Annotated in this window: 164 protein-coding genes and 1 riboswitch; of the genes, 67 read left to right on the top strand and 97 right to left on the bottom strand. The window is 69.2% G+C overall.

The genetic code is table 11. From position 1 onward, the window contains the following. Positions 1 to 236: 236 nt before the first annotated feature. Together AC3WOH_RS17685 and AC3WOH_RS17690 are read left to right on the top strand one after the other, a co-directional pair. Positions 237 to 1,622: an SPOR domain-containing protein gene (locus AC3WOH_RS17685; protein WP_492230593.1), complete on the top strand. Its 1,386-nt coding sequence runs from the start codon at positions 237 to 239 to the stop codon at positions 1,620 to 1,622. A gap of 126 nt (positions 1,623 to 1,748) precedes the next feature. Further along, positions 1,749 to 2,507: an SGNH/GDSL hydrolase family protein gene (locus AC3WOH_RS17690; RefSeq protein ID WP_492230594.1), complete on the top strand. Its 759-nt coding sequence runs from the start codon at positions 1,749 to 1,751 to the stop codon at positions 2,505 to 2,507. Here AC3WOH_RS17690 and boxA read toward each other — a convergent pair. The 4 genes from boxA to AC3WOH_RS17710 all read right to left on the bottom strand — a co-directional run bounded on the left by boxA (position 2,504) and on the right by AC3WOH_RS17710 (position 8,270). After that, complete coding sequence (boxA, locus tag AC3WOH_RS17695) at positions 2,504 to 3,778, bottom strand: benzoyl-CoA 2,3-epoxidase subunit BoxA (RefSeq protein ID WP_492230595.1); 1,275 nt, start codon at positions 3,776 to 3,778, stop codon at positions 2,504 to 2,506. The two genes, AC3WOH_RS17690 and boxA, sit on opposite strands and share 4 nt — an antisense overlap. 118 nt (positions 3,779 to 3,896) lie before the next feature. Next, on the bottom strand, positions 3,897 to 5,324 hold the full coding sequence (boxB, locus tag AC3WOH_RS17700) for a benzoyl-CoA 2,3-epoxidase subunit BoxB (protein ID WP_492230596.1): 1,428 nt from the start codon (positions 5,322 to 5,324) through the stop codon (positions 3,897 to 3,899). 31 nt (positions 5,325 to 5,355) lie between these two features. Continuing rightward, the gene (gene boxC, locus AC3WOH_RS17705) at positions 5,356 to 7,029 is read right to left on the bottom strand and encodes a 2,3-epoxybenzoyl-CoA dihydrolase (protein WP_492230597.1); all 1,674 of its coding nucleotides are present in this window, start codon (positions 7,027 to 7,029) and stop codon (positions 5,356 to 5,358) included. A gap of 302 nt (positions 7,030 to 7,331) precedes the next feature. After that, positions 7,332 to 8,270: a helix-turn-helix transcriptional regulator gene (locus AC3WOH_RS17710; RefSeq protein WP_492230598.1), complete on the bottom strand. Its 939-nt coding sequence runs from the start codon at positions 8,268 to 8,270 to the stop codon at positions 7,332 to 7,334. A 205-nt stretch (positions 8,271 to 8,475) separates the two neighbouring features. Here AC3WOH_RS17710 and AC3WOH_RS17715 point away from each other — a divergent pair, with 205 nt between their 5' ends. The 7 genes from AC3WOH_RS17715 to AC3WOH_RS17745 all read left to right on the top strand — a co-directional run bounded on the left by AC3WOH_RS17715 (position 8,476) and on the right by AC3WOH_RS17745 (position 17,647). Continuing rightward, positions 8,476 to 8,964, top strand: coding sequence for a DUF4863 family protein (locus AC3WOH_RS17715; RefSeq protein ID WP_492230599.1), 489 nt, complete (start codon positions 8,476 to 8,478; stop codon positions 8,962 to 8,964). A gap of 192 nt (positions 8,965 to 9,156) precedes the next feature. Then, a complete protein-coding gene (locus tag AC3WOH_RS17720) occupies positions 9,157 to 10,707 on the top strand; it encodes a 3,4-dehydroadipyl-CoA semialdehyde dehydrogenase (RefSeq protein WP_492230600.1) in 1,551 nt (516 codons plus the stop codon). A gap of 62 nt (positions 10,708 to 10,769) precedes the next feature. Continuing rightward, positions 10,770 to 12,317: a benzoate-CoA ligase family protein gene (locus AC3WOH_RS17725; protein WP_492230601.1), complete on the top strand. Its 1,548-nt coding sequence runs from the start codon at positions 10,770 to 10,772 to the stop codon at positions 12,315 to 12,317. Beyond that, on the top strand, positions 12,314 to 13,114 hold the full coding sequence (locus AC3WOH_RS17730) for an alpha/beta fold hydrolase (protein ID WP_492230602.1): 801 nt from the start codon (positions 12,314 to 12,316) through the stop codon (positions 13,112 to 13,114). The genes AC3WOH_RS17725 and AC3WOH_RS17730 overlap by 4 nt, the downstream gene beginning before the upstream one ends. A gap of 18 nt (positions 13,115 to 13,132) precedes the next feature. Further along, on the top strand, positions 13,133 to 14,275 hold the full coding sequence (locus AC3WOH_RS17735) for a helix-turn-helix domain-containing protein (RefSeq protein ID WP_492230603.1): 1,143 nt from the start codon (positions 13,133 to 13,135) through the stop codon (positions 14,273 to 14,275). Between the two features lie 126 nt (positions 14,276 to 14,401). Beyond that, positions 14,402 to 16,141: a GMC family oxidoreductase gene (locus AC3WOH_RS17740; protein ID WP_492230604.1), complete on the top strand. Its 1,740-nt coding sequence runs from the start codon at positions 14,402 to 14,404 to the stop codon at positions 16,139 to 16,141. A gap of 39 nt (positions 16,142 to 16,180) precedes the next feature. Beyond that, positions 16,181 to 17,647, top strand: coding sequence for a benzaldehyde dehydrogenase (locus tag AC3WOH_RS17745; protein WP_492230605.1), 1,467 nt, complete (start codon positions 16,181 to 16,183; stop codon positions 17,645 to 17,647). Here AC3WOH_RS17745 and AC3WOH_RS17750 read toward each other — a convergent pair whose 3' ends face one another. Further along, the gene (locus AC3WOH_RS17750; protein ID WP_492230606.1) at positions 17,648 to 18,349 is read right to left on the bottom strand and encodes a Crp/Fnr family transcriptional regulator; all 702 of its coding nucleotides are present in this window, start codon (positions 18,347 to 18,349) and stop codon (positions 17,648 to 17,650) included. 131 nt (positions 18,350 to 18,480) lie between these two features. Between AC3WOH_RS17750 and AC3WOH_RS17755 the strand changes: the two genes are divergently transcribed. Genes AC3WOH_RS17755 through AC3WOH_RS17770 form a run of 4 tightly spaced genes read left to right on the top strand, consistent with a single transcriptional unit; the run spans position 18,481 to position 23,245 of the window. Next, positions 18,481 to 19,404: a beta-keto acid cleavage family enzyme gene (locus AC3WOH_RS17755; protein WP_492230607.1), complete on the top strand. Its 924-nt coding sequence runs from the start codon at positions 18,481 to 18,483 to the stop codon at positions 19,402 to 19,404. A 59-nt stretch (positions 19,405 to 19,463) separates the two neighbouring features. Continuing rightward, positions 19,464 to 20,465, top strand: coding sequence for a Bug family tripartite tricarboxylate transporter substrate binding protein (locus tag AC3WOH_RS17760; RefSeq protein ID WP_492230779.1), 1,002 nt, complete (start codon positions 19,464 to 19,466; stop codon positions 20,463 to 20,465). A gap of 14 nt (positions 20,466 to 20,479) precedes the next feature. Next, positions 20,480 to 21,421, top strand: a complete 942-nt coding sequence (locus AC3WOH_RS17765; protein ID WP_492230608.1) for a 3-hydroxyacyl-CoA dehydrogenase NAD-binding domain-containing protein — start codon at positions 20,480 to 20,482, stop codon at positions 21,419 to 21,421. A gap of 21 nt (positions 21,422 to 21,442) precedes the next feature. Next, entirely contained in the window at positions 21,443 to 23,245 is a 1,803-nt protein-coding gene (locus tag AC3WOH_RS17770; protein ID WP_492230609.1) for a feruloyl-CoA synthase, read from the top strand. Here AC3WOH_RS17770 and AC3WOH_RS17775 read toward each other — a convergent pair. Next, a complete protein-coding gene (locus AC3WOH_RS17775; protein ID WP_492230610.1) occupies positions 23,235 to 24,065 on the bottom strand; it encodes a sulfite exporter TauE/SafE family protein in 831 nt (276 codons plus the stop codon). The two genes, AC3WOH_RS17770 and AC3WOH_RS17775, sit on opposite strands and share 11 nt — an antisense overlap. Positions 24,066 to 24,174: 109 nt before the next feature. Between AC3WOH_RS17775 and AC3WOH_RS17780 the strand changes: the two genes are divergently transcribed. Both AC3WOH_RS17780 and AC3WOH_RS17785 read left to right on the top strand, forming a co-directional pair. Next, positions 24,175 to 24,939: an AraC family transcriptional regulator gene (locus AC3WOH_RS17780; RefSeq protein ID WP_492230611.1), complete on the top strand. Its 765-nt coding sequence runs from the start codon at positions 24,175 to 24,177 to the stop codon at positions 24,937 to 24,939. A gap of 174 nt (positions 24,940 to 25,113) precedes the next feature. Then, positions 25,114 to 25,614, top strand: a complete 501-nt coding sequence (locus AC3WOH_RS17785) for an HU family DNA-binding protein (protein ID WP_492230612.1) — start codon at positions 25,114 to 25,116, stop codon at positions 25,612 to 25,614. A 99-nt stretch (positions 25,615 to 25,713) separates the two neighbouring features. Here AC3WOH_RS17785 and AC3WOH_RS17790 read toward each other — a convergent pair whose 3' ends face one another. Continuing rightward, positions 25,714 to 26,454, bottom strand: coding sequence for an FTR1 family protein (locus AC3WOH_RS17790; RefSeq protein WP_492230613.1), 741 nt, complete (start codon positions 26,452 to 26,454; stop codon positions 25,714 to 25,716). 145 nt (positions 26,455 to 26,599) lie between these two features. Between AC3WOH_RS17790 and AC3WOH_RS17795 the strand changes: the two genes are divergently transcribed. From AC3WOH_RS17795 to AC3WOH_RS17805, 3 genes are all read left to right on the top strand, one after another. After that, the gene (locus AC3WOH_RS17795; RefSeq protein WP_492230614.1) at positions 26,600 to 26,935 is read left to right on the top strand and encodes a hypothetical protein; all 336 of its coding nucleotides are present in this window, start codon (positions 26,600 to 26,602) and stop codon (positions 26,933 to 26,935) included. A 409-nt stretch (positions 26,936 to 27,344) separates the two neighbouring features. Then, a complete protein-coding gene (locus tag AC3WOH_RS17800; protein WP_492230615.1) occupies positions 27,345 to 29,528 on the top strand; it encodes a TonB-dependent receptor in 2,184 nt (727 codons plus the stop codon). Between the two features lie 194 nt (positions 29,529 to 29,722). Next, positions 29,723 to 30,424: a phosphatase PAP2 family protein gene (locus tag AC3WOH_RS17805; RefSeq protein WP_492230616.1), complete on the top strand. Its 702-nt coding sequence runs from the start codon at positions 29,723 to 29,725 to the stop codon at positions 30,422 to 30,424. A 61-nt stretch (positions 30,425 to 30,485) separates the two neighbouring features. On the opposite strand, the gene AC3WOH_RS17810 is transcribed toward AC3WOH_RS17805, so the two are convergent. Then, positions 30,486 to 30,992, bottom strand: coding sequence for a Fur family transcriptional regulator (locus tag AC3WOH_RS17810; RefSeq protein ID WP_492230617.1), 507 nt, complete (start codon positions 30,990 to 30,992; stop codon positions 30,486 to 30,488). Between the two features lie 328 nt (positions 30,993 to 31,320). Beyond that, entirely contained in the window at positions 31,321 to 32,208 is an 888-nt protein-coding gene (locus AC3WOH_RS17815) for a LysR family transcriptional regulator (RefSeq protein ID WP_492230618.1), read from the bottom strand. 109 nt (positions 32,209 to 32,317) lie between these two features. On the opposite strand from AC3WOH_RS17815, the gene argC reads away from it, so the two are divergent. Together argC and AC3WOH_RS17825 are read left to right on the top strand one after the other, a co-directional pair. After that, positions 32,318 to 33,283 (top strand): N-acetyl-gamma-glutamyl-phosphate reductase, encoded by a 966-nt coding sequence (gene argC / locus AC3WOH_RS17820; protein ID WP_492230620.1) that lies wholly within the window; start codon positions 32,318 to 32,320, stop codon positions 33,281 to 33,283. Positions 33,284 to 33,367: 84 nt separating this feature from the next. Continuing rightward, positions 33,368 to 34,351, top strand: coding sequence for a 2-dehydropantoate 2-reductase (locus tag AC3WOH_RS17825; protein ID WP_492230622.1), 984 nt, complete (start codon positions 33,368 to 33,370; stop codon positions 34,349 to 34,351). Here AC3WOH_RS17825 and AC3WOH_RS17830 read toward each other — a convergent pair. Next, complete coding sequence (locus AC3WOH_RS17830; protein WP_492230623.1) at positions 34,336 to 35,262, bottom strand: LysR family transcriptional regulator; 927 nt, start codon at positions 35,260 to 35,262, stop codon at positions 34,336 to 34,338. The two genes, AC3WOH_RS17825 and AC3WOH_RS17830, sit on opposite strands and share 16 nt — an antisense overlap. A 113-nt stretch (positions 35,263 to 35,375) precedes the next feature. Between AC3WOH_RS17830 and AC3WOH_RS17835 the strand changes: the two genes are divergently transcribed. Genes AC3WOH_RS17835 through AC3WOH_RS17850 form a run of 4 tightly spaced genes read left to right on the top strand, consistent with a single transcriptional unit; the run spans position 35,376 to position 39,571 of the window. Then, positions 35,376 to 36,326, top strand: a complete 951-nt coding sequence (locus AC3WOH_RS17835) for a hydroxymethylglutaryl-CoA lyase (protein ID WP_492230625.1) — start codon at positions 35,376 to 35,378, stop codon at positions 36,324 to 36,326. A gap of 21 nt (positions 36,327 to 36,347) precedes the next feature. Then, positions 36,348 to 37,514: a CaiB/BaiF CoA transferase family protein gene (locus AC3WOH_RS17840; RefSeq protein WP_492230626.1), complete on the top strand. Its 1,167-nt coding sequence runs from the start codon at positions 36,348 to 36,350 to the stop codon at positions 37,512 to 37,514. Between the two features lie 42 nt (positions 37,515 to 37,556). After that, complete coding sequence (locus tag AC3WOH_RS17845; protein WP_492230628.1) at positions 37,557 to 38,546, top strand: tripartite tricarboxylate transporter substrate binding protein; 990 nt, start codon at positions 37,557 to 37,559, stop codon at positions 38,544 to 38,546. Then, complete coding sequence (locus tag AC3WOH_RS17850) at positions 38,543 to 39,571, top strand: Ldh family oxidoreductase (protein WP_492230630.1); 1,029 nt, start codon at positions 38,543 to 38,545, stop codon at positions 39,569 to 39,571. The genes AC3WOH_RS17845 and AC3WOH_RS17850 overlap by 4 nt, the downstream gene beginning before the upstream one ends. A gap of 3 nt (positions 39,572 to 39,574) precedes the next feature. Here AC3WOH_RS17850 and AC3WOH_RS17855 read toward each other — a convergent pair whose 3' ends face one another. After that, positions 39,575 to 40,495 carry a helix-turn-helix transcriptional regulator gene (locus AC3WOH_RS17855; RefSeq protein WP_492230632.1) on the bottom strand — a complete coding sequence of 307 codons (921 nt, stop codon included), beginning with the start codon at positions 40,493 to 40,495 and terminating at the stop codon, positions 39,575 to 39,577. Between the two features lie 130 nt (positions 40,496 to 40,625). Between AC3WOH_RS17855 and AC3WOH_RS17860 the strand changes: the two genes are divergently transcribed. Then, positions 40,626 to 41,417 carry a fumarylacetoacetate hydrolase family protein gene (locus AC3WOH_RS17860; RefSeq protein ID WP_492230633.1) on the top strand — a complete coding sequence of 264 codons (792 nt, stop codon included), beginning with the start codon at positions 40,626 to 40,628 and terminating at the stop codon, positions 41,415 to 41,417. A gap of 47 nt (positions 41,418 to 41,464) precedes the next feature. On the opposite strand, the gene AC3WOH_RS17865 is transcribed toward AC3WOH_RS17860, so the two are convergent. Further along, a complete protein-coding gene (locus AC3WOH_RS17865; RefSeq protein ID WP_492230635.1) occupies positions 41,465 to 42,391 on the bottom strand; it encodes a LysR family transcriptional regulator in 927 nt (308 codons plus the stop codon). Between the two features lie 123 nt (positions 42,392 to 42,514). Between AC3WOH_RS17865 and AC3WOH_RS17870 the strand changes: the two genes are divergently transcribed. The 6 genes from AC3WOH_RS17870 (at position 42,515) to maiA (ending at position 47,628) form a co-directional block, all read left to right on the top strand. Further along, a complete protein-coding gene (locus tag AC3WOH_RS17870; protein ID WP_492230637.1) occupies positions 42,515 to 43,507 on the top strand; it encodes a 2Fe-2S iron-sulfur cluster-binding protein in 993 nt (330 codons plus the stop codon). A gap of 17 nt (positions 43,508 to 43,524) precedes the next feature. Beyond that, positions 43,525 to 44,577 carry a gentisate 1,2-dioxygenase gene (gtdA, locus tag AC3WOH_RS17875; protein WP_492230639.1) on the top strand — a complete coding sequence of 351 codons (1,053 nt, stop codon included), beginning with the start codon at positions 43,525 to 43,527 and terminating at the stop codon, positions 44,575 to 44,577. 38 nt (positions 44,578 to 44,615) lie between these two features. After that, complete coding sequence (locus AC3WOH_RS17880; RefSeq protein ID WP_492230640.1) at positions 44,616 to 45,878, top strand: aromatic ring-hydroxylating dioxygenase subunit alpha; 1,263 nt, start codon at positions 44,616 to 44,618, stop codon at positions 45,876 to 45,878. Position 45,879: 1 nt separating this feature from the next. Continuing rightward, entirely contained in the window at positions 45,880 to 46,350 is a 471-nt protein-coding gene (locus AC3WOH_RS17885) for an aromatic-ring-hydroxylating dioxygenase subunit beta (protein WP_492230642.1), read from the top strand. 277 nt (positions 46,351 to 46,627) lie between these two features. Beyond that, positions 46,628 to 46,957 carry a non-heme iron oxygenase ferredoxin subunit gene (locus AC3WOH_RS17890; protein WP_492230644.1) on the top strand — a complete coding sequence of 110 codons (330 nt, stop codon included), beginning with the start codon at positions 46,628 to 46,630 and terminating at the stop codon, positions 46,955 to 46,957. 17 nt (positions 46,958 to 46,974) lie between these two features. After that, positions 46,975 to 47,628, top strand: coding sequence for a maleylacetoacetate isomerase (gene maiA, locus AC3WOH_RS17895; protein WP_492230646.1), 654 nt, complete (start codon positions 46,975 to 46,977; stop codon positions 47,626 to 47,628). 6 nt (positions 47,629 to 47,634) lie between these two features. Here maiA and AC3WOH_RS17900 read toward each other — a convergent pair whose 3' ends face one another. Then, positions 47,635 to 48,849, bottom strand: a complete 1,215-nt coding sequence (locus AC3WOH_RS17900) for a pyridoxal phosphate-dependent aminotransferase (protein WP_492230648.1) — start codon at positions 48,847 to 48,849, stop codon at positions 47,635 to 47,637. Positions 48,850 to 49,032: 183 nt separating this feature from the next. Continuing rightward, positions 49,033 to 49,956: a LysR family transcriptional regulator gene (locus AC3WOH_RS17905; protein WP_492230650.1), complete on the bottom strand. Its 924-nt coding sequence runs from the start codon at positions 49,954 to 49,956 to the stop codon at positions 49,033 to 49,035. A gap of 145 nt (positions 49,957 to 50,101) precedes the next feature. Here AC3WOH_RS17905 and gcl point away from each other — a divergent pair, with 145 nt between their 5' ends. From gcl to AC3WOH_RS17940, 7 genes are all read left to right on the top strand, one after another. Next, entirely contained in the window at positions 50,102 to 51,898 is a 1,797-nt protein-coding gene (gcl, locus tag AC3WOH_RS17910; protein WP_492230652.1) for a glyoxylate carboligase, read from the top strand. A gap of 24 nt (positions 51,899 to 51,922) precedes the next feature. Further along, positions 51,923 to 52,705 (top strand): hydroxypyruvate isomerase, encoded by a 783-nt coding sequence (gene hyi, locus AC3WOH_RS17915; RefSeq protein WP_492230654.1) that lies wholly within the window; start codon positions 51,923 to 51,925, stop codon positions 52,703 to 52,705. Between the two features lie 19 nt (positions 52,706 to 52,724). Beyond that, positions 52,725 to 53,633, top strand: a complete 909-nt coding sequence (glxR, locus tag AC3WOH_RS17920; protein ID WP_492230655.1) for a 2-hydroxy-3-oxopropionate reductase — start codon at positions 52,725 to 52,727, stop codon at positions 53,631 to 53,633. Then, a complete protein-coding gene (locus AC3WOH_RS17925) occupies positions 53,633 to 54,907 on the top strand; it encodes a glycerate kinase type-2 family protein (RefSeq protein WP_492230656.1) in 1,275 nt (424 codons plus the stop codon). The genes glxR and AC3WOH_RS17925 overlap by 1 nt, the downstream gene beginning before the upstream one ends. A 125-nt stretch (positions 54,908 to 55,032) precedes the next feature. Beyond that, a complete protein-coding gene (locus AC3WOH_RS17930) occupies positions 55,033 to 55,941 on the top strand; it encodes an EamA family transporter (RefSeq protein ID WP_492230658.1) in 909 nt (302 codons plus the stop codon). A 144-nt stretch (positions 55,942 to 56,085) separates the two neighbouring features. Continuing rightward, entirely contained in the window at positions 56,086 to 56,760 is a 675-nt protein-coding gene (locus AC3WOH_RS17935; RefSeq protein WP_492230660.1) for an alternative oxidase, read from the top strand. A gap of 34 nt (positions 56,761 to 56,794) precedes the next feature. Beyond that, a complete protein-coding gene (locus AC3WOH_RS17940) occupies positions 56,795 to 57,280 on the top strand; it encodes an RrF2 family transcriptional regulator (RefSeq protein ID WP_492230662.1) in 486 nt (161 codons plus the stop codon). Between the two features lie 9 nt (positions 57,281 to 57,289). Here AC3WOH_RS17940 and AC3WOH_RS17945 read toward each other — a convergent pair whose 3' ends face one another. Beyond that, complete coding sequence (locus AC3WOH_RS17945) at positions 57,290 to 57,736, bottom strand: winged helix-turn-helix transcriptional regulator (protein WP_492230663.1); 447 nt, start codon at positions 57,734 to 57,736, stop codon at positions 57,290 to 57,292. A 140-nt stretch (positions 57,737 to 57,876) separates the two neighbouring features. On the opposite strand from AC3WOH_RS17945, the gene AC3WOH_RS17950 reads away from it, so the two are divergent. The 3 genes from AC3WOH_RS17950 to AC3WOH_RS17960 are packed head-to-tail and all read left to right on the top strand — an operon-like array spanning position 57,877 to position 61,741. Further along, positions 57,877 to 58,518, top strand: a complete 642-nt coding sequence (locus tag AC3WOH_RS17950; RefSeq protein WP_492230665.1) for a (2Fe-2S)-binding protein — start codon at positions 57,877 to 57,879, stop codon at positions 58,516 to 58,518. Positions 58,519 to 58,520: 2 nt separating this feature from the next. Continuing rightward, a complete protein-coding gene (locus tag AC3WOH_RS17955; RefSeq protein WP_492230667.1) occupies positions 58,521 to 59,522 on the top strand; it encodes an FAD binding domain-containing protein in 1,002 nt (333 codons plus the stop codon). Beyond that, positions 59,519 to 61,741, top strand: coding sequence for a xanthine dehydrogenase family protein molybdopterin-binding subunit (locus AC3WOH_RS17960; RefSeq protein WP_492230669.1), 2,223 nt, complete (start codon positions 59,519 to 59,521; stop codon positions 61,739 to 61,741). Before AC3WOH_RS17955 ends, AC3WOH_RS17960 begins: the two co-directional genes overlap by 4 nt. Before the next feature lie 36 nt (positions 61,742 to 61,777). On the opposite strand, the gene AC3WOH_RS17965 is transcribed toward AC3WOH_RS17960, so the two are convergent. From AC3WOH_RS17965 to AC3WOH_RS17990, 6 genes are all read right to left on the bottom strand, one after another. After that, positions 61,778 to 63,514 carry a cytochrome c biogenesis protein DipZ gene (locus AC3WOH_RS17965; RefSeq protein ID WP_492230671.1) on the bottom strand — a complete coding sequence of 579 codons (1,737 nt, stop codon included), beginning with the start codon at positions 63,512 to 63,514 and terminating at the stop codon, positions 61,778 to 61,780. 37 nt (positions 63,515 to 63,551) lie between these two features. Beyond that, positions 63,552 to 64,589, bottom strand: a complete 1,038-nt coding sequence (locus AC3WOH_RS17970; protein WP_492230673.1) for an alpha/beta fold hydrolase — start codon at positions 64,587 to 64,589, stop codon at positions 63,552 to 63,554. 394 nt (positions 64,590 to 64,983) lie between these two features. After that, entirely contained in the window at positions 64,984 to 65,736 is a 753-nt protein-coding gene (locus AC3WOH_RS17975; protein ID WP_492230780.1) for a response regulator, read from the bottom strand. Continuing rightward, positions 65,736 to 67,064 carry an ATP-binding protein gene (locus tag AC3WOH_RS17980; protein WP_492230674.1) on the bottom strand — a complete coding sequence of 443 codons (1,329 nt, stop codon included), beginning with the start codon at positions 67,062 to 67,064 and terminating at the stop codon, positions 65,736 to 65,738. Before AC3WOH_RS17980 ends, AC3WOH_RS17975 begins: the two co-directional genes overlap by 1 nt. A gap of 50 nt (positions 67,065 to 67,114) precedes the next feature. Beyond that, a complete protein-coding gene (locus AC3WOH_RS17985; protein WP_492230675.1) occupies positions 67,115 to 67,543 on the bottom strand; it encodes an organic hydroperoxide resistance protein in 429 nt (142 codons plus the stop codon). Between the two features lie 163 nt (positions 67,544 to 67,706). Continuing rightward, positions 67,707 to 68,612 carry a LysR family transcriptional regulator gene (locus AC3WOH_RS17990; protein ID WP_492230677.1) on the bottom strand — a complete coding sequence of 302 codons (906 nt, stop codon included), beginning with the start codon at positions 68,610 to 68,612 and terminating at the stop codon, positions 67,707 to 67,709. Positions 68,613 to 68,717: 105 nt separating this feature from the next. Here AC3WOH_RS17990 and AC3WOH_RS17995 point away from each other — a divergent pair, with 105 nt between their 5' ends. After that, on the top strand, positions 68,718 to 70,136 hold the full coding sequence (locus tag AC3WOH_RS17995; protein ID WP_492230679.1) for an aldehyde dehydrogenase family protein: 1,419 nt from the start codon (positions 68,718 to 68,720) through the stop codon (positions 70,134 to 70,136). A 27-nt stretch (positions 70,137 to 70,163) separates the two neighbouring features. Here AC3WOH_RS17995 and AC3WOH_RS18000 read toward each other — a convergent pair whose 3' ends face one another. The 3 genes from AC3WOH_RS18000 to glmS all read right to left on the bottom strand — a co-directional run bounded on the left by AC3WOH_RS18000 (position 70,164) and on the right by glmS (position 75,727). Next, entirely contained in the window at positions 70,164 to 71,783 is a 1,620-nt protein-coding gene (locus tag AC3WOH_RS18000; RefSeq protein WP_492230681.1) for a GGDEF domain-containing protein, read from the bottom strand. Between the two features lie 224 nt (positions 71,784 to 72,007). Then, on the bottom strand, positions 72,008 to 73,552 hold the full coding sequence (locus tag AC3WOH_RS18005; protein ID WP_492230682.1) for an HAL/PAL/TAL family ammonia-lyase: 1,545 nt from the start codon (positions 73,550 to 73,552) through the stop codon (positions 72,008 to 72,010). Between the two features lie 282 nt (positions 73,553 to 73,834). Further along, positions 73,835 to 75,727 carry a glutamine--fructose-6-phosphate transaminase (isomerizing) gene (gene glmS, locus AC3WOH_RS18010; RefSeq protein ID WP_492230684.1) on the bottom strand — a complete coding sequence of 631 codons (1,893 nt, stop codon included), beginning with the start codon at positions 75,725 to 75,727 and terminating at the stop codon, positions 73,835 to 73,837. 131 nt (positions 75,728 to 75,858) lie between these two features. Here glmS and AC3WOH_RS18015 point away from each other — a divergent pair, with 131 nt between their 5' ends. Then, a complete protein-coding gene (locus AC3WOH_RS18015; protein ID WP_492230686.1) occupies positions 75,859 to 76,356 on the top strand; it encodes an Lrp/AsnC family transcriptional regulator in 498 nt (165 codons plus the stop codon). A gap of 142 nt (positions 76,357 to 76,498) precedes the next feature. Further along, positions 76,499 to 77,575, top strand: coding sequence for a sensor domain-containing diguanylate cyclase (locus AC3WOH_RS18020; RefSeq protein WP_492230688.1), 1,077 nt, complete (start codon positions 76,499 to 76,501; stop codon positions 77,573 to 77,575). Here the strand turns inward: AC3WOH_RS18020 and cobF are convergent. Genes cobF through cbiE form a run of 4 tightly spaced genes read right to left on the bottom strand, consistent with a single transcriptional unit; the run spans position 77,564 to position 80,878 of the window. Then, positions 77,564 to 78,373, bottom strand: a complete 810-nt coding sequence (gene cobF, locus AC3WOH_RS18025) for a precorrin-6A synthase (deacetylating) (RefSeq protein ID WP_492230690.1) — start codon at positions 78,371 to 78,373, stop codon at positions 77,564 to 77,566. The two genes, AC3WOH_RS18020 and cobF, sit on opposite strands and share 12 nt — an antisense overlap. After that, the gene (gene cobM / locus AC3WOH_RS18030) at positions 78,370 to 79,215 is read right to left on the bottom strand and encodes a precorrin-4 C(11)-methyltransferase (RefSeq protein ID WP_492230692.1); all 846 of its coding nucleotides are present in this window, start codon (positions 79,213 to 79,215) and stop codon (positions 78,370 to 78,372) included. The genes cobF and cobM overlap by 4 nt, the downstream gene beginning before the upstream one ends. Beyond that, complete coding sequence (locus tag AC3WOH_RS18035; RefSeq protein WP_492230693.1) at positions 79,212 to 79,688, bottom strand: cobalamin biosynthesis protein; 477 nt, start codon at positions 79,686 to 79,688, stop codon at positions 79,212 to 79,214. Before AC3WOH_RS18035 ends, cobM begins: the two co-directional genes overlap by 4 nt. After that, positions 79,685 to 80,878, bottom strand: coding sequence for a precorrin-6y C5,15-methyltransferase (decarboxylating) subunit CbiE (cbiE, locus tag AC3WOH_RS18040; protein WP_492230695.1), 1,194 nt, complete (start codon positions 80,876 to 80,878; stop codon positions 79,685 to 79,687). The genes AC3WOH_RS18035 and cbiE overlap by 4 nt, the downstream gene beginning before the upstream one ends. On the opposite strand from cbiE, the gene AC3WOH_RS18045 reads away from it, so the two are divergent. After that, the gene (locus AC3WOH_RS18045) at positions 80,877 to 81,653 is read left to right on the top strand and encodes a cobalt-precorrin-6A reductase (protein ID WP_492230696.1); all 777 of its coding nucleotides are present in this window, start codon (positions 80,877 to 80,879) and stop codon (positions 81,651 to 81,653) included. The genes cbiE and AC3WOH_RS18045 overlap by 2 nt on opposite strands. Here the strand turns inward: AC3WOH_RS18045 and cobJ are convergent. The 7 genes from cobJ to AC3WOH_RS18080 form a co-directional block, all read right to left on the bottom strand. Further along, positions 81,605 to 82,429, bottom strand: a complete 825-nt coding sequence (gene cobJ / locus AC3WOH_RS18050) for a precorrin-3B C(17)-methyltransferase (protein ID WP_492230697.1) — start codon at positions 82,427 to 82,429, stop codon at positions 81,605 to 81,607. The genes AC3WOH_RS18045 and cobJ overlap by 49 nt on opposite strands. Next, a complete protein-coding gene (cobI, locus tag AC3WOH_RS18055; RefSeq protein WP_492230698.1) occupies positions 82,426 to 83,196 on the bottom strand; it encodes a precorrin-2 C(20)-methyltransferase in 771 nt (256 codons plus the stop codon). Before cobI ends, cobJ begins: the two co-directional genes overlap by 4 nt. Then, positions 83,186 to 83,815 (bottom strand): precorrin-8X methylmutase, encoded by a 630-nt coding sequence (locus AC3WOH_RS18060; protein WP_492230699.1) that lies wholly within the window; start codon positions 83,813 to 83,815, stop codon positions 83,186 to 83,188. Before AC3WOH_RS18060 ends, cobI begins: the two co-directional genes overlap by 11 nt. After that, positions 83,815 to 85,131 carry a precorrin-3B synthase gene (cobG, locus tag AC3WOH_RS18065; RefSeq protein ID WP_492230700.1) on the bottom strand — a complete coding sequence of 439 codons (1,317 nt, stop codon included), beginning with the start codon at positions 85,129 to 85,131 and terminating at the stop codon, positions 83,815 to 83,817. The genes AC3WOH_RS18060 and cobG overlap by 1 nt, the downstream gene beginning before the upstream one ends. An 11-nt stretch (positions 85,132 to 85,142) precedes the next feature. Beyond that, complete coding sequence (locus tag AC3WOH_RS18070; RefSeq protein WP_492230701.1) at positions 85,143 to 85,925, bottom strand: sensor histidine kinase; 783 nt, start codon at positions 85,923 to 85,925, stop codon at positions 85,143 to 85,145. Between the two features lie 20 nt (positions 85,926 to 85,945). Next, entirely contained in the window at positions 85,946 to 87,370 is a 1,425-nt protein-coding gene (gene glmU, locus AC3WOH_RS18075; protein ID WP_492230702.1) for a bifunctional UDP-N-acetylglucosamine diphosphorylase/glucosamine-1-phosphate N-acetyltransferase GlmU, read from the bottom strand. Positions 87,371 to 87,460: 90 nt separating this feature from the next. Beyond that, positions 87,461 to 88,219 (bottom strand): Crp/Fnr family transcriptional regulator, encoded by a 759-nt coding sequence (locus tag AC3WOH_RS18080; protein WP_492230703.1) that lies wholly within the window; start codon positions 88,217 to 88,219, stop codon positions 87,461 to 87,463. Positions 88,220 to 88,389: 170 nt separating this feature from the next. On the opposite strand from AC3WOH_RS18080, the gene AC3WOH_RS18085 reads away from it, so the two are divergent. Next, on the top strand, positions 88,390 to 88,797 hold the full coding sequence (locus AC3WOH_RS18085; RefSeq protein WP_184857188.1) for a BLUF domain-containing protein: 408 nt from the start codon (positions 88,390 to 88,392) through the stop codon (positions 88,795 to 88,797). 82 nt (positions 88,798 to 88,879) lie between these two features. Here the strand turns inward: AC3WOH_RS18085 and AC3WOH_RS18090 are convergent, their stop codons facing one another. Next, the gene (locus AC3WOH_RS18090) at positions 88,880 to 89,275 is read right to left on the bottom strand and encodes a DUF2917 domain-containing protein (protein ID WP_492230704.1); all 396 of its coding nucleotides are present in this window, start codon (positions 89,273 to 89,275) and stop codon (positions 88,880 to 88,882) included. Between the two features lie 140 nt (positions 89,276 to 89,415). Then, positions 89,416 to 89,949, bottom strand: coding sequence for a DUF2917 domain-containing protein (locus tag AC3WOH_RS18095; RefSeq protein ID WP_492230705.1), 534 nt, complete (start codon positions 89,947 to 89,949; stop codon positions 89,416 to 89,418). A gap of 130 nt (positions 89,950 to 90,079) precedes the next feature. Between AC3WOH_RS18095 and AC3WOH_RS18100 the strand changes: the two genes are divergently transcribed. Then, positions 90,080 to 91,081 (top strand): LysR substrate-binding domain-containing protein, encoded by a 1,002-nt coding sequence (locus tag AC3WOH_RS18100; RefSeq protein WP_492230706.1) that lies wholly within the window; start codon positions 90,080 to 90,082, stop codon positions 91,079 to 91,081. An 87-nt stretch (positions 91,082 to 91,168) separates the two neighbouring features. Here the strand turns inward: AC3WOH_RS18100 and AC3WOH_RS18105 are convergent, their stop codons facing one another. From AC3WOH_RS18105 to AC3WOH_RS18130, 6 genes are read right to left on the bottom strand one after another with little or no spacing between them, the layout of a single operon-like run. Then, on the bottom strand, positions 91,169 to 92,317 hold the full coding sequence (locus AC3WOH_RS18105) for a DUF5624 domain-containing protein (RefSeq protein ID WP_492230707.1): 1,149 nt from the start codon (positions 92,315 to 92,317) through the stop codon (positions 91,169 to 91,171). A 21-nt stretch (positions 92,318 to 92,338) separates the two neighbouring features. Continuing rightward, a complete protein-coding gene (locus AC3WOH_RS18110) occupies positions 92,339 to 93,430 on the bottom strand; it encodes a hypothetical protein (RefSeq protein ID WP_492230708.1) in 1,092 nt (363 codons plus the stop codon). Next, entirely contained in the window at positions 93,427 to 94,311 is an 885-nt protein-coding gene (locus tag AC3WOH_RS18115) for an amidohydrolase family protein (protein ID WP_492230709.1), read from the bottom strand. The genes AC3WOH_RS18110 and AC3WOH_RS18115 overlap by 4 nt, the downstream gene beginning before the upstream one ends. Before the next feature lie 6 nt (positions 94,312 to 94,317). Beyond that, the gene (locus tag AC3WOH_RS18120; protein WP_492230710.1) at positions 94,318 to 95,136 is read right to left on the bottom strand and encodes an aldolase/citrate lyase family protein; all 819 of its coding nucleotides are present in this window, start codon (positions 95,134 to 95,136) and stop codon (positions 94,318 to 94,320) included. A 20-nt stretch (positions 95,137 to 95,156) separates the two neighbouring features. Continuing rightward, a complete protein-coding gene (locus tag AC3WOH_RS18125; RefSeq protein ID WP_492230711.1) occupies positions 95,157 to 96,134 on the bottom strand; it encodes a Bug family tripartite tricarboxylate transporter substrate binding protein in 978 nt (325 codons plus the stop codon). 14 nt (positions 96,135 to 96,148) lie between these two features. Next, positions 96,149 to 97,237, bottom strand: a complete 1,089-nt coding sequence (locus AC3WOH_RS18130; protein ID WP_492230712.1) for a porin — start codon at positions 97,235 to 97,237, stop codon at positions 96,149 to 96,151. A 158-nt stretch (positions 97,238 to 97,395) separates the two neighbouring features. Here AC3WOH_RS18130 and AC3WOH_RS18135 point away from each other — a divergent pair, with 158 nt between their 5' ends. Then, entirely contained in the window at positions 97,396 to 98,292 is an 897-nt protein-coding gene (locus tag AC3WOH_RS18135; protein ID WP_492230713.1) for a LysR substrate-binding domain-containing protein, read from the top strand. A gap of 166 nt (positions 98,293 to 98,458) precedes the next feature. Here AC3WOH_RS18135 and tyrS read toward each other — a convergent pair whose 3' ends face one another. After that, positions 98,459 to 99,691, bottom strand: a complete 1,233-nt coding sequence (tyrS, locus tag AC3WOH_RS18140; RefSeq protein ID WP_492230714.1) for a tyrosine--tRNA ligase — start codon at positions 99,689 to 99,691, stop codon at positions 98,459 to 98,461. 201 nt (positions 99,692 to 99,892) lie between these two features. On the opposite strand from tyrS, the gene AC3WOH_RS18145 reads away from it, so the two are divergent. Together AC3WOH_RS18145 and AC3WOH_RS18150 are read left to right on the top strand one after the other, a co-directional pair. Next, entirely contained in the window at positions 99,893 to 101,251 is a 1,359-nt protein-coding gene (locus tag AC3WOH_RS18145; protein WP_184857176.1) for a M23 family metallopeptidase, read from the top strand. Between the two features lie 17 nt (positions 101,252 to 101,268). Then, positions 101,269 to 102,378, top strand: coding sequence for an anhydro-N-acetylmuramic acid kinase (locus AC3WOH_RS18150; RefSeq protein WP_492230715.1), 1,110 nt, complete (start codon positions 101,269 to 101,271; stop codon positions 102,376 to 102,378). Positions 102,379 to 102,385: 7 nt separating this feature from the next. On the opposite strand, the gene mdtD is transcribed toward AC3WOH_RS18150, so the two are convergent. The 7 genes from mdtD to AC3WOH_RS18185 form a co-directional block, all read right to left on the bottom strand. Further along, positions 102,386 to 103,807, bottom strand: a complete 1,422-nt coding sequence (gene mdtD, locus AC3WOH_RS18155; protein WP_492230716.1) for a multidrug transporter subunit MdtD — start codon at positions 103,805 to 103,807, stop codon at positions 102,386 to 102,388. Positions 103,808 to 103,908: 101 nt separating this feature from the next. Continuing rightward, positions 103,909 to 104,274 carry an iron-sulfur cluster insertion protein ErpA gene (gene erpA / locus AC3WOH_RS18160; RefSeq protein ID WP_007856958.1) on the bottom strand — a complete coding sequence of 122 codons (366 nt, stop codon included), beginning with the start codon at positions 104,272 to 104,274 and terminating at the stop codon, positions 103,909 to 103,911. Positions 104,275 to 104,308: 34 nt separating this feature from the next. Then, on the bottom strand, positions 104,309 to 104,734 hold the full coding sequence (locus AC3WOH_RS18165) for a bactofilin family protein (RefSeq protein WP_492230717.1): 426 nt from the start codon (positions 104,732 to 104,734) through the stop codon (positions 104,309 to 104,311). A gap of 137 nt (positions 104,735 to 104,871) precedes the next feature. Further along, on the bottom strand, positions 104,872 to 105,585 hold the full coding sequence (locus AC3WOH_RS18170; protein ID WP_492230719.1) for a DUF6776 family protein: 714 nt from the start codon (positions 105,583 to 105,585) through the stop codon (positions 104,872 to 104,874). An 80-nt stretch (positions 105,586 to 105,665) separates the two neighbouring features. Continuing rightward, positions 105,666 to 106,058, bottom strand: a complete 393-nt coding sequence (rpsI, locus tag AC3WOH_RS18175; protein ID WP_184857171.1) for a 30S ribosomal protein S9 — start codon at positions 106,056 to 106,058, stop codon at positions 105,666 to 105,668. An 11-nt stretch (positions 106,059 to 106,069) separates the two neighbouring features. Beyond that, on the bottom strand, positions 106,070 to 106,501 hold the full coding sequence (rplM, locus tag AC3WOH_RS18180; protein ID WP_026437700.1) for a 50S ribosomal protein L13: 432 nt from the start codon (positions 106,499 to 106,501) through the stop codon (positions 106,070 to 106,072). A 216-nt stretch (positions 106,502 to 106,717) separates the two neighbouring features. Beyond that, positions 106,718 to 108,607, bottom strand: coding sequence for a serine/threonine protein kinase (locus AC3WOH_RS18185; RefSeq protein ID WP_492230720.1), 1,890 nt, complete (start codon positions 108,605 to 108,607; stop codon positions 106,718 to 106,720). Between the two features lie 288 nt (positions 108,608 to 108,895). On the opposite strand from AC3WOH_RS18185, the gene AC3WOH_RS18190 reads away from it, so the two are divergent. Next, the gene (locus AC3WOH_RS18190; protein ID WP_492230721.1) at positions 108,896 to 109,783 is read left to right on the top strand and encodes a 23S rRNA (adenine(2030)-N(6))-methyltransferase RlmJ; all 888 of its coding nucleotides are present in this window, start codon (positions 108,896 to 108,898) and stop codon (positions 109,781 to 109,783) included. 15 nt (positions 109,784 to 109,798) lie between these two features. On the opposite strand, the gene AC3WOH_RS18195 is transcribed toward AC3WOH_RS18190, so the two are convergent. The 6 genes from AC3WOH_RS18195 to AC3WOH_RS18220 form a co-directional block, all read right to left on the bottom strand. Beyond that, positions 109,799 to 110,389, bottom strand: coding sequence for a septal ring lytic transglycosylase RlpA family protein (locus AC3WOH_RS18195; protein ID WP_492230722.1), 591 nt, complete (start codon positions 110,387 to 110,389; stop codon positions 109,799 to 109,801). A 76-nt stretch (positions 110,390 to 110,465) separates the two neighbouring features. Further along, a complete protein-coding gene (locus tag AC3WOH_RS18200) occupies positions 110,466 to 111,077 on the bottom strand; it encodes a hypothetical protein (protein ID WP_492230723.1) in 612 nt (203 codons plus the stop codon). Between the two features lie 53 nt (positions 111,078 to 111,130). Further along, entirely contained in the window at positions 111,131 to 111,982 is an 852-nt protein-coding gene (gene metF / locus AC3WOH_RS18205; RefSeq protein WP_492230724.1) for a methylenetetrahydrofolate reductase [NAD(P)H], read from the bottom strand. Continuing rightward, positions 111,979 to 112,980: a TlyA family RNA methyltransferase gene (locus AC3WOH_RS18210; protein ID WP_492230725.1), complete on the bottom strand. Its 1,002-nt coding sequence runs from the start codon at positions 112,978 to 112,980 to the stop codon at positions 111,979 to 111,981. Before AC3WOH_RS18210 ends, metF begins: the two co-directional genes overlap by 4 nt. A 97-nt stretch (positions 112,981 to 113,077) precedes the next feature. Next, positions 113,078 to 114,511 (bottom strand): adenosylhomocysteinase, encoded by a 1,434-nt coding sequence (gene ahcY, locus AC3WOH_RS18215; RefSeq protein WP_492230726.1) that lies wholly within the window; start codon positions 114,509 to 114,511, stop codon positions 113,078 to 113,080. A gap of 79 nt (positions 114,512 to 114,590) precedes the next feature. Beyond that, positions 114,591 to 114,668, bottom strand: a riboswitch (S-adenosyl-L-homocysteine riboswitch). 15 nt (positions 114,669 to 114,683) lie between these two features. Continuing rightward, on the bottom strand, positions 114,684 to 115,775 hold the full coding sequence (locus AC3WOH_RS18220) for a DUF2855 family protein (protein ID WP_492230727.1): 1,092 nt from the start codon (positions 115,773 to 115,775) through the stop codon (positions 114,684 to 114,686). 78 nt (positions 115,776 to 115,853) lie between these two features. On the opposite strand from AC3WOH_RS18220, the gene AC3WOH_RS18225 reads away from it, so the two are divergent. The 5 genes from AC3WOH_RS18225 to AC3WOH_RS18245 all read left to right on the top strand — a co-directional run bounded on the left by AC3WOH_RS18225 (position 115,854) and on the right by AC3WOH_RS18245 (position 120,416). Beyond that, on the top strand, positions 115,854 to 116,495 hold the full coding sequence (locus AC3WOH_RS18225) for a TetR/AcrR family transcriptional regulator (RefSeq protein WP_492230728.1): 642 nt from the start codon (positions 115,854 to 115,856) through the stop codon (positions 116,493 to 116,495). Between the two features lie 73 nt (positions 116,496 to 116,568). Beyond that, positions 116,569 to 117,339 carry an SDR family oxidoreductase gene (locus AC3WOH_RS18230; protein ID WP_492230729.1) on the top strand — a complete coding sequence of 257 codons (771 nt, stop codon included), beginning with the start codon at positions 116,569 to 116,571 and terminating at the stop codon, positions 117,337 to 117,339. Positions 117,340 to 117,472: 133 nt separating this feature from the next. Next, complete coding sequence (locus AC3WOH_RS18235; RefSeq protein WP_492230730.1) at positions 117,473 to 119,101, top strand: peptide chain release factor 3; 1,629 nt, start codon at positions 117,473 to 117,475, stop codon at positions 119,099 to 119,101. An 8-nt stretch (positions 119,102 to 119,109) separates the two neighbouring features. Next, on the top strand, positions 119,110 to 119,919 hold the full coding sequence (locus AC3WOH_RS18240) for an HAD-IIB family hydrolase (protein ID WP_492230731.1): 810 nt from the start codon (positions 119,110 to 119,112) through the stop codon (positions 119,917 to 119,919). A gap of 20 nt (positions 119,920 to 119,939) precedes the next feature. Further along, positions 119,940 to 120,416 (top strand): Lcl C-terminal domain-containing protein, encoded by a 477-nt coding sequence (locus tag AC3WOH_RS18245; protein WP_492230732.1) that lies wholly within the window; start codon positions 119,940 to 119,942, stop codon positions 120,414 to 120,416. A gap of 4 nt (positions 120,417 to 120,420) precedes the next feature. Here AC3WOH_RS18245 and AC3WOH_RS18250 read toward each other — a convergent pair whose 3' ends face one another. Further along, a complete protein-coding gene (locus AC3WOH_RS18250; RefSeq protein WP_492230733.1) occupies positions 120,421 to 121,128 on the bottom strand; it encodes a TorF family putative porin in 708 nt (235 codons plus the stop codon). Between the two features lie 184 nt (positions 121,129 to 121,312). On the opposite strand from AC3WOH_RS18250, the gene AC3WOH_RS18255 reads away from it, so the two are divergent. Further along, positions 121,313 to 122,290 carry a magnesium and cobalt transport protein CorA gene (locus tag AC3WOH_RS18255; protein ID WP_492230734.1) on the top strand — a complete coding sequence of 326 codons (978 nt, stop codon included), beginning with the start codon at positions 121,313 to 121,315 and terminating at the stop codon, positions 122,288 to 122,290. On the opposite strand, the gene AC3WOH_RS18260 is transcribed toward AC3WOH_RS18255, so the two are convergent. Continuing rightward, entirely contained in the window at positions 122,291 to 123,259 is a 969-nt protein-coding gene (locus tag AC3WOH_RS18260; protein ID WP_492230735.1) for a tripartite tricarboxylate transporter substrate binding protein, read from the bottom strand. It lies immediately after the preceding gene. Between the two features lie 102 nt (positions 123,260 to 123,361). Beyond that, a complete protein-coding gene (locus AC3WOH_RS18265; protein WP_492230736.1) occupies positions 123,362 to 123,793 on the bottom strand; it encodes an Lrp/AsnC family transcriptional regulator in 432 nt (143 codons plus the stop codon). Between the two features lie 119 nt (positions 123,794 to 123,912). On the opposite strand from AC3WOH_RS18265, the gene ctlX reads away from it, so the two are divergent. Then, positions 123,913 to 124,842, top strand: coding sequence for a citrulline utilization hydrolase CtlX (gene ctlX, locus AC3WOH_RS18270; RefSeq protein WP_492230737.1), 930 nt, complete (start codon positions 123,913 to 123,915; stop codon positions 124,840 to 124,842). A 26-nt stretch (positions 124,843 to 124,868) separates the two neighbouring features. Here ctlX and AC3WOH_RS18275 read toward each other — a convergent pair whose 3' ends face one another. The 4 genes from AC3WOH_RS18275 to uvrA all read right to left on the bottom strand — a co-directional run bounded on the left by AC3WOH_RS18275 (position 124,869) and on the right by uvrA (position 132,911). Then, on the bottom strand, positions 124,869 to 125,213 hold the full coding sequence (locus AC3WOH_RS18275) for a hypothetical protein (protein WP_492230738.1): 345 nt from the start codon (positions 125,211 to 125,213) through the stop codon (positions 124,869 to 124,871). Positions 125,214 to 125,364: 151 nt separating this feature from the next. After that, positions 125,365 to 125,865, bottom strand: a complete 501-nt coding sequence (locus tag AC3WOH_RS18280) for a hypothetical protein (RefSeq protein WP_492230739.1) — start codon at positions 125,863 to 125,865, stop codon at positions 125,365 to 125,367. A 235-nt stretch (positions 125,866 to 126,100) separates the two neighbouring features. After that, positions 126,101 to 126,814 carry a hypothetical protein gene (locus tag AC3WOH_RS18285; RefSeq protein ID WP_492230740.1) on the bottom strand — a complete coding sequence of 238 codons (714 nt, stop codon included), beginning with the start codon at positions 126,812 to 126,814 and terminating at the stop codon, positions 126,101 to 126,103. Between the two features lie 220 nt (positions 126,815 to 127,034). Then, positions 127,035 to 132,911 carry an excinuclease ABC subunit UvrA gene (gene uvrA, locus AC3WOH_RS18290; protein WP_492230741.1) on the bottom strand — a complete coding sequence of 1,959 codons (5,877 nt, stop codon included), beginning with the start codon at positions 132,909 to 132,911 and terminating at the stop codon, positions 127,035 to 127,037. Between the two features lie 182 nt (positions 132,912 to 133,093). On the opposite strand from uvrA, the gene AC3WOH_RS18295 reads away from it, so the two are divergent. Continuing rightward, positions 133,094 to 134,212 carry an ABC transporter substrate-binding protein gene (locus AC3WOH_RS18295; RefSeq protein ID WP_492230742.1) on the top strand — a complete coding sequence of 373 codons (1,119 nt, stop codon included), beginning with the start codon at positions 133,094 to 133,096 and terminating at the stop codon, positions 134,210 to 134,212. A 102-nt stretch (positions 134,213 to 134,314) separates the two neighbouring features. Continuing rightward, positions 134,315 to 135,442 (top strand): ABC transporter substrate-binding protein, encoded by a 1,128-nt coding sequence (locus AC3WOH_RS18300; protein ID WP_492230743.1) that lies wholly within the window; start codon positions 134,315 to 134,317, stop codon positions 135,440 to 135,442. 173 nt (positions 135,443 to 135,615) lie between these two features. Here the strand turns inward: AC3WOH_RS18300 and AC3WOH_RS18305 are convergent, their stop codons facing one another. The 14 genes from AC3WOH_RS18305 to AC3WOH_RS18370 all read right to left on the bottom strand — a co-directional run bounded on the left by AC3WOH_RS18305 (position 135,616) and on the right by AC3WOH_RS18370 (position 150,367). After that, the gene (locus AC3WOH_RS18305) at positions 135,616 to 135,774 is read right to left on the bottom strand and encodes a hypothetical protein (protein WP_492230744.1); all 159 of its coding nucleotides are present in this window, start codon (positions 135,772 to 135,774) and stop codon (positions 135,616 to 135,618) included. Between the two features lie 145 nt (positions 135,775 to 135,919). Then, a complete protein-coding gene (locus tag AC3WOH_RS18310) occupies positions 135,920 to 137,590 on the bottom strand; it encodes an MFS transporter (RefSeq protein WP_492230745.1) in 1,671 nt (556 codons plus the stop codon). A gap of 220 nt (positions 137,591 to 137,810) precedes the next feature. Further along, positions 137,811 to 139,370: a magnesium-protoporphyrin IX monomethyl ester anaerobic oxidative cyclase gene (gene bchE / locus AC3WOH_RS18315; RefSeq protein ID WP_492230746.1), complete on the bottom strand. Its 1,560-nt coding sequence runs from the start codon at positions 139,368 to 139,370 to the stop codon at positions 137,811 to 137,813. A gap of 42 nt (positions 139,371 to 139,412) precedes the next feature. After that, the gene (locus tag AC3WOH_RS18320) at positions 139,413 to 140,066 is read right to left on the bottom strand and encodes a 2-hydroxychromene-2-carboxylate isomerase (RefSeq protein ID WP_492230747.1); all 654 of its coding nucleotides are present in this window, start codon (positions 140,064 to 140,066) and stop codon (positions 139,413 to 139,415) included. Next, complete coding sequence (locus tag AC3WOH_RS18325) at positions 140,063 to 140,326, bottom strand: DUF1289 domain-containing protein (protein WP_492230748.1); 264 nt, start codon at positions 140,324 to 140,326, stop codon at positions 140,063 to 140,065. Before AC3WOH_RS18325 ends, AC3WOH_RS18320 begins: the two co-directional genes overlap by 4 nt. Continuing rightward, positions 140,323 to 140,850 (bottom strand): YbaK/EbsC family protein, encoded by a 528-nt coding sequence (locus tag AC3WOH_RS18330; protein ID WP_492230749.1) that lies wholly within the window; start codon positions 140,848 to 140,850, stop codon positions 140,323 to 140,325. The genes AC3WOH_RS18325 and AC3WOH_RS18330 overlap by 4 nt, the downstream gene beginning before the upstream one ends. Before the next feature lie 81 nt (positions 140,851 to 140,931). After that, entirely contained in the window at positions 140,932 to 141,840 is a 909-nt protein-coding gene (locus AC3WOH_RS18335) for a hydroxymethylglutaryl-CoA lyase (RefSeq protein ID WP_492230750.1), read from the bottom strand. Positions 141,841 to 141,867: 27 nt separating this feature from the next. After that, entirely contained in the window at positions 141,868 to 142,344 is a 477-nt protein-coding gene (locus AC3WOH_RS18340) for a DUF3592 domain-containing protein (RefSeq protein ID WP_492230751.1), read from the bottom strand. Positions 142,345 to 142,375: 31 nt separating this feature from the next. Further along, positions 142,376 to 143,296, bottom strand: a complete 921-nt coding sequence (locus AC3WOH_RS18345; protein WP_492230752.1) for a 2-hydroxyacid dehydrogenase — start codon at positions 143,294 to 143,296, stop codon at positions 142,376 to 142,378. A gap of 35 nt (positions 143,297 to 143,331) precedes the next feature. Further along, positions 143,332 to 145,341, bottom strand: a complete 2,010-nt coding sequence (locus AC3WOH_RS18350; RefSeq protein ID WP_492230753.1) for an acetyl/propionyl/methylcrotonyl-CoA carboxylase subunit alpha — start codon at positions 145,339 to 145,341, stop codon at positions 143,332 to 143,334. 120 nt (positions 145,342 to 145,461) lie between these two features. Further along, positions 145,462 to 146,181: a DUF4126 domain-containing protein gene (locus tag AC3WOH_RS18355; RefSeq protein WP_492230754.1), complete on the bottom strand. Its 720-nt coding sequence runs from the start codon at positions 146,179 to 146,181 to the stop codon at positions 145,462 to 145,464. Positions 146,182 to 146,204: 23 nt separating this feature from the next. Next, the gene (locus AC3WOH_RS18360) at positions 146,205 to 147,005 is read right to left on the bottom strand and encodes an enoyl-CoA hydratase/isomerase family protein (protein WP_492230755.1); all 801 of its coding nucleotides are present in this window, start codon (positions 147,003 to 147,005) and stop codon (positions 146,205 to 146,207) included. A gap of 12 nt (positions 147,006 to 147,017) precedes the next feature. Beyond that, the gene (locus tag AC3WOH_RS18365; protein ID WP_492230756.1) at positions 147,018 to 148,625 is read right to left on the bottom strand and encodes a carboxyl transferase domain-containing protein; all 1,608 of its coding nucleotides are present in this window, start codon (positions 148,623 to 148,625) and stop codon (positions 147,018 to 147,020) included. A 14-nt stretch (positions 148,626 to 148,639) separates the two neighbouring features. Beyond that, positions 148,640 to 150,367, bottom strand: coding sequence for an AMP-binding protein (locus AC3WOH_RS18370; protein ID WP_492230757.1), 1,728 nt, complete (start codon positions 150,365 to 150,367; stop codon positions 148,640 to 148,642). Positions 150,368 to 150,502: 135 nt separating this feature from the next. Between AC3WOH_RS18370 and AC3WOH_RS18375 the strand changes: the two genes are divergently transcribed. Beyond that, positions 150,503 to 151,585 carry an AraC family transcriptional regulator gene (locus tag AC3WOH_RS18375; RefSeq protein ID WP_492230758.1) on the top strand — a complete coding sequence of 361 codons (1,083 nt, stop codon included), beginning with the start codon at positions 150,503 to 150,505 and terminating at the stop codon, positions 151,583 to 151,585. A 70-nt stretch (positions 151,586 to 151,655) separates the two neighbouring features. Beyond that, positions 151,656 to 152,324, top strand: coding sequence for a glutathione S-transferase family protein (locus AC3WOH_RS18380; protein ID WP_492230781.1), 669 nt, complete (start codon positions 151,656 to 151,658; stop codon positions 152,322 to 152,324). Between the two features lie 2 nt (positions 152,325 to 152,326). Here the strand turns inward: AC3WOH_RS18380 and AC3WOH_RS18385 are convergent, their stop codons facing one another. The 8 genes from AC3WOH_RS18385 to AC3WOH_RS18420 all read right to left on the bottom strand — a co-directional run bounded on the left by AC3WOH_RS18385 (position 152,327) and on the right by AC3WOH_RS18420 (position 160,681). After that, positions 152,327 to 153,709: a patatin-like phospholipase family protein gene (locus AC3WOH_RS18385; RefSeq protein ID WP_492230759.1), complete on the bottom strand. Its 1,383-nt coding sequence runs from the start codon at positions 153,707 to 153,709 to the stop codon at positions 152,327 to 152,329. A 55-nt stretch (positions 153,710 to 153,764) separates the two neighbouring features. After that, positions 153,765 to 154,886 (bottom strand): 3-isopropylmalate dehydrogenase, encoded by a 1,122-nt coding sequence (gene leuB / locus AC3WOH_RS18390; RefSeq protein ID WP_492230782.1) that lies wholly within the window; start codon positions 154,884 to 154,886, stop codon positions 153,765 to 153,767. Continuing rightward, positions 154,883 to 155,857 (bottom strand): tripartite tricarboxylate transporter substrate binding protein, encoded by a 975-nt coding sequence (locus AC3WOH_RS18395; RefSeq protein ID WP_492230760.1) that lies wholly within the window; start codon positions 155,855 to 155,857, stop codon positions 154,883 to 154,885. The genes leuB and AC3WOH_RS18395 overlap by 4 nt, the downstream gene beginning before the upstream one ends. Before the next feature lie 28 nt (positions 155,858 to 155,885). Then, complete coding sequence (locus tag AC3WOH_RS18400; RefSeq protein ID WP_492230761.1) at positions 155,886 to 157,868, bottom strand: aconitase family protein; 1,983 nt, start codon at positions 157,866 to 157,868, stop codon at positions 155,886 to 155,888. A gap of 79 nt (positions 157,869 to 157,947) precedes the next feature. After that, complete coding sequence (locus AC3WOH_RS18405; RefSeq protein ID WP_492230762.1) at positions 157,948 to 158,844, bottom strand: LysR family transcriptional regulator; 897 nt, start codon at positions 158,842 to 158,844, stop codon at positions 157,948 to 157,950. An 11-nt stretch (positions 158,845 to 158,855) separates the two neighbouring features. Continuing rightward, positions 158,856 to 159,512, bottom strand: a complete 657-nt coding sequence (locus AC3WOH_RS18410) for an HAD family hydrolase (protein WP_492230763.1) — start codon at positions 159,510 to 159,512, stop codon at positions 158,856 to 158,858. A 36-nt stretch (positions 159,513 to 159,548) separates the two neighbouring features. Further along, the gene (locus AC3WOH_RS18415) at positions 159,549 to 159,962 is read right to left on the bottom strand and encodes a YchJ family protein (RefSeq protein ID WP_492230764.1); all 414 of its coding nucleotides are present in this window, start codon (positions 159,960 to 159,962) and stop codon (positions 159,549 to 159,551) included. An 11-nt stretch (positions 159,963 to 159,973) separates the two neighbouring features. Continuing rightward, positions 159,974 to 160,681: a DUF4197 domain-containing protein gene (locus AC3WOH_RS18420; RefSeq protein WP_492230765.1), complete on the bottom strand. Its 708-nt coding sequence runs from the start codon at positions 160,679 to 160,681 to the stop codon at positions 159,974 to 159,976. A gap of 115 nt (positions 160,682 to 160,796) precedes the next feature. Between AC3WOH_RS18420 and AC3WOH_RS18425 the strand changes: the two genes are divergently transcribed. After that, positions 160,797 to 161,276, top strand: a complete 480-nt coding sequence (locus AC3WOH_RS18425) for a DUF421 domain-containing protein (protein WP_492230766.1) — start codon at positions 160,797 to 160,799, stop codon at positions 161,274 to 161,276. Between the two features lie 15 nt (positions 161,277 to 161,291). Here AC3WOH_RS18425 and AC3WOH_RS18430 read toward each other — a convergent pair whose 3' ends face one another. Further along, positions 161,292 to 162,443: a hypothetical protein gene (locus AC3WOH_RS18430; RefSeq protein WP_492230767.1), complete on the bottom strand. Its 1,152-nt coding sequence runs from the start codon at positions 162,441 to 162,443 to the stop codon at positions 161,292 to 161,294. A gap of 290 nt (positions 162,444 to 162,733) precedes the next feature. On the opposite strand from AC3WOH_RS18430, the gene AC3WOH_RS18435 reads away from it, so the two are divergent. Genes AC3WOH_RS18435 through AC3WOH_RS18445 form a run of 3 tightly spaced genes read left to right on the top strand, consistent with a single transcriptional unit; the run spans position 162,734 to position 167,030 of the window. Beyond that, positions 162,734 to 163,402 carry a LuxR C-terminal-related transcriptional regulator gene (locus tag AC3WOH_RS18435; protein WP_492230768.1) on the top strand — a complete coding sequence of 223 codons (669 nt, stop codon included), beginning with the start codon at positions 162,734 to 162,736 and terminating at the stop codon, positions 163,400 to 163,402. Then, a complete protein-coding gene (locus AC3WOH_RS18440) occupies positions 163,402 to 165,234 on the top strand; it encodes a sensor histidine kinase (protein ID WP_492230769.1) in 1,833 nt (610 codons plus the stop codon). The genes AC3WOH_RS18435 and AC3WOH_RS18440 overlap by 1 nt, the downstream gene beginning before the upstream one ends. A gap of 14 nt (positions 165,235 to 165,248) precedes the next feature. After that, on the top strand, positions 165,249 to 167,030 hold the full coding sequence (locus AC3WOH_RS18445; protein WP_492230770.1) for an ATP-binding protein: 1,782 nt from the start codon (positions 165,249 to 165,251) through the stop codon (positions 167,028 to 167,030). A 12-nt stretch (positions 167,031 to 167,042) separates the two neighbouring features. Here the strand turns inward: AC3WOH_RS18445 and AC3WOH_RS18450 are convergent, their stop codons facing one another. From AC3WOH_RS18450 to AC3WOH_RS18490, 9 genes are read right to left on the bottom strand one after another with little or no spacing between them, the layout of a single operon-like run. Further along, positions 167,043 to 168,173, bottom strand: a complete 1,131-nt coding sequence (locus AC3WOH_RS18450; protein WP_492230771.1) for an acyl-CoA dehydrogenase family protein — start codon at positions 168,171 to 168,173, stop codon at positions 167,043 to 167,045. Positions 168,174 to 168,222: 49 nt separating this feature from the next. Next, positions 168,223 to 168,891, bottom strand: coding sequence for an SDR family oxidoreductase (locus AC3WOH_RS18455; protein WP_492230772.1), 669 nt, complete (start codon positions 168,889 to 168,891; stop codon positions 168,223 to 168,225). Positions 168,892 to 168,928: 37 nt separating this feature from the next. After that, complete coding sequence (locus AC3WOH_RS18460) at positions 168,929 to 169,984, bottom strand: DUF695 domain-containing protein (RefSeq protein WP_492230773.1); 1,056 nt, start codon at positions 169,982 to 169,984, stop codon at positions 168,929 to 168,931. Positions 169,985 to 170,019: 35 nt separating this feature from the next. Further along, positions 170,020 to 171,213 (bottom strand): acetyl-CoA C-acyltransferase, encoded by a 1,194-nt coding sequence (locus AC3WOH_RS18465; protein WP_492230774.1) that lies wholly within the window; start codon positions 171,211 to 171,213, stop codon positions 170,020 to 170,022. Positions 171,214 to 171,258: 45 nt separating this feature from the next. Beyond that, on the bottom strand, positions 171,259 to 173,061 hold the full coding sequence (gene aceK / locus AC3WOH_RS18470; RefSeq protein WP_492230775.1) for a bifunctional isocitrate dehydrogenase kinase/phosphatase: 1,803 nt from the start codon (positions 173,059 to 173,061) through the stop codon (positions 171,259 to 171,261). A gap of 29 nt (positions 173,062 to 173,090) precedes the next feature. Further along, the gene (can, locus tag AC3WOH_RS18475; RefSeq protein WP_184857116.1) at positions 173,091 to 173,750 is read right to left on the bottom strand and encodes a carbonate dehydratase; all 660 of its coding nucleotides are present in this window, start codon (positions 173,748 to 173,750) and stop codon (positions 173,091 to 173,093) included. Between the two features lie 41 nt (positions 173,751 to 173,791). After that, positions 173,792 to 174,982 (bottom strand): isovaleryl-CoA dehydrogenase, encoded by a 1,191-nt coding sequence (locus AC3WOH_RS18480; protein ID WP_492230776.1) that lies wholly within the window; start codon positions 174,980 to 174,982, stop codon positions 173,792 to 173,794. Between the two features lie 51 nt (positions 174,983 to 175,033). Further along, a complete protein-coding gene (locus AC3WOH_RS18485) occupies positions 175,034 to 175,495 on the bottom strand; it encodes a PaaI family thioesterase (protein WP_492230777.1) in 462 nt (153 codons plus the stop codon). 54 nt (positions 175,496 to 175,549) lie between these two features. Beyond that, positions 175,550 to 175,945, bottom strand: a complete 396-nt coding sequence (locus AC3WOH_RS18490) for a MerR family transcriptional regulator (protein ID WP_184857113.1) — start codon at positions 175,943 to 175,945, stop codon at positions 175,550 to 175,552. A gap of 120 nt (positions 175,946 to 176,065) precedes the next feature. On the opposite strand from AC3WOH_RS18490, the gene AC3WOH_RS18495 reads away from it, so the two are divergent. After that, a complete protein-coding gene (locus AC3WOH_RS18495; RefSeq protein WP_492230778.1) occupies positions 176,066 to 177,154 on the top strand; it encodes an MBL fold metallo-hydrolase in 1,089 nt (362 codons plus the stop codon). A 47-nt stretch (positions 177,155 to 177,201) separates the two neighbouring features. Here the strand turns inward: AC3WOH_RS18495 and AC3WOH_RS18500 are convergent, their stop codons facing one another. Then, on the bottom strand, positions 177,202 to 177,642 hold the full coding sequence (locus AC3WOH_RS18500; RefSeq protein WP_184857111.1) for a YciI family protein: 441 nt from the start codon (positions 177,640 to 177,642) through the stop codon (positions 177,202 to 177,204). Positions 177,643 to 177,885 lie beyond the last annotated feature (243 nt).

A 177,885-nucleotide genomic window follows, 5' to 3' on the forward strand; every position in this document is an offset into this window, starting at 1 on the left:
GTGGCGCGCCGGCAAGGACCTTCCCTTCGGGTTGCCCGGCCTGGGGGCCGTCTGCGGCGTTGCCCGCGCTTGCAAGGCGCACGCCTTGCTGCGCACGGGCGCCTTGCATCCAGCCCCCAGGCCGGGCAACGCGATCCCCGAAATGGGTGTTAACAGGCCCCAGTCCCCAAGGGAAGGGTGCTCCTGCCGGCCACTTCCCTCTTTTACGAGGGCCTTGGCCCATGCCAGAATCGGGCATGCCCTTGACACTGGACCCTGCCAACGCCATCGCACCCATGTCGCTGGACTCCCCGTCGGACAATGCCATGACGGCGCTGTACCGCGTGGCCCTGGGCCCCGTCAACACCGAGCACTACCTGCCGGTCTTTGCGCGCTTCGACGATGCGGGGCGCACCACCACCACCTGGAACTGGCCGGCCGCGCTGTGCACGCTGAGCTGGCTGGTGTTTCGCCAGCTCTGGGGCGCGGCCCTGGTCTATGTGGCCGCCGCCGAGGGGCTGGCGCTGCTGGTGTTCGGCCTGGGCCGCCAGTTCCTGCACCTGCCGCCGCAGGTGGAATGGGGCCTCCTGGCCGCCATCGTGCTGTTCAGCTGCGCGGTGCCGGGGCTGTTCGCCAACGCGGTGCTGCACACCGAGATCCGCAAGCGCATTGCACGCGCCCTGTCGGCCTCGCGCACCGTGCCCGAAGCCGCAGCGCTGCTGGAGCGCCAGGCCAGCTCGCGCCAGCGGCTGAGCGCGGTGATCATCGGGCATGTGGTCGTGGTGGCCACGGCCGTGCTCGCCTACCTGCTGTTCCCGCCGGGCGACACGCCGGGTGCCACCGGCACGGGGGCCACCACGGCCCAGCCCCCCGCAGCCACGGCGTCCGCGGCCGTGCCCACCTCGGGCCTGGCGGCCGTGTCGGTGCTGCGCGGTGCGGCTTCGGCACCGGTCGCACCCAGTGCCCCGGCCAGCGCCACCACAGCCCCCGAGGCCGCAGCGCCGGCTGCCACGGCAAGCACACCGGCACCAGCGCCAGCACCTGCGCCCGCCCCCCCACCACAGGCGGCCTCGGCACCCGCCGCACGCAACCCGGCGGCCAACCCACCCGCAGCACAGGCTGCACCCGGCGCGCCCGCCCCGGTCGCTGCCGCCAAGGCCCCCGCAGCCACCACGCCTGCGCCCCCGGCATCCAAGGCCGCCACGCCCCCGGTCGCGGCCAGCAAGCCGGCCCCGGCGCCCGCCCCGGCGGCCTCGGCCCCTGCCAAGACCAAGCCCAGCGCCCCGGCAGCCCCCGCCTCCAAGGCCACGCCCAGCACCCCGGCGGCGAGCAAGCCCGCCCGTCCGGCCCCGGCCCCGGCCAGTCCTGCCGCCTCGGCCGCCAGCGACCCCGAGCTCGCCATGGTGGGCAGTGCCTCGGGCTTCTACATCAATGTGGGCCTGTTTGCCGAAGAGGCCAATGCGCGCAAGACGCAATCGCGCCTGCTCAACGAAGGCCTGCCGGCCTTCCGCCAGCCGCTGGACAGCGCCAAGGGCCCGCGCATCCGCGTGCGCGTGGGCCCCTTCGCGACCAAGGCCGAGGCCGACACGGCCGCGCAGACCATCCAGCGCATGGGGCTGGATGCCGTGGTGTTCAAGAAGTAGCAGGCCCTGCGCGCGCCGGTGGGCGCAGCCAGCGTCCTACGCGCAGGCGTTCATGCGGCCGACATCCAGTGCCGGCACGGGCGCGTACTCTGCAGTATCGACCCCTGTCGCCTGCACCACCGCCCCATGCCCACGCTGCGCCACTCCACCTTCCATGCCCTGCGGCCCCGCTGGTGGACTTTGGCCGCCGTGGCGGCCGGGGCCCTGTTGCTCACGGGGTGTGCGCCCTGGCGCCTGATGACGGCCTCGGACCTGGCCAAGGCCTCGCGCCCCTACACGGCCCAGCCGGCCCAGCCCGAGCGGCGCATCCTGGTGGTCGGCGACAGCACGGCCGTGGGCACGGGCGCGGCGCGCCCCGAAGACAGCCTGGTGGGGCGCATCGGTGCCGCCCACCCGCGCTGGCAGATCGACAACCTGGCCAGCAATGGCGCCAAATTCGAGGACGTGCAGGCCCAGTTGGAGCAGGCGCGTCCCGGTTATGACCTGGTGCTGGTGCTCGCGGGCGGCAACGATGTGATCCGGCTGACCGCGGAACAGCGCTTGCACGGCCATATGGAACAGGCCATCCGCACGGCCAAGGCGCGCGGCAAGCAGGTGGTGCTGATGCCCTGCGGCAATGTAGGCCATGCGCCGCTGTTCATGCCGCCCGTCTCGTGGTTCCTGGAGGGCCGCTCCAAGCGCCTGCATGCCACCGCGCAGGCGGTGGCGCTGGAGAGCGGCGTGCGCTATGTGCGCCTGCTCAAGCCGCGCGCGCAGGACCCGTTCGTGCAGCGCGCCGACGAACTCCATGCCGCCGACGGCCTGCACCCGAGCAGCGCGGGCTACCAGCAGTGGTACGAGGAACTGCTGCGGCAGGAAGGCCTGGCCAGCCTTACCGGAGGCTAGTACGTCTCCAGGTGCAGGCGCCCTTCGCGCGCCAGGGTGGTCGCCAGGGCCTCCCAGTCCAGGCCGGCCTCGGCCGCCACGTCGCGCAGGGCCAGCACCACGCCCTCTTCCATGCTCTTCAAGCCGCAGACATAGAAATGGCTGTTGCCGTCGCGCAGCAGTTCGGCCAGATCGGGCGCTCGCTCGCGCATCAGGTCCTGCACATAGCGCCGGGGCTGGCCAGGGGTGCGCGAGAAGGCCAGGTTGATGTCGATGAAGTCCTTGGGCAGGCTTTGCAAGGGGCCGAAGTACGGCAACTCCTGCTGCGTGCGTGCACCGAAGAACAGCATGAGCTTGCCGCCCTCGAACTTGCCGCTCTTGCGCAGGCGCCGGCGCCATTCGGTCATGGCGCGCATGGGCGCGCTGCCGGTGCCGGTGCAGATCATCACCACATGGGACTTGGGGTGGTTGGGCATGAGGAAGGAGTGGCCGAACGGGCCCACCACCTCCACCTTGTCGCCCACCTTGAGGTCGCAGACGTAGTTGGACGCGACGCCGCGCACGGGCGTGCCGTCGTGGTCCGAGGTGACGCGCTTCACGGTGAGCGCCAGATTGTTGTAGCCCGGGCGCTCGCCATTGCGCGCGCTGGCAATCGAGTACTGGCGCGCATGGTGGCGCTTGCCCAGGGCGTCGGTGCCCGGGGGGATGATGCCGATGGACTGGCCTTCGAGCACGGGGAACGGCAGGCTGCCAAAGTCCAGCACCACATGGTGTGTTTCGCTTTCGAAACCCGCCTCGGTGCAATTGAAATTGCCGACCACCGTGGCCGTGGTGGGCGACTTGGGCGGGTAGAGGTTGGTGTAGGCGTGCGCGGCCGACCAGGGCGGCACGGTGGCGCCCCGGTGCATGGGCGGCTGGGGCTGCACGCCGGGCTCGGCCGTGGCCACGGCTGCCGGCACCGCGACAGGGGCCTCTGCGGTATCGCTGCCAGCCCCAGCCGCCGCCAGTTCTTCGGGGCTGAGCTCGGCGGGCAGGGACTCCCAGGTCAGCTGTTCCTCGATGGAATAGGCGCGCACCAGCGGCATGGTGCGCCAGTTGTCGATGGACCCCGTGGGGCAGGGCGAGATGCAGGCCATGCAGCCATTGCAGACGTCGGCGCGCACGACGTAGTTGTTGTCGTCGTGCGTGATCGCATTGACGGGGCAGGTCGCCTCGCAGGTGTTGCAGCGGATGCAGATTTCCGGGTCGATCAGGTGCTGCTTGATGACCCCGGCTTCAACGGCCATGTCCATGTAATTCTCCTGTGTCACCCCCGCAGGCGCGGGGGTCGGGATGGGGCCTGCGGGCTTCGTGGGGCCGGCCGCCGTCCCTGCTGCCCTCGTTCATACGCCGAGGGCGCCGCTTTGTCCATCAGCCGAAACGCACGTATTCGAAGTCGACCGGCTGGCGGTTGATGCCCATGACCGGGGGCGCAATCCAGCCGGCGAACTTTCCGGGCTCGACCACACGGCCCATCAGCGAGGCGACAAAGGCGAAGTCCTCGGCGCTGGGCAGCCATTCGTCCTTCTTGGCGGCCCATTCCATGTCGTTCACCACGCGGCCCTCGGGCGACATCTTGATGCCCGCGAGCGCGCCGATCTGGCGGTTGAAGGCCTTGTGCGGCACCACCAGGCGGGTGGGGATGCCGGCTTTTTCCAGCACCTTGTTCCAGCGGCCCACGCCGGCCACCGAGTCCTTGATGAAGTCGTCGCGCAGCACCTCGTTCAGGGCGTTGAGCATGGGCACTTCCTTCTCCAGGAGCTGGCCGTCGCGGACCTCCAGCACCTTGTAGGTCTGGCCCTTGAGCACATGGTCGTCGGTGCGCTTGCCTTCCTCGTAGCGGCCCTTGAGGCCCGAGCTGTAAAAGATGGCGGCGTTGCTCGACTGGTCGGCGCCGAACAGGTCGATGGTCACGCTGTAGTGGAAGTTCAGGTAGCGCTGCACCGTGCCCAGGTCGATGGCGCCGGCGGCGCGGATCTTCTGCGGGTCGTCGGTCTTGAGCTCGTTCATGACCTGGGCGGTGCGCGTGAGCACGCGCGAGACGCCGCTCTCGCCCACGAACATGTGGTGCGCCTCTTCGGTCAGCATGAACTTGGTGGTGCGCGCCAGCGGGTCGAAGGCGCTTTCGGCCAGGGCCGAGAGCTGGAACTTGCCGTCGCGGTCCGTGAAGTAGGTGAACATGAAGAACGCCAGCCAGTCGGGCGTGGCCTCGTTGAAGGCCCCCAGGATGCGCGGGTTGTTCTCATCGCCCGAGGTGCGCTGCAGCAGGGCCTCGGCCTCCTCGCGGCCGTCGCGGCCGAAGTGCTTGTGCAGCAGGTAGACCATGGCCCAGAGGTGGCGGCCCTCTTCCACGTTGATCTGGAACAGGTTGCGCAGGTCGTACATGCTGGGCGCCGTGAGGCCCAGGTGGCGCTGCTGCTCGACCGAGGCGGGCTCGGTGTCGCCCTGGGTGACGATGATGCGGCGCAGGTTGGCGCGGTGCTCGCCGGGCACGTCCTGCCAGGCCTTCTCGCCCTTGTGGTCGCCGAAGTGGATCTCGCGGTTGGCGTCGCCCGGGTTCAGGAAGATGCCCCAGCGGTAGTCGCGCATCTTCACGTGGCCGAACTGGGCCCAGCCCTGCGGGTCCACGCTCACGGCGGTGCGCAGGTAGACCTCGTGGTTGGTCGAGCCCTCGGGGCCCACATCGTCCCACCAGTTGATGAAGTTGGGCTGCCAGCCTTCGAGCGCGCGCTGCAGCGTGCGGTCTTCGCTCAGGTTGACGTTGTTGGGGATCTTCTCGCTGTAGTTGATCGTGCTCATCGTTGCTCCTTGGAAGGTTGGGGCGGCGGGGTCAGACGCGGTTCAAATCGAAGCCGGCCTTTTCGCCGGTGCCGTAGACCTTGAGCGCACCCTTGTCGCCCACGGCGTTGGGGCGGTTGAAGATCCAGTTCTGCCAGGCGGTGAGCCGGCCGAAGATGCGCGTGGCCATGTTCTCCTTGCTGGCAAAGCGCAGGTTGGCTTCCAGGCCGGTCAGGGCGTCGGGCGACATGGCGGCGCGCTCCTCGATGGCCATGCGCAGCTCGTCGTCCCAGTCGATGTCGTCGGGCGCGGCCGTGACCAGGCCCAGGGCCAGGGCCTCGTCGGCGTCGAGCGGCTTGCCGGCCGCGGCGCGCGCGGCGTCCAGCGGTGCGGCCTCTTCGTAGAAGCGGCGCTGCAGGCGGCTCTGGTCGTTGACCATGGGGAAGAAGCCGAAGTTGAATTCGTTGAGCACCAGTTTCGGTGCGCGCTCGGCATCGTCGGGCAGGGCCAGCATGTAGGTGCGGTCGGCCGCGAAGGCCAGCTCGGCCAGCGTGCCGGCGAAGCACGAGCCCTCCTGCACCACCGCGAACAGGGTGCGCGAGGACACATCCAGCCGCGCCAGCGTGCGGCGCAGCGCGCCGATGGTCTCGCGCACCAGCCAGTGGTCCTTGTGCGCCAGCATCACGGCATCGGACGCGAGCACGGCCTTGGCATCGCCCTCGGTCTTGAGCAGCCAGGTGCCGATGTCGAGTTCGTTGGTGCGCAGGTTGAGGATGGCGTCGTCCAGCTCGCGCGCCAGGGCCAGCGGCCACCAGGCCGTGCCGGCCGCCTCGATGGCGGCAATGTCGGCCGGCTGCACACCGGTGGGTGCCTTCACGGTGAGGGTGGCCGTGCGCTTGGCGCGGTCGATCTGCACCTGCACGTGCGAGTAGCCCAGGCTGTCGGCGCCATCCTCGCGTTCCAGGCGGGTCAGGGCCACGCCCTGGGCGCCGGCCGGGCGGTCGCTGCCTGCGGCGAGCTGCACGGCGCGGTCCTGCACCGCGGCAGCGAACTGGGCCGGCTTGGCCACGGCATCCACCAGGCGCCATTCCACCGCGCGCTGGCCGCGCACGCCTTCCACGCTGGTGCAGAAGATGTCGGCCAGGTCGTGGCGCACGTGGCGCTTGTCGGTCACGCGGGTCAGGCCACCGGTGCCGGGCAGCACGCCCAACAGGGGCACCTCGGGCAGGGACACGGCGGACGAGCGGTCGTCCACCAGCAGGATTTCGTCGCAGGCCAGGGCCAGCTCGTAGCCGCCACCGGCGCAGGCGCCGTTGACGGCGGCGAGGAACTTGAGGCCCGAGTGCTTCGAGGAATCCTCGATGCCGTTGCGCGTCTCGTTGGTGAACTTGCAGAAGTTCACCTTCCAGGCGTGGCTGGAGACACCCAGCATGAAGATGTTGGCACCCGAGCAGAAGATGCGGTCCTTGCCGCTGGTGACGACCACGCTGCGCACGCCGGGGTGCTCGAAGCGCACGCGGTTGAGCGCGTCGTTGAGCTCGATGTCCACGCCCAGGTCGTAGCTGTTGAGCTTGAGCTTGTAGCCGGGGCGGATGCCGCCGTCCTCGGCGATGTTGAGCGACAGGCGCGCGATGGCGCCCTCGACGCTGAGCGACCAGTGGCGGTACTGGCCGGGTTCGGTGCGGTAGTCGACGCGCGCCGGGGCGCTGGTGGTGGTGGCGGTCATGGCATGTCTCCTGTGGGGCCGGGGGCGGCTGCAAACCTCAAAACAAGAAAAATAATGCAGCTTTTGATTTCGATGACATGCATCATGCTGCATGTTTACAGACGCGTCAATGCCTGGACTGCTTTTTTTCGTTGCGAAAGGTGTGGCGCTGGTGCGCCAGCAAGAGATAGGCGGCCCAGGCTTTATAGCGTGGCCACTGTGCTCAACCGTGGAGACAGGCACACCGCAAGCCAGCGCCACCGTGGAACTGGCTTTGCCAGGCCACCGGTGGCGTCCCCCTCAGGGGGATGGCGCGAAGCGACTCAGGGGGAGCTTACAGACTGCTTGGCCACCGAGCGCAATCCCTGGAACGCCTGCGCCAGGCTCTTGCCACTGGTGTCCACCGAAAGATCGGCCTTGGAATAGAAGGCGGCGCGACCGCTCAGAATGCGGCGCAGGTCGTCCATGGCCTCCTTGCTGGCGGCCATGGGGCGGGTGTCGCCCTGCGCGGCCACGCGGCCCATGTGCTCCTCGGGCGCGGCCTGCAGCCAGACCGTGGTGCAGTGGGCCAGCAGTTCGTTGAAGGTGGCGGGGTCGGAGACGATGCCGCCCGGGGTGGCGATCACCACCTCGCTGTAGATCTGGATGGTTTCCTCGAGCGCGCGGCGCTCGTAGCGGCGGTAGGCATTGGTGCCGTAGAGGTCGTGGATCTCGCGCACGCTGCAGCCCGCGAGCTTCTCGATCTCGCGGCTCAGCTCCACAAAGGGCACGTCCAGGTCGTCCGCGAGCATCTGGCCCAGGGTGGACTTGCCCGCGCCGCGCAGGCCGATGAGGGCGATGCGCGTGTGCCGCGCCGGGTCGACCGAGGCCGTGCCCAGCAGCTCGCCCAGGGCGATGCGCACGCGGCGCAGATCGGCCTCGCTGCGGTTTTCGAGCAGCTCGCGGATCAGCAGCCATTCGGGCGAGCTGGTCGTGACGTCGCCCACCAGTTCGGCCAGCGAGCAGTGCAAGGCCCCCGCCACCTGCTGCAGCACCAGGATGGAGGCATTGCCCGTGCCGTATTCCAGGTTGGCCAGGTGGCGCTCGGACACGTCGGCCGCGATGGCCACGGCCTTGCGCGTGAGCCCGCGCTGCGCGCGCAGGTTGCGCACGCGCTCGCCCAGCGCCGTCAGCAGCGGGTTGCGGGCTTCGCCGCCCGGCGCTGCAGCGCCATTGCCGTCGGTGGGCGCAGTGGCCAGCACTGCGTCGTCTTGCTCATTCATGCGCGTCCTTGTTCACTCCACTGGATTGTGCCTGCCGGGGCAGCATCCAAATATATGCACTATAGTGCTTGACGAACATCACATCGAAGTTTATCGTTCAGCCACACGCAAGATACTGCACGTTTCACGATACCGCAAGGCCATCCTTGGCCCAAGGCCGTGAACACGCCACAGGCCCAGCCAGCTTCCAAGAGAGCCCGCCACGATGACGACGACGACCCGCCCCGCCAGCCAGGAAGCCTTCCATGCCCTGCTCGCCGACCTCACCGCGCAGATCGACGGCCGCCCGCTCGATGCAGCGCTGGACCGGTGGCTCAACGCCGCCCACGGCGCAGGCAGCGCCACCTATGAGCAACTGCGCAGCGCCTGCCAGACCGGTGTGGCCGAGGGCTGGCTGTGCGAACGCGAGGGCGGCGGCATCAAGTACGGCCGGGTGTTCAAGGCCGAGGATGCGCTGCACCGCTTTTCGGTGGACGTGGTCGACATGCAGGACCTGGCCGGCCCGCACCACACGCACCCGAATGGCGAGATCGACCTGATCATGCCCATCGAGGGCAGCAGCGCCACCTTCGACGGCCGGCCCGCGGGCTGGTGTGTCTATGGACCCGGCACCGCGCACCGCCCCACCGTGGCCCAGGGCCGCGCCCTGGTGCTCTATCTGCTCCCTGAGGGCCAGATCCAATTCAGCAAATGAAACACCCCCTGAGTCGCTTCGCGCCTTCACCCCTCTCTCGACTCGCTGCGCGAGTCGGGAGGGGGACGCCCCCAGTGCGGCGGGGCGGCCCTTGCACGGGGGCACTGGCTTCGGCCGCGCCAGTTTCGTGCGTCGCAGGCGATGCACAACGTGTTGGACAACCGAAAACCGCATTCTTCTCCATCTAACTGTATGACCGAACTTCTCCCCAACTACGCCGCCGGCCGCTGGCAGGCCGGTACCGGCAACGGCACGCCGCTGTTCGACCCCGTGCTGGGCAACGAACTGGTGCGCGTGGATTCCACCGGGCTCGACCTGGCCGAGGCCTTTACCTTCGCCCGCCAGCAAGGCGGCGCGGCGCTGCGCGCGCTGACCTACCGCGAGCGCGCCGCGCTGCTGGCCGCCATCGTCAAGGTGTTGCTGGCCAACCGCGATGCCTACTACGAGATCGCCACGGCCAATGCGGGCACGGTGAAGAACGATTCGGGCGTGGACATCGACGGCGCCATCTTCACCCTGGGCCAGTACGCCAAATGGGGCGACGCCCTGGGCGATGTGCGCGCGCTGCGCGACGGCGATGCGGCCCGGCTGGGCAAGGACCCGGCCTTCCAGTCGCAGCACCTCTCGGTGCCCACGCAGGGCGTGGCGCTGTGCATCAATGCCTTCAACTTCCCGTCGTGGGGCCTGTGGGAAAAAGCCGCACCGGCCCTGCTCTCGGGCGTGCCCGTCATCGCCAAGCCGGCCACGGCCACGGCCTGGCTCACCCAGCGCATGGTCAAGGATGTGGTGGATGCGGGCGTGCTGCCCGCGGGCGCGCTGTCGGTCATTGCCGGCAGCTCGGCCGGGCTCATGGACCAGTTGCAGCCCTTCGACGTGGTGTCGTTCACCGGCTCGGCCGAAACGGCAGGTATCATCCGCTCGCACCCGGCCGTGGCCCAGCGCTCGGTGCGCGCCAACATCGAGGCCGACAGCCTCAACAGCGCCCTGCTGCTGCCGGGCGAGGCCCCGGGCAGCGAGGCCTTCAACCTGCTGGTGCGCGAGGTGGTGCGCGAGATGACCGTGAAATCGGGCCAGAAGTGCACGGCGATCCGCCGCATCCTGGTGCCGGCCGCGGTGTACGACGCCGCAGCCGAGGCCATTGGCGCCAAGCTCGCCGGCATCACCGTGGGCAACCCGCGCAACGACAGCGTGCGCATGGGCGCGCTGGTCAGCCGCGCCCAACTGGCCTCGGTGCGCGAGGGCCTGGCCACGCTGCAGGCCCATGCCCAGGTGCTGCACGACGGGCGGGACCGGCCGCTGGTGGATGCCGACCCGGCCGTGGCCGCCTGCATCGGCCCGGTGCTGCTGGGCGCACGCGATGCCGATGCCGCGCAGGCGGTTCACGACGTGGAGGTCTTCGGCCCCGTGGCCACGCTGCTGCCCTACCGCGACAGCGCGCATGCCATTGCCCTCGCCCACCGGGGCCAGGGCTCGCTGGTCACTTCGCTCTATGGCAGCGACGAAACCGCACTGGCACAGACCGCACTGGCCGTGGCGGCCAGCCATGGCCGCGTGCACGTGGTCACGCCCGACGTGGCGCAGGCCCACAGCGGCCACGGCAATGTGATGCCCATGTCGCAGCACGGCGGCCCGGGCCGCGCGGGCGGTGGCGCCGAACTGGGCGGCCTGCGCGCCCTCGCCTTCTACCACCAGCGCACGGCCGTGCAGGCCAGCCCCGGCGTGCTCGCTGCGCTGGGACTTTGACACGACAACAGACGCGGCACACAGCGCGCACCCCACCCGAGAGGGCCCCAAGGAGACACACCATGAGCCTGCCCCCACGATTCAATTTTGCCCAGCACCTGTTCACCCTGAATGCAGCGCGTGCGCAGCGCACCGCCTACATCGATGACCGCGGCAGCCTGGCCTACGGCGCGCTCGAAGACCGGGCCCGGCGCCTGGCCGCAGCCCTTACCCAAGCGGGCGTGCACCGCGAGGAGCGTGTGCTGCTGCTCATGCACGACAGCAGCGACTGGCCCGTGGCCTTCCTGGGCTGCCTGTACGCGGGCGTGGTGCCGGTGGCGGTGAACACCCTGCTCACGGCCGACGACTACGCCTACATGCTGGACCACAGCCGTGCGCAGGCGGCCATCGTCTCGGGCGCGCTGCTGGCCGTGCTGCAGGACGCCATGGGCCGCACCCCGCACGAGGTGCGCACCCTGCTCGTCTCGCAGCCCACCGGGCCGCTGCCCGACGGAGCGCAGGACTTCGAGGCCGCGCTGGCGGCCGCCACGCCGCTCGCGGCGCCGGTCAACACCGCAGCGGACGACCCGGGCTTCTGGCTCTATTCCTCGGGCTCCACGGGCAAGCCCAAGGGCACGGTGCACACCCACGCCAACCTGTGGTGGACGGCCGAGCTCTACGGCAAGCCCGTGCTCGGCCTGACCGAGGACGACGTGTGCTTCTCGGCCGCCAAGATGTACTTCGCCTACGGCCTGGGCAATGCGCTGACCTTCCCGCTCTCCGTGGGCGCCACCGTGGTGCTGATGGCCGAGCGGCCCACGCCCGACGCCACCTTCCGCCGCTGGACGCAGCACCGCCCCACCGTGTTCTTCGGTGCGCCCACGGGCTTTGCCGGCATGCTGGCCTCGCCCGCGCTGCCGGCGCGCGAGGCCGTGGCGCTGCGCATGTGCTCGTCGGCCGGCGAGGCCCTGCCGGGCGAGATCGCCCAGCGCTTCAAGGAGCGCTTCGGCTGCGAGATCATCGACGGTATCGGCTCCACCGAGATGCTGCACATCTTCATCTCCAACCGCCCGGGCGACGTGCGCTACGGCACCACCGGCAAGCCCGTGGAGGGCTACGAGGTGGAGCTGCGCGGCGAGGACGGCCGCCCCGTGCCCGACGGTGAGGTGGGCGACCTGTACATCCGCGGCCCGAGCGCGGCGCTGATGTACTGGGCCAACCGCGAGAAGTCGCGCGAGACCTTCCAGGGCGGCTGGACCAAGAGCGGCGACAAGTACACGCGCGACACCGACGGCTACTACACCTATGCCGGCCGCAGCGACGACATGCTCAAGGTCAGCGGCATCTATGTCTCGCCCTTCGAGGTGGAGGCCACGCTGATGCAGCACCCCGCCGTGCTCGAATCGGCCGTGATCGGCGTGCAGGACGGCGAGGGCCTGACCAAGACCAAGGCCTATGTGGTGCTCAAGCCGGGCCAGCAGGCCGACGCCCAGGCGCTGCAGGCCTTTGTGAAGGAGCGCCTGGCGGCCTACAAGTACCCGCGCTTCATCGAGTTCATCGAGGAGCTGCCCAAGACGGCCACGGGCAAGATCCAGCGCTTTCGCCTGCGCGAGAAGGAGGCCCGCGCGTGACCGGCGCCTCCACGGAATTCGCCAGCATCGCATGGCGCGGCCGCACGGTGCGCATCGAGCACCAGTGGATCGCGCCCGAGCGCCGCGATGCCCCGTTGCTCGTGTTCCTGCACGAGGGCCTGGGCTCGGTGGCGATGTGGAAGGACTTTCCCGAGCGCCTGTGCGCCGCCGCGGGCCTGCGCGGCCTGGTGTTCTCGCGCCCGGCCTATGGCCGCTCCACCCCGCGCGCAGCCGATGAAACCTGGGACGTGGACTTCATGCACCGCCAGGCGCACGAGGTGCTCCCCGCCTTCTTCGAGGCGCTGGGCATCACCGAAGCGCCCTGGCTGCTGGGCCACAGCGACGGTGGCTCCATCGCGCTGCTGTATGCGGCACGCTTCCCGGAGGCCGTGCGCGGCCTGGTGCTGATGGCGCCGCACATCTTTGTGGAGGACGTGACCATCGCCAACATCGAGATCGCACGCGGGGCCTACCTGAACACCGATCTGCCCGCGAAGCTCGGCCGCTACCACGACGACGCGGACTCGGCCTTCTGGGGCTGGAACCGCATCTGGCTGCACCCGCCTTTTCGGCAGTGGAACATCGAGGCCGAGATCGCCGCCATCCGCGCGCCGGTGCTCGCCATCCAGGGCGTGGACGACGAGTACGGCACGCTGGAGCAGATCCGCGGCATCGCGCGCCGGGTGCCGGGCACAGAGTTGCTGGAACTGCCCGCCTGCGGCCACTCGCCGCACCGCGACCGGCCCGACGCGGTGATCGCTGCGGCCACGGACTTCATCACAGCGCAGCGCGCCTGAGGCAACGGCGGCCCGGCCATGACCCACCCCGGCCCGCCCACGCAGCTGTTCTTCTCCACGCCGGCGCAGCGCGCCGCGCTGGCACGCGAGCGCTTCTTCGAAGAAGGCGAGCAACCCACCGGCCTGGTGAACGACGCGGTGCTGCAATCGTGGTCGCGCTGCAACGCGGCCGGCAAGCGCACGCGCGACCGCATCGAGGCCGAGCCGCTGAGTGCACTGCGCACCGATGCCGCCCTGCGCCACAGCCGCCTGCTGCGCGCCGCGGCATCGCCGGCCCTGGCGCAGCTGGAGCAGGCGCTGGCGGGCACGCCCAGCCAGCTCTTGCTGACCAATGCCCAGGGCGTGATCGTCTGCACCGGCCAGCGCACGCCCTGCGCCGCCGAATCGGCCCTGCCGGCCCTGGCCCGCCTGGGCATGGACCTCTCGGAGGCCTCGCTGGGCACCACGGCGCCGGGCATCGTGAGCGCCACGGGCAAGGGTTGCTCGGTGCTGGCCAACGAGCATTTCAACGAAGCCATCCTGGGCATCCAGTGCGCGGCCGCGCCCATCCGCGGGGTGGACGGGCAACTGGCCGGCGTGCTCGACCTCTCGGTGGAGGGGCGGGGCTTCGGCTTCGACGCCTATGCGCTGATCGCGTCGTACGCGCGCGGCATCGAGAACCGGCTGCTGCAGCTGCAGTCCGACGACCTGCTGGTGCTGGCCTTCCATGCCGACCCCGCGCTGCTGGGCACGCCGCTGGAGGCCCTGGCCGGCATCGATGGCGCGGGGGTGGTGCGTTGGACCAATGCCACGGGGGCGCGCCTCACGGGGGCGCAGCGCGGCCTGCCCGCGCTGGAGGTGTTTGGCCAGCCGCTGCATGCGCTGGTGGCCCTGGCGCGGCACCCGGGCCCGCATGCGCTGTGCCTGCCCAATGGGCTCACCGCTTGGTGCGGCGCGCGCCTGCTGGCACGCGATGGTGCGGCCGCGCTCACCCCAGTGGCAGTCGCTTGCACTGCGCCCTCGGCAGATGAACCACCCACCGCCCCGCGCACGTTGGAGGAAACCCAGGCCGACAGCATCGCGCAGGCGCTGCAGGCCGCGGACGGCAAGGTGGCGCGCGCGGCCCGGGCGCTGGGCGTTTCGCGCGGCGTGATCTACCGCCACCTGCAGCGCAAGTCGTAGCTGTTCCGATTCGGAACACTTTCCCTGCGGGTTTGCCCTGGGCTCGCCGCACTGCGAGCGTCTTCCTAGACTTTCCCTGCACCGCGCCCGCGGTCTGCAAGAACCAGAAAGCAGGAGACACAAGGCATGTACCCACCCGAAAAATCCTCCCCACCCGACCTGGCGCGCGGCGATGCCCTCGACGCCGCCGAGATGGCCCTGGCACGCGGCCGCACCGACCGGCGCAGCTTCATGCGCTGGGCGCTCGCGGCCGGCGTTTCCATGACGGCGGCCTGCACCATGGCCGACAAGGCCGTGGCCGTGCGCGACAACCAGCGCGCGCTGAACCGCGCGCTCACCGACGAGTACGACTACATCGTCTGCGGCGCGGGCAGCGCCGGCTGCGTGGTGGCGCACCGCCTCACGCAAGACCCCACGCTGCGCGTGCTGCTCATCGAAGCCGGCGGCAGCGACGACGTGGACTCGGTGAACCACCCCGGCGTGTGGTTCACCAACCTGGGCACGCCGCTGGACTGGTCGTTCGCCACCACGCCCAACGCCCACCTCAACAACCGCGTGGTGGCCCAGCCCATGGGCAAGGCGCTGGGCGGTGGCAGCGCGATCAACGCCATGGCCTATGTGCGCGGGCACCAGAACGACTTCGACCACTGGGCGCGCGAGGCCGGCGACGACGCCTGGTCCTACCGCAGCGTGCTGGCGCTGTACAAGTCCATCGAGGACTGGCAGGGCGCGCCCGACCCACAGTGGCGCGGCCAGGGCGGCATCTTCTGGGTGCAGCCTGCCAAGGACCCGAACCCCATCGCCCCGGCCATGGTGGAGGCCGCGCGCGGCGTGGGCATCCCCTCGTTCGCCGACCACAACGGCCGCATGATGGAAGGCCCGGGCGGCTGCGCCATCGCCAACACCACCATCAAGGACGGCCGCCGCCACGGCGTGGCACGCACGTACCTGTACCCGGCCATGTCCCGGCCCAACCTCACGGTGCTGACGGGTGCCGAGGTGCAGCGCGTGCTGCTCAAGGGCCGCAGCGCCGAGGGCATCGAGCTGCTGCACCAGGGCGGGCTGCGCCGCATCCGCGCGCGGCGCGAGGTGGTCCTGTCCACCGGGGCCGTGAACACGCCGCGCATCCTCATGCATTCGGGCATCGGCGACGAGGCGGAACTCAAGGCCAAGGACATCCCGGTGGCGCACCACCTGCCCGGCGTGGGCCGCAACTACCACGACCATCTGTTGCTGGCCGGCTGCATCTGGGAATACCCCAAGGCCATCCCCCCACGCAACAACGCGGCCGAATGCACCTTCTTCTGGAAAAGCGACGCCAGCCTGCCCACGCCGGACCTGCAGCCCTTCCAGATCGAGATCCCCTACGCCAACGAAGTCACCAGCCAGCAGTTCCCCATGGCCGAGCACGCCTGGTCCATCGCCCCGGGGCTGGTCAAGCCCCAGAGCCGCGGCCGGCTCACCGTGCGCTCGAACAAGCCGGCCGATGGCGTGGTCATCGACGCCAATTTCCTCTCGCACCCGGCCGACCTGAAGGCCCTGGTGCGCGGCGTGGAGCTGTGCCGCGAGATCGGCAATGCACGCGAGATGCGCGAGTTCGTGAAGCGCGAAGTCATGCCCGGCCCGCTCAAGGGCGCGGACCTGGAGAACTTCATCCGCAACGCGGCCGGCACCTACTTCCACGAGGTCGGCACCTGCCGCATGGGCCGCGACCCGCTGGCCGTGGTGGACGCGCAACTGCGCGTGCGCGGCATCGACCGCCTGCGCGTGGCCGACGGTTCCATCATGCCCACCGTGACCACCGGCAACACCATGATGCCCTGCGTGGTGATTGGCGAGCGCATGGCGCAGATCCTCCGTTCCTGAGCCCTCTGGCCCACCTTCCCAACCCCAAGGAGACAGTCCATGGACGCAAGCACCACCCCCACACCGGCCTGGGCCGGCAAGATCTACACCGATGGCTGGCAGGCCGCCCACGGCGGCACGCTGGACGTGCGCGAGGCAGCCACCGGCACCGTGCTGGCCAGCGCCGGCCTGGCGGACCGCGAGGACGTCGATGCCGCACTGCAGCGCGCCCGCGAGGCCGGCACCGCCTGGGCCGCCACGCCGTTCGATCAGCGTGCCGCCGTCATCCGCCGCGCCGCCGCGCTGCTGGAGGCGCGCAGCGCCGAGTTCATCCATTGGAACGTGCGCGAGTGCGGCTCCATCGAGCCCAAAGCCCAGTGGGAGACGCATGCCACGGTGGAACAACTGTGGATGGCGGCCGCCCTGCCCATGCAGGCCGATGGCCTGCAGTTCCCCTCGGCCCTGCCCGGGCGCAGCAACAGCTGGCGCCGCGTGCCCGTGGGCACGGTGGCGGTGATCGCGCCCTGGAACTTCCCGCTGCTGCTGGGCATGCGCTCGGTGGCGCCGGCCCTGGCGCTGGGCAATGCCGTGGTGCTCAAGCCCGACGTGCAATCGGCCGTCACCGGCGGCCTGCTGGTGGCCCAGCTGTTCGCGGACGCGGGCCTGCCGCCCGGTGTGCTGCAGGTGTTGCCCGGCGGCGCCGAGGCCGGCGACGCGCTGGTGCGCCATGCGCTGACCGACATGGTGTCCTTCACCGGCTCCACCGCCGTGGGCCGGGGCATCGGCGAGGCCTGCGGGCGTGCGCTCAAGAAGGTGATCCTGGAGCTGGGCGGCAACAACGCGATGGTCGTGCTGCCCGATGCCGACCTGGACGGCGCGGCCTCGTGCGCGGCCTGGGGCGCCTTCCTGCACCAGGGGCAGATCTGCATGCAGGCCGGGCGCCACCTGGTGCACCGCAGCGTGGCAGCCGCCTATGCCGAGAAGCTGGCCGCGCGCGCCCAGGCCCTGGTGGTGGGCGACCCGGCCCGGGGCCCCGTGCACCTGGGCCCGCTGATCAACGACCGGCAGACGGCCAAGGTGCACGGCATCGTGCAGGCCAGCATCGCGGCCGGCGCCACGCTGGTGACCGGCGGCACGCACGACGGGCGCTTCTACCGCCCCACGGTGCTCACCGGCGTGACGCCGCAGATGCCGGCCTTCGGCGAAGAGATCTTCGGCCCCGTGGCGCCCATCACCGTGTTCGACACCGACGACGAGGCCGTGGCCCTGGCCAACAGCAGCGACTACGGCCTGGCCGCCGCCATCCACAGCGCCGACCTGGGCCGCGCCACGGCCCTGGCCGCGCGGCTGAAGACGGGCATGGTGCACATCAACGACCAGCCGGTGAACAACGAGTTCCAGGTGCCGTTCGGCGGCATGGGGGCATCGAGCAGCGGCGGGCGCTTCGGCGGGCCGGCCAACCTGGAGACCTTCACCACCACGCAGTGGGTGAGCACGCTGGCCAAGCCGATCACCTACCCGTTCTGACTATTCGACGTAGCGCCTGAGCCCCGGCAGGTCGAGCACGGTGATGCCGCCGTACTCGATCTGCAAAATGCCCGACTCCTGCAGGCGCTTGAGCGCCGCATTGCAGCGCTGGCGCGACACCCCGGTAAGGTTGGCGATCTCCTCCTGCGAGATCTGCAGGTGCCGGTCCATGCCCGGGTAGAGGAACGGGTGGAACAGCCCGGCCAGCGCGCGCGCCACCTGGCTGTCGGTGTCGAGCAGGTGGTGGGCCGTGAAGGTGCCCAGGAACCAGTGCATGCGCTCGTTGATCTGGCGCAGCAGGAAGTGGTCGAAGCTGCGCTGCGTGGCGTGCAGCCACGCAAAGGTCTCCACCGGCAGCACCGCCACACGGCTGGGCCTGAGGGCAATGATGTCGGCCGTGCGCGGCAGGGCGCGCAGCAGCGTGCCCTCGCCGAACCAGCTGCCGGCCGACAGGCCGCCCAGGGTCACGGCGCGCCCGTCGTCCGAGGTCACGGACCACTTGAGCAGGCCCTCGATGGCGCCGAACCAGTGCACGGGGATGTCGCCGCGCCGGCACAGCGCGCCGCCCGCGGGCACCTCGACCTCGCGCACATCGTCGAGTACGCGCTGCTGCGCCGGTGCATCGAGCAGCGGGAACCAGGCCGACGCAGCCAGCAGGCTGGTGGTGGACGGCCGTGTGGACGGAGCCGAAGGGGCTGGCAAGGTGGGTTTCTCCCGGCTGAAAACACAAGGCCCCGCGTATACCCTGCCCCCAAATGTCATCGCGATGACTGAGTGGAAAGGTGCCCAGAAAAACAATGCGGAGCACCCCGCAATTCTCCACCAGGACCCCGATGAGCAAGCGCAAAGTCATAGTCACCATCGCCCCCACGGGCGGCATGGCCCACAAGTCGCAAAACCCCCACCTGCCCACCCAGCCCGCCGAGATCGCCGACGACGTGGAGCGCTGCTGGAACGCCGGTGCCAGCGTGGTCGCGATCCACGCGCGCCGGCCCGACGACGGCGCCACCTGCAATGCCGACGTCTACCGCGACATCAACCGCCGCATCCGGGCCAAGGGCTGCGACATCGTGCTCAACAACTCCACCGGCGGTGGTGTGCACGGCGACATGGTCAAGCCCCTGCCCGGCGGCCGCTGGGAAATCGCCTGGGAGGAACGCATCAAGGGCATGGACGCCGGGGCCGAGATGTGCACCCTGGACGCGACCACGCTGAACCTGAGCTTCGACGGCCGCGAGATCCTGATGGACACGCCGCTCAGCCGCGGGCGCGAACTGGCCGCGGGCATGAAGGCGCGCGGCATCAAGCCCGAGTGGGAGGTGTTCAGCCCCACCCACATCCTGCAGGACACCACGACCCTGATCGAGGAGGGGCACGACGGCGATGGCCCGCATTTCATCAACCTCGTGATGAACGTGCACCGCGCCTTCCAGAACGCCATGCCCTACTCGCCGCGCCACCTGCAGATGATGGTGGACACGCTGCCCAAAAACAGCCTGTTCTGCGTGAGCGGCATCGGCCCCTCGCAGCTCGAAGCCAATGTGGCCGCCCTGCTGCTGGGCGGGCATGCGCGCGTGGGGCTGGAGGACAACCTGTACTTCCGCCAGGGCGAGCTGGCCACCAACGTGCAGCTCACCGAACGCATCGTGCGCCTCATCCGCGAGCTGGACATGGAGCCCGCCACGCCCGCCGAAGCGCGCGCCCTGATGGGCCTGCCGCGCATGGGCGGCCCCCGCCCCGAGTTTGCCCTGGGTTGACCCCGCCCAGACATTGCCACCACCATCCCGACAAGACAACAAGGAGACAAGACATGACGATGACGACAGGCACGACACGCCGCCACTTCCTGGGCCACCTGGGCGCTGCCGCAGCGCTGGGCTCGCTCTCGCCCCTGGAGGCCTTTGCGCAGGGCATCGAGCAGGTGAAGATCCTCTATGGCTTTCCGGCCGGCAGCTCGGGCGACAGCGTGGCCCGCCGCGTGGGCGAGAAGCTCGCGGGCTCGGCCTACACGCGCAATGCCGGCGTGGTGGAGAACAAGCCCGGCGCGGGCGGGCGCATCGCGCTCGAATCGCTGCGGGGCGCAGCGGCCGATGGCAGCGTGCTCACGCTCTCGCCGTTTTCGTGCACCTCGATCTACCCGCACATCTACAGCAAGCTCAGCTACGACCCGGTGAGGGACTTCGTGCCCGTGTCCATCGCGGCCATCATGCACCACGGTCTGGCCGTGGGGCCGCTGGTGCCGGCCTCGGTGAAGAACGTGAAGGACTTCCTCGCCTGGGCCAAGGCCAACCCGGGCCAGGCCAACTACGGCTCGCCCGCGGCGGGCTCCACGCCGCACTTCATCGGTGCGCTGCTGGGCATCAACCACGGCGTGGACTTGAAGCACGTGCCCTACCGCGGATCCGTGCCCGGCGTGACCGATGTGGTGGGCGGCCAGATCGCCGCCATGGTGACGCCCAGCGGCGACTTCATCCCCAACCACAAGGCCGGCAAGCTGCGGCTGCTGGCCACCTCGGGCAAGGCGCGCTCGCCGTTCTCGCCCGAGGTCGCGACCTTTGCGGAGCAGGGCTTCCCCGAGCTGACCACCGAGGAATGGTTCGGCTTCTACGCACCAGCCAAGACGCCCGCCCCGGTGGTGGCCGCGGCCAATGCTGCCATCAACGCGGCGATCAAGGAAAAGTCCGTCATCGACAGCCTGGCCGTGGTGGGGCTGATCGCGCAAGGTTCGACGGCGGCGGAAATGGCGGCATCCCAGCATGCGGAATTCGACCGCTGGGGCCCGCTGGTCAAGAAGATCGGCTTCACCGCTGAATCGTGAAAGGAGCCCCCTGCATGGATTCGACCGTGAAGCGCGTCGCCGTGGTGGCCACCGGCGTCATCGGCGCCAGTTGGGCCGCCTACTTCCTGGCGCGCGGGCTGGACGTGGCGGCGACCGATCCCTCGCCCGGCGCCGAGGAGCGCCTGCGCGAGGCCGTGGCCGCGCACTGGCCCACGCTGGAGCGCCAGGGCCTGGCGCCGGGCGCGAGCCTGGCGCGCCTGGTCTTTCACGCCCGGCTGGAGGACGCCGTGGCCACGGCCGACTTCGTGCAGGAGAGTGGGCCCGAGCGCGCCGACTTCAAGGCCGAACTGTTCCGCCAGATCGATGCCGCTGCGCCAGCGCACGCCATCCTGGCATCGAGTTCATCGGGCCTGTCGGTCACGGCCATGCAGGCGCTGTGCGCAACGCCCGGGCGCGTGGTGCTGGGCCACCCCTTCAACCCGCCGCACATGATTCCGCTGGTGGAGGTGGGGGGCGGCGAGCAGACCGCGCCCGAGGCCATCGCGCGCGCCATGGCCTTCTACACCGCCATCGGCAAGCGCCCCATCCAGGTGCGCCGCGAGATCAAGGGCCATATCGCCAACCGGCTGCAGGCCGCGCTGTGGCGCGAGGCCTTCCACCTGGTGAACGAGGGCGTGGCCACGGTGGCCGACATCGACACCGCCATCGCCCACGGCCCCGGCCTGCGCTGGGCGCTGATGGGCCCGTTCATGAACCTGCACCTTTCGGGCGGCGCAGGCGGCGTGGCCCATGTGCTGGCCCACCTGGGCGGCCCCATCGAAAGCTGGTGGCAGGACCTGGGCACGCCGGCGATGACCGATGCCCTGAAGCAGCAGGTGGCGCAGGGCGTGGCCGAGGAACTGGGCCAACGCACCACCGAGGACCTGGCGCGCACGCGCGATGCCCTGCTGCTGGACCTGCTGCGCGCCAAGCAGGCGTCCGGCCACCTCGACTGACCCAGAACAAGAGACCCCACGATGCCCACCGATTTCGTCGACGACCCCGCCGAGCTGGCACCCCCGAGCACCGTCCACACCCCGCTGCCGGGCGGCGCCTTCACCCTGCACTCGCCCGAGCCGCTGGGCCCGTATGCCCGCTGCATCGGCGAATGGCTGGAGCGCTGGGCGCGCGAGACCCCCGACGCGCTGGCCCTGGCCGAGCGCACCGACGACGGCGCGGACTGGCGCCGCCTGACCTATGCCCAATTGCGCCAGGCGGTAGGGGCCGTAGCCCAATCGCTGCTGGACAGGAACTTGCCCGCGGGCCGGCCCATCGCCATCCTGTCGGACAACGCGGTGGACCATGCGGTGCTGATGCTCGCGGCCATGCACATCGGCCGCACGCCCTGTTCGCTGTCGAGCGCGTACGCACGCTCGCGCGACCCGGGCCGGCTGCACGGCATGCTGGCCGCGCTCGACCCCTGCCTGGTCTATGCCTCGGATGCCCGCACCTATGCGCCGGCCCTCGCGGGCTACGGTGGCAGCGCGCTGCAGGTGTTCAGCCGCAACGCAGAGGAGGTCCCGGGCGCCATCGGCTTTGCGCAGTTGCTGGCGGCCCGGGAAACACCGGCCGTGGCCCAGGCCTTCGAGGCCATCTCGCCCGACACCCATGCCAAGTACTTGCTGACCTCGGGCTCGACCGGCAAGCCCAAGGTGGTGATCAACACCCACCGCATGCTTTGCGCCAACCAGCAGATGATTGCCCAGGTCTGGCGCTTCCTCGACCACGAAAAGCCCGTGCTGGTGGACTGGCTGCCCTGGAGCCACACCTTCGGCGGCAACCACAACCTGAACATGGTGCTGTGCCATGGCGGCGCGCTCTACATCGACGAGGGCCGGCCCGCGCCCGGCCTGATCGAGAAGACCTTGCGCAACCTGCGCGAGGTGCGGCCCACGCTGCTGTTCAATGTGCCGCGCGGCTTCGACATGCTGCTGCCCGCGCTCGAATCCGATCCTGCCCTCGCGGCCGAGGTGTTCTCGCGCCTGCGCCTGGCCTTCTATGCGGCGGCAGCGCTCGCGCCCTCCACCTGGCAGCGGCTCGAAGCCGTGGCCGAGCGCGCCCGGCCGCACCAGCCGCTGTGGCTCACCACCTCCTGGGGCGCCACCGAGACCGCGCCAGCCATCACCACGGCCCACTGGCGCATGCAGGGCGCGGGCTGCATCGGCGCGCCGCTGCCGGGCCTCACGCTCAAGCTGGTGCCCAATGGCGGCAAGCTGGAGATGCGGGTCAAAGGCGTGTCGGTGTTTCCGGGCTACCGCAATGCGCCGCGCGAGACGGCGGCGGCCTTCGACGAGGACGGCTTCTACCGCATCGGCGATGCGGGCTTGCTGGCGGATGCGCGGCGCCCCGAGCGCGGAGTGGTCTTCAACGGCCGCGTGGCCGAGGACTTCAAGCTCTCCACCGGCAGCTGGGTCTCGGTGGGCACACTGCGCGTGGAGCTGGTCTCGCAGCTCGCGCCCCTGGTGCAGGACATCGTGCTCACCGGGCACGACCGCGACGAGGTGGGCATGCTGGTGTTTCCCTCGGCGGCCGGCGCGGGCGATGCGCAGCGGCTCGAAGAGGCCCTGCGCAGCGTGATGCGCGCGCGGCGCGACGCGGGCGCGGGCTCCTCGCAATGCCCCACGCGGGCGCTGGTGCTGCGCACGCCGCCCGATGCGGATGCGGGCGAGATCACCGACAAGGGCTACATCAACCAGGGCGCGGTGCTCGCCCACCGCGAGGAAGACGTGCACGCCCTGCACGCAGCGCCGCTGCGCGCCGAGGTGATCGTCAGCGCATGAGCATGGCCAGCAGCACCAGCGTGAGCAGCGCCAGGTAGACCTTGGCGTGCAGCCCGTCGGGCAGGCGCCCCACGAAACGCCCGCCCAGGCGAATGCCCAGCCACGAGCCCACGACCAGCACGGCAAAGGCCCGCAGGTCGACAAAGCCCGCGTACCCGCTGCCGAACGCCGCGCCCTGCTCCCAGGCCAGCAGCACATAGGTCGCGGTGCCGGCCAGCGCCACGGGCAGCGAGAGCGGGTTGGCCGCGGCCGTGGCCTGCACCATGGGCGCGCCGCGCCGGCGCATCAGCGGCACCGTCATCACGCTGCCGCCTACCCCCAGGAAGGCGGCCACCGCACCGATGGCAAGCCCCAGGACGGCCGTGAGCGGCCCCAAGGGCCGGGGTTTGGCTGCCTGCGCCACGTCGGCCACGCGGGGCCGGATGAAGCCGGGGCGCAGCAAGCCGTCGAGGATGGTGCACGCGAGGTAACCCACGAAGGCCCAGCGCACCCAGTCGCTGCGCAGCGCGGTGGCGGCCGCTGCACCCGCCACCGCACCCACCGCGATGGCGGCCAGCAGTGGCCGCACCTGGGCCCAGTCCACATTGCCGGCGCGGTGGTGGCGCCGCGTGGCCAGGCCCGCGCCGACGATCATCACGCAGGTGGAGGTGGCCACCGCGACCTGCATGGCCGACTGGCCGATGGCGCTGTCCGCCCCATGCAGGTGCACCAGCGTGCGGTACAGCACGGGCACGACGACGAAGCCACCGCCAAAGCCGAAGAGCACGGTGGTGACACCGGCCAGGGTGCCGAACAGGGCGAGGACGAGGTAGAACTCCATGCGCAGATCCAGGGGCAGCAAGACACGACCGCCAGCGTAGGGCGCACCGTGCTGGCCCGCTTTCGCAGGCAGGTCAATAATGTTTGCATTTCAGCCAGACCCGCGGAGCATGCGCAACATCCCCCTGCACACCGTCGATGCCGTGGACCGGCCGCTGCTGGCCGTTGCCACCGACTACCCGGCGGGCACCCTGCTCGACACGCACAGCCACCGGCGCGCGCAATTCCTGTATGGCGCCACGGGCACCATGGAGGTGGGCACCGGCGATGGCGCCTGGGTCGTTCCGCCCAGCGGGGGCGTGTGGATCCCTGCGGGCAAGCCGCACCGCGTGCGCATGCTGGGCGTGAGCACACGCAGCCTCTACATCGAGCCGAGCGCCGCACCGCGGGCCACGCAGCAGTGCGAGGTGCTGCAGGTCTCGCCGCTGCTGCGCCAGCTGCTGCTGGACTCCGCCGAACTGCCGGCCCGCTATGAGCAGCGCGGGCGCGACGGCGCCCTGGTGCAGTTGCTACTGCACGAGCTGGCGCGCGCACCGACCCTGCCCTTCTTTGCCCCCATGCCGCAGGACCCGGCCCTCGCGGCCCTGTGCGCGGGCTTTCTGCACCACCCCCAGGTGCATGCCTCGCCGGCCGACTGGGCGCGCCAGTTGCACAAGAGCGAGCGCAGCTTCACGCGCTTCTTTCGCCTGCAGACCGGCATGTCGTTTGGCGCCTGGCGCCAGCAGGCCTGCCTGCTCGCGGCCCTGTCGCGCCTGTCGCGCGGCGATGCGGTGACCAGCGTCGCGCTGGACCTCGGCTACGAGAGCCCCGGCGCCTTTTCCACCATGTTCAGAAAGTGCCTGGGGCGCCCGCCCTCGGAGTTCCTGGTGGTGTAGGGCAGCGCACAGCGGCTGCACAAGCGTTGTAAAAATCACGCCAAGCAAAGGCCGCTGAGGTTCTGCGGTCTTGTCCTATAGCGTTCGTGCGCACAGTGCTTCTAAAATCGCGCACCTCCTTGCATATGCGAGGGGGCCCATTGCAACTCTCGAAAACAAAGAATCAACACCATCATGGCAACTGCAAAGAAAACCACCGCTGCTCCCAAGGCAGCCCCCGCAGCGAAGAAGGCTGCAGCACCCGTGGCCAAGAAGGCCGCGGCACCTGTCGCCAAGAAGGCAGCGCCTGCTGCCAAGAAGGCCGCAGCACCTGCAGCGAAGAAGGCTGCACCCGCCGCCGCAGCAACGCCTGCAGCGCTCAAGCCCATCAAGGCCGCCTTCAACAAGACGACCCTGGTGGCCCACCTGGCCGAGCAGTCGGGCGTGGACGCCAAGGCCACCAAGGCCGTGCTGGCGGCGCTCGAAGCCGCCATCCTGGGCTCGGTGCACAAGAAGGGCTCCGGCGAATTCACGCTGCCTGGCGTGCTGAAGATCGGCCTGCAGCAAGTGGCCGCCAAGAAGAAGCGCTTCGGCAAGGACCCCTTCACCGGTGAAGAGCGCTGGTTCCCCGCCAAGCCCGCCAGCGTGAAGATCAAGACCCGCGCGCTGAAGAAGCTCAAGGACGCAACGGCCTGATCGCCACCCTGCCCCCTTGACACAGGGCCGCGCGCGCAAGCGCCGGCCCTGTTTCATTTTTGGCCGCGCTGTCTGCCCAGCCGTGGGCCCCGTTGCGCGCTATGCGGAGGACTCTCTCCACCAGCTGCGCAGCACCGAGACCACAGGCACGGACATCAGCGCCGCACACACCCATCCATACCAGCGCCCCTCGGGCAAGGCCGGCGCAGCCCAGGCCAGCAGCGGCACACCCGCGGCACCGGATGCGTGCATGAATTCCGCCACGGCGCCCAGCATCATCTGGATGGACAGCAGCGACAGCACCAGCGCCGACACCCGGAAGGCCGCCAGCAGGCCGATGCGCGTGCTGATCCTGCGCGAGGCGATGGCCAGGCAGGCGACGCCCACCAAGCCCAGCACCGCACCCGCGACCACGTCGCCCGCCTCCGTGCGCAGCCACTGCGAGCGCAGGAACAAGGCCACCTCCAGCGTCTCGCGAAACGCCACCACCATGGAGAAGGCCAGCACCACCAGCGGGGCGGCAGGCCGCTCCAGCCACACCTCGACCAGGGCCTGTGTGCGCGAACGGATGGTGCTGGCAGCGACCAGCATGGAGCTCACCATGAGCAGCACGCCAACCGCCAGCACGAAGGTCAGGCCGGCGGTCCAGCGCGGATCGATGTCGGAGGCGATGAGCCACAGGCCCAGCCCGGCGCCGAGGGCGCAGCCCGCCAGGGTGCCACCCGCCGCCCAGCGCAGCAGGTGCCCGGCGCGGGCGGAGCGCAGGCAGGCCACGAGCGAGGCCAGGATCAGGATCAGCTCGGCGGATTCCCGCAGCACCACCGCAAATGCATCGAACACAGAAGGGAAAAGCCTGGCGGGGCCGGGGTTGGTTATGGATGCTTCTCATTATCGATGCTGGCACCGGCATTCCGTGAGACACTTCCCCGGCCCCGCCCACCGATGCCGTGCGGCCCACCCCTGAATCAGCCCTGCACACCCCTCCATGACCGACAAGGATCTCCTGGCCATCATCGACCGGGCCGTTGACGAATTCAATGGCGACCTGGACGAGCTCGAAAGCGCCATCGGCATGCTGATGCTGGGCCGCCACTACGGCTGGCGCGTGATGCTGCTGATCCACAGCCCCACCACGGTGCGCAAGTACACCAAGATCCTCAACATCAAGAGCCTGCGCGACGTGCTGCCCGAGGTCGGCGTGCTGGCCCACCGCTCCAAGGCATGGCGGCTGGTGGAAGGCACCAAGAACTTCTGGAAGGTCGTGCGCGGCCAGATCGGCGGCGTGCGCAGCGCGCGCGTGACCAAAACGCCGAGCGAGTAAGCCAGGCAGGCCTCGCCCACCAGGGCGCCAACCCCGTGGCCGGGTCGAAGGCTGCAGGCGGGAATGCCACGCGCATTCCAATCCACGATTCCCCACACCACGTTCTCGCGCCCCGCAGTGCCAGCGCCCTGGCGCGCGCGCCAGCTTACCCGCCCGCGCGCGCCAGCTTGTCCGCCCGCAGCCGCCAGCGCGTTCCGCGCCGTGCCATCGCCACGGACCGCGCCGTGGCAAGTCCAACACAGGCCCACCAGTAGCACTTGACACGACTACTTCCGTATCGATACATTTGATTGCGACTGAGAACAACTTGCATTTATCAATTGCATGGCGCCTGCGGTGCTGCGCGCCCACGCGGCGCGCCTGGACGGCGGCCCCGTTCTCTCCTCCTTTCTTCTCCAAGGTTCCATCCATGTCCTCCAAGACCGCTTCGATCCGCCGTGCCGCGGACGCTCCCCTGCAACCCCGCACGCTCAGCCACGCGATCCACATCGCCATGGCCACAGCCGCCTTTGCCGTGCCGGCCGCGTCGGCCCTGGCACAGAGCGCGACGGGCTCGCTGCCCGCCGTGACCGTGAGCAGCGAAGGCGAAGCCGGCTATGCCGCGCCGCGCAGCACTACGGCCACCAAGTCCGACACGCTGCTGCGCGACACCCCCCAGTCGATCTCGGTGGTGACCAAGGAGCAGATCCGCGACACGGCGGCGCAAAGCATGGCCGAGGCCACCAAGTACGTGCCCGGCGTGGGCTTCGCGCAGGGTGAAGGCAACCGCGAGACGCCGATCTTCCGTGGCATCAGCAGCACCGGCGACTTCTTCATCGACGGCATCCGCGACGACGTGCAGTACTACCGCGACCTGTACAACATCGAACGCGTGGAAGTGTTCAAGGGCCCCAACGCCATGATCTTCGGCCGCGGCGCGACCGGCGGCCTGATCAACCGCACGACCAAACAGGCCGGCTGGACGCCCTCCATCGGCGGCTCGCTCACCCTGGGCAGCGACAGCAACAAGCGCCTGACGGCCGACATCAACCAGCCCATCAGCGACCAGCTGGCCTTCCGCCTGAACGCGCTGCACGAGAACTCGGACAGCTACCGCGACGGCGTGTCCATCAAGCGCTCGGGCATCAACCCCACGCTGGCCTGGCGCGCCGGCGCCAAGACGCTGGTGACCGTGGGCTACGAGTATTTCAAGGACGACCGCATCGCCGACCGCGGCATCAGCAGCTTCCGCGGTGCCCCGCTGTCGGTGGACCCCGCCACCTTCTTCGGCAATGCCGCGGCCAGCCCCACGGGCACCACGCTCAACGCCTTCACCGCGTCGGTCGAGCATGAGTTCGACAACGGCCTGCAACTGCGCAACCGCCTGCGCATCACCGACCAGGACAAGTTCTACCAGAACGTCTTCCCCGGTGCGGTGAATGCGGCCGGCACCCAGGTCGCCCTCAGCGCCTACAACAACGCCACCAGCCGCAAGAGCGTCTTCAACCAGACCGATTTCAACTACACCATCAATGCCGGTGCGATCAAGCACAAGCTGGCCTTCGGCGCCGAGCTCGGCCAGCAGGACACGGACAACTTCCGCAACACCGGCTTCTTCCCGGGCAATGTGACCAGCGTCAACGTGCCGCTGGGCAACCCGACCACGCAGTTGCCGGTCACCTTCAGCCAGAGCGCCACGGACGCCAACAACAGCGGCAAGGCCAAGGTGGCGGCGCTGTACCTGCAGGACCAGATCGAACTCGGCCCGCAGTTCCAGGTGATCGGCGGCCTGCGCTACGACCGCTTCACGGTGGACTTCCGCAACAACCGCAACGGCCAGCAGTTCGACACTTCCGATGGCCTGGTCTCGCCGCGCATCGGCGTGGTCTACAAGCCGCAGGAAGCCGTCTCGCTGTACGCCAACTACAGCGTGGCCTACCAGCCGCGCGCCGGCGACCAGCTGTCCTCGCTGAGCCTGACCAATGCTGCGCTCAAGCCCGAGAAGTTCAAGAATTTCGAGATCGGCGCCAAGTGGGATGTGCGCAGCAACCTGGCCCTCACGGCCGCGCTGTACCGCCTGGACCGCACCAACGTGATCGTGCTGGACCCGAGCGACCCGACCAACACCCGCACCATGCTCAGCGACGGCCAGCGCTCGCAAGGCTTCGAGCTGGGCCTGTCGGGCAACGTCACCCCGGCCTGGAGCGTGGCCGGCGGCTACACCTATGCCGACGCCAAGTTCACGGCCGACACCTCGGCCACGCAGCGTGCCGGTGGTGCCGTGGGCCAGGTGCCCCGCCACACCCTGGCGCTGTGGAACCGCTATGACTTCACCCCCGCCTGGGGTGCCGGCCTGGGCGTGATCCACCGCACCAAGATGTTCGCGGCCAACGAGCTGATCGCCACGGCCGCCAACACCATTCCCAACGTGGTGCTGCCCGGCTACACGCGCATGGACGCCGCCGTGTTCTACACCCTGAGCAAGTCCACACAGCTGCAGCTGAACGTGGAGAACCTGTTCAACAAGAAGTACTTCATCAACGCGAACAGCAACAACAACATCACGCCCGGCGCACCGCGCAGCTTCCGCCTGGCGCTGAACGCGAAGTTCTGAGGGCCGGCAAACGCCCTCGCCCCCTGGGCAGCTGGCAAGCCGCAGGTGCCTGGTCCTGCGGCTTGCCTCTGGGCAGGCCCGTCTGGCACCGGACGGGCCCGGCGCATGCCAGCCACGGTGGTGTGACCGTGGCAAGACCGTCCGGCCTGCACGACTTTAAGAGCCTCTTAACAAGGGCCTTGCAAGCTCCCCGCATGCAAGGCGCACGCTCTACCCTCTCCCCCACCTCCCGCTCTGCCACCGGCACGCCCGGTGCCTGGACCCACCCTTTGCTGTGGGCCGCCGTCGCGGCGCTTGCGCTCTGCTGGCTGGCCCAGAACGTCGGCACCGAGGGCGCCACCACGGCCCTGGACGCGCAATGGATGGCCCTGGTCGCAGCCTGGCACAGCCCCAGCCTGGACCAGGCCATGCTGTGGACCAAGCGCGCGCACGATCCGGTGGTGGTGGCCTTCATCGTGGGTGGCATCGGCCTGCATGCCTGGCAGCGCCGCTGGCAGCAGGTGCGCTGGCTGGTGGCCGCCGTGCCCGGCGGCATGCTCGCCAACCTGGTCCTCAAGGCCCTGGTGCACCGCGCACGGCCCGGGGTCGAGGCCCTGGTCCATGCCCATGGCTACAGCTTCCCGAGCGGACACACTGTCGCAGCCGCCTTGATGGCCGGGTGGCTGGTGCACGCCGTGTTCCAGGGCACGCGCCATGCGGCATGGCGCTGCGCCAGCGTGGCGGCCGGCTTGGTGCTGGTGTGCAGCGTGGCCTTCAGCCGGGTGTACCTGGGGGTCCACCACCCCACGGATGTGCTGGCCGCCGTGCTGGCTGGGGCCGCCTGGCTCTTTCTGTGCCTGGCCCTGCAGCGCGCCTGGCCTGTCAGCGGGGTCCAGCCAGCGCCGAATCCGGTGTAGGCATCTTCACGGTGCCGCAGGAGACCGGGCGCAACGGGGCACAGCCCTCGGAGCACGTGGCTCAGGCACGCACGAGCAGCTCGCGCCCTTCGATCTCCAGGCCGAAACGCCGGGCTGCCGCCACCAGGCGCGCATGGAGATCCGCGTCATCGATGGCCACCAGTTGGCCGGTGCGCGAGCATCCGATGAGCAGCACGCTGGACTGGGGTTCGGCAGGCTTGACCAGATAGACGGCCTTTCTGCTTTCGTCCCACACGCTGGAGACGAGCCCGTGCTCGTCAAACTCCCGGATGACCCGGTAGACGGTGCTCGCCGAGGCATGGGTGCCACGCTGCAACATGCGTTGGTACACCTCGTCGGCCGACAAGCCAAAGGGCCTGGCCTCGGCAATCACCTGGTAGATGCCGATGCGCGCGATCGTGGGGCGCAGGCCCGCTTTGCGCAGGCGCTGCAGTACCGGCGCACGCTCTGCTGCGGCATCCTCCTGGGGCTCGGCCGCCTGTGCCACGGGCGCGGAATGCAATGGCTTGCGCAGCCGTGCGCTGCCCCCCAGAGCCCGGGCAGGCATGCTTTTGGGTGTGGCGGCGGGAGTCAAGCGCTGGCACTCCGGTCACCGGGGCATGGGCCTGGCGCGCAAGCCTCCCGGGGCCCGGCGCCTAGGGGCTCGGACGGGGCAATGGCAAGGGATGCGGCAAGGTTCATGGATGGGCCCGGCAAAGAGATCGACAGGTGTTGGCAAACCTACCCGTGGGCCACCAACCCCGCACCATGGACAGAGCTTGCGTCAGCAGATTCCGATGCCTGAACGCCTCTTGCCTCCAGACATGCCGGCACCCAAAGTAGTACGTTCAAATTCTACTCTCGAAGCCTGCCAACGCAGCCCGCCCAAGAGCCCATCACGCCTGGCGCTGCTCTCGCAAAACGTCCAGCACATGCTGCGTGGCCTTCTCGAGGGCCCCGGTGCGGTAGGCCAGCCCCAGGGGCCGCCACAGTGCGGGGCGCAGTGCCAGCATGGTGATGCGCGGGTCGGGTGGCGTGCTGCCTGCCGCCTCGTGCGGCAGCAGCGTGGCGCCGTAGCCGGCGGCCACCAGGCTCTTGATGGCGTCGTTGTAGTTGAGCTGGATGCGCGCCGCGGGCTGCTCGCCGGCCGCGGCGAACCAGTCGGTGGTCAGGCGCGAGAGGCTGGTGCCTTCGTCGTTGAGGATGAGCGGCTGGCGCGCCAGCCAGTGCGGCGTGGCGCGCGTGGGGGCCTGCCACTTCGCGGGCACGAAGGCCATGACGGGATCGCGCCGCCAGGGCTCCACCTGCACGCCATGCAGGGAGGACTGCGGCAGCGCCACCAGGCCCACATCGAGCGTGCCGCCGGCCAGGCGGGCCATGGTGTCCTGCGAGGTCAGCACGGCCACCTGCACGTCGATGCCCGGGTGCTGCTGGCCCAGCACTTCGAGCGCCTGCGGCAGCAGGTGGGCGATGGCGCCGGTGGAGGCCCCGAGCCGCACGCGCCCCGCCAGCCCCTGCACCTGGCGCTGCACCACGGCCAGGGTTTCGTCGGCATCGGCCAGCAGGCGGCGCGCACGCTCGACCAGGGCCTCGCCCACGCCCGTGGCGCGCACCTCGCCGCGCTTGCGCAGCAGCAGGGGGGCGCCCACCTGGGCCTCCAGGTCGGCCATGTGCAGACTCACCGTGGGGGCGGCCAGGTGCAGCACGCGCGCGGCTTCGGCAAAGGAGCCCAGGTCGGCGATGGTGACCAGGGTGCGCAGGCGGTCGAGGTTCAGTTCACGCATGTCGTTCAGAAATCCTGATCCAGATGTTTGTGAAATTCAACTTTTCAAATTCTAGGCAGCGCCGGAAGATTGCGCATCCCCCATTTGGCAACGACCAGGAGCATCCCGCATGAGCACCAGCAACGCACCCCTCGTCTTCATCGATGGCGACCAGGGCACCACCGGCCTGCAGATCCACGAGCGCCTGCACGGCCGCACCGACCTGCGCCTCTTGACCCTGCCTGAGCAGGACCGCAAGAACCCGGCGCGCCGGGCCGAGGCCATCAACGCCTGCGACATCGCCGTGCTGTGCCTGCCCGACGGCCCGGCGCGCGAGGCGGTGGCCGCCATCACCAACCCCGCCGTGCGCGTGATCGACGCGAGCTCGGCCCACCGCACCACGCCGGGCTGGGTCTACGGCTTTCCCGAAATGGCTGCGGGCCAGGCCGAACGCATTGCCAGCGCACAGCGCGTGAGCAACCCCGGCTGCTACCCCACGGGCGCCATCGCGCTGCTGCGCCCCTTGGTGCAGGCCGGCCTGGTGCCGGCGGACCACCCGCTGTCCATCCACGCCGTGTCGGGCTACTCCGGTGGCGGGCGGGCGCGCGTGCAGGAGCACGAAGCCCCGGGCGCGCGGGCCCCGGCCTTCCAGGTCTATGGCCTGCGCCTGGCGCACAAGCACACGCCCGAGATCGAGCAGCACGCCGGCCTGGCGGCGCGCCCCTTCTTTTTGCCGGCCTATGGCGCCTTCCGCCAGGGCATCGTGCTCACCATTCCCCTGCAGTTGCGCGCCCTGCCCGCGGGCACCAGCGCCGAGGCGATTCACCAGGCCCTGGCGCAGCACTACGCAGGCCAGCGCCATGTGGAGGTTATGGGCCTGGCCGAGGCCGAGTCCACCGAGCACCTGGACCCCGAGGTGCTGAACGGCAGCAACCAGCTGCGCCTGTCGGTGTTTGCCAATGCGCAGCACGGGCAGGTGCTGCTGGCCGCGGTGTTCGACAACCTGGGCAAGGGCGCCTCGGGCGCGGCCGTGCAGAACCTGGACCTGGTGCTGGGACACATCGCCCAAGGCCAGCGCATTCTTCAGCCCGCCTAATCAATCCATCAGAAAGGATTGATTGTGGGGAGCGGCCAAGCCGTGCAGACTCGCGCGCCTTGTCCATCCACTACAGGCACATCCATGAAGGTTTGCATCATCGGCGCAGGCGCCATTGGCGGGTTCATCGGCACGCGGCTGGCTGCGGCAGGGCGCGCCCAGGTCAGCGCGGTGGCGCGCGGCGCCACGCTGGCCGCCCTGCGCGACAAAGGCTGGCGCCTGCAGACGGCCGACGGGCTGGTGCAGGCGCCCGCGCACGCCACCGACCAGCCAGCGGAGCTGGGCGTGCAGGACCTGGTGGTCATTGCCGTCAAGGGCCCGGCCCTGGCCGGCGTGGCGCGCAGCCTGTCCCCGCTGATGGGCCCCGAGACCCTGGTGCTGCCGGCCATGAATGGCGTGCCCTGGTGGTTCTGCCAGGGGCTGCCGGGTTTTGGCAATGCGCCGCTGGCCAGCGTGGACCCGGGCGGCGAGATCACGCGCGCCATTCCCCTGGTCCAGGTGGTGGGCTGTGTGGTGCATGCCGCCACCTCCACGCCCGAGCCCGGCCTGGTGCTGCACAAGATGGGCCGCGGCCTGCTCATCGGCGAGCCCGGCGGCGGCCAGAGCGAGCGCGTGCAGCGCCTGGCGGACCTGCTCAACCACGCGGGCTTCGAGGCCACGCACTCGGCCGATGTGCGCTACGACATCTGGTACAAGCTGTGGGGCAACATGACGATGAACCCGGTCTCGGCCATCACCGGCGCCACGGTGGACCGGCTGCTCGACGACGAACTGGTGCGCGGTTTCTGCTCGGCCGCCATGCAGGAGGCCGGGCGCATCGGCGCACGCATCGGCTGCCCCATCGCGCAGAGCCCCGAGGAGCGCCATGCCCTCACACGCAAGCTCGGCGCGTTCAAGACCTCGATGCTGCAGGACGCGGAGGCCGGCCGTGCGCTGGAGATCGACGCCCTGGTGGCCGCAGTGCAGGAGATCGGCCAGCGCGTGGGTGAGGCCACGCCGAACATCGACGCCCTGCTGGGCCTGGTGCGGCTGTTTGCCCGCGTGCGCAACCTCTACCCGGCTGCCTGACTTTTCTCGGCCAGCACCGCCGCCTGGTGCAGGTGCTCCACCAGCATGCGCGCGGCGGGTGACAGCTTCTTCTCGTCGTGGAAGCAGACGGCAAAGCGCCGCTGCGCCCAGCCGTCCGTGAGCGGCAGCACGCGCACGCCCAGGCTGGCGGCCACGGGCTCGGCCACCTCGCGCGGCACCACCGCAATGCCCAGGCCGGCGCGCACGCAGCGCATGGACGCATCGAAGGTGCTGACCACCGCGCGGTAGTTGACGGGCCGCCCGATGATGGCCGCCGCGCGCGCCAGCATGGTGTGCACAGCGGTCGAAGCGGGCAGGCCCACATGGTCGAACGCCAGCGTGTCCTCGAACGCGCAGCGCCTGCGCCGCGCCAGCGGGTGCGACAGCGGGGTGATGATGGCCAGGTGATCGCGCCGGTAGCTGCGGGTCTGCAGGCCATCGAGGTCCGCCGCGTCCCAGCACACGCCCACGGGCACCACGCCCTCGCGCAGGCTGCGCACCAGCTCGCTGCTCACCGCCTCCTCGATGTCCACGCGGATGTCACGGTGCGCCAGCACCTGCAGGAAGGCGGCGATGTCGTCGGGCAGGAACTCGGCAATCGACGACACCGAGGCCAGGATGCGCACCTGGCCCGTGATGCCGTTGCCATAGGCCGCCATGTCGCGCCCCACGCGATCGCCCGCGGCCAGCATGGCGCGGGCATGCTGCAGCAGGATCTCGCCCGCGCCCGTGGGCACCACGCCGCGGCGCCGCCGGTCGATCAGCGTGTGGCCCACCTGCTGCTCCAGCTGCGCCAGGCGCTTGCTGATGGCCGAAGCCACGATGTGGTGATGCTCCGCAGCGCGGGCGATGTTGCGCGCCTCGCAGACAGCGACGAACAGGCGCAGGGTGGTGAGGTCGAGGTCTCGCATGGCAGGCGGTCGTGTTCTGGCATTCCTAAAGGGAACGCTATTGCTTCCAGAATACCGCTTTTGCAACGCATCGGGAATGTCTACAGTGCCATCCAAGATCTGGAGACAACCACATGCCCCCCACGAGCGCCCGCCTGCCCCGCGCCGCCACCATCCGCGAAGTCGGCCTGCGCGACGGCCTGCAGAGCATTGCCACCATCCTGCCCACCGAGCACAAGCGTGCCTGGATCCGCGCCGCCCACGCCGCCGGCCAGCGCGAGATCGAGGTCGGCTCCTTCGTGCCCGCGCGCCTGCTGCCGCAGTTGGCCGACACGGCCGAGCTGCTGGCCTACGCCAAGACCCTGCCGGGTCTCTTCGCCTCGGTGCTGGTGCCCAACCTGCGCGGCGCCGAGAGTGCGATTGCAGGCGCTGCCGACCTGATGATCGTGCCCCTGTCGGCCAGCCACGCCCACAGCCTGGCTAACCTGCGCAAGACGCCCGACGAGGTGGTTGCCGAGGTGGCGCGCATCCGCGCCGCACGCGACGCGGCGGGCTCACGCACCCTGATCGAGGGTGGTGTGGGCACGGCCTTTGGTTGCACGCTGCAGGGCACGGTGGACAAGGCCGAGGTGCTGCGCCTGATGCAGGCCCTGCTCGACGCCGGTGCCGACCGCGTGAGCCTGGCCGACACCGTGGGCTATGCCGACCCGGCCATGGTGCGCGACCTGTTCGAGGACGCCGTGCGCATCGCGGGCGAGCGCTTTTGGTGCGGGCATTTCCACGACACGCGCGGCCTGGGCCTGGCCAACGTGTATGCCGCGCTGGAGGTGGGTGTGACCCGCTTCGATGCCTGCCTGGCCGGCATCGGCGGCTGCCCGCATGCGCCCGGCGCCAGCGGCAATGTCTCCACGGAAGACCTGGCCTACCTGCTGGGCAGCATGGGCATCGCCACCGGCATCGACATCGCCGGCCTGCTGGCCCTGCGCGGCCAGGTGGCCGGCTGGCTGGCGGGCGAGACGCTGCACGGCACGCTGTGGCGCGCCGGCCTGCCCAAGACCTTTCCCCAGGCTGCCATTGCGGCCTGACCGCACCCCAAGGAACCCGCCATGAGCCCCATCCCCGAACCCCGCCTGCCCCTCACGGGCGTCCGCGTCCTCGAATTCACCCACATGGTCATGGGCCCCACCTGCGGCATGGTGCTGGCCGACCTGGGGGCCGAGGTCATCAAGGTCGAGCCGCCCGGCGGCGACAAGACGCGCGAACTGCCGGGCCTGGGGATCGGCTTCTTCCGATCCTTCAACCGCAACAAGAAGAGCGTGGTGATCGACATCGCCACCGAGGAAGGCCGTGCCACCGCGGCCGAGCTGGCGGGCACCTGCGACGTGGTGCTGGAGAACTTCCGCCCCGGGCTGATGGCCAGCTTCGGGCTGGACTACGCCACACTGTCCGCGCGCTTTCCGCGCCTGATCTATGTCACGCACAAGGGCTTCATGCCCGGCCCCTACGAGAACCGGCTGGCGCTGGACGAGGTGGTGCAGATGATGGGCGGCCTGTCGTACATGACGGGGCCCGTGGGCCGGCCACTGCGCGCGGGCACCTCGGTCAACGACATCATGGGCGGCATGTTCGGCGCCATCGGCGTGCTGGCCGCGCTGCGCGAGCGCGACTTCACGGGCCGCGGCCAGGAGATCCAGAGCGCGCTGTTCGAGAACTGCGTGTTCCTGGCCGCGCAGCACATGCAGCAGTTCGCCATGACGGGCGAGGCGCCACCGCCCATGCCCTCGCGCGTGTCGGCCTGGAGCGTGTACGACGTGTTCACGCTGGCCGGCGGCGAGCAGTTGTTCATCGGGGCGGTGAGCGACAAGCAGTTCCTCACGCTGTGCCGCGTGATCGAGGCGCCCGAGCTCGCGGCCGACCCGGCCCTGGCCACCAATGCGCTGCGCGTGGCCGTGCGGCCCGAGCTGCTGCACAAACTCGGCGCCATCCTGCAGCACCACCGCGTGCAGGAGCTGGCACCCAAGCTGGAGGCTGCGGGCATTCCTTATGCGCCCATCGTGCGGCCCGACCAGCTGATGGACGACCCCCACCTCAAGGCCAGCGGCGGCCTGGTGCCCATGCAGACCGACGACGGCGGCACCACCGACGTGGTGCTGCTGCCCCTGCGCATGGACGGGCGCCGCCCCGGGGTGCGCAGCCCGCTGCCCAAGGTCGGCGAACACACCGCGGAAATCCTCGCCGGCCTGCCCAGCCAGGCCGACCGCATACCGGCCTGAGCCTTTTCCACCACCCCACAAGAACCCCAGGAGACAAGCACCATGCCAACCACCACCCTCCCCTTCCTGCAACGCCGCCGCGCTGTCCTGCTGCTCGCCGGCCTGGCGCTGTGCGGCGCCGCCGTGTCCGTGCGCGCCAACGACAAGCCCATCCGCATGGTGCTGCCCGTGGGCGCCGGCTCGGGCGTGGACACCATCATGCGCGCCGCCGCGCCGCAGCTCATCAAGGCGCTGAACGGCCAACCCGTGGCCATCGAGAACCTGCCGGGTGCCGGCGGCATCACGGGCGCCTCCGTCATCGTGCGGGCGCCGGCCGACGGGCTCACGCTGGGCGTGGTGTCCAACAACCACGTGGTCAACCCCAGCGTGTTCAAGAAGATGCCGTTCGATGCCGTGGGCGACATCACGCCGATCTCGGTGGTGGGCGCCACGCCCTTTGTGCTGGTGGTCAACCCCAAGATCCCGGCGAAGAACGCCAAGGAACTGCAGGCCCTGCTCAAGGCCAAGCCCGATGGCTACAACTACGCCTCCTCGGGCAACGGCACCATCATCCACCTGGCCGGCGCCATGTTCATGGAAGCGGCGGGCGTGGACGTGCGCCACATTCCCTACAAGGGCGTGGGCCCCATGGTCACGGACCTGATGAGCGGCCAGGTCGAGATCGGCGCCGTGGCCCTGCCCGCCGTGCAGGGCCAGCTCAAGGCCGGCTCGCTGCGCGCCATCGGCATCATGGGCAAGCAGCGCGTGCCCTCGCTGCCCGATCTGCCGACGATTGCCGAGCAGGGCTTTCCCGACGTGGACGTGGCCGGCTGGTTCGCCGTGGTCGGCCCGGCCAAGCTGCCGCCCGCCGAAGTCAAGCGCCTGCATGGCGCCGTGGTGGCCGCCTTCGCCATGCCCGAAACCAAGGAGGCCATGGCCAAGCAGGAGAACATCATCAACCCCATGTCGCCCGAAGCCTCGCTGCAGTTCTTCAAGACCGAGCAGGAGCGCTATGCCCGCCTGGTCAAGAAGGCCGGCGTGACGGTGGAATGAGTTCGGTGGACGCGACGGCTCTGCAGGACTGGGCCGGCGCCGTCTTGGCCACCCAGGGCGTTGGCAGCGCCGACGCCGCGCTCACCGCACGGCTGCTGGTGCGCACCAGCCTGCGCGGCATCGACACCCATGGCATCGCGCGCCTGCCCGGCTATGTCGACCGGCTGGCCAGCGGCGAAGTGACCGCGCAGGCCCGTCCCCGCACCGAGGAAACAGCCCCCGGCTGGCTGCGCTGCGATGGCGGCGGCGGCCTGGGCCAGGTGGTGGCCACACATGCTTTCGAAGAAGTCATGGCCCGGGCGCAGCACCAGCCGCTGGTGGCCTGCCACATCCGCGCCACGGGGCACCTGGGCGCGCTGGCCGTGTACGTGGCGGCTGCGGCGGAGCAGGGCTTCTTCGCCCTCCTGGCCCAGCGCACGCCGCCGGTGATGGCCCTGCCCGGCGCCAGCGGCCCGGTGATCGGCAACAACCCCCTGGCCTTTGCGCTGCCGGTCACGGGCCGGGCGCCGCTGGTGTTCGACATGGCTCACAGCGTGGTGGCGCGCGGCCATGTGGCCCAGGCGGCGCGCGAGGGCCAGGCGACCATCCCGCCCGAATGGGCCCTGGGCCCCGACGGCCAACCCACGACCGACCCGGCCCTGGCGCTGCAGGGCGCCATGCAGCCCATGAGCGGCCACAAGGGCCTGGGTCTGGCCATGCTGGTGGAATGCCTGGCCACGAGCATGGGCGGACTCATTGCGCCGGCCGACGCCGCGTCCGGCACCGCAGGCTCCGCGGCCGATGCCAGCGCCTTTGCCCTGGTGGTCAACCCCGCGCTGGCCACGGGACGCGAAGCCTTCGATGCCAGCGTGGCGACCTGGCTGCAGACCTATTTGCAGGCCGGCGGCCCCGGCGCACGCTACCCGGGCCAGCGCCAGGCCGCGTGCGAACAGCAGCGCAGCCGTGACGGCATTCCGCTGCCGCCGGGCTTGCGCGCCGAGCTGCACGCGCTGGGCGACCGCGCGGGCCTCCCAGTTCCCGTGTGAGGCTCAGCCGCGGCTGCGGGCCTGCTGGCGGAACTGGCGCGGGGTCACGCCCACGTCCTGCCGGAAGCGGCGGCTGAAATAGGCCTCGTCATGGAAGCCGCTCTGGTGCGCGATCTCGCGGATCAGCGTGTCGGAGCCGGTCAGCAGCTCGCGCGCATGCTCCAGGCGCCGTTCGGTCAAGAGCTCGGTGAAGGTGCGTCCGGTCTGCTTCTTGAGCAGGTGGGCCAGGTAGTTGGGCGACAGCGCCACGGCCGCTGCCGTGTCGGTGAGCGCAATGTCCTCGTGCGAATGCTCGCGCAGGTGGCGCAGCGCGCGCTGCAACGCATCGTGGTGCACGCCGCCCTGCCGGTGGTGGCGCGCGGCCTGGGCGTGCAGGTCGGCAGCAAAGCGCGCGCAGACCAGGCCCAGCAGCTGCAGCAGGGTGCCGCGGATGCTGGCCGCCGAACCCAGCGTGCGCGGCTGGTTGTAGGCCACCAGCGCATCGAGCCACTGGCGGATCTGCGCAAAGTCCTCGGGGCTGAAGGTGAAATCCAGCTGCTCCTGGAACAGAAAGGGCGCGAGCTCCGGGTGCTGCGCCATGGCCACGTCCTCCAGGTCGAGCGCGGGCACGTCGAGCTCGGGCCAGAGAAAGCGCTGGTCGAAATTGATGATGGCGTAGCGCGCGCCCACCGGGTGCGGCACCACGTGCATGCGGTAGGGCAGCACAAAGCTCAGCGTGCCCGTGCCGAAGGGCCTGGTGGCCGTGCCCACCACCTGCTGGTCACCGCCTTCGAGGCTCACCTGGATCTGGAAATACTCGTGCCGGTGCGGCCGGCTGAGCACGTCGCGCGCGCCCTGGAAGCGGATGTCGAAATCCAGGTGCTCGGCACGCTCCTGCATGCCGTACAGGCGGGCATGGGCGTTGGGACGGGGCGGCGAGGGCATGCGCCCATGGTAGCTGCTGGCGCAGTGGTGGCCCAGTCCGGTTTGGCCGTAGATGCGTGCAAGTTGCGCCCGCCAAGCGCACCAACAATCCATGGCGCATCACTACAAGAACCCAAGGAGACAAGACACCATGGACCAACCCCGACGCAATATCTTGACCCATTCCGCCCTCCTCGCCACCGGCGCCGTTGCCGGCTGCGCCCTGCCCGCAGGCGCCAGCAAGGCCGCCGCCACCCCCTTCGACCTGCCGCAGACCACCATCCCCATCGTAGGCAGCGACCAGGTGTTCCCCGTACGCCGCGTCTACTGCATCGGCCGCAACTACGCCGCCCACGCGCGCGAGATGGGCTCGGACCCGACGCGCGAACCGCCCTTCTTCTTCCAGAAGCCGGCCGACGCGATCCAGTTCGTGCAGCCCGGCGTGGTGGCCGACCATGCCTACCCCACGCTCACCAAGAACTACCACTACGAGGTGGAACTGGTCGTGGCCCTCGCCAAGGGCGGGCGCGACATTCCGGTCGAGAAGGCGCTGGACCACGTGTTCGGCTATTCGCTGGGCCTGGACATGACGCGCCGCGACCTGCAGCGCGAAATGGGCGACCAGAAGAAGCCCTGGGAGATCGGCAAGGCCTTCGACCAGTCTGCGCCCGTGGGCCCGCTCTACCCGGTGAGCCAGGTGGGCCACATCACCAGCGGCGATATCTGGCTCAAGGTCAACGGCACGACCAAGCAAAGCGCCACGCTGCAGCACATGATCTGGTCGGTGGCCGAGCAGATCAGCCGCCTGTCGCGCGCCTTCGAGCTCAAGCCCGGCGACATCATCTACTCGGGCACGCCCGAGAACGTGGGCCCGGTCGTGAAGGGCGACGAGATCGAGATCCACATCGACCGCTTTCCGAACCTGAAACTCCGCATTGTTTGATGCCCCCTGGGGCGCTGCGCGCCCCAAGGAGGATTGCGCCACTGAATTCAGCCGGGCGCCTGCCCTGCATAGTCCGAGTGCAGGTCGAACACCAGGGTGCGCAGCCACTGGTTGGCGGGGTCCTTGTGGTACTTGGCATGCCAGAACAGGTTGATGGCAATGCGCGGCAGCTTCACCGGATGCGGCCGCGCCACCAGCCCGAAGGGCGCCACCATGCGCGCGGCCAGCCGTTCGGGCACGGTGGCGATGAGGTCGGAGGACTGCAGGATGTGGCCGATGGCCACGAAGTGCGGTACCTGGAGCTTCACGCGCCGCTGGGGCGCGTGGCGGTCCAGGATCTCGTCGACCTGGCCGTGGCCCGTGCCGGTCGAGACGATGGCCACATGCTCGGCCGCAAAGAAGTCGGCCACGCGCAGCGGGCGGCGCTGCGCCAGCCGGTGGCCCTGGCGCAGCAGCACCACATAGTCCTGCTCAAACAGCCGGCGCTGGAAGAAGCCGGCCTTGAGCTGCGGCAACAGGCCGATGGCCAGGTCCACCTGGCCGGCCTCCATCGCATCCTTGAGGTTGACCGCGGTGTTGCGCACCGTGCTGATGGCTACGCCCGGGGCCATCTCACCGATACGCTGCATGAGCTGCGGCAAAAAATAGATCTCGCCGATATCGGTCATGCCCACGGTGAAGCTGCGCTGGCTGCTGGCGGGGTCGAAGGCGTTGCGCGCATTCACCGCGCCATGGATCATGCCCAGCGCATAGCCCACCGATTCGGCCAGTTGCTCGGCAAACGGCGTGGGCTGCATGCCGCTGGCGGTGCGCAGGAACAATGGGTCGTCGAACTGCCGGCGCAGCCGCGCCAGCGCATTGCTCACCGCGGGCTGGCCCAGGCCCAGGTTCTCGGCCACCTTGGAGACCTTGCGCTCGGCCAGCAGCTGGTTGAAGACCACCAGCAGGTTGAGGTCGATGTCCTTGAGTTCCATGGCGGGTCCCGCGAATATTGATTTCAATGATATTCAACATTCACCCCATCGCGTTGACTGATTTTCGGGTGCCCTGGATCATCCGTCGCACAAGAACATTGCGACGACAAGAGACAACGCACGATGGAAATCCATGTCCGCCCACTGGGGCGCACCCTGCATGTCGCCCCCGGCGTGAACCTGCTGGAGGCGCTGCGCGCCCATGACGTACCGGTGTCGTACAGCTGCATGGCCGGGCGCTGCGGCACCTGCCGCTGCAAGGTGGTGCAGGGTACGGTGCTCGATGCCGGCCGCGAGCTGCAGCGCCCACCGGCCGTGGGGGCGGATGAAGATGGCCATGTCCTGGCCTGCCAGACCTTTGTGACCGAACCCTGCACGGTGGAGATCGCCGAGCCCGACGAGGTGGTGGTGCACACGGCGCGCACGCTCAAGGCCACGGTGCTCGCCATCGAGGACGCCACGCACGACATCAAGCGCATTCGCCTGCAGCCCGCCAAGCCGCTCGACTTTTCTCCGGGCCAGTACGCACAGCTGCAGTTCACGCCCGCGCATGCGCGCCCCTATTCCATGGCCGGGCTGGCCGGCGATGGCGCGCTGGAGTTCCACGTGCGGCTGGTGCCCGAGGGGCGCGTCACCGGATACATCGCCCAGGATCTGAAGGTGGGCGACGCCGTGCGCGTGAGCGGCCCGCTGGGGTCTGCCTACCTGCGCCGCCGGCACGAAGGCCCCATGCTCTGCGTGGCGGGCGGCACGGGCCTGGCGCCCATCCTGTCCATCGTGCGCGGCGCGCTCGCGGCGGGCATGCAGAGTCCGGTGCACCTGTACTTCGGCGTGCGCTCGGAACGCGACGTCTACGGCATGGACTGGCTGGCCGCGCTGCAGCGCGCGCACCCCGCCCTCACGGTGCACACCGTGCTGGCCTCGGGCCGTGCCCCGGGCTCCCGCAGCGGCCTGGTCACCGAGGCCATCGCCGCGGACTGGCCAAGCCTGGCCGGCTTTCGCGCCTACCTGTGCGGCGCGCCCCCGATGGTCGAGGCCACCGCGCTGCTGGTGCGCCGCCTGGGCGTCCTTCCCGCGCACATCTACGCAGATGCCTTTTACGCGAGCGGAACCTGACCGCTCAAGGAAGCTCCATGGAACAGCCCCGCACCCACTCCGCCGAAACCCTGACCGCGCGCAAGGCCTACTACGAGCGCATCGGCGGCGACAGCATGACCCCGCTGTGGGAGGTGCTGGGCGCGCTGGTTCCGCCCCGGCCGCGTTCGCCCGCCGTGCCGCACCACTGGTCCTATGCGGCCGTGCGCGACCAGGTGATGGAGGCGGGCCGGCTGATCAGCGCCGAGGAGGCCGAGCGCCGCGTGCTGATCCTGGAGAACCCGGGCCTGCGCGGGCAGTCGTGCATCACGCAGTCGCTGTACGCGGGGCTGCAGCTCATCCTGCCGGGCGAGGTGGCGCCCGCGCACCGCCACACCCAGTCGGCCCTGCGCCTGGTGCTGGATGGCGACGGTGCCTACACGGCGGTGAACGGCGAGCGCGTGACCATGCGCCGCGGCGACTTCATCATCACCCCGGCCTGGACCTGGCACGACCACGGCAACCTGGGCAGCGAGCCCGTGGTCTGGCTCGACGGGCTCGATATTCCGCTGGTGCGCTTTCTGGACGCGGGCTTTGCCGAAAAATCTATCGCGAAGTCGCAGGGCGTGGAGCGGCCTGAGGGCGATGCCCTGGCGCGCTACGGCGCGAACATGCTGCCCGTGGACGAAGAAAGCCCGCGCCCGGGCGATCCGACCCGGCTCTTTCTCTACCCCTACGCCCAGACCCGCGCGGCGCTGCAGACCCTGGCCCAAGGCATGCCCGATGCGCACCTGGGCTTCAAGCAGCGCTTCGTGAACCCGGCCACGGGCGCATCGCCCATGCCCACCCTGGGCACCTTCGCCCAGTACCTGCAGGCCGGTTTCGCCACCCGCCCCTGCCGCTGCACCGATGGCACGGTGTACGTCTGCCTGGAGGGCGGCGGCGAGGCCGAGATCGAAGGCCAGGTGATCCCCTTCGAGGAGCGCGATGTGTTCGTGGTGCCCTCCTGGCACACGCTGGCGCTGCGCGCGCGGGCTGACACCGTGCTCTTCTCGTACTCCGACCGCCCCGTGCAAAAGGCCCTGGGCCTGTGGCGCGAAGAGCGGCTCTGACGCGGCCCCAAAAGAAACAAGCAAACAAGGAGACAGACATGAGCAGCGACCCCAGCACGGTCTTTCCGGCACAGGCCCGGTGGGAGGGCCCGGGCACCAGCCGCATTCCCTTCAAGGTCTACACCGACGAGGAACTGCACCGCAAGGAACTCGAGCGCTTCTTCTACCAGAAGCACTGGTGCTACGTGGGCCTCGAAGCCGAGATACCGAACGCCGGTGACTTCAAGCGCACAGCGATCGGCGAGCGCTCTGTCGTCATGGTGCGCGATGCCGAGGGCGGCATCAACGTGATCGAGAACGTCTGCGCCCACCGGGGCATGCAGTTCTGCCGCGAGCGCTCGGGCAACCGCAAGGAGCTGGTCTGCCCCTACCACCAGTGGAACTACACCTTGAAAGGCGAGCTGCAGGGCGTGCCGTTTCGCCGCGGTGTGAAGCAGGATGGCAAGGTCCATGGCGGCATGCCGGCCGACTTCAACCCGGCCGACCATGGGCTCAACCGGCTCAAGGTGGCCACGCGCGGCGGTGTGGTGTTCGCATCCTTCGACCACACGGTGGAACCGTTCGAGGATTTCCTCGGGCCCGAGATCCTCTCCTACTTCGACCGCCTGTTCAACGGCCGCCCGCTCACCCTGCTGGGCTACAGCCGCCAGCGCATTCCCGGCAACTGGAAGCTGATGCAGGAGAACATCAAGGACCCCTACCACCCCGGGCTGCTGCACACCTGGTTCGTGACCTTCGGGCTCTGGCGCGCGGACAACAAGAGCGAGCTCAAGATGGATGCGCACCACCGCCATGCGGCCATGGTGTCCACGCGCGGCCAGGCGGGCAAGGCCGGCCAGGTCACACAGGTGTCGAGCTTCAAGGAAAGCATGCAGCTCGAAGACCCACGCTTCCTCGATATCGTGCCCGAGCCCTGGTGGGGCGGACCCACGGCGGTGATGATGACCTTGTTCCCCAGCGTCATCCTGCAGCAGCAGGTCAACAGCGTCTCCACGCGCCATATCCAGCCTGCGGGCCATGGCGCCTTCGACTTCGTGTGGACGCACTTCGGCTTTGCAGACGACACCGAGGAGATGACCCAGCGCCGCCTGCGCCAGGCCAACCTGTTCGGGCCGGCAGGATTCGTCTCGGCCGACGACGGCGAGGTGATCGAGTTCTCGCAGCAGGGCTTCGAGCAAAAGCCCTTTCACCGCGCACTGGCCGAGCTGGGCGGGCGCGATGTCGGGGACACCGACCACATGGTGACCGAAACGCTGATCCGCGGCATGTACCAGTACTGGCGTGAAGTGATGGAGGACTGAGATGGATTTCCCCACCTACTATGCCCTGACCCAGCTCTACGCCGACTACGCCAGCGCCGTGGATTCGGGCGACTGGGACCTGTGGCCCGGCTTCTTCACCGAGGACTGCAGCTACCGCCTGCAGCCGCGCGAGAACCATGAGCGCGGCTTTCCGCTGGCCACCCTGTCGTTCGAGAGCAAGGGCATGCTGCGGGACAGGGTCTACGGCATCAAGGAGACCCTGTTCCACGACCCCTACTACCAGCGCCACATCATCGGCGCGCCCGTGGTGCGCCGGGTGGAGGGCGAGCGCATCCACTGCGAAGCCAACTACGCCGTGCTGCGCACCAAGCTGTCGCAGGCGTCCACGGTGTTCAACACCGGGCGCTACATCGACGAGGTGGTGCACACGCCAGAGGGCCTGAAGTTCGCGAAGAAGCTCGCTGTCTTCGACAGCGAAATGATCCCCAACTCGATCATCTACCCCATTTAGTCCGCTGAAACGGAGAAATCGACTATGCGTGAGGGTCTGACAGGGCCGCAATCTAGGCGGCGGGCGCAGTCGGGTTGCACACCCGGCGAGCACGGCAACGACGAGTGCGGCCCTGCCAGGCCCTCACCCTTCGGGCCGGGGTGGCAGCAGGCGCATCGCGGCGTTGCGGTCTTTGCCAAGGCGACCAGCCTTGGCTGCAGCCCGCGCCTTGCGCTGCACCCGCTGCCACCCCGGCGCACAGCCGATTTCTCCGTTTCAGTGGACTAGGACACCGACCATGAGCACCGACACCACCACCCTGCAATGGACCGATGCGGCCGCCTTCGATGAGGTGCCGCAGGACGATGTCATCGGCCTGGCCGTGGACGGCCGCGACATCGCGCTCTACGGCGTGGACGGCAGCGTCTACGCCACCGACAACCTGTGCACCCACGGCCATGCGCGCCTGTGCGACGGATTCCTGGACGGGCACGAGATCGAGTGCCCGCTGCACCAGGGCAAGTTCGACGTGCGCAGCGGCGCGCCCACCTGCCAGCCCGTGACCGAGGCGGTGCGCACCTACCCGGTGCGCATCGACGGCGGCCGGGTGTATCTGGCGCTCGGCTAAGGCCTATCATTCCGCCCATGGACCGCATTCTCTATACCTACTTCCGCAGCTCGGCCGCCTACCGGGTGCGCATCGCCCTTCACCTCAAGGGCCTCACGGCCACGCAGATCCCCGTGCACCTGGTGCGCGACGGGGGCGAGCAACTGAAGCCCGAGTACAAGGCCATCAACCCGCAGGGCCTGGTGCCGGTGTTCGGCGAAGACGGCATGCGCGTGAGCCAGTCGCTGGCCATCCTCGAATACCTGGAAGAGACATACCCCGGCACGCCGCTGCTGCCCGCCAACGCCGCCGACCGCGCGCGCGTGCGCCAGCTCGCGCTGGTGGTGGCCTGCGAGATCCACCCGCTCAACAACCTGCGCGTGCTCAAGTACCTGAGCGGCACGCTGGGTGTGCCCGAGGCCGCCAAGAACGACTGGATCAAGCACTGGATCGCCGAGGGCTTTGCGGCGCTGGAGACCGAACTCACCGCCGCCGGCAGCGGCGCCGGGCAGTTCTGCTTTGGCGACACGCCCACCCTGGCCGACTGCTGCCTGGTGCCCCAGATCTTCAACGCCCGCCGCTTCGAGGTGGACCTGTCGCCCTACCCCACGCTCGTGGCCATCGACGCGCGCTGCCAGGCGCTGCCGGCCTTCCAGCAGGCGCACCCCTCGGCACAGCCGGACGCCCAGTAACCGGGATCAGCGCACCGGGTTGGCCTCCAGCCAGGTGCGCAGGCGGCGCACGCCCTCGACCAGGCGCGCCGGGTCTTGCGAGGCAAAGCACCAGCGCAGCCAGCCCTGCGCCTCGGCGCCGAAGGCATTGCCAGGGGCCAGGCCCAGGCCGGCCTCGGCCACCAGGCGCTTGGCCAGGGCCAGCGAATCGGCGACGCCCTCGATCTGGAAGAAGGCGTACATGCCGCCGCGCGCCGCCGCCACTTTCACGCCCGGCACCTGGGCCAGGAGCGGCACCAGCGTGTCGCGGCAGGTCTGCAGATGGGCCACCACGCGCGGCGTGATCTCGGCACTGTGCTCCAGCGCGGCCAGGCCCGCGCGCTGGGTGAACACGCTGGCGCACGAGGTGTTGAACTCGATGACCTTGGCGATGCCGTCCACCAGCGCGGGTGGCAGCACCAGCCAGCCCAGGCGCCAGCCGGTCATGAGAAAGCTCTTGGAAAAACTGTGCGCCACCACCAGCCGGTCGTCGGGGCGGGCGATGTCCAGGAAGCTCGGCGCGCAGCGGTTCTCGGTGGGCTCGTAGTACAGGCGCTCGTAGACCTCGTCGGCCAGGATCCAGGTGCCCGTGCTGCGGCAGTGGTCCAGGATGCGCTGCTGCTCCGCGCGCGTGAGCGTCCAGCCCGTGGGGTTGTTGGGCGCGTTGAGGATGAGCAGCCGGGTCTTGGCGGTCACGGCCTGGCACAGCGCATCCAGGTCCAAGCCCCATTGCCCGTCGGTGGCCGTGAGCGGCAAGGTGCGCACCCGCGCGCCCAGGATCACCGGCTGCGCCACCAGGTTGGGCCACACGGGCGTGACCACCACCACCTCGTCGCCCGCATCCACCAGGGTTTGCACGGCCAGCATGAGCGCGCTGACCCCGCCGGAGGTGATCGCGATGCGGCCCGCGTCCACCGCCGGGTGCAGGGCGCTGGTGTAGCGCGCCACCGCTTCGCGCAGCGCGGGCAGGCCCAGGTTGTGGCTGTAGAAGGTCTCGCCGCGCTGCAGCGATGCGATGGCCGCGTTGCGCACCACCTCGGGCGTGACCTCGTCGCTCTCGCCGAACCAGAAGGCCAGCACATCGTCGCGGCCCAGGCCGGCATTGGCGACCTCGCGGATCATGGAAGGTTCAAGGGTCTCTATGGTCTCACGCATGGTCGGAAAAAGCGGTGCGCCCGCAGCAAATCGGTGAAGGACCCACAAGCGTAGCCTCTTTTCGCCCGCCCACTGCGCTACGCGTCAATCGCCGTGCATGAAACTGGCGCGACCGAGGCCAGTGCCCCCGCGCAAGGGCCGCCCCGCCGCGCTGGGGGCGTCCCCCTCCCGACTCGCGCAGCGAGTCGAGAGAGGGGTGAAGGCGCGAAGCGCCTCAGGGGGTGCTTCATTTCAAGGTGCTTGATCGCCACCCTGTATTTCCCACCAGCGCTCCCCCATCTGCTGCTGCAGCCATTCGATGAAGCTCACCACCTTGGCCGGCACCATGCGCGGCGAGGGGTAGACGGCATGGATCTCCTGCGGCGGCAGGGTCCAGCCGGGCAGCAGGGGCACGACGGCACAGCCTTCGAGCGAACTGTGCGCCACATAGGTTGGCAGCGCCGCAATGCCCATGCCGCCGCGCGCGGCGGCCAGCAGCGCCGAGAGGTTGTTGGAGCGCAGCGGGCCCGCCACCGGCACCGCATGCGCCACGCCCGTGCCGTTGCTGAAGTGCCAGCGCGCATCGCCCTGCACGGTGCTGTAGATCAGCGCATCGTGCCGCGCCAGGTCTTCCGGCGTGGCTGGCATGCCGTGCTGCGCCAGGTAGCCGGGCGAGGCCACCAGCACCCAGGGGTTGAGCCCCAGGTAGCGTGCCCCCAGCGTCGAATCGGCCAGGCGCCCCATGCGGATGGCGACGTCGATGCCCTGCTCCACCAGGTTCACATAGCGGTCCTCGAAGACCAGGTCGATCTGCAGGCGCGGGTTCTCGCGCATGAAGCGCATCACCAGCGGCACCAGCACGCGCCGCCCGAAGGCCACCGAGGTGCTGATGCGCAAGCCCCCCTGCACCTGCGATTGCAGCAGCGCGGCCACGGTCTCGGCCTCTTCGACATGGTGGGTGATGAGCTTGCACTTGTCGTAGTACAGGCGGCCGATCTCGGTGGGCGAGACGCCGCGCGTGCTGCGGTGCAGCAGGCGCGAGCCCAGCTGCTTTTCGAGCTGGGCCACGAGCTTGGTGGCCGAGGGCTGGCCCACGCCCATCTCGGCCGCGGCCTTGCTGAACGAGCCCAGGTCGACCACACGCACGAACAGTTTGACTCCGAGAAGGCGATCCATGGAATCGATTATGGGCAGCGCCCTGCCGCCGATTGCATTCCAAAAGGGAATAACGCTAATGCCCTGGATGCGGGTTCCGGGCCGCGGCCATTGGGCGGAGCATCCAGTCCATCACTTTCGCAAACCCCTGACAGGAGACCCCGCAATGGCAAAGATGAAGGCCGCCATGGCCGCCGTTCTGGTGATGGAAAAGGAGGGCATCACCCAGCTCTTCGGCGTACCCGGCGCAGCGATCAACCCGCTGTACGCCGCGCTGCGCGAACGCCAGTCGCTCACCCACATCCTGGCGCGCCACGTCGAGGCCGCCTCGCACATGGCCGAGGGCTACACCCGCGCCAAAGCCGGCAACATCGGCGTGTGCGTGGGCACCAGCGGGCCGGCCGGCACCGACATGGTCACGGGACTGTACTCGGCCAGCGCCGACAGCATTCCCATCCTGTGCATCACCGGCCAGGCGCCGCGTGCCCGCCTCTACAAGGAAGACTTCCAGGCGGTGGACATCGAATCCATTTCCAAGCCGGTCACCAAGTGGAGCGTGACGGTGCGTGAGCCCGCCCTGGTGCCGCGCACCTTCCAGCAGGCCTTCCACCTGATGCGCTCGGGCCGCCCCGGGCCGGTGCTGATCGACCTGCCCTTCGACGTGCAGATGGCCGAGATCGAGTTCGACATCGACACCTACGAGCCGCTGCCGGTTTACAAGCCCGCAGCCACGCGCAAGCAGGTGGAGAAGGCGCTGGACATGCTGGAAGCCGCCGAACGCCCGCTGATCGTGGCCGGCGGCGGCATCATCAACGCCGACGCAGCCGACCTGCTGGTGGAGTTTGCCGAGCTGACCGGCGTGCCCGTGATCCCCACACTCATGGGCTGGGGCACCATCCCCGACGACCACCCGCTCATGGCCGGCATGTGCGGCCTGCAGACCAGCCACCGCTACGGCAACGCCACCTTGCTGGCCAGCGACTTCGTGATGGGCATCGGCAACCGCTGGGCCAACCGGCACACGGGCTCGCCCGAGGTGTACTGCAAGGGCCGCACCTTCGTGCACATCGACATCGAGCCCACGCAGATCGGTCGCGTGTTCAATCCCGACTTCGGCATCGTGAGCGATGCGCGCGCCGCGCTGCAGCTGCTGGTGCAGGTGGCGCGCGAGCGCCGGGACGCGCGCGGCCTGCCCGAGCGCAGCGACTGGGCCGGCCGCTGCGCCGAGCGCAAGGCGCTGATGCACCGCAAGTCGCACTTCACCGAAACGCCCATCAAGCCCATGCGCGTGTACGAGGAGATGAACGCCGCCTTCCCGCGCGACACCGTCTACGTGAGCACCATCGGCCTGAGCCAGATCGCCGGCGCGCAGTTCTTGCATGTCTACGGCCCGCGCCAGTGGATCAACTGCGGCCAGGCCGGCCCGCTGGGCTGGACCATTCCCGCCGCGCTGGGCGTGGTGGCGGCCGACCCCACGCGCACGGTGGTGGGCCTGTCGGGCGACTACGACTTCCAGTTTTTGATGGAAGAGCTGGCCGTGGGCGCGCAGTTCAACCTGCCCTATGTGCAGGTGCTGGTGAACAACAGCTACCTGGGCCTGATCCGCCAGGCGCAGCGCGGCTTCGACATGGACTACTGCGTGCAGCTCGCGTTCGAGAACCAGAACGTTCCGCCCGGCGAGGGCGACCTGCGCGGCTACGGCGTGGACCACCAGACGGTGGTGCAGGGCCTGGGCTGCCGCTGCCTGCGTGTGACCGACCCCGAGCAGATCGCCGGCGCCCTGAAGGAAGCCCAGGCCCTGGCGCGCGAGCACCGGGTGCCGGTGGTGGTGGAGGTGATCCTGGAGAAGGTCACCAACATCGCCATGGGCACCGAGATCGACCAGGTCAAGGAGTTCGAAGACATCGACTGCCGCCACCCCGGCGGCCGCGCCGGGCTGGAACTCGCCGGCCTGCTCGACTGAACAGATTCGCAAGGAGACACCCACATGCCCCGCTTTGCCGCCAACCTGACCATGCTCTTCACCGAGCTGCCCTTCATCGACCGCTTCGGCGCCGCCGCGCGCGCCGGCTTCACGGCCGTCGAATTCCTGTTTCCCTATGCCTGGCCGGCCGAGGAGATCCGCGCCCAGCTCGATGCCCATGGCCTGCAGCTGGTGCTGCACAACCTGCCCGCAGGCGACTGGGGTGCGGGCGAGCGCGGCATCGCCTGCCTGCCCGGGCGCGAGGCCGAGTTCCGCGAAGGCGTGGCCCAGGCCATCGCCTATGCCCATGCCCTGGGCGTGCAGCAACTCAACTGCCTGGCCGGCAAGGCCCCCGAGGGGGCAGACCCCGCACTGCTGCGCCGCACGCTGGTGGAGAACCTGCGCTTTGCCGCGCAGGAACTGCGCCAGGCCGGGCTGCGCCTCTTGGTCGAGCCCATCAACACCTACGACATCCCCGGCTTCTTCGTGAACACCACGGCCCAGGCACTCTCCCTGCTGGACGAGGTGGATGCCAGCAACGCCTTCGTGCAGTACGACATCTACCACGCGCAGCGCATGGAGGGCGAGCTGGCCGCCACGCTGCAGAAACACCTGCCGCGCATCGGCCACATCCAGCTGGCCGACAACCCGGGCCGCAACGAGCCGGGCACCGGTGAAATCAACTACGCCTGGCTGTTCCAGCACATCGACGCCATCGGCTACACGGGCTGGATCGGCTGCGAATACAAACCCGCCACCACCACCGAGGCCGGCCTGGGCTGGCGCGAAGCCCTGACCCACGCATGATTTTCAAGGACACACCGCAATGACCACCACCTCCCTCAAGATCGGTTTCATCGGCCTCGGTACCATGGGTGCGCCCATGGCGCAGCACCTCATCCAGGCCGGCCACCAGCTCTTCGTGTACACCCGGGGCCGCGTGCCGCCCGCCATTGCCGAGAGCCGCGCCACCCAGTGCGTGACGGCGCGCGGCGTGGCCGAGCGCGCCGACATCATCTTCACCATGGTGCCCGACACCCCGCATGTCGAGGACGCGCTGTTCAGCGAGAGCGGCGTGGCCGCGGGCCTCAGCAAGGGCAAGACCGTGGTGGACATGAGCTCCATCTCGCCCATTGCGACCAAGGACTTCGCGGCCCGCATCAATGCCCTGGGTTGCGACTACCTGGATGCGCCGGTCTCGGGCGGCGAGGTCGGCGCGAAGAACGCCACGCTGTCCATCATGGTGGGCGGGCCCGAGGCGGCTTTCGCACGCGTCAAGCCCCTGTTCGAGCTGATGGGCAAGAACATCACCCTGGTGGGCGGCAACGGCGACGGGCAGACCGCCAAGGTGGCCAACCAGATCATCGTGGCGCTCAACATCGAGGCCGTGGCCGAGGCCCTGGTGTTCGCCGCCAAGGCCGGCGCCGACCCGGCGCGCGTGCGCCAGGCGCTGATGGGCGGGTTTGCGTCCTCCAAGATCCTCGAAGTGCATGGCGAGCGCATGCTGCGCCGCACCTTCGATCCCGGCTTTCGCATCGAGCTGCACCAGAAGGACCTGAACCTGGCCCTGGCCAGCGCGCGCGCCCTGGGCGTGGCCCTGCCCAACACCGCCACCGCGCAGGAGCTGTTCAACAGCTGCGTGGCGCAGGGCGGCGCGGCCTGGGACCACTCGGCCCTGGTGCGCGCGCTGGAGACCCTGGCGCATTTCGAGATCGGCCAGGCGGCCGCACGCTGATGGCAGCGCAGCAGGCGCTGCTGCGCCGCATGTTCGACGCCGCCATCGCCAGCGCCCAGCCCGCGCTGTGCGTGCCGCCGCACCTGCCGTCTCCCGCGGACCTGGGCACAGGCCGCCTGGTGGTGATCGGCGCAGGCAAGGCATCGGCGGCCATGGCACGCGCGGTGGAGGACCACTGGGGCGGTCCCATCAGCGGCCTGGTCGTCACGCGCTATGGCTATGCCGTGCCCTGCCAGCGCATCGAGATCGTGGAGGCCGCCCACCCGGTGCCCGATGCGGCCGGCCTGGCCGCTGCGCAACGCATGCTCGGCACCGTGGCCGGCCTGCGCGAGGACGACCTGGTGCTGTGCCTGGTCTCGGGCGGCGGCTCGGCCCTGCTGCCCCTGCCGCTGCCCGGCATCACCCTGGCCCTGAAGCAGGAGGTGAACCGCGCGCTGCTGCAGTCGGGCGCCACCATCGCCGAGATGAACTGCCTGCGGCGCCACCTCTCTGCGATCAAGGGCGGGCGGCTGGCGCTGGCCTGCCACCCGGCGCGCGTGCTCACGCTGCTGCTGTCGGACGTGCCGGGCGATGCGCCCATGGACATCGCTTCGGGCCCCACCGTGGGCGACCCCACGACCTGTGCCGATGCACTGGACATTGCACGCCGCCATGGCATCGCGCTACCGCCCGCAGTGCGCGAACTGCTGGAGTCCGGCCGCGGCGAATCGCCCAAACCCGACCACCCGCACCTGGCCCGCAGCGAGGTGCGCATGGTGGCCACGCCACAGATGGCGCTGGAAGCAGCGGCGCAGGTGGCGCGCGAGGCCGGCTACACGCCCTACATCCTGGGCGATGCACTGGAGGGCGAAGCGCGCGATGTGGGCCGGGTGCTCGCGGGCATCGCGCTGCAGGTGGCGCAGCGCAACCAGCCCTTTGCCACGCCCTGCGTGCTGCTCTCGGGTGGGGAGACCACGGTGACGGTGCGCGGCGACGGGCGCGGCGGGCGCAATGTGGAATGCCTGCTGTCGATGGCGCTGGCGCTGCAGGGCCACCCGCGCATCCATGCACTGGCGGGCGATACCGATGGTGTGGACGGGCAGGAGGAGATTGCGGGCGCACAGCTCACCCCCACCACGCTGCAACGCGCGCAGGCCCTGGGCATCCGTCCCGCCGATGCGCTGGCGCGCAACGATGGCCATGGCTTCTTCGGTGCACTGGGCGACGCGGTGGTGACCGGGCCCACAATGACCAATGTGAACGATTTCCGTGCCATCGTGATCGACGCGGGGTGAATGTCCGATTCTGATCCTCGGTCGTCTTGCGCGCGCATGGCGGGCGGGCGACCGGGGGCCTAAGATTCCGGCATGTTCTGCCTGACCTGCCCCACCGCACGCCCCGCAACCCCAGGGGTTGCACCATGACCCCCACTTCTTCCCTGCGCCCGCGCGACCTGGGTCTGGCGCTGCTCGTCATCCTGGTCTGGGGCGTCAACTTCGCCGTCATCAAGGTCGGGCTGGCAGGCGTGCCGCCGCTGCTGCTGGGGGCGCTGCGCTTCATGCTCGCGGCCTTTCCCGCGCTGCTGTTCTTCAAGGCGCCCAAGGTGCCGCTGCGGCTGTACCTGGTCTTCGGGCTCACCATGTCGGTGGGGCAGTTCGCCTTCCTGTTCAGCGCCATCCACGTGGGCATGCCCTCGGGCCTGGCCTCGCTGGTGCTGCAGTCGCAGTCCTTCTTCACGCTGGTGCTCACCGTGCTGTGGCTGCGCGAGCGCTGGCAGGGCAACCAGCTCGCCGGCCTGCTGCTGGCGGCCGGCGGGCTGGTGCTGATCGGCAGCGCGCATGGCGCCTCCATGCCGCTGCTGGGCTTTCTGCTCACCGTGGCAGCTGCCGCCATGTGGGCCTGCGGCAACCTGGTGAGCCGCGCCGTGGGCCGCTACGGGCCCATGAACCAGCTGGCCTTCGTGGTCTGGGCCAGCCTGGTGCCACCGCTGCCGCTGCTGGCGCTGTCGCTGCTGATCGAAGGGCCTGCCGCTATCTCCACCGCACTGCAAGGCTTCAGCCTCGCGTCCTTCGCATCGGTGGCCTACATCGCCTGGGGGGCCACACTGTTCGGCTTTGCCGTGTGGAATTTCCTGCTCTCGCGCTATCCCGTCAACCGCATTGCGCCCTTCACGCTGCTGGTGCCCCTCGTGGGCTTGACCACGGGCTGGATCGCCTTTGGCGAAACCTTGCAGCCGGTGCACTTCGCGGGCGGCGCGCTGCTCATGGTGGGCCTGTTCGTGAACCTGTTCGGCGCGCCGCTGCTGGCAAGGCTGCGCTGGAAATCCTGAGAGCCTGACGCCGGCGAGCACAGCCGCCGCCTTGACAGAGGTCATTTAAAGATATACATTAAATACATGTTTACGCAGCGCGGTAGACAGCAGCCATCCAGGATCCTGGCCTTGTGACCCCAGCGCCACCACTGGAATGCCATCATGAACACCGATACCCACGCCCACAACACCCCCGATAGCGCCTGCAGCCTCGATGCCCACCACAATGCCCACGGCCTGTCCGACCGTGTGGCCCTGACCATCACCCTGGCGCTGCGCTTCTTTGCCGACACCTTCTTCGCCAAGCGCTATGGCAACCGCGCCATTGTTCTGGAGACCGTGGCCGCCGTGCCCGGCATGGTGGGCGGCATGCTCGTGCACCTGCGTTGCCTGCGCTGGATGGTGGACGACGCAGGCTGGATCCGCACCCTGCTGGACGAAGCCGAGAACGAGCGCATGCACCTCATGACCTTCATCGAGATCGCCCGGCCCAGCTGGTTCGAGCGCGTGGTCATCCTCTTCACCCAGGCCGTGTTCTTCGTCTGCTTCTTTGCGCTGTACCTGGTCTCGTCGCGCACGGCACACCGACTGGTGGGCTATTTCGAGGAGCAGGCCGTGGTCAGCTACACGCTGTACCTCCAGGAGATCGATGAAGGCCGGGTCGGGAACGTGCCGGCCCCCGAGATTGCCATCGCCTACTGGAAGCTGCCGGCCGACGCCCGCCTGCGCGATGTGGTGCTGGCCGTGCGCGCCGACGAGGCCGGCCACCGCGATGTGAACCATGGCTTTGCCGATGCATTGACCAGCCCAGGCACCGTGCAGCAGCACGCCAGCTGAGACAATCCGGCGCAATGCCTTCACGCCCTGCCCCATGCGCCTGACCGTTTTTACCGACTACTCCCTGCGCGTGCTGCTGGTGCTGGCCTCGCGCACCGATGCACTGGTCACCATCGCCGACATCACCGAGGCCTTCGGCATCTCGCAGGCCCACCTGATGAAGGTGACCCAGGCGCTGGGCAAGACCGGATGGGTGGACACGGTGCGCGGCCGCAACGGCGGCATGCGCCTGGCGGCCGACCCGCGCAAGCTCTCGCTGGGCGAGGTGGTGCGCCGGCTGGAGGCCGACTTCGCGCTGGTCGAATGCCTGGGGGAAGACAACCAGTGCGTGCTGACCGGCGGCTGCGGCCTGGAGGTGGCCCTCAAGCAGGCCACCGAGGTCTTTCTGCGCGAGCTCGACCGCTACTCGATCGCCGACCTGGTGAACACCAGCCCCGCGCTGGCGCAGCTGGCGCTGTGGCAACCCATCACCTGGAACACGCTGTCCAGCCACGGCCGCGCCGGCCAGCGGCCGGCCTGAGCCCGGCCGTCAGGACGGCTCGCACCCACCTGTGGCAGCGCTGCTGCCGTCCTCGAAAGCCTGGCGCGATTCGAGGATGCCCTGGCGGTGTTCCTCGGCCCACAGCCACACGCCGCAGAAGGCGGCGCCCAGGCTCTGGCCGCGCTCGGTCAATTCGTACTCCACGCGCGGCGGCACCACGGCGAACACGGTGCGCACCACCAGGCCATCGGCCTCCATCTGGCGCAGGGTCTTGGTCAGCATCTTCTGGCTGATGTCGCCCACCAGCTCACCCACGCGCGTGAAGCGCAGGCGCCCATGCTCGGCCAGCACCTCCAGCGCCAGCATGGTCCATTTGTCGGCCACGCGGCCAATGATCTCGCGCACCAGCCGATCGAGCTCGGGGTCGGTGGGGCCCGGCGGCGGGTGCTTGTGCAGCGGGTGGCGATGGGCGTGTGTGGTGTCGTGCAGGGTCATGGCGGTTTCCGCGCGGTAAGTGAGGCACTTTCAAGTGCCTACTTCCCATGGGCTCGGGCCGATCATACGATCCGCCCCACCACGACCCGCCAATGGCCACACGTGCTGTTGGGCTGGTTTCCCCCTAGCAGGAAACACCGATGAAGCCCCCCTCCCCTGACGCCCCCACCACCCCGCCGGCCGCCCTGGCCGGTCCCGAACTCAACCGCCGCGAGGTGGTGCTCGGCAGCGCAGCCGCCGTGCTGTCGGGCGGCGCCGCCATGGATGCCAATGCTGCCCCGGCGACGCCGTCCTCTGCGCCTGCCTATGCGCTGCCCATTCGCCTGCAGGTCAACGGCCAACAGGTCACCCTGGTGGTCGATGCACGCACCTCGCTGCTCGACACGCTGCGCGAGCACCTGGCCCTCACGGGCGCCAAGAAGGGCTGCGACCATGGCCAGTGCGGCGCCTGCACGGTGCACCTCGATGGCCAGCGCGTGGCCTCGTGCCTCACGCTGGCGGCGCAGGCCGACCGGCGTGCGGTGACCACCATCGAGGGCATCGAAGGCCCCGGCGGCGCGCTGCACCCCATGCAGCAGGCCTTCATCGACCACGATGCGCTGCAGTGCGGCTACTGCACTCCGGGCCAGATCATGGCGGCCATTGCCTGCGTGCGCGAAGGGCATGCCAAGACGCCCGAGCAGATCCGCGAGTACATGAGCGGCAACCTGTGCCGCTGCGGCGCCTATGTGGGCATCGTCGGCGCCATCCAGCAGGCGGCGCCCCTGGTGCGGAGGGCCTGAGCATGCGCCCCTTCGCCTATTCCCGCGCCACCACCACGGCCGATGCCGTGCGCGCCATGGCCGCAGCCCCCGAGGGCACGCGCTACCTGGCCGGCGGCACCACGCTGTACGACCTGATGAAGCTGGGCGTGATGGCACCACCCGCCGTGATCGACATCACGGGCGTGCGCGAGCTCACGGCCATCCACACCGCGGGGCCCGAGCTGCGCTTTGGCGCGCTCGCGCCCATGGCCCGGGTGGCCGCCGACCCACGCGTCATGGTGCTCTACCCGGCGCTGGCCGAATCGCTGTGGAAGGCCGCCTCGCAGCAGCTGCGCAACATGGCCAGCGTGGGCGGCAACCTGCTGCAACGCACGCGCTGCGCCTACTTTCGCGGCGGCGAGGCCTACCCCTGCAACAAGCGCCAACCCGGCAGCGGCTGCGCCGCCATCGAAGGCGCCGACCGTGGCCAGGCCCTGCTGGGCGCGAGCGAGGCCTGCAACGCCGTCTACCCCGGCGACTGGGCCATCGCTCTCACGGCCTTTGATGCGATGGTGGACACCATCAGCCCGCGCGGCAAGCGCTCCATTCCCATCGAGGCGCTGCACCGCGAACCGGGCAGCACGCCGCACATCGAGACCGCCCTCGCACCCGACGAGCTGGTCACGCGCATCCGCGTGCCGGCCTCGCCGCTGGGCCGCGCCTCCACCTACCACAAGGTCCGCGACCGCGAGTCCTACGCCTTCGCCCTGGCATCGGCCGCCGTGGCGCTGCAGATCGAAGGCGGCGTGGTGCGCGCTGCGCGCATTGCGCTGGGCGGCGTGGCCACCCGGCCCTGGCGTGCACGCCCCGCCGAAGCATCGCTGATCGGCCAGCCGCTCACGCGCGAAAGCGCACTGCGCGCGGGCGCCATCGCTTTTGCGGACGCGCGGGCCGGGCAGCACAGCGGCTTTCGCATCGAACTGGGCCGCCAGACGGTGGCCGACGCACTCCTCATCGCCAGGGAACGGGCAGGCACGGCATGACCACGACGACAACAGCACAACCACACCCCAAGGCCTTCCCCGACACCGCACGCGTGGACGCCCATGACAAGGTGCGCGGCGCCACGCGCTACGGCACGGACCAGAACCTGCCCGGCATGGCCTACGCCATGCTCGCCGTGGCACGCATCGGCCGCGGCACCGTGCGCGCCATCGACCGCAGCGCAGCCCAGGCCGTGCGCGGCGTGCGCCTGGTCCTCACGCACGAGGACGTGCAAGGCCTGACTTCGGCCGGCTTCATCCTGGGCGGAGGCTATGGCGTGCAAAGCCTGCAGCCGCTGGCCGGCACGGCCATCGCTTACTACGGCCAGCCCATCGCCATCGTGGTGGCCGACACGCTGGAGGCGGCCACCGAGGCGGCGGCGCTGGTGCACGCCACGTACGACGAGACGCCTTTCACCGTGGACTTCGGCGCATCCGGCAACCGCGCCCTCCCCCAGGCCGACCTGCCGCTGCCCAAGCCGGCCTTTGCCGACAAGCTGCGCGGTGACGCGGATGCGGCCTATGCCGTAGCGCCCGTGCGCGTCGAGGCCGAGTACCGCGGCCCCGCCCAGCATGCCAACCCCATCGAGCTGCTGGGCACGGTGGCGCACTGGCAGGGTGACATGCTCACGGTGTACGAATCCACGCAGAACAGCGGCGCGCTGCGCCATGGCCTGGCGCGGCAACTGGCGCTGCCGCCCGATCAGGTGCGCGTGGTCTCGCCCTCGGTCGGCGGGGGCTTCGGCCAGAAGAACTCGCTGCAGGGCCACACGGTGCTGGTGGCGCTGGCGGCACGCCGGCTGGGCCGCCCGGTCAAGCTGGTGGTGACGCGCGAGCAGGTGTTCCATGCCTCGGGCTTTCGGCCCGCGAGCACGCACCGGCTGCAGCTGGGGGCGGATGCCGCGGGCCGGCTGCAGGCCATCACGCACGAGGTGCAGCAGCAGACCTCGCAGCACGACCTGTTCCCCTCGTCGTGCACCGAGATATCGGCCAGCATGTATGCCTGCGCGAATTTCCGTGGCCGCGAAAGCCTGGTGCGCACCGACACGCACACGCCGGGCTTCATGCGCGGGCCGTGGGAGCACTTCACCTGCTTCGCGCTCGAAAGCGCCATGGACGAGCTGGCCCACGCGACCGGCCAGGACCCGGTGGCCCTGCGCCTGGCCAACGACACGCCGGTGGACCCGCAGTCGGGCAAGCCCTTTTCCTCGCGCCACCTGGCGCAGTGCCTCATGCGCGGCGCCGAGCGCTTTGGCTGGGCGCGCCGCAGCCCGGAGCCTGGGTCCATGCGGGCGGCCGACGGCACGCTGATCGGCTGGGGCGTGGCCGCCGGCGCCTACAAGGCAGCCACGGCGCCAGCCATCGCGCGGCTGCGCGTGTCGGACGATGGCCGGGTGCGCATCGACATCGGCGGGCACGAGATGGGCCAGGGCATCCGCACGGCCGTGGCCAACACCGTGGCCGGGGTGCTGCAGGTGCCGGCCCGCCAAGTCACCGTGGTGCTGGGCGACACGCGCAGCGTGCCCCAGCACCTGACCGCGGGCTCCTGGGGCACGGCCACGGCCCTGCCGGCAGTGCTCCAGGCGGCCGAACAGGCCAGGGCCGAGCTGGCGGCGCTCAACCCTTCACGGCGCGCCCGCACGCCGGCGCAGATCCTCAAGGCCGCGCGCACGCCCTTCATCGAGGTGGAAAGCCGCCACCGTGCGCCCGGCCAGCCCGAGCCGATCTATGGCCGCCTGGCCCAGGGCCTGCCCTCGGCGGCGGGGCCGCACTACCCGGAGTTCACGGCCTTCAGCTACATCGCGCACTTCGTCGAGGTGCGCATCGAGCCCCACACACGCCGCGTGCGCGTGCCGCGCGTGGTGAGCGTGGCCGACTGCGGCCGCGTCGCCAGCCCGCGCACCGCGCGCAGCCAGGTGCAGGGCGGCGTGGTCTGGGGCATTGGCGCGGCGCTGCGCGAGATCAGCGAGGTCGACCCGCGCTACGGCGGCTTCCTCAACGCCAACCTGGCCGAGTATGTGCTGCCGGTGAACCTCGACATCGGCAGCATCGAGGCCGACTTCATCGACGCGCCCGATCCGCACCTCAACGCCCTGGGCGTGAAGGGCCTGGGCGAGGTGGTCATGACCGGCGTGGCCCCGGCCATTGCCAACGCCATCTTCCACGCCACGGGCAAGCGCCTGCGCGAGCTGCCGATCCGGCTGGAGCACCTGCTCTGACCAGCGGGACATGCCGCGCGGGCGCCTGCAGGCCCGTCAACCAAAGGTGAAGGCATAGCCGCGCGCGCCCGCATCCAGGAACTGGATCTCCACGGTGCGCGGCTTCACCGCGCCGCCCTGGCGGATGAGCTGGTAGAGCCGCGTGGCATCGGCCACGCCGTTGCCATCGGCATCCACGTCGGTGCCGTGGTGGATGCCGGGGGGCTGCCCGTCCAGCGTCACGCGAAAGCGCAGGGGCTGCCCCGTGGCGGTGCCGAGCACCAGGTTGGCATCGCGGGCCTCGAAGCGCACCGCCAGCCGGCCATCCGGCTGGTGGACCTGCACGAACTCGGGCGCCAGCGTCCAATTGCCCGCGAGCGACCAGGTATTGGTCTGCAAGGGCGCGGCGCGGTAGTTTGCCGGCAGGTCGGCCACCACGCTGCCCGCCACGCGCGGGCGGCTGCCCTTCTCGTAGCCCAGGTAGGTCTCGGGGCTGCGCAAGGTGGCCGCATCGGCCGCCAGGCCCAGGCCCCGGGTGTCCGGTTGCGTGGCACTGGCGCTGGCTGCGGCGGCCGGTGCACCGGCTTCGCGCAACAGTTCCTCGATCACGCGCTCGGAGGCCGCATGCCCGCCTTCGCCGAACTGGTGGTGGCGCACGCGGCCCTGGGCGTCGACGAAGTACAGCGCCGGCCAGTAGCGGTTGTCGAAGCTGCGCCAGATGCGGAAATCGTTGTCCTGCACCACGGGGTAGGTGATGCCCAGGTCCTTCAAGGCCCGACGGACGTTGCCGGCGTCCTTCTCGAACGCGAACTCCGGGGTGTGCACGCCCACGACCACGAGGCCGCGGTCCGCATATTTTTGCGCCCAGGCCTTGACGTAGGGCAAGGTGCGCAGGCAGTTCACACAGGAGTAGGTCCAGAAGTTCACCAGCACAACCTTGCCGCGCAATGCCGCCATGGACTGCGGTGCGGCGTTGAGCCACTGGGTGCCGCCGTCCAGGCTGGCCCGCGTGGATTCGATGGGCAGGCTGGAGGGGCGCGCCGTGGCGTTGCGCTCGGCGGGCAACTCGGCCGCCTCGGCCCCTGGCATCGCCCCTTGCAGCAGGCGGGCTTCGAGCCCCGCAGCGCCGGGGCCGGTGAGCCGGGCCAGCACACCCGTGTCCAGGCCCAGGGCGACCGCGCACACGGCCACCAGCATCACCCCGCCCGCAACGCGGCGACCGGCGACGCCGGGCAGGCAGCGCGCCTTGAGGGCCGCCAGAGGCCGGGCCCCCATCCGCAGCGCGGCCCACAGGGCCAGGGCAGCACCCGCAGCATAGGACAGCAGCAGCAGCGAGGTCTGCACCCCGGGGCCGGCCAGGGCGGCGCTGGAAAGCACCAGGCCCAGCACCGGGCCTGCGCACGGCGACCAGACCAGGCCGGTGGCAACGCCCAGCAGCGCCGAGCCCAGCCAGGGCCTGCTTGTCTGCACGCGCAGCAGGCGTTCGCCGGCCTGCACCAGCGGCCGGCTCCACCAGCCCGCCACCCCGGGCAGCAGCAGGGAAAGCGCAAACCAGGCCAGCGAGGCCAGCGCGACCCAGCGGCCGGCCTGGTTCAGGTGCACGGCCCAGGCCCCCGCCACCGCGCCCAGCGTGGCCACGGTGGCGAAGGCCACGGCCAGGCCGGCGAGCAAGGGCAGGCTGCCCTGCGCGGCAGGCCGGTCCTGGCGCGCGAAGACGAAGGGCAGGACCGGCAGGATGCAGGGGCTGAGCAGGGTCAGCATCCCACTGAAAAACGCAAGGATGTACAGGGTCATGGCAGTTCCAGGCAGGCAGACAGGGGGCGCGCGGGGGTCAGAGGCGCGTGACGTCGATCACCGCCTGCGCGAAGGCGGCGGGTGCTTCCTGCGGCAGGTTGTGGCCGATGCCGCCGGCCAGGTGGCGGTGCTGGTAGCGGCCCGTGAACTTCTTCGCATAGACGGCCGGGTCCGGGTGGGGCGCGCCATTGGCGTCGCCTTCCATCGTGATGGACGGCACGGCAATGCTGGGCGCGGTCGCGAGCCGGGACTCCAGCGCATCGAAGCGCGCCTCGCCGCCCACCAGGCCGATGCGCCAGCGGTAGTTGTGGACCACGATGGCCACATGGTCGGGGTTGTCGAAGGACTGGGCGCTGCGCTGGTAGGTCGCTTCGTCGAACTGCCACTGGGGCGAGGCCTGCTGCCAGATGAAGCGGTTGAACGCGGCCGGGTTGGCGGCATAGCCATCGCGGCCGCGGTCGGTGGCGAAGTAGGACTGGTACCACCAGGCGAACTCGGCGGCCGGCGGCAGCGGCTTGGCATTGGCCTGGGGGTTGCCGATCAGGTAGCCGCTCACGGACACCAGGCCGGTGACGCGCTCGGGCCAGATGGCCGCCAGGATGCAGGCCGTGCGTGCGCCCCAGTCGAAGGCGCCCAGCACGGCCTGGCGGATGCCGAGCGCGTCCATCAGCGCGATGATGTCCTGGGCCACGGCGCCCTGCTGGCCGTTGCGCAGCGTATCGGCCGACAGGAAGCGCGTGCCGCCATAGCCGCGCAGGCTGGGCACGATCACGCGGTAGCCGGCGGCCGCCAGGCGCGGTGCCACATCGACGAAAGCATGGATGTCATAGGGCCAGCCGTGCAGCAGGATGGCGACGGGGCCGTTGGCCGGCCCGGCTTCGGCGTACTCGACGCGCAGGTCACCGGCATCGACGGTCTTGTAGGACCCGAAACGGGTCGCGCCGCCGCTGGCCGTCGCGGCCTGTGCCGCAGAGCCCAGCAGGCCGCCGAGGGGGGCGATGGCCAGCCCAAGGGCGGCACCGCCCAGGAAGCTGCGGCGGCGGGTGGTGGTGGAGGGGGTGTGGCGGGAGTCCATGTGCGGTACTTTCAGGGGGTTTTGAAGGGCGCCGACCCGGTGTCGGCGGCTGGCTCCAGTACACCGCCGCCGTGTATGTGGCATGTGTCATGGCCCCCCTGGAAGTGCATGGTGGTGTAGCGCAATGCGCGCCGGATACACAGCCATACAAAGCCGCAGCCCGCAGGCGCACGGCCGCATCCCGCAAACGCCACCGCCACCCTGAAGGTGGCGGTGACGTGGTGGTCGCAAGAAAGAGGAGGCTAGGACGGCGGGAGGGCACCGCGCCGCCGGGGTGGCAGCCCGGCGTTGGCAGAAGGCACGCCACAGGGCCTGCCGGTCGGCTGGCTGATTTCCGAGGCCAGGCCGCCGAACAGGAACAGCAATGAAAACAACCATCTGCGCATGGCCACCCCTATTCGTCCAGCGCCTCGACCTGGGCGGCAAAGACATAGCCTTCGCTGCGCACGGTCTTGATGTAGCGCGGCTCGCGCGCGTCATCGCCCAGGCACTTGCGCAGGCGGCTGATCATGAGGTCGATGGAGCGCTCGAACAGCTCGGCCTCGCGCCCCTGGGTGATGGACAGGATCTGGTCGCGCGTCAGCACCTTCTGCGGGTGGTCCACGAGCACGCGCAGCAGCCGGTACTCGGCCCCGCTCAGGGGCACCATGGTGCCCTCGTGGTCGAGCAGTGCACGCTCCACGGTGTCCAGCCGCCAGTTGCCGAAGGCCAGGTAGCGCGCCTCGTCGGTGCTGCGCATATTGGGGGGCAGCATGCGCGTGCGCCGCAGCACGGACTTGATGCGCGCCAGCAGCTCGCGCGCGGCAAAGGGCTTGGCCAGGTAGTCGTCGGCCCCCATCTCGAGACCGAGCACGCGGTCGGCCTCGTCGCCGCGGGCCGTGAGCATGATGATGGGCACGGCCTTGAACTTGCCGGCGCGCAGGTCGCGGCACAGCGTCAGGCCGTCTTCGCCGGGCAGCATCAGGTCCAGGATGATGAGCTCGAACGGGCCCATCGTCTCCAGGGTCTGGCGCATGTGCCGCCCGGTGGGCACGGTGGTGACGCGAAAGCCGTTCTTCTGCAGGTAGGCGCTGACCAGGTCGCGGATCTCGCGGTCGTCGTCGACCACGAGGATGTGGTCGCTGGGGGCAACAGGGGTACTGCTCATCATGGGGATGCGATGGGGATTGGGGCGGGCAGTTGCAGGCGCGCGCACAGGCCGCCCTCGGGGCGGTTGTGCAGGCTGAGTTCTCCGGCGAGCGACAGGGCCAGCTGGTGCGCGATGGCCAGGCCCAGGCCCGAGCCACCGGTCTCGCGGTTGCGCGAGCCCTCGACACGGTAGAAGGGCTGCAGCACCGCCAGCAATTGTTCCTCGGGAATGCCCGGTCCGCGGTCGCAGACATCGATGCACAGGTGCTCCGGCTCCAGCCGCAGGCGCACTTCGGCCTGCCCGCCGTACTTGAGCGCATTGTCGACCAGGTTGGTGAGGATGCGGCGCAGGGCGTGCGGGCGCGTGGTGACGGGCACGCCGGCCTCGCCCACCAGGGTGACCGGGCTGCCCGTGTCGGCGTAGTCGTTGACGGTGCTGCGCACCAGGGCATCCAGGTCCAGGCGGCGCGGGGTCTCGTTGGAGCCCTGCAAGGTCTTGGCATAGCTCAGACCCTCCTGCACCAGGGTGCGCATGGCATCGAGGTCGTGGCGGAACTTGTCGGCCTCGGGCAGGCCCTCCAGCAGGTCCACGCGCAGGCGCATGCGGGTGATGGGGGTCTGCAGGTCATGCGAGATCGCCGCGAGGATCTGCATGCGCTCGTTGAGGTAGCCGGCAATGCGCCGCTGCATGGCATTGAAGGCGCGTGCGGCCTGGGCCACCTCGGCCGGGCCACTCTCTGCCACGAGTGCGGGCTGCAGGTCGGGGCCCAGTTGGTCGGCCGCGGTCGCCAGCCGTTTCAGGGGCCGCGTGACCAGGCGCATGCCCACGCCCGCGCAGGCCGCCAGCACCAGCAGCTGGGCCAGCAGCAGCCAGGTGACCCAGTCCGCAACCGGCATGGGCACCCGGCGCGCGAGCACATAGAGCGAGGACCCATCGCCCAGGCGCACCTGCATGCGCACCGTCTCCGGCATGTTCTCGAGCTGGCCCACGGCCAGCACCGGGAACGGGCGCAGTGCGGTGGCCACGACTTCGGCGAAGCGCGACAGGGCGGGTGAGGTGGGGGGCGCCGTGTCCACGCTGCCCTGCAGGACAAAGGTGTAGTTGGGCCGCTCCAGGCGCTGCAGCCAGTCCGCCCGCTCGCTGGCGGGCAGGCGGTCCAGGATGGCCACCGAGCTGGCGATGTCGCGCTCGACGCCGCTGACCATCAGGTTCATGAGCGTCTGGCCGCGCTCGTAGCGGATGGCCACATAGGTCAGCAGCTGCGCGAGCGCCATGCCCAGCACCACGAGCAGCGTGGTCCGTGCCAGCAGGGTGGACGGCCAGAGCCGCCGAAGGAATGAAGGCACGGGTTTCCTCAGGGTGTGGACCAGGGCATGGCGGGGCGCGCTCGGGCCGTTCAGGCGACGGACAGCTCGACCGCGATGTTGCCGCGGGTCGCCTTGGAATAGGGGCACAGCTGGTGCGCGCCTTCGACGATGGCCAGGGCCTTGTCGCGGTCGACGCCGGGCACGCTGACCTTCAGGCGCGCCGCGAGCGCAAAGCCGCCCGGCCCCTGCACCAGGTCGACCTCGGCGTCCACGGCCAGGTCGTCGGGCAGGCGCACGCCCTCGGACTGGGCGGCGCGCGCCATGGCGCCCATGAAGCAGGCCGACCAGCCGGCGGCGAACAGCTGCTCCGGGTTGGTGCCCGGGCCCACGGTGCCGAAACGCGTGAGCGTGATGTCCAGCCGGCCATCGTCGCTGCGCGAAGCGCCGGTGCGTCCGCCGGTGGTGTGGGTGCGGCCGGTGTAGAGAACCTTGTCGTCGGTAACGGTTGCTGCGGTCATGGTGTCGTCCTTGAGAGAGTAGGTGTTTGTCGAAATGACGGCCGGATTGTTGAACCGGACGGCCTTCCGTCCCAGGGCTTTCTTGATCCAATGTAGCCGGCCTGCGGCTGCGTACAAAACCATACAAAACTCCCCACCGCCGCCCCCGAGGCCGGCCACCGCATCAGGCGGCACCCCCAGCGCGGACTTCGTGCACGAGGTCCACCAGGGCCCGCAGCGCGGCCGGCACATGGCGGTGCCCGGCGTAGTAGAGGCACAGCCCCGGCAGGCGCGGTGCATGCCCATCGAGCACGGCCACCAGGGTGCCGCGGGCGATGTCGTCGGCCACGTACCAATGCGCCAGCTGCGCCAGCCCCAGGCCACACAGCGCGGCTTCGCGCATGAGGTGCGGGGCATCGAACACCTGGTTCCCCGGCACGTCGATCTCGGCCGTCTGGCCCTGGGCGAGCAACTGCCATGGGGACAGGGCACCGTCGGGAAGCCGGTTGCGGATGCAGCGGTGCTGCTGCAGGTCCGCCACCTGGCGCGGCTGCGCCCAGTGGGCAAAGTAGCCGGGCGACCCGACGATGGCGAGCGGCACCGCATCGGTGATCGGCACGCGCACCATGTCCCTGGGCACCAGGTGGCTGGGGCGCAGGCCGGCATCAAAGCCTTCGGCCACGATGTCGACCATCTTGCCCTGCGTCACGATGTCCAGCACCACGCCCGGGTAGCGCCGCGAGAACTCGCCCAGCAGGGGCGCGTAGGCCATCAGGGCCGCGCCGAGCGAGCTGTTGATGCGCAGCGTGCCCGAGGGCGTGAGCCGCTGGTCCTTGATCGCCGCCTCGGCGTCCGCGATCTGCTGCACCGCGGGCGCGATCTGCCCGATGAAATGCCGCCCGGCATCGGTCAGTGCCAGGCTGCGCGTCGTCCGGTGCAGCAACCGCACCCCCAGGCGCGCCTCCAGGCCCGCCACCGCACTGCTGACCGCCGAGGTGGACATCTCCAGCTCCAGGGCGGCGGCGCGAAAGCTCTGCCGCCGCGCAACCGCCAGCAGCACCTGCAGATCGACGAGCCCGGTCTTGTGCATTGTCCTGATTTTCAGCTTTATTCATCCAGATTTAAGCATATTGTCAGAACAATGACCGCTTTCTAGACTTCGCCCATTCCTTTGCAACACCACCACGGGCAAGCCATGCAAACCTTCCACCACGCGTACATCGACGGCCACTTCGTGCCGGTACAGGGCACCACCGTGCTCCACAGCGTCAACCCGGCGACCGAGGAGCCCCTGGGCCACACCACCCTGGCCAACCGCGACGACGCCAGGCGCGCCATTGCGGCGGCCAAGCGGGCCCAGGCGCTGCTGGGGCGCAGCAGCAAGGCCGAGCGCATCGACATGCTCCAGCAGCTGGAGTCGGCGGTGCTCGCGCATGCCGGGCAGATCCGCGATGTGACCATCGAGGAGTACGGTGGGCCGCTGGCGCGCGCGCAGTGGGTCAGCCAGTACGCGTCGCAGTGCTTTGCCAGGGCGGCCGAGCTGCTGCGGGGCTACGACTTCTCGCGGCGCGTGGGGGACTCCCTGGTGCGCATGGAGCCGGTAGGCGTCGCCGCGCTGATCGCGCCCTGGAACAGCGTCGCAGGCACCGTCTGCAGCAAGCTGGCCTCGGCCATTGCGGCCGGCTGCGCCTCGGTCATCAAGCCCAGCGAACTGAGCCCCTGGCAGACCGAGGTCACCGCGCAGGCCCTGCATGCAGCAGGCCTGCCCGGCGGGGTCTTCAACATCCTGCTGGGCCGGGGCGAGGACGTGGGGGATGAGCTGGTCACGCACCCGGATGTCGCCCGGATTTCCTTCACGGGCTCGACCCCGACGGGCCAGGCCATCGTGCGCGCCGCGGCCGGCACCATGAAGCGGGTGGGCCTGGGGCTGACGGGCAAGTGCGCGGCCATCGTCCTGGACGATGCGGACCTGCCCCAGGCCATCGAACAGGCCCTGGCCTGCGCCTTCATGAACAACGGCCAGGCCTGCGTGGCGGGTACGCGCCTGCTGGTGCCTGCGCACCGGCTGGATGAGGTGCTGGCCCTGGTGCAGCGCCAGGTGGCGGCCCTGCGCGTGGGGGACCCGCGGGACGCCAACACCGCCATCGGTCCGCTGGCCAGCCGCGCGCAGTACGAGCGCATCCAGCACTACATCCGGCGGGGGCTGGAACAGGGGGCCACGCTCGTGGCCGGGGGCGAGGGCCGTCCGGAGGGCCTGGCCAAGGGCTACTTCGTGCGGCCCACGGTGTTCGCCCAGGTGCACAACGGCATGGACATCGCGCGCGACGAGATCTTCGGGCCGGTGCTGTCCATCCTGTCCTATGCCGACGATGCCGACGCCATCGCGCAGGCCAACGACTCGGCCTATGGCCTGCAGGCCTATGTGTTCTCGCGCGACCGCGACCGGGCGCTGGCCGTGGCCGAGCGCCTCGACGCCGGGGCCGTGTTGATCAACCGGACCCTGCCGGACCCGCTGGCGCCCTTCGGCGGCATGAAGCAGTCGGGCCTGGGCCGCGAGAGCGGCCTGTTCGGCCTGGAATCGTTTCTGGAACCCAAGGCCATCGTGGGCGCTTGAAAGCCCTTGGCCGATCGGGGCTGCGCATCACCCGCCCTGCAGGCGGTTGCGCCCTTCGCGCTTGGCCGCGTACATCCACTGGTCGGCCCGCCGCAGCAATTGGGCTGCATCGTCCAGGGGCTGGGCGCAGGCCAGGCCCATGCTGACGGTCACCTGCCGCCCCGGCACGAAGCGGGACCAGTCATGGGCCTGCACCTGCTGCCGGAGCCGCTCGCAGGCCAGGGAGGCATCGTCCAAGGCCTGGCCCCACAGCAGAACGACAAACTCCTCGCCGCCAATGCGCGCCACGAAGTCGCCGCCCCGCACGCCGCCGGTCAGCAGCAGGGCGATCTCGCGCAGCACGGCGTCCCCGACGTCATGGCCCCAGCCATCGTTGATCTGCTTGAAGTGGTCGATGTCGATGATGGCCAGCGAAAAGCCCTCGGCCTGGCCAGGCCCCATCGGCAGCACGGCCCGCAGGCGGGAGTCCAGGGCCCGGCGATTGGCCAGCCCGGTGAGCGGGTCCAGCAGGGAGGTCTGCGTCGCCACATCGGCGCGCTCACGCAGTTCTTCCGCTTCGCGCCGCAACTGCGCGAGCTCCTGCTGCGCGATTTCCATCCGCACCTCGCCGAGCAGCACGCGCGCCTGGGCATTGAGGCTGAGCTCCCGGTCACGGCGCACCTGGACCACCATGGCCTCCAGGGCCGCCAGGGCCTGGGCATCCGCGCCCGCGGCCTTGAAGGCGCGGTACCGCGATCGCCACCACCAACGGCGGCATCCCTCGTTTCTCTGGGCTGCGGCCGCATCCACCTGCTGGTCCAGCGCTTCGCAGGCTTCGAGCGCGCGTCCGCTGGCCAGCAGCCAGTCTGCGTTGAGAAGCTCGCTTTCTGCCCGGGCATCGGGGGCCTTCGCCTGGGTGGCCAAGGCCCGGTGCCGGTCGACCGCGGCGCGCATCTCGGCCAGCCGCCCCAAGGCCTCCAGGCTCAGGCATTCGATTTCGGCGCAGACCATTTCCCAGCGCACATGCCCCTGCGCGAGGGCCTTCGCCCGCTGCACCACGGCCAGGGCCTCGCGCAGATCGGCCGCCTGCGCTTCGGTGGGCGCCAGCGGGCCGGGCAAGTGGGCGAGCGTGCGCCCGGACCGGCACAGGGCGCCGGCGAGGTTGACGACCGCAGCGAACTGCGCCACCTTGTCGCTGTCGCGCTGGGCCTCTTCATCCGCCCGGTGCAGCAGGGTGACTGCATGCGGATGGTCGCCCAGCAGCTCCACCACGCCCGCCAGGCTGGAGAGGCTGCGCGACACCAGGCCCGGCGCCCCCAGGCTGCGTGCGCGGCCCAGGGCCCACATCGCCTCGGGCAGCGCTTCGTCCGCCCGGCCGAGCTGGCACCAGGCCCGGGTCAAGGTGTTGCGCAGCCGGATGCCGACCTGGTGCAGTTCGAGGGCGTCGGCCTCCGCCAGGGCAGTGCGGGCACTTTCTGCCGCCTTCTCGCTCTCGCCCCGGCGCAGCTGGTGCTCGGCCAGCCAGGCGGCCGCCAGCGCGGCTTCAGGCAGCAGGCCACAATCCCTGGCGGTTTGCAAGGCACGCGCCGCAATCTCGACCCCGGCGTCGTGCGCCCCCACAAGACTGGCGGCTTCGCAATCTTGCAGGTCGGTCAGGAGTTGATCCATGCGTTCCATGGCCTATGGCGCCTCGTGCTGCGGGGTGCGGGGTGCGGGGTGCGGGTTCTCGGACAGGTTCCGTGAATATCGCACAGAGACCGGGCCTCGGTCATTCCCATTGCAAAAAGCCGCACGAAAGCCTGTCCCGCCAGCTCCGTTGGCCGCAGATGGGGTTCCCGGCGCCCGCCCCCTACCTGACAGCTGTGCTCACCTGATGGGCGTCGATGCCCTGCTCAAGCGCTGTAGACCTCCCACTTGCCTGTGCGCAGGCCGAGGACCAGTTCCTGCAGTTCCTTGTCCAGTGCCCGATCTTCCACCACCAATGGAATGGCCTTTGAGAGCTCGTCCAGGAAATCCCGCAGAGGGGCTGGCAGGGGGAGCGTGCTGATCCGCAGACGCAGCTCCAGCGCTTGCCGGGCCGCAATGAGCATGCCGGCAGCGACCTGCTCGGTCAGCTCCAGCACCCGCAGGGCATCGCGTGCAGCGATGGTACCCATGCTGACCTTGTCCTGGTTGTGGCATTCGGTCGATCGCGAGAAGACAGACGCTGGCATGGTTTGCTTCAAGGCCTCTGCGGTCCAGGCCGACGCGCTGATCTGAAGCGCCTTCAGGCCGTGGTTGATGGCAGCGCGGGGACCGGTGGAGCCCGACAGGTTGGAGGGCAACCCATGGTTGTAGCGCTGGTCGACCAGCAGTGCCAATTGCCGGTCCATGAGGTCCGCCAGGTTGGCGACCGCATTTTTCAGGGTGTCCATCGCCAGCGCGATGTGCCCTCCATAGAAGTGCCCACCATGCAGTACCCGCTCGCCCTCCGGGTCGATCAAGGGGTTGTCATTGGCGCTGTTGAGCTCGTTTTCGATCAACTGGCGAAGGAAAGGCAGTGCATCGCCCAGCACGCCGATGACGTGGGGGGCACAGCGCAACGAATAGCGGTCCTGCAGGCGCAGTTCATTCCTGGCCGGTTTTTCGGACATCAGGTCCTCCCGGATGCGCCTGGCCGCCAGCTGGGGGCCGGCATGCGGCTTGGCCTGGAACAGCTTCTCATCAAAGTGGTGTGCATTGCCATCGCTGGCCCACACATTGCACGCTGTCAATCGGGTACTGAGGCGTTCCAGGCTTTGCGCGCGCAACCAGGCGATGCAGGCCAGGCCCGTCATCACCGAGGTCCCGTTCATCAGGGCCAGCGCTTCCTTGGGGCGCAGCCGCAAGGGCTCACGCCCGATCTCCTTCAACGCGTCTGCGGCGGGCTTCTTCGTCCCCTGGTGCCAGACCTCACGCTCGCCGCACAACACGGCCGCCACATACGACAGGGGTGTCAGGTCCCCGCTGGCGCCCACCGACCCTTCCGAGGGGATCAGGGGCAAGACATCGTGGACCAGGAGCTGTTCCAGTTGCACCAGCAACTCCCAGCTCACGCCGGAGACGCCCTGGCACAGCGAATTGAGACGTGCCACCAGAATGGCCCGCGTCTCCTCTGGCGTGAAGAGCCGACCAGCGCCAATGCCATGGTAGGTATAGAGATGGTGGGGCAGCTCCGCAATCAGGTCCGAAGGAATCTGAACCGTGCAGGAATCGCCATACCCTGTGGTGACCCCATAGACCACCCCGTCTTCAACCAGCAGGCGATCGAGGAACTGGGCCCCCGCATCAATCCGCTGGCGAAATGCCTCCGATGGACCGAGCGATGCACGGCGTTTACCGGTGGCGATGTCGACAACCTCCTCGATCGTGAGCCTGCTTCCGTCCAGAATGACGGTGGTGGGTGATTTTGTTTGCATGGCCAAAGTCTAGCCGTGCAGGGTCCTCGTCACCGTGGGATGTGCCTTTCACACCGCCTGACCACCGGCCCGATGTGTCCACTCAAACCGTGGATGAAGCTGTGGATATCTCCGTGGTATGTCCCGCAGAGCCAGCATCGACGCGGGTCCCGACGAAGTGCTCAATTACCAGGCAGGGCGGAGCACGACTGATTTGCGCAATGAAGGAAAAGCCCGACGGACCGTGTTTTCATCCGACGGACTTTATTGGCTGTAGTCAAGCGAAACCCTTGCCGCCTCCGCTCACTCCACCGTGACGCTCTTGGCCAGGTTGCGTGGCTTGTCGACGTCGGTGCCGCGCGCGCAGGCCGTGTGGTAGGCCAGCAGCTGCAGTGGCACCACGTGCAGCAGCGGGCTCAGCGGGCCGTAGTGCTCGGGCATGCGGATCACGTGGATGCCTTCGCTGCTCTCGATGCGGGTGTCGGCATCGGCCAGCACGTAGAGCACGCCGGCGCGGGCGCGCACCTCCTGCATGTTGCTCTTGAGCTTTTCCAGCAGCGCATCGTTGGGCGCTACCGTGACCACGGGCATGGCGCTGGTGACCAGGGCCAGGGGGCCGTGCTTGAGCTCGCCGGCCGGGTAGGCCTCGGCATGGATGTAGCTGATCTCCTTGAGCTTGAGCGCGCCTTCCAGGGCAATCGGGTAGTGCAGGCCGCGGCCCAGGAACAGGGCGTTCTCCATGCGCGCGAAGTCCTCGGCCCAGCTGATGACCTGGGGTTCGAGCGCGAGCACGGCCTGCAGGGCCACAGGCAGGTGGCGCATGGCCTTGAGGTGCGCGGCCTCCTGCTCGGCCGTGAGGCGGCCCTTGGACTGGGCCAACGCCAGCGTGAGCAAAAACAGCCCGGCCAGCTGCGTGGTGAAGGCCTTGGTGCTGGCCACGCCGATCTCCACCCCGGCGCGCGTGATGTAGGCCAGCTTGCATTCGCGCACCATGGCGCTGGTGGCCACGTTGCAGATGGTCAGCGTGTGCTGCATGCCCAGGCTTTGCGCGTGGCGCAGGGCGGCCAGGGTGTCGGCCGTCTCGCCCGACTGGGTGATGGTGACCACCAGGCTGCGCGGATTGGGCACGCTGGTGCGGTAGCGGTATTCGCTGGCCACCTCCACCTGGGTGGGGATGCCGGCGATCTCTTCGAGCCAGTACTTGGCGGCGCAGCCGCTGTAGTAGCTGGTACCGCAGGCCAGGATGAGCACGCTGTCGATCTCCTTGAACACGCGCCAGGCGGCCGTGCCATCGGCTCCGTCGAACAGCTCGGGCACGATGCCTTCCACGCCTTCCAGCGTGTCGCTGATGGCGCGCGGCTGCTCGAAGATCTCCTTTTGCATGTAGTGGCGGTAGGGGCCGAGCTCGGCCGCGCCGCTGTGCGCCTGCACGGTGCGCACGGGGCGCTGCGCGGGCGTGAGCGCCTCGCGGCCCTTGCCCACGATCCAGTAGCGGCCCAGTTGCAGGTCCACGAGGTCGCCCTCTTCGAGGTAGACGATCTGGTCGGTCACGCCGGCCAGTGCCATGGCATCGCTGGCCAGGAAATGCTCGCCACCGCCCGTCCCCACGCCCAGGATCAGCGGCGAGCCGGCGCGCGCACCGACCACGCGGTGCGGCTCGTCCCGGTGCATCACGGCAATCGCATAGGCGCCATGCAGCTGGGCCACGGCGGCCTGCACGGCCTCGAACAGGTCGCCGCTGTAGTGGCTGTCGACCAGGTGGGCGATCACTTCGGTGTCGGTCTGGCTGGTGAACACGTAGCCACGGACCTGGAGGGCGGCGCGCAGTTCCTCGTGGTTCTCGATGATGCCGTTGTGCACCAGGGCCACGCGGCCCGGCGTGCCGCTGGCATCGCCCGTGCCGTGGCTGAAGTGCGGGTGGGCGTTGTGCACTTCGGGGGCGCCGTGCGTGGCCCAGCGCGTGTGGGCGATGCCGGTGGCGCCGTCCACGTGGTCGGTCTGCACCTGTTCGAGCAGCTCGGCCACACGGGCCGTGCTGCGCGCGCGCTGCAGGCCGGCCGGGCGCGTCGCATCCAGGCTCGATGCGTGCACGGCCACGCCGCAGGAGTCATAGCCCCGGTATTCGAGCCGCTGCAGGCCCTGCACGAGGATGGGAACGATGTTGCGCGTGGAGACCGCGCCGACGATGCCGCACATGGATTGCTGCTCCTGTTGTTGGGTAAGTGGCGCAATGGTAGGCAGTCACTCATGGAATTTGCGATTGAAATTCAGATGAAAATGAATTCAAATTTCTCCAAATTTCAGGATTGAAATAAAATTTCATTTACATGGAAAATTCGGAATCAATCACACTGGACCACATCGACCTGCAGCTCTTGGATCTGCTGCAGAACGACGCGGGGCAGAGCAACCAGGCCCTGGCCGAGCAGGTGCATGTATCACCGCCCACCTGCCTGCGCCGGGTGCGGCGGCTGCATGACACCGGCCTGATCGAGCGGCAGGTGGCCCTGCTGCAGCCGGACCGCGTGGCCGCAGTGCAGGGCCACGGCCTGGCCTGCATCGTGGAAGTCACGCTGGACCGGCAGGACGCCGGGGCGCTCGACGCCTTCGAGGCGCGCGCGGTGGCGCATTCCGCCGTGCAGCAGTGCTGGCGCGTCTCGCCCGGCCCCGACTTCATCCTGGTGGTGCACACGCGCGACATGCCGGGCTACCTGGCGCTCTCGCAGCAGCTGTTCACGGGCGATGCCAATGTGCGCAACGTGAAGGCCTTCTTCAGCACCAAGCGCGCCAAGTTCGGCACGGCCATCCCGTTGCAAGGTCTGTGAGGCGGCCCATGGCGCCCCCGCCATCGACCCGCCAGGGCGGCGGGGCATGCCATTTCCCGCTGGCCTCTACCGCCGGGTAAAGGTAAGCTCATCGCGCCCCTCCTCGCCGCCCCCCTCTTCGCCCGCGCGCCCCATCGTCCCCATGGCCACCTACGAACAACAGATGCCCCGGCGCGTGTACCCGCTGCGCGTGCTCGGCATGGGTCTGGGCGGCGTGGTGGTGGCGGTCGTGCTGTGGCAGCGCGAGGCCTCGGTGGGGGCATGGATCGGCATGGTGCTGCCCTGCCTTGTCTGGCCCCATGTGGCCTACCAGCTGGCGCGCCGCAGCGCCGACCCGTACCGCGCCGAGATCCGCAACCTGCTGGCCGACTCGGCCTTTGCGGCGGCCCTGGTGCCGCTGATGCACTTCAGCCTGCTGCCCAGCGTGCTGTTGTGCACGCTGACCATGGTGGACAAGATCACCACCGGCATCCGCGGGCTGTGGGCCAGATCCATCCCGACCATGCTCGCAGGTGGCGCGGTGGGCACCTTGTTCACCGGGGTGCACTGGGCGCCCGAGAGCCCGCTGCCCATCATCGTGGCCTGCCTGCCGGTGATGGCGCTGCACACCATTTCGGTCAGCATGGTGAGTTACCGCCTGATCCGCAAGGTATCGCAGCAGAACCTGCTGCTCGACGAATTGCGCCGCGTGGACACGTTGACCGGGCTGTACGGCCGTGGCCACTGGCAGGAGCAAGCCGAGGCCGCGCTGCGCCGCTACCATGCCCACCGCGAGCCGGCCTGCATGCTGATGATGGACATCGACAGCTTCAAGCAGATCAACGACCAGCATGGCCACAGCGTGGGCGACGAGGTGATCCGCGCCGTGGCGCATGTGGTGCGCGGCAATGTGCGCGCCACGGACTGTGCGGGCCGCTACGGCGGCGACGAGTTCGCCATCCTGCTGACCGGCATGGCTGTGGAGGAAGCGGTCGCCGTGGCCGAGCGCATCCGCGCGCAGACCGAGGCCATCCGCCTGCGCGACATGCCGGCGCTGCGCATGACCACCAGCATCGGCGTGGCGGCCGCGCACCCGGGCCATGGCAGCCTGCGCGCCTGGATGGACGCGGCCGACGCCGCGCTCTACGTGGCCAAGAATGCCGGGCGCAACCGCGTCACCGACAGCACCGCCCCGGCGGGCGCGGCGCCGGCCGCGGCACTGTCCACCTCAGACCGCTGACACCGGCTGGGCGGCACGCCGCAGCAGGTAGATATCCATGATCCAGCCATGCTGCGCGCGCGCAGCGGCACGCGTGTGCGCGATGCGCGGGCCGGCCTCGGCCAGGGGCCCGCGGTCCAGCAGTTGCTGGGGCATGCCCAGGTAGGCCCCCCACCAGATGTGCAGGCCCTCAGGGGCCAGCGCCTCGAAGCTGCACTGCCCGTCGAGCATCACCACGGCCGTGTCCACGCCAGCAGGCCAGCCCTGTTCGCGCAGCTGGCGGCCGGTGGTCACCACGAAGGGCTGGCCGATGTCGTTCAAGGGCACCGCATGCGCGGCCGCCAGCGCCTGCACCGAGGTGATGCCCGCCACCACCTCCACCCGCACCGGCGCAGGCTGCATGCGCGCCGCGATGCGCAGCGTGCTGTCGTACAGGGCCGGGTCGCCCCAGACCAGCAGGGCCACGCGCAGGACGGCTTCGGGCGCCGGGCTGTCGGTGGCCCCGGCGATGGCGTCCTGCCAGCAGCGGGCGATGGCGGCATGCCATTCGTCGACCTGCACCAGGTAGTCGTCGCCCGCGCTGCGGCGCACGGGCATGTCGAAGCCGGCGATGCGCGGCGCGGGGGCCACCAGCACCGCATCGCACAGCGCCTGGCGCAGGGCGGCCAGCTCGGCCTTGTCTTCGCCCTTGTGCGGCAGCAGGATCAGGTCGGCCGCGTTCATGGCCGCGACCGCCTGGCGCGTGAGGTGGTCGGGGTTGCCGGTACCGATGCCGATCAGCGCCAGGGCCACCGGCGGCACGCTGCGGCCGGCGCTCATGGGCGGGAGGCCCGGTCCAGCGGCTGGTCCCGGGCGGTGTCCAGCGCCACGCCCTCGGGCACCTCGGGCGCCGGAAAGCGCGGTGCCGTGCCCAGGGGGCGGTAGCGGCGGTCGTAGTCGGCCGCATAGAGCCGGCTCTCGGCAAACGCCTCGGCCTGCAGGCTGCGCCCGACCAGGATCAGCGCGGTGCGTTCCATGCTGGCGGCCACCGCCTGCGCCAGCGCGCCCACGGTCGTGCGCACGACGGTCTCGTCGGGCCAGCTGGCGCGCCAGACGATGGCCGCCGGGCAGTCGGCGCCATAGTGCGGCAACAGCTCGGCCTGCACTTTCTCGGCCACATGGATGGACAGGTGGATGGCCAGCACCGCGCCCGTGGCCGCAAAGGCAGCCAGGTTCTCGCCTTCGGGCATGGCCGTGGCGCGGCCCGAGGTGCGCGTGAGCACCACCGACTGGCACAGGCCGGGCAGGGTCAGCTCCGCACCCAGGGTGGCTGCAGCGGCAGCGAACGAAGGCACGCCGGGCGTGACGGTGTAGTCGATGCCCGCCGCGCGCAGGCGCCGCAGCTGCTCGCCCATGGCAGACCAGACCGACAGGTCGCCCGAGTGAAGGCGCGCCACGTCTAGGCCGCGCGCGTGGGCGTCAGCGATCTCGGCCATGATGGCGTCGAGGTCCATGGCCGCGGTGTTGACGATGCGCGCGCCGGGCGGGCAGTGCGCGAGCAGCTCGCGCGGAATCAGTGAGCCGGCGTACAGGCAGACCGGGCAGCGGCCCATGAGGTCGCGCCCGCGCACGGTGATGAGGTCGGCCGCGCCGGGGCCGGCGCCGATGAAATGCACGGTCATGGTGCCGTTGCTCCTTGGGACAGCGCGGCGGCATGGCATGCCGCTGCAATACAACAATCAAGAGGTGCCACGCGGCGCCGTGCCACGGCCAGCGTGGCGCTGCCATCCGCCGCTACCCGGCGCGGGAGCAGCAGTTGGGCCTGGGGCCCGGCGGCGGCCAGCGCCGCCGCTTCGGCCACGCTGCCGGTGCCATAGCGGGCCCGCAGGCGCGGCGACTGCGTGACCACAGGCTGCTGGCGCAGGGCCTCCAGCGGCACCGCAAGCACTGGCGCGGGCGCCGGGCCCAGCCAGCCGGCCAGTGCCGGATGCTGCTCCTTGCCTTCCAGCACGGCCAGGGCGCAAAAACCATCCACCGGTGCGGGCAGCAGCGCCCGGGCCTGCTGCCACAGGCCCCGCAGGGCGGCAGCAGTGGCATGCGCCCTCAGGCCCACACCCAGCACCAGGCAGGCGTGTCCGGGCGTGCTTGCGGTCACCACTGCCAGCTCCACTGCACCAGGGGGCGCGCCGCCTTCCAGCTGCGCATGCGTCCCAGCGGCTCGGCGCTGGACAGCTCCAGCCGCAGCAACTGGCCGCCATGCTCTGCATGCAGTTGCGCCAGCAGGGCCTCGGTTTCCAGCGTCACGGCATTGACCACCAGCCGGCAGCCGGCAGGCACCAGGGCGCCCAGGGCGGCGAACAGGGCCGCGTCGAACCCGCCCCCGACAAACACGGCCTGGGGTGGCGCCAGCCCGTGCAGTGCCTCGGGCGCCAGGCCCTGCACCACCTGCAGCGCGGGCTGCAGGCCAAAGCGCGCGGCATTGCAGCGGATGTTGTCGGCGCGCGCTGCATGCTGCTCGACGCTGGTGGCCAGGCCGCCGGCCAGGCACCATTCCACAGCCACGGAGCCCGAGCCCCCGCCGATGTCCCACAGCCGCTCGCCACGCCGGGGCGCCAGGGCCGCCAACGTGAGCGCCCGCGCCGGGGCCTTGGTGATCTGGCCGTCGTGGGCATACCAGGCATCGTCGCGCCCGGGCACCTGGGGCAAGGCGGGGCCGCCCGCGGCCTGCAGCGCGACCGCGACCGGCGCCTGGGCCGGATCGGCCGCCAGCAGGGCATCGGCCTCGGCTGCACGCAGGGCACGGCAGCGCTCGCGCGGGCCGCCCACGGATTCCAGCACCCACAGCGCACTCGCGCCCCAGCCTTCCTGCACCAGCCAGCCGGCCAGTTCGGCCACGGCCATGCCATCGCGCAGCAGCACGATGCACTGCCCGCCGGGCACCAGGCGCGGCAACAGTTGCTCTATGGGGCTCGCGTGCAGGCCCAGGCAATCGGTGGCCTCCAGCCGCCAGCCCAGATGGGCGGCGACCAGCGAGAATGTCGAGGGCTGCGCATGGCAGCGCCACTCGTGCGGGGCCAGGTGCGCCGCGAGACTGCCGCCCGCGCCGAACCAGAACGGATCGCCCGAGGCCAGCACCACCACGCGCTGCCCACGCAGGGCCAGCACGGGGGCAAGGTCGAACGGCACGGGCCAGGGGCGGCCACGCTCGCCGGCCTGTGCCAGCGCCAGATGGCGCGGGCCACCGACAATCACCTGGGCCTGGTCCAGGGCCTGGCGCGCGGCGGGCACCAGCCCGTCCAGCCCGTCTTCGTTCAGGCCCACCAATGTCAACCACGGATCAGCCATGACGCATGTTCTCCTGCTGGGCGGCACCAGCGGCGCCAGCCAGTTGGCGCAGGCCCTGCACCAGGCTCAGGTACCCGCCATTTTTTCCTACGCGGGTGCCACGCAAGCCCCCGTGGCGCAACCCCTGCCCACACGCTGCGGCGGCTTTGGCGGCGTGCAGGGGTTGGTGCAGTTCATCCGCAGCCAGGGCATCACCCAGGTGGTGGATGCCACCCATCCCTTTGCCGCGCAGATGAGCCGCCATGCCTGTGCGGCCTGCGAGGCCACGGGGGTGCCGCTGCTGGCGCTGGAACGCGCACCCTGGCAGGCCCAGGCGGGCGACCGCTGGGTGGACGTGCCGGACATGGCGGCGGCAGCCCGGGCCTTGCCCGAAGATCCCGCACGGGTGTTCCTTGCCATCGGGCGCAAGCAGCTGGATGCCTTTGCCGGCCAGGCCCGCCACCACTACCTGCTGCGCCTGGTGGATGCACCCGAGCCGGGCAGCCTGCCGCTGGCCGACACCACGGTGGTGCTGGGCCGCGGCCCCTTCAGCGCCGCGCACGACCAGGCGCTGCTGCAGGCCCACGGCATCACCTGGCTGGTGGCCAAGAACGCCGGCGGCGAGGCCACGCGCGGCAAGCTGCTGGCGGCACGCGCGCTGGGGCTGCCGGTGGTGATGGTGCAGCGCCCGCCGCTGCCGCCGCGCCCGCGCACCGAGGACGTGGGTGCCGTACTGCACTGGATTGCTCATGGCACGCTACCTGCCGCGGCCGGCGTGGCGCCCTCCAGCCCGTAGAAGCGCGGGGTGTAGACCCAGCGGCCCACCTGCCGCGTAGTGCTGTTGCCCACCAGTACCACGGTGCGCATGTCGGCCATCTCGGGCGTGGCTTCGGCCAGTGTGCACACCTGCAGCGCCTCGTCGGGCGTGGACACGGCGCGTGCAAAGACCAGCAGGCGGCCGGGCTCGCAATGCGCGCGCAGCAGGGCCAGCAGGCGCACGAAGCCCTCGGGCCGGCTGCGCGAGCGCGGGTTGTAGAAGGCCATGGCGAAGTCGGCCTCGGCCGCCAGTTGCACGCGCCGCTCGATCACCGGCCAGGGCTTGAGGTTGTCCGACAGGTTGATGCAGCAAAAGTCATGACCCAGCGGCGCACCGGCGCGCGCGGCTGCGGCCAGCATGGCGGTGATGCCAGGCAGCACCTGCACGTCCAGTGCCTGCCAGGCGGCGGCCATCTCGGGCGGCGCCTGCTCGATGGCCTCGAACACCGCGGAAGCCATGGCAAACACCCCCGGGTCGCCCGACGAGACGACCACCACCTGACGCCCCTGTGCGGCCAGCGCCAGGGCCTGGCGCGCCCGCTCCAGTTCGACCCGGTTGTCCGAGGCATGCCAGGCCACGGCGTCCGCCGCACCGCGCTCCTGGAGCAGGGCCCGGGCCCGCTCCACATAGGGCAGGTAGCCCACCACGTCGGTCGCGGCCTGCAGCGCCGCGGCCACCTCGGGCGTCACCTGCGCCAGCGCGCCCGGGCCCAGGCCCGCGATGGCCAGGCGGCCTGCGCCATGTGCGGCGCTCACCAGGCGGCCTCCGGCCGGCGGCCCTGGCCGTGCACCAGCACGATGGCGAAATAGGGGCAGGCCTCGTCGCTCACCGCGGTCAATTTGGCCACCTGCTCGCTGGCCGTGGTGCCGTTCTGCACCAGCCAGGCGGCATCGAGCCGGCCCGTGCGCTGCAGGGCCCGGCGGATGCGCGGCAGGTTGCGCCCGACCTTCATCACCACCAGCGCGTCGGCGGTCTGCATGCGCCGCACCAGCTCGTCCTCGGGCAGGGTGCCCGTCATCACGCTGAGCACGTCGTCCCCCCAGGTGATGGGCTCGCCCGTGGCATGCCAGCAGCCCACCATGCCCGGAATGCCGGGCACCACCTCCAGGCGCACGGCGGCGCGCTCGCGCAGCCGGGTGTACAGGTGCATGAAGGAGCCGTAGAGAAACGGGTCGCCCTCGCAGAGCACCACCACCTGCTCGCTGCGCGCCAGGGTTTCCAGCCGGGCACACCAGTCATCGTAGAACGCCGCGAGCTGGGCCACGTACTCCGGGCTGTCCACCGGCAGCTCGGTGGTCACGGGGTACTCCATGGGGTACTCGGTGGCGGCGGGTGCGAGCAGGCCGTCCACCACCTGGCGCGCCTTGCCCGGGCGCCCCTTCTTGCGGAAGAAGGCCACGTGGCGCGCATGGCGCACCAGCCGGTGCGCCTTCACCGACATCAGCTCCGGGTCGCCGGGGCCCAGGCCCACGCAGACGATGCCGGGCGCCGCCTGCGCCAGGGCCATGGCTTCACTCGGCATGGCTGGCCAGGGCGTTGATGGCGGCCACGGTCATGGCCGAGCCACCCAGGCGGCCGCGCACGACCATTGCGGGCACGGGCAGGTCCTGCATCAGCGCCTCCTTGGATTCCATCGCGCCGACAAAACCCACCGGGCAACCGATGATGGCGGCAGGGCGCGGGCAATCGGGCTGGCGCAGCAGGTTGAGCAGATGGAACAGCGCCGTGGGCGCATTGCCGATGGCCACGACGGCCCCCGCCAGGTCCGGCCGCCACAGCTCCACCGCGGCGGCGCTGCGCGTGGTGCCCAGCTGCTGGGCCAGCGCGGCCACCCTCTCGTCCTGCAGCGTGCAGAGCACGCGGTTGTGGGCGGGCAGGCGGTGGCGGGTGATGCCCTCGCTGACCATGCGCACATCGCACAGCACCGGGGCACCCTGGCGCAGTGCCTGCTCTGCTGCCTCGGCCATGCCGGGCGAAAACGCCACATGGGGCGCGAGCTCGACCATGCCGGCCGCGTGGATCATGCGCACCACCACGCGCTCTTCGGCGGGGTTGAAGCGGGCAAGGGCCGCCTCGCGGCGGATAGTGGCGAACGACTGCCGGTAGATCTCGGCGCCATCGGTTTCGTAGCGGTGCAGCATCAATTCTTTTCAAACAACAGGCCGGGATTGTCCTGCAGTGCGGACAGGTCCATGTGGCCGACCGCCGCGTCCGCCGCACGCCCTTGCCGGATGACGGCAAAGACCGGCCCGCCCGGGTCGGCTTGCGCGCGCAAGGTGACGCTGGCGGGCGCTTGGCGCGCGCAGCCCTTGGCGCAGCCCGCCACGTGCAGGTGGGCCCCTTCCGGCACCTGCGGCGCCAGCGCCATGGCCAATGCCAGCGTGGGTGCCTGGGCCTGGGGGCAGCCAGGAGCCCCCGTGCAGGCCGAGACGCGCAGCCGCGCATCGCCCGGGTCGCTCACCCAGTCGGCGGCATGCCAGGCGCCAGGCGGCACATCCGATTCGACCAGCAGCATGCGCCAGGGCGTGACTCGCAAACCAGGCAAGGGGCCCGGTGCCGCGCCACGCAGCAGCCCCTGCACCAGTTGGGCCAGGGCCTGTGCCCGCAACCGGCCCAGAGGGGCGCCCACCAGCGTACCGATGCCGGGCAACAGGCCGGGCACCGGGCGCCCTGACCGCGGGTGGGCGGCCGCGGGAACCCAGACGACTCCGGCAGGCAGGCCTTCAGGCCAGGGCGCCGCGGGCGTGGCGGCCTCGCGCAGGCGCGCCATCTCGCCGGCATGCTGCGCCAGGCGCCCTGGCCGCAGCCCGTGTGCGCGCAGCGCACTGCAGCGGGTAGCGAACCAGCGCGCCAGGGCCAGGCCGGCCGCAGCGGCCTGATCGGGGTCCGCCGCCTCCAGGGCCCAGGGCAGGCCTGCCGGCCGCACCTGCCAGCGCGGGGCATGGGCGCCCTGCACGTTCTCGATGCGGATGTCCGCCGACACCTCGCCGAGCCAGGGGGCATGGCCGCCGTCAATGGCCCAGCCGAACTTGGCGGGCAGCGCATCGAGCTCGTCGGCCTCGGCCAGGCGCTCGCACAGCGCCGCCGCCAGCGCCTGCACGCCATCGCCGGGCCGGTGCAGCGGGTCGACCACCAGGTTGCGGCGGCGCTCGCGCTGTGCATCGGCATCCAGCAGGCCACAGCCCGCCAAGGCCCGCAACACGCCCGCATGGCGTGCGGGGTCCACGCCGCGCAGTTGCACATTGGCGCGGCTGGACAGTTCCAGGATGCCTGTGCCATGCGTGGCGGCCAGCCGGGCCAGCCGCCAGGCCTGGTGCAGGCTCAGCCGCCCTTGCGGCGGGCGCACGCGCACCACCAGCCCGTCGCCCGAGGCCATGGGCTGCCAGGCACCGGGGCACCAGCCCTGGACTTGCGGCGTATGAAGGGGTTGGCGGGCACCAGTGCCCTGGTTCGGCATGTCTCGGACGGTCAGGGCAGCGGCCATTCCAGCCGCACCTGGCAACCCTGGCCGGGCGTGCCCTCGGCCGTGATCTGCGCACCATGGCGCTGGGCGATCACGCGGCACAGGGCCAGGCCCGTGCCCACGCCCTCGAATTCCGTTTCGCGGTGCAGGCGCTGGAACACGCCGAACAGCGCACCGGCCCGCGCGGGGTCAAAGCCCGTGCCGTTGTCGCGCACGGTCACGGCCACGCGGCCATCCGCCAGCGGCTCGGCGCCGATGTGGATCTGCGCCACGGCCTGGCCGCGCGTGAACTTGAGCGCATTGCCCAGCACCTGCACCAAGAGCTCGCGCAGCAGGCCGGCGTCGGCATCGAGCGCGGGCAGACCGGGCGCCAGGTGCCACTGCACGTCGCGCCCAGCCTCGGCCGCCGCCAGGTCCGTGCGCGCCTGGGCCACAGCATCGGCCAGCGCAACCGTGGTGCAGTGCAGCGGCGCGCGCGTGGCGCGTGTGATGGCCAGCAGGCCGTCGATCATGAGCCCCATGCGCCGGGCCGACTGGTCCATGGTGGCCAGGAATTCCAGCGCCTCCTGCAGCGCGGGCGACTGCACCACCTCGGGCGGCAGGTCGCCGAGCACCTCGCGCACCAGCGTGCCGTACGAGGTCACATGGCGCAGCGGCGCCCGCAGGTCGTGCGAGACGGCACGCAGGAACTCCTCCTGCGCGGCGGCCATGTCGGCCACCTGCTGGCGGCTGCGCGCCAGCTCGGCGCGCAGGGTTTCCACGGTCTCAGGGGTATCGTCGTCGCTCATGCCAGGGCCTCCTGCCCAGCTCAGGCCTTGGGCTGCTTTACCGGCCGCGACCAGTTGGCAATCGCGACCTGCTTGCCACGGGCCACGCCCAGGGAACCCGCCGGCACATCCTTGGAAATGGTCGATCCGCCACCCACCGTGGCACCGGCACCGATGGTGATGGGCGCCACCAGCACGCAGTTGCTGCCGATGTGCACGTCGGCCTCGATCACCGTGCGGTGCTTGTTCGCACCATCGTAGTTGGCGGTGATGGCGCCCGCGCCGTAGTTCACGCGTTCACCCACCGTGGCGTCGCCCAGGTAGGCCAGATGGTTGGCCTTGGCGCCATCGGCCAGGGTGGAGTTCTTCACCTCGACGAAGTTGCCGATGTGCACCTCGCGGCCCAGCTGCGCGCCCGGGCGCAGGCGGGCAAAGGGGCCGATCAGCGCGCCCTCGCCCACGCTGGCACCCAGCTTCTCACCATCGATGTGGGTATAGGGATGCACCACCGCACCCGCCGCGATGCGCGCGTTGGCGATGCAGCAGTGGGCACCGATCTGCACGCCCTCGCCCAGCTCCACGCGGCCGGTGAAGACGCAGTTGACGTCGATCTCCACGTCCTGCCCACAGACCAGCTCGCCACGCGCGCCCGTGCGCACGTCGTCGCGCAGGTCGAAGCGCGCCGGGTCGGCCAGGCGCACGCCCTGCTCCAGCAAGGCCCGGGCCTGGCGCTGCTGGTGGGCACGCTCCAGCTCGGCCAGCTGCAGCGGGCTGTTCACGCCCGCCACCTGCAGCGCATCGGTGATGCGGTGCGCCACCACCGGCACGCCATCGGCCACGGCCATGGCGACGATGTCGGTCAGGTAGTACTCGCCCTGGGCGTTGTCGTTGGTCAGCCGCGCCAGCCACGGCGCCAGCAGGCGCGCGGGCACGGCCATGATGCCGCTGTAGACCTCGGTGATGGCGCGCTCTTCCTCGTTCGCGTCCTTGTGCTCGACGATGCCCTGCACGGCACCGGAATCATTGCGCACGATGCGGCCATAGCCCGTGGGGTCGGGCAGGGTGACGGTGAGCAACGCCAGCTTTTCTCCGCCGCCGGCCGCCACCAGGGCACGCAGGGTATCGGCCTGGGTCAGCGGCACATCGCCCGAGAGCACCACCACCGTGCCGTCCGCACGCAGGTGGGGTACGGCCTGCTGCACGGCGTGGCCCGTGCCCAGTTGCGGCTCCTGGCGCACAAAGGCCAGTTCGACCCCGGCCGCACCGGCATTCCGGGTGGCGGCCTCCACCTCGGCAGCCCCATGGCCGGTGATCACGGTGGCACTGCGGGCCTGCAGGTGCGCCGCCTGGTCCAGCACGTGGTGCAGCAGCGGGCGTCCGCCCAGGCGCTGCAGCACCTTGGGAAGGCGGCTTTTCATGCGCGTGCCCTTGCCGGCCGCCATGATGAGGATGTCGAGTTGCGTCATGGAAATGGTGATTGGGTGTGCCCCACGCCCCATGGCGGGCGGGCACAGGATGCCGATTATCGGCCCCCCGCCATCCCCCGGCCGGTCCTGCTAGAGCAAGGGCAGCAGGCGCGGCGGCCGGTCGTAGTACTCGGCAATGCGCTCGAGCGCGTGGGGATTGAGCAGGCGCAGGCGGCCGTTGGCCAGCTCGTGCAGGCCCAGCTGTGCCAGGCGCCGCAGGCTCTTGTTGGTGTGCACCAGCGACAGGCCCAGCGCGTCGGCCATGTGCTGCTGGTTGATCGGGAACGCCACGGAGCCATCGGCCTCCACCAGGTCCACCCGCTCCAGCCGGCGGTACAGGTGCATGAGCAGCATGGCCAGGCGCTCGGTGGCATTGCGCCGCCCGGCGGTCAGCAGGTTGTCGTCCACATGGCCTTCCTCATGGGCGGCCAGCCAGGTGATGTCATAGCCCAGGCGCGGGTGTTCGCGGAACACGGACCACAGGCTGTCGTTCTGGAAGACGCACAGGGCGCAGTCGGTCACCGCTTCGACGCCATGCGCCGAGAGGTCGCCGAACTCCTGCTGCAGGCCCACCAGATCGCCGGGGAGCAGAAAGTTCAGGATCTGGCGGCGCCCGTCGCTCAGGGTCTTGTAGCGGAAGGCCCAGCCCGAATACAGGGTGAACATGCGGGAGTTGGCCTGGTTCTCGTGCACCAGGGCGCCACCGGCGGGCACCGAGAGGGTCGAGGCGCGAAAGCCCTCGATGAAATCCAGCACTTCGGGCTCCACCGGGGTGAACGCCCGCGTCCTGCGCAGCCGGCATTCCCGGCAGTGGGGCGGGCATGCGTTGGGTGGCAAGGTGGCGTTCATGGTGGCGCCATTCTAGGGATGCGGCCACCGGTTCCGCCGCTGCGGCGCGCATTTTTTGGCGGCTGCTTGCTGTCGCCCGATGGTCCGTTCGGCCTTTTGGCAACAACCGATCGTGCTATGTCTTTTGACATTGCGGGGCGCCGGGCGCGGTCCTACATTGCGCCGCACCCATGTCACCACTCATCCCCTCCAGCGCCCTGTATGAAGCCTTGTACGTCAGCACCCTCGCCGAGGGGCAGCCCGTGGCCGTGGTCGCCGAGATCGCCGGCCACGCCCATGTGCACAACGCCAGCCGCGGGATCACCGGCCTGCTGATCTTCGACGGCATGCGTTTTTGCCAGCAACTGGAAGGCACGCAGAAGGAGGTGCTCAAGCTCACCGAGCGCATCCGCAACGATCCGCGCCACACCGGCGTCGAGGTGCTGCACCACGGCCCGCTGCCGGCGAGGCGCTTCCGGCAGTTCAGTCTGGCCTTCACGGCGGTGGAAGACACCGAGGTGCTGGCACGGCTCGGCCTGCTCGATGGCGAAGCCGCCATGGCGGCTTTCGAGGCCTTGCGGGCGGAACTGCACCGCTAGGGCCTGTTGAGCAGGCCCCAAAACAACAACGGCCGCCCGGGTGCCCCGGGCGGCCGTTGTTGGCAATGCGGCGATCGGTCTGTCAGGCGCAGCAGGCGGCTTCATCCACCATGGGCACGGCCGTCATGCCCAGCGAGGCACGCTGCCACCATGCGGGAGCCGAACGGGACGGCTGTGCCGCCCAGCGGTACTGCAGGCGCTGGTTGCCCAGCGTCTCGACCACCGCGTGCTGGCCTGCGGCCACCCACAGGGTCTGGCCGGCCTGCAGGAAGACATCGCCGGCCGAATCGCGGCTGGCGCCGTGCGGGCCATCGTCCAGGGTCACCCAGGCCTGGCCTTCGGCCACGCGCAGTGCCATGGCCTTGCGCGGTGTCAGGCTGACGGCTTGGCCGGGCTTGAGCGTGTTGATGGTGTCCTTGGCCGCGACGCGGCCGAAGACGCTGGATGGTTGCAATTGCAGAACATTCAATGCGGTCATGGCTTTCTCCTGGTAAACCCTATAGGCCTCTATGGTGCGCTTGTGCTTGAAAAGCGTCCAATGAATTGCGAGGGCCTGATTGATTCAAGTTCGGCATCAATCCAAAAAACGGCCGGATACCGGTGACGGCCAAATCCTGCTCAAGCGTGCATGCGCACTCGCTGGGGTGCTATCCGATGCAGAGCAAACCGCAGCAGGCCGGCGGCCAGCCGGCCACTGGCGCCCAGGGTGGCTACCACGGCCGCAGCCACGGCGCGACCGCCCTGCCCGAGTGCACAGACCAGGTCGCGCAGCGGCTGTGCCACGCCGCGCTCCCAGTCCAGCGCCGGATCGGACACCGCTGCGGCGGCAGGCACCGCATCCCAGCAGAAGGCCACCGCACTGGGTGCCCCACCACGCAGATACCACGATTCCATCACCACCTGCTGGCCCGCTTCGATGACCAGGGCCTGCCCCTGGGCCAGCACGATGTCCTCGGTGGCCTGGTCGGGCTGGCCGGGCCGTGCGCCCACCGACAGCCACACCCGGCCCTGCGAGATTTCCAGCACACTGCGCTCACGCGGGTTCAGCGTGATGGCACGGCCCGCGTCCAGCTTCCAGCTTCCGGCCAACACGCGGCCGGCCGTGGAGGCGATGGCGGATTGTTGCGATTCCAGAACGGTACGGGACGACATGGTGTGCTCCTTGCTGCTTGAAAAAACGTTGTAGAGCCTGGATGATCCGCCTGTAGAGGCCTGCGGTCCAATGAAAACGCAGCACGCCATTGATGCCACTAACGCATGAATAATTTTTCAAAACCAGCGCATGCAGAACACCGACCCCACCCCCGCCGCCCCCTTGTCGCGCACCCGCCCCGTGGCCGTGGGCCATTGGCGCGCCTTTCTGGCCGTGGCACGGCACCTGAATTTCCGCGCCGCGGCCGATGAGCTGGCCCTGACGCAGTCGGCCGTGAGCCGCCAGATCCAGGCCCTGGAGGACGAGGTGGGCGTGGCCCTGTTCCTGCGCCACACCCGGGCCGTGGAGCTGACCAGCGCGGGCGCCCAGTTGCAGCGCTCGGTGGCACCGGCGCTGGAGCGCATGGATGCCTCGGTGCGCCTGGTGCGCCAGACGGCCGGACGGCGCAGCGTGGCCATCACCACCTGGGCCAGTTTTGCCTCGATGTGGCTGATTCCGCGCATGGAGGAGTTCCAGCGCGACAACCCGGGCATCGACATCCGCATCGACGCCACCGACGTGCCGGTGGACCTGGAAACCTCCGACGTGGACCTGGCGCTGCGCTACAGCCTGCCCGCCAACATGCCGCCCGGAGCGGTGCGCCTGTGCGGCGAACAGCTGGCCATCGTGGCCAGCCCCTGGCTCATCAAGAGCAGCCCGCCGGTGCGCACGCCCGCCGACGTGGCCCAGTTCACCCTGATCGAGGCCGGTGACGCGCACCGCAGCACGCACCTGGAGTACCTGAGCTGGCAGCGCTGGTTCGAGAACCAGGGCCAGCCCAAGCTGCAGCCCCAGCGCTGGCTGTACTTCAACTACGCGCACCAGATCGTGCAGGCCGCCCTGAGCGGCCAGGGCCTGGCGCTGGCGCGCATGCCGCTGATCGCCGACGCGCTGGCCGCAGGCGACCTGGTGGAACTGCTGCCCAACCACCGGCTGGACTCGCCGCTGGCCTACTGGCTGCTGGTGGGCCCGCGCAGCGCGCACCGCCCCGAGATCAAGGCCTTCTGCGCCTGGCTGGAAATCCAGGCCAAGGCCACGCGCGAGGCCGTGGGCGATGTGCCCGACCCGGACACCGTGGACGACTTCGACTGAACTGCAGCGCAGTATCCAGCACGCCCTGCCCTGCCGGCCGCCATCACCAGGCAGGGCAGCCGACGAGGCAGGGCACGCCGGAAATCGCTAGTTTCGGACAAGCCCCTCGTAGTCGACGTTGGTGAAGCCCGGTATCGGCACCTCGCCGGGCCGGTGGCCATTGCGCTGCAGCTCGTCCACCACGTAGTCGGCCACGCAGTTCACCAGCAGCTGCTGCGGGTCTTCCATGATGCGGCGCAGGCGCGCCACGCAGGCGGCCTGGTCGTCGAGGCCGTGGATGGGCGGCATGTCGCGCGCCGTATCGGGCGAGAACACATAGGCCGGGTGCTGGGCGAACATCTGGCGCGAGACCTCCACGCTGGTGCGCGTGTGCATCCACAGGCGGCGGTAGGTCTGCTCCAGCTCGGCCAGTGCGGCCCGGTCCTGGAACTGGTCGACCGAGAAGCCGGGCGCATGCGGCGCGACGTAGAGGCGATCCGCCGGCATCTGGCCATCGCTCACGCGCCAGACCAGGTTGCACATGCTGTTGGACGACCAGGTCACCCCCGCCGTGGGCCGGCCCGACTGGCCGCTGACCAGCACCATGGCGCGCGCCCAGTCGATGCCGCTGCCGCGCAGCCAGGCCCCGATGCGGTAGGCGATGTCCACATAGGCCAGGCCGAAGGTGGCGAACATGATGGCGTTCATGGACACCGGCAACTGCTCCGCCGGCGGGTCGAAGTACTGCGCCGCCAGCGCGTCGAAGTCCAGCAGCGAAGCATCGGCCAACGCGCGCTGGATGTAGGCCTCGGTGGTGTCGAGCGTGTAGGCCACCAGGGCGGCGATCTTCGCCTCTTGGCCGGCAAAGGCCGGCAGGTTCACATGCTGGCGCCACATCTCGGCCACATTGGCACTGCGCACGCGCGCAATGTGCGGCAGCAGGCCCTGCAGCTGCGTGCGCCAGCTGGCGTCGCCCTCGGGGGCCAGCTCACGCCGGCGGGCTATATAGGCCATGGCCAGGGGCAGGTGCGAGATGGCAGTGAGCTCGATGAAGCCGCGCGTGGACTTGCGAAAGCTCTCCATGCGCGGCGCAGCGCCCTGGCCCGGGAACAGTGCAATGTCCGATGCCGTGGACACCAGCAGCGGGTTGCCGGCCTGCTGCGCCAGCATCAGCGCCGTGAGCTCGGGCCCGATGGCACCCGGCCCGCCCGTGAAGGCATGGAACAGGCCCGCAAAATCGGCTTGGGGTTGGTACATGGTGGGGTCCGGTGGGTCCGTTCAGGCAATGGCGTAGATGCAGCTGTCGGTGCGGAAATGCAGCGCGCCGCTCAGGCTGTTGGCGACGGCCAGGTACGGTACACCGCCCACCGTGAAGGCCGCTGCATCGGTGCCGCCCGAGGTGCCAAACGTATGGACCGCTTCCAGCCCGTCCCCCTGCCAGCGGTAGATGACCGACTGCAGCTCGGGAATGGGCGCCTCGCGCGAGCCGTGGATGAAGTTGACCTGCACCAGATGGCCGCCATCGCCTTTGCCGTCGGGCAGCCAGGCGAACTCGCGCCCGCCCGGGCCACTCAGGCGCTGGTGGGCGGCGAACTGGGCACCGTCCCAGCGCAGCAGCCAGGTCTCGCCCAGCAGGTTGGCGAACACCAGCCAGTCGGCGCCCGAGGCGCGGAAGTGGCAGAACGCCCGGCCGCTGGCGCCGTCGAGCACCTGCAGGGTGTCGAACGCCGCGCCATTCCAGGCCAGGACGCGCGAGGGCGCCACATGGTCGGCATAGGCCAGCAGCATGCGGCCCTGCACCGTGAACGCGAGCCAGTTGTAGCCCCAGGCGGACTCGATGGACTGGAAGGGCATAAAGCGCTCACCATTCCATTCGAAGATGCACGACGGTGCCGCTCCATCCACAGGCGCGCTGTGCCCCGCGGCCCCCTGGGCCAGCGCCAGGAAGGCGCGCTCCTGCACGCGAAAGAAATGCCATTGCTTGGCGGCCGTGCCGACAATCCGCTGGAAGGGTTCGAAGCGCCCTCCCACGAACTCCCAGACCACCGAGGCCGGCGACATGTCGTAGGGGCCATGGCCGCTGCGCAGGCTGGCCGTGGCGAGGAAGTGGCGGCCGTCCAGCGTGAAGAACTCGGCATCCTCCCCGCCGGGCACCGGCAGGCGCTGGAACTCCACAAAGGCCGCACCATCCCAGCGGTAGATGAGGGTTTCGACATCGCTGTTGCCCGCGCCCATGCCGGGCTCCGTGCCCGGGATGTCCACGGACAGCTGGGCAATGGCCAGGTACTGCACGCCATCGATGGCGAAGGGCTCGACGGCGCGCGCGGCACTGGTGGGCAGGCGCTGGATTTCGCGCAGGTTCATCGTCATGGCTGGAAATCGTAAAGGCGCGCAGGGTTGTCAGAGAGGATGCGATTGCGGCGGTCCGCATCGGGCACCCATGTGCCCAGCAGGTTGAGCAGGGCCCCGGTGTCCATCTGCCCGTTGGGGATGTGCGGCCAGTCGCTGCCCCAGATGGTGCGGTCCGGCAGCGCATCGGCGATGGCCTGGGCGTAGGGCAGCAGGCGCGCGTAGTTGCCGTCCTTGGCGATGCGGTAGGGGCCCGAGAGCTTCATCCAGCCGCGCCCGCCAGCCACGGCCGCGATCAGGCGGTCGAAGTCGGCCCGCGTGAGGCCGTCGCTCTCCAGCATGTAGCCCATGTGGTCGATCACGAAGTCCGAGGCGATGTCCGGCATGGCCGGCACCAGGTCGCGCACCACATAGCCGGGTGTGTAGAACTGCAGGTGCCAGCCCCAGGGGCGGATGCGCTCGGCGCTGCGCTGGATGTAGTCGACGATGCGCGCGATGGGCCATTGTGCGCGCAGGAACAGATCGAGCCGCAGGGCGCGCACACCGCGCCGGTGCATGGCGTCGAGCGTGGCGTCGTCCACGCCATCCTCCACCATGGCCACGCCGCGCGCCCGCCCGCCCAGTTCGTCGAGCGCATCGAGCATGCAGCGGTTGTCGGTGCCATAGAAGCTGGGCTGCACGATGGCGAAGCGGTCGAGGCCGAGGCCGCGCGTCATGCGGTCGAGCAGCGGTGCCGGGCCATCGGGCAGGGTGTAGTGCGGCAGGGCCACATGGGGGTAGCGGTCCACCGGGCCGAAGACATGCACATGGCTGTCACAGGCGCCAGCCGGCATGGGAAAGGCGGGGCGCGACAGGGTGTCTGCATCGCGCGTGGGGGTGGGAACAAGGATCTCGGAGGCCATGGGATTTCAGGACAGGGTTGCAAGGGCTTGCGCCACGCGGGCCTGCGCGGCGGCAAGAAGAAGGTCGGTGTCGATGGCGGTCATGAGCAGCGGGGCCGCGCCCAGGCGCACCAGCTCGGCGCTGTAGGCCGCGTCGCCGATGCCGCCGATGGCCAGGGGCTTGCACGCCGCCCGGCAGGCGGCCAAGGCCGCCTCGTGCGCCGCACGCACCGTGGGGTGGCGGAAGTCGCCGGGCACGCCCAGCTCCGCACTCAGGTCGTTGGTGCCGATGGCCACCAGGTCCACCCCGGGCACGGCCGCGATCTCGGCCATGTTGCGGATGCCCAGCGGGCTCTCCACCAGCACTTTGACCAGGGTGGCCTGGTCGGCCGCGCGGTACAGGGCCTCGGGCGCCATGCGGCGGTACTGCACCAGGGGCAAGGTGCCTATGGCCGAGCGGTGGCCCTGCGCCGGAAAGCGGCAGGCGGCCACGATGTCGGCGGCCTGCGCGGCGGTTTCCACACGCGGCGCGATGATGCCCATCGCCCCCGCATCGAGCAGGCGCCCGATCACACCGTACTCGCGCTCGGGCACGCGCACCAGCGGCATGAGACCGATGTCCAGCGCGCAGGCACAGATCTGCCCGGCCACGTCGATGGGCATGGTGCTGTGCTCCAGGTCCACCCAGATGACCTCATGGCCGCTGGCTTGGGCCAGGCGCGCGATCTCGGGCGTGCGGGCACCGCGCACACCGAAGGCGGCCACCGGGTGGCCATGGGTGAGCCGGTCGATCAGCCAGGGAGCCCCGGCAGCGGGCGAAAGGGGGGACGAAAGTGGGGCGGACATGGAAACGCGGCTTTGGTGGGTCAGTTGATGGCGATCTTCTTGGCCTTGATCAGGCGTTCCATGGACTGCGACTCGCGCGCCAGGTTGGCCTGCATCTGGGCCGGCGTGATGCCGAGCACCTCGTTGCCGGTCTCGTGCAGGGCGCTCACGACCTGCGGGTCCTTGGAGGCGGCCTCGAGGGCCTTTCGCATGCGCTCCAGCACCGGCGCCGGCGTGCCCGCAGGCGCCCAGACGGCGATGGTGGTGAACAGCTCCAGGCCGGGGTAGATCTCGGACAGCGTGGGCACATCGGGCAGCGTGGGGCTGCGCTTGTCGCCGGTATAGGCCAGCGCACGCAGCTTGCCGGAGCGGACATTGGGCAGCGCCGAGGAGGCCGGCTCCCAGCCCACGTCGAGCTGGCCGCCCATCAGGTCGGGCATGGCGCTTTGCTTGTAGGCGATCTGCACCATGTCGATGCCCGCTGCATCCTGCAGCAGCTCCATGCCCAGGTTGGCCGTGCTTGCCGGCCCGTAGGTGGCGTAGTTGACGCTGCCCGGCTTGGCCTTGGCGATGGACACCAGATCCTTGAGCGACTTGCCGCTGAACGACGGGCTGGCCACGATGAAGGAGCCGCCACGGAACAGCGCCGCCACGGGCACCAGGTCCTTTTCGGGGTTGTAGGGCAGCTTGGCCATCAGGTGCGGCACCGTGGTGATGGGCAGGCTGGTGGAGAACAGAAACACCTGGCCATTGGCGGGGGACTTGGCCACGGCATCGGTGGCCAGCGTGCTCGATGCGCCGGGGCGGTTCTCGACCACCACGGGGGCCGAGAGCAGCTTGGCCAGCCGGTCGGCATAGAGCCGGGCGAAGGCGTCGGCACCCACGCCCACCGGGGTGGGGGTGATCAGCCGCACCGGCCCATTGGGCCAGCCCGGGGTGGCCTGGGCATGGACCGGACCCGCGCAGGCCAGGGCGACGGCAGCGGCCAGAAGGCGAAGAAGGGTGTTGCGCTTGTGCATGGCGTGCTCCTGGCTCAGAAGTTGTGCGAAATGCCGAACTGCAGGCCCGAGGCATTCGCACCCGGTGCACCCTCAGGGGACTCGCTGGTCGAAAACGCGGCCTGACCCCGGTTGGTGATGCGCGAATACGCACCGTAGAGGGCCGTGCGCTTGCTCAGCGCGTGCACATAGCCCACGGCGATCTGGCGTGCGCTGTCTCCACCCACCCCGGTGCCACGCGCCTTGGCCTCGGCCACCGACACGCGCACCGTGCCCACCTCGCCGACCGGCACCGTGGCACCGAGCAGCCAGTTGGAATGCTTGGTGCCTGTGGCGCGCTGGTCCAGCCAGTAGCCCATGAGTTTGGCTACGCCGAAGTTGTAGGAACCACCGATGTTGGCCACCTTGCTGGTTTGCCCCTTGGCCGGAGTTTCGCCGTAGGCCACGGCCACGTCCACCGGGCCGGCGGCATAGCCCAGCCGGGCACCGGTGTAGCGCGCGCCATCGGCCCCCTCGGCCGCCGCCACCATGGCCTGGCCGTAAACCCCGCCCAGGTTGCGCGGCAGCAGGTAGCCCAGCGAGTTGGCCGAGCGCACGAAGGTGCGGGCGCCACCCGTGCCGAAAGGCCAGCCTTCGATGATGTTGGCCGAGCCACCGACCCCGACGGTGCCGAAGGGGGCGAACTGCGAGACGTTCCAGAACGTGGGCGCATAGTCGCGGCCCAGGCGCACCTCGCCCCAACTGGTGCCCGACAGGCTCACGGTGGAGCGGCGGTGGAACAGGGCCGAACCTTCGAGCGCGCCCGAGTCGGGCAGCAGCTGCGCCTCCAGCCAGAAGCTCGCGGCCAGGCCGCCGCCCAGGTCCTCGGTGCCGCGAAAACCCAGCCGGCTCGGAACCAGGTTGCCACCCGAGGACATGGTGGTGGCCGAGGTGTTGCCGGCCTTGGCATGGGTGATGTTGAGATCGAGCGTGCCGAAGATGGTCACGCCGCTTTGGGCATGCGCTGCGGTGCCGAATGCACTGGCTGCGAAGCCGGCGACCAGCGCCCAGGCGGCACGCGAAGCGGGGGTGGGGAAGGCGCGGGCAGGCCGGGCAGGCTGGGCGAGTGGCAGGTGGGGGTTCAAGCTTGTCTCCTGTTTTGTACGGATCGCACCGCTTCGGGCGGCGACAGGACGGATGCTAGGGACCCTCATCAATATCTGGAAATACTGTTTTTGGATCAAAATCAGTACCAAAAAAGTATGAATACCCCCTGACAACCCTGACCCACCGGAGCCCCCGTATGGAAATGCGCCATCTGCGCTACTTCGTGGCCGTGGCCGAAGAGCTCAACTTCACGCGTGCGGCCCTGCGGCTGCACATCGCCCAGCCGCCGCTGAGCACGCAGATCCGCGCGCTTGAAGAGGAGATCGGCGCCGAGCTTTTCGTGCGCGATACGCGGCGCGTGTTCCTGACCCAGGCAGGCAAGGAGTTTTTGGTGCGCGCCCGAGCCATCCTGGCGGCCGCCCAGGCCGCCACGGAGGCGGCGCGCAGCGCCTCGGCCGGCATCTTCGGGCGCATCGCGCTCGGGGTCACGGCCTCGGCCATGTTCACCGAGCGCCTGCCGCGCGCGCTGCGCGGCTTCGGCCAGGACCACGCCCATGTGGAGATCGACCTGCAGGAGATGGCCTCCGTGGCGCAGCTGGGTGCGCTGTACGAGCGCGCGCTGGACGTGGGCATCTTGCGCAAGCCCGACATGCGCCCGCCCGAGGGCGTGCACCTGGAGCAGTGGTACCGCGCCCCGCTGGTCGCGGCCGTCCCTGAAGGGCATGCGCTGGCCCGCCAGGACGGCGTCGCCATGGCCGACCTGGCGGACGAGGCCCTGATCACCTACCCGCGCGATGCCGGCATCGGCCTGTACTGGCCGGTGATGCAGCTGTGTGCGCAGGCCGGCTTTCGCCCGCGCGTGGTGCGCGAGGCGCGCGAGCCGGCCTTCATGGTCGGCCTGGTGGCTGCCGGCCTGGGCATCGCCATCGTGCCGCAGGACACGCGCTGCATGGCCCTGGAAGGCGTGGCCTACAAGCCCATCACCGAGCAGGACGCGGCGTCCACCCTGTACCTGGCCTACCGCGCCGCCGACACCGACCCGCACACCGAGGCCATGCTGGCCACGCTGCGTGCGGTGGCCAGCACGCCATAACGCGCAAGCCCCTTGCCGTCAGACAGGCCCGAGCACTTGCTGCAACGATTCAAAGGCCCGCCGGCGGTGAAGCTGGCACGGCCCACGCCAGCGCCCCCGCGCAAGGGCCGCCCCGCCGCGCTGGGGGCGTCCCCCTGAGGGGGAAGGCGCGAAGCGACTCAGGGGGTTAGCCCAAATTTATACGGGCGAACTTGCGCTTGCCCACCTGCACCACGTAGGTGCCGGCGTCGAGCTTGAGGCCCTTGTCGCTGACCACGCTGCCATCCACGCGCACACCGCCGCCATCGATCAGGCGACCGGCTTCGGTGCTGGAAGGCGCGAGGCCCGCAGACTTGAGCAACGCGCCGATGCCCATCGGCGCGCCGGTCAGGCTGACTTCGGGAATCTCGTCGGGCACGCCGCCCTTGCTGCGGTTGTTGAAATCCTGCTCGGCCGCCTCGGCGGCCGCCGCGCTGTGGAAGCGCGTGGTGATCTCCTTGGCCAGCATGACCTTGGCATCCTTGGGATTGCGCCCACCCGCCACCTCGGCCTTGAGGGCCGCGATCTGCTCCAGGGACAAGAAGGACAGCAGGGTGTACCAGTCCCACATCAGCGTGTCCGAGATCGACAGCACCTTGGCGAACATGGTGTTGGGCTCTTCGGTGATGCCGATGTAGTTGTTCTTGGACTTGGACATCTTGTCCACGCCGTCCAGGCCCACCAGCAGCGGCATGGTGAGCACACACTGCGGCTCCTGGCCATACTCCTGCTGCAGGTGGCGGCCCATGAGCAGGTTGAACTTCTGGTCCGTGCCGCCCAGTTCCAGGTCGCTCTGCAGGGCCACCGAATCATAGCCCTGCATCAGCGGGTACAGGAATTCGTGCACCGCAATGGACTGGCCGGTGGTAAAGCGCTTGTGGAAGTCGTCGCGCTCCATCATGCGCGCCACCGTGTACTTGGCCGCCAGCTGGATCATGCCGCTGGCGCCCAGGGGCTCGCTCCACTCGCTGTTGTAGCGGATCTCGGTCTTCGCCGGGTCCAGCACCATGCTGGCCTGGCGGTAGTAGGTCTCGGCGTTGGCCTTGATCTGCTCGGCCGTGAGCGGCGGGCGCGTGCTGTTGCGGCCCGAGGGATCGCCGATCAGGCTGGTGAAATCCCCGATCAGGAAAATCACCTGGTGGCCCAGATCTTGCAACTGCCGCATCTTGTTGAGCACCACCGTGTGGCCGATGTGGATGTCGGGTGCCGTGGGGTCCAGGCCCAGCTTGATGCGCAGGGGCTTGCCCGTGGCCTCCGAGCGCGCGAGCTTTTTGACCCATTCGTCCTGGGGCAGCAGTTCCTGCACGCCGCGCAGCGAGATTTCAAGCGCCCGTCCTACACCATCGGAAACCGGCATCGTTGTAACAGCAGATTGATTCATAAGGGTTTTTTGGGATGTCTATACAGCGTGCACCGCTATACTCCAGCCCACATTGCGAAGGCGGATTCTAATGGGCCCGCTGTTTCGACCCGCCTCGTGCCCTGTCGAATCGCTGCAAACAGACAGTCTGTGCGCCTGGCCTTGCCCCGCATTCACACCGGGGAAGTGCCAGGAGACCACTCTCATACTGGGGATAGACCTTTGATTCACGGCTTGACCACCGCCAGCGCGGCTTTGCTAGACCGACTGTCCCAGAGCATCCAACAACATCCCAAACGCATCACCGCCGCCATCGCAGCACTGCTGCTCACGGGCGGCGGCGGCGCGTTTGCCGTGGCCTCGTTTGCGCCCGATCCGGCCGACATGCCCGTGCGCATGGTCAACTACCCGGTGGAATCGCTGGCCGAGAACCTGGTGCTGGGCCAGCTCGACGCGCCCGGCTTCTCGCTGTTCCGCTCCGAGCAGGTGCGCAGCAGCGACACCCCTGAATCCCTGTTGCAGCGCATGGGCGTGGCCGACCCGGCCGCCGCCGCCTTCCTGCGCGGTGACAACACCGTGCGCCAGAACATGCTGGGCCGCACCGGCCGCTTCGTGTCGGCCGAGACCACCGATGATCACCGCCTGGTGCGCCTGACGGCCCGCTGGGTGCCGGACGACAGCGGCAACTTCCGCCGCCTGATCGTGGAGCGCACGGGCGAAAAATTCAGCTCGCGCGTCGAAACGGCCAAGCTCACGACCAGCAGCCGCCTGGCCGGTGGCGTGATCAACAGCTCGCTGTTCGCCGCGACCGACGCCTCCAACATCCCCGATGCCGTGGCCGTGCAGATGGCCGAGCTGTTCTCGGGCAACATCGATTTCCGCCGCTCGCTGCGCAAGGGCGATCGCTTCTCGGTGGTCTATGAGACCCTGGAAGCCGATGGCGAGCCGCTGAGCAGCGGCCGCGTGCTGAGCGCCGAGTTCGTCAACAACAACAAGACCCACCAGGCCATCTGGTTCCAGGAAGCCAACGCCACCAAGGGCGCCTACTACACGCTGGATGGCGAAAGCATGCGCCGCGCCTACCTGACCTCCCCGGTGGAGTTCTCGCGCGTGACCAGCGGCTTCAAGATGCGCATGCACCCCATCCTGAAGACCTGGCGCGCCCACCTGGGCACCGACTTCGCGGCCCCCACGGGCACGCCCGCGCGCACTGTGGGCGACGGCGTGGTGGAGTTCGCCGGCGTGCAGAACGGCTTCGGCAACGTGGTCTTCGTGAAGCACCGCAACCAGCATGTCACCGTCTACGCCCACCTGAGCCGCATCGACGTGCGCCAGGGCCAGTCGGTCGAGCAGGGCCAGACCATCGGCGCCGTGGGCTCCACGGGCTGGGCCACCGGGCCGCACCTGCACTTCGAGTTCCGCGTGAACGGCGTGCACCAGGATCCCCAGACCATCGTGGCCGCCAGCGAAGCCGCAGCCCCCGTGTCCAAGGCCGGCCGCCCCGCCTTCGACCGCCTGGCATCGGCCATGCGCATCCAGCTCTCGGCCGCCGCGTCGATCGAACAGGCCAGCGCAGAGTAAGCAAGCATCCTTCGGCCATGTCCGAGCTGTACATCGGCCTGATGTCCGGCACCTCGCTCGACGGAATCGACGGGGTGCTGGCAGACTTCTCCAGAGGCCGCATGGTGGTGAGCCACCATGCCAGCGCACCCTTCACCCAGGAACTGCGCGCGGAACTCCTGGCCCTGAACACCCCCGGCAGCGACGAGCTGCACCGCGCCGCCCTGGCCGGCAATGGCCTGGCCCGTGCCTATGCCGGCGTGGTGCACGCCCTGCTGGAACGCAGCGGGCTGCCTCCCGGCGCCATCCGCGCCATCGGCGCCCATGGCCAGACGGTACGCCACCGGCCGCAGGAATTCGACGGCACGGGCTACACCCTGCAACTCAACAGCCCTGCCCTGCTGGCAGAGCGCACGGGCATCGCCGTGGTGGCGGATTTCCGCAGCCGCGACGTGGCGGCGGGTGGCCAGGGTGCACCGCTGGTGCCGGCCTTCCACCGCGGCGTGTTCGGCCGCGCGGGCGAAACCGTGCTGGTGCTCAATATCGGCGGCATCTCCAACCTCAGCGTGCTCGCAGCCGATGGCCAGGTGCGCGGCTTCGATTGCGGGCCCGGCAATGCGCTGATGGACCATTGGTGCCAGCTGCATACCGGCCAGCCCTATGACGCTGCCGGCGCCTGGGCCGCCAGCGGGCAGGTGCTACCCGAGCTGCTGGCCTTGCTGCGGCAGGAGCCGTTCCTGCACAAGCTGCCGCCCAAAAGCACCGGTCGCGACCTGTTCAATCCTGCGTGGCTGGCCACCCGGCTCGACGCTTTTGCGGCCTGCGCCCCCCAGGACGTGCAGGCCACGCTCACGGAGTTCACGGCCCTCGCGTGCGCCGCCGATGTGCAGCGCCATGGCGCAGGCGCCCAGACCCTGGCGGTGTGTGGTGGCGGCGCCCTCAACACCCACCTGATGGCACGCCTGCAAGCGGCCTGCCCCACCCTCCAGGTCATCGCCACAGACGCACTGGGCCTACCGGCACTGCAGGTCGAGGCCGCCGCCTTCGCCTGGCTGGCGCGCCAGGCCATCGGGGGACAGCCGGGCAACCTGGCCAGCGTCACCGGCGCGGCCGGTGGGCGCATCCTGGGCGCCCTCTACCCCGCCTGAAGCACCTTCAGCCGTGGTCTGCGGCGTCGGCCGTGGTCGCGGCCTTGCTGCTGGCCCGGTCCTCGGGCGAGAGCTGCCAGAAGATGGCGGCCGAGGCCACCGTGATGAGCCCCATGCAGACGAAGGTGGACTGGAAGGCCGAGAGCGTGTGCCCGGCATCCGGCGGCTGGAAGAAGGCGGTGAACGCCGCCAGCACCGCACCGGCCGCAGCCACCCCCATGCCCATGGCCAGCATCTGCACCATGGACAGCAGGCTGTTGCCGCTGCTGGCCATGGCGTGGTCCAGGTCCTTGAGCGTGACGGTGTTCATGGCCGTGAACTGCAGCGAATTGACGGCACCGAAGACCGCCAGTTGCAGCACGCGCAGCCACAGCGGCTGGGCCGGGTCGGCCAGGCCGAAGCTGGCCATCACCAGGCCCACCATCAGCGTGTTGCCCACCAGCACCTGGCGGTAGCCGAAGCGCGTGATCAGCGGCGTGGTGAAGCGCTTCATCGACATGCCGGCAATGGCCACCGGCAGCATCATCATGCCGGCCTGCAGGGGCGAGTAGCCCATGGTGACCTGCATCAAGAGCGGGATCAGAAAGGGCATGCAGGAACTGCCCAGGCGCGAGAACAGGTTGCCCAGGAGGCCGATGCGCAGGGTGTCCACCGAGAACAGACGCGGAGAGAACAGCGGGTCGGCGCGGCGCGCCGCGTGCAGCCAGTAGGCGACCAGGCTGGCCAGGCCGAAGACCATGAGCACCAGCACGCTGGCCTGGCGCAGGCCCATGCTGGCCAGCCCGTCGAGCGCCAGCGACAGGGACACCATGCCGAAGGCCAGCATCAGGTAGCCCGCCAGGTCGAAGCGGGTGACGAAAGTGACAGGCTCGCCGGGCATGTAGCGCAGCGTGGCGATGCAGCCCACCAGCCCCACGGGCACGTTGATCAGAAAGATCCAGTGCCAGGACACGGCCTCCACCAGCCAGCCACCGAGCGTGGGCCCGATCAGCGGGCCGATGAGGCCGGGAATGGCCACGAAGCTCATGGCCTGCAGGAACTGCTCGCGCGGAAAGGTGCGCAGCACCACCAGCCGGCCCACGGGCAGCAGCAGCGCCCCGCCCAGGCCCTGCACCACGCGCGCCGCCACCAGCTGTGCCAGGTTCTGCGCCAGGGCGCAGCACACCGAGCCGATCACGAACAGCACGATGGCCGAGAAGAAGACCCGGCGCGAGCCAAAGCGGTCGGCCAGCCAGCCCGAGGCCGGGATCAGCATGGCCATGGCCAGCGAGTAGGCCACCACCACCGACTGCATCTGCAGCGGGCTCTCGCCCAGGCTCTTGGCCATGGCGGGCAGCGCGGTGTTGACGATGGTGGCATCCAGCGTCTGCATGAAGAAGCCGACGGCCACCAGCCAGAGGAGGACTTTGCGCGAGGGTTCTTGCTGCATGCGGTGCCAGGCTAAGAGGGAATCGAACGCCCCAAATGAAAAGCCGCCCGAAGGCGGCTTGCTGGGTGGACCTGGGCCGTGGTGGGCACGGCCTGGATTCCTCAGGCGGAGAAGCTCGAACCGCAACCGCAGGTGGTCGTGGCGTTGGGGTTCTTGATCACGAATTGGGCGCCCTGCAGGTCTTCCTTGTAGTCGATCTCTGCGCCCACCAGGTACTGGTAGCTCATGGCGTCGATCAGCAGCGACACGCCATTCTTGGTCATGGTGGTGTCGTCGTCGTTCGTGATCTCGTCGAACGTGAAGCCGTACTGGAAGCCCGAGCAGCCGCCACCCTGCACGAAAACGCGCAGCTTGAGGTCGGGGTTGCCTTCTTCCGCGATCAGGTCCGCCACCTTCGCCGCCGCACTGTCGGTGAACAGGATGGGGGCGGGCATTTCGGTCTGGATGTTCTCGGCAACTGCGCTCATGGGTGGGACTCCGTTATCAGGGTTTGCGCCAATACTACTGCAAAGCAGTCGGAGATTCAGGGGCCGCCGGCTTTGACGACAACTGCAGTGGGGGCTTTTCGTCGGCCACCACGGCCAGGGGGCACATCTGGCCCGTGATCATGGCGCCCTGGTGCATCTCCAGCGCCTTGTAGTGCACATTGCCCGTGATGCGCGCCTTGGGCTGCAGCTCCAGCAGATCGGCCGCATGGACCGGGCCGGTCACGGTGCCGTTGACGATCACATGGTCGGCATGCACGGCGCCCTCGACCCGGGCGGTCTCCGAGATCACCAGGATGCTGGGCTGCTCGGTGCCCGAGCGGATGTCGCCCACCACCTCGCCGTCGATGCGCATGCCCTCGCCGAACAGCACATTGCCGTCGATGCGGGTGCCATGGGCCACCAGGCTCTTGATCGGGGGCTGCTTCTTGCGGGAAAACATGGGCAAAACTCCTGGGTCAGGGATGGCGGCCCGCACGCGCCAGGGGCGCCGGCAGGCAGTCGTCCATCCGCAGCAAAAATGAAAGGCAGAACCCTGGCTTGCCACCCGCAGCCCGGTGGCTGGCGGTGGGGCGGCGGCTATTCGGCCGCCAGGGCCATGGTCTGGGAGGTGCGCAGGTTGCTGCCATCCAGCACCCGCGCGGTCACGGTTTTTACCACGGCATCGGCGGGCAAGGTCAACAAGCCCTCCAGTCGCCGGTACTGGCGCAGCTGCAGCGCCGCGCCCTGGGGAAAGGTCTGGGTCCAGGGCTTGCCATCCTGCGTGCCTGCGAGCACCAGTTCCAGCCGGCCATTGAACTCCGGCGCATTGCGGGCCGCCTGGATCACCAGCACCTGCCAGCGCAGCTGCATGCCCCCCACGGTCTCGGCGTGCAGGCCGCGGATGGCCACACCTTCGGTGGAGCCGGCCGGAATGAGCCGCTCGAAGAAACCGAGGTCCTCGCGCAGCGTGCGGTTCTCGGCCTCGAGCTGCCGCACCTGGGCCATCAGGGTCTGCAGGGTGGCCCGGTCGGCGGTGAGGATGCTCTCGGCCGTCTGCGAGACGGCGTGCTGGCGCTGCGTCTCCTCGACCAGCCGCGCCACCTCGCCGCGCAGGCGCACCAGTTCCTCGCGCGCACCGGAATCGAGCCCCGCGATGGACTTGCCGAACTCGAAGGCCCACAGCGCCACGGCGGCGCACAGCCCGAAGACCACGGCCAGCAGCAGCCAGCGCACAGGCCAGGGCATGGCGCTGCGGATGGCCACGCGGGGGGCGCTGATGGTCAGCCGGCGGCGAAGAAGGCGCAAACGCATGGAAGGAGGAAGAAAAACGAAGAGCGCACCTTAAACGAAAAAACCGCCCGAAGGCGGTTTTTTTGCAAGGCAGACCAGGCTTAACGCTTGGAGAACTGCTTGGCGCGGCGTGCGGAGTGCAGACCGACCTTCTTGCGTTCCACTTCGCGGGCATCGCGCGTCACGAAGCCGGCTTGGCTCAGTGCGGGCTTGAGCGTCGCGTCGTAGTCGATCAGGGCGCGGGTGATGCCGTGGCGGGTTGCGCCGGCCTGGCCGGACTCACCACCACCGTGCACGTTGACCTGCACGTCGAAGGTTTCGACATGGTTGGTCAGCACCAGGGGCTGCTTGGCGATCATGATCGAGGTTTCGCGGCCGAAGTAGGACTGGATGTCCTTGCCGTTCACCGTGATCTTGCCAGTGCCCTTCTTCAGAAACACGCGGGCGACGCTGGACTTGCGACGGCCGGTGCCATTGTTCCATTCACCAATCATCTCAAGGCTCCTTAGATTTCCAGCGCCTTGGGCTGCTGGGCGGTGTGGGGATGCTCTGCACCGCCATACACCTTGAGTTTCTTGATCATTGCGTAGCCCAGAGGACCCTTGGGCAGCATGCCCTTGACGGCCTTCTCCAGCGCGCGGCCGGGGTGCTTGGCTTGCAGATCGCGGAAGTTCGTGGCCGTGATGCCGCCGGGGTAACCCGAGTGGCGGTAGTACACCTTGTCCAGGGACTTGGTGCCGGTGACCTTGAGCTTGGCTGCGTTGATGATGACGATGAAGTCACCGGTATCGACGTGAGGCGTGTAAATGGCCTTGTGTTTGCCGCGCAAACGGAGAGCAACTTCGCTGGCTACTCGTCCGAGGACCTTGTCGGTCGCGTCAATCACAAACCACTCGTGCACGACCTCAGCGGGCTTAGCGCTGAAAGTGGTAGTCATGAGTTTTCTCTCGAAAAGAGGGTTTGGCGGGTCCTTTTCCACGGTCGGTGCTTCTCTGTAGGAAGCCTCTTAGGTGGCATGAAATTCCTCGCCGCGGGACCACAAAAGCGCTGCGAAGCCCTCGATTATACGAATTACCAGGCCAGGCGCGCAAGCGTTGGCGCCAAACCCCTGCCACAGTCACCGGCCGCGCAGCCCAGGGCGCGCCACGGCCGCTCAGGGCGACTGGCGGCGGCGCGCCTCTTCGGCCTCGTAGCGGCGCTTGTTCTCCACGCAAATAGCGGATCCCGCCTGGGAGGGTTTCTGGCATTCGTTGTGGATGCACATCGGGCGCGCCAGGAAGCTGGCGTCGGCGCACGCCTCCTGGGGCGATGGCACGCGCACCGGCGCGGGGCGGGGGCGCTCCACCGGCGGTGGTGGCGGGGGCGGCGGGGGCGGCTCCTCGTGGACCACGACGGGCGCGGGCGCAGGCTCGGACGCCACGGCACGCTTGGGCTTGGGCGCGGGCTTGGGGAGCGCAGCCGCCGAGGCGGGGTCGGCCACCGCCGGCACGAGCGGCGCACTCGCCGCCATGGGAGCGGGTTCCGATGCCGGCACCAGCACGGCCACCGCCTCGGAGGCCGCAGGCGCCGGCTCGGCCATCTCGGTGATGATGTCGTCGACCGGTGCCGCCTTCTGGCCACGGCCCTGCGACCACCAGACCCCGGCGGCCGCCACGGCCAGGCCCGCAGCCCCCAGCACCAGCCAGACCGGCATCCGGTTCGGGCTGCGGCCGGTACGCGCCGCCAGGGCCGCGCTGGCGCGCTCGGACTCGGTGAGCGCGGCGCGCACCCGGCCCGCCGCGCCACTGGACTCGCCACGGCCATGGCGCGCCGCCTTGCGCTCTGCGCCGGGCACGGGCACCTCCAGGACCTGGGTATCGACGGGGTCCATGAAAACGGTGTCGGCCGCGCCCCGCTGCACGGTGTCGGGGTATTCCTCGGCCGGGGCTTCTTCGGTTTTCGCCTCCAGCGCCTTGTTCGCCTGGGCTTCGATCTGGGCCACGATGGCGGGCGCCGCCGTCACGTCCACGGTCGGGGTCAGCAGGCCGGGCCCGGGCTGGTCGGCGGGCTCCACCCAGATGTCGCCCAGGTCGGCGCGGAAGTCGAAATGCTCCACGCCCTCGGGCGGCGTGGTCATCTCCATCAGCTGCAGGAAGGCGTCGATGCTCTGGGGCCGGTCCTCCGGCTTGAGCGAGAGCGCCTGCGAGATCGCGGCCACGAATGCCGGCGAATACTCGACCCCCAGCTGCTTCCTGACGGTCTTGGCCACGCGAGCGAACGGCACCATGCGGTCCTTGATGGAGCGCAGCGTGGCCGGCAGGGGCGTGTCATTGCACAGGCAGCCGTGCACCACGGCCGCCAGCGAGTACAGGTCGCTCCAGGGGCCCTGGCGCAGGTCGTCGTCGCCTTCGGAGTACTGCTCGATGGGGGCGTAGTTCACCTTGAGCACGGCCGTGTGCTTGTGGTCCTTGTCGTTGATCGCATGGCGCGCCGCGCCCAGGTCCAGCAGCACCGGCGGACCGCTGTCCTGCAGGAAGATGTTGTCGGGCGAGATGTCGCGGTGCAGGGTCTTGCCCTCGTGCAGCACGCGCAGGGCGCCCAGCACCGACCACAGCAGCTTGCGCAACCATTCCTCGGTGGGCGGCGTGCGCATCTGGGCGCGCGCCTGCTTGAAGGTCATGCCCGAGTACAGCGGCATGACCATGTAGGCGGTGTTGTTGGCCTCCCAGAAGCGAAACACCTTGACCAGGGAGGGGTGGTCGAACTGCGCCAGCAGGCGCGCCTCGCCCACGAAGGATTCGAGGCCGGCATGGAAGGTCTGCTGGTCCGACGAAGAGCGCACCCACAGGGACTGCCCCTGGGCGCGCCCGGCCAGCGCCGATGGCATGTACTCCTTGATCGCCACCGCCCGGTGCAGCGAGTGGTCGAAGGCCTTGTAGACCATGCCGAAGCCACCCACGCCCAGCAGCGCCAGGATCTCGAACTCGGCCAGCCGCGTTCCAGGCGGCAGCGCATCGACATGGCTGACGGCGCTGGCAGGAGCAGGAACAGAGGTTTCGGTCATTGTGAGAACAGGCTGGGCGGGGAGGTCGCCGGAACAGCGGCCAGGGAACTGCTGCGAGGGGCCGCCCCGCGGCACCAGCGATCATGAGGCATGACAGCCGGTGGCATTGAAACAAAAAGCCACATATCTGCCAAAAACGTCACGCAGCAACCTCCCAGCACGCAATTCTGCCCTGTCCTGCATTGTCCGTGCCACCTGTGGCGGCTGAAAGCCCTGATTGACGGGTGTTGTGCGGTCTGATGGCCCCGAAATCGTGGTCCGGGAGCGGACACTCGTTACCATTGGGGCATGTTCAGTTACCGCCACGCCTTCCATGCAGGCAACCACGCCGACGTGCTCAAGCACACGGTGCTGATTGCCACCCTGCAGTACCTCACCGAGAAAGACGCGGCCCTGACCGTGCTGGACACCCATGCAGGTGCCGGCCTGTACCGGCTGGATGGCGACTACGCCAGCACCAGCGCCGAAGCGGCCGACGGCATCGCCCGGCTGGTCGCGCCCGATGCGCCTGCACTCAAGCCCGCCCTGCAAGCCTATGTCGACATGGTGCGCGCCTTCAACCAGGGCGCGGCCACGCGCGTCTACCCCGGCTCGCCCTTCATCATGCAGCGCCTGCTGCGCGACCACGACAAGCTCAAGCTGTTCGAGCTGCACCCCACCGACCTGCGCGCGCTGGCCGGCAATGTGGCCCAGCTCGAAGCGGGGCGCCAGGTGGCGGTGCTGCACGAGGACGGATTCGAAGGCCTCAAGAAGTTCCTGCCCCCACCGGCCCGCCGTGCCCTGGTGCTGTGCGACCCCAGCTACGAAATGAAGAACGACTACGCCAAGGTGCTCGACATGGCGGCGGATTCGCTCAAGCGTTTTGCCACCGGCACCTATGCCTTCTGGTACCCGATCATCCCGCGCCCGGAAGCCCATGACCTGCCGCGCCGCCTGAAGACCCTGGCCACCAAGGCGGGCAAGGGCTGGCTGCATGCCACGCTGACCGTCAAGTCCAGCAAGATGGGCGAGACCGCCAGCGGCGAAGCCAAGCGGCCCGGCCTGCCGGCCAGCGGCATGTTCCTGATCAACCCGCCCTTCACGCTCAAGGCGGCACTCAAGGAAGCCCTGCCCCAGATGGCCGAGCTGCTGGCACAGGACCGCAACGCCACCCACACGCTGGAGTCCGGCGGATAACCCGCGCGCTGCCCCTCAGGGGGCGCGCAGCAGGCGCGGGGCACCGGTGCGGCGACCACTGGCCGCGGGTGCCTGCGCCTCACGGGCCTCGGGCAGTGCAAAGCGCTGGGGCAGGTTGTTCAGGGGCGCGGGTGGACAGGTCACGGCATCGGCCCCCAGAGGGAATACGTCCACGGGCTTGAGCCCCCCTTGCACCCCCAGGGCCACGGCCGCACCGCGGCTCAGGTCCACGATGCGGTTGGCCACATGCGGACCCCGGTCGTTGACCCGCACCACCACGCCCCTGCCGGTTTCCCGGTCGCGCACGCAGATGCGGGTGCCGAAGGCCAGCGTGCGGTGCGCCGCCGTCATGGCGTTCATGTCGAAGAGTTCGCCGCTGGCCGTGCGCCGCCGATGGAAGCGCTGGCCATACCAGGAGGCCAGGCCCGTCTCCAGGGGGCCCTCGTCGGCGCCGTCGTCTTCGTCTTCTTCCATGTCCGCGGCCTCCGCCGTCAGGCTGGGGCGGGACAGCCCTTGCGCCCCGACCGACCCCGGGCGCAATGGCAGGGTCTCGGCCGGATCCGGCGGTACCTTGAGGTCGCTGCCCGTGGCGCCATCCAGGCGCAAACCCACTTCCTCAGCCCACGCGACGGGCCACCCCAGCAGGCAGGCCAGCACCGCGCAGGCAATTCCCCGCGAAAGATCAGCGCTTGCAGCGCGCAAGAAACGCCTCTTCAAAACGCTTCAGGTCCGCTCGCTCGCCCTCCGTGAGGTCCGTGCGGGCTTTCTTGCTGTTCAGGATGCGCTGCGACTCGGCGCATTGCTGGGCTTTGCGGGCGTCCATTTCGCTGGCCGACTGGGCCGCCATCTGGGCGGATCGCTCCTCCTCGCGGCGCTGCCGGTCTCCATCGCGCCGCTCCCGATAGAAGCGATCGGAAGCGTCCTGCTCCTCCTGGGCGCAGTCGCGGCGGTATTCGTTGCGCATGCCCTGCACCACGTCCGGCGCGATCTTGCGCGAATAGGCATTGCGGATGTTCTCGTCCAGCGAACGGCAGCGCCCGCTCATGTAGCTGTAGTGGTCCGGCTCGCTCGGGGCCGTGCGCACCGTCGTGGGACGGGAAGGCTGGCTGTAGGAGTAGGACGGCTGCGAGGGCCCGGCTTCAATCGTCCGGGTGGTGCTGCCTTCCAGACAAGGGCGGGACAGGGAATAGTTGTTCCCGTTGGCATCGCGGCAGTGGTAGCGCGTCTGCGCGCCCACGCTCGACACACCCAGGGCCCCCAGCAGGACCAGCATCACGGCAAATACAACCTTCATGGCGCACCAGAAAAAATGAAACAAAGGGTGTGAATATTACCGTTGGACACCACTCACAGCACCAGGCGGCGGCAAATTTCCAGGGTGGCAGCGCTCTGGTTCATGGTGTAGAAGTGCAGCGCCGGCACGCCGGCACTGCGCAGCCGGTCGCACAAATCCGTCACCACATCGAGGCCAAAGGCCTTGATGCTGGCCGTATCGTCGCCAAAGGCCTGCAGGCGCAAGCGGATCCAGCGCGGGATCTCGGCGCCACAGGCGTCCGAAAAGCGCATCAGCTGGGTGGAACTGGTGATGGGCATGATGCCGGGCACCACCGGGATGCCGGCGCCCAGGGCCTGCGCATCGTCGACAAAGCGGAAATACGAGTCCGCGTTGTAGAAATACTGGGTGATGGCCACGTCGGCCCCGGCCTGGACCTTGGCCAGGTAGGCCCGGAGGTCCGATTCGGGCGAGCGGGCCTGGGGGTGCACCTCGGGGTAGGCCGCCACCTCGATGTGGAAGTCGCGCCCGGTCTCGGCGCGGATGAAGGCCACCAGGTCGCTCGCGTACTGGAACTCGCCGCCCGCGCCGTAGCCACTGGGCAGGTCGCCGCGCAGCGCCACCAGGCGCTTGACGCCCATGGCCTTGAGCTCGGCCAGCTGCGTGCGCACCGATTCACGCGTGGCGCCGATGCACGAGAAATGCGAGGCCGCAGGCACACCCTCGGCCAGGATCTCGCGCACGGTGCTGAAGGTGCCCTCCTGCGTGGAACCGCCCGCACCATAGGTGACGGAGCAGAACTCGGGGTTCAGCGCATACAGCTGCTGGCGCTCGGCGCGCAGCTTGTCGGCGCCCGCAGCTGTCTTGGGCGGAAAGAATTCGAGGCTCACCGGAAAACCGGTGGCCTGCGCCTTGGCTGCATTCATGCGGCCCTCCTTGCAAAAACAAAGAACTCGCGGTTGCCATCGCCACCGCTGATGGGGCTGTCCAGCCAGGACTGCACGGAAAGGCCCAGTTCGGCGCAGCAGTCGCGGATGCGCTGCTCGACCACCGCGTACAGGGACTCGTCGCGCACGATGCCGCCCTTGCCCACCTGGCCGGGCTGCAGCTCGAACTGCGGCTTGACCAGCATCAGCAGGGCGCTGCCAGGCTTCATCAGCGGCACCAGTGCGGGCAGAACGAGCGTGAGCGAGATGAAGGACAAATCCCCGGTGACCAGGTCGAACGCGGGCGTGATGTCCACGTCTTCGCGCCCGGCGCGGCGGCGGCGCTCCGTGGGCACGGTGCCCTCGGCCCGCGCGCGTGCCTTGGCTACACGCTCGGCCTTGAAGGCCTCCACGTCCTGCTCCTTGGCATCGTCGCTGTCGTCGTACTCGTCTCCCACTTCGCCGCCATTGCGCATCCAGGCATAGGGCGCCACGGGCTGGGTGTCGTTGTCCTCGACCTCGGTTTCCACATGCTCGGACAAGGCTTCCTCGCAGCCTTCCTGCAGCGATTCGGCGGTCATGGCGCGGGCGTTGAGCCCTTCCACGCCGACCACGCGCGGGTCGTTGCGCAGCCGCTCGTGCAGTTGGCCGTGGCCCACGTCCACGCCGATCACCTGGGCCGCCCCGTGCTGCAGCAGGCAGTCGGTGAAACCGCCGGTGCTCTGGCCCACGTCCAGGCAGCGCAGCCCCTTCGGAGACAGCTGCGTGGCCGCCAACGCCCCTTCGAGCTTGAGACCACCGCGCGAGAGGTACTTCGCCTCGGCAGCGTCGAGCAAGCGCAGTTCGGCCACGGACGGGATCTCGTCGCCGTTCTTGGCGACCTTCTGCCAGGGCGACAGCGGCGACAGGCGCCATTCGACCCCGGCCGCAATCAGGCGCTGCGCCTGCGAGCGGGTCGTCGCGTGGCCGGATTCCACCAAAAATACATCTGCGCGCATGCGTCAGTCACTCACTCTTACGTCTGAAGGCCATGGAAGGCGCGCCCGCCAGGGCGCGCCTGTCCCGTGCCACCAGGGCACGGGCACCGACTACCGATCAGTAGCGGTAGGTGTCGGGCTTGTAGGGGCCCGACTTGTTCACGCCGATGTAGGCGGCCTGCACATCCGTCAACTCGGTGAGCTGGGCGCCGACCTTCTTGAGGTGCAGGCGCGCGACCTTCTCATCCAGCACCTTGGGCAGCACGTAGACCTTGCCGGCCTGGTAGGCATCCTGCTTGGTGAACAGCTCGATCTGCGCAATGGTCTGGTTGGCAAAGGAGCTGGACATCACGAAGCTCGGGTGGCCCGTGGCGCAGCCCAGGTTCACCAGACGGCCCTTGGCCAGCAGCGTGATGCGCTTGCCGTCGGGGAAGATCACATGGTCCACCTGGGGCTTGACCTCTTCCCACTGGTACTTCTCGATCGACGCGACGTCGATCTCGTTGTCGAAGTGGCCGATGTTGCAGACGATGGCTTCGTTCTTCATGGCCACCATGTGCTCGTGGCGGATCACATCCTTGTTGCCGGTGGTGGTGACGAAGATGTCGGCCTTGTCGGCGGCGTATTCCATGGTCACGACCTTGTAGCCTTCCATCGCGGCCTGCAGGGCGTTGATGGGGTCGATCTCGGTCACCCAGACCTGGGCGCGCAGGGCGGCCAGCGCCTGGGCGCAGCCCTTGCCCACGTCACCGTAACCGGCCACCACGGCGATCTTGCCGGCGATCATCACGTCGGTGGCGCGCTTGATGCCGTCCACCAGCGACTCACGGCAGCCGTAGAGGTTGTCGAACTTGCTCTTGGTCACCGAGTCGTTCACGTTGATGGCGCGGAACAGCAGCGTGCCCTTGGCGGACATTTCGTTGAGGCGGTGCACGCCGGTGGTGGTTTCCTCGGTCACGCCGATGATCTCGGCCGACTTGCGCGTGTACCAGGTGGGGTCCTGCGCGATCTTGGCCTTGATGGCCGCGAACAGGATGCGCTCTTCCTCGCTGCCGGGGTTGGCCACCACGGACAGGTCCTTCTCGGCGCGCTGGCCCAGGTGCATCAGCAGCGTGGCATCGCCGCCGTCGTCCAGGATCATGTTGGGGCCTTCGCCGGCAGCGCCCTTGGCGCCGAATTCGAAGATGCGGTGCGTGTAGTCCCAGTACTCTTCCAGCGACTCGCCCTTGACGGCGAACACCGGCGTGCCGCCAGCGGCAATGGCGGCGGCAGCGTGGTCCTGCGTGGAGAAGATGTTGCACGAAGCCCAGCGCACATCGGCGCCCAGGGCCTTGAGGGTCTCGATCAGCACGGCCGTCTGGATGGTCATGTGCAGCGAGCCGGTGATGCGGGCGCCCATCAGGGGCTGGCCGGCGGCGAATTCCTCGCGGATGGCCATCAGGCCAGGCATCTCGGTTTCGGCGATGCGGATTTCCTTGCGGCCCCATTCGGCCAGGCCGATGTCGGCAATGATGCAGTCGGTGTTGACCGGGGCGTTGACGCGTGCGTTCATGGTGGTGTGCTCCAAAGCATGATTGAAAGACCACATTCAGCGCGGGGGATGAGACGGTAGGCTCACTCACCACACGAGAAGTGGATGAGCGTCGTTGCTAGATGACTCCGAGCCTCACGCCCCGCCAGTGCTGGGGACGCTGCAACGCTCCTCGGATGCGCGCATTATAAGGCTACAGAAGCACCACATGGCCTGCCTGCGGGTCGATGCGGCCCGCGTGCAGGTCATCCACCAGGGTCTGCGCCGCGGCAAAGCCCTGGTGCTCGTGCACCCGCATCCAGGGCTGGCGCGGGTCGCTGATGCGCTCGATGAAGGCGCGCTGCGCGGCGTTGAACTTCTGGTTCACCACTTCCGGGCCCCAGTCGGCATTGCGCTTCTTGATCTGCACGGGCGCGAAGTAGAACGCCGGAGCGGGCCCGGGCAAGGCGGCATCGCGCAGGAACTGCGTGTTCTGCGCCGAGCCGGCATAGCAGTCGTAGACCAGCGCAGCGCCCAGGTGGTGGTGCACGCGTGCACGCAGGTCCTCATCGCCCGAAAAATCCACATACAGCGTGGGCACGGTCGTCTCCAGCGCCTCCAGTTCGCCATAGGCGACGGTACGCTCATAGCAGCCCAGGCCCTGCACAAAGGCACGGTTGCGTTCGGACGTCAGTGCCACGCGCTCGATACCGCCCTCCTGCGCCAGGCAGAACGCCGTGCCGAAGGCGGTCTTGCTCGATGCGCTGGAGAACACCAGCCGCCGGGCGCCGAAGAAGTGGTTGTCCGCCAGGAAGTCGGCGAGCATGAAGGAGGTGATGAACAGCGGCCGCACCAGCATCTGCCAGTTCTCGTCTGCGGCACGGTAGGCCGGGTCGGCGCTGGTGCGCGTGTACTGGTTGTAGGCCGAGGTCAGGCCCTGGCGGTGCTCCGCGCCGTCGTAGAAGCCGCGCGCCGTCACGCGCACGGGCTGCATGCGCAGGTGGCTGGCGATGGGCCAGTAGCCGTAGAAGCGCTCGCCCACGGCCACGCCCTCGACATCGGAGGCGATCACCTCGGCAAAGCCCCACACCGGCATGTGGCCCCAGCCCGCTTCGCCGGTGGGAAAGAAGTCCCAGTAACGCATGGCATCGCCGAAGGCCGCGTAGGTGATGTTGTTGGTGGTCACGGCCACGCGATCCACGCGCAAAATGGCCTCACCGGGCTGCAGCGGCGCCAGGGGCAACTGCTCGGTGCGGGTGTGATTCAATGCATTCTTGTCGGTCAACAGGCGGGTCTGCATGGTCATGGGATGTCTCCGGTTCGGTGGTGGATATGCGCTGCAGCCACTGTATGGCGCCCTGCCCGGCTGCGGGTTCGGAAACCGATGAAGGCCCTGCCCGCCAGCCCCACAACCGCCGCCAGGCCCCTGAAGCGGCCGCGCCAGGCGCGCGCCCGCTTCACCGTGCAGGCCATCTACGACGCCTTTGTTCGGATTTGGCAGCGCGACGGCTGGGACAAGCTCACCACGCGCAACGTGGCGCTGGAGACCGGCATTGCCGTGGGCACGCTCTACGACTACTTTCCCAACAAGACGGCCCTGCTCTCGGGCTATGTGCGCCACTGCATCGAGGCCCTGCTCGCGGCCATCGACCGCCAAGCCGTTCAGCCCACCGATATGCCCTGGGAGGAGCGCATCCACCACCTGGTGCGCCTGGTCTGCGGCGTGGATGCGCCCGAACTGCCCACCTTCCACCCCGACATGCTGGCACTGGAAGGCGCCATGGCCGAGGCGCACCACCACCGCCGCGCGCACGAGGAGCTGGCCGCCGCCTGGGGCCGGGTGCTCGCGGCCTGCACCGACCTGCCTCGGCAGCCGGGGCCCGAGATCGCACAGGCGCTGCACCTGTCGGCCTGGGGTGGCCGCCGCTATGTGCTGCTGCTCCAGCTGGACCCGGCCGCCATGCGGCAATGGGCCGCCGGCGTGGAGCAACTGTGCTGCGCCGCCATCCGGCAGGCCGCGCGCTGAGCTTGTCACCTGCGCGGCTGCCCGGCCCGGCAAGCCCGCCGACACTGGCGCCCTCACACACGAGGAGCATTCCATGGACCCGAAGGACAAGGTCATCATCGTCACCGGCGGCGCCAGCGGCATCGGCCGCAGCATGGCGCGGCGCTTTGCCGCAGAGGGCGCGCGCGCCGTGGTCGTGGCCGACCTGCAGCTGGAGGCGGCCCAGGCCGTGGCCGACGAGATCGGTGGCCTGGCCGTGCGCTGCGACGTGTCGCGCGAGGCGGACATCCAGGCCCTGGTGGCCACCACGCGCGAGCGCTATGGCCGTGTGGACGCCTACCTCTCCAACGCCGGCATCCTGGGCCGCCCGGGTGGCATCGAGCTCGAAGACCCGCTGTGGGACGCGATGTGGAACATCCACGGCATGGCCCATGTCTGGGCCGCGCGTGCCGTAGTGCCCGAGATGGTGGAGCGCGGCGAAGGCTTCTTCCTCGTCACGGCCTCGGCCGCCGGTCTGCTGACCATCGTCGAATCGGCCCCCTACGCCGTCACCAAGCATGCGGCCGTGGCCTTTGCCGAATGGCTGCGCATCGCCTACGGCCGCAAGGGCGTGGGCGTGGCCTGCCTGTGCCCGCAGTCGGTGCAGACCGCCATGGTCACGGGCGATGGCGGCTCGGCCTCGCACGACGGCATCCTGCCGCCCGAGCAGGTGGCGGGCGACGTGCTGGCCGCCATGCAGGACGGCCGCTTCCTGGTGCTGCCGCATCCCGAGGTGGCGCAGTACTTCCGCAACAAGGGCCAGGACTACGAGCGCTGGCTGGGCGGCATGCAGAAGATGTACGCACGCCACACCCAGGCGCATTGAGCCCCCGGCCAGAGACGGGGAGCGCGCGCCCGGTAAAATCGGCGGTTTCGGGCGCGTGAGCGCCTGCCGCGCCGACTGCCGCAGGCCCCTGCCGCAGCGAGCTGCCCACCCCTGCCCTCTCTTGGAATTCCCTGTGTCCTACGCCCCCGAAACACGGCGCCGCCGCACCTTTGCCATCATTTCCCACCCCGACGCGGGCAAGACGACGCTGACCGAAAAGCTGCTGCTGTTCTCGGGCGCGATCCAGATCGCGGGCGCGGTCAAGGGCCGCAAGGCCAGCCGCCACGCCACCTCGGACTGGATGGAGATCGAAAAGCAGCGCGGCATCTCGGTGGCCTCGTCGGTCATGCAGATGCTGTACCGCGAGCATGTGATCAACCTGCTCGACACGCCCGGCCACAAGGACTTCTCGGAAGACACCTACCGCGTGCTCACCGCCGTCGACTCGGCGCTGATGGTGATCGACGCCGCCAACGGCGTGGAAGCGCAGACGCGCCGCCTGATCGAGGTCTGCCGCCAGCGCGACACGCCCATCATCACCTTCGTGAACAAGATGGACCGCGAAGTGCGCGACCCGCTGGACATCATGGACGAGGTCGAGCGCGAGCTGGGCATGCCCTGCTGCCCCATGACCTGGCCCGTGGGCCAGGGCAAGGCCTTCGGCGGCATCATCAACCTGCGCACCAGGACCATGACGGTGTTCGAGTCCGGCAGCGAACGCCGCCCGCAGGATTTCGAATCCATTCCCCTGTCCGACGAAGCCACGCTGCGCGCGCGCTTCGGCGCTGAATTCGACGCGGCACTCGAAAGCATGGAGCTGGCCGTGGGCGCCTCGCCCGAGTGGGACCACGAGGCCTTCCTGGCCGGCAAGCTGACGCCCGTGTTCTTCGGCTCCGGGGTGAACAACTTCGGGGTGATGGAAGTGCTCGACGCCCTGGTCGACATGGCCCCGCCCCCCGGCCCGCGCGTGAGCACGCTGCAGGTCAACAAGCAGCCCGTGGTCAAGACCATCCAGCCCGAGGACGAAGGCTTTGCCGGCGTGGTGTTCAAGGTGCAGGCCAACATGGATGCCAACCACCGCGACCGCATCGCCTTCGTGCGCGTGGCCTCGGGCAAGTACACGCCGGGCATGAAGCTCAAGGTGCAGCGCAGCGCCAAGGAACTGCGCCCCACCTCGGTCGTGACCTTCATGTCGCAGCGCCGCGAGGCGGTCGAAGAGGCCTATGCGGGCGACATCATCGGCTTCACCACGCACGGCGGCGTGCAGCTCGGCGACACCATCACCGATGGCGCCAACCTGCAGTTCACCGGCCTGCCGTTCTTCGCCCCCGAGATGTTCATGACCGTGGTGCTCAAGAACCCGCTGCGCACCAAGCAGCTGCAGCAGGGCCTGGCCCAGTTGGGCGAGGAAGGCGCGATCCAGGTCTTCAAGCCCGATGCCGGCGGCAACATGCTGCTGGGCGCCGTGGGCCAGCTGCAATTCGAAGTGGTGCAGCACCGCCTGAAGGCCGAGTACGACGCCGACGTGCGCCTGGAAGGCTGCCAGTACACCGGCGCGCGCTGGATCACGGCCGACAATGCGGCCGACCTGCGCGCCTTCACCGACGCCTACCCGCTGCGCCTGGCGCACGATGCGGCCGACACGCTGGCCTACCTGTGCACCTCGCCCTACGACGTGCGCCTGGCGCAGGAGCGTTTTCCCAAGATCCATTTCCACCCGCTGCGCGAGCACGCCGGGCTGAGCCTGGGCAGCGCGAGCTGAGCCTACCGATGCAACCCCTGAGTGCATGGGCCCCTGCGGCCCACCGGCCGCTGGTCGGTGTCTTCACCGACATCGACGACACCCTGACCACCGACGGCGCCATCACGCCCGATGCGCTGCAGGCGCTGGGCGCGCTGCGCGCCGCCGGCCTGCACGTCATTCCCATCACCGGCCGCCCCGTGGGCTGGAGCGAGCCCTTTGCGCTGAGCTGGCCCGTGGACGCCATCGTGGCCGAGAACGGCGCCGTGGCGCTGCGCCGCGTGGCCGGCCCGGCGGGCGCGGCGCTGGCCAAGACCTACCAGCAGGACGAGCCCACGCGCACGGCCAACTACGCGCGCATGCAGCAGGTGCTGGCGCAGGTGGAGCGTGAAGTGCCGGGCGCACACCGCGCCACCGACTCGCCGGGGCGCGAGACCGACATCGCCATCGACCACAGCGAGTTCACCCAGTTGCCGCAAGAGGCCATCGACGCCGCCGTGCAGCGCATGCGCGCGGCCGGCATGAACGCCACGGTGAGCAGCATCCACATCAATGGCTGGTTCGGCGCGCACAACAAGCTCGAAGGCGCGCGCTGGGTCGTGCGCACACTGTTCGGCCGCGACCTCGATGCCGAGATCGGCCAATGGGTCTATGTGGGCGATTCGACCAACGACCAGCTCATGTTCCAGCACTTCGCGCACAGCGTGGGCGTGGCCAACATCGCGCGCTTCGTGCCGCAACTGGCGCACCTGCCGCGCTATGTGACCGAAGGCGAGCGCGGTGCCGGCTTCGCCCAGGTGGCGCAGCGCATCCTGGCGGGCGTGGCGACCGCCGCCTGACGGCACCAGGCCCGGCGCACATGGCCCGGCGCTCTGCCATCGCCTGGCTGGCCCTGGGCCTGTGCGCCCTGGGTGGCTACCTGTGGACGGCCCAGTACACACCCAGCCGGTTTTCCGTGCGCGCTGGCGGCCAGGAAGTGCATGACCGCAGCACCGGCCTGACCTGGCGCCGCTGCGCCGAGGGCATGGCATGGAGCGGCCTGGGCTGCACGGGCGAGCCCCAGACCTTCACCCAGATCGAGGCGGCCGACCATGCCGCACAGCAGGCCGGCTGGCGCCTGCCCACGGTGGGCGAGTTGCACACGCTGGTGGACGAGGCGCGCCGCGACCCTGCCATCGACACAGAGGCCTTCCCCGACACGCCGCCCACCTGGTTCTGGAGCGCCAGCCAGGCCAACAGCCGCATCACGCATGCCTGGCTGGTGCACTTCGGCGAAGGGCGCGCCAACATGGCGTTGCGGCTCAACCACCTGCCGGCGCGCCTGGTGCGGCGTTGAGCAGCTACAGGGCTTTGGTCAGCATGACGATCACGCGCGATTGGTTGACAGGGCCGAAGTAGTCCTTCTTGTTGGCGCCCACCACGGCCGCGCCCAGCGACAGGCCCGAGCCGAAGTCATAGGCACCGCCCACGCTGTAGTCGATGTAGTTGGGGGCCACGATGTCGCCACCGAAGCGCGTGTAGCCCACCGATGCCTTGACGGTGATCTTGGGCGCCACTTCCTGCGCGAAGGCCAGGTTCAGGTAGCCGGTGTTGCGGCCCTTGAAGCCGGGACCGGCGTAGGCGAAGTAGTCCTTGGACAGAGTGTGCGAGTACTTGGCGGTCACGGGGCCGAAGGTGGCGGCGCCATAGACTTCGGTGGTGTTGCCGTTGCTGTTGCCGGGGTAGATGTAGGTCAAGAGGCCCACGTCCAGATCGACCGAGCCGGCCTTGAACTTGTAGCCGCCGTAGATGTCGGACTCGATGGAGTTGCGAGGCAGCCAGTCGACGCTGGAGTTCCAGTTGCCTACATAGAAACCGGACTCGCCGAAGGCGTAGTCGAAGCCGCCCTGGATGGCGGGCTTGACGGCCTTGACCTTGGACGCATCCTGGTCCTGGCCGCGGAACTTGTAGTTGGTGGTCAGGCTGACGTTGCCCGTCAGCTGGGCACTGGCCAGCAGGGGGAAAGCGGTCAGCAGGGCCATGGCGAAAGGGGCACGGGGAAATTTCATGGGTTGCAATCAAACGCAGATGGACAGGGGATCGAGCGTAGGCAGTCAGCCATAAAGGCCGCATAAAAACTTCGGTGCCCGGCGTAAAGCTTTTGCCAGAGATGCCGCCTGGCGGCCCGCGTGCGTGCACGGCCAGGCGGGGCAATGGCAAGATCATTGCCACCCCCATGTGCCCGGAGCCGACATGCTGATCAACTGCGTTGTCTATGAAAACGGAACCAAGCTTGCCGACATCCCCATCGGCGAGATCGGCGACCACATCCACCTGCCCAACTGCTTTGTCTGGGTGGCGCTGCACGACGCCACCGAGCAGGAACTGACCGAATTGCAGCAGGCCTTCCACCTGCACCCGCTGGCCATCGAGGACGCCCAGCACGGCCACCAGCGGCCCAAGGTGGAGGAGTACGGCGACTCGCTCTTCGTGGTGCTGCACCTGTTGGAGACCGAGGGCCTGAACGCCACACCGGCACGCATCGGCGAGCTCAATGTCTTCGTGGGCCGCAACTACGTGGTTTCGGTGCGCAACCGCAGCGAACAGGGCTTCACCGATGTGCGCGAGCGCTGCGAACGCGAGCCCGAGCTGCTGGCCACGGGGCCGGGCTTCGTGCTGTATGCGCTCATGGATGCGGTGGTGGACCGCTACTTCCCGGTCATCGATGCGCTCGAAGTCGAGCTCGACACCATCGAGCAGCAGATCTTCTCGGCAAAGGGCAAGGCGCGGGGCAGCGTGCAGCGGCTGTATGCGCTCAAGCAGCGCCTGACGCTGCTCAAGCACGGGGTGGCACCCCTGCTCGAAGGCGCGGGCAAGCTGCATGGCGGGCGCGTGCCGCAACTGTGCACCCCTTCGCAGGAATACTTCCGCGATGTGGTGGACCACCTGGGGCGCATCAACGCCTCCATCGAATCCATCCGCGATTCCATCGGCACGGCCATCCACGTGAACCTGTCCATGGTGACCATCGAGGACGGTGAGGTCGTGAAACGCCTGGCCGCCTGGGCCAGCCTGTTCGCGGTGTGCACGGCCTTCGCGGGCATCTGGGGCATGAACTTCGAGCACATGCCGGAGCTGAAATGGCGCTATGGCTACGCCGCTGCGCTGGCGGTCATCGCCAGCGCCTGCGGCTACCTGTACTACCGCTTCCGCAAGGCGGGTTGGCTCTGATCAAGACGGCTTGGCCAGGCCCAGTTTTTCGACCAGCGCCTTCTCGCGCGCAAACGTGTCCTGCGCGAACTTCTGGTAGGCCGAGGTGCTCATGTACATGGGCACCATGTCGTAGCGCGCCAGGGCGGTCTTGTAGCTCTCTTGCTCCATGGCCTTCTTGAAGGCATCGTGCAGGCGCTTGACCACCGCGTCGGGCGTGCCCTTGGGCGCACCGATGCCGAAGGGCGAGTTCTGCACCAGGTTGAGGCCCAGCTCCTTGAGCGTGGGCGCATCGGGGAACTTGGCCAGGCGCTCGGCCCCCCAGGTGTTGAGCACGCGCAGCTTGCCGGCCTCGACCTGCGGCGCGAAACCGGTGGAGTCGGCCGCCGCCATGATCTGCCCGCCCAGGATGGACTGCATCAGGTCGGCACTGCCCTTGTAGGGCACGTGCAGCAGCTCCAGCCCCAGTTGCTGGGCGATGAGTTCCATGGTCAGGTGCGGGCTGGTCATGGTGCCCGTGGAGCCGTAGCTGAGCTTGCCCGGGTTGGCCTTGGCCCAGGCCACGAAGTGCGTCCAGGTCTTGAGCGGCGAGTCAGCGGGCACCACCAGGCCGAAGGCGTAGCCGGTCACGTTGAGCACGTAGGCGATGTCCTTGACCGGGTCCCAGCTGATCTTGGTGGTGTAGGGCAGGCGGAACACGCCGAGCGGAATCTGCGCAATGGTGTAGCCATCGGGCGCGGAGCCCTGCAGCTGCTGCGCAGGCAGCGTGCCGCCGGCGCCAGGCTTGTTCTCCACGATCACGGGCTGGCCGAGGATCTTGCCGGCGTTGTCGGCCAGCGAGCGCATGGTGATGTCGGTGGGGCCGCCCGCAGGGAAGGCGATCACGAGCTTGATCGGCTTGGCCGGAAAGGCCTGGGCCTGGGCCAGCAGGGTGGCCGGAGCCACCGCGGCAGCGGCACCCCACTGGATGATCTGACGGCGGCGTTGCATGGTGGAATCCTTGGAAGACATAGATCCTTGCATTGGACTGCAGTCCTGCAGCGAGGGGCATGCAGGAAACTCCCTAGCCAGTGTCACGCAGGCGCCTGCCCATCAGGCCTTGTAGGTGGACAAAAGGATGCTGGTCTCGGTGTTGGCGATGCCCGGCGTGAGGCGGATGCGGCCGAGCGCCCGGTCGAAGGCCTCCAGGCTTTCGGCCCGCACCTCGGCCACGATGTCCCAGCGGCCGTTGGTGCTGTGCAGGGTGTCCACGGCCGGCTCGCCGCGCAGCGCGCGGATGACTTCGGGCGCGGCATTGCCCTCCACGGCAATGCTCATCCATGCACGGATGCGCTGGGGCTCGGAGTCGGGGCGCAGGCGCAGGGTGTAGCCGGTGATGACACCGCTCTCCTCCATCTTGCGCAGGCGGTTCTGCACCGTGCCGCGCGAGACACGCAGCTTCTGCGCCAGCACAGCCACGGGGGTGCGCGCATCGGTGCGCAGGATGCCGATGATCTGGCGGTCGGTGTCGTCGATATTGCCCATAGTGATTCGTTCATCAATCAGATCGCCAATTTTCCACACATTTTGATCAGGTAGATGGCTTTTCTGTAGCGCGGCCCTTTTCGAGAATTGCAGGGACCGTCTTCATCCCTGCCCACTCCATGCCCCAGCCTTCTGCCCAAGCCCCTGCCGCCGTCGTCATGGTGCGCCCGCACCGCTTCCACCCCAACCCCGACACGGCAGCCGACAACGCCTTCCAGTCACGAACCGCCCAGGCGCCCGAGGCCATCGCCCGGCTCGCCCATGCCGAAGTGACGGCCGCAGCCGCCCGGCTGCAGGCCGCGGGCGTGCGCGTGCACCTGTTCGAGGACCGGGGCGAGCGCGACACGCCGGACGCCGTGTTCCCCAACAACTGGTTCTCGACCCATGCGGGCGGCCATGTGGCGATCTATCCGATGTTTGCCGAGAGCCGCCGGCGCGAGCGCCGCGCCGACGTGATCGAGATGCTCAAGGCCGAGTACCGCGTGCAGGACGTCATCGACTACTCGGGCCTGGAAGCCGATGGCATGTTCCTCGAAGGCACGGGGGCCATGGTGCTCGACCACATCGCGCGCGTGGCCTACACGGCGCAGTCGAACCGCGCCGACCCGGTGGCGCTGGAGCGCTTTTGCACCCACTTCAACTACGAGCCCATGGCCTTTGCCACGGCCGATGCCCAGGGCATGCCCTGCTACCACACCAATGTGATGCTGTGCGTGGGCACCGATTTCGCGCTGGGTGGTTTTCACCTGGTCCGCGACCCGGTACGGCGCCAGGCGGTGCGCGAGCGCCTGGCGGAGTCCGGCCGCGCCTTGATCGAGCTAAGCGCGCAGCAGATCGGCGAGTTCGCGGGCAACGCACTGGAGCTCACGGGAGCGCAGGGCCGGGTGCTGGCCTTGTCGGCCCGCGCGGCAGCCAGCCTCAGCGCGGAGCAGAAGGCCGTGATCGAGCGCAGCGCCACGCTGTTGCCGCTCAAGGTACCCACCATCGAGCTGGCGGGTGGTTCCGTGCGCTGCATGCTGGCGGGCATCCACCTGGCGCGCCGGGGGTGATGTTCGACCGCGACCGCGGTGGGCGTTCAGCGCGATGGCGTCTCTGTGTCCAGCTGTGCATCGCAGCCCACCCCCGCCGCAATCGAGCGCCGGGCCCAGGCACCGATGGCGCGCACCAGCCAGGGGTTGCGCAGTCCGGTCACGCCCCCCGGGTCGGACACCATGCCGCACAGGTAGCGCCCCTCGCCATCGCTCCAGCGCAAGGCCGCGCAGGCGCCGCTGCGCCGGCGCGACACCAGCACGCCCACCGGGCAGGGCTCGGCCAGGCAGCACAGGCCGCAACCATTGCAGGGTGCGCCTTCGGCGGGCTTGGGGGGCGCCTCGGGGTGCAGCCACACCACCTGGGCAGACGGGGACGAAGAAGGCGACATGGGGATGGCGGGGGACTGGCCACTCCATTGTGACGGTGCCGCAGAAAAAAAGAGACCCCGTCCATCTCCAGGATGGGCGGGGCCAATGACCGGTGGGAGCGGACTCGCCGGCCGAGGGGGGAAACAACAGGTCTGGAAAGGGCGCTTTGCTTCAGCAACCCAGCGGGCGGTTGGGGCGCATGGGGATGATGCCGCTGACCTTGAGGGTGTTGGAAGAGCCATCGGTCGCCGTGAGCGTCTTGCTGGAGAGGCGCACCTGGTTGCTGTCGCGTGCGACCACCGTGTCCACGGTATCGCCATTGCTGTATTCCTTGCCGGCAAAGGTCACGAAGATCTGGTGCAGGCCGGTGGCATCGGGCCGGTAGCGCACATCGCCAAACGCGGTTTCGGTCGAGCCCACCTTGTTGGCGCCATCGAATCGGAAGGTGCATAGCTCGGGCACGGAGCCAATGGGGTTTTTCTTGTCGACCTCGGTCAGGTTGAGTGCACCGTTGCCGTACACGCCGTTGAGTCCAGGCAGGGTGGCATCAGCGACCGTGAGGATGCCCGGCTCGTTGCTGGGCGTGGGGTCGTCGTGGTTGCCTCCACCGCAGGCCACCAGCAATGCGCTGGCAGCGGCAAGGGCAGAACAGGTCTTGAAGAGGGAGTTCATGGCGTGCGGCTTTGTCGTGTGGAGGTCAACGCATCGTAGGAGCGGGTTCCCTCGAGCCGCGTGCGCCAACAGCCCTGTCCACCGTAGGACCCACGCCTACAGGGCAGGCGCACGCATGGCCGCAAAAAAGCCCGCTTTCCATGGGAAAGCGGGCCAAAAAACCGGTCGGAGACTGGAGACCGGCCGAGGGGGAACCCGGGTTCCCGGTGCGCAGCGGCCGCCTGCGCACCAAGGATCAGCAATTGGCGTTGCGGGTGGCGTGCAGCGGAATGATGGCCGTCAGCTTCAGGGTATCGGTCGATCCATCGGTGGCCCCCATGGTCTTGCTGGTGAAGCGCACCAGGTTGCCACTGCGGTCCACCAGGGTGTCCACCGAATCCAGGCTGGCGTATTCCTTGCCGTTGAAGGTCATGAATACGACGTACAGGCCCGTGGCCGAGGGACGGTAGCTGATCTTGCCGAAGGCAGTCGCAACACCCTGGGCCGCTGCCACAGGTGCTGCGCCGGTGAGCGAAACGGGTGCGGTGATGTTGCCCACTACAGCGGCCTGCGTGGTGGACGTGCCGACGATGGAGACAGGCGTGCTGGTCACGTCCACCACCGTATCGGTGGTCGTGGCAGCGGTGGCGGTAGCGCCCACCTTGTCGGCGCCCATGAACTTGTAGGCGCAGGTGGCAGGTTTGCCGCCCATGGCTTCCTGGTAGTACACCTCGGACAGCGTGAGCTGGCCGTTGCCATAGACGCCATTGAGGCTGGGCACGGTGGCATCGGTCACGGTCAGCACGCCGGGCTCGGTGCTGGGATCGGGATCCGGCACGACGGCAGCAAGCTCATTGCTGCTGGTGCTGCTGAAGCTGCCGCTGCCTCCACCGCCACCACCACCGCCACAGGCGGTGAGCAGTACCGATACAAGAGCCAGCGCGATGAGGGATTTGGGATGGGTGGTCATGGCAGTGTGCGGATAGTTGAGGGGGTTACGGGCTTTTGGGCTTGGCGCCTTTTCGCCGTAACCCATGAAACGAAGAGTAGGTTTTTGCCCTTCTCCGCCACGTGCGCCGAGTTCCGCGCCTGCCGTAGGACGTTTCCCAACCCCCACGTGGGTCGCCCTGCCTGCCCCGTGTCCCCGCCCTGCCTGCCGTACAGAGCGGGGATCCTTGTCCCGTACCGCGTCAGCGCGCCAGCACCGGCGCCAGCGCCACCCCCGTGTGCGTGCCCTGCTTCACCACCTCCTCCGGTGTCGCGGCGGCCACGATGCGTCCGCCGGCCTTGCCCCCTTCGGGCCCCAGGTCGATGATCCAGTCGGCCTCGGCGATCACGTCCAGGTCGTGCTCGATCACCACCACGCTGTGGCCGCCGTCGACCAGGCGGTGCAGCACGCGGATGAGCTTGTCCACATCGGCCATGTGCAGGCCCACCGTGGGCTCGTCGAGCACGTACAGCGTGTGCGGCGCCTTCTGGCCGCGGCGGCCCACCTCGTCACGCACCTTGGTGAGTTCGGTCACGAGCTTGATGCGCTGCGCCTCGCCGCCCGAGAGCGTGGGCGAGGGCTGGCCCAGCGTGAGGTAGCCCAGGCCCACGTCCTGCAGCAGCTGCAGCGGGTGCGCGATGCTGGGCATGGTGGCAAAGAAGTCCACGGCCTCGTCCACCTCCATCTGCAGCACGTCGCCGATGCTCTTGCCGCGCCAGGTCACGGCCAGTGTCTCAGGGTTGAAACGCGCGCCGTGGCAGGCCTCGCAAGGTACCTTCACGTCGGGCAGGAAGCTCATGGCGATGGTGCGTATGCCCTGCCCTTCGCAGCTCGGGCAACGTCCCTCGCCGGTGTTGAAGCTGAAGCGCCCGGCCGCGTAACCGCGGGCCTTGGCCTCCAGCGTCTCGGCAAACAGCTTGCGGATGGTGTCCCAGAAGCCGATGTAGGTGGCGGGGCAGGAACGCGGCGTCTTGCCGATGGGGGTCTGGTCCACTTCGAGCACGCGGTCGATGGATTCGAAGCCCGCCAGGCCCGTGCAACCCACCAGCGGCGGTGCCTTGCCTGCATCCATGGCATCGCGCCCGGCCTTGGTGGAGCGCTGCTGCACCCACGCCTGCACGTTGTGCAGCAGCACATCGCGCGCCAGCGTGGACTTGCCCGAGCCGCTCACGCCCGTGACCGCCACCAGGCGGTGCAGCGGCACGGTGGCCGTCACGTTCTGCAGGTTGTGCAGGTGTGCGCCATACACGGTGAGCCAGCGCATCGCGGCGCGGGCCTTGGCTTCGGCCAGGGCCTCGGCGCTGAGTGCCGCTGCAGCGGCCGCGCGCTTCTTCACCGCGGCGCTCTGGCGCCCCGCAGGTGCGGGCGCCGGTTCGGCCAAGACCAATTCCTCGGCGCTCAATTCGCCCGGCTGCATGCTGCGGCGCAGCTGCAGCGGGTGCTTCATGGCGTGCAGCAGGTAGCGGCCGGTCTGCGAATCCTCGGTGGCCGTGAGGTCGGCCACACTGCCCTGCGCCACCAGGCGGCCGCCGCGCTTGCCGGCACTGGGGCCGATGTCGATGATGTGGTCGGCACGGCGGATGGTGTCCTCGTCGTGCTCCACCACCACCAGCGTGTTGCCCTTGTCGCCGAGCTTGTGCAGGGCGTTGAGCAAAATCCGGTTGTCGCGCGCATGCAGGCCGATGGTGGGCTCGTCGAGCACGTAGCACACGCCCTGCAGGTTGCTGCCCAGCTGCGCCGCCAGGCGGATGCGCTGCGCCTCGCCGCCCGAAAGCGTGGGCGCGCCGCGGTCCAGCGTGAGGTAGCCCAGGCCCACCTCCTCCAGGAATTCGAGCCGGCTCTTGATCTCGGGCACCAGGTCGCGCGCGATGTCAGCCTCGCGCCGGGTCATGCCACCTTCGATCTGCAGCGTCTCGACCCAGCGGCGCACGTCGGTGACGGACAAGGCCGCGATGTCGGTGATGCCGATGCCCGCAAAGCGCACGGCGCGCGCCACGGGGTTCAGGCGCGTGCCCTGGCAGCTGGGGCAAGCCGTGTCGGCCAGGTCCTCGACCTCGGGCTCGGCAAAGGTCTGCTCGCGGCCCTTTTCGTTGTCGTCCTGCACCGAATCGTCGAAGACCTTGCGCTGGTCCTTGGTGAGCTTGACGCCCGTGCCCACGCAGTCGGGGCACCAGCCGTGCTTGCTGTTGTAGCTGAACAGGCGTGGGTCGAGTTCGGCGTACGAGGTCGCACACACCGGGCAGGCGCGCTTGGTCGAGAAGGCCTGCAGCGTGCCGATGGCCGCCGTGGGCGTACCGGCGACCATGGCTTCGCGCAGGCCTCCGAGGCTGCTGAGCACGTGCACCACGCCTTTGCCATGCGTGAGCGCCTGCGCGAGCGATTCGCGCAGCAAGGCCTCGTTGTCGGCCGACACATCGATGCTGGCCACGGGCAGCTCGATGGTGTGCTCCTTGAAGCGGTCGATGCGCGGGAAGCCCGTGGTGGGCAGGAAGTTGCCGTCCACCCGCAGATGGGTGAAGCCGCGCGGTCGCGCCCAGTCGGCCAGCTCGGTGTACACGCCCTTGCGGTTCATCACCAGGGGCGCCAGCAGGCCGATGTGCTGGCCGCGGAAATTGCGCAGCAATTGCGCGGCAATGCTCTCGGGCGTCTGCGGCTGCACGGCGGCGCCGTCCTTCACGCAGTGCTGCGTGCCGAGCTTGACGTACAGCAGGCGCAAAAAGTGCCAGACCTCGGTGGTGGTGCCCACGGTGGACTTGCGCCCGCCACGCGACAGGCGCTGCTCGATGGCCACGGTCGGCGGGATGCCGTAGACGGCATCCACCTCGGGCCGGCCCGCGGGCTGCACGATGCTGCGCGCATAGGCGTTGAGCGATTCGAGGTAGCGGCGCTGCCCTTCGTTGAACAGGATGTCGAAGGCCAGCGTGGACTTGCCCGAGCCGCTGACGCCGGTCACCACGTTGAAGCGGCCGCGCGGAATGTCCACGCTCAGGTTCTTGAGGTTGTGCTCCTTGGCGTTGACGATCTCGATGGCATTCTTGGCCACATCGGCCTGGCCGGCATGCGCCAGGCGCTGCTGGCGGCGCAGGGTGGCCGCCTTCTCGTGCACCGAATGCCCGCCCTCGCCCAGCGCCAGCTCGTAGTCGCGCAGGGCCTGGCCGGTGTGCGAGGTGGCGTGCTGGCGCACGTCCTCGGGCGTGCCCTCGGCCACCAGCAGGCCGCCGCCATCTCCCCCCTCGGGACCCAGGTCGATCAGCCAGTCGCTGGCACGGATCACGTCCAGGTTGTGCTCGATCACGATCAGCGAGTGGCCTGCGTCGATGAGCTTGCGCAGCGCACGCATGAGCTTGGCGATGTCGTCGAAGTGCAGGCCCGTGGTCGGCTCGTCGAACAGGAACAGCGTGCCCTTGCGCGCCACGGCCTGGCGCGACTTGGCCGCCGTGCGCGCCGCCTCGGCCAGAAAGCCCGCGAGCTTGAGGCGCTGCGCCTCGCCGCCCGAGAGCGTGGGCACGGGCTGGCCCAGGGCCACGTACTCGAGCCCCACGTCCACGATGGGCTGCAGCGCGCGGATCACGTCGCGGTCGCTGGCGAACAGGTCGGCCGCCTCGGCCACCGTGAGGGCCAGCACATCGGCGACGTTGAGCGTGCGGCCACCGCGCTCGATGGTGATCTCCAGGATCTCGGGGCGGTAGCGCTTGCCGTCGCAGTCGGGGCAGCGCAGGTACACATCGGACAGGAACTGCATCTCCACATGCTCGAAGCCCGAGCCGCCGCAGGTCGGGCAACGCCCGTCGCCGCTGTTGAAGCTGAACTTGGCCGCGGTGTAGCTGCGCTGCTTGGCCAGCGGCGCCACAGCGAACAGCTCGCGGATGCTGTCCCACGCGCCCACATAGCTCACGGGGTTGGAGCGCGCCGTCTTGCCAATGGGCGACTGGTCCACGAACACCACGTCCGACAGGTGGTCGGCGCCCAGCATGCGGTCGTGCGCGCCCGGCGAATCCGTGGCCTTGCCGAAATGGCGCAGCAGTGCGGGGGCCAGCACGTCCTGGATCAGGCTCGATTTGCCCGAGCCGCTGACGCCGGTCACGGTGACCAGGCGCTGCAGCGGGAACTCCACCGACACATCGCGCAGGTTGTGCTCGCGCGCGCCTTCGAGGACCAGGCGCGGCGTGGCCTCGGTCACCATGCGCTTGAAGCCGAAGCCCACGTGCTTGCGCCCGCTCAGGTAGGCACCGGTGAGCGTGTCGGCCTGGCGCAGGTCGGCCGTGGTGCCGTCGAAGGCGATCTGGCCACCCAGGCGGCCGGGGCCGGGGCCCATGTCGATCATGCGGTCGGCCGCCAGCATCACGGCCGGGTCGTGCTCCACCACCACCAGGGTGTTGCCCGCATCGCGCAGGCGCAGCATGGCCTCGGTGATGCGGTGCATGTCGCGCGGGTGCAGGCCGATGCTGGGCTCGTCGAGCACGAACAAGGTGTTCACCAGCGAGGTGCCCAGCGCCGTGGTCAGGTTGATGCGCTGCACCTCGCCGCCGCTCAGGGTGCGGCTTTGCCGGTCCAGCGTGAGGTAGCCGATGCCCACGTCGCACAGGTATTTCAGGCGCGTGGTGATCTCCTCGAACAGCAGCTTGAGGGCCTGTGCCTCGCCCTCATTGCCCTGCGCGCCCTCGGCCACGAAGTCCATGCGGTCGAAAAAGCGGCGCAGCCGGTCGATGGGCAGCAGCATCAGGTCGTGCAGGCACAGGCCGGGCAGGGCTTCGAGCTGCGCGCGGCTCCATTGCACCCCCTCGGGCATGAAGCGCTGGCCGGGTTCGAGCACGGCATCGGCCGCGTCCTTGCTGCCGATGCGCCACTGCAGGCTCTCGGTCTTGAGGCGTGCGCCCGCGCAGGTGGGGCATGGCGTGTAGCTGCGGTACTTGGACAGCAGCACACGGATGTGCATCTTGTAGGCCTTGCTCTCCAGGTACTCGAAGAAGCGCTTGATGCCGTACCACTGCTTGCTCCACTGCCCTTCCTTGTAGCCGGGCGCGCCGCCGATGACCCATTTCTTCTGCTCCTCGGTGAGCTTGTTCCAGGGCGTGTCGCGCGGGATGCCGGCGGTCTCGGCATGGCGCATGAGGTCGTCCTGCGCTTCCTTCCAGGCCGGGGTCTGGATGGTCTTGATCGCGCCCGCGCGCAGGGTGAGCTTGTCGTTGGGGATGACCAGGCCGTAGTCCACCCCGATCACGCGGCCGAAGCCGCGGCAGGTCTCGCAGGCGCCCACGGCGGAGTTGAACGAGAACATCGAGGGGATGGGCTCGCTGTAGCGCAGGTCGCTGTCGGGGCAGTGCAGGCCCGTGGAAAAGCGCCACAGTTCGGGCTCGGCCTCGGGCGCATCGCCCAGGCGGTAGACGTTGAGCCGGCCCGTGCCGCGCTTCAAGGCCACCTCGATGGCCTCGATCACGCGCGCCTTCTCGGCATTGCCCAGACGGAAACGGTCGGCCACCACGTCCAGCAGCTTGCGCGGGCCGGTGGGCGTGGCCACCTCGCGCTCGGCCTGCACCTTGGTGAAGCCGCTGGCCGACAGCCACTGCTCGACCTGCTCGGCTGAGGTGTTGGCCGGCAGCTCCACAGGGAAGGTGAGCACGATGCGCGGGTCGCCCGCTTCGGCGCAGCGGCGCTGCAGTTCGGCGTAGATGGTCTCGGGGCTGTCGTGGCGCACCGGCTGCGCGGTCTCGCGGTCGAACAGCTGGCCGGCGCGCGCGAACAGCAGCTTCAGGTGGTCGTTGAGCTCGGTCATCGTGCCCACGGTGGAGCGCGAGCTGCGCACCGGGTTGGTCTGGTCGATGGCGATGGCCGGTGGCACGCCCTCGACCTTGTCCACCGCCGGCTTGTCCATGCGGTCCAGGAACTGGCGCGCATAGGCACTGAAGGTCTCCACATAGCGGCGCTGGCCTTCGGCGTACAGCGTGTCGAACACCAGGCTGGACTTGCCCGAGCCGCTGGGGCCCGTGACCACCGTGAGCTCCCCGGTGCGGATGTCCAGATCCAGGTTCTTGAGGTTGTGCTGGCGTGCGCCGCGGATACGGATCAGTCCCTGGGTCATGGAGAAGGTCTTTCGGGGGGTGAGGCGGAACATTCTAGGCAGCGCCACCGCTCCCGTCCGGCCCCCGTGCAATACCCCCAGGGCTGACATCTGCTGACAAGTCCTGTCAGTGCGTCGGGTTATGCCGGCCCGCCAGGCGCGGACATCTCTTAGAGTAAGCCCACAATTCCAAGGAGACGACCATGGGCAAGACATGGACACAATGGGGGACCGCGGCAGTCCTGGCCGCCGCACTGTGCGGCACGGGCCAGGCACAGATCCTGATCGGCCAGACGGCGGGCTATTCGGGCACGGTGGCAGCGGGGGTCAAGGAAACGGCCGACGGCGCCATGCTGTTCATCGATGCCGTCAACGCCAAGGGCGGCGTCAACGGCCAGAAGATTGAGATCGTCTCGATGGACGACAAGTTCGACCCCAAGCTGGCCGCCGAGAACGCGCGCAAGCTGATCGAGGAAAAGAACGTGCTGGCCATGTTCCTCACGCGCGGCACGCCCCACACCGAGGCCATGATCCCCCTGCTGGACAAGCATGGCGTGGCGCTGGTGGGCCCGTCCACCGGTGCCATGGTGCTGCACCAGCCCGTGCGCAAGAACATCTTCAACGTGCGCGCCACCTACCAGCGCGAAGCCGAAAAGGCCATGACCCACCTGGCCTCGATGGGCATCACCCGCATCGCCCTGGTCTACGCCGACGACAGCTTCGGTGCCGACGGCCTGGCCGGTGCCCTGAAGGGCCTGGCCGCCAGCAAGCTGAGCGCGACCCTGCAGGAGAAGTTCGACCGCGCCAAGCCCGACTTCGCCCCCATCGCAGCCAAGGTGGCCAAGGCCCAGGTGCAGGCCGTGCTGATGATCGCCTCGGGCTCGGCCGTGGTGGACGCGGGCAACGCGATCCGCGGCGCCGGCTCGGCCGCGCAGATCGTGACCCTCTCGAACAACGCCTCGGGCGGCTTCATCAAGAGCCTGGGCGCCAATGCGCGTGGCGTGATCGTCACCCAGGTCTACCCCAATGAGCGGGCCGTGACCTATGGCATGGTCAAGGAAGCCCAGGCGCTGGCCAAGGCCAGGGGCGTCGCCGAGATCAGCCCAGCCATGCTCGAAGGCTTTGCCGCCGCCAAGGTGCTGGTCGAGGGCCTCAAGCGCGCCGGCCCCAAGCCCACGCGCGAGAAGATCCAGCTCGCCCTCGAAGGCATCAAGAAGTTCGACCTCGGCGGCCTGGAGCTGAGCTACGGCCCCGACGACCACACCGGCCTGGATTTCGCCGACCTGTCCATCATCGGCACCGATGGCAAGTTCCGCCGCTGAAGCCCCGCAGGGGGCTGGCGGCCCGGATCAGGCAAATCCCTGGCTACCTTTTGTCACACCTTCGACCTACACTGTCGCCAGCCACCTACCTCCGGGGTCCGTATGAAGCACCTTGTCGCCTTCCCCACCCCCACGGCGCGCGCCGTGCTGGTCCTGCTGGCCCTGGCAGGCCCGGCCCAGGCCCAGATCCTCATCGGCCAGACGGTGGGCGTGACCGGCTCGGCGGCCGCCACGGTGCAGGAATCGATGAAAGGGGCCTCGCTCTACCTCGACCATGTCAATGCACGCGGTGGCGTGGCCGGGCAGAAGGTCGAGGTCATCACGCTCGACGACAAGTTCGACCCCAAGCTCACGCTGGAGAACACGCGCACGCTGATCGAGCAGAAGGGCGTGATCGGCCTGTTCATGACCCGGGGCACGCCCCACACCCAGGGCATCGTGCCGGTGCTGGAGCAGCACGGTGTGCCGCTCATCGGCCCCTCCACCGGCGCCATGGTGCTGCACAAGCCCGTGCTCAAGTACGTGTTCAATGTGCGCGCCACCTACCAGCGCGAGGTGGAAAAGGCTATCACCCACCTCAACACGCTGGGCATCAAGCAGATCGGCGTGGTGCACGTGGACGACACCTTCGGTGCCGACGGGCTGGCAGGGGCCCAGGCGGGTTTCAAGGCCAACCGCATCGATGCCCTGTTCATCGAGAAATTCGACCGCGCCAAGCCCGACTACTCCGCCATCGCCCCGCGCGTGGCGCAAAAGCAGCCGCAGGCGGTGATCTTCATCGGCACCGGCGCAGCCGTGGTGGACGGCATCAAGGCGCTGCGCGCCGCAGGCGTCACCGGGCAGATCGTGACCTTGTCGAACAACGCCTCGGGCGGCTTCGTGAAGGCCCTGGGCGACAGTGCGCGCGGCGTGGTGGTGACGCAGGTGTTCCCCTCCGAGCGTTCGCTGAACTACCCGCTGATCAAGGAAGCCATGGACCTGGCCAAGGCCGGTGGCGTGAGCGAGCTGACCCCCGCCATGGTCGAGGGCTTCGTGAGCGCCAAGGTGCTGGTCGAAGGCCTCAAGCGCGCCGGTCCCAAGCCCGACCGTGCCAAGCTGCACGCAGGCCTCGAAGGCATACGCAACTGGGACATGGGGGGTTTGACGCTCTCCTTCAGCGCCACCGACCACTCGGGCCTGGATTTCTCCGACCTCTCCATCATCGGTACCGACGGGCGTTTCAAGCGGTAGCTGCCGTTGGCATAGGGCCGCAATTTAGGCCCACCGCCCGAAGAACTGGTGCGGCCAAGGCCAGTGCCCCCGTGCAAGGACCGCCCCGCCGCACCGGGGGCGTCCCCCTCCCGACTCGCATAGCGAGTCGAGAGAGGGGTGCAGGCGCGCAGCGCCTCAGGGGGTGCTTCTTTTCAATGCGCTGCGCTGGCTCCGGATGCAGGGGCGGCGGGCACGTGCAGGGAGTCGCCGCCGTGCTGTTCGCCACCCATGTCCACCTTGTCACCGGCCTTCATGATGACGAACAGCGAAATGGCGGCAAACACGACGAATCCGACAACGATCTTCCACATGGCTCAACTCTCCTGAATATTGGATTGGGATAGGGGTTTGCTTGTTCAACAAAAAGGCCTCGCAGCTCCGCATGGCAGCTGCGAGGCCTTTTTCTGGAACACAGTGCCTGCGGGGGCAGGCACTGGTCGCAGTCGTGCTACGCCGTCAGTCGTTGGCGTAGATGTCCACGTCCTTGGTCTCGCGGATGAACAGCGTGCCGATCACCAGGGTCATGCCCGCGATGATGATGGGGTACCACAGGCCGTTGTACATGTTGCCGGTCTGGGCCACGATGGCGAAGGCCGTGGTGGGCAGCAGGCCGCCGAACCAGCCGTTGCCGATATGGTAGGGCAGGCTCATCGAGGTGTAGCGGATGCGGGTCGGGAACATTTCCACCAGCATGGCGGCGATCGGGCCGTAGACCATGGTCACCAGCAGCACCAGCCAGAACAGCAGCACCACTACGAGGACCTTGTTGGTCTTCTCCGGGTCGGCCTTGGCGGGGTAGCCGGCCACCTTGAGGTCATCGGCCACTTCCTTCTTGAAGGCGGCGATGGCCTTGGCGGACGCTTCGTCGAACTTCAGGTTCACCACGTTGCCGGTGGGCGCTTCAACCGTCTTGTTACCGATCTTGACCACGGCCTTGGAGCCTGCAGGGCCGGCGACGTTGTCGTAGCTCACCGAGTTCTGCACCAGGTAGCGCTTGGCGATGTCGCAGGAGCTGCGGAAGTCGATCTCACGCGCCACCGGGTTGCCCTGGAAGGAGCACGAGGCGGGGTCGGCCGTCACCACCACGCCAGCCGTGGCCTGGGCCTTGGCCAGGTCGGGGTTGGCGGCTTCGGTCAGCGCCTTGAAGACGGGGAAGTAGGTCACCACCGCCAGCAGGCAGCCGGCCATGATGATGGGCTTGCGGCCGATCTTGTCGGACAGCGCACCGAACACCACGAAGAAGGGCGTGCCCAGCAGCAGTGCCGAGGCGATCAGCAGGTTGGCAGTGGTGTTGTCCACCTTGAGCTGCTGCGTCAGGAAGAACAGCGCGTAGAACTGGCCCGAGTACCAGACCACGGCCTGGCCGGCGGTCAGACCCACCAGTGCCAGGATCACGATCTTCAGGTTCTTCCACTGGCCGAAGGACTCGGACAGGGGGGCCTTGGAGGTCTTGCCCTCGGCCTTCATCTTCTGGAAGGCGGGCGATTCGGACAGCGACAGGCGGATCCAGACCGAGATGCCCAGCAGCAGGATGGACACCAGGAACGGAATGCGCCAGCCCCAGTCCTGGAACACGGCTTCGCCCAGGCTCAGGCGCACGCCCAGGATCACCAGCAGGCTCAGGAACAGGCCCAGCGTGGCCGTGGTCTGGATCCAGGAGGTGTAGGCGCCGCGCTTGCCGTGCGGGGCATGCTCGGCCACGTAGGTGGCGGCACCGCCATACTCACCGCCCAGCGCCAGGCCTTGCAGCATGCGCAGGGCGATCAGGATGATGGGCGCCGCCACGCCGATGGTGGCGTAGCTGGGCAGCAGGCCGACAATGAAGGTCGCCAGGCCCATGATCAAGATGGTGACCAGGAAGGTGTACTTGCGCCCGATCATGTCGCCCAGGCGGCCGAACACGATGGCACCGAAGGGCCGCACCAGGAAGCCCGCCGCAAACGCCAGCAGCGCGAAGATGAAGGCCGCGCCCGCATCCAGACCGCTGAAGAACTGCTTGGCGATGATGGCTGCCAGCGAGCCGTACAGGTAAAAGTCGTACCACTCGAAAACGGTACCGAGCGACGAAGCGAAGATCACCTTCTTCTCTTCGGCGGTCATCGGCCGCGGTGCGGGATGGGTTGCCATGGTTTGTCTCCTGTGTGATGTATTCAGACCGCACCTCTGGTACGGCTGCCCACATTCTTGGAGATCGCACTGACCACGCTCTGACGCGAAACCAACACGGCCTTGCACCAAACTGACCGCGCTCTGACAACTTAGGGTGAAACCCTTGGGGTCGCTTCCAGCATGCGAGAAGGTGACCGCAGTGGGAGGTGTTTACCCCTAGATGCGGACGGGCCGTGCGTCAGAAATGGGGCTGGCGCCGCTGGCCTTCAGGCACTACCGGGATGGCCACCGGCCGTGCGGTCCGGCCGCGCTTGTCGAGGGCATACTCCCGCTCGGCCAGCGAGGGCCCGAGAAAATCCTTGAGCAAGGGGCCGTCCCGGAGCAGGCGGGTGTCGAACAGGAATTCGGCCACTTCATGGAACCACACGCGCCGCCCGATGCGGGTGTACCAGCGCATGGCATGGCGGTAGTCGGCGTCGCGGTGGAACAGGTGGCGCCACAGCACCTTGGGGCGCACCTGCATCAGCACCTCCAGGGTCTTGAACCAGGCGAACACCCGCCAGGGTGGCACACCCCGCGCCTCCAGCACCTGGTGCTTGTAGTCCCAGCGCCGTGTATCGGCCTGGATGACCCGGCGGTTCTCCACCGTGGCGTAGAACGGCGTCCAGCGGTGTGGCGTGGCATGCAGCAATTGCACCTGGTCGGGGTCGTAGCGCAGCAGGTGGCGGTAGGACTTCCAGTAGTCGGCATCGGACTCTTCCGTGAAGCCCACCACGTAGGTCGCCATCGACACAATGCCGTGCTGGCGCAGCAGTTGGATGGCGCGCTGGTCCTCGCCCATGCTCGCGCCCTTGCGGATGTCCTGGAGCGTCGCCTCGTCGTAGCTCTCGATGCCCAGCAGGAAGCGGATCACGCCCGCCCGTTTGTAAAGGTGCAGGATGTCTTCGTCGCGCACGATGTCGCCGGCACGGGTGGAGCCCACCAGCAGCAGCGGCACGTCCTCGGCGATCAGGGCCTCCAGAAACGCCCGCCACGCCTTGCGCGAACCGGTGGGCAGTTCATCGGCGAAGTTGATCAGCTCCACCCCATGCTCGCGGTGCAGCCTGGCCAGCTCCTTGGCCAACAGCACCGGGTCCCGGTGGCGCCACTGGGTCCAGAAACCACGCTGGCCGCAGTAGTTGCACAGGTAGGGGCAGCCGCGCGCGAACTGCACCACCACAGCCCGTTTGCCACCCCAGTACGAATAGTCGGCGTGGTCGATCAGCTCCCAGCCCACGCGGTAGTCGTCGAGCCGGCGCAGCATGGGGGCATCGGCCGTTGCCACGGGGACTCCACCCTCGCGGTAGGCAATCCCCGCCACGGTCCGCAGGTCATCGCCGCGCTCCAGCGCCTGGACCAGGTCCAGCGTGGTCTGCTCGCCCTCGCCACGCACGATGGTGTCGATCTCGGCGCATTCCGCCAGGATCTCGTCCCAGTGGTAGGTCGGGTGCACGCCCCCATAGACGGTGTGCAGCGCAGGCAGCGCGCGCTTGAGCAGGCAGCACAGCTGCAGCACGGTGGCATGCACCGAGCTCGACCCCGAGTGCCCGATCATGGCCGTGCCGGCGCCCGACTGCGCCACCGCCTGCACGATCTGCTCCAGCGTGAGCGGTGCCAGCTCGGCATCGATCAGCTCCACGCGGTGGCCCGCGTCCAGCAAGGGACCGCCGATGCACAACAGCCCCAGCGGCGGCAAGTGCTCGCGTGGAATGCGGCTGCCTATGGCGGTGTGGGGCGGGTTGACGAGCGCGATGTGCATCGGGGCCGAGAATAACCCGCCCGGCCCACCCAGCGGACTGCTTCAGCCCTTGGGCGCCAGCCCCGAAGGAACCGCGCTCACCCCGTCCCAGCCGGACCCCTCGAACCACGCATCGCCATCGAGATAGGCGCGCAGCATGGGCAGGCCGTCGAGCCCCCAGAACAGCTTGCCGTCCACCTCGAAGGCCGGCACGCCGAACACGCCCGCCGCCTGCGCAGCCTCGGTGTTGGCACGCAGCAGGGCCTTGGGGCCTTCGCTGGCAATGTCCTGGCCGGGCCGCAGTTGCTCCGCCAGGGCGGCAGCCAGATCGGCCATGCGTGCGGGGTCCAGAGCGTCCTGCCCGCCCTGCCAGACATGGCGCAGCACGGTGCCGGCCACATAGCGGTTGATGGCGCCGTCATCGCTGCAGGCCAGCGCCTGGCGCAGCAGCGGCAGCGGGTTGAAGGGGTGGCGCGCCGGCATCTGCAGGCCGATGCCGTGGGCATGGCCGAGCCAGGTCACGTGGCGGTAGGTCCAGTCGCGCTTGGGCGCAATGCCGGCCGGGCCCGGGTTGGCATGCTGGGCCAGCAGGGCGCCCAGCAGCACCGGCTTGTAGGCCACGCTGTAGCTCAAGCCTTCGAGCACCTCGGGCAGGCGCTCGAAGGCCAGCCAGGCATAGGGCGAGATGAAGTCCAGGTAGAAGGTGATGCGTTTCATGGCGATGCCTCGGGGTGGACGATGATGCCTGCACGGTCCAGCAGCTGCGCCCAGATGGCGCGGCGCACGGTGCTGTCGGCAGTGCTCCAGATGCGGATGTCGTCGAGCGTGCGAAAGCAGCCTTCGCAGTGGCTGCGGTCGGGCGACATGCGGCACACCGAGATGCAGGGCGAAGGCACGGGCTCCGTGCTGCCGGCGTCGAAATGCCCGGCCGCACCGATCTGGCGGGCGCGTTCGGTCAGCAGCTCGACAGGGTTCATGCGGCCACAGCAGGGGTTGCCGGTGGAGCAGGCTCCTGCACCACGTCCACCACAGGCGCGCCGGTCAGGCGCGTGAGGTCGTTCGGGTGCAGCGGGAACACGCTGTGCGGATGACCCGCCGCGGCCCACACCACGTCGAAGCGCAGCAGGTCGCGGTCGATCAGGGTGACGGGCGGCGTGGCGTGTGCCAGCGGCGACACGCCACCGATGGAAAAGCCGGTGCGCGCCTTCACGAACTCGGCATCGGCGCGGCCGACCTTGCCCACATGGGCCTCGACCTTCTTCTCGTCCACGCGGCGGTCGCCCGAGGTCACCACGAGCACGGCCACATCGTCGCTCTTGCGCCGGAAGATGATGCTCTTGGCCACCTGGCCGACGAGAATGCCCAGCGCATCGGCCGCCTCTTGCGCGGTGCGCGCCGCATCGTCGAGCATCTGCGGCATGTGGGGATGGCCCTGCGCCTGCAGCGCCGCTGCCACCCGTTGTACGCCTTCCGGCAAGTTCTTCAGTTCCGCTCCGCACATATCCAAAATTCCCGCACTGGTCATGGTGGGGCCGCACCTTGCAGCCCCAGGTGCGCCATTGTCGGGCTTTCGCCCAGGGGGTCAGCCCGCGCGCTTGGTGATCAGCGCATTGGCCGCGCGCGAGTTGGGCTTGCGCGCGAGGAAATCGCTGATGTAGGCGCCCGCATCGATGAGCTTGTCGAGGTCGATGCCGGTGTCGATGCCCATGCCGTGCAGCATGTAGACCACGTCTTCGGTAGCCACATTGCCCGTGGCACCCTTGGCGTAGGGGCAGCCACCCAGGCCGGCGACCGAGGTGTCGTACTGCCACACGCCCATCTCCAGCGTGGCCAGGGTGTTGGCCAGCGCCTGGCCGTAGGTGTCGTGGAAGTGGCCCGAGACATCGTCGATGCCGTAGTGCTGCAAGGTGGCCTCCATGGCGCGCTGCACCTTGCGCGGCGTGCCCACGCCGATGGTGTCGGCCACGCCCACGTGCTGCACGCCGATGCCCTTCATCAGCCCGGCCAGGTAGGCCACGCGCTCGGGAGCGATCTCGCCCTCGTAGGGGCAGCCCACGGTGCAGCTCATGGCGCCGCGCACATGGATGCCGGCCGCGCGCGCAGCCTCCACCACGGGGGCAAAGCGCTCGATGCTCTCGGCGATGGAGCAGTTGATGTTCTTCTGGCTGAAGGCCTCGCTGGCCGAGCCGAAGACCACGATCTCGTCCGGCTTGTCGAGCACCGCCGCCTCGTAGCCCTGGAGGTTGGGCGTGAGCACCGAGTAGACGATGCCCTCCTGGCGCGCAATGCCGGACATCACCTCGTGGTTGTCGGCCATCTGCGGCACCCACTTGGGCGAGACATAGCTCGTGACCTCGATGTTCTTGAGGCCCGCGTCCTGCAGGCGGTGCACCAGGCCGATCTTGACCTCGGCGGGCACGGGGGACTTTTCGTTCTGCAGTCCGTCGCGCGGGCCGACGTCGACGAGTTTGACTTGGGTGGGAATGCTCATGGGGATGTCTCCAATGGGAAGAGGTGTTCAGGCCCCGGGGGCGGCCATCGCCGGCCTGGGCCGAAAGCGCAGCAGCAGTCCGCCCACGGCCATGCCGACCAGTCCGGCCAGCAACAGGCCGGCGCCGATCAGGCCTTTGATCCAGCGGGAGCTGCCGATCTCGGCCTGCGAGGGGTCCCGGGATGGATAGCGGACCGTGACGGACTCACCGACGGAATGCTGGGCCTGCAGGCGCCGCAGCACGGGATCGGTCACGCGCAGGGTCTGGCCCTCCTGCGTGGTGAACTCCACCACGCTCTGGCTGCCATGGGCCGTGCGCCCCATCGTGCCCGACGTACCCGGCACCAGAGCCACAACGCGCCCCGGGGCCGAGCGCATGTCGCCCACCAGGTTCAGGCTGGAGACCAGCAGCCAGGCCGCGCCCAGGACCGTGATGGCGCCGGGAACGAGCAGGACCAAGCCCAGCAGGCCGAGGAAATAGCGAAAGGGTGAGGCGGATGCCATGCGCTATGTCCTGTTCTCCGTAGGCGCCTGGTCAGTAGCCACGCCCGGGATCCACGACGCCGGCCACGGCCTCGCCGCGCTCCAGGGCGCGCATCTTGCGCGCGATCTGCGCAATGCTCTCCTCGCGCAGCGTGCGCGCCGAGGTGTGCGGGGTGGCCACGATGCGCGGGTGGTTCCAGAAGGGATGGCCGGCGGGCAGGGGCTCCTGGCGGAACACGTCGAGCGTGGCGCCGGCCACATGGCTGCTGTCGATCAGGGCCAGCAGGTCGTCTTCCACCAAATGGGCCCCGCGCGCCACGTTGACCACGTAGGCACCCGGCTGCAGGCGCGAGAGCGTTTCGCGGTCCATGATGTCCTGGGTATCGGGCGTGAGCGGCAGCAGGTTCACCAGCACGCGGCTGGCAGCCAGGAAATCGTTGAACCCATCGGTACCGCTGAACCCGCGCACGCCCTCGATGGCCTTGGGCGAGCGGCTCCAGCCGTTGACCGGGAAGTCGAACTGTGTGAGCGCGCGCGCCACGCGCTCGCCCAGCACGCCGAGCCCCATCACGCCGACCGGGAACTCGCTGCGCAGGCGCGGCTTGCGGTAGCCCCAGCGGCCGGCCTGCATGTCGGACTCATAGGCGTCGAACTCACGGAAGTGGCGGATGACCGCGTGGCACACGTACTCGGACATCTGCACGGCCATGCCGGCATCGTCCAGGCGCACCACGCGCATGCCCGCAGGCAGGCGCAGCTTGAGCAGGGCGTCCACGCCCGCGCCGATGTTGAACAGCGCCTGGAGCGCTGCTTGTTCGTCCACGAACTGCTGGGGCGGGGCCCAGACAACAGCGTAGTCGGCCTGGGGCGCGCCGGGTTGCCAGACGGAGATGGTCGCATCGGGCAGGGCCGCCTGCAGGCCCTGGAGCCAGGGCTCGGCCTTGGTATCGGTACAGCAAAAGGTGATGTTCATGCTGCAAGGTTACCGCGACTGCCGGCCCTGCGCTGTCACGCGGCGGCGGCGAGCTTGAGCAGCTCGGCGCCCTCGGTCACCTGGTCGCCGGGCGCGTACAGCAGCTCCTGCACCACGCCATCCACCGGGGCAGCAATGGTGTGCTCCATCTTCATGGCCTCCATCACCGCCAGGGCCTGGCCCTTGGCGACCTTGTCGCCGGCCTTGACCGCGAACGACACGACCTTGCCCGGCATGGGGGCCGTGAGGCGCCCGCCTTCGGACGCTGCCTCGCCGGAATGGGCCAAGAGGTCGATGGCCACGATCTGGGTGGCCCCTGCGGGCGTGAACACATGGTCCATCTCGCCCTGGGCGTAGACGGCAGCGCGCGTGCGCTGGCCGGCGAACTGCAGGTCGATGGCATCGCCCACGGCGGTGAACACCAGGGGGCCGGCCACCTGGGCCACGCCCTCGCCCACCGCCAGCGTGAGGCTGCCGCCGCGCTCATAGGTCAGCCAGGCCTTGGCATGCTCGCCGCCAAATTCGAATTCGAAGCGGCGCTGCACCAGGCCATGCGTATGGAAGCCATCGCGGCGGCTGAACGGATCGACGCCCTCTTCTGCGCGCTCGCGCAGCAGGGTCTGCGCCACGGCACTGGCCGCCGCCAGCGACAGGCCCACGTCTTCGCGCTTGAACAGCACGGCCTGCTCGCGCGGGATCAGCGCGGTGTCGAGCTTCGCCTGGGCGAAAGAATCGGTGCGCGCGACGCGGCGCAGGAACTGCACATTGGTGGCCAAGCCCACGATATGGGTCTGGGCCAGGGCCTCGTCGAGGCGGGCCAGCGCCTGCTCGCGCGTGTCACCGTGCACGATGAGCTTGGCCACCATCGAGTCGTAGAACGGGCTGATGGCATCGCCCTGGCGCACGCCCGAGTCCACGCGCACGGTGCCGCGCTCGAAGGCCACATGGGCCGGCAGCCCGTAGACATGCAGCGCTCCGGTGGCGGGCAGGAAGTTGTTGTCGGGGTTCTCGGCGCAGATGCGCGCCTCAATGGCATGGCCGGTGATGCGCAACTGCTCCTGCGCCAGCGGCAGCGGCTCGCCCGAGGCCACGCGCAGTTGCCACTCCACCAGGTCCTGGCCGGTGATGGCCTCGGTCACGGGGTGCTCCACCTGCAGGCGGGTGTTCATCTCCATGAAGAAGAAGTTCATGCTGCCATCGGCCCGCTGCTCGACGATGAATTCCACCGTGCCCGCGCCCACGTAGTTCACGGCGCGCGCGGCGGCCACGGCGGCGTTGCCCATCTGCTGGCGCATGGCCTCGGTCATGCCGGGGGCCGGGGCTTCCTCCAGCACCTTCTGGTGGCGGCGCTGCACCGAGCAGTCGCGCTCGAACAGGTAGACATAGTTGCCCTGGGTATCGCCAAACACCTGGATCTCGATGTGGCGCGGGCGCTGCACGTACTTTTCGATCAGCACGGCATCGTCGCCAAAGCTGTTGATGGCCTCGCGCTGGCACGAGGCCAGGGCGTCGGCGAACTCGGCCGCCGAATCCACGGCGCGCATGCCCTTGCCGCCACCGCCCGCGCTGGCCTTGATGAGCACGGGGTAGCCGATCCGGTCGGCCTCGCGCTGCAGCAGGGCCGGGTCCTGGTCGGCACCGTGGTAGCCGGGCACCAGGGGCACGCCGGCCTTTTCCATGAGCTGCTTGGACTCGGCCTTGAGCCCCATGGCCTGGATGGCCGAGGGGGGCGGGCCGATGAAGACCAGCCCGGCGTCGGCGCAGGCCTGGGCGAACTCTTCGTTCTCGCTCAGAAAGCCATAGCCCGGGTGCACGGCCTGCGCACCGGTGGCCTTGGCCGCGTCGATGATGCGCTGCCACTGCAGGTAGCTTTCCTTGGGTGCGCTGCCGCCGATGTGCACGGCCTCGTCGCACACCGCCACATGCTTGGCGCCTGCGTCAGCGTCCGAATACACCGCAACAGTTTTCACACCCATGCGGCGGGCAGTGGCGGCAACGCGGCAGGCGATCTCGCCGCGGTTGGCGATCAGGATTTTCTTAAACATGGCACCCTCCCGCGGCGAGATCGCTTGCGCACGCTGCGCGTGCCACGCAATTTGCAGAAACATCCGCTGCGCGGACGTTTTCGCCGCGGTTGGCAATCAGGATTTTTGTAAACATAGGAATCAAACCGCCTTCGCAGGGCCAGAGAAGAGAGAGGACAAGCGCCGCAGCACGGCGCGCAGAAACTTGAAGAGGATCACCAGCAGCAGCACCGAGACCATCAACACCACCGCCAGGGTGACGCCGAAGGCCACCGGGTACTGGGTGGCGAGCCAGACCATGCCCACCACCAGCCCGTCCTCCAGGAAGGACAGGCCCCAGTTGGAGAACGGCTCCGGCGAGGTGTTGGCCGCGGCGCGCGCCGTCATCTTGGTGGCCAGAGAGGTAGCGGCGAGCGAGCCGCCCATCAGCCCGCCGACCACGCCCATGGTGGCGCTGTCGGCGCCGAACACCCCGGCGGCCAGCAGCGCGCCCGCAGGCACGCGGATGAAGGCATGCACGGCATCCCACAGGCTGTCGAACCAGGGCACCTTGTCGGCAAAAAACTCCACCACCAGCATGCAGCCGCTGACCGCCAGCACCATCGGGCTTTGCAGTACCGCCAGGCCCGGGGGCAGCACCATCCAGCCGGCCCAGCCCATGGCGCCCACCATGAACACCACGGCATACAGGCGCACGCCGCTGGCCCAGCCCAGGGCGGCGGCCAGGGCCAGCAGGCCGGGCATGTCGAGCTGCTGGGTGGCGCGCGCCACGCCACCGGCCACGTCGCGTGCCGTGCCGGCATCGACATGCAGGCCAATGGTGTGCAGCCACTGAACGATGCTGAGCCAGAGTGCGTCCATGGGGAGTCCTGTGGGTGGTAGGGTCAGCCCGCCAGCCAGGCCGGCTTGCGCTTTTGCAGGAAGGACTGCACGCCTTCGCGGCCTTCCTCGCTGGCGCGGATGTCGGCGATGCCCTGCACCGTGGCATCGATCAGGCCGGCATTGATCTCACGCTCGGCCACGTCGATCACCAGCTTCTTGCAGGCGCGCACGGCCGCGGGGCTGGCGCTGGTCAGCGCCTTGAGCAGTTCGGCCAGCTTGGCATCGAGCGCCTCGAAGGCCGGGTCGGCCGCCACCACCTCGTGCACGAAGCCGATGCGCAGCGCCTCGGCGGCCGAGAAGCGCTCGGCCGTGAGGAAGTAGCGGTGCGCCGCGCGCGCGCCCATGGCGCGGATCACGTAGGGGCTGATGGTCGCGGGGATCAGGCCCAGCTTCACCTCGCTCAGGCAGAAGCCCGCCGTGTCCACCGCCACCGCCATGTCGCAGGCGGCCACCAGGCCCACGCCACCGGCGTACACATCGCCCTGCACACGGGCAATGGTGGGTTTGGGGCACTCGTAGATCACGCGCAGCATCTCGGCGAGCTTGCCGGCATCGGCCACGTTCTCGTCGCGCGTGTAATCAGCCATGCGGCGCATCCAGTTGAGGTTGGCCCCGGCGCAGAAGGCCGGTCCCTCGGCGGCCAGCACCACGGCGCGCACCTCGGCCCGCGCCCCCACCTCGGTGAAGGCGGCCGTGATGTCGGCGATGACTTCGTCGCTGAAGGCGTTGCGGATCTCGGGCTGCGTGAGCGTGATGCGCGCCACGGCGCCGTCATAGGTGATGGTGAGGTTGTTCGTTCCCATGGCCATCGGTCCTTACATGCGGAACAAACCGAATTTCGTGTCTTCGATGGGCGCATTGCGCGTGGCGGCCAGGCCCAGTGCCAGCACGCGGCGCGTGTCGGCCGGGTCGATCACGCCGTCGTCCCACAGGCGCGCGGTGGCGTAGTAGGGGTGGCCCTGGTCTTCGTACTGGCGGCGGATGGGGGCCTTGAAGGCCTCTTCTTCGTCGGCACTCCACTGGCCGCCCTTGGCCTCGATGCCATCGCGCTTGACCGTGGCCAGCACGCCGGCCGCCTGCTCGCCGCCCATGACGCTGATGCGCGCGTTGGGCCACATCCACAGGAAGCGCGGGCTGTAGGCGCGGCCGCACATGCCGTAGTTGCCGGCACCGAAGCTGCCACCGATGATGATGGTGAACTTGGGCACGCTGGCCGTGGCCACGGCCGTGACCATCTTGGCGCCGTTGCGCGCAATGCCCTCGTTCTCGTACTTGCGGCCCACCATGAAGCCGGTGATGTTCTGCAGGAAGACCAGCGGGATCTTGCGCTGGCAGCACAGCTCGATGAAGTGCGCGCCCTTCAGGGCCGACTCGCTGAACAGAATGCCGTTGTTGGCGATGATGCCCACGGCCATGCCCTCGATGCGTGCAAAGCCCGTGACCAGCGTGGTGCCGTAGCGCGCCTTGAACTCGTCGAACTCGCTGCCGTCGACGATGCGCGCGATGATCTCGCGCACGTCGAAGGGCTTGCGCGTGTCCACGGGGATCACGCCGTAGAGTTCATCGCTGGCGAACTTCGGCGGCAGCGGTGCGCTGTCGGCAGGCGATGCGGCCTTGGCCTTGTTGAGGTTGCGCACGGCATTGCGTGCCAGCTGCAGGGCATGCAAATCGTTCTGCGCCAGGTGGTCGGCCACGCCCGACAGGCGGGTGTGCACATCACCGCCGCCCAGGTCCTCGGCCGTGACCACCTCGCCCGTGGCGGCCTTCACCAGCGGCGGGCCGCCCAGGAAGATGGTGCCCTGGTTCTTCACGATGATGGACTCGTCGCTCATGGCCGGCACGTAGGCGCCACCGGCCGTGCAGCTGCCCATGACCACGGCGATCTGCGAGATGCCCAGGGCGCTCATGTTGGCCTGGTTGAAGAAGATGCGGCCGAAGTGCTCGCGGTCGGGGAAGACCTCGTCCTGGTTGGGCAGGTTGGCGCCGCCCGAGTCCACCAGGTAGATGCAGGTCAGGTGGTTCTGCTGAGCCACTTCCTGCGCACGCAGGTGCTTCTTCACCGTGAGCGGGTAGTAGGTGCCGCCCTTCACCGTGGCGTCGTTGCACACGACCATGCAGTCCACGCCGCTCACGCGGCCGATGCCCGCGATCAGGCCGGCGCTGGGCGCATCGTTGTTGTACATGTTGAGCGCGGCCAGGGGCGCCAGCTCCAGGAAGGGCGTGCCCGGGTCCAGCAGCATCTGCACGCGCTCGCGCGGCAGCAGCTTGCCGCGCGCCGTGTGCTTGGCGCGCGCGGCCTCGCCGCCGCCCTGGGCCACCTTGTCGAGGTGGCTGCGCAGGTCGTCGACCAGGGTGCGCATGGCGGCCGCATTGGCCAGGAAGTCGGCCGAGCGGGGGTTCAGTTGGGTGTCTAGGATGGTCATGCAGCGGATCTCTTTCAAGCAGTCTTTTCTTCGGCCAGGCCCAGCTGGTCCTTCATCTCGTCGCGGATCCTGAACTTCTGGATCTTGCCGGTCACCGTCATCGGGAAGCCCGTGACGAAGCGGATGTAGCGCGGCACCTTGTAGTGGGCGATCTGGCCCTTGCAGAAGGCACGCACGGCCTCCTCGGTCAGCTCCTGGCCGGGCTTGACGACGATCCAGGCGCACAGCTCCTCGCCGTACTTGGCGTCGGGCACGCCTACCACCTGCACGTCCTGCACCTGCGGGTGGCGGTAGAGGAATTCCTCGATCTCGCGCGGGTAGATGTTCTCGCCACCGCGGATCACCATGTCCTTGATGCGGCCCACGATGTTCACGTAGCCCTCGGCGTCCATGGTGGCCAGGTCGCCGGTGTGCATCCAGCCTTCGGCGTCGATGGCCTCGCGGGTCTTGGCCTCGTCGCCCCAGTAGCCGTGCATCACCGAGTAGCCGCGCGTGCAGAACTCGCCGCGCTCGCCCACGGGCACGGTCTCGCCGGTCTCGGGGCTGACGATCTTCACTTCCAGGTGCGGCTGCACCTGGCCCACGGTGGAGACGCGCTTGGCCAAAGGCGTGCCGGTGCTGCTCTGGCAGCTCACGGGGCTGGTCTCGGTCATGCCGTAGGCGATGGTGATCTCGGACAGGTGCATCTGCTCCACCACGCGCTTCATCACCTCGGTCGGGCAGGGCGAACCGGCCATGATGCCGGTGCGCAGCGTGGACAGGTCGAACTCGGCAAAGCGCGGGTGGTCCAGCTCGGCGATGAACATGGTGGGCACGCCGTGCAGGCCGGTGCAGCGCTCGTCCTGCACGGTCTGCAGCACGGTGAGCGGGTCGAAGCCGTCGTTGGGGTAGACGATGGTGGCGCCATGCGTGAAGCAGGCCAGGTTGCCCAGCACCATGCCGAAGCAGTGGTACAGCGGCACGGGAATGCACAGCCGGTCCTCCGGCGTGAGGCGCATGCACTCGCCGATGAAGAAGCCGTTGTTCAGGATGTTGCGGTGCGTGAGCGTGGCCCCCTTGGGAAAGCCCGTGGTGCCGCTGGTGAACTGGATGTTGATGGGGTCGGTGGCCTGGAGCCCTGCCGCCACCTCGGCCACGCGCGCATCGGCCGCGTCGCCACGTGCCAGCAATTCCGAAAAGCGCAGCAGGCCTGCTTCGTCGGCGCCCTGGCCGGGCTCGTCGATCCACACCACGGTCTGCAGGTGCGGCAGCTTGAGCGCGCCCAGGCGGCCGGGCTGCTGGCGCTGCCATTCGGGCGCCAGCTCGCGCAGCATGCCCAGGTAGTCGCTGGTCTTGAAGCGCGCCATGCTCACCAGCAGCCGGCAGCCCACCTTGTTGAGCGCGTACTCCACCTCGGAGGTGCGGTAGGCCGGGTTGATGTTGACCAGCACCAGGCCCACCTGGGCCGTGGCCAGCTGCATCAGCACCCACTCGACGTTGTTGTGCGACCAGATGCCCACGCGGTCGCCGGGCACCAGGCCCAGGCCCAGCAGCGCACTGGCCAGGCGCCGGGCCTCGGCCTGCAGGCTGCGGTAGGTGTAGCGGCGCCCCTGGTGCACACTGACCAGGGCCTCGCGCTCGGGCTGGCGGGCCGCCATGGCGTCGAAGAAATCGCCCAGGGTCTGCTCGATCAGGGGCACGTCGGTCGCGCCAAGGGCCAGGCTGGTGGTCAGCGGGGCGGTGGAAGGCAGGGCTGCACCCATGTTCTTGTCTCCTTGCGTGTCGCGCTCCCGCACAGGGAGTGCATGGCGAGCGATATGCAAGCATAGGAGCCTGCCACGGCCCCCGCTTGACACAAAGGTTGCAAATCGTGCCACACCTCGGGCACACTGGCACCCGTGAAATCCCCCGCCTTTGCGGCCCCCGAGGGCCTGCCCGCCCCCAAGACCGCGCCAGCCGCCACCCCCATCGCCTTCGTGCAGGCGATTGCACTCGCTTACAGGCGCCGCGGCATGAGCCCCGCGTGGGCGCTGGCCCAGGCACAGATTGCGCCCGGCCTGCTGTTCGACGACAGTGCCCGCATCACGGCCTGGCAGATGGAGGAGGTCTCGGGCGCCGCCATGCGCGAGCTCGACGACGAGGCCCTGGGCTGGTTCGGCCGGCGCCTGCCCTGGGGCAGCTACGGCATGCTGGCGCGCGCCTCCATCAGCTCGCCCGACCTGGGCGTGGCGCTCAAGCGCTGGTGCCGCCACCATGGCCTGCTGGCCGACGACATCACACTCACGCTGGCGCAGGCCGACAGCATGGCCACCCTGGCCATTGCCGAGAACCGCGACCTGGGCTCGTTGCGCGAGTTCTGCCTGGTCTCGGTGCTGCGCAATGCCCTGGGCCTGGGCTGCTGGATGGTGGATTCGCGCGTGCCGCTGCTCGCGGCCGAATTCGCCTTCGCACCGCCACCGCATGCCGAGGCCTATGGTGTGCTGTTCCCGGGCGGCCCGGTGCGCTTCCACGCGCCGCAGACGGCCATCCATTTCGATGCACGCTACCTCGCCCTGCCCCTGCGGCGCGACGAGGCCGCACTGCGCCAGATGCTGCAGCACGCGCTGCCGCTCACCGTGCTGCAGTACCGGCGCGACCGCTTGCTGGTGGCCCGCGTGCGCCAGCTGCTGGGCGCCCCGGTGCAGGGCCACCCCGGCCAGGCGCTGGCCACGCACAGCGCCGAGACGCTGGCCCACCTGCTGCATGTGTCGCCGCGCACCCTGCACCGCCAGCTCAAGGAGGAAGGCGCCACCCTGCAGGGCCTCAAGGACGAGGTGCGCCAGGGCCGCGCCATGGAACTGCTGCACCGCAGCGACCGCCCCATCAAGCAGGTGGCCGAGGCCGCGGGTTTCGTCAACGAGAAAAGCTTCATCCGCGCCTTCAAGGGCTGGACCGGGCACTCGCCCGCCGAGTACCGGCGTTTGGCGCGCACGGCGGCGTGATTTGCAACCGCAATGGCAACAGGGGGAACCACCCTCGCCATCCGCCGGAACTACACTGAACCCGATGCCGATGATCCATCTGTACCACTGCGTCAGCGCGCGCTCGTTCCGCCCCCTGTGGATGCTGGAGGAGTTGCAGCTGCCGTACTCGCTGCACATGCTGCCCTTTCCGCCGCGGCTGAAGGCGCGCAGCTTCCTTGAATTGAACCCGCTGGGCACCGTGCCCCTGCTGGTGCAGGGCGATGTGCGCATGACCGAATCGGCCGCCATCTGCCAGTACCTTGCGGCCGCCCACCCCGATGCGGGGCTCGACGTGCGGCCCGTGGACCCGGCCTACGGCGCCTACCTCAACTGGCTGCACCTGGGCGAGGCCACGCTGACCTTTCCGCAGACCCTGGTGCTGCGCTACGGCCGCTTCGAGCCCAAGGCGCGCCAGCAGCCCCAAGTGGTGGAGGACTACCGCCGCTGGTTCCTGGCCCGGCTGCGGGCGGTGGAGTCGGCCCTGGCGCGCAGCGAGTACCTGTGCGCGGAGCGCTTCACCGCGGCCGACGTCTCTGTGGGCTATGCACTGCTGCTGGCCGAGCACCTGGGCCTGTCGCCCGAGTTCGGCGAACGCACGCTGCTGTACTGGCACCGCCTGCAGCAGCGCCCGGGCTACCAGCGCGCCATGGCCGCGCAGATCGAGGCCGCAGAAGAGCAGGACGTACCAACCACGCCAGCCCCCGACACGCGGCCCTGACGCTACTGCGGCGCCCGGTACACCGGCAGCGATTGCACCAGCGCCCGGAACTCGGGCGAATGCCGCAGCACGCTGCCGCCGGCCTCGATCAGGTCCGTGACCTCGTGCTGCTCGATGGAAAACGCCGTGGGAATCTGCAACAGGCGCGGGCGCGCCACATCGTCGGGTGAATCGCGCAGGTTCACCGGCACCACATGGATCTCGGCGTTGGGCGCGAACACGTCGCCGCCGCTGTGCGGGTGCTCGGCCAGGGTCTTGCGCCACTGGGCCGTGATGTCGCGCAGGTATTCCTGCGTCTCGCGCGTGGCGCGTGCGCCGGTGCCGAACAGCAGGGCATCGACCACCTGCAGCATGTCGGGCACCTTGTCGCTGGTGTCGATGTTGAACGAGGGGTCGCGCTCGGCATTCACCGTGATCAGCACCAGCTTGCGGATGCTGCCCGGCGGAATGCCCACCTCGCTGAAGCTTTCGCGCAGCCCGCCGCCGGCCAGCGCGCGGTCCAGCAGGCGCTGCACGCCGAGATTGTCCGACAGGCCGCCATCGACCAGGTGGATGTAGGGCTTGCGCCGGGCATCGAGGTAGCTTTGCTCGTTGACCCGGTACAGGCGCGAGCGGTAGTCGCTGGCGGTGGCGCGCGCCAGGTGGCTGCCTGCGGGGCGGGTGACGCACTGGTCCGCATGGTTCTTGAGCGTCATGGGGCTGAGCAGCAGGGGCACGGCCGACGAAGCCGCCACCGCGAACGACAGCGGCACCGAGCGCAGGTCCGAGCAGATCAGCGCGAACTGCTCCCAGGTGAACTCGAAGCCCGTGCCCAGCGACATGTCGGTCGCGGTGATGAACAGCTGCGGGTGGCGCGGGCGCTTTTCCACGTCGCCGAAGGTCTTGCCCGCGTAGAGCTCGTCGAGCCGGCGCGCCAGCAGGTGGGTGCGGCCGAACCAGGGTGAGGTCAGGTCCACCAGGTTGCCCGGGCGCAGGGCCTGGGTGATCAGGCTGTTCTGGAAGTTCTGGCGCAAAAATTCATGCTCGAAGCGCGGCAGCCCCTCGATGCCATGCGCCGCATAGTAGGCCGCCACGATGCTGCCGCCCGAGACGCCGCTGACCACGTCGGTGGCATCGAGCAGGGTGGTGCGCTGGCCGTTCCATTCGAACACCGTGTTCTGCATCTCGGTGAGCACGCCGAAGCCAAAGGCCGCCGCACGTGCGCCCCCGCCCGAGAGCGTGACCGCCACCAGGATGCTCGGGTCGCGCTGCGAAGGCCGCTGCGTGACCGCCTGCTCAGAAAGCGGCATGGGCTCGTTGGTCCACGGCCGCACGGACGAACACCCGGCCAGCGCGACCGCCAAGGCCAGCCCCACCCAACGCACGACGAACTGCAGTGTTGTCACAGCTTCTTCCTCCCTGCGCGGAAGTTTAAGAGAAGCCTCCTGCGTGGCACACGCCTCAGTGTCCTGCCGGGGCCAAGGCCTGTCGTATGGCATCCCCCATGGCCTGCGTACCCACGCGCAGGTGCGCCGGCGTGTCCGCACCAGCGATATCGGCCGTGCGCCAGCCCTGGGCCAGGGCCGCCAGCACTGCGGCCTCCACCCGGCCGGCCAGATCGGGCCGTGCCAGGGCGTGGCGCAGCAGCAAGGCTGCCGCGCGGATGCAGCCCACGGGGTTGGCGCGGTCCTGGCCCGCGATGTCGAGCGCCGTGCCGTGCCCGGCCTCGAACAGGCCGCGCGTGCGGCCCGGCTCGCCATCGCCCAGCAACGCCGCTGCGGGCAGGCCGATGGAGCCCGTGAGCACCGAAGCCACATCGCTCAGGATGTCGCCGAACAGGTTGCCGGCCAGCACCACGTCGAAATCGCGCGGGCTGGCCACCAGCGCCATGGCCGCGTTGTCGGCGTACCAGTGGCGCAGCTGCACATCGGGGTAGTGGTCACGCCCTACCGCGGTCACCACCTGGCGCCACAGGCGCGAGGTCTCCAGCACATTGGCCTTGTCCACGCTGGCCAGTTGCCCGCGCCGGGCGCGCGCTGCGCGAAAGGCCACATGCGCCACGCGCCGCACCTCGCCCGCGGCATAGCGCATGCTGTCGAAGCCCTCGGCGTCGCCGGCAAACGGCCCCTCTGCAGCGGTGCGCTGGCCCTTGGGCGTGGCGGTGTAGACATCGCCATCGAGCTCGCGCACGACGAGCAGGTCCACGCCCTGCACCACGGACGCCTTGAGCGGCGACAGCACGGCCGTGGCCACATCGATGCGGATGTGGCGCAGGCTGGCATACAGCCCCAGGCCCCGGCGCAGGCCCAGGATGGCCTGCTCGGGCCGCAGCGCGCGCGGCAGGTAGTCGTGGCGCGGATCACCCACGGCGCCGAAGAGCACGGCATCGGCCGCGCAGGCCGCCGCCAGCGTGGACGGCGGCAGGGGGTGGCCGTGTGCGTCGCAGGCGACCGCCCCCACGGGTGCCTCCACCGCGTCGAAATCGAAACCCGGCCCGCGCAGGTCTTCGAGCACCGCGCGCGCCTGGGCCAGCACCTCGGGGCCGATGCCCTCACCGGGCAGAAACGCGATGCGGGGCATCAGTCTTTCACCGCGCCCGACTGGCGCACCAGCTCGGCATGCTTGGCCAGCTCGGCCTTGAAGAAGGGCTCGGCGCTCTCGGGGGTGGAACCCACGGGGGCGATGCCTTGTGCCGCCATGATGTCCTGCACTTCCTTTTGCGCCAGCGTGGCCTTCACGTCCTGGTAGAACTTCTGCACCAGGGGCTTGGGCAGGCCCGCCGGGCCGATCAGGGCGATCCAGGCATCGAAGCTGTAGCCCGGCAGCCCCGCCTCGGCAAGCGTGGGCACCTCGGGCAGCACCTGCGAACGCTGCGTGGTGGACACGCCCAGCGCCTTGAGGCGCCCGGCCTTTACATGCGGCGCCGCCGCCGTGACGGACAGGAAGGCCAGGTGGATCTGCCCGCCGATCAGGTCCGTGGTCAGCGGCCCCGTGCCCTTGTAGGGGATGTGGGTGAGAAAGATGCCGCCCTCGCTCTTGAGCAGCTCGGCCGCCAGGTGCAGCACGCTGCCGTTGCCGGCCGAGCCATAGTCCACCTTGGCGGGATTGGCCTTGGCATAGGCCACCAGTTCCTTGAGCGTCTTGACCGGCAGCGCATTGGTGGCCACCAGCACCAGCGGCACCGTGCCGACCACGGTGATGGGCGTGATGTCCTTGAGCGTGTCGAAAGGCATGCTCTTGTAGATGGCCGGGTTGATCACGTGGTTGGACGAGACCAGCGCCAGGGTCTGCCCATCCTTGGGCGCGCGCACCAGCTGCGCCGTGCCCGAGACACCGCCCGCGCCCGCAATGTTCTCCACCACCACCGGCTGACCGAGGGCACGCGCCAGCGGCGGCGAGAGCGCGCGTGCCAGAGTGTCCACGGTCGATCCCGTGGTCAGCGGCACGATCACGCGCACGGGCTTGTCGCCCTGTGCGTGGGCCAGGCCGCTAGCCACCACGGCAGCCAGCAGCAGCGCGCGCCGGCACAGGGAGGGCAAGGTCAAGGGGTTCATCGTTGTGTCTCCTGTCGTTGTTGTGGGTTCAGGGATACCGCGCCTGCAGGTCGGCAAAGGACAGCAACTCGCCTGCAATAGCGCTGGCCACCACCGTGGGGGGGCTGGCCAGCCAGACCTGGCCCGGGCCGCCCCGGCCCGGAAAGTTGCGGTTGATGGCGCTCACCGTGACCTGCTCGGCCGAGGTGGACGAACCCGGCCCGCAGTTGCCGCAGGCCCCGCACGAGGGCTGCAGCATGCGCGCGCCCACCTGCTCGAACACCGGCATGTAGCCGCGGGCCACGCAGTAGTCGCGCACGGCCGTGGTGCCGAACTGCAGAAACAACTGCACCTGTGGCGCCACGCGCAGGCCGCGCTGCACGGCCCACTGCAGCACGCCGTGGTAGAGGTCGAAGTCCTCGCGCTTGCCCGCGGTGCACGAGCCCCCATAGGCGATGTGCACCTTCACGGGCCCGTCCAGCTCGGCCAGCGGCAAGCCGTTGCCCGGGTCGCCCGGTCGCGCCAGCATGGGTGTGAGCGCAGCGCAGTCCACGGTGAAGGTCTGCGCATACCGCGCACCAGGGTCGCTGTGCATCCAGGGCGCGAGGTGGAATTCCACGCCGCGCCGCTCGCTCAGAAAGCGCACGGTCTCGGCATCCGGCGCCACGATGCCGGTGAAGCCACCGAGTTCGGCCGTCATGTTGGTCAGGGTGGCGCGCTCGTCGGTGGAGAGGCCGGCCACGGCCGGGCCGCCAAATTCAAACACCTTGCCCAGGCCCGCGCCCGCGCGAATCGCCGGCAGCGCCAGCAGGTGCAGCACGATGTCCTTGGCCGTCACACCCACAGGCACCACCCCGTCGAGCACGATGCGCAGCGACTCGGGCACCGTGAGCCGCACCGCCCCGGTCACGAAGGCATTGGCCATGTCCGTCGTGCCCACGCCAAAGGCCACGCAGCCCAGCGCGCCGCTGTGCGGGGTGTGCGAATCGGTGCCCACCACCACCTGGCCGGGCAGCGCGTAGTGCTCGGCCACCATGGCGTGGGAGATGCCGGCGACGTTGCTGCCGTCGTCGAGCAAAGCCTCGTCTTCGGTCAGCGTGCGGTGCATGCGCAGGCCGAAGCGCTTGGCGAAGGTGCGCTGCGCCGCGCACATGGCAAGCACATTGGGCACCAGGCCCGCGCGCACGTGGGTGGCGCTTTCGTGCACGTAGGAGGTGTGGTCTTCGAACACCACGATGGACTCTGGCCCCTGCAGCGCCAGCGAGGCACCGAACTCGGTACCGAGCATGTGCGCCGCCATGCCGGTGTAGTACTCGTGGATGAAGCGCCAGTCGGCGCGCACAAAGGCCCCTTCGCTCGGCGCCGCATGGGCCGCCGTCAGCTCCGTGGCCAGGGCATGGCGCGCGATGATCTTCTCGAACAGGGTGCGCGGCGCGCCGTCGCCCTGCCCCGCCCCGGCCGCTGGCGCCACGTCCCGCATGAAGCGCTGGCCAAAGCGCAGCAACCCACCGCTGCGCAAGATGGCAGCCGCCAGCGCATCGCGGCCCGCCACCAGTTCCTCGATGGCAATGGCCTCGCCGCGCTGGATGCGCTCGATGAGGCCGAAATCGGTGGAGGTGAACAGGCCGATGTTGTCGGCATTCTGGCGGTAGATGCGCTCGAAGCTCTCGGCCACCACCAGGCGCACGCCGGCGAACTTCTCCGCCGCAGGGCTGTGCTCGCGCGAGGAGCCCTTGCCATAGCGCTTGCCCGCCACCGTGACCTCAAAGCCGCCCTGGCGCACCGCATCGGCCGCGATGGGCAGGCAGTCGTCCACCCGAAAGCCGGTGTAGGGGTAGCGGCCCAGTTGCGCGTCGAAATGGGTCAGGATGGGCAGTGGCGTGATCTCGTCGGTGGAGACATCGTCGCGCAAGGGCCCCGCCTGGGCCAAGGTGATGGCCTCGCCACCGAACTGCCTGCGCACGGCGTCGGCGCTCTGGCTGAGAAAGAGGATTCGTCCGTCGAAACGGACTGTGCTGGCATCGGCTTGCATGTCCGAATGATCGGTCGGCCACCTTGCCAGGCCAAGCGCCGATGCGGCACAGGGGGTCTCGCAAAAATAGCGATCCGGGTTACCCCGCAGGCGCAGACCAGCTGTCGATGACGGCCTGCACCGAACGCAGACGTGGGGTCTTGCGCAGCGCATACAGGCACAACTCGCGTGCGGCCCAGTCCTCCTGCAGCGGGCGGCGCACAAAGTGCCGGCTGCCCGCATAGGCGGCGGCCGCGCTCTGCGGCACGATGGCGATGCCCAGGCCCGCCTCGACCATGCGGCACACGGCATCGAAGCTGCCCACCGAGACGGCCATCTGCAGGCTGTGCCCGGTGGCGAGGGCCTGGGCATGCACGAAGCGGTCGAGCGAGCCGCCCGCGCGCACACCGATCAGCGGCCACTGCAGCACCTGGTCGAACCCCAGCGCGCTGCGCCTGGCGAGCGCATGGCCGCGTGGCAGCACCACCAGCAGCGGGTCGCTCGCAAAATGCCAGCGCTCCATGCCGGCGGGCACGTCCATGCGCACCCCCACGCCGACATCGGCCTGGTCGTCCAGGCAGCTGCGCACCACGTCGGGTGTGTCCAGCTCCTGGAGCGAGACATGCAGGGCCGGGTGCGCGGCCAGCAGGGCCTTGAGCCGTTCGGGCAGAAAGCCCACCACGGCCGAGGTATCGGCCGCCACGCGCACCGTGCCGGCCACGCGGCCGTCGAGCGACTGCACCTCGCGCGCGAGTTGCTGCAGTCCCTGGTCGATCTGTTGCCCGCGCTCGAACACCAGGTGGCCCGCCTCGGTCAGTTGCACGCCGCGCGGCGAACGCACCAGCAGCGGCGTGCCGAAGGCATGCTCCAGGTCAGCCAGTCGGCGGCTCAGGGCCGAGGGGGCGATGTGCTCACGCGCGGCGGCGCGCACGATGGAGCCCTCCTGCGCCACCGCGGCGAACAGGCGCAGGCTGTAGGCATCGACGCGGCGGGTCATGGCGTTGTGGTTCAGCAGCCCAGCAGGGCCGGCAGCTCGGCCATGCTGCGGAACACCTGCGCGGCGCCGGCCGCGCGCAGGGCCTGCTCGCCCACCCCCAGGGGGTCGTAGGCGAACACCGTGGCACCCGCGGCCGCGCCGGCGGTCACCCCGATGGTCGTGTCCTCCACCACCGCGCAGCGCGTGGGGTCGGCCTGCAGCGCGGCGGCCGCGGCCAGATACACGTCGGGCGCGGGCTTGGTGTGGGGCACCTCGTGGCCGCTGAAGATGCGGCCCTCGAAGTAGGGCATGAGCCCCACCTTGACGAGTTGCATCTCCACCTTGAAGCGGTCGGCCCCCGAGGCGCAGGCGATGCGCCCGCCATGGTGGGCGTGCACCCGCTCGATGGCGGGGTGGATGTGCTCGATGGCGACCAGGCGCTGGTCCAGCTCGGCATTGCGCCGCGCGTAGAAGCTGGCCATCCACTCGTCGGTCAGGGGCTTGCCGGTCTCGGCCTCGATGCGGGCCGTGGCGCTGCGCACCGTGCGCCCGATGAAATAGGCCATGCATTCGTCGTGCGTGATGGCCCAGCCCGCCTCGTTGAGCATGGTGCGCAGCACGCCGTTGGTGATGTGCTCGCTGTCGACGAGCACGCCGTCGCAGTCGAACAAAATGGCTTCAAAGGTCATGGGTCAAGGTTCGCAAGATGGCAAAGGAAAAAATACTCACTGCTGGTCGCCGTCGACATAGAACCAGCGACCGCCCTCGCGCACGAAGCGGCTGGTCTCGTGCAGGCGCACGGCCCGACCGCCCACGCGGTAGCGCGCGACGAACTCGACCTCGGCCATGTTCTCGCCCGTGCTGCGGTGGCTGCGCACCGAAAGGCCCAGCCAGCGGGTGGCCGGGTCGAAATCCAGCCCGGAAGGCCGCGTGCGCGGGTGCCAGGTGGCCTGCAGGTACTCGGCCCGCTCGCGCACGAAGGCGCTGTAGCGCGAGCGCATGAGGTGCTGCGCATCGGGCGCGGGCGCGGTGTCAAAGTGGTCCACATAGCGGCCACAGCAGTCCGCATAGGCCAGCGGCTTCTGGCGCGCGTTGACCTGGCCACAGGGGCAGGCGGTGGTGGGGTCGGGGGATGCCACGAAGGAGCCTTTCAGCGCAACGCGCCGAATACTTTCTTCGCCAGCGCGCTGCCGGCAGCTGCGGGGTTCTGTCGAATGGCGCGCTCTTCCTCGCCGATCATGAGGTACAGGCCGTCGAGCGTGCGCGCAGTGACGTACTGTGCCAGGTTGGCGTCCTCGGCCTTGAGCAGGCCAAAACTGGCCGCCTTGCCGGCGAACGCGTTGTACTTCTGCGTAACGCCGACCTTCTCGGTGGCCTGGTTCACCACGGGCAAAAAACGCTCGCCCAGCGGGGCGCGGGTCTTTTCAGCAAAGAAGGCCGTCACCGAGGTGTCGCCCCCGGTCAGGATGTTGCGGGCATCGGTCACGGTCATGCTCTGCACGGCCTGCACCAGCAGATCCTTGCCCAGCGGCACGGCGGCCTCGGCCGCGCGGTTGATGGAGGTGACGAGTTCATCGATGCGCCGCCCCTGGCCCAGCGACTTCAGGAGCTTGGCGGCCTCGTCGAGCTGCCCCGGCAGGCCGATGCGCACCCGGGGGTTGCCCAGAAAGCCGTCGGGCCGCCCGAGCGATGCGACGGCGGCCTGTACGCCCTGCGACAGGGCAGCCTTGAGCCCGCCCGAGGTGTCGGCGGCCGACAGGTCGGCCAGCGACAAGGCGTGCGCCCGGTGGGCAACGGCCAGCAACAGGACACCCAGCGCGCCCGCGCTGGCATGGTGGTGGAATTCGCGACGCAGCATGGCGTGGTAGGTCTTTCTCTGGTCAAACACAAGGAAGCGCAGGGCCTGATTTTCGCCGACGCGCGCGCACCGTAGACTGGCGCGCAGGACAACCCCTTTTGCGAGGAGAGCAACGATGTGGAACATGAGCGTGCCGTGGTGGGAATTCGTGCTGCGCGGGGTGGTGGTCTATGTCTTCCTGCTGGTGTTCCTGCGCCTCACGGGCAAGCGCCAGACGGGGCAGTACGCGCCCTTTGACCTCGTGCTGCTGCTGATCCTGTCGAACGCGGTGCAGAACTCGATGAACGCGGGCGACAACTCGCTCATCGGCGGCCTGATCTCGGCCACCACGCTGATCGCCTGCCATGTGGTGCTGGCCCACATGACCTTCCGCACCCCCTGGCTGGAGCGCCTGATCGACGGCACCCCGCGCGTGCTGGTGGAGCACGGCCAGGTGCGCGCCGACCTGATGCGCAAGGAGCTGCTGTCCACCGACGACCTGGAGGCCGCGCTGCGCGCCGGCGGCTGCCTGCACCTGCACGAGGTGGAGCGTGCCACCATCGAGACCAACGGCCAGATCACCGTGGTGCTGCGCAGGCGCGACAGCGCCGGTTGAATCGCCCGTGGTTCTTCAGTAGGGCGTGTAGCACTTGCCGCCAGCGATCGCAGCGGTGACCGCCGGCTCCAGGCTGGCGAGCGTGGGATAGGTCGCCTGCGTGGCCCCCTCCAGGATGCACAAGCGTGCCTCCTTGCGCACCCATACGTCCTTGCGTTCCGAGACGGGCAGCAGCAGGTCCGAGCTTCCCCAGTGCGCCGCGAATTGCGCCGAACCCTCGGTCCGCTCGACCTTGAAGCTGCGGACACCGACCTTGGGCCCGGCGTTGTACCGGCCCTCGCCCGGGCATGCCTCGCTGGGGTAGTAGACCCAGCCGCTGTTGTAGCTGAGGGAACCTGCGGTGGCCTCACCGAACTGCAGGACCACGCGGCTGGAGGGCCCGAGCGCGCCGGGCGGCTGGCAGGTCTCCTGCACCCACAGCCCCTGCGGCAAGGCGCCCGGCACAGTGCAGCGCACGCTGAGCCAGTCCACCAGGGAGTGCGGCATGGTGCCCGTGCCGTTGCGCACGGCGCATTGCTGGACAGCCGGCCCACTCTGCACGGTCACGGTGTAGTCGGCCCCGCCGGGCAAGGGGGTCGTAAAAGTGAAGCGCCCATCGGCGGCAATCGGCAGGCTCTCGCCCGCACTGGTGTGCAGCACCAGCGAGGAGCCCGAGGCCAGGCCGCTCACCGTGCCCCCCAGCGTGTACATGGCGACGGGCAGGGTTTCGCAGGCGATGGCGACATCGGTCACCGCAGCGGACAAGGTGCCCGAGCCCCGCGCCACCGTGCACAGCTGCCCGGTCGGCTGGGTCTTGACGGCCACGTCGTAGCGGCTGCCCGCAGGCCAGCTGGCGGCCATCACAAACGCGCCGTTGGCACCGAGCGTGAAATCGTCCGTGCCCTGGTTCTGCAGCACCAGCGTCTGGCCCGCGGCCAGGCCGGATACCGTTCCGCCGACCGTCCAGCGCACCTCGGCCGGGGGCGTGGTCGGCGTGGTCGGCGTGGTGGGTGTGGTGGGTGTGCCGGGTTCGCCGCCCGTCGCAGGGCTGTCGCTGCCACCGCCTCCGCCACAGGCGCAGAGCGCGCCCAGGGCAGCCCCTGCCAGCAAGGCCTTGGCAGCAGGGGCGAGCCTGCGCGCGGCAGGCCATTCAAGGCGCATGGCGCCCGGGGTTCGGGTCATGGACATGGAAACTCCTCTCGAAGTGGTGGGCACTCCGAACGCGGAACTGCGCCCTCTGGTGTCCACCTGGTTGGTGTGCCACCAGTGTCCGGCTGGCAGCCCGCGGGGGCTGGTGACGCGGATCACCACCCGCATGCCGCGACCCGGCCCACAAGGTATCCGGATGTTGCAGGCCGCCACGCGCGCGCATCGCAACCCTTGCCCTGCGGAAACCCTACTGCGGTAGGGTTTGCGCGGCAGCCTGCTTGCGCCACACTTGGCAGAATTTGCCTGCGCCTGCCACGACACGCCACCGAATGCCCGCCACGCCCCCCTACGCCCTCATCCTCGATGACCACCCCCTGGTTGCGCGCGGCGTGGCAGAGTTCCTGCGCTCGCTGCGCCCCGATCTGGAAGTGCGGCTGGCCACCGATGCGGCCGACTGCCTGCAGCAGGTGGTGCTGCACGGCACTCCCGCGCTGGCCCTGATCGATTTCTGGCTGGCCGAAGGGGCGGCGCTGGGCCTCATTGCGCAACTGCGGGCACGCTGCCCCGAGACGCCCATCGTGGTGATGAGCGGCGACGACGACCCTTTGCTGGGCGAACGCGCCCGTGCAGGGGGCGCCCACGGTTTCCTGCACAAGCAGGAGAGCCCGGGCACCTTTGCCCAGGCCGTGCATGCGCTGCTGGGCGGGCTGACCTGGTTTGTGCCCCCCAGCCGCCTGCAGGCCGGCGGGCTGCGCAGCCGTGAACTGCCGGTGACGCCGGCCGAGCTGGGCCTGTCCACCCGCCAGGGCGAAATCCTCGCCCTGGTGCTGATGGGCCAGCCCAACAAGCGCATCGCACTGGACCTGACCCTGTCGGAAAGCACGGTCAAGGAGCATGTCACCGCCATCCTGCAGCGCCTGGGCGCGCGCAACCGCATCGAGGCCATCACCCAGCTGCGCGGGCGCAGGCTGGTGCTGGCCACAGGGCCTGCGGGCTGATGGCCTCGCCCGCGGCCGTGCCACCGGCCGATTGGTCCGACGACGCCCCCATCAGCAGCGAGGGGCAGGCGCGCCTGCTGGAGATGACCTTCGGCTTTCTGCTCACCAGCATCTGCGTGCTGCCGCTGGTGTCGCTGGCACTCACGCTGTTCTATGCGCGCGAGAACGACGCGCGCGGGATGTGGCTGTGGTGCGGCTTCTACACCCTGTTTGCCCTGGCGATGTCCGTGCAGCGCCGCATCCACCTGCGCGACCGCGAGCGCCTGGATGCCGAGGCGCTGGTGCGCAAGTGGCAGCCCCGGCTCGAAACATGCGCCTTGCTGCACGGGCTAGGCATCAGCGCGCCCCTGGCCATCGTGGCCGGCCATGCGGGCTACGACTTCGCCCTGCTGCTGCTGGTGACCAATGCCGCCATCGTGGTCGGCAACGCCACCCTGCAGACGCCCGTGCTCGGCGTGTTCATGCGCTTGTACATGGCGGGCTGGAATGCCTCGTTGCCCCTGCTGGTCTGGGTGTTTCCAGAGCACTGGCATGCCATCGTGCCGCTGGCGCTGCTGCTCAGCCTGGCCATCTACCGCCACGCCCAAAGGACGCACCGCTTCTTCGTGCAGCAGATCCGGCTGGAGGAACGCGGCGCCCAGATGGCTGCACGCTACCTGGCGGCACGTGACGAGGCCCAGGCGGCCCTGGAGGAGAAGAACCGCTTTCTGAGCACCGCTGCGCACGACCTGCGCCAGCCCGTGCACGCCATGGGCCTGCTGGCCGCGGCCATCGCGCGGCGCAACCGCGACCACGGCCTGGATGCGCCACTGGCCGACCTGCAGCGCAGCGTGCACTCGGTCAACCAGATGTTCAACGCGCTGCTCGACCTGTCGCGCATCGAAGGTGGCCATGTGGCCGTGCACGCCACTCCGGTGGCCCTGGATGGCCTGTTGGGCGACGTGCTCACGCTGTTTCGCGAAGAGGCGCGCACGCGCGGCCTGCAGCTGCGGGTGCGCCTGCCGGGCCCCCAGGCCGGCGTGCTGGCCGATGCGGACCTGCTGCGCCAGTCGGTCGTGAACCTGGTGCACAACGCACTGCGCTACACCCTGCAGGGCGGGGTGCTGCTCACCGCGCGCCGGCGCCGCGCGGGCTGGCAGGTCGAGGTCTGGGACACCGGTGTGGGCGTGGCCCTGGAGGACCAGTTGCGCATCTACTCGCCTTTCTACCGCCCGCAGCACGCCTGGGGCATCGACAACAACGGCCACGGTCTGGGCCTGGCCGTGGTGGCGCGCTGTGCCAAGCTGATGGGCGCCGACTACGGGCTCGCATCGCGCCTGGGCCGGGGCTCGCGCTTCTGGCTGCACCTGCCCGAGGCCCGCCCCATCGCCCAAGCGCCCGTTGGCGCCCGCCTGGACAGCGCGGCGTGGAGCGCCGCGGCCGAAGGAGGCCGCGACCGCCTCGGCCTGGGCCCGCTGGCAGGCCGCTGCCTGGTCATCGACGATGACCCGCAGGTGGCGGCCGCGTGGGCAGCCCTGCTGCAGGCCTGGGGCATCACGGCGCGCTTCGCCAGCTGCGCCGGCGAAGCCTGGGCGCTGGTGGGCCAGGGCTTCACGCCGCAGGCCATCCTGTGTGACCAGCGCCTGCGCTCAGGCGAGAGCGGCTTCGACATCCTGCGCGCGCTGATGGCGCACTGCCCCGATGCCCATGGCGCCATGGTCAGTGGCGAACTGCACTCGCCCGAGCTGCAGGAGGCCGAAAGCGAAGGCTACCTGGTGCTGCCCAAGCCGCTCGATGTGGTCCGGCTGCATGCCGTGCTGGCCCAGTGGCTCCACCCCCGGCCTGGCCACTGATGGAGCCGTTGCACATGGACACGGCAGAACGCCCGCCAGACGCCCCGCGGCCCAGCGATGAAGGCCGCCTGCGGCTGCTGAGTGCCGCCTTCGCACGCCTGCGCCTGAGCATGGCAGCCATGCCGGCCATGGGCTTTCTGTTCGGCGGGCTGCTGGCCTGGCTGGGCGGCAACCCCCGGGGCTTTTTCGTGGGGGGCGCTTTGTACCTGCCGGCCCTGGGGTATGCATGGCACCTGCTGCGCCGCTACCGGCGCGAACAGCTCGAACGAGCTCCCGCCGATCTGCTCGCCACCTGGCAGCCCAGGGTGCAGCGGCTGGCACTGGCCCATGGCCTGGCGCTGGCATCGGCCGTGGCACTGCCCATGGGCAGTGCCAGCTATGACTTCATGCTGCTGGTGTATGCCGCCCTGATCGGCACGGTCGCCGTCCACGCTGCCCAGATGTCTGCCTCCTGGCAGATCTACCGCGCCTTCTTCTTCGGCATGGGGGGCAGCCTGGTGCTGATGCCCTGGGCCTTCGCAAGCCACTGGTACTTCACCCTGCCCATTGCCCTGGTGATGATGGCGGTGATCTACCGCAGTGCCATCCATTCGCACCGCTTTTTTGTGCGCCAGGTGGCGCTCGAAGAGCACAGCCGGGACCTGGCCGAGCGCTACCGCCAGGCCAGCAGCGCGGCCGAGACGGCGCTGGCCGAGAAGAACCGCTTCCTGAGCACGGCCGCGCACGACCTGCGCCAGCCCGTGCACGCCATGGGCCTGCTGGCCGAAGCCATCGCCCTGCACGGCAAGGACATCCCGCGGCTGCAAGACCTGCTCACGCAATGGCGGCTCAGCATGCGCTCGGTGAGCCATCTGTTCGATGCCCTGCTGGACCTGTCGCGCATCGAGTCGGGCGCGGTGGAGCTGCGGCCCGCTCCGCTGCTGCTGCACAGCCTGTTCGATGACCTGCACACGCAGTTCGCGGCCGAGGCCGGCGCACGCGGGCTGGCCTTGCGCCTGCGCCGCCCGCCGGCCCAGGCCAGCGTGCTGGCCGACCCGGCCCTGGCACGCCAGTCGCTGGCCAACCTGGTGCACAACGCGCTGCGCTACACGCCGCATGGCGGCGTGCTGGTGGGTGCGCGGCGCCGCGGCAGCCACTGGCGCATCGAGGTATGGGACACGGGCGTCGGGGTGGCGCTGGAAGAACAGGGCCAGATCTACCAGGCCTTCTACCGGCCCCAGCATGCATGGCAGTTGCACCGCAGCGGCCACGGCCTGGGGCTGGCCGTGGTGGCGCGCTGCGTCGCGCTGATGGGGGCCCGGCAGGGCCTGCGCTCGCGGCTCGGCAAGGGCTCGTGCTTCTGGATCGATCTGCCCGCCACCGACGCGCCACCACCGGACTCCCCGCTGGCCCCCCAGGGCGCCACAGGGCGCCACGCCCTGCTGGCCGGGCGCTGCCTGGTGCTCGACGATGACCCGCATGTGCGTGGCGCCTGGGCGGCCCTGCTCGGCACCTGGGGCGTGGAGGTGCGGCTGGCCTCGGACGCGCACGAGGCCTTTGCCCACATCGACGCCGGCTTCACGCCCCAGGCCATGCTCTGCGACCAGCGCCTGCGCTCGGGTGAAAGCGGCTTCGAGGTGCTGCTGGCCCTGCTGGAGCGCTGCCCCCACGCCCACGGCGCCATGGTCAGCGGCGAATTCGACGCCCCGGAGCTGCAGGAGGCCGACGCCCAGGGCTACCTGGTGCTGCGCAAGCCGGTCGACGCCGACACGCTGCACACCCTGCTCACGCAGTGGCTGCGGGCGCCGGACGCCTGAGCCTGCGAGCCCTCAGGCCAGCGCACGCTGGATGATGATCTTCTGCACGTCGCTCGTGCCTTCGTAGATCTGGCACACGCGCACATCGCGGTAGATGCGCTCCACCGGGAAGTCGTTCACCACGCCGTAGCCGCCCAGGGTCTGGATGGCGGCGCTGCAGACGCGCTCGGCCATCTCGCTGGCGAAGAGCTTGGCCATGGCGGCTTCCTTGAGGCAGGGGCGCCCGGCATCGCGCAGCGCGGCCGCATGCCAGATGAGCTGGCGCGCGGCCTCGATCTGCGTGGCGCAGTCGGCCAGGCGAAAGCCCACGGCCTGGTGGTTGAAGATGGCGGTGCCAAAGCTCTCGCGTTCCTTGGAGTAGGCCAGTGCCGCCTCGAAGGCGCTGCGCGCCATGCCCACGCTCTGCGCGGCGATGCCGATGCGCCCACCTTCGAGCGCACCGAGCGCGATCTTGTAGCCCTCGCCCTCGGCGCCGATCAGGTTCTCGGCCGGGATGCGGCAGTTGTCGAAATTGATCTGCGCCGTGTCGCTGCTGTGCTGGCCCAGCTTGTCTTCGAGCCGCGCCACCACGTAGCCGGGGTTGTCGGTGGGCACGAGGAAGGCGCTCATGCCCTTCTTGCCCGCGCCCTTGTCGGTCACGGCGATGACGATGGCCACATGGCCGTTCTTGCCGCTGGTGATGAACTGCTTGACGCCGTTGATCACGTACGCGTCGCCCTCGCGCACGGCCGTGGTGCGCAGGGCCGATGCGTCCGAGCCCACATGCGGCTCGGTCAGGCAGAAGGCACCCAGCATGCGGCCCTGGGCCAGTGGGGTGAGCCAGTCCTTCTTCTGCTGCGCGTTGCCGTAGCGCATGAGGATGGCGTTGACCGGGCAGTTGGTCACGCTGATGGCAGTGCTGGTGCCACCATCGCCCGCGGCGATCTCTTCGAGCACCAGGGCCAGTGTGAGGTAGTCCAGGTTGGCGCCGCCGAACTCCTCGGGCACGCAGATGCCGTAGGCGCCCAGCGCAGCCAGGCCCTGGTGCGCCTCTTTGGGGAAATGGTGCTCCTTGTCCCAGCGCGCGGCGTGGGGCCACAGCTCGGCCTGCGCGAAGTCGCGCACGGCGTCACGGATCATTTCCTGGTCTTGGGTCAGCAGCATGGGTGTCGTCTCCGGAATCTCGTCTTTGGAATCAATGAAGAAGGGGGTCTTACCAGTGCGCGGCGCGCCGGCCATCGTGGTGCAGCAGGCGGCCCTTGTCGGCCGCGGTCACGCCCGCCAGGGTGCTGCGCATGCCCTGCACGCTCTCCTGCACCGTGAGGGGCGCCTCGCCACCGCCCATCTCGGTCTGCACCCAGCCCGGGTCGATGGTGACAAGGATGGCGCCCGGGTAGTCGTGCTGGGCCGAGGCCACGGCCATGTTGAGGGCGGCCTTGCTGGTGCGGTACAGCCAGGACTCGCTGTCGTCCACGCTGCCGATCTGCGACATGGAGGAAGACACGAAGGCGAACACGCCCTGCGCGTCGGCCACCATCGGCGCCACCTGGGGCAGGGCCTGCATGGCACCCAGCACGTTGGTGCGCATCACCGCGTCGAAATCCTGCTGCGTGGGGGGCGTGAGCGCGTTGGGCCGGCGGATCACACCGGCCACATACAGCGCCAGGTCGATCTTCTCGCCGTCGAGCAGCCAGGCCAGGCCGCTCACGCTGGCGGGATTGGCCACGTCGACGGTGAGCACCTGGGCGCCCAGCGCCTGCAGGCGTTCGCGCCCCGCGTCGTCGCGTGCGGTCGCGATCACACGCTCGCCTGCCTCCGTGTACTGGCGCACCAGTTCCAGGCCGATGCCGCGCGACGCGCCGATGATGAGGATGGTGGCCATGCCGGGTCCCGTTCAGATAAAAGCAAAAAAAGAACCGTCAATGCACGGCGAATTCGAAATAGCCGGACCAGGCGGGGTCGAAGGTGACGGACAGCTCCAGGGACTCGGCCTCGTCGCGCAGCAGCAGCGGTGCCAGGGCCTGCTTGGCCATCTGCTCGTCGCCCACGTAGTACACCGCCTTGCGGCGCCCGGCCCGGGTCATGGTGTAGGCCAGGATGCCCAGCTGCGGCAGCTCCAGCAGGGTGGCCGCCTGGTCCTGCAGGTCGCGCACGGCGTCCAGTTCGTCGCCATCCGCCACCGCCAGGTCCAGGATGAGCGCATAGGCCAGATCGGCCCGCATGGCGACCGGGTTGGCACTGCGGTTGATCATCACGATGGCCTCGTCCCTGGGCTCGGCCCCATCGCCATCGGCACCGCCGAAGACCAAGGTCATGCCGTCCCACTCGTGCTCCCCGGTGGGAAACTCACCGGAACGGCCCAGGGCCTCGACCCAGTAGCGGTCGAACACGGGGGGCAGCAGCGACAGGGGCGTCCACTCGGCATCGGGGTCCAGGGACTCCTCGACGAAATCCACGGCACCGACCTTAACGGCAAAGTCGTACTCCCCGAGCACATGGTCGATCATGATGAAGGCCATGTTGCGCGCGTGGTCCTGGAAGTCCTGCGGGATCTCGCGGCCGAAGCGGATCTCCAGCGCCGCCTGCCCGTCGTCCTGGCCCAGCGCGATCAGCACCTCGGAAGTGGACAGCTCGAAGCCGTCCATGCCGATGGGAAAGTCCGGCTGGCGCGTGCGCTCGCGGAATGCGCGCACGCGGTGGTGGCGCAGCCGGGGCGCCGCGGCCACCACCTGCATCAAGAGCGGAAAGCGGTCGCTGCTGCCATGCGCGGTGACGATCAGGTCCACCACCTCGTCCTCCGCGCCCCCCGAGATCTCCAGCGCCAGCCCGCTCAGGTGCTGCTCGAGCAGCTCATTGCCCTGCTCCACCCGCTCGCGCAGCGGCAAGGCATGCAGGGAGGCCTCCGCATCCGAGAAGGCCTGCCAGAAGGCGGCGATGGTGGCGGGGTCGATGGGGGTGGGGACTTCAGATTCCATGGTGGCAGGTCCGAGGGAGTTCAAAGGCCCCAGTATCAGGCGAGTTCGATGGCCATGGCCGTGGCCTCGCCGCCGCCGATGCACAGCGTGGCCAGGCCCTTGGTCAGTCCGCGGGCCTTGAGCGCATGGATCAGCGTGACCAGGATGCGCGCACCGCTGGCACCGATGGGGTGGCCCAGGGCGCAGGCACCGCCATTCACGTTGACCTTGTCGTGCGACAGGTCAAGTTCCTTCATGAGCGCCATGGGCACCACGGCAAAGGCCTCGTTGATCTCCCACAGCTGCACGTCGCCCACCTCCCAGCCGGCCTTGGCCAGGGCCTTCTGCGTGGCGCCCAGCGGGGCGGTTGCGAACCACTCGGGCTCCTGCGCGTGCGTGGCATGGCTCACCACGCGGGCCAGGGGCTTGGCGCCGAGCTTCTTGGCGGTCGATTCACGCATCATCACCAGCGCGGCCGCGCCGTCGTTGATGCTGGAGCTCGATGCGGCGGTGATGGTGCCGTCCTTCTTGAAGGCGGGCTTCAAGGTGGCGATCTTCTCGAGCTTGACCTTGCCCGGGCCTTCGTCCACCGAAACCACGGTCTCGCCCGTGCGGGACTTGACGGTGACGGGCACGATCTCGGCCGCAAAGGCGCCCGACTCGGTGGCCGCCTTGGCGCGCTGCACGCTGGCCGTGGCAAAGGCGTCCTGCTGTTCGCGCGTGAACTGGTACTTGGCCGCGCAGTCCTCGCCGAAGGTGCCCATGGAGCGGCCGGGTTCGTAGGCGTCTTCCAGGCCGTCGAGCATCATGTGGTCGAAGATGCGGTCATGGCCCAGGCGGTAGCCGCCGCGACCCTTCTGCAGCAGGTAGGGGGCGTTGGTCATGCTTTCCATGCCGCCCGCCACCATGACGTCGTGCGTGCCGGCCAAGAGCATGTCGTGGGCCATCATCGCAGCCTTCATGCCCGAGCCGCACATCTTGGACAGCGTGACCGCGCCTGCGCCCTTGGGCAGGCCGCCCTTGAAGGCCGCCTGGCGCGCGGGCGCCTGGCCCTGGCCGGCCATCAGGCAGTTGCCGAAGAGCACCTCGCCCACGGCCTCGGGCTGCACGCCGGCGCGTTCCAGCGCGGCCTTGATGGCGGCGCCGCCCAGGTCATGGGCGGCCAGGCTGGAAAAGTCGCCCTGCAGCGAACCCATGGGGGTGCGTGCGGCGCCGACGATGACGATGGGGTCTTGGGGGTGGTTGCTCATGGCAATGTCTCCTGCAGTGGGTTGGATGGGGGGCAAATCAAAAAATCAGTCGCGCGGACGGTCGAGGAAACGCCGGTCCGTGTCGTAGGGGAACACGTCGTACACATGGCCGGCCTGGATGCGCTCCTTGTGCGATTGCCAGAAGGCGGCGTCCAGTAGGTCGGCGTGGTGCTGCATGAACACGGCGCGCACGGCGTCGTTGCCCAGCAGGAAGGGGCCGAAGGTCTCGGGGAACACGTCGCGCGGGCCCACGGGGTACCAGACTTCGCCGCTCATCTCTTCCTCTTCGTTGCGCGGCGCGGGCACGCGGCGGAAGTGGCAGTCGGTCAGGTATTCGATCTCGTCGTAGTCGTAGAACACCACCTTGCCGTTGCGCGTGACGCCGAAGTTCTTCCACAGCATGTCGCCCGGAAAGATATTGGCGGCCACCAGGTCCTTGATGGCATTGCCGTACTCGATGACACTGCGCTCCATCTGCTGGCGCGCGCGCGGGTCCGAAAGGCCGGTGTCGAAGGCTTCCTGCAGGTAGATGTTGAGCGGGATCATGCGCCGCTCGATGTACAGGTGCTTGATGATGACCTCGGTCTGGCCATCGCCGTCGCGGTCGCTGATCTCCAGCTGGCTGGGTGCGAACTTCTGGATCTCGGCGATCAGCTCGTCGTCGAAACGCTCGCGCGGAAAGGCCACCTCGCTGTATTCGAGCGTGTCGGCCATGCGCCCCACACGGTCGTGCTGCTTGACCAAGAGGTACTTGGCCTTGATCTGCTCGCGCGTGGTCTCCTTCTGGTGCGGGAAGTAGTCCTTGATGAGCTTGAACACGAAGGGGAAGGACGGCAGGTCGAACACCAGCATGACCATGCCCTTGATGCCGGGCGCAATGCGAAAGCGGTCACTCGAATGCCGCAGGTGGTAGAGGAAGTCGCGGTAGAACAGCGTCTTGCCCTGCTTGGCCAGGCCCAGGGCGTTGTAGATCTCGGCGCGCGGCTTGCGCGGCATGAGGCTGCGCAGGAACTGCACGTAGGCGCTGGGGATCTCCATGTCCACCATGAAGTAGGCGCGCGCAAAGCTGAACAGCATCTGCAGGTCGTCCTCGCCGAACAGCGCCGCATCGATGCAGAGCTTGCCGTCGGCGTCGTGCAGGATGGGCAGGGCGAACGGCACTTCGTTGAAGCCGTTGATGATCTTGCCCACCACGTAGGCGCCCTTGTTGCGAAAGAACAGGCTGGCCAGCACCTGGATCTGGAAGTTGGCGCGCAGGCGCACCTTGTCCAGCCGGCCCTGCATGGCGCGCAGCACATGGCCGGTGTCGCGCTGCAGGTCGGCGAACTCGCCCTGCAGCTGGAAGTTGTCGATGATGCGCGTGAGCGTGCCCTGCAGGCTCTCGCGTGCCGGGTAGTAGGCGCGGTAGGTCGGCCGGGCGGCGGGCTCTTCGTTCTCGATGTACTCGGTGCTGACCGCGGGCCGCACGAAGATGAAGTCGTTGTGGAAATGCGTGCGGTGCAGGATCTTGCAGGTCACCGAGTTGAAGAAGGTCTCGGCCAGCTCGGGCTGGTGGTGGTTGACCAGCAGACCGATGTAGTGGAGCTTGACCTGGTGCCACACGTCCATGGGCTGACGGCCCGCGTCGTACTCCTTTTCGAGCCGGCGCACACATTCCTTGACGCGCAGGTCGTAGAACTCGATGCGCTCGCGCTGGGCGCGCTGCTGGCCATGCCAGTCGGCCGTCTCGAAACGGTGCTTGGCGCGCGCGGACTCGGTGCGGAACAGGCGGTAGTGGCGGTTGAAACCGTCCATCATCGCCTTGGCGATGTCATACGCCTGGGGCGCATCGAGCCGTTGCGGGAACATGGGCGGGCGCTCCTGCAGGACCTGCCGGCTCAGCCCCGCCGGGTTTCCGCCACGCCGGCGATGGCCGCCTTGTACAGCGACTCCAGGCCCTCGGTGCTGTCCACCGTCATGTGCAGGTTGTTGATCAGGCCGTCCTTGAGGCCGTAGCACCAGCCGTGCAGCGTGACCTTCTGGCCGCGGCCCCAGGCGTCGAGCATCACCGTGGTCTGGGCGATGTTGACCACCTGCTCGATGGCGTTGAGCTCGCACAGCACGTCGTGGCGCCATTCGGGGGCGATGGAGGCGATCAGATCGCGGTGGCGGTCGCGCACGTCCGCCACGTGGCGGATCCAGTTGTCGGCCAGACCCACGCGGATGCCTTCGAGCGCGGCCAGCACACCGCCGCAGCCATAGTGGCCCACAACCATGAGGTGCTCGATGCGCAGCTGGTCCACCGCGTACTGGATGGTCGACAGGCAGTTCAGGTCGGTGGGCACCACGACGTTGGCCACGTTGCGGTGCACGAAGACCTCGCCAGGCTCCAGGCCGGTGATCTGGTTGGCGGGCACGCGGCTGTCGGAGCAGCCGATCCACATGTACTTGGGCTTTTGCTGGGCCAGCAGGCCGGTGAAGAAGCCGGGGCGCTCACGCTCCATCTGGGCCGCCCAGGCGCGGTTGTGGACAAACAGGTCTTCGATGGAGGTGCTCATGGGGTCTCGGCTCTCAAAAAGGTGGATCGGCCTGCCGGAGGTCAGCAGGTCTCGGCAAACAGTTCCCGGCCGATCAGCATGCGGCGGATCTCGCTCGTGCCGGCGCCGATCTCGTACAGCTTGGCATCACGCCACAGGCGCCCCAGGGGGTACTCGTTGATGTAACCGTTGCCGCCGAAGATCTGCACGCCCTCGCCCGCCATCCAGGTGGCCTTCTCGGCACACCAGAGGATGACGCTGGCGCAGTCCTTGCGGACCTGGCGCACATGGTCGGTTCCCAGCATGTCGAGGTTCTTGGCCACGGTGTAGGCAAACGAGCGCCCCGCCTGGAGCACGGTGTACATGTCGGCCACCTTGCCCTGGATGAGCTGGAATTCGCCAATGCTCTGGCCGAACTGCTTGCGGTCGTGAATGTAAGGGATGACGTTGTCCATCACCGATTGCATGATCCCCAGAGGTCCTCCGGTCAATACCGCGCGCTCGTAGTCCAGGCCGCTCATGAGCACCTTGGCGCCCTGGTTCAGGCCGCCCAGCACCTGCGAGGCGGGCACTTCGACGTTGTTGAACACCAGCTCGCCCGTGTGGCTGCCGCGCATGCCCAGCTTGTCGAGCTTTTGCGCGATGCTGAAGCCGGGCATGCCCTTCTCGATCAGGAAAGCCGTGACACCCCGCGCGCCCAGCTCGGGCTCGGTCTTGGCATAGACCACCAGGGTGTCGGCGTCGGGGCCGTTGGTGATCCACATCTTGCTGCCGTTGAGCAGGTAGTAGCCGCCCTTGTCCTCGGCCTTGAGCTTCATGCTGATCACGTCGGAGCCGGCACCGGGCTCGCTCATGGCCAGGGCGCCCACGTGCTCGCCGCTGATCAGCTTGGGCAGGTACTTGGCCTTCTGTGCCTCGCTGCCGTTGCGGTTGATCTGGTTCACGCACAGGTTGCTGTGCGCGCCGTAGGACAGGCCCACCGAGGCGCTGGCGCGCGAGATCTCTTCCATGGCCACCATGTGGGCCAGGTAGCCCATGGCGGCGCCGCCGTACTGCTCGGGCACGGTGATGCCCAGCACGCCGAGCTCGCCCATCTTGCGCCACAGGTCCATGGGGAACTGGTCGCTCTTGTCGATCTCGGCGGCGCGCGGGGCGATCTCGGCCTGGGCAAAGTCGCGCACGGCGTCGCGCAAGGCGTCGATGTCTTCACCCAGTTGGAAGTTCAGGCCGGGCAGGTTCGCGGGGATGCTCATGGTTTGTCTCCTGGTAGGAAGTAAGTGGTGCAGATTCGGGGTACGAACGACTCAGTTGCGGATGTTCTCTCGGCCGGTCACGGCCATCAGCGTGCAGCCCATGGTGGCCACCAGCTTTTCGCCCTGGGGACCGGTGGCATAGGCGCGCCCCTCGGTCACGGTGATGGTGCGGCCGGGCTTGAGCACCCGGCCTTCCATGCGAAAGCGCTCGCCCTGGGCAGGGGCCAGCAGGTTGATCTTGAATTCGATGGTGAGCACGGCCGCGTCTTCGCCCATCAGGGTGAAGCCGGCGTAGCCGCAGGCCGAATCGAGGGCCGTGGCCACCATGCCGGCATGCAGAAAGCCATGCTGCTGGGTGAGGCCCGTCGCCCAGTCGAGTTCGATGTCTACCGCACCGGGCTCGACGCGTGCCAGGCGGGCGCCCAGCGTCTGCATGGCACCCTGCAGGGCAAAGCTGTCACGCACGCGCTCCGCATAGTGCGGGGTTCTCACCTCGAAAGCAGGGCTGGTCACGGCAGTTTCCTGAAAGATGCACGAATTGACGTTTACGTAAACGTCAATTATGGCTCATTTTTGCGATTCCACCTTGTCGAGCAATGCCCGTGCTTCCTGTTCGTGCTCTTCCACCTCTTCCAGGTTGGCCTGCAGATCGGCCAGTTGCTCTTCCAGCTGCTTGCGGTGGGCTCCCAGGACTTCCAGGAACTTGCGCAGTTGGGCGCCCGTGTCGCGTGGGCTGTCGTAGAGGTCGATGATCTCCTTGGCCTCGGTCAGCGACAGGCCCAGGCGCTTGGCGCGCAGGGTCAGGCGCAGCCGGGTGCGGTCGCGCGCGCTGTAGATGCGGTTGCGGCCCGCCGGGCCGGTACGCTCGGGCTGCAAGAGGCCCATGTCTTCGTAGAAGCGCATGGCGCGCGTCGTGAGATCGAACTCTTTGGCGAGATCGCTGATGGTGTAGGAGGTGGCCATGGGCTGGGTGTGCAGAGAGGCGGGTTTCGCACGGGCGACAGCCGATGCGCAAAGCGTCCCTACAATGCAATCAATCTGACGTTTACGTTAACGTCAATGCTAACCCAAGCAGGCCCCTCCATGAATCCCCTCGAACACCAAATCACCTACCCCCTGGGCGATGTGCTGCCCGCACCCGGCACGGCCATGGACGTGGCCCCCGGGGTGCGCTGGATCCGCATGGGCCTGCCGTTTGCGCTGGACCACATCAACCTGTGGCTGCTGCGCGACCGCCAGCCGGTGGGCAACCAGTTGGTCGACGGCTGGACGGTGGTGGACTGCTGCATCGACAACCCGCTCACGCGCGCGCAGTGGGAGGAGGTGTTCGCCTCCAGCCTGGAGGGCCTGCCCATCCTGCGCGTGATCGTGACCCACATGCACCCCGACCACATCGGTCTGGCGCACTGGCTGTGCGCGCGCTGGAGTGCGCGCCTGTGGATCAGCGCCACGGATTACTACGCAGCCCGCGCGGCCATCCATAGCGACGGCTTCAGCGGGGAGGCCAGTGCCGATTTCTACCTGGCCCATGGCGCGCGCAACGAAGAGTTTCTCAGCCATGTGCAGGGCCGGGGTTCGTACTACCAGTCCATGGTGCCGGACCTGCCCGGCACTTACCGGCGCATGTTGGATGGCGACAGCATCGAGATCGGCGGGCGCCGGTGGAACTGCATCAGCGGCTATGGCCACGCACCCGAGCACATCGCCCTGCATTGCCCGGAGGTAGATGTCCTGATCAGCGGCGACATGGTGCTGCCGCGCATCTCCACCAATGTGAGCGTGCATGCGGCCGAGCCCGAGGCCGACCCGCTGCGCCTGTTCCTCACCTCGATCAAGCGCTACCTGGCGCTGCCGGCCGGCACCTTGACCCTGCCTTCGCATGGCAAGCCCTTCACCGGCCTGCATGTGCGCATCGCGCAGCTGCAAAGCCACCACCAGGAACGCCTGCAGGAAATCGTCGATGCCGCCAGCGCGGCCCGGCCCCTGTCGGCCATGGATGTGCTGCCCGTGATGTTCAAGCGCCCGCTGGACCCGCACCAGATGACCTTTGCCCTGGGCGAGGCCCTGGCCCACCTGCACCTGCTGTGGCTCGATGGTGGCTTCGAGCGCAGCATCGATGGCGAGGGTGTCTACCGCTTCGGGCCTCCCGCAGCCGCCATCGGGCACGGCTGACGGCCTGCGCGGCCGGCCGCACTGGGCCGCATTGGGGCGGCGCCGTTTCAAGCGTCCTGCTGGCGCAACTGCTCTTCGACGCGTGTGCGCAGCTGGTCCTCCTGGGCGCGCAGCTCCGGGGTCAGCTCGGCGCCAAAGTCCTCGGCCTCGAACACCTGGCGGATCTCGACCTCGGACTCGCCGAGCATGGGATTCGGGCAGCGCTTGAGCCAGGCAATGGCCTCATCGAGCGAGGCGCACTTCCAGATCCAGAAGCCGGCAATCAACTCCTTGGTCTCGGCAAAGGGGCCATCGATCACCTGGCGTTCCTTGCCCGAGAAGCGCACGCGGGCGCCTTTGGAACTGGGGTGCAGGCCCTCGCCCGCCTGCATCACGCCCGCATTCACCAGCTCCTCGTTGAAACGCCCCATCTCGGCCAGCAATTGCTCACTGGGCATCACGCCGGCTTCGCTGTTCGCATCGGCCTTGATCAGTACCATGAATCGCATCGGGATCTCCTCGTGTGGTGGTCAGAGCCCAACCTGGCTCTGCATACACGACGGATCATGGCCCGCCCTTTCGACATGCGCCACAGGATTTTTTGCTGGCCGCTGCTTGCGCTTTTCGGTGCCCCAAAGACAAAACCCCTCAATCCAAAGGACTGAGGGGTTTTGAGGGCTGTAAGAGCCTGACGATGACCTACTTTCACACGGGAACCCGCACTATCATCGGCGCAAAGTCGTTTCACTGTC

It is taken from the genome of Acidovorax sp. FW305-C-20-28 (assembly GCF_058783375.1).

What these genes read in the sequence shown, in the direction of transcription:
- AC3WOH_RS17685 (WP_492230593.1), top strand. Translation starts at nt 237, where the DNA reads ATGCCCTTGACACTGGACCCTGCCAACGCCATCGCACCCATGTCGCTG.
- AC3WOH_RS17690 (WP_492230594.1), top strand. Translation starts at nt 1,749, where the DNA reads ATGCCCACGCTGCGCCACTCCACCTTCCATGCCCTGCGGCCCCGCTGG.
- boxA (WP_492230595.1), bottom strand. Translation starts at nt 3,778, where the DNA reads ATGGACATGGCCGTTGAAGCCGGGGTCATCAAGCAGCACCTGATCGAC.
- boxB (WP_492230596.1), bottom strand. Translation starts at nt 5,324, where the DNA reads ATGAGCACGATCAACTACAGCGAGAAGATCCCCAACAACGTCAACCTG.
- boxC (WP_492230597.1), bottom strand. Translation starts at nt 7,029, where the DNA reads ATGACCGCCACCACCACCAGCGCCCCGGCGCGCGTCGACTACCGCACC.
- AC3WOH_RS17710 (WP_492230598.1), bottom strand. Translation starts at nt 8,270, where the DNA reads ATGAATGAGCAAGACGACGCAGTGCTGGCCACTGCGCCCACCGACGGC.
- AC3WOH_RS17715 (WP_492230599.1), top strand. Translation starts at nt 8,476, where the DNA reads ATGACGACGACGACCCGCCCCGCCAGCCAGGAAGCCTTCCATGCCCTG.
- AC3WOH_RS17720 (WP_492230600.1), top strand. Translation starts at nt 9,157, where the DNA reads ATGACCGAACTTCTCCCCAACTACGCCGCCGGCCGCTGGCAGGCCGGT.
- AC3WOH_RS17725 (WP_492230601.1), top strand. Translation starts at nt 10,770, where the DNA reads ATGAGCCTGCCCCCACGATTCAATTTTGCCCAGCACCTGTTCACCCTG.
- AC3WOH_RS17735 (WP_492230603.1), top strand. Translation starts at nt 13,133, where the DNA reads ATGACCCACCCCGGCCCGCCCACGCAGCTGTTCTTCTCCACGCCGGCG.
- AC3WOH_RS17740 (WP_492230604.1), top strand. Translation starts at nt 14,402, where the DNA reads ATGTACCCACCCGAAAAATCCTCCCCACCCGACCTGGCGCGCGGCGAT.
- AC3WOH_RS17745 (WP_492230605.1), top strand. Translation starts at nt 16,181, where the DNA reads ATGGACGCAAGCACCACCCCCACACCGGCCTGGGCCGGCAAGATCTAC.
- AC3WOH_RS17755 (WP_492230607.1), top strand. Translation starts at nt 18,481, where the DNA reads ATGAGCAAGCGCAAAGTCATAGTCACCATCGCCCCCACGGGCGGCATG.
- AC3WOH_RS17760 (WP_492230779.1), top strand. Translation starts at nt 19,464, where the DNA reads ATGACGACAGGCACGACACGCCGCCACTTCCTGGGCCACCTGGGCGCT.
- AC3WOH_RS17765 (WP_492230608.1), top strand. Translation starts at nt 20,480, where the DNA reads ATGGATTCGACCGTGAAGCGCGTCGCCGTGGTGGCCACCGGCGTCATC.
- AC3WOH_RS17770 (WP_492230609.1), top strand. Translation starts at nt 21,443, where the DNA reads ATGCCCACCGATTTCGTCGACGACCCCGCCGAGCTGGCACCCCCGAGC.
- AC3WOH_RS17775 (WP_492230610.1), bottom strand. Translation starts at nt 24,065, where the DNA reads ATGGAGTTCTACCTCGTCCTCGCCCTGTTCGGCACCCTGGCCGGTGTC.
- AC3WOH_RS17780 (WP_492230611.1), top strand. Translation starts at nt 24,175, where the DNA reads ATGCGCAACATCCCCCTGCACACCGTCGATGCCGTGGACCGGCCGCTG.
- AC3WOH_RS17785 (WP_492230612.1), top strand. Translation starts at nt 25,114, where the DNA reads ATGGCAACTGCAAAGAAAACCACCGCTGCTCCCAAGGCAGCCCCCGCA.
- AC3WOH_RS17795 (WP_492230614.1), top strand. Translation starts at nt 26,600, where the DNA reads ATGACCGACAAGGATCTCCTGGCCATCATCGACCGGGCCGTTGACGAA.
- AC3WOH_RS17800 (WP_492230615.1), top strand. Translation starts at nt 27,345, where the DNA reads ATGTCCTCCAAGACCGCTTCGATCCGCCGTGCCGCGGACGCTCCCCTG.
- AC3WOH_RS17805 (WP_492230616.1), top strand. Translation starts at nt 29,723, where the DNA reads ATGCAAGGCGCACGCTCTACCCTCTCCCCCACCTCCCGCTCTGCCACC.
- AC3WOH_RS17810 (WP_492230617.1), bottom strand. Translation starts at nt 30,992, where the DNA reads ATGCCTGCCCGGGCTCTGGGGGGCAGCGCACGGCTGCGCAAGCCATTG.
- AC3WOH_RS17815 (WP_492230618.1), bottom strand. Translation starts at nt 32,208, where the DNA reads ATGCGTGAACTGAACCTCGACCGCCTGCGCACCCTGGTCACCATCGCC.
- argC (WP_492230620.1), top strand. Translation starts at nt 32,318, where the DNA reads ATGAGCACCAGCAACGCACCCCTCGTCTTCATCGATGGCGACCAGGGC.
- AC3WOH_RS17825 (WP_492230622.1), top strand. Translation starts at nt 33,368, where the DNA reads ATGAAGGTTTGCATCATCGGCGCAGGCGCCATTGGCGGGTTCATCGGC.
- AC3WOH_RS17830 (WP_492230623.1), bottom strand. Translation starts at nt 35,262, where the DNA reads ATGCGAGACCTCGACCTCACCACCCTGCGCCTGTTCGTCGCTGTCTGC.
- AC3WOH_RS17835 (WP_492230625.1), top strand. Translation starts at nt 35,376, where the DNA reads ATGCCCCCCACGAGCGCCCGCCTGCCCCGCGCCGCCACCATCCGCGAA.
- AC3WOH_RS17840 (WP_492230626.1), top strand. Translation starts at nt 36,348, where the DNA reads ATGAGCCCCATCCCCGAACCCCGCCTGCCCCTCACGGGCGTCCGCGTC.
- AC3WOH_RS17845 (WP_492230628.1), top strand. Translation starts at nt 37,557, where the DNA reads ATGCCAACCACCACCCTCCCCTTCCTGCAACGCCGCCGCGCTGTCCTG.
- AC3WOH_RS17850 (WP_492230630.1), top strand. Translation starts at nt 38,543, where the DNA reads ATGAGTTCGGTGGACGCGACGGCTCTGCAGGACTGGGCCGGCGCCGTC.
- AC3WOH_RS17855 (WP_492230632.1), bottom strand. Translation starts at nt 40,495, where the DNA reads ATGCCCTCGCCGCCCCGTCCCAACGCCCATGCCCGCCTGTACGGCATG.
- AC3WOH_RS17860 (WP_492230633.1), top strand. Translation starts at nt 40,626, where the DNA reads ATGGACCAACCCCGACGCAATATCTTGACCCATTCCGCCCTCCTCGCC.
- AC3WOH_RS17865 (WP_492230635.1), bottom strand. Translation starts at nt 42,391, where the DNA reads ATGGAACTCAAGGACATCGACCTCAACCTGCTGGTGGTCTTCAACCAG.
- AC3WOH_RS17870 (WP_492230637.1), top strand. Translation starts at nt 42,515, where the DNA reads ATGGAAATCCATGTCCGCCCACTGGGGCGCACCCTGCATGTCGCCCCC.
- gtdA (WP_492230639.1), top strand. Translation starts at nt 43,525, where the DNA reads ATGGAACAGCCCCGCACCCACTCCGCCGAAACCCTGACCGCGCGCAAG.
- AC3WOH_RS17880 (WP_492230640.1), top strand. Translation starts at nt 44,616, where the DNA reads ATGAGCAGCGACCCCAGCACGGTCTTTCCGGCACAGGCCCGGTGGGAG.
- AC3WOH_RS17885 (WP_492230642.1), top strand. Translation starts at nt 45,880, where the DNA reads ATGGATTTCCCCACCTACTATGCCCTGACCCAGCTCTACGCCGACTAC.
- AC3WOH_RS17890 (WP_492230644.1), top strand. Translation starts at nt 46,628, where the DNA reads ATGAGCACCGACACCACCACCCTGCAATGGACCGATGCGGCCGCCTTC.
- maiA (WP_492230646.1), top strand. Translation starts at nt 46,975, where the DNA reads ATGGACCGCATTCTCTATACCTACTTCCGCAGCTCGGCCGCCTACCGG.
- AC3WOH_RS17905 (WP_492230650.1), bottom strand. Translation starts at nt 49,956, where the DNA reads ATGGATCGCCTTCTCGGAGTCAAACTGTTCGTGCGTGTGGTCGACCTG.
- gcl (WP_492230652.1), top strand. Translation starts at nt 50,102, where the DNA reads ATGGCAAAGATGAAGGCCGCCATGGCCGCCGTTCTGGTGATGGAAAAG.
- hyi (WP_492230654.1), top strand. Translation starts at nt 51,923, where the DNA reads ATGCCCCGCTTTGCCGCCAACCTGACCATGCTCTTCACCGAGCTGCCC.
- glxR (WP_492230655.1), top strand. Translation starts at nt 52,725, where the DNA reads ATGACCACCACCTCCCTCAAGATCGGTTTCATCGGCCTCGGTACCATG.
- AC3WOH_RS17925 (WP_492230656.1), top strand. Translation starts at nt 53,633, where the DNA reads ATGGCAGCGCAGCAGGCGCTGCTGCGCCGCATGTTCGACGCCGCCATC.
- AC3WOH_RS17930 (WP_492230658.1), top strand. Translation starts at nt 55,033, where the DNA reads ATGACCCCCACTTCTTCCCTGCGCCCGCGCGACCTGGGTCTGGCGCTG.
- AC3WOH_RS17935 (WP_492230660.1), top strand. Translation starts at nt 56,086, where the DNA reads ATGAACACCGATACCCACGCCCACAACACCCCCGATAGCGCCTGCAGC.
- AC3WOH_RS17940 (WP_492230662.1), top strand. Translation starts at nt 56,795, where the DNA reads ATGCGCCTGACCGTTTTTACCGACTACTCCCTGCGCGTGCTGCTGGTG.
- AC3WOH_RS17945 (WP_492230663.1), bottom strand. Translation starts at nt 57,736, where the DNA reads ATGACCCTGCACGACACCACACACGCCCATCGCCACCCGCTGCACAAG.
- AC3WOH_RS17950 (WP_492230665.1), top strand. Translation starts at nt 57,877, where the DNA reads ATGAAGCCCCCCTCCCCTGACGCCCCCACCACCCCGCCGGCCGCCCTG.
- AC3WOH_RS17955 (WP_492230667.1), top strand. Translation starts at nt 58,521, where the DNA reads ATGCGCCCCTTCGCCTATTCCCGCGCCACCACCACGGCCGATGCCGTG.
- AC3WOH_RS17960 (WP_492230669.1), top strand. Translation starts at nt 59,519, where the DNA reads ATGACCACGACGACAACAGCACAACCACACCCCAAGGCCTTCCCCGAC.
- AC3WOH_RS17965 (WP_492230671.1), bottom strand. Translation starts at nt 63,514, where the DNA reads ATGACCCTGTACATCCTTGCGTTTTTCAGTGGGATGCTGACCCTGCTC.
- AC3WOH_RS17970 (WP_492230673.1), bottom strand. Translation starts at nt 64,589, where the DNA reads ATGGACTCCCGCCACACCCCCTCCACCACCACCCGCCGCCGCAGCTTC.
- AC3WOH_RS17975 (WP_492230780.1), bottom strand. Translation starts at nt 65,736, where the DNA reads ATGAGCAGTACCCCTGTTGCCCCCAGCGACCACATCCTCGTGGTCGAC.
- AC3WOH_RS17985 (WP_492230675.1), bottom strand. Translation starts at nt 67,543, where the DNA reads ATGACCGCAGCAACCGTTACCGACGACAAGGTTCTCTACACCGGCCGC.
- AC3WOH_RS17990 (WP_492230677.1), bottom strand. Translation starts at nt 68,612, where the DNA reads ATGCACAAGACCGGGCTCGTCGATCTGCAGGTGCTGCTGGCGGTTGCG.
- AC3WOH_RS17995 (WP_492230679.1), top strand. Translation starts at nt 68,718, where the DNA reads ATGCAAACCTTCCACCACGCGTACATCGACGGCCACTTCGTGCCGGTA.
- AC3WOH_RS18000 (WP_492230681.1), bottom strand. Translation starts at nt 71,783, where the DNA reads ATGGATCAACTCCTGACCGACCTGCAAGATTGCGAAGCCGCCAGTCTT.
- AC3WOH_RS18005 (WP_492230682.1), bottom strand. Translation starts at nt 73,552, where the DNA reads ATGCAAACAAAATCACCCACCACCGTCATTCTGGACGGAAGCAGGCTC.
- glmS (WP_492230684.1), bottom strand. Translation starts at nt 75,727, where the DNA reads ATGTGCGGCATCGTCGGCGCGGTCTCCACGCGCAACATCGTTCCCATC.
- AC3WOH_RS18015 (WP_492230686.1), top strand. Translation starts at nt 75,859, where the DNA reads ATGGAAAATTCGGAATCAATCACACTGGACCACATCGACCTGCAGCTC.
- AC3WOH_RS18020 (WP_492230688.1), top strand. Translation starts at nt 76,499, where the DNA reads ATGGCCACCTACGAACAACAGATGCCCCGGCGCGTGTACCCGCTGCGC.
- cobF (WP_492230690.1), bottom strand. Translation starts at nt 78,373, where the DNA reads ATGAGCGCCGGCCGCAGCGTGCCGCCGGTGGCCCTGGCGCTGATCGGC.
- cobM (WP_492230692.1), bottom strand. Translation starts at nt 79,215, where the DNA reads ATGACCGTGCATTTCATCGGCGCCGGCCCCGGCGCGGCCGACCTCATC.
- AC3WOH_RS18045 (WP_492230696.1), top strand. Translation starts at nt 80,877, where the DNA reads ATGACGCATGTTCTCCTGCTGGGCGGCACCAGCGGCGCCAGCCAGTTG.
- cbiE (WP_492230695.1), bottom strand. Translation starts at nt 80,878, where the DNA reads ATGGCTGATCCGTGGTTGACATTGGTGGGCCTGAACGAAGACGGGCTG.
- cobI (WP_492230698.1), bottom strand. Translation starts at nt 83,196, where the DNA reads ATGCCGAGTGAAGCCATGGCCCTGGCGCAGGCGGCGCCCGGCATCGTC.
- AC3WOH_RS18060 (WP_492230699.1), bottom strand. Translation starts at nt 83,815, where the DNA reads ATGCTGCACCGCTACGAAACCGATGGCGCCGAGATCTACCGGCAGTCG.
- cobG (WP_492230700.1), bottom strand. Translation starts at nt 85,131, where the DNA reads ATGCCGAACCAGGGCACTGGTGCCCGCCAACCCCTTCATACGCCGCAA.
- AC3WOH_RS18070 (WP_492230701.1), bottom strand. Translation starts at nt 85,925, where the DNA reads ATGAGCGACGACGATACCCCTGAGACCGTGGAAACCCTGCGCGCCGAG.
- glmU (WP_492230702.1), bottom strand. Translation starts at nt 87,370, where the DNA reads ATGACGCAACTCGACATCCTCATCATGGCGGCCGGCAAGGGCACGCGC.
- AC3WOH_RS18080 (WP_492230703.1), bottom strand. Translation starts at nt 88,219, where the DNA reads ATGAACGCCACCTTGCCACCCAACGCATGCCCGCCCCACTGCCGGGAA.
- AC3WOH_RS18085 (WP_184857188.1), top strand. Translation starts at nt 88,390, where the DNA reads ATGTCACCACTCATCCCCTCCAGCGCCCTGTATGAAGCCTTGTACGTC.
- AC3WOH_RS18090 (WP_492230704.1), bottom strand. Translation starts at nt 89,275, where the DNA reads ATGACCGCATTGAATGTTCTGCAATTGCAACCATCCAGCGTCTTCGGC.
- AC3WOH_RS18095 (WP_492230705.1), bottom strand. Translation starts at nt 89,949, where the DNA reads ATGTCGTCCCGTACCGTTCTGGAATCGCAACAATCCGCCATCGCCTCC.
- AC3WOH_RS18100 (WP_492230706.1), top strand. Translation starts at nt 90,080, where the DNA reads ATGCAGAACACCGACCCCACCCCCGCCGCCCCCTTGTCGCGCACCCGC.
- AC3WOH_RS18105 (WP_492230707.1), bottom strand. Translation starts at nt 92,317, where the DNA reads ATGTACCAACCCCAAGCCGATTTTGCGGGCCTGTTCCATGCCTTCACG.
- AC3WOH_RS18110 (WP_492230708.1), bottom strand. Translation starts at nt 93,430, where the DNA reads ATGACGATGAACCTGCGCGAAATCCAGCGCCTGCCCACCAGTGCCGCG.
- AC3WOH_RS18115 (WP_492230709.1), bottom strand. Translation starts at nt 94,311, where the DNA reads ATGGCCTCCGAGATCCTTGTTCCCACCCCCACGCGCGATGCAGACACC.
- AC3WOH_RS18120 (WP_492230710.1), bottom strand. Translation starts at nt 95,136, where the DNA reads ATGTCCGCCCCACTTTCGTCCCCCCTTTCGCCCGCTGCCGGGGCTCCC.
- AC3WOH_RS18125 (WP_492230711.1), bottom strand. Translation starts at nt 96,134, where the DNA reads ATGCACAAGCGCAACACCCTTCTTCGCCTTCTGGCCGCTGCCGTCGCC.
- AC3WOH_RS18135 (WP_492230713.1), top strand. Translation starts at nt 97,396, where the DNA reads ATGGAAATGCGCCATCTGCGCTACTTCGTGGCCGTGGCCGAAGAGCTC.
- tyrS (WP_492230714.1), bottom strand. Translation starts at nt 99,691, where the DNA reads ATGAATCAATCTGCTGTTACAACGATGCCGGTTTCCGATGGTGTAGGA.
- AC3WOH_RS18150 (WP_492230715.1), top strand. Translation starts at nt 101,269, where the DNA reads ATGTCCGAGCTGTACATCGGCCTGATGTCCGGCACCTCGCTCGACGGA.
- mdtD (WP_492230716.1), bottom strand. Translation starts at nt 103,807, where the DNA reads ATGCAGCAAGAACCCTCGCGCAAAGTCCTCCTCTGGCTGGTGGCCGTC.
- erpA (WP_007856958.1), bottom strand. Translation starts at nt 104,274, where the DNA reads ATGAGCGCAGTTGCCGAGAACATCCAGACCGAAATGCCCGCCCCCATC.
- AC3WOH_RS18165 (WP_492230717.1), bottom strand. Translation starts at nt 104,734, where the DNA reads ATGTTTTCCCGCAAGAAGCAGCCCCCGATCAAGAGCCTGGTGGCCCAT.
- AC3WOH_RS18170 (WP_492230719.1), bottom strand. Translation starts at nt 105,585, where the DNA reads ATGCGTTTGCGCCTTCTTCGCCGCCGGCTGACCATCAGCGCCCCCCGC.
- rpsI (WP_184857171.1), bottom strand. Translation starts at nt 106,058, where the DNA reads ATGATTGGTGAATGGAACAATGGCACCGGCCGTCGCAAGTCCAGCGTC.
- rplM (WP_026437700.1), bottom strand. Translation starts at nt 106,501, where the DNA reads ATGACTACCACTTTCAGCGCTAAGCCCGCTGAGGTCGTGCACGAGTGG.
- AC3WOH_RS18185 (WP_492230720.1), bottom strand. Translation starts at nt 108,607, where the DNA reads ATGACCGAAACCTCTGTTCCTGCTCCTGCCAGCGCCGTCAGCCATGTC.
- AC3WOH_RS18190 (WP_492230721.1), top strand. Translation starts at nt 108,896, where the DNA reads ATGTTCAGTTACCGCCACGCCTTCCATGCAGGCAACCACGCCGACGTG.
- AC3WOH_RS18200 (WP_492230723.1), bottom strand. Translation starts at nt 111,077, where the DNA reads ATGAAGGTTGTATTTGCCGTGATGCTGGTCCTGCTGGGGGCCCTGGGT.
- metF (WP_492230724.1), bottom strand. Translation starts at nt 111,982, where the DNA reads ATGAATGCAGCCAAGGCGCAGGCCACCGGTTTTCCGGTGAGCCTCGAA.
- AC3WOH_RS18210 (WP_492230725.1), bottom strand. Translation starts at nt 112,980, where the DNA reads ATGCGCGCAGATGTATTTTTGGTGGAATCCGGCCACGCGACGACCCGC.
- ahcY (WP_492230726.1), bottom strand. Translation starts at nt 114,511, where the DNA reads ATGAACGCACGCGTCAACGCCCCGGTCAACACCGACTGCATCATTGCC.
- AC3WOH_RS18220 (WP_492230727.1), bottom strand. Translation starts at nt 115,775, where the DNA reads ATGACCATGCAGACCCGCCTGTTGACCGACAAGAATGCATTGAATCAC.
- AC3WOH_RS18225 (WP_492230728.1), top strand. Translation starts at nt 115,854, where the DNA reads ATGAAGGCCCTGCCCGCCAGCCCCACAACCGCCGCCAGGCCCCTGAAG.
- AC3WOH_RS18230 (WP_492230729.1), top strand. Translation starts at nt 116,569, where the DNA reads ATGGACCCGAAGGACAAGGTCATCATCGTCACCGGCGGCGCCAGCGGC.
- AC3WOH_RS18240 (WP_492230731.1), top strand. Translation starts at nt 119,110, where the DNA reads ATGCAACCCCTGAGTGCATGGGCCCCTGCGGCCCACCGGCCGCTGGTC.
- AC3WOH_RS18245 (WP_492230732.1), top strand. Translation starts at nt 119,940, where the DNA reads ATGGCCCGGCGCTCTGCCATCGCCTGGCTGGCCCTGGGCCTGTGCGCC.
- AC3WOH_RS18250 (WP_492230733.1), bottom strand. Translation starts at nt 121,128, where the DNA reads ATGAAATTTCCCCGTGCCCCTTTCGCCATGGCCCTGCTGACCGCTTTC.
- AC3WOH_RS18255 (WP_492230734.1), top strand. Translation starts at nt 121,313, where the DNA reads ATGCTGATCAACTGCGTTGTCTATGAAAACGGAACCAAGCTTGCCGAC.
- AC3WOH_RS18260 (WP_492230735.1), bottom strand. Translation starts at nt 123,259, where the DNA reads ATGCAACGCCGCCGTCAGATCATCCAGTGGGGTGCCGCTGCCGCGGTG.
- AC3WOH_RS18265 (WP_492230736.1), bottom strand. Translation starts at nt 123,793, where the DNA reads ATGGGCAATATCGACGACACCGACCGCCAGATCATCGGCATCCTGCGC.
- ctlX (WP_492230737.1), top strand. Translation starts at nt 123,913, where the DNA reads ATGCCCCAGCCTTCTGCCCAAGCCCCTGCCGCCGTCGTCATGGTGCGC.
- AC3WOH_RS18275 (WP_492230738.1), bottom strand. Translation starts at nt 125,213, where the DNA reads ATGTCGCCTTCTTCGTCCCCGTCTGCCCAGGTGGTGTGGCTGCACCCC.
- AC3WOH_RS18280 (WP_492230739.1), bottom strand. Translation starts at nt 125,865, where the DNA reads ATGAACTCCCTCTTCAAGACCTGTTCTGCCCTTGCCGCTGCCAGCGCA.
- AC3WOH_RS18285 (WP_492230740.1), bottom strand. Translation starts at nt 126,814, where the DNA reads ATGACCACCCATCCCAAATCCCTCATCGCGCTGGCTCTTGTATCGGTA.
- uvrA (WP_492230741.1), bottom strand. Translation starts at nt 132,911, where the DNA reads ATGACCCAGGGACTGATCCGTATCCGCGGCGCACGCCAGCACAACCTC.
- AC3WOH_RS18295 (WP_492230742.1), top strand. Translation starts at nt 133,094, where the DNA reads ATGGGCAAGACATGGACACAATGGGGGACCGCGGCAGTCCTGGCCGCC.
- AC3WOH_RS18300 (WP_492230743.1), top strand. Translation starts at nt 134,315, where the DNA reads ATGAAGCACCTTGTCGCCTTCCCCACCCCCACGGCGCGCGCCGTGCTG.
- AC3WOH_RS18305 (WP_492230744.1), bottom strand. Translation starts at nt 135,774, where the DNA reads ATGTGGAAGATCGTTGTCGGATTCGTCGTGTTTGCCGCCATTTCGCTG.
- AC3WOH_RS18310 (WP_492230745.1), bottom strand. Translation starts at nt 137,590, where the DNA reads ATGGCAACCCATCCCGCACCGCGGCCGATGACCGCCGAAGAGAAGAAG.
- bchE (WP_492230746.1), bottom strand. Translation starts at nt 139,370, where the DNA reads ATGCACATCGCGCTCGTCAACCCGCCCCACACCGCCATAGGCAGCCGC.
- AC3WOH_RS18320 (WP_492230747.1), bottom strand. Translation starts at nt 140,066, where the DNA reads ATGAAACGCATCACCTTCTACCTGGACTTCATCTCGCCCTATGCCTGG.
- AC3WOH_RS18325 (WP_492230748.1), bottom strand. Translation starts at nt 140,326, where the DNA reads ATGAACCCTGTCGAGCTGCTGACCGAACGCGCCCGCCAGATCGGTGCG.
- AC3WOH_RS18330 (WP_492230749.1), bottom strand. Translation starts at nt 140,850, where the DNA reads ATGTGCGGAGCGGAACTGAAGAACTTGCCGGAAGGCGTACAACGGGTG.
- AC3WOH_RS18335 (WP_492230750.1), bottom strand. Translation starts at nt 141,840, where the DNA reads ATGAGCATTCCCACCCAAGTCAAACTCGTCGACGTCGGCCCGCGCGAC.
- AC3WOH_RS18340 (WP_492230751.1), bottom strand. Translation starts at nt 142,344, where the DNA reads ATGGCATCCGCCTCACCCTTTCGCTATTTCCTCGGCCTGCTGGGCTTG.
- AC3WOH_RS18345 (WP_492230752.1), bottom strand. Translation starts at nt 143,296, where the DNA reads ATGAACATCACCTTTTGCTGTACCGATACCAAGGCCGAGCCCTGGCTC.
- AC3WOH_RS18350 (WP_492230753.1), bottom strand. Translation starts at nt 145,341, where the DNA reads ATGTTTAAGAAAATCCTGATCGCCAACCGCGGCGAGATCGCCTGCCGC.
- AC3WOH_RS18355 (WP_492230754.1), bottom strand. Translation starts at nt 146,181, where the DNA reads ATGGACGCACTCTGGCTCAGCATCGTTCAGTGGCTGCACACCATTGGC.
- AC3WOH_RS18360 (WP_492230755.1), bottom strand. Translation starts at nt 147,005, where the DNA reads ATGGGAACGAACAACCTCACCATCACCTATGACGGCGCCGTGGCGCGC.
- AC3WOH_RS18365 (WP_492230756.1), bottom strand. Translation starts at nt 148,625, where the DNA reads ATGACCATCCTAGACACCCAACTGAACCCCCGCTCGGCCGACTTCCTG.
- AC3WOH_RS18370 (WP_492230757.1), bottom strand. Translation starts at nt 150,367, where the DNA reads ATGGGTGCAGCCCTGCCTTCCACCGCCCCGCTGACCACCAGCCTGGCC.
- AC3WOH_RS18380 (WP_492230781.1), top strand. Translation starts at nt 151,656, where the DNA reads ATGATCCATCTGTACCACTGCGTCAGCGCGCGCTCGTTCCGCCCCCTG.
- AC3WOH_RS18395 (WP_492230760.1), bottom strand. Translation starts at nt 155,857, where the DNA reads ATGAACCCCTTGACCTTGCCCTCCCTGTGCCGGCGCGCGCTGCTGCTG.
- AC3WOH_RS18400 (WP_492230761.1), bottom strand. Translation starts at nt 157,868, where the DNA reads ATGCAAGCCGATGCCAGCACAGTCCGTTTCGACGGACGAATCCTCTTT.
- AC3WOH_RS18405 (WP_492230762.1), bottom strand. Translation starts at nt 158,844, where the DNA reads ATGACCCGCCGCGTCGATGCCTACAGCCTGCGCCTGTTCGCCGCGGTG.
- AC3WOH_RS18410 (WP_492230763.1), bottom strand. Translation starts at nt 159,512, where the DNA reads ATGACCTTTGAAGCCATTTTGTTCGACTGCGACGGCGTGCTCGTCGAC.
- AC3WOH_RS18420 (WP_492230765.1), bottom strand. Translation starts at nt 160,681, where the DNA reads ATGCTGCGTCGCGAATTCCACCACCATGCCAGCGCGGGCGCGCTGGGT.
- AC3WOH_RS18425 (WP_492230766.1), top strand. Translation starts at nt 160,797, where the DNA reads ATGTGGAACATGAGCGTGCCGTGGTGGGAATTCGTGCTGCGCGGGGTG.
- AC3WOH_RS18430 (WP_492230767.1), bottom strand. Translation starts at nt 162,443, where the DNA reads ATGTCCATGACCCGAACCCCGGGCGCCATGCGCCTTGAATGGCCTGCC.
- AC3WOH_RS18435 (WP_492230768.1), top strand. Translation starts at nt 162,734, where the DNA reads ATGCCCGCCACGCCCCCCTACGCCCTCATCCTCGATGACCACCCCCTG.
- AC3WOH_RS18440 (WP_492230769.1), top strand. Translation starts at nt 163,402, where the DNA reads ATGGCCTCGCCCGCGGCCGTGCCACCGGCCGATTGGTCCGACGACGCC.
- AC3WOH_RS18445 (WP_492230770.1), top strand. Translation starts at nt 165,249, where the DNA reads ATGGACACGGCAGAACGCCCGCCAGACGCCCCGCGGCCCAGCGATGAA.
- AC3WOH_RS18450 (WP_492230771.1), bottom strand. Translation starts at nt 168,173, where the DNA reads ATGCTGCTGACCCAAGACCAGGAAATGATCCGTGACGCCGTGCGCGAC.
- AC3WOH_RS18455 (WP_492230772.1), bottom strand. Translation starts at nt 168,891, where the DNA reads ATGGCCACCATCCTCATCATCGGCGCGTCGCGCGGCATCGGCCTGGAA.
- AC3WOH_RS18460 (WP_492230773.1), bottom strand. Translation starts at nt 169,984, where the DNA reads ATGGAATCTGAAGTCCCCACCCCCATCGACCCCGCCACCATCGCCGCC.
- AC3WOH_RS18465 (WP_492230774.1), bottom strand. Translation starts at nt 171,213, where the DNA reads ATGAGCAACCACCCCCAAGACCCCATCGTCATCGTCGGCGCCGCACGC.
- aceK (WP_492230775.1), bottom strand. Translation starts at nt 173,061, where the DNA reads ATGTTCCCGCAACGGCTCGATGCGCCCCAGGCGTATGACATCGCCAAG.
- can (WP_184857116.1), bottom strand. Translation starts at nt 173,750, where the DNA reads ATGAGCACCTCCATCGAAGACCTGTTTGTCCACAACCGCGCCTGGGCG.
- AC3WOH_RS18480 (WP_492230776.1), bottom strand. Translation starts at nt 174,982, where the DNA reads ATGAGCATCCCCGCGAACCTGCCCGGCCTGAACTTCCAACTGGGTGAA.
- AC3WOH_RS18490 (WP_184857113.1), bottom strand. Translation starts at nt 175,945, where the DNA reads ATGGCCACCTCCTACACCATCAGCGATCTCGCCAAAGAGTTCGATCTC.
- AC3WOH_RS18495 (WP_492230778.1), top strand. Translation starts at nt 176,066, where the DNA reads ATGAATCCCCTCGAACACCAAATCACCTACCCCCTGGGCGATGTGCTG.
- AC3WOH_RS18500 (WP_184857111.1), bottom strand. Translation starts at nt 177,642, where the DNA reads ATGCGATTCATGGTACTGATCAAGGCCGATGCGAACAGCGAAGCCGGC.